This window comes from Paenibacillus glycanilyticus (assembly GCF_023715145.1).
Classification (GTDB): Bacteria; Bacillota; Bacilli; order Paenibacillales; family Paenibacillaceae; genus Pristimantibacillus; species Pristimantibacillus glycanilyticus_A.
Window position 1 is genome coordinate 57,672 of sequence record NZ_JAMBNP010000005.1, and the last position, 230,686, is coordinate 288,357.

At 48.9% G+C, this 230,686-nt stretch carries 207 protein-coding genes and 1 pseudogene (2 of these 208 only partly in view); 159 read left to right on the forward strand and 49 right to left on the reverse strand.

All coding sequences use genetic code 11. The annotated features are described in order from the left end of the window. The 3 genes from M3194_RS15320 to M3194_RS15330 form a co-directional block, all read left to right on the forward strand. Positions 1-4,724, forward strand: partial view of an S-layer homology domain-containing protein gene (locus M3194_RS15320; protein WP_251654943.1) — the final stretch only. 9,124 nt of this gene lie to the left of the window's left edge; only the last 4,724 of its 13,848 coding nucleotides appear in the window; its start codon lies beyond the left edge, outside the window; the stop codon is at positions 4,722-4,724. Positions 4,725-4,930: 206 nt separating this feature from the next. Further along, positions 4,931-7,111: an alpha-glucan family phosphorylase gene (gene glgP, locus M3194_RS15325; protein ID WP_251654944.1), complete on the forward strand. Its 2,181-nt coding sequence runs from the start codon at positions 4,931-4,933 to the stop codon at positions 7,109-7,111. A gap of 118 nt (positions 7,112-7,229) precedes the next feature. Next, positions 7,230-8,153, forward strand: coding sequence for a glycoside hydrolase family 43 protein (locus M3194_RS15330; protein ID WP_251654945.1), 924 nt, complete (start codon positions 7,230-7,232; stop codon positions 8,151-8,153). A gap of 45 nt (positions 8,154-8,198) precedes the next feature. Here M3194_RS15330 and M3194_RS15335 read toward each other — a convergent pair whose 3' ends face one another. Beyond that, positions 8,199-8,633 (reverse strand): DUF2663 family protein, encoded by a 435-nt coding sequence (locus M3194_RS15335; RefSeq protein ID WP_251654946.1) that lies wholly within the window; start codon positions 8,631-8,633, stop codon positions 8,199-8,201. Between the two features lie 116 nt (positions 8,634-8,749). Between M3194_RS15335 and M3194_RS15340 the strand changes: the two genes are divergently transcribed. Further along, positions 8,750-8,983: an HPr family phosphocarrier protein gene (locus M3194_RS15340; protein ID WP_251654947.1), complete on the forward strand. Its 234-nt coding sequence runs from the start codon at positions 8,750-8,752 to the stop codon at positions 8,981-8,983. 166 nt (positions 8,984-9,149) lie between these two features. After that, positions 9,150-10,781: a response regulator transcription factor gene (locus M3194_RS15345; RefSeq protein WP_251654948.1), complete on the forward strand. Its 1,632-nt coding sequence runs from the start codon at positions 9,150-9,152 to the stop codon at positions 10,779-10,781. Positions 10,782-10,853: 72 nt separating this feature from the next. Here the strand turns inward: M3194_RS15345 and M3194_RS15350 are convergent, their stop codons facing one another. After that, positions 10,854-13,580, reverse strand: a complete 2,727-nt coding sequence (locus tag M3194_RS15350; protein WP_251654949.1) for an alpha-mannosidase — start codon at positions 13,578-13,580, stop codon at positions 10,854-10,856. A 214-nt stretch (positions 13,581-13,794) separates the two neighbouring features. On the opposite strand from M3194_RS15350, the gene M3194_RS15355 reads away from it, so the two are divergent. The 8 genes from M3194_RS15355 (at position 13,795) to M3194_RS15390 (ending at position 29,683) form a co-directional block, all read left to right on the forward strand. Next, the gene (locus M3194_RS15355) at positions 13,795-15,600 is read left to right on the forward strand and encodes a cache domain-containing sensor histidine kinase (protein WP_251654950.1); all 1,806 of its coding nucleotides are present in this window, start codon (positions 13,795-13,797) and stop codon (positions 15,598-15,600) included. Positions 15,601-15,647: 47 nt separating this feature from the next. Continuing rightward, the gene (locus tag M3194_RS15360) at positions 15,648-16,979 is read left to right on the forward strand and encodes an ABC transporter substrate-binding protein (RefSeq protein ID WP_251654951.1); all 1,332 of its coding nucleotides are present in this window, start codon (positions 15,648-15,650) and stop codon (positions 16,977-16,979) included. A 205-nt stretch (positions 16,980-17,184) separates the two neighbouring features. Beyond that, on the forward strand, positions 17,185-18,549 hold the full coding sequence (locus M3194_RS15365; protein ID WP_251654952.1) for an MATE family efflux transporter: 1,365 nt from the start codon (positions 17,185-17,187) through the stop codon (positions 18,547-18,549). A gap of 474 nt (positions 18,550-19,023) precedes the next feature. Next, complete coding sequence (locus M3194_RS15370; protein ID WP_251654953.1) at positions 19,024-19,947, forward strand: ABC transporter permease; 924 nt, start codon at positions 19,024-19,026, stop codon at positions 19,945-19,947. A gap of 17 nt (positions 19,948-19,964) precedes the next feature. Beyond that, positions 19,965-20,849, forward strand: coding sequence for a carbohydrate ABC transporter permease (locus M3194_RS15375; RefSeq protein WP_251654954.1), 885 nt, complete (start codon positions 19,965-19,967; stop codon positions 20,847-20,849). A gap of 56 nt (positions 20,850-20,905) precedes the next feature. Further along, entirely contained in the window at positions 20,906-22,480 is a 1,575-nt protein-coding gene (locus M3194_RS15380; protein ID WP_251654955.1) for an extracellular solute-binding protein, read from the forward strand. Between the two features lie 140 nt (positions 22,481-22,620). Beyond that, positions 22,621-28,554 (forward strand): S-layer homology domain-containing protein, encoded by a 5,934-nt coding sequence (locus tag M3194_RS15385; RefSeq protein WP_251654956.1) that lies wholly within the window; start codon positions 22,621-22,623, stop codon positions 28,552-28,554. A 160-nt stretch (positions 28,555-28,714) separates the two neighbouring features. Beyond that, positions 28,715-29,683, forward strand: coding sequence for a Gfo/Idh/MocA family protein (locus M3194_RS15390; RefSeq protein WP_251654957.1), 969 nt, complete (start codon positions 28,715-28,717; stop codon positions 29,681-29,683). A gap of 171 nt (positions 29,684-29,854) precedes the next feature. On the opposite strand, the gene M3194_RS31675 is transcribed toward M3194_RS15390, so the two are convergent. Next, positions 29,855-30,412, reverse strand: a complete 558-nt coding sequence (locus M3194_RS31675; protein WP_397334333.1) for a fibronectin type III-like domain-contianing protein — start codon at positions 30,410-30,412, stop codon at positions 29,855-29,857. Further along, the gene (locus M3194_RS15400; RefSeq protein WP_397334347.1) at positions 30,355-31,182 is read right to left on the reverse strand and encodes a glycoside hydrolase family 3 C-terminal domain-containing protein; all 828 of its coding nucleotides are present in this window, start codon (positions 31,180-31,182) and stop codon (positions 30,355-30,357) included. The genes M3194_RS31675 and M3194_RS15400 overlap by 58 nt, the downstream gene beginning before the upstream one ends. A gap of 176 nt (positions 31,183-31,358) precedes the next feature. On the opposite strand from M3194_RS15400, the gene M3194_RS15405 reads away from it, so the two are divergent. From M3194_RS15405 to M3194_RS15415, 3 genes are all read left to right on the forward strand, one after another. Beyond that, entirely contained in the window at positions 31,359-32,582 is a 1,224-nt protein-coding gene (locus M3194_RS15405) for an enolase C-terminal domain-like protein (protein ID WP_251654958.1), read from the forward strand. A gap of 30 nt (positions 32,583-32,612) precedes the next feature. Further along, positions 32,613-33,452, forward strand: coding sequence for an NAD-dependent epimerase/dehydratase family protein (locus M3194_RS15410; protein ID WP_251654959.1), 840 nt, complete (start codon positions 32,613-32,615; stop codon positions 33,450-33,452). 125 nt (positions 33,453-33,577) lie between these two features. Continuing rightward, positions 33,578-36,178: a GH116 family glycosyl-hydrolase gene (locus M3194_RS15415; RefSeq protein WP_251654960.1), complete on the forward strand. Its 2,601-nt coding sequence runs from the start codon at positions 33,578-33,580 to the stop codon at positions 36,176-36,178. Between the two features lie 54 nt (positions 36,179-36,232). Here M3194_RS15415 and M3194_RS15420 read toward each other — a convergent pair whose 3' ends face one another. From M3194_RS15420 to M3194_RS15435, 4 genes are all read right to left on the reverse strand, one after another. Further along, entirely contained in the window at positions 36,233-37,378 is a 1,146-nt protein-coding gene (locus tag M3194_RS15420; RefSeq protein WP_251654961.1) for a glycosyl hydrolase family 8, read from the reverse strand. Positions 37,379-37,776: 398 nt separating this feature from the next. Then, positions 37,777-38,328 (reverse strand): 6-phospho-3-hexuloisomerase, encoded by a 552-nt coding sequence (hxlB, locus tag M3194_RS15425; RefSeq protein ID WP_251654962.1) that lies wholly within the window; start codon positions 38,326-38,328, stop codon positions 37,777-37,779. 6 nt (positions 38,329-38,334) lie between these two features. Further along, positions 38,335-38,967, reverse strand: a complete 633-nt coding sequence (hxlA, locus tag M3194_RS15430) for a 3-hexulose-6-phosphate synthase (protein ID WP_251654963.1) — start codon at positions 38,965-38,967, stop codon at positions 38,335-38,337. A 212-nt stretch (positions 38,968-39,179) separates the two neighbouring features. Continuing rightward, positions 39,180-39,575 carry a winged helix-turn-helix transcriptional regulator gene (locus M3194_RS15435; protein ID WP_251654964.1) on the reverse strand — a complete coding sequence of 132 codons (396 nt, stop codon included), beginning with the start codon at positions 39,573-39,575 and terminating at the stop codon, positions 39,180-39,182. A gap of 146 nt (positions 39,576-39,721) precedes the next feature. Here M3194_RS15435 and M3194_RS15440 point away from each other — a divergent pair, with 146 nt between their 5' ends. The 3 genes from M3194_RS15440 to M3194_RS15450 all read left to right on the forward strand — a co-directional run bounded on the left by M3194_RS15440 (position 39,722) and on the right by M3194_RS15450 (position 42,219). Further along, positions 39,722-41,194 (forward strand): methyl-accepting chemotaxis protein, encoded by a 1,473-nt coding sequence (locus M3194_RS15440; RefSeq protein WP_251654965.1) that lies wholly within the window; start codon positions 39,722-39,724, stop codon positions 41,192-41,194. Between the two features lie 188 nt (positions 41,195-41,382). Beyond that, the gene (locus M3194_RS15445; RefSeq protein ID WP_251654966.1) at positions 41,383-41,595 is read left to right on the forward strand and encodes a DUF6199 family natural product biosynthesis protein; all 213 of its coding nucleotides are present in this window, start codon (positions 41,383-41,385) and stop codon (positions 41,593-41,595) included. A gap of 21 nt (positions 41,596-41,616) precedes the next feature. Then, positions 41,617-42,219: a hypothetical protein gene (locus M3194_RS15450; RefSeq protein WP_251654967.1), complete on the forward strand. Its 603-nt coding sequence runs from the start codon at positions 41,617-41,619 to the stop codon at positions 42,217-42,219. Positions 42,220-42,265: 46 nt separating this feature from the next. On the opposite strand, the gene M3194_RS15455 is transcribed toward M3194_RS15450, so the two are convergent. Both M3194_RS15455 and manA read right to left on the reverse strand, forming a co-directional pair. Continuing rightward, on the reverse strand, positions 42,266-43,144 hold the full coding sequence (locus M3194_RS15455) for an ROK family protein (protein ID WP_251654968.1): 879 nt from the start codon (positions 43,142-43,144) through the stop codon (positions 42,266-42,268). 303 nt (positions 43,145-43,447) lie between these two features. Next, positions 43,448-44,395, reverse strand: a complete 948-nt coding sequence (manA, locus tag M3194_RS15460; protein ID WP_251654969.1) for a mannose-6-phosphate isomerase, class I — start codon at positions 44,393-44,395, stop codon at positions 43,448-43,450. Positions 44,396-44,497: 102 nt separating this feature from the next. On the opposite strand from manA, the gene M3194_RS15465 reads away from it, so the two are divergent. Further along, positions 44,498-45,535 carry a substrate-binding domain-containing protein gene (locus tag M3194_RS15465; RefSeq protein WP_251654970.1) on the forward strand — a complete coding sequence of 346 codons (1,038 nt, stop codon included), beginning with the start codon at positions 44,498-44,500 and terminating at the stop codon, positions 45,533-45,535. Between the two features lie 11 nt (positions 45,536-45,546). On the opposite strand, the gene M3194_RS15470 is transcribed toward M3194_RS15465, so the two are convergent. Then, entirely contained in the window at positions 45,547-45,942 is a 396-nt protein-coding gene (locus M3194_RS15470) for a DUF2500 domain-containing protein (RefSeq protein WP_251654971.1), read from the reverse strand. Between the two features lie 189 nt (positions 45,943-46,131). Between M3194_RS15470 and M3194_RS15475 the strand changes: the two genes are divergently transcribed. The 3 genes from M3194_RS15475 (at position 46,132) to M3194_RS15485 (ending at position 50,940) form a co-directional block, all read left to right on the forward strand. Further along, positions 46,132-46,728 carry a TetR/AcrR family transcriptional regulator gene (locus M3194_RS15475; RefSeq protein ID WP_251654972.1) on the forward strand — a complete coding sequence of 199 codons (597 nt, stop codon included), beginning with the start codon at positions 46,132-46,134 and terminating at the stop codon, positions 46,726-46,728. Between the two features lie 90 nt (positions 46,729-46,818). Beyond that, positions 46,819-48,909, forward strand: coding sequence for a YhgE/Pip domain-containing protein (locus M3194_RS15480; RefSeq protein WP_251654973.1), 2,091 nt, complete (start codon positions 46,819-46,821; stop codon positions 48,907-48,909). A gap of 192 nt (positions 48,910-49,101) precedes the next feature. Next, positions 49,102-50,940 (forward strand): LTA synthase family protein, encoded by a 1,839-nt coding sequence (locus M3194_RS15485; RefSeq protein WP_251655349.1) that lies wholly within the window; start codon positions 49,102-49,104, stop codon positions 50,938-50,940. 228 nt (positions 50,941-51,168) lie between these two features. On the opposite strand, the gene M3194_RS15490 is transcribed toward M3194_RS15485, so the two are convergent. Continuing rightward, positions 51,169-51,654 carry a hypothetical protein gene (locus M3194_RS15490; protein ID WP_251654974.1) on the reverse strand — a complete coding sequence of 162 codons (486 nt, stop codon included), beginning with the start codon at positions 51,652-51,654 and terminating at the stop codon, positions 51,169-51,171. Between the two features lie 203 nt (positions 51,655-51,857). Between M3194_RS15490 and M3194_RS15495 the strand changes: the two genes are divergently transcribed. After that, the gene (locus tag M3194_RS15495) at positions 51,858-52,337 is read left to right on the forward strand and encodes a nucleoside deaminase (RefSeq protein WP_251654975.1); all 480 of its coding nucleotides are present in this window, start codon (positions 51,858-51,860) and stop codon (positions 52,335-52,337) included. Positions 52,338-52,625: 288 nt separating this feature from the next. Further along, positions 52,626-53,759, forward strand: coding sequence for a sporulation protein YunB (gene yunB, locus M3194_RS15500; RefSeq protein ID WP_251654976.1), 1,134 nt, complete (start codon positions 52,626-52,628; stop codon positions 53,757-53,759). Positions 53,760-53,813: 54 nt separating this feature from the next. Here yunB and M3194_RS15505 read toward each other — a convergent pair whose 3' ends face one another. Further along, the gene (locus tag M3194_RS15505; RefSeq protein ID WP_285889293.1) at positions 53,814-54,863 is read right to left on the reverse strand and encodes a M23 family metallopeptidase; all 1,050 of its coding nucleotides are present in this window, start codon (positions 54,861-54,863) and stop codon (positions 53,814-53,816) included. A 131-nt stretch (positions 54,864-54,994) separates the two neighbouring features. Between M3194_RS15505 and lipA the strand changes: the two genes are divergently transcribed. Both lipA and M3194_RS15515 read left to right on the forward strand, forming a co-directional pair. Continuing rightward, the gene (gene lipA, locus M3194_RS15510) at positions 54,995-55,894 is read left to right on the forward strand and encodes a lipoyl synthase (RefSeq protein WP_251654977.1); all 900 of its coding nucleotides are present in this window, start codon (positions 54,995-54,997) and stop codon (positions 55,892-55,894) included. A 35-nt stretch (positions 55,895-55,929) separates the two neighbouring features. Continuing rightward, a complete protein-coding gene (locus tag M3194_RS15515) occupies positions 55,930-56,664 on the forward strand; it encodes a YutD family protein (protein WP_251654978.1) in 735 nt (244 codons plus the stop codon). A gap of 75 nt (positions 56,665-56,739) precedes the next feature. Here the strand turns inward: M3194_RS15515 and M3194_RS15520 are convergent, their stop codons facing one another. Beyond that, on the reverse strand, positions 56,740-57,528 hold the full coding sequence (locus M3194_RS15520) for an NAD kinase (RefSeq protein ID WP_251654979.1): 789 nt from the start codon (positions 57,526-57,528) through the stop codon (positions 56,740-56,742). An 87-nt stretch (positions 57,529-57,615) separates the two neighbouring features. Then, complete coding sequence (gene ylbJ, locus M3194_RS15525; protein ID WP_251654980.1) at positions 57,616-58,674, reverse strand: sporulation integral membrane protein YlbJ; 1,059 nt, start codon at positions 58,672-58,674, stop codon at positions 57,616-57,618. A gap of 399 nt (positions 58,675-59,073) precedes the next feature. Here ylbJ and M3194_RS15530 point away from each other — a divergent pair, with 399 nt between their 5' ends. Beyond that, entirely contained in the window at positions 59,074-59,457 is a 384-nt protein-coding gene (locus M3194_RS15530) for a globin domain-containing protein (RefSeq protein WP_251655351.1), read from the forward strand. A 14-nt stretch (positions 59,458-59,471) separates the two neighbouring features. Continuing rightward, entirely contained in the window at positions 59,472-60,191 is a 720-nt protein-coding gene (locus tag M3194_RS15535) for a DUF2225 domain-containing protein (RefSeq protein WP_251654981.1), read from the forward strand. Positions 60,192-60,208: 17 nt separating this feature from the next. On the opposite strand, the gene M3194_RS15540 is transcribed toward M3194_RS15535, so the two are convergent. Then, a complete protein-coding gene (locus tag M3194_RS15540; protein ID WP_251654982.1) occupies positions 60,209-60,451 on the reverse strand; it encodes a hypothetical protein in 243 nt (80 codons plus the stop codon). Continuing rightward, on the reverse strand, positions 60,448-60,639 hold the full coding sequence (locus M3194_RS15545) for a YycC family protein (RefSeq protein WP_251654983.1): 192 nt from the start codon (positions 60,637-60,639) through the stop codon (positions 60,448-60,450). Before M3194_RS15545 ends, M3194_RS15540 begins: the two co-directional genes overlap by 4 nt. 143 nt (positions 60,640-60,782) lie before the next feature. On the opposite strand from M3194_RS15545, the gene M3194_RS15550 reads away from it, so the two are divergent. After that, entirely contained in the window at positions 60,783-62,567 is a 1,785-nt protein-coding gene (locus tag M3194_RS15550; RefSeq protein WP_251654984.1) for a M3 family oligoendopeptidase, read from the forward strand. A 163-nt stretch (positions 62,568-62,730) separates the two neighbouring features. Here the strand turns inward: M3194_RS15550 and M3194_RS15555 are convergent, their stop codons facing one another. After that, positions 62,731-63,405 carry an endonuclease domain-containing protein gene (locus M3194_RS15555; RefSeq protein WP_251654985.1) on the reverse strand — a complete coding sequence of 225 codons (675 nt, stop codon included), beginning with the start codon at positions 63,403-63,405 and terminating at the stop codon, positions 62,731-62,733. Positions 63,406-63,850: 445 nt separating this feature from the next. On the opposite strand from M3194_RS15555, the gene M3194_RS15560 reads away from it, so the two are divergent. From M3194_RS15560 to M3194_RS15665, 22 genes and pseudogenes are all read left to right on the forward strand, one after another. Then, positions 63,851-64,468, forward strand: a complete 618-nt coding sequence (locus tag M3194_RS15560) for a CBS domain-containing protein (RefSeq protein WP_251654986.1) — start codon at positions 63,851-63,853, stop codon at positions 64,466-64,468. A 6-nt stretch (positions 64,469-64,474) separates the two neighbouring features. After that, positions 64,475-65,272 (forward strand): pyruvate, water dikinase regulatory protein, encoded by a 798-nt coding sequence (locus tag M3194_RS15565; protein ID WP_251654987.1) that lies wholly within the window; start codon positions 64,475-64,477, stop codon positions 65,270-65,272. Positions 65,273-65,349: 77 nt separating this feature from the next. Next, positions 65,350-66,318 carry a class II fructose-bisphosphatase gene (gene glpX / locus M3194_RS15570; protein ID WP_251654988.1) on the forward strand — a complete coding sequence of 323 codons (969 nt, stop codon included), beginning with the start codon at positions 65,350-65,352 and terminating at the stop codon, positions 66,316-66,318. A gap of 25 nt (positions 66,319-66,343) precedes the next feature. Next, entirely contained in the window at positions 66,344-66,751 is a 408-nt protein-coding gene (gene ndk, locus M3194_RS15575) for a nucleoside-diphosphate kinase (protein ID WP_251654989.1), read from the forward strand. Next, complete coding sequence (gene fsa, locus M3194_RS15580) at positions 66,748-67,398, forward strand: fructose-6-phosphate aldolase (RefSeq protein ID WP_251654990.1); 651 nt, start codon at positions 66,748-66,750, stop codon at positions 67,396-67,398. The genes ndk and fsa overlap by 4 nt, the downstream gene beginning before the upstream one ends. Before the next feature lie 202 nt (positions 67,399-67,600). Further along, positions 67,601-68,356: a YveK family protein gene (locus tag M3194_RS15585; RefSeq protein ID WP_251654991.1), complete on the forward strand. Its 756-nt coding sequence runs from the start codon at positions 67,601-67,603 to the stop codon at positions 68,354-68,356. Positions 68,357-68,446: 90 nt separating this feature from the next. Continuing rightward, complete coding sequence (galU, locus tag M3194_RS15590) at positions 68,447-69,334, forward strand: UTP--glucose-1-phosphate uridylyltransferase GalU (RefSeq protein ID WP_251654992.1); 888 nt, start codon at positions 68,447-68,449, stop codon at positions 69,332-69,334. Between the two features lie 13 nt (positions 69,335-69,347). Next, on the forward strand, positions 69,348-70,028 hold the full coding sequence (locus M3194_RS15595) for a sugar transferase (protein ID WP_251654993.1): 681 nt from the start codon (positions 69,348-69,350) through the stop codon (positions 70,026-70,028). A 28-nt stretch (positions 70,029-70,056) separates the two neighbouring features. Beyond that, positions 70,057-71,424 carry a sugar phosphate nucleotidyltransferase gene (locus M3194_RS15600; RefSeq protein ID WP_251654994.1) on the forward strand — a complete coding sequence of 456 codons (1,368 nt, stop codon included), beginning with the start codon at positions 70,057-70,059 and terminating at the stop codon, positions 71,422-71,424. Positions 71,425-71,576: 152 nt separating this feature from the next. Then, entirely contained in the window at positions 71,577-71,951 is a 375-nt protein-coding gene (locus M3194_RS15605; protein ID WP_251654995.1) for a hypothetical protein, read from the forward strand. 299 nt (positions 71,952-72,250) lie between these two features. Then, positions 72,251-72,406: a hypothetical protein gene (locus M3194_RS15610; protein WP_251654996.1), complete on the forward strand. Its 156-nt coding sequence runs from the start codon at positions 72,251-72,253 to the stop codon at positions 72,404-72,406. A 111-nt stretch (positions 72,407-72,517) separates the two neighbouring features. Continuing rightward, a complete protein-coding gene (locus tag M3194_RS15615; RefSeq protein ID WP_251654997.1) occupies positions 72,518-73,720 on the forward strand; it encodes a nucleotidyltransferase domain-containing protein in 1,203 nt (400 codons plus the stop codon). A gap of 284 nt (positions 73,721-74,004) precedes the next feature. Next, positions 74,005-75,111 (forward strand): P-loop NTPase family protein, encoded by a 1,107-nt coding sequence (locus M3194_RS15620; protein ID WP_251654998.1) that lies wholly within the window; start codon positions 74,005-74,007, stop codon positions 75,109-75,111. Further along, a pseudogene (locus tag M3194_RS15625) lies at positions 75,104-75,952 on the forward strand (CpaF family protein); the annotation flags it as partial. The gene M3194_RS15620 and the pseudogene M3194_RS15625, both read left to right, overlap by 8 nt. A gap of 287 nt (positions 75,953-76,239) precedes the next feature. After that, positions 76,240-76,401 (forward strand): hypothetical protein, encoded by a 162-nt coding sequence (locus M3194_RS15630; protein ID WP_251654999.1) that lies wholly within the window; start codon positions 76,240-76,242, stop codon positions 76,399-76,401. A 195-nt stretch (positions 76,402-76,596) separates the two neighbouring features. After that, on the forward strand, positions 76,597-77,097 hold the full coding sequence (locus tag M3194_RS15635) for a hypothetical protein (RefSeq protein ID WP_251655000.1): 501 nt from the start codon (positions 76,597-76,599) through the stop codon (positions 77,095-77,097). A gap of 34 nt (positions 77,098-77,131) precedes the next feature. Further along, a complete protein-coding gene (locus tag M3194_RS15640; protein ID WP_251655001.1) occupies positions 77,132-77,695 on the forward strand; it encodes a hypothetical protein in 564 nt (187 codons plus the stop codon). Between the two features lie 312 nt (positions 77,696-78,007). Beyond that, a complete protein-coding gene (locus M3194_RS15645) occupies positions 78,008-78,253 on the forward strand; it encodes a hypothetical protein (protein WP_251655002.1) in 246 nt (81 codons plus the stop codon). Positions 78,254-78,283: 30 nt separating this feature from the next. After that, positions 78,284-78,526: a hypothetical protein gene (locus tag M3194_RS15650; RefSeq protein WP_251655003.1), complete on the forward strand. Its 243-nt coding sequence runs from the start codon at positions 78,284-78,286 to the stop codon at positions 78,524-78,526. A 37-nt stretch (positions 78,527-78,563) separates the two neighbouring features. After that, positions 78,564-78,968 (forward strand): hypothetical protein, encoded by a 405-nt coding sequence (locus tag M3194_RS15655; RefSeq protein WP_251655004.1) that lies wholly within the window; start codon positions 78,564-78,566, stop codon positions 78,966-78,968. 37 nt (positions 78,969-79,005) lie between these two features. Then, positions 79,006-79,350 (forward strand): hypothetical protein, encoded by a 345-nt coding sequence (locus tag M3194_RS15660; protein WP_251655005.1) that lies wholly within the window; start codon positions 79,006-79,008, stop codon positions 79,348-79,350. An 87-nt stretch (positions 79,351-79,437) separates the two neighbouring features. Further along, a complete protein-coding gene (locus tag M3194_RS15665) occupies positions 79,438-79,926 on the forward strand; it encodes a hypothetical protein (protein ID WP_251655006.1) in 489 nt (162 codons plus the stop codon). An 80-nt stretch (positions 79,927-80,006) separates the two neighbouring features. On the opposite strand, the gene M3194_RS15670 is transcribed toward M3194_RS15665, so the two are convergent. Together M3194_RS15670 and M3194_RS15675 are read right to left on the reverse strand one after the other, a co-directional pair. After that, positions 80,007-80,402, reverse strand: a complete 396-nt coding sequence (locus tag M3194_RS15670) for a hypothetical protein (protein ID WP_251655007.1) — start codon at positions 80,400-80,402, stop codon at positions 80,007-80,009. 73 nt (positions 80,403-80,475) lie between these two features. Then, the gene (locus tag M3194_RS15675) at positions 80,476-81,177 is read right to left on the reverse strand and encodes a hypothetical protein (protein ID WP_251655008.1); all 702 of its coding nucleotides are present in this window, start codon (positions 81,175-81,177) and stop codon (positions 80,476-80,478) included. A gap of 297 nt (positions 81,178-81,474) precedes the next feature. Between M3194_RS15675 and M3194_RS15680 the strand changes: the two genes are divergently transcribed. The 3 genes from M3194_RS15680 to M3194_RS15690 all read left to right on the forward strand — a co-directional run bounded on the left by M3194_RS15680 (position 81,475) and on the right by M3194_RS15690 (position 83,226). Then, positions 81,475-81,765: a hypothetical protein gene (locus tag M3194_RS15680; RefSeq protein ID WP_251655009.1), complete on the forward strand. Its 291-nt coding sequence runs from the start codon at positions 81,475-81,477 to the stop codon at positions 81,763-81,765. 57 nt (positions 81,766-81,822) lie between these two features. Beyond that, positions 81,823-82,017 (forward strand): hypothetical protein, encoded by a 195-nt coding sequence (locus M3194_RS15685; RefSeq protein WP_251655010.1) that lies wholly within the window; start codon positions 81,823-81,825, stop codon positions 82,015-82,017. 162 nt (positions 82,018-82,179) lie between these two features. Beyond that, a complete protein-coding gene (locus tag M3194_RS15690) occupies positions 82,180-83,226 on the forward strand; it encodes a 3'-5' exonuclease (RefSeq protein WP_251655011.1) in 1,047 nt (348 codons plus the stop codon). A 134-nt stretch (positions 83,227-83,360) separates the two neighbouring features. Here M3194_RS15690 and M3194_RS15695 read toward each other — a convergent pair whose 3' ends face one another. Further along, positions 83,361-83,561, reverse strand: coding sequence for a helix-turn-helix domain-containing protein (locus M3194_RS15695; RefSeq protein ID WP_251655012.1), 201 nt, complete (start codon positions 83,559-83,561; stop codon positions 83,361-83,363). Positions 83,562-83,729: 168 nt separating this feature from the next. On the opposite strand from M3194_RS15695, the gene M3194_RS15700 reads away from it, so the two are divergent. From M3194_RS15700 to M3194_RS15720, 5 genes are all read left to right on the forward strand, one after another. Continuing rightward, positions 83,730-84,014, forward strand: coding sequence for a hypothetical protein (locus tag M3194_RS15700; protein ID WP_251655013.1), 285 nt, complete (start codon positions 83,730-83,732; stop codon positions 84,012-84,014). A gap of 966 nt (positions 84,015-84,980) precedes the next feature. Further along, a complete protein-coding gene (locus M3194_RS15705) occupies positions 84,981-85,478 on the forward strand; it encodes a hypothetical protein (protein ID WP_251655014.1) in 498 nt (165 codons plus the stop codon). 387 nt (positions 85,479-85,865) lie between these two features. Then, the gene (locus tag M3194_RS15710) at positions 85,866-87,062 is read left to right on the forward strand and encodes a hypothetical protein (RefSeq protein ID WP_251655015.1); all 1,197 of its coding nucleotides are present in this window, start codon (positions 85,866-85,868) and stop codon (positions 87,060-87,062) included. A 3,085-nt stretch (positions 87,063-90,147) separates the two neighbouring features. After that, complete coding sequence (locus tag M3194_RS15715) at positions 90,148-90,297, forward strand: hypothetical protein (RefSeq protein ID WP_251655016.1); 150 nt, start codon at positions 90,148-90,150, stop codon at positions 90,295-90,297. A gap of 2 nt (positions 90,298-90,299) precedes the next feature. Next, entirely contained in the window at positions 90,300-90,938 is a 639-nt protein-coding gene (locus M3194_RS15720; protein ID WP_251655017.1) for a GNAT family N-acetyltransferase, read from the forward strand. A 261-nt stretch (positions 90,939-91,199) separates the two neighbouring features. Here M3194_RS15720 and M3194_RS15725 read toward each other — a convergent pair whose 3' ends face one another. Continuing rightward, positions 91,200-91,838 (reverse strand): hypothetical protein, encoded by a 639-nt coding sequence (locus M3194_RS15725; RefSeq protein ID WP_251655018.1) that lies wholly within the window; start codon positions 91,836-91,838, stop codon positions 91,200-91,202. Positions 91,839-92,187: 349 nt separating this feature from the next. Here M3194_RS15725 and M3194_RS15730 point away from each other — a divergent pair, with 349 nt between their 5' ends. The 21 genes from M3194_RS15730 to M3194_RS15830 all read left to right on the forward strand — a co-directional run bounded on the left by M3194_RS15730 (position 92,188) and on the right by M3194_RS15830 (position 112,446). Then, a complete protein-coding gene (locus M3194_RS15730) occupies positions 92,188-93,309 on the forward strand; it encodes a Rha family transcriptional regulator (RefSeq protein WP_251655019.1) in 1,122 nt (373 codons plus the stop codon). A gap of 51 nt (positions 93,310-93,360) precedes the next feature. Continuing rightward, positions 93,361-93,702, forward strand: coding sequence for an HNH endonuclease (locus M3194_RS15735; RefSeq protein WP_251655020.1), 342 nt, complete (start codon positions 93,361-93,363; stop codon positions 93,700-93,702). A 103-nt stretch (positions 93,703-93,805) separates the two neighbouring features. Next, complete coding sequence (locus M3194_RS15740; protein WP_251655021.1) at positions 93,806-94,126, forward strand: P27 family phage terminase small subunit; 321 nt, start codon at positions 93,806-93,808, stop codon at positions 94,124-94,126. Further along, positions 94,126-95,802 (forward strand): terminase large subunit domain-containing protein, encoded by a 1,677-nt coding sequence (locus M3194_RS15745; RefSeq protein WP_251655022.1) that lies wholly within the window; start codon positions 94,126-94,128, stop codon positions 95,800-95,802. Before M3194_RS15740 ends, M3194_RS15745 begins: the two co-directional genes overlap by 1 nt. 16 nt (positions 95,803-95,818) lie before the next feature. Next, positions 95,819-96,973, forward strand: coding sequence for a phage portal protein (locus M3194_RS15750; protein ID WP_251655023.1), 1,155 nt, complete (start codon positions 95,819-95,821; stop codon positions 96,971-96,973). Beyond that, the gene (locus M3194_RS15755) at positions 96,966-97,712 is read left to right on the forward strand and encodes a head maturation protease, ClpP-related (protein ID WP_251655024.1); all 747 of its coding nucleotides are present in this window, start codon (positions 96,966-96,968) and stop codon (positions 97,710-97,712) included. The genes M3194_RS15750 and M3194_RS15755 overlap by 8 nt, the downstream gene beginning before the upstream one ends. 65 nt (positions 97,713-97,777) lie before the next feature. Then, positions 97,778-98,944, forward strand: a complete 1,167-nt coding sequence (locus tag M3194_RS15760) for a phage major capsid protein (RefSeq protein ID WP_251655025.1) — start codon at positions 97,778-97,780, stop codon at positions 98,942-98,944. 34 nt (positions 98,945-98,978) lie between these two features. Then, complete coding sequence (locus M3194_RS15765) at positions 98,979-99,164, forward strand: termination factor Rho (protein WP_251655026.1); 186 nt, start codon at positions 98,979-98,981, stop codon at positions 99,162-99,164. Between the two features lie 2 nt (positions 99,165-99,166). Then, complete coding sequence (locus tag M3194_RS15770; protein ID WP_251655027.1) at positions 99,167-99,472, forward strand: hypothetical protein; 306 nt, start codon at positions 99,167-99,169, stop codon at positions 99,470-99,472. Then, positions 99,462-100,214, forward strand: a complete 753-nt coding sequence (locus M3194_RS15775) for a phage head closure protein (RefSeq protein WP_251655028.1) — start codon at positions 99,462-99,464, stop codon at positions 100,212-100,214. Before M3194_RS15770 ends, M3194_RS15775 begins: the two co-directional genes overlap by 11 nt. A gap of 2 nt (positions 100,215-100,216) precedes the next feature. After that, positions 100,217-100,537 (forward strand): hypothetical protein, encoded by a 321-nt coding sequence (locus tag M3194_RS15780; RefSeq protein ID WP_251655029.1) that lies wholly within the window; start codon positions 100,217-100,219, stop codon positions 100,535-100,537. 6 nt (positions 100,538-100,543) lie between these two features. Further along, entirely contained in the window at positions 100,544-101,119 is a 576-nt protein-coding gene (locus M3194_RS15785) for a major tail protein (protein WP_251655030.1), read from the forward strand. Between the two features lie 10 nt (positions 101,120-101,129). After that, positions 101,130-101,501 carry a hypothetical protein gene (locus tag M3194_RS15790; protein WP_251655031.1) on the forward strand — a complete coding sequence of 124 codons (372 nt, stop codon included), beginning with the start codon at positions 101,130-101,132 and terminating at the stop codon, positions 101,499-101,501. A 336-nt stretch (positions 101,502-101,837) separates the two neighbouring features. After that, complete coding sequence (locus tag M3194_RS15795; protein WP_251655032.1) at positions 101,838-104,396, forward strand: phage tail protein; 2,559 nt, start codon at positions 101,838-101,840, stop codon at positions 104,394-104,396. After that, positions 104,386-105,228: a phage tail domain-containing protein gene (locus M3194_RS15800; RefSeq protein ID WP_251655033.1), complete on the forward strand. Its 843-nt coding sequence runs from the start codon at positions 104,386-104,388 to the stop codon at positions 105,226-105,228. The genes M3194_RS15795 and M3194_RS15800 overlap by 11 nt, the downstream gene beginning before the upstream one ends. An 11-nt stretch (positions 105,229-105,239) precedes the next feature. Continuing rightward, positions 105,240-108,362, forward strand: coding sequence for a hypothetical protein (locus M3194_RS15805; protein WP_251655034.1), 3,123 nt, complete (start codon positions 105,240-105,242; stop codon positions 108,360-108,362). A gap of 32 nt (positions 108,363-108,394) precedes the next feature. Continuing rightward, positions 108,395-108,913 (forward strand): DUF4376 domain-containing protein, encoded by a 519-nt coding sequence (locus M3194_RS15810; RefSeq protein ID WP_251655035.1) that lies wholly within the window; start codon positions 108,395-108,397, stop codon positions 108,911-108,913. Next, complete coding sequence (locus M3194_RS15815) at positions 108,913-111,429, forward strand: phage tail spike protein (RefSeq protein WP_251655036.1); 2,517 nt, start codon at positions 108,913-108,915, stop codon at positions 111,427-111,429. The genes M3194_RS15810 and M3194_RS15815 overlap by 1 nt, the downstream gene beginning before the upstream one ends. A gap of 29 nt (positions 111,430-111,458) precedes the next feature. After that, entirely contained in the window at positions 111,459-111,746 is a 288-nt protein-coding gene (locus M3194_RS15820; RefSeq protein ID WP_251655352.1) for a hemolysin XhlA family protein, read from the forward strand. Between the two features lie 4 nt (positions 111,747-111,750). After that, a complete protein-coding gene (locus tag M3194_RS15825; protein WP_251655037.1) occupies positions 111,751-111,987 on the forward strand; it encodes a hypothetical protein in 237 nt (78 codons plus the stop codon). Positions 111,988-112,194: 207 nt separating this feature from the next. Further along, entirely contained in the window at positions 112,195-112,446 is a 252-nt protein-coding gene (locus tag M3194_RS15830) for a hypothetical protein (protein WP_251655038.1), read from the forward strand. Between the two features lie 154 nt (positions 112,447-112,600). Here the strand turns inward: M3194_RS15830 and M3194_RS15835 are convergent, their stop codons facing one another. Next, positions 112,601-113,155 (reverse strand): hypothetical protein, encoded by a 555-nt coding sequence (locus tag M3194_RS15835; protein ID WP_251655039.1) that lies wholly within the window; start codon positions 113,153-113,155, stop codon positions 112,601-112,603. A 78-nt stretch (positions 113,156-113,233) separates the two neighbouring features. Continuing rightward, the gene (locus M3194_RS15840) at positions 113,234-114,265 is read right to left on the reverse strand and encodes a hypothetical protein (protein ID WP_251655040.1); all 1,032 of its coding nucleotides are present in this window, start codon (positions 114,263-114,265) and stop codon (positions 113,234-113,236) included. A 419-nt stretch (positions 114,266-114,684) separates the two neighbouring features. Between M3194_RS15840 and M3194_RS15845 the strand changes: the two genes are divergently transcribed. Beyond that, positions 114,685-115,191, forward strand: a complete 507-nt coding sequence (locus tag M3194_RS15845) for a hypothetical protein (RefSeq protein ID WP_251655041.1) — start codon at positions 114,685-114,687, stop codon at positions 115,189-115,191. Positions 115,192-115,719: 528 nt separating this feature from the next. On the opposite strand, the gene M3194_RS15850 is transcribed toward M3194_RS15845, so the two are convergent. Then, positions 115,720-117,468, reverse strand: a complete 1,749-nt coding sequence (locus M3194_RS15850; protein ID WP_251655042.1) for a recombinase family protein — start codon at positions 117,466-117,468, stop codon at positions 115,720-115,722. Positions 117,469-117,541: 73 nt separating this feature from the next. Between M3194_RS15850 and M3194_RS15855 the strand changes: the two genes are divergently transcribed. The 9 genes from M3194_RS15855 to M3194_RS15895 are packed head-to-tail and all read left to right on the forward strand — an operon-like array spanning position 117,542 to position 125,784. Then, positions 117,542-117,925 carry an ATPase, T2SS/T4P/T4SS family gene (locus tag M3194_RS15855; protein ID WP_311290949.1) on the forward strand — a complete coding sequence of 128 codons (384 nt, stop codon included), beginning with the start codon at positions 117,542-117,544 and terminating at the stop codon, positions 117,923-117,925. Then, complete coding sequence (locus M3194_RS15860; protein WP_251655043.1) at positions 117,916-118,794, forward strand: type II secretion system F family protein; 879 nt, start codon at positions 117,916-117,918, stop codon at positions 118,792-118,794. Before M3194_RS15855 ends, M3194_RS15860 begins: the two co-directional genes overlap by 10 nt. Positions 118,795-118,804: 10 nt before the next feature. Next, positions 118,805-119,653, forward strand: a complete 849-nt coding sequence (locus M3194_RS15865; protein WP_251655044.1) for a type II secretion system F family protein — start codon at positions 118,805-118,807, stop codon at positions 119,651-119,653. Between the two features lie 32 nt (positions 119,654-119,685). Beyond that, on the forward strand, positions 119,686-119,877 hold the full coding sequence (locus M3194_RS15870) for a Flp1 family type IVb pilin (protein ID WP_251655045.1): 192 nt from the start codon (positions 119,686-119,688) through the stop codon (positions 119,875-119,877). Next, positions 119,846-120,577, forward strand: coding sequence for a TadE/TadG family type IV pilus assembly protein (locus M3194_RS15875; protein ID WP_251655046.1), 732 nt, complete (start codon positions 119,846-119,848; stop codon positions 120,575-120,577). Before M3194_RS15870 ends, M3194_RS15875 begins: the two co-directional genes overlap by 32 nt. Beyond that, complete coding sequence (locus M3194_RS15880; RefSeq protein ID WP_251655047.1) at positions 120,574-122,781, forward strand: hypothetical protein; 2,208 nt, start codon at positions 120,574-120,576, stop codon at positions 122,779-122,781. The genes M3194_RS15875 and M3194_RS15880 overlap by 4 nt, the downstream gene beginning before the upstream one ends. Next, entirely contained in the window at positions 122,747-123,718 is a 972-nt protein-coding gene (locus tag M3194_RS15885) for a TadE/TadG family type IV pilus assembly protein (protein WP_251655048.1), read from the forward strand. The genes M3194_RS15880 and M3194_RS15885 overlap by 35 nt, the downstream gene beginning before the upstream one ends. Next, on the forward strand, positions 123,715-124,230 hold the full coding sequence (locus M3194_RS15890; RefSeq protein WP_251655049.1) for an A24 family peptidase: 516 nt from the start codon (positions 123,715-123,717) through the stop codon (positions 124,228-124,230). Before M3194_RS15885 ends, M3194_RS15890 begins: the two co-directional genes overlap by 4 nt. 18 nt (positions 124,231-124,248) lie before the next feature. Beyond that, positions 124,249-125,784, forward strand: coding sequence for a DUF6382 domain-containing protein (locus M3194_RS15895; RefSeq protein ID WP_251655050.1), 1,536 nt, complete (start codon positions 124,249-124,251; stop codon positions 125,782-125,784). Here M3194_RS15895 and M3194_RS15900 read toward each other — a convergent pair. The 3 genes from M3194_RS15900 to M3194_RS15910 all read right to left on the reverse strand — a co-directional run bounded on the left by M3194_RS15900 (position 125,781) and on the right by M3194_RS15910 (position 128,043). Further along, positions 125,781-126,689, reverse strand: coding sequence for a TIGR01777 family oxidoreductase (locus M3194_RS15900; RefSeq protein ID WP_251655353.1), 909 nt, complete (start codon positions 126,687-126,689; stop codon positions 125,781-125,783). The two genes, M3194_RS15895 and M3194_RS15900, sit on opposite strands and share 4 nt — an antisense overlap. 18 nt (positions 126,690-126,707) lie before the next feature. Then, positions 126,708-127,202, reverse strand: a complete 495-nt coding sequence (locus tag M3194_RS15905; RefSeq protein WP_251655051.1) for a hypothetical protein — start codon at positions 127,200-127,202, stop codon at positions 126,708-126,710. Between the two features lie 403 nt (positions 127,203-127,605). Further along, entirely contained in the window at positions 127,606-128,043 is a 438-nt protein-coding gene (locus tag M3194_RS15910) for a DUF2621 domain-containing protein (protein ID WP_251655052.1), read from the reverse strand. Between the two features lie 100 nt (positions 128,044-128,143). Between M3194_RS15910 and M3194_RS15915 the strand changes: the two genes are divergently transcribed. From M3194_RS15915 to ppnP, 4 genes are all read left to right on the forward strand, one after another. Next, positions 128,144-129,274, forward strand: coding sequence for a deoxyribonuclease IV (locus M3194_RS15915; protein ID WP_251655053.1), 1,131 nt, complete (start codon positions 128,144-128,146; stop codon positions 129,272-129,274). Between the two features lie 47 nt (positions 129,275-129,321). Further along, positions 129,322-130,200 (forward strand): formyltetrahydrofolate deformylase, encoded by an 879-nt coding sequence (gene purU / locus M3194_RS15920; RefSeq protein ID WP_251655054.1) that lies wholly within the window; start codon positions 129,322-129,324, stop codon positions 130,198-130,200. 156 nt (positions 130,201-130,356) lie between these two features. After that, entirely contained in the window at positions 130,357-132,375 is a 2,019-nt protein-coding gene (tkt, locus tag M3194_RS15925) for a transketolase (RefSeq protein WP_251655055.1), read from the forward strand. A gap of 39 nt (positions 132,376-132,414) precedes the next feature. Then, positions 132,415-132,732, forward strand: coding sequence for a pyrimidine/purine nucleoside phosphorylase (ppnP, locus tag M3194_RS15930; protein WP_091186591.1), 318 nt, complete (start codon positions 132,415-132,417; stop codon positions 132,730-132,732). A gap of 48 nt (positions 132,733-132,780) precedes the next feature. Here ppnP and M3194_RS15935 read toward each other — a convergent pair whose 3' ends face one another. Further along, positions 132,781-133,695 (reverse strand): NAD(P)-dependent oxidoreductase, encoded by a 915-nt coding sequence (locus M3194_RS15935; protein WP_311291140.1) that lies wholly within the window; start codon positions 133,693-133,695, stop codon positions 132,781-132,783. Between the two features lie 271 nt (positions 133,696-133,966). Here M3194_RS15935 and M3194_RS15940 point away from each other — a divergent pair, with 271 nt between their 5' ends. The 6 genes from M3194_RS15940 (at position 133,967) to M3194_RS15965 (ending at position 139,964) form a co-directional block, all read left to right on the forward strand. Continuing rightward, positions 133,967-135,316 carry a glucose-6-phosphate isomerase gene (locus tag M3194_RS15940; RefSeq protein ID WP_251655057.1) on the forward strand — a complete coding sequence of 450 codons (1,350 nt, stop codon included), beginning with the start codon at positions 133,967-133,969 and terminating at the stop codon, positions 135,314-135,316. Continuing rightward, the gene (locus M3194_RS15945; protein ID WP_251655058.1) at positions 135,316-135,948 is read left to right on the forward strand and encodes a YigZ family protein; all 633 of its coding nucleotides are present in this window, start codon (positions 135,316-135,318) and stop codon (positions 135,946-135,948) included. The genes M3194_RS15940 and M3194_RS15945 overlap by 1 nt, the downstream gene beginning before the upstream one ends. Positions 135,949-136,171: 223 nt before the next feature. Next, positions 136,172-136,987 (forward strand): sulfate ABC transporter permease subunit CysT, encoded by an 816-nt coding sequence (cysT, locus tag M3194_RS15950; RefSeq protein WP_251655059.1) that lies wholly within the window; start codon positions 136,172-136,174, stop codon positions 136,985-136,987. 2 nt (positions 136,988-136,989) lie between these two features. Further along, positions 136,990-137,787: a sulfate ABC transporter permease subunit gene (locus M3194_RS15955; RefSeq protein WP_251655354.1), complete on the forward strand. Its 798-nt coding sequence runs from the start codon at positions 136,990-136,992 to the stop codon at positions 137,785-137,787. 3 nt (positions 137,788-137,790) lie between these two features. Continuing rightward, positions 137,791-138,855 (forward strand): sulfate/molybdate ABC transporter ATP-binding protein, encoded by a 1,065-nt coding sequence (locus M3194_RS15960; protein WP_251655060.1) that lies wholly within the window; start codon positions 137,791-137,793, stop codon positions 138,853-138,855. Positions 138,856-138,902: 47 nt separating this feature from the next. Continuing rightward, positions 138,903-139,964 (forward strand): sulfate ABC transporter substrate-binding protein, encoded by a 1,062-nt coding sequence (locus M3194_RS15965; RefSeq protein WP_251655061.1) that lies wholly within the window; start codon positions 138,903-138,905, stop codon positions 139,962-139,964. Between the two features lie 66 nt (positions 139,965-140,030). Here the strand turns inward: M3194_RS15965 and M3194_RS15970 are convergent, their stop codons facing one another. Further along, entirely contained in the window at positions 140,031-140,837 is an 807-nt protein-coding gene (locus tag M3194_RS15970) for a Cof-type HAD-IIB family hydrolase (RefSeq protein ID WP_251655062.1), read from the reverse strand. Positions 140,838-141,012: 175 nt separating this feature from the next. On the opposite strand from M3194_RS15970, the gene M3194_RS15975 reads away from it, so the two are divergent. From M3194_RS15975 to M3194_RS15990, 4 genes are all read left to right on the forward strand, one after another. Next, a complete protein-coding gene (locus M3194_RS15975; RefSeq protein ID WP_251655063.1) occupies positions 141,013-142,431 on the forward strand; it encodes a S41 family peptidase in 1,419 nt (472 codons plus the stop codon). A 91-nt stretch (positions 142,432-142,522) separates the two neighbouring features. Beyond that, the gene (locus tag M3194_RS15980; protein WP_251655064.1) at positions 142,523-142,744 is read left to right on the forward strand and encodes a DUF1450 domain-containing protein; all 222 of its coding nucleotides are present in this window, start codon (positions 142,523-142,525) and stop codon (positions 142,742-142,744) included. A gap of 94 nt (positions 142,745-142,838) precedes the next feature. Then, the gene (locus tag M3194_RS15985) at positions 142,839-143,342 is read left to right on the forward strand and encodes a ferritin (RefSeq protein ID WP_251655065.1); all 504 of its coding nucleotides are present in this window, start codon (positions 142,839-142,841) and stop codon (positions 143,340-143,342) included. Positions 143,343-143,416: 74 nt separating this feature from the next. Further along, complete coding sequence (locus tag M3194_RS15990) at positions 143,417-143,956, forward strand: hypothetical protein (protein WP_251655066.1); 540 nt, start codon at positions 143,417-143,419, stop codon at positions 143,954-143,956. On the opposite strand, the gene M3194_RS15995 is transcribed toward M3194_RS15990, so the two are convergent. Beyond that, entirely contained in the window at positions 143,947-146,025 is a 2,079-nt protein-coding gene (locus M3194_RS15995) for an ATP-dependent helicase (protein ID WP_251655067.1), read from the reverse strand. The genes M3194_RS15990 and M3194_RS15995 overlap by 10 nt on opposite strands. An 86-nt stretch (positions 146,026-146,111) precedes the next feature. On the opposite strand from M3194_RS15995, the gene M3194_RS16000 reads away from it, so the two are divergent. The 3 genes from M3194_RS16000 to fur all read left to right on the forward strand — a co-directional run bounded on the left by M3194_RS16000 (position 146,112) and on the right by fur (position 147,914). Continuing rightward, on the forward strand, positions 146,112-146,678 hold the full coding sequence (locus tag M3194_RS16000; RefSeq protein ID WP_251655068.1) for a GNAT family N-acetyltransferase: 567 nt from the start codon (positions 146,112-146,114) through the stop codon (positions 146,676-146,678). Between the two features lie 171 nt (positions 146,679-146,849). Then, positions 146,850-147,296 carry a GNAT family N-acetyltransferase gene (locus tag M3194_RS16005; protein WP_251655069.1) on the forward strand — a complete coding sequence of 149 codons (447 nt, stop codon included), beginning with the start codon at positions 146,850-146,852 and terminating at the stop codon, positions 147,294-147,296. 147 nt (positions 147,297-147,443) lie between these two features. Continuing rightward, positions 147,444-147,914, forward strand: a complete 471-nt coding sequence (fur, locus tag M3194_RS16010) for a ferric iron uptake transcriptional regulator (protein WP_251655355.1) — start codon at positions 147,444-147,446, stop codon at positions 147,912-147,914. 55 nt (positions 147,915-147,969) lie between these two features. Here fur and M3194_RS16015 read toward each other — a convergent pair whose 3' ends face one another. Both M3194_RS16015 and M3194_RS16020 read right to left on the reverse strand, forming a co-directional pair. Beyond that, positions 147,970-148,302: a DUF1904 family protein gene (locus tag M3194_RS16015; RefSeq protein WP_251655070.1), complete on the reverse strand. Its 333-nt coding sequence runs from the start codon at positions 148,300-148,302 to the stop codon at positions 147,970-147,972. 270 nt (positions 148,303-148,572) lie between these two features. Beyond that, positions 148,573-150,438 carry a prenyltransferase/squalene oxidase repeat-containing protein gene (locus M3194_RS16020; protein ID WP_251655071.1) on the reverse strand — a complete coding sequence of 622 codons (1,866 nt, stop codon included), beginning with the start codon at positions 150,436-150,438 and terminating at the stop codon, positions 148,573-148,575. A gap of 127 nt (positions 150,439-150,565) precedes the next feature. On the opposite strand from M3194_RS16020, the gene M3194_RS16025 reads away from it, so the two are divergent. After that, entirely contained in the window at positions 150,566-150,913 is a 348-nt protein-coding gene (locus tag M3194_RS16025; RefSeq protein ID WP_251655072.1) for a hypothetical protein, read from the forward strand. Between the two features lie 39 nt (positions 150,914-150,952). Here M3194_RS16025 and M3194_RS16030 read toward each other — a convergent pair whose 3' ends face one another. Together M3194_RS16030 and M3194_RS16035 are read right to left on the reverse strand one after the other, a co-directional pair. Then, positions 150,953-151,261 carry a DUF6509 family protein gene (locus M3194_RS16030; RefSeq protein WP_397334336.1) on the reverse strand — a complete coding sequence of 103 codons (309 nt, stop codon included), beginning with the start codon at positions 151,259-151,261 and terminating at the stop codon, positions 150,953-150,955. Continuing rightward, a complete protein-coding gene (locus M3194_RS16035; RefSeq protein ID WP_251655073.1) occupies positions 151,258-152,217 on the reverse strand; it encodes an RluA family pseudouridine synthase in 960 nt (319 codons plus the stop codon). Before M3194_RS16035 ends, M3194_RS16030 begins: the two co-directional genes overlap by 4 nt. 336 nt (positions 152,218-152,553) lie before the next feature. Here M3194_RS16035 and M3194_RS16040 point away from each other — a divergent pair, with 336 nt between their 5' ends. The 3 genes from M3194_RS16040 to M3194_RS16050 all read left to right on the forward strand — a co-directional run bounded on the left by M3194_RS16040 (position 152,554) and on the right by M3194_RS16050 (position 156,889). After that, entirely contained in the window at positions 152,554-154,101 is a 1,548-nt protein-coding gene (locus M3194_RS16040) for a stalk domain-containing protein (protein WP_251655074.1), read from the forward strand. Between the two features lie 129 nt (positions 154,102-154,230). Further along, on the forward strand, positions 154,231-156,057 hold the full coding sequence (locus M3194_RS16045; RefSeq protein ID WP_251655357.1) for a B12-binding domain-containing radical SAM protein: 1,827 nt from the start codon (positions 154,231-154,233) through the stop codon (positions 156,055-156,057). Positions 156,058-156,211: 154 nt separating this feature from the next. Next, entirely contained in the window at positions 156,212-156,889 is a 678-nt protein-coding gene (locus M3194_RS16050) for a deoxynucleoside kinase (protein ID WP_251655075.1), read from the forward strand. Positions 156,890-156,936: 47 nt separating this feature from the next. Here the strand turns inward: M3194_RS16050 and M3194_RS16055 are convergent, their stop codons facing one another. Together M3194_RS16055 and M3194_RS16060 are read right to left on the reverse strand one after the other, a co-directional pair. After that, positions 156,937-158,166 (reverse strand): MFS transporter, encoded by a 1,230-nt coding sequence (locus tag M3194_RS16055; RefSeq protein ID WP_251655076.1) that lies wholly within the window; start codon positions 158,164-158,166, stop codon positions 156,937-156,939. A gap of 23 nt (positions 158,167-158,189) precedes the next feature. Continuing rightward, positions 158,190-159,188, reverse strand: a complete 999-nt coding sequence (locus M3194_RS16060; protein ID WP_251655077.1) for an ROK family transcriptional regulator — start codon at positions 159,186-159,188, stop codon at positions 158,190-158,192. Between the two features lie 349 nt (positions 159,189-159,537). On the opposite strand from M3194_RS16060, the gene M3194_RS16065 reads away from it, so the two are divergent. Then, positions 159,538-159,750, forward strand: a complete 213-nt coding sequence (locus M3194_RS16065) for a hypothetical protein (RefSeq protein WP_251655078.1) — start codon at positions 159,538-159,540, stop codon at positions 159,748-159,750. A 124-nt stretch (positions 159,751-159,874) separates the two neighbouring features. Here M3194_RS16065 and mnmM read toward each other — a convergent pair whose 3' ends face one another. Continuing rightward, positions 159,875-160,453: a tRNA 5-(aminomethyl)-2-thiouridylate-methyltransferase MnmM gene (gene mnmM, locus M3194_RS16070; protein ID WP_251655079.1), complete on the reverse strand. Its 579-nt coding sequence runs from the start codon at positions 160,451-160,453 to the stop codon at positions 159,875-159,877. Position 160,454: 1 nt separating this feature from the next. Then, positions 160,455-161,420: a tRNA modification radical SAM protein MnmL/YtqA gene (gene mnmL / locus M3194_RS16075; protein ID WP_251655080.1), complete on the reverse strand. Its 966-nt coding sequence runs from the start codon at positions 161,418-161,420 to the stop codon at positions 160,455-160,457. A 289-nt stretch (positions 161,421-161,709) separates the two neighbouring features. On the opposite strand from mnmL, the gene M3194_RS16080 reads away from it, so the two are divergent. Further along, positions 161,710-161,916: a hypothetical protein gene (locus M3194_RS16080; RefSeq protein WP_251655081.1), complete on the forward strand. Its 207-nt coding sequence runs from the start codon at positions 161,710-161,712 to the stop codon at positions 161,914-161,916. Positions 161,917-162,077: 161 nt separating this feature from the next. Continuing rightward, a complete protein-coding gene (gene trmB, locus M3194_RS16085) occupies positions 162,078-162,842 on the forward strand; it encodes a tRNA (guanosine(46)-N7)-methyltransferase TrmB (RefSeq protein WP_251655082.1) in 765 nt (254 codons plus the stop codon). A gap of 87 nt (positions 162,843-162,929) precedes the next feature. Here the strand turns inward: trmB and M3194_RS16090 are convergent, their stop codons facing one another. Continuing rightward, positions 162,930-163,493, reverse strand: a complete 564-nt coding sequence (locus M3194_RS16090; protein ID WP_251655083.1) for a phosphatase PAP2 family protein — start codon at positions 163,491-163,493, stop codon at positions 162,930-162,932. Between the two features lie 255 nt (positions 163,494-163,748). Here M3194_RS16090 and M3194_RS16095 point away from each other — a divergent pair, with 255 nt between their 5' ends. The 5 genes from M3194_RS16095 to rplT all read left to right on the forward strand — a co-directional run bounded on the left by M3194_RS16095 (position 163,749) and on the right by rplT (position 167,941). Then, on the forward strand, positions 163,749-164,927 hold the full coding sequence (locus tag M3194_RS16095) for a glycosyltransferase family 4 protein (RefSeq protein WP_251655084.1): 1,179 nt from the start codon (positions 163,749-163,751) through the stop codon (positions 164,925-164,927). Positions 164,928-165,275: 348 nt separating this feature from the next. Beyond that, positions 165,276-166,514, forward strand: coding sequence for a glycosyltransferase family 2 protein (locus tag M3194_RS16100; RefSeq protein ID WP_251655085.1), 1,239 nt, complete (start codon positions 165,276-165,278; stop codon positions 166,512-166,514). Between the two features lie 235 nt (positions 166,515-166,749). Next, complete coding sequence (infC, locus tag M3194_RS16105) at positions 166,750-167,307, forward strand: translation initiation factor IF-3 (protein WP_251655086.1); 558 nt, start codon at positions 166,750-166,752, stop codon at positions 167,305-167,307. 20 nt (positions 167,308-167,327) lie between these two features. Further along, entirely contained in the window at positions 167,328-167,528 is a 201-nt protein-coding gene (gene rpmI / locus M3194_RS16110; RefSeq protein ID WP_015842912.1) for a 50S ribosomal protein L35, read from the forward strand. A 53-nt stretch (positions 167,529-167,581) separates the two neighbouring features. After that, positions 167,582-167,941, forward strand: a complete 360-nt coding sequence (rplT, locus tag M3194_RS16115) for a 50S ribosomal protein L20 (RefSeq protein WP_251655087.1) — start codon at positions 167,582-167,584, stop codon at positions 167,939-167,941. A gap of 117 nt (positions 167,942-168,058) precedes the next feature. On the opposite strand, the gene M3194_RS16120 is transcribed toward rplT, so the two are convergent. Then, positions 168,059-168,928, reverse strand: a complete 870-nt coding sequence (locus M3194_RS16120; protein ID WP_251655088.1) for a helix-turn-helix domain-containing protein — start codon at positions 168,926-168,928, stop codon at positions 168,059-168,061. Positions 168,929-169,131: 203 nt separating this feature from the next. Between M3194_RS16120 and M3194_RS16125 the strand changes: the two genes are divergently transcribed. Both M3194_RS16125 and M3194_RS16130 read left to right on the forward strand, forming a co-directional pair. Further along, complete coding sequence (locus M3194_RS16125; RefSeq protein ID WP_311290984.1) at positions 169,132-171,444, forward strand: glycoside hydrolase family 95 protein; 2,313 nt, start codon at positions 169,132-169,134, stop codon at positions 171,442-171,444. A 192-nt stretch (positions 171,445-171,636) separates the two neighbouring features. Beyond that, positions 171,637-174,687, forward strand: coding sequence for a CBM35 domain-containing protein (locus tag M3194_RS16130; protein WP_251655090.1), 3,051 nt, complete (start codon positions 171,637-171,639; stop codon positions 174,685-174,687). 159 nt (positions 174,688-174,846) lie between these two features. Here M3194_RS16130 and M3194_RS16135 read toward each other — a convergent pair whose 3' ends face one another. After that, positions 174,847-176,589 carry a sensor histidine kinase gene (locus tag M3194_RS16135; RefSeq protein ID WP_251655091.1) on the reverse strand — a complete coding sequence of 581 codons (1,743 nt, stop codon included), beginning with the start codon at positions 176,587-176,589 and terminating at the stop codon, positions 174,847-174,849. A gap of 18 nt (positions 176,590-176,607) precedes the next feature. Then, entirely contained in the window at positions 176,608-178,209 is a 1,602-nt protein-coding gene (locus M3194_RS16140) for a response regulator (protein WP_251655092.1), read from the reverse strand. Positions 178,210-178,420: 211 nt separating this feature from the next. Between M3194_RS16140 and M3194_RS16145 the strand changes: the two genes are divergently transcribed. From M3194_RS16145 to M3194_RS16165, 5 genes are all read left to right on the forward strand, one after another. Beyond that, positions 178,421-179,404: an ABC transporter permease gene (locus tag M3194_RS16145; protein ID WP_251655093.1), complete on the forward strand. Its 984-nt coding sequence runs from the start codon at positions 178,421-178,423 to the stop codon at positions 179,402-179,404. Positions 179,405-179,430: 26 nt separating this feature from the next. Next, positions 179,431-180,318, forward strand: coding sequence for a carbohydrate ABC transporter permease (locus M3194_RS16150; protein ID WP_251655094.1), 888 nt, complete (start codon positions 179,431-179,433; stop codon positions 180,316-180,318). Positions 180,319-180,420: 102 nt separating this feature from the next. Beyond that, on the forward strand, positions 180,421-182,058 hold the full coding sequence (locus M3194_RS16155; RefSeq protein ID WP_251655095.1) for an ABC transporter substrate-binding protein: 1,638 nt from the start codon (positions 180,421-180,423) through the stop codon (positions 182,056-182,058). Between the two features lie 115 nt (positions 182,059-182,173). Beyond that, positions 182,174-184,231: an alpha-galactosidase gene (locus tag M3194_RS16160; RefSeq protein WP_251655096.1), complete on the forward strand. Its 2,058-nt coding sequence runs from the start codon at positions 182,174-182,176 to the stop codon at positions 184,229-184,231. 180 nt (positions 184,232-184,411) lie between these two features. After that, positions 184,412-184,816, forward strand: coding sequence for a hypothetical protein (locus tag M3194_RS16165; RefSeq protein WP_251655097.1), 405 nt, complete (start codon positions 184,412-184,414; stop codon positions 184,814-184,816). A gap of 43 nt (positions 184,817-184,859) precedes the next feature. Here M3194_RS16165 and M3194_RS16170 read toward each other — a convergent pair whose 3' ends face one another. Then, positions 184,860-185,321 (reverse strand): GNAT family N-acetyltransferase, encoded by a 462-nt coding sequence (locus M3194_RS16170; RefSeq protein WP_251655098.1) that lies wholly within the window; start codon positions 185,319-185,321, stop codon positions 184,860-184,862. A gap of 521 nt (positions 185,322-185,842) precedes the next feature. On the opposite strand from M3194_RS16170, the gene ilvB reads away from it, so the two are divergent. The 22 genes from ilvB (at position 185,843) to M3194_RS16280 (ending at position 213,976) form a co-directional block, all read left to right on the forward strand. After that, the gene (gene ilvB, locus M3194_RS16175; RefSeq protein ID WP_251655099.1) at positions 185,843-187,588 is read left to right on the forward strand and encodes a biosynthetic-type acetolactate synthase large subunit; all 1,746 of its coding nucleotides are present in this window, start codon (positions 185,843-185,845) and stop codon (positions 187,586-187,588) included. Further along, entirely contained in the window at positions 187,585-188,070 is a 486-nt protein-coding gene (gene ilvN, locus M3194_RS16180) for an acetolactate synthase small subunit (RefSeq protein ID WP_132303137.1), read from the forward strand. The genes ilvB and ilvN overlap by 4 nt, the downstream gene beginning before the upstream one ends. Before the next feature lie 146 nt (positions 188,071-188,216). Further along, positions 188,217-189,209 (forward strand): ketol-acid reductoisomerase, encoded by a 993-nt coding sequence (gene ilvC / locus M3194_RS16185; RefSeq protein WP_015842927.1) that lies wholly within the window; start codon positions 188,217-188,219, stop codon positions 189,207-189,209. Positions 189,210-189,341: 132 nt separating this feature from the next. Beyond that, positions 189,342-190,886 carry a 2-isopropylmalate synthase gene (locus M3194_RS16190; protein ID WP_251655100.1) on the forward strand — a complete coding sequence of 515 codons (1,545 nt, stop codon included), beginning with the start codon at positions 189,342-189,344 and terminating at the stop codon, positions 190,884-190,886. An 81-nt stretch (positions 190,887-190,967) separates the two neighbouring features. Beyond that, positions 190,968-191,390: a secondary thiamine-phosphate synthase enzyme YjbQ gene (locus M3194_RS16195; RefSeq protein ID WP_251655101.1), complete on the forward strand. Its 423-nt coding sequence runs from the start codon at positions 190,968-190,970 to the stop codon at positions 191,388-191,390. A 134-nt stretch (positions 191,391-191,524) separates the two neighbouring features. Continuing rightward, the gene (gene leuB / locus M3194_RS16200; RefSeq protein WP_251655102.1) at positions 191,525-192,604 is read left to right on the forward strand and encodes a 3-isopropylmalate dehydrogenase; all 1,080 of its coding nucleotides are present in this window, start codon (positions 191,525-191,527) and stop codon (positions 192,602-192,604) included. Between the two features lie 148 nt (positions 192,605-192,752). Continuing rightward, positions 192,753-193,301, forward strand: coding sequence for a peroxiredoxin (locus tag M3194_RS16205; RefSeq protein WP_251655103.1), 549 nt, complete (start codon positions 192,753-192,755; stop codon positions 193,299-193,301). 332 nt (positions 193,302-193,633) lie between these two features. After that, positions 193,634-194,050, forward strand: coding sequence for a hypothetical protein (locus M3194_RS16210; protein WP_251655104.1), 417 nt, complete (start codon positions 193,634-193,636; stop codon positions 194,048-194,050). A 185-nt stretch (positions 194,051-194,235) separates the two neighbouring features. Then, positions 194,236-195,030: an RNA polymerase sigma factor SigI gene (gene sigI / locus M3194_RS16215; protein WP_251655105.1), complete on the forward strand. Its 795-nt coding sequence runs from the start codon at positions 194,236-194,238 to the stop codon at positions 195,028-195,030. Further along, on the forward strand, positions 195,027-196,343 hold the full coding sequence (locus tag M3194_RS16220) for an anti-sigma factor domain-containing protein (protein WP_251655106.1): 1,317 nt from the start codon (positions 195,027-195,029) through the stop codon (positions 196,341-196,343). Before sigI ends, M3194_RS16220 begins: the two co-directional genes overlap by 4 nt. 173 nt (positions 196,344-196,516) lie before the next feature. Further along, entirely contained in the window at positions 196,517-197,896 is a 1,380-nt protein-coding gene (locus M3194_RS16225) for an ATP-binding protein (protein ID WP_251655358.1), read from the forward strand. A 76-nt stretch (positions 197,897-197,972) separates the two neighbouring features. Continuing rightward, positions 197,973-199,490, forward strand: a complete 1,518-nt coding sequence (locus M3194_RS16230) for a leucyl aminopeptidase (RefSeq protein ID WP_251655107.1) — start codon at positions 197,973-197,975, stop codon at positions 199,488-199,490. A gap of 334 nt (positions 199,491-199,824) precedes the next feature. Then, the gene (locus M3194_RS16235) at positions 199,825-201,393 is read left to right on the forward strand and encodes a response regulator (RefSeq protein ID WP_251655109.1); all 1,569 of its coding nucleotides are present in this window, start codon (positions 199,825-199,827) and stop codon (positions 201,391-201,393) included. A gap of 16 nt (positions 201,394-201,409) precedes the next feature. Beyond that, complete coding sequence (locus M3194_RS16240) at positions 201,410-203,140, forward strand: sensor histidine kinase (RefSeq protein ID WP_251655111.1); 1,731 nt, start codon at positions 201,410-201,412, stop codon at positions 203,138-203,140. A gap of 133 nt (positions 203,141-203,273) precedes the next feature. Then, positions 203,274-204,989 carry an ABC transporter substrate-binding protein gene (locus tag M3194_RS16245; RefSeq protein ID WP_251655113.1) on the forward strand — a complete coding sequence of 572 codons (1,716 nt, stop codon included), beginning with the start codon at positions 203,274-203,276 and terminating at the stop codon, positions 204,987-204,989. A gap of 86 nt (positions 204,990-205,075) precedes the next feature. After that, entirely contained in the window at positions 205,076-206,044 is a 969-nt protein-coding gene (locus M3194_RS16250) for an ABC transporter permease (protein WP_397334337.1), read from the forward strand. A gap of 38 nt (positions 206,045-206,082) precedes the next feature. Then, positions 206,083-207,003, forward strand: a complete 921-nt coding sequence (locus M3194_RS16255; protein WP_251655114.1) for a carbohydrate ABC transporter permease — start codon at positions 206,083-206,085, stop codon at positions 207,001-207,003. A 98-nt stretch (positions 207,004-207,101) separates the two neighbouring features. Then, a complete protein-coding gene (locus tag M3194_RS16260; RefSeq protein ID WP_251655115.1) occupies positions 207,102-209,165 on the forward strand; it encodes an alpha-glucuronidase family glycosyl hydrolase in 2,064 nt (687 codons plus the stop codon). 27 nt (positions 209,166-209,192) lie between these two features. Beyond that, a complete protein-coding gene (locus M3194_RS16265; protein ID WP_251655116.1) occupies positions 209,193-210,200 on the forward strand; it encodes an endo-1,4-beta-xylanase in 1,008 nt (335 codons plus the stop codon). A gap of 75 nt (positions 210,201-210,275) precedes the next feature. Continuing rightward, entirely contained in the window at positions 210,276-211,847 is a 1,572-nt protein-coding gene (locus M3194_RS16270; protein WP_251655117.1) for a glycoside hydrolase family 43 protein, read from the forward strand. 173 nt (positions 211,848-212,020) lie between these two features. Beyond that, positions 212,021-213,145 carry an NADH-dependent flavin oxidoreductase gene (locus tag M3194_RS16275; RefSeq protein ID WP_251655118.1) on the forward strand — a complete coding sequence of 375 codons (1,125 nt, stop codon included), beginning with the start codon at positions 212,021-212,023 and terminating at the stop codon, positions 213,143-213,145. A gap of 123 nt (positions 213,146-213,268) precedes the next feature. Continuing rightward, on the forward strand, positions 213,269-213,976 hold the full coding sequence (locus M3194_RS16280; RefSeq protein WP_251655119.1) for a DNA alkylation repair protein: 708 nt from the start codon (positions 213,269-213,271) through the stop codon (positions 213,974-213,976). 37 nt (positions 213,977-214,013) lie between these two features. Here M3194_RS16280 and M3194_RS16285 read toward each other — a convergent pair whose 3' ends face one another. After that, on the reverse strand, positions 214,014-215,207 hold the full coding sequence (locus tag M3194_RS16285; protein ID WP_251655120.1) for an MFS transporter: 1,194 nt from the start codon (positions 215,205-215,207) through the stop codon (positions 214,014-214,016). A 163-nt stretch (positions 215,208-215,370) separates the two neighbouring features. Here M3194_RS16285 and M3194_RS16290 point away from each other — a divergent pair, with 163 nt between their 5' ends. Next, complete coding sequence (locus M3194_RS16290) at positions 215,371-216,210, forward strand: AraC family transcriptional regulator (RefSeq protein ID WP_251655122.1); 840 nt, start codon at positions 215,371-215,373, stop codon at positions 216,208-216,210. 60 nt (positions 216,211-216,270) lie between these two features. Here M3194_RS16290 and M3194_RS16295 read toward each other — a convergent pair whose 3' ends face one another. Then, positions 216,271-216,870, reverse strand: coding sequence for a DJ-1/PfpI family protein (locus tag M3194_RS16295; protein WP_251655123.1), 600 nt, complete (start codon positions 216,868-216,870; stop codon positions 216,271-216,273). A gap of 350 nt (positions 216,871-217,220) precedes the next feature. Here M3194_RS16295 and M3194_RS16300 point away from each other — a divergent pair, with 350 nt between their 5' ends. From M3194_RS16300 to M3194_RS16340, 9 genes are all read left to right on the forward strand, one after another. After that, entirely contained in the window at positions 217,221-219,029 is a 1,809-nt protein-coding gene (locus M3194_RS16300; RefSeq protein ID WP_251655124.1) for a sensor histidine kinase, read from the forward strand. Next, entirely contained in the window at positions 219,022-220,347 is a 1,326-nt protein-coding gene (locus tag M3194_RS16305; RefSeq protein ID WP_251655125.1) for a response regulator transcription factor, read from the forward strand. Before M3194_RS16300 ends, M3194_RS16305 begins: the two co-directional genes overlap by 8 nt. 156 nt (positions 220,348-220,503) lie before the next feature. Beyond that, positions 220,504-221,367 carry a carbohydrate ABC transporter permease gene (locus tag M3194_RS16310; protein WP_251655360.1) on the forward strand — a complete coding sequence of 288 codons (864 nt, stop codon included), beginning with the start codon at positions 220,504-220,506 and terminating at the stop codon, positions 221,365-221,367. Continuing rightward, positions 221,364-222,236 (forward strand): carbohydrate ABC transporter permease, encoded by an 873-nt coding sequence (locus M3194_RS16315; RefSeq protein ID WP_251655126.1) that lies wholly within the window; start codon positions 221,364-221,366, stop codon positions 222,234-222,236. The genes M3194_RS16310 and M3194_RS16315 overlap by 4 nt, the downstream gene beginning before the upstream one ends. A 116-nt stretch (positions 222,237-222,352) precedes the next feature. After that, positions 222,353-223,810, forward strand: coding sequence for an ABC transporter substrate-binding protein (locus M3194_RS16320; RefSeq protein WP_251655127.1), 1,458 nt, complete (start codon positions 222,353-222,355; stop codon positions 223,808-223,810). 141 nt (positions 223,811-223,951) lie between these two features. Further along, on the forward strand, positions 223,952-224,764 hold the full coding sequence (locus tag M3194_RS16325; protein WP_251655128.1) for a GNAT family N-acetyltransferase: 813 nt from the start codon (positions 223,952-223,954) through the stop codon (positions 224,762-224,764). An 85-nt stretch (positions 224,765-224,849) separates the two neighbouring features. Continuing rightward, a complete protein-coding gene (locus M3194_RS16330; RefSeq protein WP_251655129.1) occupies positions 224,850-226,253 on the forward strand; it encodes a glycoside hydrolase family 32 protein in 1,404 nt (467 codons plus the stop codon). 130 nt (positions 226,254-226,383) lie between these two features. Beyond that, entirely contained in the window at positions 226,384-227,058 is a 675-nt protein-coding gene (locus tag M3194_RS16335; RefSeq protein ID WP_251655131.1) for a hypothetical protein, read from the forward strand. A 62-nt stretch (positions 227,059-227,120) separates the two neighbouring features. Then, the gene (locus M3194_RS16340; RefSeq protein WP_251655132.1) at positions 227,121-227,495 is read left to right on the forward strand and encodes a DUF2750 domain-containing protein; all 375 of its coding nucleotides are present in this window, start codon (positions 227,121-227,123) and stop codon (positions 227,493-227,495) included. A 186-nt stretch (positions 227,496-227,681) separates the two neighbouring features. Here the strand turns inward: M3194_RS16340 and M3194_RS16345 are convergent, their stop codons facing one another. The 3 genes from M3194_RS16345 to M3194_RS16355 form a co-directional block, all read right to left on the reverse strand. Next, a complete protein-coding gene (locus M3194_RS16345; RefSeq protein WP_311291011.1) occupies positions 227,682-229,055 on the reverse strand; it encodes a sugar porter family MFS transporter in 1,374 nt (457 codons plus the stop codon). Positions 229,056-229,295: 240 nt separating this feature from the next. Further along, a complete protein-coding gene (locus tag M3194_RS16350) occupies positions 229,296-230,642 on the reverse strand; it encodes a response regulator transcription factor (protein ID WP_251655133.1) in 1,347 nt (448 codons plus the stop codon). Beyond that, positions 230,617-230,686: the end of a sensor histidine kinase gene (locus M3194_RS16355; RefSeq protein WP_251655134.1), read on the reverse strand. Its footprint extends 1,400 nt past the window's final position; the window shows 70 of its 1,470 coding nt (coding positions 1,401-1,470); its start codon lies off the right edge, out of view; the stop codon is at positions 230,617-230,619. The genes M3194_RS16350 and M3194_RS16355 overlap by 26 nt, the downstream gene beginning before the upstream one ends.

The window sequence follows — 230,686 nt, forward strand, 5'->3', positions numbered from 1 at the left end:
CGAACGAGGAACGAAACAATCTGCTCCGTTATTTGGTGAAAGGCGGTTACGATCCTGTCGCGACGACTTCTTATTTCTTGAACAACGTAAGAGGCACCGGCCGTAGCTCCGTCCTGAACCAGCTGAAGCAGGCGGGACTCACGACTTCGCAGGCGCTTAAGACGCTTCACGACGCCATTATTCAGGGCGGTGCGGCATTTGGCTTAAATGATGCGCTTCAAGTTCTAAGCGGCGATTATTCCACCCGTTATACGGCGTCCGATGCGATTGCCGGTCTGCTAGAAGCATTCGCCGGCGATTCCGCGACGACGATCGACCTTAACGCCGTTTCGGCTGCCGTGTTCCCCGCCCGCTTGTGGGACAAATATGAAGTCGCGGGCGCTTTGAAAAGCTTGATGGGGATGAACCTGCAGCAATGGATCACGCTCGAGCGGACGAATGCGATCGCGGGCTGTCCTTGCAGCGTGACGACGATACGCAAGGACGCGGAATATCTGTTTAGCGGAACAACGCTGGAGGATTTGACCGTTGCCATGAGCTTGTCCGGGCAATTTACGCTCGATGAGCTGATCGACGGCACAATCGGCGCCTATGGGTATAGCGGCGCGGGACAAGCGCTGCCTTACCTGACATCGGCGCTGAAGAACGCCGGCTACGCCTTCGAGGACGTCGCCGAATCGTTCGACCGAAGAGGCTGGTCCGAATGGATTCTCGCCTTCAGCCGGTACGGCATCTCGGCAAGCGACGTCGCGGCTTATCTGATCGGCAAGCAGGATACGATGGATCAAGTCATTCGCAAGCTGTCGCCTTACTCCCTGAGAGATATCGCGCTAGTGCTTCGAGAGAACTACGGTTTATCGGATTTGGACGCCTCAACGGCCATGATCGCGAGCACCGGGGAACCGTCGGACGATATCGCCGCGGCCATCGCCTGGGCGTACGGCAGCGATCCGGTCATGCTTTGGATTCAGACGCTTCGCGCGCAGGGAGCGACGGCGACATCCGTCATTAACACGCTCGCGGCCCGTTATCCGGCCTACCGGACGTACGACGCGCTTGGTCCGGCGTTGATCAAAGGCGGCTTCAGCCGCGATGAGGTCATTCAAGGGCTGATCGTTAGCTTCTCGTACGGCAATAATTTGGCGGGCACGATCAAGCTGATTCAGTCTTTGTACGCGCAGCAGCAAATTACGATCGCGCAGCTGCTGACCGCATCCGGCAGCGCTACGCCGGAAAGCGGTATCGATTTCCTTGCGCTTGGCGGCTACAAGCTGTCCGACATAGCCGGCAGCCTGAAGGAATTTTACGGTTTATCTTCGGGAGAAGCCGCGTACGCGCTTTCGAAAAAATATCCGAACAACGTTAGTGCGGTATTAATGGCGTTATCGTCCGTATACGGACAGACAATCGAGATGACGCTGGGTGAAGCCTTGGACGCACAAGGCATCTCGTCCGCCTCGGCAGCCGTCGATTACTTGCGCAACGCCGGCTTTGGCTTCCGCGACATCGCGGCCGTGGTCAAAGAGCGGTTTGCCCGCGACGCGGGACAGATTGCCGCAATGTATGCCGCGAATCATACGGTCGACGTCAACGCGGTCGCAACGACGCTGGCCTCGCTATTCGGACAATCCGTGGAGTCGGTCGTTCACGGCTGGCTCGAAGCGCAAGGGACAACATCTTATTCAGAGGCGATTACGTTCATGAACCGGGCGAACTTCAGTCTGGCGAGCATCGTCAAGCTGGCGAAGAACGAGTACGGCCTTTCGTCGGGTGCAGCCCTTCAAGCGCTGGTCGCTTCCGGCTTATACCCGCAATCCAACGTCGTCGGCACCGTTGCGAGCGTGTACGGAAGCGGACAGAACGAGACGATCGTTGAATCGCTGGCGGCTAACGGGCTGAATACATTCGAACAAGCCGTACCGTATTTGAAGAAAATGTACTTCGGACTTACCGCGCTCGTCCGGGTCGGCAAAGAGCATTACGGGTTGACGAGCGGAGAGACGATCGCCGTTCTGAACGGAACGACCGATTATTCCTCCTCCGAGATTGATGCCGCCGTCCAAAACGTCTACGGGCAGACGCTGCAGCAGACGCAGCTCAGCACGTTAACCGGGCTAGGCGTCGCGACCTTCGCTGACGCGATCCCGCAGCTGCGTTCGCTCGATTTCACCCTGCGTGACATCGTATTGGCGGCGAAGACGTATTACGGGCTGTCGGCAGGCAAGGCGACTTACGATTTGCTTCATTACGGGCATATCGACGCACAGGACATCTTAAATGAAATTGCCGAGCTTTACGGACAGCCGATCGATCAAAGCCTCAATGAGCTGCTCGACGAGAGCGGACTGGCAACAATCGCCGAAGCCGCGCCGTTCCTGCGTTCCCTGGGCTACTCGATGCAGGACGTTATCGAAGCTTCGAAGTCGTATTACGGCAACGGGGCGGACGTCACGATTCAAGCGCTGACCGCCGTTTATCCAGACAGCGTGAGCGTCATCGAGTGGACGGTGCTTCAGCAGTACGGCGAAGGCGGGCAGTCGTCGGCCGCCCAGGCTGCGCGGGATTCCTTGCAAGCAGCAGGCATTACAGATGCGGAAGAGGCAATAACGCATCTATGGAATGCAGGCTTCTCGTTCCTCGATATCGCAAGCCTGCTCAAAACCGACTTTGGCAAATCCGCGGCGGACGTGGCGAAGCTGTTCCTGGCCAGCGGCTCCTTCGCGCCGGCAGCAATTATTGGCGGCATCGGCACCGTATACGGATCGACTTACGATTCGTCGTTCGTGGAAACGTTGAAGACGGCAGGAGCTTTGACCCCTGATCAATTCGCATCCTTTATGAACGAGGGAGGTTATCGGGCTGTTTACATCGTCGAGGCGTTAAAGTCGAGCTACGGCAAGACAAGCGCGGAGGCCAAAGCGATTTTGATGGCACTCGGCCAATACAGCGCGGCCGCGGTTCAATCGACCGTCGACCAGGTCTACGGGTCGGACGCGACATCCGGCACGCTGCAGGAAGTGCTTGATCTGTTCGGCATCAAGACGGCGGATGGCGCAGCGGCCTTCCTTCGTCAGCAGAATGCTCCCGTCAAAGACGTCGTTCAGTATTTGAAGGACGCGTATGCGCTCGGGGCTGATGAATCGACGGCAATGCTCTCTCCGCATTACGGCAAAACGGAGCTTGGCCTCGCGGTGATAGCAGTCTATTACGGCGATAAGAACATCGGGTACTTAATTAAGATGATCCCGGCAGACCGCATGTCCACGCCTAACAGCGCCGCGGTGTACATGAGCGACAAGTTCAGCCCGACGGATGTCGTGCTTGCGCTGAAGGTCATCTTCGGACTGGATGCGTTAGGCGTAACCGATGCCATTCGAAACGAAGTGATCCCCGCGGACAAGGTTCGCGCGGCAGTGACCGAAGTGTTCGGCGCCGATCCGTTGTATGCGTTCTTGAAGCGAATCAAGGACAATGGCGGCAGCGCGAACGACGTCGCGGCGGAACTGGACAGAAGAGGCGTATTGGAGACGGCCGGCGCGGGTTACTTAATCGACACGCTGGCAAGTCTCGGTTACGATAATGCCAGCATTTTGAAGATGAGATACAACTACTACAACCGCTCCCGCCAGAATGCGGGAACGAACGAGGAGCAGGGAACGCAATTGGTCCGGCTTGGCGTGAACACGCCGGAAGCGATCGTCGCGTTCATCCGAACGCAAAGCATGTCGCCAATCGATACGATCGCAATCGTGAAGGCCGGTTTGCCAAGCGCCGACATGACGGTCATTGCCAAAGCGATGTTCAATGCGGGGTACGAGAAACGCGCGTTAATGGGCGCCCTTAGTTTCTACGGCGAGCACGGAGACGGCATCGCGGCGCTGCTCAAGACGTTTGGCTTGTCCGTGCAGGATGCGCTTCTCTACCTGCGCGACCGTTCGAGCGACGAGCAGCTGCGCTGGCTCATCCGCGACGGATACTCGCCTTCCGAGTACCTTCGGTACATGAACATCCGATCCGATAACACGATCGCCATTCTCAAGGAGAACGGGTATACCGCGGAGCAGCTTGGCACGCTTCTCGGGAATATGAACACTGATTTTTACGCGGTCGCGGACGCGCTTTATCACGGCGGCTTCACGACTGTCGCCGATCTCTCCCGGGCATTGATCGCTGCTCGTAGCCGTGTCGTATGGATTCCGCAGTACTTGGATGAAATCGGAGGCTGGACACTGCAGGAGGTCGCTCAAGGGATGCTCGATTCGGGATTAATCTCGCTTGTCGAGCTGGTCAGCGCGCTTCAGATGGCGAACGGCAACAACTTGAAGAATACGTATCAAATCATCAAAGCCATATCGGGGAAAGAAAGACAGGCGTTCTACAACGAGCTGAGCTCGGGCGAGAAGCAGTTGATCGACGATAACGAAGTCGCGATCCTGATGACCGTCGCAACCTTCAGGGAAGCCGGCATCAGCATTACGGCCGTCGCCCTGCAGCTTCGGAATACAGAGGTCATCGGCTTCGAGGACGGAGCCAAGCTGATGGGCCTGGCCGGCTTTAACGTCGGAGACATCCTCTCGACGATCTGGGATGTGTATCGCGATGAGATTGGCATCATGATTATCCAGAAGATGATCGAGAAAGTCATCGGCAACTATTTCGCCGAGTTCAAGAACTATATCAAGCTGGTCAAATTGGTATCGAAGATCGTGAGAAGGTACGCTTAGGAGACAATAAGCGGCGCGTAGGGTTATTCCCTGCAGCGCCGCTTTTACATACATGCGCATGTTGTCTGACTTCTAGCTCAACGTATAGTCGGGTAATGGATCGCGCTTGTATAGACACGTGTACTACCTAACGGCATATAGTAGTAAAGCATCCAGTTTTTTAGGCGCTTTCATGTTGAAGCGCAATATGGAGAAAATGAGGTGGGATGATGCAAAACAGCGGTATCGTGTATTTTTCGGCAGAATTTGGACTTGATGAATCCTTGCCGATTTACTCAGGTGGCCTCGGAATCTTGGCTGGCGACCATATCAAAGCTGCAGCAGACTTGAATATTCCGCTTACGGGCGTCGGCATATTTTACGGCAAGGGTTATTTCCAGCAACGTATTGACGAGGGCGGTTCGCAGCAGCACTTGTATCCCGAAGTCGACCTGGAGGCGAGCGTCTACCCGGTTCAGCTCCTGCGGGATGACCATGGCCAGCCTGTGATCATTGCCATTCCGTTGAATGGCAGGCAGGTATATGCGAAAACATGGTCCGTGCAGGTGGGTTCGGTGACGCTGTACCTGCTCAACACAGACGTTGAATGGAACAGCGATTCGGATCGCCGCTTGACGGACACGTTATATCCCGGCGATCAGGACATCCGCATAAGCCAGGAGATTCTCCTTGGCATCGGCGGCACGAGATTGCTTGCGGCACTTGGCATCCAGCCCGAGGTCTGGCATATGAACGAAGGTCATTGCGCTTTCCTGACGCTTGAGCGAATTCGCATGCTGTCCGCTGAAGGCGTGCCTTTCGAGACGGCGCTCGAGGTTGTCAAGGCAAGCACGGTCTTTACGACGCATACGCCGGTTCCGGCCGGGCATGACGTCTTCTCCATCGATCGGATGGACCGTTATTTCGGCGACTATTACTGGCAGCTCGGAGCCGACAGGGAGCGGGTATTGTCGCTTGGCCTAATGGACGGCGCATTCAACATGACGCGTCTTGCCGTCAGCACTTCGTCGAAAGTGAACGGGGTGAGCAAGCTGCACGGAGAGGTGACAAGGGAGCTGTTCCACAAGTGGATGCCGCATATCCCGCAAAAGGATATTCCCGTCGACTCGGTCACGAACGGCATCCATACCGGGACATGGCTCGCCGCCGGCTTGAAGGAGCTGTTCGACCGGCATCTGCCTTCCGACTGGACCTTGCAAGTAGCGGAACCGGAAGTATGGTCTGCCGTTCGGGATATTCCCCACAACGAGCTTTGGGAGGAGCACCAGCGGGCCAAAGCCAAGATGCTCGAGGCTTTTGACCTGCCTCTCCCCTCATCCGACGCAGGGCCTTTGATCATCGGCTTTGCCAGACGATTTGCGACGTATAAGCGGGCGCTGCTTATCTTCAGCGAGCCGGAGCGGCTCGCGCGCATTCTCGGCGATCCGCATCGCCCGGTATGCCTTGTTTTTGCCGGCAAGGCGCATCCTTCCGACGGACCGGGGCAGGAACTGATCCGCAGAATCGTGGAGCTGTCCAGGGACGAAAGGTTCAGGGGCCGCGTCTACATGGTGGAGAATTATGCGATGGATAAGGCCAAGATGCTCGTGCAAGGCGTCGATGTATGGCTCAACACGCCATTAAAGCCGATGGAAGCGAGCGGCACAAGCGGGCAAAAGGCTGCCCTGAATGGCGTGCTTAACTGCAGCGTATTGGACGGATGGTGGGAGGAAGGCTACAACGGGCGCAACGGATGGGCGATTGAAAGCGCAATAGAAGGGGACTACGAGCTTCAGGCGAAGCAGGATACCGAAGCGTTATACCGGCTGCTCGAGGAAGAGATTATTCCGATGTACTACAATCGGGGAGATCGAACGGTCCCGACAGAATGGGTTAACCTCATGAAGGAATCAATCTGTTCACTCGCTCCCGTCTATAACACTCACAGAATGGTAAACGATTATTGGAACAAGATGTACGTGCCGGCAAGCTCAAGGGGCAATCGGTTCTCCGCGGATAACTTTGAGGTCGCCTCAAGGGTTGCGGCCTACAAGCAATTCATCCGCAGCAACTGGTACGGCGTCCATGTCAAGAAAGCGGATATTCTGCCTGAAGACAGTACCAGAATCGAGATGAATAAGACGACCTTCCGCGCCGAAATTCAGCTTGGCGCCATATGGCACAAGGACGTCCGGGTGGAGGCTGTAGGCTCGGATGGCCGCCGTGGCATATGGAAGGTAATTCTGGAGCCGGTACAGCAGCAGGCCAAGGGACTGTATGTCTACGAGGGAGCTTCCTCCAACATCCCGACAAACAACATCTGGGAGGCTGACGTGAATGTGCGGGTCACGCCAATCAGCCCCGATTTCGCTAACGATTTCGAGATGGAGCTGGCCGCTTGGGGGTAACTTAAAAAGCATATGGAGAACGAGGAGACTGCCTTGATTGGCAGTCTTCTTTGTTAATCATGGTCCATTTTATGATACTCTATTAATAGTTGTATCTGATTACTAGGGGGATGCAGGTATGGGAACTTATTCAAATCCTTGGATTATAAACAGAGCGGATCCATACGTGCTTAAGCATGCGGACGGATTCTACTATTTTACAGCATCCGTACCCGAGTATGACCGGCTAGTACTGCGGAAAGCGGCTACGCTTGAAGGGCTTGTTGACGCTCCGGAGAAGGTCATCTGGCGCAAGCATGAAGCCGGAGAGATGGGCAACCATATTTGGGCGCCGGAGCTTCATTTCCTCGATGGCATGTGGTATATCTACTTCGCGGCAGGAACGGCGGAGGATCAGTGGGCCATTCGTCCGTATGTGCTGGAGTGCAGCGACGAGGATCCGATTACCGGCGTTTGGGCGGAAAAAGGGAAGATCGATCTCGACTTCGAGAGCTTCTCGCTGGATGCCACAACCTTCCGCCATCGCGGAGTTCCGTATTTGATCTGGGCGCAATATAAAGAATCCGACAGCAATTTGTACATAGCGAAGCTTGCGAATCCTTGGACGATCGAAGGTCCTCAAGTCTTGCTCTCGACGCCTCAACATGATTGGGAGATTCAAGGGCATCGGGTAAACGAAGGGCCAGCCGTCCTAATGCGCAACGGGCGGATATTTGTTGCCTTCTCGGCTAGCGCAACGGATCACAGATATTGCATGGGGCTGCTGGAAGCTTCATTGGATGATGATCTGCTTGACGCAGGCAGCTGGACGAAGCATCCTCGGCCCGTATTTGAGACCAACGAGGAAACGGCGAATTATGGACCCGGCCATAACAGCTTTACGGTAAGCGAGGATGGCTTGACGGATCTGCTCGTCTATCACGCTCGGCCATATAAGGAGCTTATGGGAAGTGCCCTCTCTGATCCTAACCGCCACGCCCGGGTGCAGGCTTTCTCGTGGAATGAGGACGGGACGCCTAACTTCGGAACGCCTGGAAAATAATGCTCAGAAATCCCCCTGCCGCAAGCAGCAGGGGATTTCTTGCAGTCAACCCTTATAGTCAATATTGATGTCATATTGGTTCATCTCTATGGAGATTTCGCTTCTTGTTTCGAAATTGATGCTTTTCAGCCATGTGGTGTCGAATTTATCAATCGTTTCCATTCTGAGCGTTTCATACTTTTTCTTCGCTTTATCGATTTCCTTGGCCAGCACGTACAGATACACAAAGCTGACGATAAACACGGCGATGAGGAAGATAAGGAAGGAGCTGTTCATGATGCCCTCTAAGAGGCTGGCGAAGCTGCCATTGCTGGTGCCTATATTTCTGTAATACACAACGGCAAAAAGCAAAAAACAAAGTAGGCACAGCAACGCACTTGCGGCAGCTCTTGATTTAAAGGTATCCAATTTTCTTTTGCGGTCAATTAAGGTTTCGAATGTCTTCTTCGCATCGTTTGGTATGAGATCACGCCAAGCCATGTCAGCCCTCTCCCTTCGCTTACCTGTCCAATACATGTTATGCCCGTACGCATAAAGCAATGTCTCCCGGCGAACAACTAATAAGAAAAAGTTGGAATCTGGAAGGAGATTGCCCGATGATCACGCCTATTAAAGTAAAAGATGTCAAAGACATCGAACAAATCAACCATATCGTCTCCCGTTACGACTTCGATATCTGGATTCACGGAAAAAGCGGGATGGCTGATGCCAAGTCGATTCTTGGCTTGTTCGTGCTGAAGCTAAATGAGCCTCTGACGCTGGTCGTGCCGGATGACGCGAATGTCAAAAAGCTTTTCAAGGAGCTTGAGCCATACCTCGTAATCGGTTAGGCGAATCATGTGCGCGCAGCCGCCCCTCAACAATTTATAACAACCCCATAAAGTTTTGTTTTACCCCCGTGCAATCCAAAATAGAGTCGTTTAGTATGGAGGTAGGCCAGAACAAGCCAGACAAGGCTGCAAATATCGCATCAAGCATAATGGGGATGGTGAGTGGATGCTGCGTGCGTTAATCGTTGACGATGAATTCGAGATTCGCGAAGGTTTGCGTAACCGCTTTCCTTGGGCTTCGTTTGGCGTTGAGGAGGTGCTGGTTGCCGATGACGGCGATACGGCGCTTATGCTGGCGAAGGATATGCGTCCGGAGCTGATCGTGACGGATATTAAGATGAACCGGATGTCCGGACTGGAATTTCTGAATGCCCTGCAGCCGGTTAAGGATTATCATCCGGAAGCGGTTGTGGTGAGCGGCTATGATGATTTCGATCTGGTGAAGCAGGCAATGAAGACGGGAGCTCTCGATTATATTCTTAAACCGATCAACATTAGCGAGCTGGAGCAAATTGTCCGTAAAGCTGTCGAGAATATTCAGCGGAAACGGCTGGAGCAGCATAATGAGCAGCAGCTGATCAATCAGGTGAAGTTCGCGATTCCGAAAATGCGGGAAGAGCTTCTTCGCGAAATGGTCGAGCAGGAGCATGATCCTTATAAAGAAACAAGAAGGCGCCACCGGTTGACGACTTTAAATATGGAATGGATGACATCCGATCATATGACGGTAATGGTCATCGAGGCCGATGATCTGAAAGCGATTGAGAATCGCCGTGCCCAGGAGAAGGATTTGATCTTATTTGGGATTGGCAATGTGGTTAATCAGACGCTGGAAGAGGAATATCCTTATCCGTATGCCATCAGCACAGACAGCTCCGGCAGATGGGTAGTCCTGCTTAGCTGCCTGCGCTCCGATCAGACCGAGCTGACGAGCGGGATTGCGTATCTATGCATAAAGCGGATTAACGATTTTGTTAAAGTGAAAGCAAGCGTAGGGCTCCGGACAAATCCTTGCACCTTTGAGCATTTGCACGAAATGTATGCGGAAGCGCTTAGCGTTCTGGAACAAAAGGCGGTGTACGGCGGCAACCGCGTCTTTACGCTGCAGGGCAGCTTTGAAGACGGGGAGTCCGGCGATTTGAAGCTGGCAGAGACCGAAGAGGTGCTGGATCTGGTCAAATTCGGAAGCGATGAGGACATTACGGCTGCGATGGACCGGTTTGAATGGATGGTTCAAGCCTGGCAGCTTACCCAGCTGCGGGATATTCAGCAGAACATCTTCGAGTGGCTGTTCCAGATATTCAGGAAAGCGGCTGCTGCAGGCGTTCCGAATAAACGATGGGGCAATAATCCAATCGCGCTATGGGAACAGCTGGAGCAATACGATACCCTGCAGTCACTCAGAGAGCAGGCGGAAAGATGTCTGAAGGAAATCGCGGCCGACTTCCGAAGTCTCTCCGCGACGCCAAGCCAAATCATCTGTGAAGCGGAGAAAATCCTGCAGCGGGACTACGCCGACAGTTTAACGCTGCAAAGCGTGGCCAGCGCCGTCCACGTTACGCCGGTATGGCTCAGCAAGCTGTTCAAGAAAGAGAAGCGGCAGACTTTCCTTGAATATTTGACCGATATCCGGATCCAGAAGGCGAAGGAGGCACTGGGAGACATTCAGTACAAGGTATACCAGATCTCCTATCAGGTCGGCTATAAAGACCCGGTCCACTTCTCGAAGCTCTTCAAGAAGCAGGTCGGCTGCACGCCAAAAGAATACCGCAGACAGCGGGGCATTATAGAAGAGTAACGCATAAAGGCAGTATCCAAGGTGAATAACGCTTTACCTTTGGAACTGCCTTTTGCTATATCTCTATGCGGTTTAAGGCTTGAGGCCGACCGTTATGATTTTGAAGCCTTCCACCGGGATGCCGAGGTGTGAAGCTTCTCCTCCGGTATCTTCCATGATGCTGCTAATATAGGCTTCGGACGCCGATGGCGCCTGAACGGTTAAGGCGGACGGTTCCCCCGACAGATTGTACCAACGGGCCATCAGATCGCCGCGGTTCTCGTTGATCTTCAGACTGGAGAAGGCAAGGCCATCGCCGTTCCAGGAGAGAAATTGTTCATTCGGAGGAAGCTCTCCCTGCTGCAGGGCAGTTACTGCCGTAGTAAGCGGAACCGGGAACCGGTAAGCTTCGCGGTAAGCAGCAAACCGCTCGCTCTCGCCGCCGTAAGGGATGATCATCCACTCGGCCACATTGGTGCCGAGGCATTGTGCGTCCGGGGTATGGAAGACTCCCCAGTCGCCAAGCTCGCCTACGGAACGGAGCAGCGTCAAGGCAATTGTATGGCGGCCGTCCTGCAGGACCTCGTATTCGTTAAGTCCTTTGACGGCAGCCGTTAAACCTCTATTCCGGTCATGAACATCGATGAACGATTGCAGATGCTGGCAGTTGCTAGGGTTTTCCCATACCGCGGACGGCATCGTCTGACGCTCGGCCACTTCGAAGATCGAATCGGCAAAATGGGTGGAGCCTTCGGCATCGGAAGGCAGCAATACCCTCACCCGATGATCCTTGGATTGATTGTCGATCGCTGCATGAGCACGTACGCCCTTGCCGTTACGCTCCAGACTGAGCCGTGTAACAATAACGAGCGGAGCCAGGTCGTTTGAACGCCCGGCCTTCCGGCTGCGGAATTCCACCATGGAATTAACCTCTTCGGTTAACCGCTCGTCAGCGCTTGCCGGAATGGCGAAGGAATGCGTAATCTCGATTGACGCCCGGTAAGGCGTATCTTCCACGACACGAATAGCGGCTTTCAGCCCTTTGGTTGTGATCGCTTTATCGCCGATCGGCTGCTTGAAAATATATTCGTTGCCGATATCTCCTGCATTCTCGTAAATACCAAGTCCGCTGAAGGTTTGGCCGCTAGTCTTGTGATAGACGGAATAGCTGCCGTCATCCTCCACGGTCAGCTTCAGGTGTCCGTTCTCCAGAATCCGGCCGCCGCTGATGAGCGGCAACCCGGCTTCAGGCGTTGGCTTGCCGGAGCCGTCAAGAGCGGGAATCCAGGCGAAGGTTCGATACCCGAGCTGAGGCAGGTTAGCTGCTTCAAAGGTTAACCGCATTGCGCGGGCCATATAAGGCTGGCGGAATCTATCGTTTGGCAGCTCATAGCCAAATCGGACGCCGAGATCTTCTGCCGTAACCGTTATGGCTTCACCGTCCCCATTAATCAAATAGCCTTCGGCATGAGTTCGCGACTTAACGTCCGCAGCAATGGCAACAGGGTCCTCGCTTTGGTCAAAGAAACGTTTGGCGAATTCGATCTCGACGGTTACGACGGCTGAGCCCTCGTAGCCGCTGGTCTGAAAGACAGCGAACGGAACGGCTTCATCACTATGCGCTGCGAATGAGGAGGTATTAATCCTGGAGCTGATGAACCTGACGCTGTCCTCCGTCAGCCGCTTGCCAACCTCCATGCTTTTGGCGAAGCGCGTCTTCATCTCATCGTAGACCTCGTCAACGCTGCAGCCGCAGATGCTGTCATGCGGATGATTCTGCATCAGCGTCTTCCAGGCGTATTGCATCAGCCCGTGCGGATAAGGCTTGCCCAGCTGATGGGCCGCAGCGGCAAGGGGCTCGGCTACCTTTTCGAGCAGCGTCTGATTTTGCTGATTCAGCTGTTTAATATAGACGCGGGCGGAAGCGGTATTCACAAGGGAGTACCAGCCATCCGTCTGCTGGCCGCGAAGCTCGCCGCGCGTTACGCTTAAGTTGTCCGGCCGCTCGGCATCTACCGCTTTAACATAATCATCGAAATTGGAATGAACGAATTCATAGTCAGGGAAGAGCTCTCTTGCTACGCGAAGAGCATCGGAGAGATTCGTCTGCACCGGCTGGTGATCGCAGCCGTTCATAAGCAGCAAATGCCGGGTGGACGCAAACTGCTCGGCACGGGAGAGACGATGCTCCCAGTAAGGCTTCGCCTTCACCGGATCAACGGGAATTTCCATGCCGTTGTTATACCAGTTGGCAAACAGAATGCCCAGCACGCTGGAGCCGTCCGGCGACTGCCAGATCAGCTCGGAGAACGGCGATTCCAGTCCCGAGTCATCCACGCGGTTATTGAAGCCTGTCGCCTTGACGCCTCGACCGAAGACGGCCGTATCAATACCCGCCTGCTTCAGCAGCTGCGCGGCTTGTCCCATATTGCCGAAGGAATCGGGGAAATAGCCAAGCTTGGAGATAGGTCCAAACTTTGCCGCATCGCGATGGCCGATCTGCAGGTTGCGGACATTCGCTTCGCTGCTCGTCAGAAATTCGTCCTGAAGAATATACCAAGGGCCAAGAGAAAGCTTGCCTTCATCGCACAGCTTTTGGATGAACTCGCGTTTCTCCGGGTAGACCTGCAAATAATCGTCGAGAACTATCGTTTGGCCGTCGAGATAAAAGCTGCGGAACTCGGGGTCGGACTCGAAGGTTTGGAGCAGCGTATCCATGGTCTCAACCAGCTTGACGTGATGGGCTTCGTACGGCATATACCATTCCCGGTCCCAGTGGGTATGCGAGATGACATGAACAATGCGCTTGGATGATGGCATGATGGTTCCTCTTTTCTCTTTTCTCTTTTTCATAGAAGGTTAGTCATTACGCAACTAGTGTAAAGAATCGGGTATCCCGTCACAATGAGGGAAACGCAAACTTTTAGGGGGAATGTTATCGTTTTGCTCAGGGGAAGAAGGAATAGAGGCTTCCGAGGCAAGAATGATCACTAGCGATGGGGCAGCGTCCTTACAAGAAAGGCAGGTTAACCGCATGAGAAAAATTTCGTTCCGGCTGGCGTCGTCCTTCCGCAACCGCATGATCTTTATCTTTCTACTTATTATCATTGTCCCGTTCCTGCTCTTCGCCTACTACTCCCATATCAAGTCGATTGAGGGGATCTCCGAGACGAATACCAAGATGACGATGAGCTATCTTCAGCAGGCGAAGAAGAACTTCGAAATCTATTTAAATAACCTGAATGAACAGGTAAATGAGGTCATCGGCAATAAATCCGTCCAGGAGCTTCTGTACAAGGAGCCGGCCGATGAGCAGGAGGAAGAATCGTTCGCCGTTAATATGGTGACGGCTCTTTATCACGCGACGCCGGTCATTGATGCTTTCCGGGTGAAGGTGTATCCCATTAATCCGACGAAATACCCTTCGTACATGCGTTCCATTGATGAATCGGCGAGAATCGGCGACCAGTATTGGTTCCAGCGCTCGAAGGCAACCGTCGAACCAACCTGGTATTTGACGATGCCCAAGCAGGGGCGGTATGCCAAGCCGCTGCTGACGTATGTGAAGCGGTTCTCCGGGCTGTACGATTCGAAGCTTCGCGGTCTTATCGCGACCGATTTGTCCGATGATTTCCTGGAGCGATATTTCTCTCCGTCCGATCAGCTAAAGGATCAGAAGCTGCTGCTGGTGAACGAGAAAGGGATCGTTCATTACGATTCGGCAATGAATGAATGGACGGGGCAGCCGTTCCCTTCGGATTCTTTTATCAGCTATATGAAAAAAAGCGACGCAGGCTCGCAGTCGATCACCATTAGCGGCCATACCTACCTGGCGACCTACGTGACGATGGCCAACCATCCTTGGACGATCGTCAGCCTAACCCCGCTGAAAGAGCTGACCGGCGCGATGGATGAGATAAACCGGGTCCTTATTATTTTCCTCATTGTCTATTTGCTGTGCTGCATCAGCGTGGTCATCTATCTGACCGTCATTTACACGCAGCCGATCGCTCATCTTGTCCGCTTGATGCGCAAGCTGGAATCGGATAATCTCCATTATTTATCGCCATGGTCCTCCCGCAAGGATGAGGTTGGCTGGTTGTACCGGAGCGTTGGCAGCATGGTTCACCGGATTGACGGACTTATTAAAGAGGCAGCACGCTCGGAGCGCAACAAGAAAGCGCTGGAGTTCCAGGTGCTGAGCCATCAGATTAATCCGCATTTTCTGTATAACACGCTGGAGTCGATCCGGTGGAAGGCAGAAAATCACGGCCGAAGCGATATTAGCGAAATGGTATCGGCGCTTGGCAATCTGCTCCGCCTCAGTCTCAATCAAGGGAAAGAGATTACGACGCTGAAGCGGGAATTCGATCAGGTAAAAGCTTATGTGGCCATTGAGCAGGCAAGGATGGGCAAGACCGTCCGGATCCTGTACGCGGGAGATGAGGAGACGCTTGATCTGCCGTTCCTTCGCCTGCTCCTGCAGCCCCTCGTGGAGAATGCGATTCAACACAGCGTACGGGATAACTTTGATAAAGGTAAAATCATGATTGCGGCAAGGCGGGAAGAGGATGATATCGTTATTGATATCGCCGATAATGGGAAGGGCATTCCGCAGCATGTGCTAGACCAGCTGGAGCAAGCCGAGGAGCCGGCGGGCAGCAAATACTCGCCTTCGCGCAGAGGAGTGGGGCTGCGAAATGTGAATGAGCGGCTGAAGCTGTATTTTGGCGAGGCGTATAAGCTGAAGATCGTAACCGGGCCGGAGACGGGAACCAAAATTACGTTAAGGCATCCTGTACTGAGGGAAGGCCAGGAGCTGGAAGCAAGGCTGGAATGAGTGACAGGTTGTTCAATGCAATGCCGCTATAAAAGGAGGAGTAGGAATTGAATAACAGACGTTACGTTGTTGGAAGTTTACTCCTGACGGTTGTGCTTGTTCTTGCTGCATGCTCCGGCTATACGCCTGAGCCTTCCGGCAAATCCCCGGAAACGGAGCATGCTGCCGTTACCCTAAGGCTGCTCACCTGGGCGGGTGACCGCTATCAGCAGCTGTTTGACAGGTTTCATGAGAAGTATCCCTGGATCACGATCGAACCGGTCAAGGTAGAAGCGAACGAGAAGGACATTATGGCGAAGATCAAGGAGCTGCAGAAGGCGGGAACACCGGCCGATCTGGCCTGGATTGACGGGGATCTGCTGGCTTACGAGCAGCAAGGATTGCTTGAAAATCTTAAACCCTATATGGATAAAGATACGTCCTTTCAGGACAAGGTGCTCCCGGACGGCCATTTCGACACAATGAATTTCCGGGGGCGGAGACTAGCGGTTCCGTTCGTGGATGTGCCGATGTGGATAGTCGTCAACAAGGATCTATTGGCGAGGCATGGGGTGGACATGCCGCCGAATACATGGACCTTTGACGATTTCCGCACTATCGCAAAGCAGGTGACAGATCCGAAAGAAGGCGATTACGGACTTACGACAAGCAATGAATTTGTGATGCGCCTTCTGCCGTTGAAGGCCGCTGCGGATGGGCATGCGCAGAACCTGGCTTATCTGAATGAGGGCATGACGCAAAGTCTGCTAAATTCGCCGGCTGTTCTGGACGATATCCGTTGGCTCACCGCGTTTGTCACGGAAGACGGCTCCATGCTCTCTTGGTCTAAAGCCAAGGAGCAGCATGATGTCGCTCGCAATTTCCTGAACGGAAAAACCGCCTTTGAGGTCGGAGGCGATTGGCTGCTGCCGCGTTTGCAGAAGGAAGCCGGATTTAACTGGGATATCCTCCCGTTCCCGCGCGGGGAGCAGAACCAATATTCTTTCCATATCTATGGTCCGCTTGCCATGCTTAGCGGTTCGCGGCATAAGGAAGAAGCCTACAAATGGATCAGCTTCCAGTTCGAGCTGGAAGCGCAGAAGTGGAAGATTGACGAAGGCGCCAATGCCTCCGTCATTGACCCCGAGCTGACCGATTATATCGACCAAGCGCCAATCTGGCAGGGCCGGAATATTGAGGCGGTCAAGATGACCAAAGACAATGTTCTCGTCCTGCCAGGCGCAACCATCCCCGGCTTCTCCGAGTACAACTGGGTCAACATGATCAACGAGATCGTGTTCAACGGCTACGATATCAAGCATCTGATCCCGGAGACCGAGGCGTGGAACAAGAAAACGCTCCGGCTCCGCGAGCAGTGGAAGCAGCAGGCCGCCAAATAAAGAAGAGAAGCTGTCCCAGTGGACGGCTTTTTGGCTTCTTGTCTGATCTGCGAAAATGACTTTTTTTTCCGCAACTATACCCAAGGATAGTAACTGATCTTTATATCACTTCTTTTCAGCGGGGAGACTCCCTCCTATAATGAATACAGGTTTTGCCTAGGGTAAAGACCGGGTACAATCGAATTCTTTATGAAGAGGTGCAGTCTTGCAGTTGGTCAAACGAATCCTAGCCTTAGCGATTCCGTCTATCGCCACATTCTCCTCCATGACTTTTACCGGATTGCTGGTGCTTATGATTGTCGGAAATCTGGGGGCGGCTTCCATTGCGGTTGTCGGCATTACGAACATTATCATCTATAATCTATGGGCTTTATTCTCCGGCGTACAAGGAGCGATTAACTTTCTCGTCGCCCAGAATTATGGCTCCGGCAATATCCGGCAGGGAAACCAACGGATGCAAATCGCGCTATTCATTACAGCCGTACAGGGAATTACCTTGCTCATAGGCAGCTTTCTGCTTCCTTACGGTATTCTTTATCTTATGGGCTCGAATGAGACCATCCTCACTCTTGGCTCTCCTTATCTGATGGTGAGAATGATTGCGCTGATCTTTACGATGTTTAATACCGTATTTTTCGCTTATATGCGGGCCGTCGGGGATACGCGCACGCCAATGACCCTCTCGCTCATTAATAGCGCTTTAGTGGTCACCTTAACCTACGTCCTTGCCTATGGAAAGTTCGGGTTTCCGGAGCTTGGGCTTCAAGGAGCGGCTTGGAGCATGGTGGCTGCCGAAGGGGTCACCTTCTTGCTTGGTTTGCTAGTCTATTACGGTTTCCAGAGCGGCATGTACGCAACGCGAAGCTGGGTACGCATCGAGGTTGAACAGGTGCGCCTGTTGTTGTACGAGAGCATTAAGCTGGGCATAACGGAGCTATCCAACAGCGTTGGAATGCTGGTGTTTACCGCATGCATTACAAGGCTTGGCACAACCGCCATTGCCGCCAATGAGATTGCCCTTAACATCTTATCCTTCGGGTTCATGCCTTCTAATGGCTTCGGCGCTGCGGCTACGATCGGGATTGGCCAGGAAGTGGGCAAAGGCAACGGCGCTACTGCCAGAAGATTCGGGATTGTGACGGTTTATCTGGGACTTATCTTTATGGCGTTGATCTCGGTCGTCTTCTTCCTGTTCGCCTTGCCGATCGCCAAGCTTTACACCTCGGAGAGGGAAGTGTACGAAACGGCGATTTCGCTTATCCATCTAACCGCTTGCGTCCAGCTGTTTACGGGGGCAAACATTATCTTCGGCGGCGGACTTCGAGGCATAGGAGACACGACGTTCTTGTCCCGGACGGCACTTGTCTTAAACTGGCTGTTATTCATCCCGCTAACGATTCTGTTAACCAGGGTATTCGATTGGGGACAAACCGGCGCTTGGTCCGCGCTATGCTTGCTAATCGTTCTTTCGGCGGTTGCCAACGGATGGCGCTATCTGACTCTCGACTGGTCGCGCGTGAAAGTGAAAACAGGCAAAATGCCGGCAGCATCAGCTGCGGGACATATGTAATAATGAACAAACAGCCGGTTATCTCGACCGGCTGTTTTTGGTATAGTCTTTAAGCGCTTATTATGCAACTATAGTGTTAATTGCAGCAACCCCGACCCCACCCCCAACAAACAAAGCCGTCCTTTCGGACGGCTTTTTGCTGTCTGAACGAGAAATTAATAAGCCAGATAAGGATGTAGGGTATGCTCCTGAGGAGCGCAAGCGTCCGCCTTTGTCTTTGCGATATAATCGAGATTTCCTGCAGACAACAGCGCACCGAATGTGGGATGCAAGCGATCTATCATCCCATATTCGGTGTAGCCGAAGGGACATACTCTACTCCACCAGATTGGCTATCCCCCTTACCTTCAATGCAAAAACAGCCCCAAGTTCGGCTTTGTTTAATCCCAAACTATAAAGGATAAGATCCACTCATGGTTTTCGATTTCCCTGAAATCTACAATAAAACTATCACAAGAGAGAAGGGAAAACGCTATGAAAAATGGAGTCATTCGGGAATTGTTTAAAAATCGCACCTTACTGCTTATGTTCCTCCCTGTAGCGGTACTCCTATTTTTGTTCAACTACCTGCCGCTGGCCGGACTTGTAATCGCCTTCAAAGATTTTGACTTTACGAAGGGCATCTTCGGCAGCAACTGGATGGACCCGCTGTTTGATAACTTCGACTATCTGTTCTCGTCGGACACCGCGTTCCGGGCCGTGAGAAATACGATTTTGCTGAATGCGTTGTTTATCACGGTTGGCTTGATTTTCGAGGTTGGGTTCGCGCTTCTGCTGAACGAGATCAGGAACAAATATTTCAAGCGGGTATCGCAGTCCCTGACGTTCCTGCCGTTCTTTATCTCCTGGATCGTCGTTGGCGTATTTGCCTACAACCTGCTCGACTTCGAGAGCGGCGCGGTTAACCACTTCCTTACAACTATCGGCCTGCAGCCGATCGACTTCTACAGCGAAGCGGGCCTCTGGCCGATCATCCTCACCATCGCGGTAAGGTGGAAGGCAACGGGATACGGCACGATCATTTACCTGGCGGCTCTGACCTCCATCGACAACTCTTACTATGAAGCAGCCTCCATTGATGGGGCAACGAGATGGCAGCAGATCCGTTATATCAGCCTTCCCATGCTGAGACCAACGATCATTATATTAACGCTGCTGGCCGTGGGAAGAATTATGAATGCGGACTTCGGGATGTTTTACGCGATGGTTGGCGACGCTTCCCTGCTGTTCCCGACGACAGACGTTATCGATACGTTCGTGTACCGCAGCTTGCGCAAATCCGGTGATATCGGCATGGCTTCCGCGGCGGGCTTCCTGCAATCGATGATTGCTTTCGTCCTGGTTATCGCAAGCAACTATGCAGCACGCAAAATCGATAAAGACTCGGCTATCTTCTAGAACGGAGGAAACACGATATGCTTGCCAAAAAATTCTCAATCTCGCAGTCTCTCATTATTCTCGTCATTTCCTTGTTCAGCTTGTCCTGTTTATTCCCGTTCATCATGGTTATTTCGGGCTCGCTAAGCACGGAGAACGACATTATCAATTATGGCTACACGTTATGGCCGAAGCACGTTACGTTTGATTCCTACCGGATCCTGTTTCTCGGCTCCAATCGGATTATCGACGCTTACGGCATCAGTATTCTCGTTACGGCAGCCGGAACAATCCTGTCCGTATTCGTGACCAGCATGGGCGCTTATGTAATGGCAAGACGCTCCTTCAAGTACCGGAATATTTTATCCGTTTACGTCATCATTACGATGCTCTTTAACGGCGGTCTGGTGCCATGGTATATCATCTGCGTTCATTATCTCAATCTGAAGGACTCGCTGTGGGCACTGATTCTGCCGATGCTCGCCAACGCGTTCAATATGTTTCTCATTCGCAACTTCATGCATTCGATTCCCGAGGAGATTAACGAATCGGCGAAAATGGACGGCGCGGGCGAATTCAAAATTTTTTACCGCCTGGTTATGCCGCTATCGCTGCCCGTGCTTGCAACCGTTGGCTTGTTTGTCGCACTGAGCTATTGGAACGACTGGTTCCTTGGCCTGATGTTCGTCGACAAGCAGGAGCTGCAGCCGCTGCAGCTGCTCTTAAGAACGCTCGTCTCCAACGTCGAGTTCCTGAAGAGCTCCAGCAACGCATCGGCGATGCAGCGCATATCGGCGCAAATTCCGTCGGAATCCATCAAGATGGCGCTCACCGTCGTAACGATCGGCCCAATTGTTTTCCTGTATCCGTTCGTTCAGCGTTATTTCGTGAAGGGCCTCATGGTAGGCGCGGTAAAAGGATGACTATATCGGCTAACGCCGTGTAGTATATAAATGACAAGCATAAGGGAGAGGTCAGGATGAAGAAGAAGATCCGCATCATGTCGTTAGCTCTTGCAACTACAATGTCGCTCAGCTTAATGCTATCGGCATGCAGCAGCTCCGGCAACGGCAATGGCAATGGCAACACGCCTAGCAACAGCAGCGGTGGGAACACTCCTAAAGAAAGCGCGGCAACCGAAAGTGCAGAGCCGGAAAAAGAAGTCACTCTGAAGTTCTATTTCGGCGGCGACAAAAAAGCGGCTACGGACGAAGTATGGTCCAAAGTCAGCGAGTACGTGAAGGAAAAAGGCCTTAATGTGAAATTCGATATTAACTTTATTCCGTTTGGCGATTTCAAGGATAAAATGCTCGTTATGGCCGCTTCCGGCGACAAATGGGATATGAACTTTGACGGCGACTGGCTGTCCTATAAGCAAATGGCGGCTAAAGGCTCTTACATGACCCTGAACGATCTGCTGCCGGAATATGCGCCTAACCTGTACAAGAAATACCAGGAGCAAGGCACGCTTGGCGCGGCTACCGTTAACGGCAATATCGTAGGTCTGCCATGGACGATGAAAATGAATGAACGCAAGTTTGTGGCTTGGCGTTCCGACCTGACGGAAAAAGCGGGTCTGGATATCCCGGAAGGCTCTGTTAAAACCATCGAAGATATGGACAAACTGCTTCGCCAGATGAAGGAAGCTTATCCGAACGAAAGAATTAACCGTACAACGCCGCTGTCGATCTTTATGATCCGCGACGAGTGGGTAGATCTGAACTTCCACGGTCTTGGCTTCTATCTAAGCGATCCTGCCGTAAAAGTTCAGCCGGTTGAGCAGCAGCCATTCTATCTGGAGGCATCCAAGCTTGCGAAAGTATGGTACGACGAGAACCTCATCAACCGTGATGCGATGATCGACAAAACGGATGAAGCAGCCGAGTGGAGAAACGGCAAGAAGCTGGTAACCGTTACTTCCCACGAATGGGTTGAGGCAAATCCCGGCTTCTCCGATCCTTCTTATAAGCTGACGGCTTCCGAGTTCTATCCGGACAAAAAATTCATTAACCGTACCGCGCTGGCTAACGTGGTTGCGATCAACCGCAACTCGAAAAACGCGGACCGCGTGCTCCGCTTCCTCGATATGATCGAGACGGACAAAACGTTGTACGACCTCGTGCAATACGGTATTGAAGGCAAAACCTATGTCCTGAACGGCGACACGGCCGAATATCCGGAAGGCATGGATACAACAACAAGCAACTACATGGAGTGGGGCGGCCAATGGGCGTTCTGGAAGCCGCAATTCATGCGTCCAACGATGACTTACGGACCAGGCTTCTGGGAGAACGAAGCGAAGTTCGCAAGCGAGCCTAACAATGTCAACTCGCCGATCGACGGTCTGTTCCTTGCGGAAGACACGATGAAGAACGAAGTGGCCAAGCGCGACGCGGCAAGCGACGAGCTGAGCCGGCCAATCGAATTTGGCGTCGTGAAAGACGTAGACAAAGCAGTTAACGACTATATCGAAGCTCAGAAGAAAAACGGCCTTGATACCATCATTACGGAAACTCAAAAGCAAATTGACGCATTCCTTGCGAACAAGAAGTAATAACGCGAAAGCAAGCTAACAAATATCGCAAAGACAAACAAGAGAAGCCAGCCTGATGACACCTATGGGGGGCTTCTCTTTTTCTCGGCCTTGTAAGCGGATACAACCCTCAAATACATCTGCAAACTGGAGGTTTGATTGTGATTACGAACCGAAATTGGACAAAAGCACGTGCAGGAATGGCAAAAATGCTTGTCATGCTGATGATTTTCTCTTCCGTTGGTTTTATGGGATTGCCTGGTGTTTATGCTGCGGACGATGCTCCGGATACAGTGTCGGTTACGCTTGGAGAAACGCCGGTAGAAAGCGGGATAACCGGCAAAGCCGGCGATAACGGGGATGGACTTCTAACGGGTACGGAAGCAGACACGCCGTATTGGCAGACGAATAAATCAGAAGGCACTACTTATCTGTATATGAATGTCAGCGACAATTATTTATTCGACAGCGCGGATTACGACGTAGATGTAACTCTCTGCTATTTAGATGAAGGAAACGGCAGCTTTCTGCTGCAATACGATGCGCAGTCGGCAGGCTTTAAGGACAGCGCAAAGTTTACGTACGGCGATACGAAGACTTGGAAGGATTACACCTTTAATCTGAGCGATGCCAAATTCGCCAACCGCACGAACGGCTCCGACTTCCGGATTGCCATTGAAGGCGGCGGGATTAACGGCGAACAGAATCCGGACTTGAAGTTAGCGAGCGTAACGGTGAAGAAGACGCTGAAAGAAACGGCATCTCCGGAAGCCAGCATCACGCTTGGCCAAACACCGGTATCGCATGGCATAACAGCCCATCCCGGCGATGGCGCTGCGGAGAATCTTTTGACTGGCGAGATCGGAGGCAAGACGTACTGGAAAACGAATCAGACGATCAGCCCTACGGATCATGGCGCTAATATTCTGTACTTCTACTTCGACGTCTCGGACAGCTTTTTGTTCGATAACGCGGACCAGGATGTATTTGTAACAGTCGAGTATTATGACAGCGGAAGCGGCAGCATGAAGCTGCAGTACGACGCTAAGTCCGCAGCGTTCAAGGATGCTCCCGAATTTACTTACACGAACACGAATACATGGAAAAAACATACGTTTAAGCTTGGCGACGCCAGGTTCGCGAATGGCACGAACGGAGGCGATTTCCGCCTTCATGTATCCGGCCCGGGAGCGATTGGCGGCAATCCCGATCTGTATGTCGCTTCGGTTTCGGTGAAAACCCAGCCGCAGCAAAACGTCTCGACGGAGACGAAGGTATACGACACGGTTTATCCAACGGATGACATTGTCATCGCCGATATGAGCGTGAAGGACTTCGGCGCGGCCGGCGACGGCGTGAAGGATGACACCAAAGCGTTCCAGGACGCGCTTGCCGCAGCAGGCAACCGCGGGGGCGGCGTTGTTTTTGCGCCGGCGGGAACGTATAAGCTGACTAGTCATCTGATCGTGCCAACAGGGGTAACGCTGCGCGGCGATTGGATTAGCCCCGACGCTTCGGGCGGAGAAGTAAAAGGAACGATTCTTGCTGTTTATGCGGACAAAGGCACCGAAGATGGCCCAAGCTTCCTGCAGCTGGCGCCGGTAAGCGGCGTGACGAATTTGTCCGTCTGGTATCCGGAGCAGTCGCTTGGCACGCCGGTTGCCTATCCATGGACATTCGAGCAGCTGTCGGGCGACAGCATGACGATTAAGAATGTAACGCTCGTCAATTCCTACAACGGCATCAAGATTGGCCCATCCTGGAATGAGCTGCACTATGTCCGTAATTTGTACGGTACGGCGCTGAAGACAGGCATTTTCCTTGACTACACGACGGATATCGGCAGATTGGAGCATATCCGATTGTCGTCCTCTTATTGGGCGGGTTCCGGCTTGGCAGGCTCGCCGCTGCAGGCGGAATTAAAAGGCTACACGACAGCGAACACCGAAGGGATCGTCATGGGCCGCTCCGACTGGGAGTATATGTCGGATATCGATCTGGCGGATTTCAAGACCGGCATGCGGATTACGACAAGAACGGACAGCCTCGAGACGGCGAATGCCCAGCTCTACAAAATCAACGTTCATGACAGCAACGTGGCATTGAAAGTCGAAGGGGTTAACGATTTTGGCCTCCTGATCTCCGACAGCAGCTTTAAGGCAAACGTAGGCGTTGACCCTAAAGCGGTTTATGCTACCGAAGGCTTCCACTCCATCGTTCAATTCAACCAAGTAACGTTTGGCGGAACGCCGCATCATGCGGTAGTGAATGAAGGCAGCGGCGTATTGTCGTTCGAGAACAGCACGTTCGAGAACTGGGATGAGCAAGGCGGTGGTTATGCGATCAACGCGAAAGGCGGCTCGCTTATTCTTGGCCAGTCGACTTTCTCCAAAGCTGCCAAGCATGTGCTCTTGGAAGGCAGCGCAGCAACGGTTAATTCGGTTAATTCCGGACAAAACGGCAGCTTGGCCGTGACAGATAACAGCGATGCGGCAGAGCTTAACGTGCATCAGGATGCGAAATATGTGCTGGAGCAGCTTCCTACGGTTGCGGCACTTGATTTGGCGAACCGTCCAAAACCGGCTAACGACAGCCTTTTTGACATTACGGCCGCCCCATACGAAGCGGACAGCACGGGCGAGACGGATGTATCGGCGAAAATCCAGCAGGCGCTTGACGATGCCGATGCGGCGGGCGGCGGTACGGTATATTTGCCAGCGGGCATTTACCGCGTCAACAATCCGCTTACCGTTCCTAGCGGCGTAGAGCTGCGCGGTTCATGGGATGTTCCGCATCATACGATTGGCGGCGGTACGGCTCTTTTCACCAATTACGGGGAAAACAACCCTGACGGCGCTGCCTTTATCTCGCTTGAGCAGGATGCGGGCCTCAGAGGGTTATCCGTCTATTACGACCAGCAGAGCTGGACGAACGTGAAGCCTTACGCTTGGACCGTTCAAGGCAAAGGCAGCGGCGTTTACCTGATTGATACAACGCTCATTAACCCTTACAAGGGCGTAGATTTTGGCACTTACGATACGAGCGGCCATTACATCGATTACGTTGCGGGCTCTCCATTGATGGAAGGCATTTTCCTCGGCGGCGGCTCTGACGGCGGCTTGATGCGCAACGTACAGTTCAACCCGCATTATTACGGGCGCAACAATTTCCCTAACCATCCAACATCGGATCAGGACTTTGACGCGGTATGGAGCTACCAGAAGGAAAATCTGGACGCGTTCCGGGTTGGAGACGTGACAAATGAGACGATCTTTAATACGTTTGTTTACGGTTCGAAATACGGAATCCATTTTGAAGAGCAGAACGGTGTTGGACCTGAAGCGGTTGTCATCGGCCACGGTACGGACGGCAGCAAGAAAGGCGCCGTGCTGGATGCCGCGGGAGAAGCTGGTCTTAAGCTGATTAATACCGAGCTGGTGTCGATGAGCACATCAGACAAAGTGTATGTTGTGGTTGGCGAGGATTTTGATTCTAAAGCCGTATTCTTCAACTCTTCGATGTGGGGAGATACGACGCGTTCCTTCGATATTTTTGGAGGGGATGTCCGTATTCAGCAAAGCAACTTTACGAGAGTTGGACAACGCGGCATTAACGCGGTTGGCGGCGATATTACGCTGTATGATTCCTACTTCCAGCAGCCAAACACGAATCATGTGTATGCCGGTCCGGACATCGAGAAGCTGATTATCGCGAACAACCTGTTCAAAGGCGGCTTGCAGCTGATTAATGAAGCGGGCACGAAGGTAACGGGCTCCAACCTGGTTCCGGTAGCGCTGGATTTGGTGAAAGGCGAGTTCGACGAGAGCAATCCGGCTAACGCGAATTTTGCCCTGAAGCTGACCAACATGACAGAATCCAATCCGCTTGCCGGCAAGATTGAAGTGATTGCGCCGGATAGCTACAAGGACAAATTTGTACCGGTTCGCTTCAGTGGTATCGCGCTTGGAGAGAGCGTGCTCGTTAAGCTTCCTTATTTGTCAGGGGATACGCTGAAGTACAAAGTAACGCTGGATAATGGCTATTCCTACATTACGCAGGTGAAGACGGCGCAGTCGTTTGCGACTCGCAGGGACGATAACAGCCAGGTTCAGCCTAATATCGATATTTCGAGCTCGACCAATTACTCGAGCCTAGGCGGCATTTGGGGCGGCAAGGATGACCTCAGCGCGCAGGCAAGCGTACGCTACGATAATGATAAGCTCTATGTGACGGTCCGCGCTACGGACAATACGCATTACCAGACTTGGACGAACGGCGATATTTGGCAGGGCGACAGCTTGCAGCTTGGGATTGATTTATCTAGAAAAGACGGGTCTGCCAGCCAAAACGTAAACGAGCTGGGTTTTGCCCTTACGAACAGCGGTACGGTCTCGAAATGGAGATGGCGTGCGCCGGCCGGTGCAGCAGGCGGAGCATTTAACGATGCGGATGCCGTTATTACGCGGGACGAGGCCACTCATCAGACGGTCTATGACATTTCCATTCCGCTCTCCGCTCTGCATGGTGCAGGCTATACGTTCTCGCAGGAGGACCCGCTTGGTCTCACGATTTTGCTCAATGAACATGACGGCGCGGGCCGTTCGGGCTTTATCGAGTATAACCAAGGGATCGGTACAAGCAAGGACGCTACGCAGTTTGGCGATCTGTATCTGCTGAGCTCGGATTATGAAAATCTGCTCGAGCAATCGGCTGAAGCAGCGGTAGCAGCGGCCGAACAGTCGAAGGATGTTACAAGCATCGACGCTGCAGCCAACTTTGTCAGCCTTCTTCCGCAAGGAACGGTGAAATCCGGACTGTCGGCAAGACTGTCTGCAATTGGCGGAACAACAAATCCGGGCAACGGTTCGGGCTCCGGCTCGGGCAGCGGGCAATCAGATCAGCCGAAGGTAACGGTTGGCGCGAATGGCGCGGTTCAGGTGGAAGGCAAAGCAACCCTTGATACCGGTTCGAAAAATGCAAAACTTTCGCTGACCGCTTCGTTGCTGGATCAAGCGTTCACGAAAGCTACGGCCGGTCAGGACGGCAAGAAAAAGGTGACGGTTGTACTGCCGGCTGTGACAGGTGCAAGCGGCTACTCCCTGGAGCTTCCCGCAAGTTACGTGAACCAGCAGTCGCCGGATAAGCTAATCGAACTGGTAACCCCGTCGGGAACGATACTGCTCTCCAGCGATATGCTGAAGCCGGATGCGGGCAAGCTTGGCCAGACGGTTACCATCTGCATAAGCAACGTGAATACGGGCAACTGGAGCGAGGAGCTGAAGAAGAAGGTTGGCAATCATCCGGTCGTTGATCTGTCAGTCCAATCCTCGGGACAGACCATTGACTGGCATAACAGCCAATCGCCGGTTACGGTTTCCATTCCGTATTCTCCTTCCGCTGCTGAAAAAGCAGACGCTAAAAAGCTGACCGTATGGTATATCGACGGAAGCGGCAAGCCGTTCCCGGTACCAAGCGGACAGTATAACGAAGCGACGGGAAGCGTCGTATTTACGACGAAGCACTTTAGCCAATACGCGGTTGCTTTTGTGCAAAAATCATTCGGCGATCTGAACGGCTATGCATGGGCGAAAGAAGCGATTGAGGTGCTTGCGGCAAAAGGAATCATTAACGGCGTATCCGATTCGTCGTATGCTCCTGGGTCATCGATTAAGCGTGCGGATTTCGTGAAGCTGCTCGTGGATACATTTGGTTTTGCGACGGACGCTCCGGGCACCTTTGCGGATGTGAGTTCGAATCGTTATTATGCCAATGCGGTAGGCACGGCAAAGGCTCTTGGCATTACGAACGGTGCCGGAGGCAACCGGTTTAATCCTGAAGCTCCAATTACGAGAGAAGAGGCGGCAACGTTTATCGAGCGTGCTCTTACTGTTGCCAAGGCTGGTCTTCCAGCAGGTACAGAGGAAGTACTTGCAGGATTTACGGATGCCGGTGAGATTTCGGCATATGCGAAGAACAGCATAAGCGCGCTCGTGAAGGCGGGACTCTTGCAGGGCAATGACGGACTGCTCATGCCAAAAGGCCAATTGACCCGGGCGGAAGCAGCCGTATTGTTCTACCGGATTTATAATCAATAAATAAGATGGGAAGGAGCCGGATTCCATGCAGGAATCCGGCTCCTTTTTGGCGTATTATTAGCGTACTAAACATGCCTTTACACCAATAAGCTAGGACGAGTAATGCCTTATGGAAACGCAGACTTAGGAACGGCTATTCATGTTGGGAGGCTATAATGGGATGAGCAGCATTCGGATTGGGTTTATTGGAACGGGAGGCATTGCCGGCTGGCATGCCAAGCAGCTTCTTGAGCTCCCGGAGATTCAGATTACCGCGCTGTCGGATACCAGCGAAGGCAATCGCGTTGCTTTTGCTGAAAAATTTGGTTTGCAGGATGCCCGGCAGTTCTCCGCTTATGAGGATATGCTTGAGCAAGGTGAACTGGATGCCGTTGTGATTTGTTCGCCGCATACGCTTCATTTCAGACAAGCCTACGATGCGCTGGACAGAGGGCTGCATGTGCTGATCGAGAAGCCGATGACCTGTTCATCGGAGGAAGCGGAGCAGCTTATTGAGAAGGCGGAAGAGTCGGGGAAAGTGATGCAGGTGTCATACCAGCGGCATTTTCAGCCGGAATTTCTCTACATTCGGGATGCGATTGCAAGCGGGGAGATTGGCAGGCTGACCTCTGTAACCGCTTCACTTAGCCAAGAATGGTATCAGCTTACCGAAGGCACATGGAGACAGGTTCCATCGCTCTCCGGCGGCGGATTCCTCATGGACTCCGGCAGCCATATTATCGACGTGCTGCTATGGACGACCGGGATGACTCCGGTTGAAGTAAAATCGCAGCTGCAAAACCATGGGGCACCGGTTGAGATCGACAGCTTTACTTCCATCCGCTTTGCGGAAGGAGCGCTGGCGGGCCTGAACTTTGCGGGCTATGCACCGGGCTGGAACGAGACGTTTGCGTTCTGCGGGGATAATGGCGGTATCTACTACGACAACGGTCAAATCACGCTCCGCCGCTTGAACGAAGAGCCGATCATGCCGGAGCTTCCCGAGGCTACCACAAACCAGGATAAGAGCTTCATCGACGCCATCCTTGGCCGGCACGAAGTACTCGTCCCGGGCGAATTCGCCCTCAAGGTCGTGCGTTTGAGCGAAATGATCTACCAAGCCGCGGGCTACGATCCGCTAAAAAGATAAACATTGAAAGGGTTGCCCCGCAGCGGGGCAACCCTTTTGTTTGCTTGGTGAGCTGTAAGGCTGAATAACTGCCCTACAGCAATAAAAACTATCGCATCCGAGCGCTTAAAGGCCGGTTGAAAGCTCCAAACAGCCCCACTATCCGACGCACCAGAGCTCAAGCTGAGCCAATTACTTCACCTCAAACTCGCCAGTGAGCACAATGTTACTGGAGCTTGTACCGATCAGGACGCGGAAGGTGCCGGGTTCGACGATCCACTTCAGATCGCGGCCAAGGACGCGGAGGTCGCGAGGGGTCAGCGTGAACTCGAGAGCTGCTGTTTCACCCGGCTCCAGATGGATCCGCTTGAAATGACGAAGCTCCTTCTCCGGCCGTGCGACCGAGCTGAACACGTCGTTGACATAAAGCTGAACGACCTCGTCACCCGAACGGTCACCTGTATTAGTCACGTTGAACGTCACACCGACACTGTCATCCGCGCCAATCTCGGCCGACTCCAGACGGAGGCTGTCATAGCGGAAGTTCGTGTAGCTGAACCCGTGGCCGAAGGGGTACAACGGTTCGTTGTTGCCGCCGACATAATGCTTCTGCCCGCCGCGACGGCGGTTATAGTAGACCGGAATTTGGCCGATGGTCCGCGGGAACGAGATGGGCAGACGTCCCGCCGGGTTTAGTCGCCAAACAGCACTTCGGCGATGGCGTTGCCGCCTTGCTCGCCCGGATACCAAGCCTCGATTATAGCCGGAATATGCTCGGCCTCCCACTCCAAGGTGATCGGCCGCCCGTTTTGGAGAACCAGAATAATCGGTGTGCCTGTCTCATATACGGCCTTCAACAATTTAAGCTGGTCGCCCGGCAGCTCCAGGCTGTTCCGGTCAATGCCTTCCCCGCAGGTACGCTCGGAATCGCCAACGGCTACGATAGCGACATCGGCCTCGGCAGCGGCAGCAGCCGCATCCTGAATGCCAATCGTGTTGTGATTCCAGCCGAGCACGATTTCAACGCCGTTTGTATCCTTGCAATATTCTACGCGGATATCGTATTCGCGTCCGGCTTCGAGCTCGACCGGCACGCTGCGCTTAGCGCTGTTATTCCTGCCCCAGCCGTCCACAAGCAGCTTGCCGTCCAGCCAGAAGCGCATGCTGTCCTGACTGATCGTGCCGATATAACCGCTGAAGCTATGCTTTGGAACAAGCCTGCCTGTCCACCGGACGGAGAAGCCCATCGTGTTCATGCTTTGATCCGGCTTCGTAATAACCCAGTTGAAGTTGATATTCCGATCCAGCTTGCTCAGCACAGGCTCGCCTTCCAGCTCCGTATTGTTGAAGTATTCGCCAATAAGTCCCGGATTGCCGCCGCCGTCATGAAGGCAATCCACCGGAATGGCTTTCAGTTCATGGGCCAGAATGCCCGTACCCTTCGCATACAGCGCCTTCGTATCAGGGGAGACCGCCTGCTTAATGCCCTCTAGCAGCGTAACCGGCTCAAACCTCTCAATAAAAGGCGTATAGTCGCCAACGCACGACTACATCTACTCTAGCGCAACGGACATCGCCTAAACATACCTGAAGGGAAAGAAGCCAAGAATGCGACAGAAAGTTTAAAGATGTCTCATTTAGAGCCTATCCAAATAGACTTAGAATGGGAGGGACACGACAAGAGGAGGGTGATGAGATGGCAAAAATAACAGGAATCAAATGTATTCGCACGCGTAAAAACGGGACCTGGACCATTGTCAAAGTAATGACGGACCAGGATGGACTATACGGGCTAGGCTCGGCATCCGACGTGTATAATCCGGAAAGCGTCGTGCAGATTATTGAGCAGTTGCTTGCCCCTCTATTAATCGGCAAGGATGCCGCCAATATAGAAGATTTGTGGCAGACGATGTATATGAGCGGCTATTGGAGAAACGGCGCGTTGCTGCATACGGCAATCGGCGGTATTGATATGGCGCTGTGGGATATAAAAGGCAAAGAAGCGGGGCTTCCCGTCTATCAGCTGCTTGGCGGCGCGTGCCGCGCGGCCGTGCCTTGCTACGGACATGCCGGCGGGAAGGATATCGGAGAGCTGAAAGAGGATGTGCACCGTTTCATTGAAGAGGGCTACACGGTTATCCGGGTCCAAATGGGCGGTTATGGAGGCGGCGGATTTATTGACCGGGATAAGGCCAATATCCCTGCCGGGGCATGGGGAAGCGGTCCGGTGTTTGACGAGCAATCCTATTTGCAAGCCATTCCTAATATGTTTGAACAGCTGAGAACGGAATTTGGCATGGGCGTTCAGTTCACGCATGACGTGCACGAGCATCTGACTCCCGTTAACGCTATTCAGCTTGCGAAGCGGGTGGAGCCTTACAGCCTGTTCTTCCTTGAGGATGCCATTGCGCCGGAGCAGATCGGCTGGTACCGCCATTTGCGGCAGCAAAGCGCTACGCCTCAAGCGGTTGGCGAGCTCTTTGTTAATCCGCAGGAATGGACTCAATTGATTAAGGAGCAGCTGATCGACTTCATCCGCGTACGCGTATCGAAGGCCGGAGGCATAAGCCCATGCCGCAAAATCGCGGCCCTAAGCGAAGCGTTTGGCGTCCGCACGGCTTGGCAGGAGGGCGGAGAGAACGATCCGGTGAATCAGGCGGCGGCTGTTCACCTCGATATGGCGATCTGGAACTTTGGCATTCAGGAAGTCAATCATTTCAAGCCGGAAGAAAAAGAGGCTTTCGCGGGTCATATCGAGCGAAAAGGCGGCTATCTGTATCCATCGCAAAAGCCGGGCCTTGGCATTGAACTGGATGAGCTTAAAGCTCAGGAGCTGATTGGAGAAGGCTGGAGCCGATCGGTCTATTTCAACCCCTATCAACTCGATCGCAAGGCCGACGGCACGCTGGTACGTCCGTAAAGATATTGATGACAATGGGAGTGTAAAAGCATGAAGACTATAGCTGTAACAGGCGGCAGCGGCAAGCTGGGTTCCGCTCTTATTAAGGAGCTAATACAAGAAGGATATAGCGTTGTGTCCTTGGATACGCAACGTTCCGACGAGCTTCGCTGCAAGCAGATCAAGGTGGATCTGAATGATTTCGGGCAGGTGGTATCCGCCCTTCACGGAGCCGATGCGGTCATCCATTTGGCCGCCATCCCAGCGCCGCTTGGCTACACGTATCCATATATTTTCGCCAATAATGTGGTCTCCGGCTACAATATTCTCGAAGCGGCTTCGCTGCTTAATATCCGCAAGGTTGTTGTTGGCTCCAGCGAATCCTCTTATGGCTTCGCATGGGCGCCAACACCGTTCTCGCCGGATTATCTGCCGGTGGATGAAGAGCATCCGCAGCAGCCGCAGGAATGCTACGGCTTGTCGAAGATCGTTAACGAGCTGACGGGTGCCATGTTCGACCGGCGTAACGGGATGCAGGTCGTCTCGCTCCGCTTCTCCATGATTACCAAGCCCGAAGACTACAAGCATCTCTCCATCCGCAAACCGGAAGCCTATAAAAATATATTCTGGAGCTATATTGATATCCGGGATGCCGTCAGTGCCTGCATCGCTTCGCTGAAGGTCGAGGACCGAGGCGCCATCTGTCTCAATATCACAAGCAGCGATACGCTTAGCGACCTGCCAACAACGCAATTAATCGAGCAATTCTATCCGGACGTGAAGGATCTGCGGGATACGTTCCCCGAACGGACTGCGATCGTCAGCAATCGGGAGGCACAAAGGGTGCTTGGCTGGAAGCCGCAGCATTCATGGGCGGATACAATCAATTAAACAAGGCCGGGACTTCTCGCTTAGAGGACCCGGCTTTCTTCATTATGTCTCACTTGTAAGGTTTTTCTAAATTCCGGAGCCTATTATAATAGAGTTATTAATCCTGTGATGAGAGGAGTTTCGATATGAGCAAGGTCTATAAAGGCGCAAAGACTAGAGAAATTTCATTCCCTCTTGGAGGAATAGGCAGCGGAAGCATCGGTCTTGCGGGTAACGGCAGACTGATAGACTGGGAGATTTTTAACCGGCCGAATAAGAAGAGCTTTAATGGATTCAGTCATTTTGCCATCAAAGCCGAGCAAGAAGGCAGGCTGTTAGATGCCCGGATATTAAACGGGGATTTGCAAGGACCCTACATAGGGGAGCATATCCGCGGAGGACCATGGTACAGCGGGTATGGCTTTGGACCGGAAAGCCAGACGATGGCGGGCATGCCGCATTTTGAGGACACGGAGTTCATAGGAGAATTTCCATTGGCGGGAATGAAGTTTGCAGACCCTTCCTTCCCGGGGCGGGTTGAGCTGCTGGCCTTTAATCCTTTTATCCCTCTGAATGATCAGGATTCGAGTATTCCGGCCGCTTTCTTTGAATGGGAGATCGACAATTGCACCGAGGAGCCCATCACCTACACCATCGCTCTGTCGGCAGGAAATCCGATTCCGACGGGTAGGATTACCCATCAATATAAAGAGTCGGCGAGCGAGACCGGACAGACCCTGCATACATTGGTCCTTTCCTCCAATCAGTATGAAGCCGATCACCCGCAATATGGCGATCTATGCATCGCTACGGACGCGGAGGAGGTCAGCCGTCAAGATTTCTGGTACCGCGGCGGATGGTGCGATGCGCTGGAGATGTATTGGCGGGATTTTGCAAGGCCGGGAATTTTTCAGAATAGAACGTACGCCGAAGAAATGCCGCCTAGCGAGAGACATAAGGACACGGCTACCCTTGCGGCGCATATTACCCTGAAGCCTGGCGAGAAGGGGAAGGTCAGGTTTGCGATCAGCTGGAGCTTCCCGAATATGGTTAATTTCTGGAATCCGCAAAAGGAGGGGACGAACAGCTGGAGGCATTACTATGCTTCGTTATTTGAAAATGCGGAGGCAAGCGGAAAATACGCGCTCGAGCATTGGGATCGTCTTCTTGCGGAGACGACAGCCTTTAAAGAAGCGCTATTCTCCTCAACGGTGCCCGAGGTGGTCATAGAAGCCGTTTCCGCCAATTTATCCGTGTTAAAATCAGCGACCTGCTTACGGTTAACGGATGGCTCCTTTTACGGCTTTGAGGGTCTAACCGAAGATACCGGCTCATGCGAAGGCTCCTGCACCCATGTCTGGAACTATGCCTATGCGCTTCCGTTCCTTTTTCCAAAGCTCGAGCGAAGCATGCGCGATCTGGATTTCCGCTATAACAGCCGTTCGGACGGCCGTATGTCGTTTAGGCTCATGCTGCCCGTGGGCCGGGAGCAGCAGGATTTTCATGCTTGCGCGGACGGTCAATTCGGCGGTGTTGTTAAGGCGTACCGCGATTGGAAAATATCCGGCAATACGGAGTGGTTGAAATCCAATTGGCCGGCGATACGCCATTCCATTGAATACGCATGGGCGGACACCAATGACGATCAATGGGATCCTTTGCAAAAGGGAGTGCTGGAGGGAAGGCAGCATCATACCCTGGATATGGAGCTGTACGGACCTAATTCCTGGCTGACCGGATTTTATCTCGCCGCACTCAAAGCGGGCTCCGAAATGGCTGCCTGCTTGGGCGAATCGGACACGGCCGAAGCTTATCTTCGGATTTTCGAAAAGGGAAAAGCATGGGTGAATCAGCATCTGTTTAACGGCTCCTATTATTCGCAGCTTGTGGACTTAACCGATCCCCTGATCCTTCCTCGTTACGGAGAGGGGGCCGTGCAAGGTTACTGGAATGAAGAGCTGGGAGAAATGAAATACCAAATTGCCGACGGTTGTGTGATCGACCAGGTTATCGCCCAGTGGCATGCCAATTTGTGCGGGCTGGGAGAAATCTTCGACAAGGGGCAGACTCGCATAGCGCTGCGGTCTTTATACCGTCATAATTACAAGTCCAGCATGAGAAACGAAGCGAATACATGGCGGTTATATTCCCTTAACGATGAAGCGGGCATCGTAATCTGCACATGGCCGGAGGGAACAACCAAACCTTCAATTCCGCTCACCTATAACTCGGAGACGATGACGGGCTTCGAATATCAAGCGGCTTCGCACATGATTCAGGAAGGTCTTATCGAGGAAGGTCTTTCGATTGTTAAAGCGATTCGCGACCGGTACGACGGAGAGAAACGCAACCCTTGGAATGAAATCGAATGCGGAAGCAACTATGCCCGCTCTATGGCGAGCTACTCCTTGCTGCATGCTTTTAGCGGATTTGAATTCGATATGGTCCACGGAATAATAGGCTTTCAACCTGTATTAACGGAGGGCGGGGAGTACCGGACCTTCTGGTCGCTGGATCAGGGATGGGGCGTATTCGAGATGTCAGAGGATCACTTGAGCGTTAGCGTATTAAGCGGCGGACTAACTCTGAAAGCCCTTAAGGTTGCCCTGTCGCAAGCGGACAAGATCAGTCATATTCAGTTCGGCGATGACGAGGTAGGCTTTGATATTATCGGGAATACCGTACACTTTCAGAACGAATTGGTCCTGCAAGCGGAGCGGGCCGTCGTCCTGCAATTAAATCCTTAATGTAACCAAAAGCCCCGATGATCAAGCATCTTGATCAATCAGGGCTTTAGTCATTTAATAAATCCGGTAATTACCGCTTAACGCCAGCAGGCTGAAGAAGTAAAGGCAATTATCATAATAACGGCGCTCGCCCGTGCGAAGCGGAGTATTCCAGAGCAAATGAACAAAGTGGACGGCATCCGGGCCGTCGGCCGCAAGGGAAGCCATGGCATTCGTGGCGAGCAGCCCAACCGGATGAAGTGCCGGCTCCTCGAATGGCGTACCGTCAATGGCATAACGACGGTAATTTGACATTTCGATCGGACGGAAAAACCGTTGAATCTTGTTCGACTGTTCGACTTGCCATGGATCCTTGCGGAACCATGCCCAGTCTAGTCCGATATTGGCTGCCGTCCGGTAAGCATCGCTGTAGAAATGCCGGAAGTCTCCATGCCGCTGCACCGCAGCCGGCGTACCGTCATAGTTCGCATATTCCGGCGAAAGTCCGGTCTCGGGATGGCAGGCAAGATGAAGATAAGCCCGGCTCGCTTCAGCCGCCTCTCTCCAGAACGGCCTGTCCGCCTCATCGGCCCACAAGGCAAACAGGTCGTAGAAGTGGGGAAGATGGTAGGACGGATCGCTGAACAACGATTCCGGTACGAACTTGATCAGCTTGGTTGCGGGGTCCCACATGGGATCGCCGCCATTCCCGTCATCGCCTTGATGGATGCATGCCCGGAGGATCCGCTTCGCCTGCTCCGAGTAATTGTAAGGCTCTGGTCCGTCACCCCAGCGGTTAGCGGCAAAGAACAGCGCCATTGCAAAAAATTCTTCTCCATCCGGGGCAGGACCCTGCGACAGACGGGTACCGTCAGGCTTGCAGTGCCAAGCGAAATAATCCTTGTACCGCCCTTCGGCATGCTGCATATAGGTGACCGAAAAATTCCACAGCCGGTCAAAAATCTCTTTGTCATTCATCTGAACCGCCATCATCATGCCGTAGGACATGCCCTCCGACCGGACATCAAGGTTGCCGGTATCCAGCATATAGCCCTTGTCATCCTCCATGGGGTAGTAGATCCGGACATCCGGATCGCCGCCCAGCAGATCGGCCCATGCCTGTTCAAGCCTTGCTTGCACGGCTGTCTCGGTAAACCCAAGCTCCGTGAACAAATTCCGGTATTCCCCGGTAGGATAAGCCCCATTCTCAAAAGCTGACATAAGTATGCAAAACCCCCATTCGACGGTGTATAGCCCCATCTTAGCACAGGCTAAACCATACAGATTAAAGCGTTTTCAGTAAAAAGTATAGTTTTGTTGCACACAATTAGTAATAACTTTCTTCACATCACCCGTTGACAGATGTTGGGGAAGTCCATGCAATTAAATAAATCCAGTGGACAAATTAATTATTTGGCTGCTCATGACAGCCCTCAACCAGCCTCCTTCTCAGCAGTTTTGTACCTGCCTTCGCATGACATCACGATCTGTCATTCAAAACGGGGCGGCAACGCTTATGCTTCAGAAAATATTCAAAGCGACTTCAATCGCTTAAGCAAAAAAACTCGGTATTCCCTCCCAATTGGAAGGGATACCGAGTTTTTTTGCCTTCGCGAAGGCTATTCCAGGTTGGCGTGATTGCTGTACATGGCTGCGCCTTCAAGCTCCATTTGCTCCATCAGGTTCAAGACGACCGCGTCCAGCAGGAGCAGGAGGCTTTGCTCGAACAAGGTGCCCATTGGCTGACCGGAGCTTCCGGATGTACCGTCTTTGGTGGAAGCGGGGATGATTACCCTGATTGATGCTGCTGCTCCAAGCGTTGAATCCGGCTTGATGGTCATAACGCCTATAGCTGCACCAATGCTTTGGGCTTTGGAGGCCATAGCTGTCAGCGTCTTGGTCTCGCCAGATCCCGAGCCAATCAGAAGCAGATCGCCCTCCGCAATACCCGGTGTTACCGTCTCGCCGACGACATATGCGCGGAACCCCAAATGCATCAGACGCATGGCAAAGGCACGCATCATTAACCCCGAACGGCCGGCACCCGCTACAAAAATCTTCTCGGCTTCCGTAATCCGCTTGGCCAGCGCCTCTATCTCGCCGGGCTTAATCGATTGAAGCGTCCGCTCCAGCTCCTGAATAATGGAAGATGCTGCGATCAGCGTACTCATGAGCGGTTAACCTTGCTTGATCAGCTGCTGCATTTGAGCGGCTACCGCCTGCTTGTCCCCAGCACCGGTAATTCCGCCGCCAACGATGACCAGATCTGGTTGAGCGCTGATCACTTCCGGCAGAGTCTGCAGCTTGATGCCGCCTGCGATCGCTGTTTTCGCCTGCTTCACGACACGTTTAATTGTCGCCAGGTCCTCAAACGAGTTTTTGCCTGCTGCCTGATGGTCGTAACCGGAGTGAACGCAGATATAATCTACGCCCAGGCTGTCAATTTCCACTGCGCGTGCGGCAATGTCCTTCACATTGATCATATCAACCATAATTTTCTTGTTTTGCTTGCGGGCTTCATCCACGGCGCCTTTAATGGTCGAATCGTCGGATACGCCAAGAACGGTAATGATATCGGCGCCTGCTTCGGAGGCCTTCATTACTTCGTAGCCGCCCGCATCCATAATTTTCAAGTCGGCGAGTACTTTCAGCGCCGGGAATTCGTCTTTGATTTCTTTTACTGCGCGCAATCCTTCGTTGATAACGACAGGAGTACCAATCTCAACGATATCAATGTAAGGGGCAACCTCTTTAACTACCTGTTTTGCCTCCGGGATATTAACCAAATCCAGCGCCAATTGCAGTTCCATATTTACGAATCTCTCCTTTGATTTAGGGTTGTTCCAGCAATGTGTTTATCTTAGGCGGATACCGAAGATTAGGGAAGTACGCACTTCCAAGTAAGTCCGTTTCCTGCAGGATACTGTGGCGCCGAAGGCTGTTCCGATCCGGAGGTTACTAAGCGAATAAAAAAGCAGACCCCATGCAGGAGTCTGCCCATTACCTATATGAATATTTGCGATTAAATTTTAGCGGCTTGCAGCGATGCGGCATTCGAATCGGAGGTTCTGCCTAGCACCTCTTCGCCATAATGCTTCCCCCAGTTGTACATCAGCTTCAGAATGGGTACAAGGCTTTCCCCATGCGAAGTCAGCTTATATTCCACCTTCGGCGGAACGACGGGATACACGGTCCGCTCGACAAGCTGGTCTTCTTCCAGCTCGCGCAGTTGGTTCGTCAGAATCTTTTGCGTAATATGGGGAATGAGCTTCTGAAGCTCGCTGAATCTCTTCGTGCCGTCGATGCCCAGATGCCAGAGAATAATAAGCTTCCACTTGCCTCCAATTAGCGCGAGGGTTAACTCCTTCTCGCAGTTAATCTGATCAACCTCAATTCGGGAACGGATATCTTTCGCCAATGCTTTAAGCACCTCCACTTTGCTAGCGTGTCACAATAGATTACAAGATTATCTGGTTCATGTCTATTAAAGTTGATGTCGAAAATTATCGGATTGTGGTATTATCAGAATTATTGCCTATATTATGGTAAAAAGGTGGAGAATTGATGGATTATATGGAGACCCTGCACCGAAGAAACAAGCTGCTGGTAAATATTATTTGGGTCATGCTGCTGCTCGGCGTGGCCGTTGACTTTCTGACTGGGGCGGGGATGGATTCGATTATCGTCCTTGCGATAGTGGGGTCTCTAACCTGCGGCGCAACAACGATTTTGGCCTATAAACGATGGTTGACCCGTTATATCATGTATTTCATTTCATCGATTGTAACCGTGCTTACTTTGCTGCTGCTGCTAACCGGCCCGATCATTACGACTTATTTTCTTGTATATGTCAATCTTGCGATTATGACGCTTTACGGGAACTCCAGGGCGATCGGCTTTTCCGGTCTGATGGGTGTCCTTCTAACGGTTTATTGCTATTTAAGTCCGGATAAAACGGAGATTTTCGGAAATAACGCGCCAACGACGATGTTTATGTATTTTGCGATGGTTGCCGTACCGCTCTACGTCTCGACCAAATTCAGCGAGCGGCTGCAGCATAATATTATCGAGCAGAGCAAGCAAGCCATGCGGGAGAACAACAGATCGCTTGAACTGGTCGGCCAGGTCTCTTCCTCCGCGGCATTGCTGACTTCGTTCAGCACGACCTTGAAATCCAATATGACAACGGCAGGTACCATCTCCAAGGAGGTAACCTCCGCCTTCACGGAGATTACTTCGAGCATGGAAGCGCAGACCTCCAGCGTGACCGACATCAGCGATTCGATCCGGCATATCGAGAATTCCGTATCCTCGCTTGCGGGCCGTTCTACCGAAATGAAGGAGCTATCGGCAAGCTCCGCTCTGCTAACAAAAGCCGGAAGCGAAGGAACGGCGGCTCTAGAGCATGAGATGAAGCGGGTAAATGAAACGATTGACTCCTCCGTACAGCTGATGAATGAATTAGGGGAGCAAAACGCGAGCATCAGCGAGATTGTGGCGACCATTAAGCATATTTCCACGCAGACGAACCTGCTCGCCTTGAATGCGGCAATTGAGGCGGCGCGCGCCGGCGAGCATGGCAAAGGCTTTGCTGTCGTGTCTCACGAAATTCGCAAGCTTGCGGAGACGTCCCAGCAGTCGACGGAGCAGATCGAGCATATCCTCGAGAGCATTCGCTCGAAGACGATCCGGGCTGCGGAGCAGGTGCTCGAGGGGCAGCAGTCCGTTGCCGGCAGTACAGCGGCAGCACGCACAGTGGCTGACGTGATGCGGGCCTTGTCGGCAGATGCGAATAAGCTGGAGAGCCATTCTGGCGAGGTTGATTATTCGGCCGAGCAACTTCAGGAGCAGTATGCGAGAATAACCGATCAGATTGTATCCATTGCCGGTTCCACGGAACAGAATATGGCGGCGATCCAGGAAATGTCGGCCAGCATGACCACGCAGGACAGCCGGATTATTGAAATCGTCGAGAGCTTCTTGCAGCTGGACAAGCTGACCTCCGATCTGAACAGGATGACGGAGCAGAAATCATAACTGAATGAACGGTTTCTATAAATAGTTTAAAAATTAATATGTAAGACAAAATATTGGTATTTCCATTTTTTTCAATGTCATTTATATTGAAAGTTGATATAGAAGTTGATTCAGGCCTTCCCCGTCATTTTTACCCATCGGAGAAGGCCTTAATTGGTTAAGCCAATGAACAAGATGGGGATGATAACATGGTTGTTTTCATTTCGCTAATTTTCATTATTGCAGGAGTTCTAGGCTGGTTTTTCCCTTCTTTAAGCTGGCATATGAAGCATGGCTGGGCCGTAGACGGCAAGTCAGAGCCAAGTGACAATTATATTTTTTTGAGCCGATTTGGAGCGATACTAGTATTAGGCTGGGGTATCTACATTCTAATAGCCGGGGACTTGGGCAAGCTGAATTAGAAGAAGGGGAGAGGGATCAGGATGAGACGATTGCCAATGGAAAGGCCGACAGACCATTACGACGCCCGGTTGTTCAAGATTGACGAGCAGCTCTGCGCCTTGCTGCAAGAACGGAGAGAGATTTCGAATCATAATCCGGGGTATCCGCCCTTTAAGAGCATTGAATGCTGGGCTGACCGTTATCATTTGTACCCGGATTTATTAAAGTCCTTATTTGGTATTTTAATGAATGAAGAGGAATACCTGCCGGTTATCGAGCCATCTGACTTCCGCAAGTATGTCCCCGTACTCAGGCACGTAGAGCAGGACAACCAGGTCTATACCTTGACCGGCATTAGACAATATGAGAATGCCAGCGTGGTGAATTTGAGTATCCACGGGGACTACCGGGAGCGGGATTATGAAGCCCAGCGTAAACATACTCATATCGAATTGGAGCTTGGCGAAGGCTTTCGCTGCCATATTGATCAAGGGACCAGCACCGGGGGGGATGCCGCCTACGGATTTGTTGTTTCGCCGGCTCTTCCGGATGATCTTGCCGGTATTACTTTCGTATTCTCTGAATACGAAAGGCCTTTAAGAAGGAAGCCGACCGGAATGGAGATTGTTTTCCGGATGGAATAAAATAAGGCCTTCCCAAGTTTAAACGCTTGGGAAGGCCTTTCTATTATTATTGCCGCTCTAAAGCGTCGATGCCCAGCGCGATGGAACCGCATAAGCCTGCGTTGTCGCCAAGGCCTGGCGGTACGATGTAAGAATCAATGCCTTCACGCAGTGCTTCATGGGAAGCGTAGCCGTTCAGGTTCTTTTGTACTTCCGCGCGAATAAGCGGGAACAGCTGCTCCTGATGCATAACGCCGCCGCCGAGAATGACTTTCTTCGGTGACAGCAGCAGGACGGCGCTGGAGATTGCTTGGCCGAGATAGAAGGCTTCCATCTGCCATGCCGGATGATCCTTCGTCAGCTCATCGCCTTTCACGCCCCAGCGTTGTCCAAGAGCGGGACCTGCCGCCATGCCTTCCAGACAGTCTCCATGGTAGGGACAGAAGCCGGCGTAAGTATCCTCCGGATGTCTGCGTGTAAGAACATGTCCGCCTTCGGGATGAAGCAGGCCATGAACAAGCTTGCCTTCCGTATAGACGCCAACGCCGATTCCGGTACCAACGGTATAATAGAGGGCGCTGTTTAAGCCTTTCGCCGCTCCCCATTTGGCTTCGCCAAACGCAGCGGCATTTACATCGGTATCCCAGCCGTAAGGAAGGGGAAGCTCGCGCTTCATGGTTCCGAGAAAATCAAATCCGGACCAGCCTGGTTTAGGGGTTGTGGTTACAAATCCATAAGTAGGGCTGGAGGGATCAATATCGATCGGTCCAAAGGTGCCGATCCCGATTGCTTCAACATGCTTGTCGCGGAAGTAGTTCAGGACTTCGCGAAGGGTAGATTCCGGATGCTCGGTTGGCAAGCTGATGCGTTCTTCAATCTCGCCGTGTTCGTTGCCAATCCCGCATACAAACTTTGTGCCGCCTGCTTCAATTGCTCCAATACGCAAGTTCGTTGCCTCCTTAAAAGAGTTGCCACACGAACGGCCTAGATTTTGGCCGTTCGTGGTAAGTCTTGCTTCGTAAGCATTGGTGTTAAAAGAGTTGCCGCACGAACAGCCTAGATTTTGGCCGTTCGTGGTAAGTCTTGCTTCGTAAGCATTGGTGTTAAAAGAGTTGCCACACGAACAGCCTAGATTTTGGCCGTTCGTGGTAAGTCTTGCTTCGTAAGCATTGGTGTTAAAAGAGTTGCCACACGAACGGCCTAGATTTTGGCCGTTCGTGATAAGTCTTGCTTCGTAAGCTTCCGCCGATTATTCGTGAGAAATAATAAGCTCAAGCTGGCCGCGAAGCGTAAATTCGCCGAAGCCCAGCGGAAGGATGAAATGATCGCCTTTTTTCAGCGGGTAGCCGCCCGTGGAATTTTCCAATTCCCCAGAGCCGTCAAGGACGCTGCAGATCGTGAATTTTGCCGGTTCCGGAAATGAGGTCTCGCCGTTTGTATTCCATTTCTGAACCGTGAAGAAGCTGTTGGACACAAAAGTTGTTACCTCGGTACCGCCAACGGTCTCTGTAGAGAAGGTTGTTTCTGCTCCGACATGAGGAACGGTTGTGACTTCAATGCCTTTGTCCAGATGAAGCTCGCGCGTAGCGCCTTTATCGTCCGTCCGGTCATAATCGTAGATTCGGTAAGTTGTGTCCGAGCTTTGCTGAGTTTCCAGCACTTGAATGCCTTTGCCCAATGCATGGAGAGTACCGCTTGGAACATAGAAGAAATCGCCTGGCTTCACCGTTACCTTGGTCAGCAGCTTATCCCACTCGCCTGCGTCGACCATTTGCTTGAACTGCTCTTTGGTAGCGGCAGAATGACCGTATATAATTTCGGCTCCCGGCTCACAGCCAAGGATGTACCAGCATTCCGTCTTGCCAAGCTCGCCGTTTTCGTTGACTTGCGCGTATGCGTCATCCGGATGCACCTGCACGGACAGATCATCGGAAGCATCGAGGATTTTGGTTAGAAGCGGGAACTTCACCGCCGAGGAACCAAACAATTGCGGCTGCTGTTCCCACAGCTCGCCAAGTTTCAGTCCTTTATAAGGGCCGTTATGAACAATGCTTTGGCCATTCGGGTGAGCCGACACAGCCCAGCATTCTCCGGTACGGTCAGATGGAATATCGTAATTGAACTGCTCTCTTAATTGCTTGCCGCCCCAAATGCGTTCTTGAAATACAGGCTCCAGAAAAATCGGTTGATTCGCCAATCTTTATCCCTCCAGGTTATCAAATCTAGCTTTACTAAACTTGACAAAATAAATATCTGTAAAGTAAATTGATTATAACATAGGTAAAGAGGAAGTTGAAGAATGCCGCGACCAAAAAAAATATCGATGCAGACGATCGCAGACAAGCTGGGTATTTCCCGTAATGCGGTCTCGCTGGCGCTATCCAATAAAAAAGGAATTGGGGAAGAGCTGAGGCAGCGGGTCATCCAGACAGCCCAAGAGGTTGGCTATCTGACGGAAGCCGGCCAGTCGTCCGTCAGCGCTCCGATCCTCGTGCTTGTACCGGATAGAGTGATGAGCCATGAAGATAACGAGCATTTTTTGTTTTATCATGATTTGATATGGGGACTGGACCGCCGGCTGCAGGAGGAAGGCTACAGTGCGGTTATCGTGCGGATCAGCATGGCACAAGAGCAGGACCAGATCCTTCCTGAACTGGCTTTGCATATTGACTATCAGGGCATTATTGCTTTTGGCATATTGGAGAGGGACTATATTGCAAAAGTGCAGCAGGTCTTGCCGAAGCCAATGCTGCTGTTTGATTCCTACTACCGGGAGATTGAGTCGTCCGCTGTTACTTCGGCTAATGTTGAAGGGGCATGCGCCGCGGTCAATTCCTTAATTGAAGCGGGCCATCAGCGGATCGGCTGTATCGCGCCGGTTAATCTGACAACCAGTCATGAAGAGCGGTGGTTTGGTTATACGAAGGCCATGCTGCAGCATAAGCTTCAGCCCGATTTTTCCTTATGCCTGCTGGAATCGGAAGGCTTTGTCCGGACCCAGGAGGAGCTATCTTCTTATTGCGACCGGTTTGGGGAAGGCGGATATCCGACAGCAGTTTTTTGCGGGAACGACCGGATTGCCCTGCTGCTGATGAAAGAGCTGGAGAAGAGGGGCTTGCAGGTGCCTCGCGATGTATCGGTGATCGGATTTGACGGGCTTGCGATGTCCGCGGAAGCGAACCCTCCGCTGACCACGATGGCCGTTAATAAAAAAGCGCTGTGCACTGCGGCAGTCGAGGTGCTCGGCCACATGCTCCGGCAGCCTGATGGTCCTGCCGTGCGCTGCAGTGCCGCGCCTGTTCTTCGCATGGGAGGCTCCGTCAGACATTTGTCGTGAGCCTCTTTTTCTCACATTCTTGCTCCGCTGTTGCGTTCGAAAGCAACGATCCATTCCCCTTGCGTCGCGGCATAACCGGTATCGCCTTCCACCACCAGGCCGTACAGGTTCTTCACATCCAGAAATTCCCGGCGCTGACCATTAACAAATTCCAAAGTGATATAGTAGTAGGTATGGGATGAATGACTGATATGACCGTCATGGTTATGAGAGCTTTGCTGGACGTCCATCCGCTTTGAAACCACTTTGGCAAAGGTTGATTCCTTCGGTGAAGTGGCATTTTGTACATACTTAACGCTGCGGAAAATAACGGTTCCGATAACGATTACGAATCCGATTACAATGATGATGGGGATAATAGTGATCATAAGATCAAACCCCATGGGTGATCCAAAGCCGTTGTTCATCTTTCTTGCTCCTCCGATGCTTCCATGATATGGATAGAATGTACGTTGATTGTACGCATGGAGGAGAAGAAAAGTTGCACTTGATCTTATCCTGCGGGTTATGTTATAAATGGTTTATGACTAATTGACCGAATTTGAATTTTGGTCATTTTCGAAGAAGCTTATGAACAACGAAAAGGAGCTTGACTCATGTCCATTGACCGCAAAGCGTTAATATTGAAGGCAGCGACGCAGTCGTTTGCGCAATTTGGCTATAAAGCGACCACAATGGATTTGGTGTCCAAGATCGCAAGCGTAGGCAAAGGCACGATTTATACTTTTTTCAAAACAAAGGAAGAGCTGTTCGAAGCGATTCTGAACAAGGCCGAGATTGATTTGAAGGAAGCGATGAACTGCGGATTTGCCAAGGAAGGCGGCCAAAGCTCCTTTATTCATAGTGTGTTCAACCTGCTTGATTCTATCCTGGAGTTTCGTTCGGATCATGAGCTGTTCGTCAAGCTTGCCCAAGAGGTCCGGGATATCGGTACCGCGCAGGCGCTGGAAGGCATTCGGCGCATGGAGCGGTTTGGGCTCGATTTTCTGAAGCAAAAGCTGGACCTGGCTATCGAGAAGGGGGAGGTCCGTGATTGCGACACGACGATTATCTCCTATATGATCTTCCGTTTGTATCTTAGCCTGGCGACGGAGTGGAACAAATCGCATAGCGAGCCTTTAACCAAGGAACAGATTAAGGAGAATATTGCGATGCTTATCACGCAAGGCATCGTGAAGGAAGCCAGATCGTAAAATCCCAGCCTGAAAGGGCTGTTTTTTTGGTCAAAAATGACCAAAATACGAATTTAGTCAGATATTCAATCGAAAGAAGGATGTGCAAACATGAGGCCGATTCAAGTATTCTTCAAGGATATGAAAACTCTTGCGACAAAGAGAATGCTTCTGCTTTCTTTTCTTGGCGTTGCCCTGCTCCCGATGCTGTACAGCAGTATTCTGATCGACGGCTCGATGGACCCCTACGGCCAGACGAGCAAGCTTCCCGTAGCGGTCGTTAACCTTGACAAAGGCGCGGATTATGAAGGGAAGACGATGAACGTCGGGGAAGATTTTATTGAGGAATTGAAGAAGAGCGATAACTTCAAATGGGATTTCGTAAGCGAAGAGAAAGCGAAAGACGGCATGGAGCATAACGATTACTATATGACCATTACCGTACCCAGCAATTTCTCGGAAAATGCCGCAACCTTAACGCAGGAAAATCCGGTTCAGGCCGAGTTGATCTTTGAGCCGAACAGCCAATATAACTTTGTAGCCGGACAGATCGGCAATAGTGCCATGAAGGAATTAAAATCAAAGCTTAACTCGCAAATCACCGAAGCTTACACGAGAAGCATGTTCGAACAGGTTGGAACGATCTCCGACGGCTTAGGCCAAGCAGGGGAAGGCGCTACCGAGTTGAAGGACGGCGCGGGCAAGCTGGAGGACGGCTTAACCACGCTGAAGGATAACTTGAACAAGCTGGCAAGCGGCACTACGGAGCTGAGCGGCGGTGTATCCAAGCTGTATAACGGCGCAGCAAGCTTAAGTCAAGGCACGGGCCAATTATCGTCCGGCGCGGCGGGTCTGGCGGATGGGCTTGGCCAATTATCAGCCGCAGAGCAGCAGCTGTATAACGGCGCAGCGCAGTCCAAGGCCGGTGCAGCCCAGCTTGCCGAAGGTCTGAAGGCGTCAAAGGCCGGCGCGTCTGAGCTGAAGCAAGGGCTGACGGCTTCTTCCGCGGCAAGCGGGCAGGTTGCCGATGGTGCCGATCAGGTGGCGAAGGGGCTTGAACAGCTGATGGCGGCAACACCGGAGCTGCAGGAGAACGAGAGCCTCAAGCAATTGCTTGCGGCAAGCAAGCAGGTAGCGGCAGGCAGTGCGCAGCTAAGAGACGGGCAGGAGAAGCTTCTGACCGGCAGCAGCAAGCTGGCGCAAGGCCAGGATCAGCTGTATGCCGGCGCGGCCCAGCTTAGCCAGGGTCAAGAGAAGCTGACGGCTGGCCTTGAGACCTTTGGCGGGAAGCTGCAGGAAGCTGGCGCGGGAGCAGATCAGCTTGCCTCGGGAGCAAAAGCCGCGAATAGCGGTGCCGTCCAATTGAAGGATGGGCTAGGCAAACTGTCCGGCGGCGTAGAAGGAATAGCCGATGGCTCGAAGCAATTGGACCAAGGCGCGGGACAGCTGAGGGACGGCTCCAAGCAGCTTGTGAACGGCTCGGGCGAGCTTGCAACTAAGCTGAATGATGCGGCCGCAGAGACTGGCAGCATAAAAGATGGCGACGACATCGTCAATATGTTCGCCGAGCCGGTTGTCGTGAAAGAAAATACGGATCATAAGCTAGATCATTATGGTCTTGGCATTGCCCCTTATTTCTTGTCGCTCGCGCTATTTATGGGCGCTCTTGTATATACAACGGTATTCTCGGTTCGGGATTCCTACACCTTGGGGGCATCGCCGATGGGCCGGTTCTTTAGCCGTACGTTGACGTATGTGACCATAAGTCTTCTGCAATCCTTGATTGCGGATGCCGTACTTCTGTACGGTCTGAAGATTGAAGTAACGAGCGTTCCGCTCTTTGTGATCTTTACCATTCTGACAAGTTTTGCGTATACCTTTATCATTCAAGCGCTTGTCACCTGGCTGGATAATCCGGGACGCTTCCTGGTTGTGCTTCTGATGATCTTCCAGCTGACATCCAGTGCCGGTACGTTCCCTCTCGAACTGCTGCCGGATTGGATGCAGAAGCTGAACCCTTGGCTGCCGATGACGCACGCCATTACCGGCTTCAAGACCATTATCGCAAGCGGGGATTATGCTCTGATGCGCGAGCAGATGCTTGTCCTTGGTGCCTTTGCAGTTGTGTTCCTGGCATTGACCTTCCTGTACTTTAAACGTCAGGCGAAGAACCATGTCGAGAACATGCACCCTGCTGCGTAACTGGGAGACTATCTATTAATTGACATGGAACATGCATCCTCATGCCCTTTTCTCATGCTAGCAAATCGGTTAGTATAAATAGAATACTAGAGGATGATCGAAGCGGCCGTCGTTTGACGGCTTCTTTTTTTCGCAAGGAGAGTGAATACATTGCTATCGTTCTACAAAAATGATGACTACCGGCGTTCGCCGATGATTGGGATTTGGCTGCTGCTCTTGATTAAATCCGTTTTGTTCCGGCTCTTCCTGTTCGGCGAGATTCAAGGGAACGGCCTGCTGGCGGATGCGGCTGCCTGGCTTGGGCTGCTGCTTATCGTGGATCTTGTCACGGCCGCAAGATGGAGAGGGATTGCTTACTGGGTAGTTAATCTGATCGTTTCCGCATTGCTGTTTGCCTCGACCGTCTATTTCAGCTATTACGGCTCTGTGCCGACTTATACGGCCTTGAAGGCACTTGATCAAGTGAATCAGATTCAGGACAGCGTAGAGTCGCTTATTAAGAGCGTCTATTATATTTATTTTCTTGACCTTGCGATTCTAGCAATCTTATATTTGGTGCGTTTAATCAGAGGAACCCGGGTATCGGGACGGAAAAGAATTGGCCAGCTTCGGGTCGTTCTCGGAGGCCTGCTGGTATGCATCGTTGTATCCGGAAGCATGGTTTATGCGGGGAATAATATTCCGAACGAATTGGAGCAGGCCGAAGGCCTTGGCTTTATCGGATATCAGGCTGCTGCCGCCTGGGAGAACCAAAGCGAGAAGGCGATGGCGAGCAGCGGCGATATTGAACAGACCAAAGCCGAGATTGAAGCCCTTATGTCTTCTTATCCCTATCAGGATCAAACGGGGAATGTTCAGTTCGGAAGCGCTCAAGGGAAAAACGTGATTGTTGTTCAATTGGAAGCTTTTCAGAACTTTCCGCTTCATCTATCCGTTGGCGGGAAGGAGCTGACGCCGGTGCTCAACAAGCTGGCTGACGAGAGCTATTACTTCCCTCATATCTATCAACAGATTGGACAAGGCAACACGTCGGATGCGGAATTTATGTCGAACACTTCGATTTATCCGACGGGGGAGATTGCGATGTCGACGGGCTATGGCAACCGCGAACTCCCAAGTATGCCGCGCATGCTCGAGAGCCGCGGATATGAAGCAAGCACGTTCCATGTGAACGACGTTACGTTCTGGGATCGGAACAAGCTGTATCCGGCCCTTGGCTTTAACCATTACTTTGATAAGCCGTATTACACAAATGATCATTTTAATGAGTTTGGCGCGTCGGATGAGGAGCTGTACCGGGTGGCGGTTGAAAAGCTGCAGGCGCTGCATGAGCAGAACAAGCCGTTTTATGCGCAGATGGTGACCGTATCGAGTCACTTCCCGTTTGAAGTTCCGGATGATCGAAAGACTCTTAACTTGCCTGCAGGTCTGGACGGAACGCAGCTGGGTAATTACCTGGAGGCCATCCACTACACGGATTATGCGCTTGGAACGCTTATTGACCGTTTGAAGGCGAACGGCATGTGGGAGGATACCGTGCTTGTTGCATACGGCGACCATTTCGGCCTGCAGCCGGAGAAGGCGAGCGCGGAGGAGATCAGCCAGAAGCTTGGCATGCATTACGACGATCGGCTCAGCCGCTTCAACATTCCGCTCGTTATGCATGTTCCGGGTCAATCAGCTGGACAGGTGGTTGACCAGCCGGGCGGGCAGCTTGATATTATGCCAACTCTTGCTAATCTGCTTGGCGTGAAGCCGGCAGACGAGGGCGTTGTTGCTTTTGGACATGACCTGTTGAACATAGACCATAACGTATTTGGCATGCGTTATTACCTGCCTACTGGCTCTTTCTTTAATAATGATATTCTGTTTGTTCCGGGCAAGGGCTTCGATGACGGAACAGCCTATTCGATCAAAACGATGGAGCCTGTCGCTGACTTCGCCCAGTACCGCAATGATTATGGCTATATCATGAAGCTGATGAACCTCTCGGATCAATACGTCCGGCAATTGCCGAAGAGGGCTCCGTAAATGGCAGGATCGTCATGGCTTTAATGACGGAGATATCGTAGGTTCGTCATGATGGAAATGGATTCTCTTTCGGTCGCTGTTGCTCGCGCTTTGTTCCTTCAGGAGATCCATTTCCTCTATTCTAAGAAACCGACAAGGGCAGCCATTTGGCTGCCCTTGTTGTATTAAATACAATAGTCAATCTAAAAAAGGACAGCCCGGATTAACAAGCTGCCCTCAAATGCTCATTTAGCCCAGCTCCCGGCGAAAACCTTCCTCGGCCATGTATTCCTCAACTTCCTTATGCGTCTCAAACGCCATCTCCAGATTCATCCCGGAGTAGATGTACCACATATCGTCTTCCCATTTCACGACAAGGCTTTGATTCTCCTCGTTGGTCCACAGCTGATCTTTCTTTTTCCGGTTGCGCGACGGTTTTGCCGCTGGCTCTTCCTCGCGTACCGACAATGAATCAATCGACTGGCGGAGCAGCGTCCGAAGCTGGAGCTCGTTATAGTCGCGGATATTGATCAGGCCTTTGTCGTCCTGGTTGAAGTTGCGCAGCAGGCCGGCGTAGACGAAGCCGTTACCGTTCGGGTGCAGATGGTACACGACGTTTTTCCGGTCGTACAGACTGTTCTCGAACTGGAAGTTCACTCGTCCCAAGGATACATCGGAGCGCTCAAGCTCCGGGAACGATTCAATAATTGCGAGCTTTTCTTCAAAGGTTAACATTAACATCCTCCATCATCATGCCTAAATGTGCTTCGGCTATTATAGCACAAGCATAAGCTCCTTACGAAGCGGCATCCCCGACTGTGCGCTGCAACTAAAGAGCGATGCCCCTCATTAGTCGCCGCCACAAAGTTGCGCGAAGCTCGTTTACTCCTCCGGCCAATAAACCATATGATTAGGGGAAACGAAGGGAGCGAGAGAGAGTGAACCATGATCATACGTATTATTTGAAATACTGCATTGAGGTGTCCCGCAAGTCGAGAGATAACGGCAATACCCCGTTTGGCGCGATACTTGTGAATGACCGGGGAGAGATCGTTCTGGAACAGGAGAACGTAGAAGTAACCGAAAAACGCTGCACCGGCCATGCCGAAACCGCCCTTATGGAGAAAGCGTCGCATCAGTACGAGCATCATGATCTGTGGAACTATACGCTCTATACAACCTTCGAGCCATGCGCCATGTGTTCCGGAGCGATTTATTGGGGGAACGTAGGCAAAGTGGTCTACGCGGCAACGGAAGAGGCATTGCTGAAGCTGACCGGGGATCATGAGCAAAATCCGACGTTTAATTTGCCTTGCAGGGATATTTTCGCTAAGGGTCAAAAGCCTATTGAAGTGATTGGACCCTTCCCCGAGCTTGAGGAAGAGGTTGTTGCCGTTCATAAGGGGTACTGGGAGTAAACATTTCTATCGTCAAAGCCTCGTTACGGGGAGGTCGTCTTTTTTGTCCTTGCTCTGCATAAGCATGTAAAGGAATGGGACAGCACGAATTACCACAAATGGCTGATATCAAGCCATCAGTGTGATAATTCTTTGGACTATGCTTACGAGGCAAGAATTATCACAAATGGCTGATATCAAGCCATATGTGTGATAATTCTTTGGACTATGCTTACGAGGCAAGAATTACCACAAATGGCTGATATCAAGCCATCAGTGTGATAATTCTTTTTAGGAGGGCGATGGAACGTGACGAAATGGGGAAGAAGAGGATGGCTGCTCCGTTCGCTTGGCCTGAGCCGGCAGCAATTATGGTCTAATCGTCCTTTTACAAAGGTCAAGCGGGTCAGTTGGGGAAGCAAACTCTCTGCTCCAAGCAGCGCGCCAAAGCCATGGGGAACAAGCAAGTGGCGATCTCCGCGCAAGCCAAAGCCAGCCAGCAGCTGGGGAGGCATGTGGCAGCCGCGCAAACGTCCGGTCAGACCGGCGGGCAGGGGCATCAAGACGATGAGCATCAGCTCGGCCGGCAGCGGGAGCGGAGGAACGAGACTGAAGCCCGGCAAACGGCGAACGAAGCTGTGGATTGTCGTCACCATTCTTGTCCTTCTTTTCGGAACCATCCAATCCCTTGTCTATATCGAGAAGCATCTTCGTCCGCCTCTTATGAAGGTAGCGCAGCTGCGGATCAAGCAGGTCGCTACTCAGGCGATTAACAAGGCTACAACCGATGAGGTAGTAAACAATGCGGATTTCGAGAAGCTGATTGATTGGAAAATGAACAGCGGCGGCAAAGTATCCGGCTTTATGCTGAACTATGCGGAGCACACGAAGATCCGGTCAGAGACGATCAAGACGGTACAGGCTACGCTTGATGATCTGAAGGAAATACCCGAGCATATTCCGGTCGGCAACGCGCTCGGCAGTGCGCTCATCTCTACATACGGTCCAAGAATACCGGTCAAATTCGAACCGGTTGGCGCTGTTAAAGTAGATCTGAATACGCGCCAGACGAATGCCGGCATCAATATGATTCTAATCGAAGTGTACATTCATATCGTGTCCGAGGTGGCGATTATCGTTCCGTTCGAGACCGATCCCCAGATCGTAGAGACGGAAATCCCGATCTCCTACCTGCTTGTTGTCGGGGATGTGCCGATGTATTACTACGATAATGAAGGCAAGGCGGTTGGGGAATCCGCCCCTGACGCTCCGAATATTTCTCTGCCGATGTCCAAGGGCGAGGGAGTAACCCAGCCTTCGGACGGAAGCATGCTGAAGGAGCAGCTGGAATCCGAGGATTCTCCTCTGCCTTCCGGCAACAGCAGCAATTCAGCCAACAGCGCAGGGAATGCGAATGCGGGCAATGCCGGTGACGGCGGCTGAAAAAAATAAAAGGGGCATCCTCAAAGGTCTACTGGCCTTTGGGGATCGCCCCTTTTAATGATTTGACCGTAACCGCCTGCGCTCATCCTGTTCCCAACGTCTTAAGAGCGGATAGGGATCAAATGCCCATTCGATAAGTCCGCGGTCGCGATATACCCCGTAATGCAGATGCGGCGGGAATTTCCCTTGCGTTCCGGGCTTGCCGTAACCGGAGCTGCCGACCCATCCGATGGTTTGACCGGGCTTGACGATGGTCCCGATGCCTACTGTCTTGTCAAAGCCGGACAAGTGAGCGTAATAGTGATAATAATTGTTGAGATCCCGAATGCCGATTCTCCAGCCCCCATACGGATTCCAGCCTTTTATCTCCACGACGCCAAAGCAGGTGCTTCGGACAGGAATGCCGTGATTGGCGAAAATATCGGTTCCCTCATGAGTCCGCCGTCCTCCCCACCCGCGGGCATTGCCCCATGTGCTTCGGTACGAATAATTCGTTCCGACCGGGACGGGAAACGCATGCTCGAACAGATCTAAACGGCCAAAGGTAGCATAAATGCTGGAAAACTGCTGAATACGCTGCACGGCTCTGCTGTTATGGTAGTACTCCCATACGCCAATGGCGAAATCATCCTCGGTTGATCCGCCATACTGCAGCATTCTTGTCGCTACGGAATAGAGCAGATCGAGATCGTTTGTACGGTCGGCAAAACCGTCACCGTCGCCGTCACGGCCAACTCCGTTGAACCATTGAATCGAAGCCGGCACGTTATCGGCCGAATCCGGATTAAGAGCGCCTGACCATTGCTCCTCATCCATATAAATACCTACGATACTTCCTAACGGAGGACGCGCCTTTGGCCGGGCCTTGGACAGCGTACGCTCATATTGGTCAACGGCTGCGAGCCGGTACCAAGGAATACCTGTGACTTCGCTAAGCCGGTCGTAAAGCTGCTGTCTCGTGACTAACGGATCAACCTCCCCGCCGGAAGACTGGACCTGGGCTGGTTCAGCTTTGCTGACGCTGGGATTTGCATAGCCTGATTGCCCGGTCACGAGCATGGAAGCGACAACGGCAGCCAACGCAATAGAAAAAGTCTGTTTCAATCGTTCCACCCTTTCGAAAGCTCAAAGCAATATTCGTTATGTTTTGCAAATCATTGGATTTTATCCGAACTATGCTATAATAAACGGTGAGATTCAGCTGTCCAATTGAAAGCGAAAGCAGGGAATTCCAGATGAAATCAGACAAAGAAAAATTAAAAAAGCCGGACTGGCTTAAAATAAAGCTTACAACCGAAGGCAACTACGCCGAGATTAAAGACATGATGCGTACCAAGACGCTTCATACGGTCTGCGAGGAAGCCCGCTGCCCGAATATTTATGAATGCTGGGCGAACCGTACCGCAACCTTTATGATTCTGGGCGATATTTGTACGCGTGCCTGCCGTTTCTGCGCGGTGAAGACGGGTCTTCCTACCGAGCTTGATCTGCAGGAGCCGCAGCGCGTGGCGGAAGCCGCCGAGCAAATGGGTCTGCGCCACTGCGTGGTTACTTCCGTGGCACGCGATGATCTGGCCGATGGCGGAGCATCGATCTTCGCCGGCACGATTCGCGCCATTCGCGAACGGATGCCGTTTACACGGGTAGAAGTGCTTATTCCCGACTTTATGGGTAATGCCGATTCGCTTCAGGTGGTCATGGATGCCAAGCCGGACATTCTGAACCATAACATCGAGACGGTTGAGCGGATGTCGAACCGTGTGCGGGCGAAAGCGAAATACAGACGATCCCTTGAGCTCTTGAAGCGCGCGAAGGAAATGAATCCGAAGATTCCTACAAAATCAAGCATAATGCTTGGCGTTGGCGAAACGTATGAAGAAGTGCTGCAGGCGATGGACGATCTGCGTGCGGTAGATTGCAATATTCTGACGCTGGGTCAATATTTGCAGCCTACGCCAAATCACATGCCAATCGCGCGTTATGTGCATCCTGACGAATTCAAAAGCTTGAAGGAGGAAGGGTACAAGCGGGGATTCCGGCATGTGGAGTCAGGACCGCTGGTACGGAGCTCTTACCATGCGCATGAACAGACCGATTCCGCGGAAGCGCATGAACGCGAGCTTAGCAACGCATAGCTTCTATTGGGGAATTCGAAAGAGGGGAAACGGGATTGATCCAAATCGGCGGCAAAGTATATGAACTTATTCATGAAAATCGAAACGGCTGGAACGCGGATGCGTTCAAGGATCGTTACAGTGAAGTGCTAGAGCGTTATGATTTTATCATTGGCGACTGGGGTTACAGCCAGCTGCGGCTGAAGGGCTTTTTCAAAGACAATCACATGAAAGCAACGAAAGACAGCGCGTTCTCGGGAATGTCCGATTACATCAATGAATACTGTAATTTCGGCTGCGCTTATTTCGTTCTGGAGAAGACCGGCACGATTAAGAAATCAACGGATGATGAAGAAGCCGGCGATGAACAGGATGCCCCTCTCAAGCAGGACGCCGTCGTGCAGGAGCGCACCGATGCGGAGGACGAGCAGGAGGCAGGCGCAGCATCGCTTGCGGATGCGATATTGGCTGGTGCGGCAGCAGCGGCTAGAGAAAGCGCAGCGGCAGGCAAGAGCAATGGCCGTCATGGGGAAGAAGCTCAGCAGCAGCCATCCCGTCAGCAGCATCGCAGCGGGAAGGACCAGCACAGAAGAAGCTACCGTCCGAACAGCAAGAAGCCCATCAGACCGGCAGCGAACAAGGATGTGGCCGCGACATCCGAGCAAGCAACGGTTCATGCGCAATCGGGTCAGAAGCCAAGAGAACGCGACAGAAACAGAGAACGCAGCAAGGATCACAATAAGGATCACAATAAAGAGCAACGCAAAGAGCAGGGAAGCCGTCAATCCTGATGGCTGCTATACCAAACAAAAAGGGCTGTCCAAAGGTCGTGTTGACCTGAGGACAGCCCTTTTTTTACTTATAAGCTACATATCGACAAACGCATCGCGGACGCGGTTCCAGAACGGAAACGGACGGTAGCGGGCAAAGCTGACTTTGCGCGTAGAGACACTGCAGCGGATGGAACGGATATCCGTGCGTTGAAGGCTCAGATGATCAATCGTAAGCAGCAACCGCTGCTCCTTCTTGGAAATAATATCGCAGTGATGATGCTGCGGCAGCAGGAATGACGAGCCTAGCGTGCGGTAGACGCGGTTATTAATTGACGCGATCTCGGCAATCTGCAGCGATTCAATGGATGGATGGACGATGGCGCCGCCGACGCTTTTGTTATAAGCGGTGCTTCCAGACGGGGTGGAAATAACGATTCCGTCGCCCCGGAACATTTCGAAGGACTCATCGTTAACGCTAAGCTGTACAACGAGAGTCGCGTCAACGCCTTTTAACGTAAATTCGTTTAGCGCCAAGTAGTAATAATTTTGCTCATCGGTCTCCACCGCGATTTCCGCGAGCGGATAACGGACGAGATGGGGCGTTTCTTCCGCCATCAAGGTGACAAGCGTCTCTAATTCATCTGCTTTCCAGTCGGCGTAAAAGCCCAAATGGCCTGTATGAATACCAACAAAGGATACATCGGTTACCCGGTCGATATATTTGTGGAAAGCCTGGAGCAGCGTTCCGTCTCCGCCGATGGACACAATGACGTCCGGCGTGTCGTCATGACGCGTAAGACCGCGTTCTGCCGCCAGTTGATGGAATCGCTCCGCTAATGATTTCGATAATTGATCGCCACGATCGATGACTGCATATTTCAAGAAATTTAAACCCCTTCCGGCCTATTGCAAAGATACTAATGATGATATAGGAATATGGCTTCAAATTCAACGCCGACACCAAAAAGTTTAAGGGGCCAGCCATCCCCATAGCAAGTAAACGAGCGCAACGGAGATGAAAGCATGGGCGAGACGCGCCAGCATAAGCGGCATATAACGCAGATCGGTGCGGCTCAGCAGGCTGATTACTTGAGCATGCACGGAAAGTCCGCCCCAGGACAGAATCCAGGCGGCAACGGCGGCTTGGTGCATAAGTCCGGTATCGGCGCCTCCCGCAGCTCTTGCTCCAAGGGTTACTTCAAATAAGCCAAAGATGCTGGCATCGGCGAGCTTTGGAGGCAGTCCAACCGCGCCAAACAATAACCGCAGCCCTTCGGCTAAAGCTTCAACGACGCCGGCACGGGTCAGAAGCTCCATCACAACGGAGAAAAAAACGACAAGGCCGCCCACCACAATCATAAGACGCAGCGCGGATTGAATACTGTCTTGCAGCAGCTTGCCGAGATTTCTGCCGTCAAGCAGCCGGGCTTCATGCATCGCTTTTGTTGCTTCGACCAGCCGGGAGGTCCGGCGCTGCTGCGGCGGCCTAGGTGATTCGGTAACGGGCTCGTGGCGGTCATGGAAGCGCATGAGAAGACCGATAATAAAGGCTCCGCCATAATGGGCGGCTGCAAGAAGAGGCGCTAAGGCGGCATTATGGAAAAAGCCGACCGACACCGCCCCGATCAGGAAGATCGGATCCGAAGTTGTCGTGAACGCAACAAGCCGTTCTCCTTCCGCGCGTTTGACAAGTCCCTGCTCCCATAGCTGGGCTGTAAGTCTTGCCCCCACGGGATAACCGGACACATAGCCCATCGTTACAACGAAGCTTCCGATGCCCGGAAGCCGAAATAACGGTCTCATGAGCGGATCAAGCAGCTTGCCGAAGAAGTGAACGATACCGAAGCCGAGCAGCAGCTCGGAGATGACGAAGAAAGGGAAAAGGGCCGGGAATAAAACCTGCCACCATATGGATAATCCCCGCAGTGCCGACTCCAGCGTTTGAGCGGGGAACACGGCCATCAGCAGGACGATCAGCAGGGCGACTAGACCGGTGATCGAGGCCGGCCGGGTAAGCGTTCGAAGCATGGACGCGTCCTCCTTTGGACATGAGGGAAGCATAATGTACAACCCCTACAAGAGGTATATGAGGAAAGGTGGACATCCATCACTTCAGGGTGATTTTTCACGAGAAATTATTTTTTCATAATTCTAAGAAAACGCTTGCAAAAAGGGCTGGACGGTCCGTGTTTTTATGATACAATGAAGGTACCTTTGAAGGCTTGGAGTGATGATAATGAGTATAATCGCTGGCATTCTGGTCTGCGCATTTGTGTATGTCATCCGAGAATCACTAACAGCACCGGGAGAAGAGGACTACGAAGGTTAATTGTTTCGTCTAATTAATAACAATCCCGCATTGGTGACGATGCGGGGTTTTTTTGTGATATAATACTAAATACCTACATTATGGAGATGAAATTGACGATGAATAGGAATATAAGCCTTTATGAAGCAATTGGCGGAGCTGAGACTTTAAGACGAATTGTTGAGTCTTTTTACCCTAAAGTACAAGCGCATGAGCTGATCGGTCCACTATTTCCGGAAAACATCATCCCCGTTATGGAGAAGCAGATCATGTTTTTGACGCAGTTTTTTGGAGGACCTACCTTGTTTTCCGATGAATACGGCCATCCCATGATGCGGGCGCGGCACATGCCTTTTCCGATAACACCCAAACATGCCGAAGCCTGGCTTGATTGCATGAGGCGCGCTCTACAGGAGGATTCCGGCCTGGATGACGAGCTGCAAGCGTATATTATTGAGAGACTGTCAGGTCCTGCCCACCATTTTGTGAACACACCCGAATAGGAGATGGGATTGGTATGGAGCCGCTCTATCAGACAAAGATGAATTGTATTTGTTGTGAGACAGTCTTTACAACATCACGAGTTCGCCCAAGCTTTAAAAAAGCGGTGTCTATAGATTCTGATTTTTGCTGTTATTACCGGTCGGAAGCGAATCCGGATTACTACGTGGTCCGGGTTTGTCCGGCTTGCGGATTTGCAACAACAGAGAACGGGATACAGCGGCTTACAGAGGGGCAAAAGAGAGACTATCACGAGCAGATCGGTTCCCGCTGGAAGCAAAGTGATTATGGCGGGGAACGGGATGCGGCGCAGGCCATGAAGGTGTACAAGCTGGCCCTATTATCTGCTCAAGCCATTGATGAGAAACCCCGGGTGATAGCGGGCATTCTGCATCATATCGCGTGGTTATACCGTTACGAAGGCAATCAGCAGGAAGAGAAGCGCTTTATGCGCTTTGCGCTGCAGGCCTATATCAAGGTATACGAGGAAGAAGGCTCGCAATTAAATAATGCGAAGCTGATGTATATTATCGGGGAGCTCAGCCGGCGCACAGGCGAATTGGTGGAAGCGGTGAAATGGTTCTCGCGGATCGTCAGCGACAAGCGCATTATGGATGAGGCCATGATCCGAAGAAGCCGCGAGCAATGGCAGCTCATTCGGGAACAGCTGGAAGAGGGACAGCCGGTATCCATGAACGCCGCACCGGGAGATTCGCCCGTGCAGACGACGGCTTAACCGGCTTGTCCGCTCGTTTAGTGGCTCAGCTTGCGCAGCGGCTGATCCGTCAGCATGTAGTCATGGTCCATATCAAGGACCGTGACTTTGTTATGGCAGCATGGGAAGACAAGCAGTTTTTTCTTGCCATGCTGAATGTCTTCGATCTCCCTGACGCGAAGCGGAATCAGAACATTCTCGCTGCTGCAGAAGGGACAGCTTGGAACGTACACATCCTTCATAATGATGTCGTACGGCCATGTTCTATCGAACGGGATCATGAGGAAGACTCCTCGGAATTAGAAGCGGAATCAGACGGCTTACCCGCCTCTGCTTCCGCTTTTGCCAGTTCGGTCAGCTTTTGCAGCAAAATATGTTTAGGCATATGCATCAAATGCTCGAGCGGCACTCCAAGCTGTTTGGATAGCTTAATGGCTGTGTCGGGCGAAATTTGTAATGGTTGTGACATGGTGTTATTCCTCCAATCTGGATATAATTAAGTTATACACCGCTGAAGCAAGATTGCGCAAATTTATTTGTCGATCTTTTTGTGGCGGTTTTTTCATATGCAGCCCTACATAACCAAATTTGATGAAGGAGAGGAATGACAGAATGACAACAGGGAAATACCCCATGCAATGGGATTTGGAGGTTTTTTATGAAGGAGGTTCGACTTCAAACGCTTTCGCGAATGAACTAAGCGGCATCGAGAAGGATGTTGCCGAGCTGGACAGACTGTTGTCAGAGACTTCGGCTGATTCCGGCTCTAAAGTTGTGGAGACAACAGCGATTATCCAGTCTGTGTTGATTCGTTTAAGTCAATCCTATTCATTCGTCGAATGCCTGCAGGCACAAAATATGAAAGATTCCGCCGCCACTGGTTTGAGTGACCGGGTCAAAACGGTCAACGCCAAGCTGCTTGGAGCGTTGACCCGCTATGATAACGAGCTACGCCAGATTGGCGATGACGAGTGGGCGAAGCTTATTGGAACGGAGCAGCTGGCCGAAGTGGCCTTCAACTTGAACGAGCGCCGGGAGCTGGCGAAGGAAAAGCTCGCTCCTGAGCTCGAAGCCCTTGTCGGTGATTTGGCGGTCGACGGTTACCATGGCTGGGGTGCACTGTATGATCTGATCGTGTCGCGAGCCAAGTTTACGGATATCGGCGAGAATGGAGAAGAGAAGGTGCTGTCCGCGGGTCAGATGTTTAACCGTCTTCAGGACGGCGACCGTTCGGTACGTGTTCGTGCTTTTGCCGAATGGGAGCGCGAGTGGGGAGATGCTGCGGAGCTGTGTGCGGATGCGCTTAACCGTTTGGCCGGCTTCCGGCTGAAGTTGTACGATAAACGCGGCTGGGAATCGGTGCTCAAGGAGCCGCTGCAGATTAACCGGATGACCGAAGCGACATTTAACGCAATGTGGTCGGCGATTAACGAAGGCAAGCCTAAGCTGGTCCGCTATTTGGAGCGCAAGGCGAAGCTTCTGGGTCTCGAGAAGCTGGACTGGCACGATATAAGCGCACCTCTTGGTTCTTCCGCGCGCACAGTCAGCTTCGATGAAGGCGCCCAATTTATTGTTGAGCAGTTCCGTAAATTTAGTCCCCATATGGCTGATTTCTCCGAAATGGCGTTCCGGGATGGTTGGATTGAAGCCGAGGATCGCGCTGGCAAACGCCCGGGAGGCTTCTGTACATCCTTCCCTAAGAGCCGTCAAACAAGGATTTTCATGACTTATTCTGGCACGTCCGACAACGTATCCACGCTTGCTCACGAGCTTGGGCACGCATACCACCAATATGTAATGGATGATCTGCCGGCTCTATCGCAGGAGTACGCGATGAACGTGGCGGAGACGGCGTCGACGTTCGCCGAGCTCATTGTATCGGACTCTGCGATGAAGACGGCAGCGGATCCTGAAGAGAAGCTTGGTCTGCTGGAGGACAAAATTCAGAACGCCGTGGCGTTCTTCATGAACATTCATGCGCGGGTGCTGTTCGAGACGCGATTCTATGAAGAGCGCAAGAAGGGCATCGTGCCGGTTGAAAAGCTGAACAGCCTAATGGCGGAAGCGCAGCGTGAAGCATACAGCGGAGCGCTTGGCGAAGTTCATCCCCATTTCTGGGCGTCGAAGCTTCATTTCTACATCACGAACGTACCGTTCTATAACTTCCCGTATACGTTTGGCTACCTGTTCAGTGCAGGCATTTATGCCCGGGCACAGCAGGAAGGCCCGGCCTTTGCCGAGCGGTACGTGCAGCTGCTCCGTGACACTGGACGCATGACGGTAGAGGAGCTGGCGCAGAAGCATCTTGGCGTTAACCTCGAAGAAGCCGATTTCTGGCGCGATGCGGTGGAGCTCACAACAAAAGATATCGATTTGTTCCTGGAGCTGACGGAGTAAGAATAGCTATTTGGTCAAAGGCGTATCATCCTGCGGATGATGCGTCTTTTTTTCATATAAGGAGGTATAAGTTGCTCCATATTCTGAGCTCTTATTTCACCACACGATGGATGCTGCTTCTTCTAACGAAACGGATAATCGGCGGCTCCTTATTGTGCTCACTCTAGCGGATAATCCTCTCATCTATGTTTGCGCGGTTTGCCACAAAGGTATGGAAGCGCAATGTCCCGGCTCCTCCAGGCAGTAATATATTCTCCTTTACCATTTCCCGCAGAAGACGGCGGGCTGTATCGATATGGATGCATAGGTGGCTGCTTACCTCGCGAGAGCGAATAGGTTTTTCCGAGCGGAGAACGAGCTGTAGGATTTCCTGCTGTATGATTCTTTTAGCCGATCGCTCTCCATCATGCTGATTCAACCAGGTACTCATGAACTGTTGTACAATCTGCTCGCACATACGGGGCTTCTCATTTACATCGTCGTATGAGAAGCGGAGCACCCTCCATCCGTCTATAATCAAATGATTCTGGCGTATCCTGTCGTCGGAGAAATGGCTGCGGCTTGCTTGCGAGGAATGAGAGCCATAGCCGTCGATTTCAATGTTGAGCTTCAGCGGATACTTGAGATAGGCAAAATCCAGGTATCTGGTACCGTCGCGGAAATCAGACACCTTATTCGGGATGGAGATGCTCGAAGGAGCGGAAAGCCTGGTACCATACATTTTGAAGGAATAAAAGCCGGCGTGAGCATGGCCATGTATCAATCTTTCCTTTGCTTTGCCTTTCCGTTTCTTGAGATGCATGTTGAACCATTTCTCGTGAACGTGTTGAGATGACATGTTTAATAAGCTCCTTTCTAAAATAAAAACGCCGCAATTCCAAGCGTTGAACGTTTGGAATGCGGCGTGTTCTTCACGACCAAAAGTTTAATTTGTGATAATGATACATTTTCTGGAACAAGTCTTCAAGAGAAAGTTATTTAAGAGGGAAGCAGCAGTCGAATAGCAGGCAAAAACCTCACTACAAGGCGCTCGGCGTGATTGGAGAAGGGTATAGAGCTAAAAGATACAGGTTCGAGCGAGATCAAAGAAAGACCAGCTACTCGTCTCGCATCAGATATGGGCAGCATAAATAGGCGGATATGAAGGGAGTACGAACATATATTGTGTATCATTTATAAATGTGCTATATTATTTCCGAATAATGATGGTTATATAGGTAAATGTGTGTAATAAAAAGGTGAGAGGGTGAACCGTTATCCAGCTATCGAATCGCCAGCTAGAATTGCTAGAGCTAGTCAAAAAGCATGCACCCATAACAGGGGAGCAGCTTGCGGAATATATGGGCGTCAGCCGGCCGACACTGCGGTCGGACTTGTCGCTGCTTGTGATGCTGAATCTCTTGGACGCGAAGCCGAAGGTGGGTTATTTCCTCGGTGAGACCTACCGTTCCACTGATGATACGGCAGCGCGTCAGCGTTTTGACAACATCAAGGTGCATGAAATTCAAGGCGTTCCGATCAATATCCCGGAGACCTTGTCCGTTCAGGATGCGGTCATCACCTTGTTCACCGAGAATGCGAATACCTTGCTGATCGTTAATGAGAATAAGAATCTCGCGGGCATTGTTACGCCTAAGGATCTGCTGAAGATTACGCTTGGGAACGCCGGTGCTGGCGCCATTCCCGTCAGCATGGTCATGACGCGGTACCCGAATATCGTTACGCTTGTTCCTGAAGAATCCGTTTCGGATGCGATTCGAAAGATGATGCTTCATCAAGTCGACTGCCTGCCGGTTATTATACCTGGCGATGGCGGACCGGAAATTAGCGGATGGGTGTCTAAATCGAACATTATCCGGCTTATGTCGGATATTGCAACAGCTGCGGAACTGGGGGATTAGGAGCTTATGTCAGAGCAGATTATCTATGTTTGTTCAGATGCGGTAGGGGAGACCGCGGAGGCCGTCGCGAAAGCGACGCTGCGGCAGTTCGCATCCGATCACGTCAAAATAAAACGGTTTGGCCATATAAAGACCGAAGAGGAAATTGTTCAGATTGTCGCTGAGGCAGCCCGGACGGGCGGCTTTATCAGCTATACGCTTGTTCAGCCAGAGCTGCGCGAGCTGATGAAGGAGGAGTCTTTCCGCTGGGGAGTCAAAGCGGTTGATGTCATGGGTCCGATGATGCAGGCGTTTGTTGATACGTTCGGCAGCTCGCCGAAGCGTAAGCCGGGGCTTCTCCATTCTATCGACGATGATTATTACCGCAGGATGGAAGCCATCGAATTCGCGGTTAAATATGACGACGGCAAAGACGCGCGAGGCCTGATGCAGGCCCAAGTCGTCCTGATTGGCGTATCCCGGACTTCCAAGACACCGCTCAGCATATTCCTGTCCCATAAAGGAATCAAGACAGCGAATCTGCCGTTAATGCCGGAGGTCAGGCCGCCTGCGGAGCTGCTGCCGGCACCCGGCAGACTCATTGTCGGGCTTACGATGAAGCCGGAGCAGCTTCTGCATATCCGGACGGAGCGGCTCAAGACGCTTGGACTCCCGGAGTCCGCACAATATGCTTCAATGGAGCGCATTATGGAGGAGCTGTCCTATGCTTCCGGCGTGATGGAGGCGTTTGGCTGCCCGGTAATAGACGTCACGAATCGTGCGATTGAAGAAACGGCAGGACTTATTATTGAACGATTGCCTTAACTAAAATTCGACAAAAAAAACGCCGCCAACGTATTTATCGCATAAAAATGGCAATACGTATGAGAGGATGCCCAAAAATGTTAGAACGCGAATTGTCTTTAGAGCTTGTTCGAGTCACGGAGCTTGCGGCGCTTGCCGCTTCCCCTTGGATGGGCCGGGGAGACAAGAACAGCGCCGACGGTGCAGCAACCGAAGCGATGCGTAGCATGTTTGATACGGTATCAATCCGTGGTACGGTTGTTATAGGTGAAGGTGGGATGGATGAAGCGCCGATGCTGTATATCGGTGAACAGGTCGGCAGCTTGCAGGGACCAGAGGTCGATGTGGCGGTTGATCCCCTCGAAGGAACCGAGATCGTTGCCAGAGGGCTGAATAATGCGATGGCTGTACTGGCTGTCGCAGGCAAAGGGCAGCTCCTTCACGCACCTGACATGTATATGGAGAAATTGGCGGTTGGCCCGGAGCTTGCGGGCAAGCTGTCGCTGAAGGACCCGATCCGCACGACGCTCGAGAAGGCGGCATTAGCTTTGGATAAGCCAATCACGGACCTGACCGTTATGATTCTGGATCGCGATCGTCATGCGGATATGACCCGCGAGCTCAGGGAAGGGGGCGTCCGTATCAAGTTTTTATCGGATGGGGATGTAGCGGGAGCGCTTGCGCCTTCTTTTCCGGAAGCGGGTATTGATCTTTATGTAGGCTCGGGCGGGGCGCCTGAAGGCGTGCTGGCGGCAGCAGCGCTCCGATGTCTGGGCGGCGAAATTCAAGGCAGGCTGATGCCTGAAAGCGATGAGCAGTATGAACGCTGCGTCTCTATGGGGCTGTCGGATCCTCGCAAAATACTAAACATTACCGATATGGTAGGCACGGGAGATGTTATTTTCGCCGCGACCGGCGTAACGCCCGGCGAGTTTTTGGGCGGGGTGCGCTATATGCCGGATCAGAGGGCGGAGACGCATTCAATGGTGATGCGCGCGCAGACCCGCACCGTTCGTTATGTAAAGTCGCTGCATTATTTACCGAACAAACCTCTTTTGCGCAAATAAACTTGGAATGAAAGAAGGAATGGGAATGGAACGAACCTTTGTCATGGTGAAGCCCGATGGTGTGAAGCGTGGATTAATCGGCAGCATAGTAGGAAGATTCGAGCACAAAGGCTTTAAGCTCATACAGGCGAAGTTGATTGAGATTGATACTCCCCTGGCTGAGCGCCATTACAGTGAACATGCGGAGAAGCCGTTCTTCGGCGAGCTCGTGGAGTTCATAACTTCAGGTCCTTCTTTCGCCATGGTCTGGGAAGGCCCCGGTGCCGTGAAAAATGCCCGCACGCTGATCGGCCGCACCAATCCTACGGATGCCGATGCAGGCACGATTCGCGGGGACTTTGCGCTGAGCGTGGAGAGCAATATCGTTCACGGATCCGATTCTGTTGAAAGCGCAGAGCGCGAGATCGAGATGTTTTTTGGCGGACAGCTATGAAATTCTTCCTGGATACGGCTAATGTCGAGGAGATAAAACGGATTGCGAGGCTGGGTCTTGTTGACGGCGTGACGACAAATCCGTCTCTGATAGCGAAGGAAGGCCGGGATTTCAAGGAAGTGGTTCAGGAAATTGCAGGTTTTGTTCATGGACCGATCAGCGCGGAGGTTATCGGAACAACTTCCGAAGAGATGCTGATAGAAGCCTTTGATATTGCAGAGTGGGCGCCTAACATTGTGGTTAAGCTGCCGATGACCGAAGACGGGTTGTACGCAACGCGCGCTTTGTCGGAGAAAGGCATCAAGACGAATGTTACGCTTATCTTTACTGCCGCTCAAGGTTTGATGGCTGCAAAGGCCGGTGCAACCTATATCAGTCCTTTTGTTGGACGCCTCGATGATATTGGGACGGATGGCATGGGACTTATTAGGGATCTCCGTACGATTCTCCATAATTACGGTATGCACGCGGAAATCATTGCGGCGAGCATCCGTCACATCGGTCATGTGGAGCAGGCTGCTCTGGCCGGAGCCCATATTGCAACGATCCCGGGCTCGCTCCTGCCGGCGCTTTGGAAGCATCCTCTTACCGATGCCGGAATTGCGAAATTCCTGAGTGATTGGGGCAGCAGAAAGCCACATGATTAGCCTATTCTTATAGTATCTAACCTTATGTATCGGGAAACCGCTTGCATGAGGTTTTTTTGTTTTTCAATCTAATTCTATGAAAACATGGTTATGGAAAAGAATGAAAAAAGCATTGACACGATACGATTCGTATCTTAAAGTATTACTACATATACGATACAATTTGTATCTAATACTTAGTATTGCTGCAGGAGGGAAGTTTGTGGAGCTAAAGCAGTATGTTCAAATTGTGTGGAAGAAATGGTGGTTAATTGCCGCCGTCGTAATTGTCGCTGTGATTGCAACAGGTATTAAAAGCTTCTTTTTTACAACTCCGATCTATCAAGCTAAAGCTACTCTCATTGTCAATCAATCTCCGCAGCAAGCAGGCGTAGAGACACTGAATCTTGGATTATTGCAATCCAATGTGATGCTTATCAACTCCTACAAAAAAATCGTTGAATCTGCTTTCATTATGGATAAAGTTGTAGAGCAGAACGCAAGCCTTGGCGTAACCTCGGAGCAGCTATCCTCAAAAGTTACGGTAACCTCCTCGGATGACTCGCAAATTATGGAAATCACTTACAATGGATCCTCCTATAAACAAGCAGCCCAAATCGTAAACGCGGTCTCCGTAGTATTCCTGACCCAAATCCCAAACATTATGCAGGTTGACAATGTCACCATTCTGGATAAAGCCAACGAGAACGATAAGTCTAATCCCATTAATAACAGCCCAATTCTGAACATACTAATCAGTTTTATCGTTGCGCTCATGATGGCAGTCGGCATCGTCTTTCTGCTGGATTATTTAGATGACACCATTAAGAGTGAAACTGAAATGTTGCAGACCCTCGATGTGCCAGTCCTGGCCATGATTAATAAAATCAATAGACATGATCTTGGTACTGACAGCAAGCCTTCTATGACTATGAAAAAGGATTTGGGTGAAACGGCATTTGCCTCTATTAATCAGTGATGTTTCTACGGTTTCATCAGCCTAGGCGATTAGTCAAGGCTTGTAATTTATAGAGAGAAACTAAATTGGATAGGTGAGGGTGAGAAGGTAATGAATAAGGTGAAAAAGGCAATTATTCCTGCTGCCGGACTCGGAACCCGGTTCCTTCCGGCAACAAAAGCAATGCCAAAAGAAATGCTGCCGATCGTCGACAAGCCAACCATTCAGTACATTGTGGAAGAAGCGATTGCTTCCGGTATCGAGGACATTATTATTGTCACAGGTAAAGGGAAAAGAGCCATCGAGGATCATTTCGACCATGCCTTCGAGCTGGAGAATAATTTGTTCAGCAAGGGTAAGTTTGAACTGCTGGACGAGGTTAGACGCTTATCTAACGTTGATATCCACTATATCCGGCAAAAAGAAGCAAGAGGACTGGGGCATGCTGTATGGTGCGCACGTAATTTCATTGGCAATGAACCGTTTGCTGTTCTTCTTGGTGATGATATTGTACAGTCGCAGGTGCCTTGCGTGAGGCAATTGATTGAGCAATACGAGCGTACAGACCGCTCTGTTATCGGCGTACAGACCGTCAGAGAGGATCAGACGGATCGGTATGGAATTGTAGACCCCGTAGAAAAACTAGACCGGCTATACCAGGTAAAGCAATTTGTTGAAAAACCGAAAAAGGGGCAGGCTCCGTCTAATCTAGCCATTATGGGTCGTTACATTCTTACACCGGAAATTTTTGATTTTCTCGAGCATCAAGAGGAAGGGGCCGGGGGAGAAATTCAACTGACGGATGCTATTCAGAAGCTGAATGAATATCAGGGCGTTTATGCCTATGATTTTGAAGGCATTCGTTATGATGTCGGTGAAAAGCTTGGCTTCATCACGACTACGCTTGATTTTGCTCTACAAAATGATGAGCTGCGAATTCCTCTGCTTGCCGCTATGGAAGAAATGATGTCGCGCCAGCAGTCCAATAAGATTAGGTAGAGGTGAATGGCAAATGGCTCCGACACCTCAACAAAATGATCTCAAAGCGGTTCTTGATTCCGCAACCTATTACAACCGTAGGACTCATCGACTTTATTTAATGGGAAAGCGTGGATTTGACCTGATTGCCGCTGCGATAGGACTTATCCTGCTTTCACCCCTTTTTCTCCTTATATCTTTATTAATCAAGCTGGAGAGCCCAAAAGATTCGGTCTTTTTCTATCAGACTCGTGTTGGCCGCAATGAACAGACATTCAAGATGTTCAAGTTTCGCTCCATGATTGCGAATGCGGAGGAGATGCTTGAAGGTCTATTGAGCCACAATGAAGTCGAAGGTGCCATGTTCAAGATGAAAAAGGATCCCAGAATTACTAATGTTGGAAAGTTCATTCGAAAAACGAGCATTGACGAGCTTCCCCAATTATGGAATGTCATCCGCGGCGATATGTCGCTTGTTGGTCCTCGCCCGGCGTTGCCCCGAGAGGTTCAGGAGTACAGCAGCTACGATAAGCTTCGCCTTAAGGTGCAGCCTGGCTGTACGGGCCTTTGGCAGGTAAGCGGCCGCAATGAGCTCAGCTTTAATGAAATGGTAGAGCTGGACTTGAAGTATATCGAGGAGCGGGGATTTCTGCTTGATCTGAAGCTGGTTCTGCTCACCGTGAAGGTCATGTTCGGCTCCAAAAACGCATACTAGAGACAGAGCGAAAATGGAGGAGTCTGGAATGAAGCTCGTACTGTTATCTGGCGGATCGGGGAAGAGACTATGGCCGCTCTCCAACGATGCCCGCTCGAAGCAATTTCTAAAGGTGCTTGAAGATGAGCAGCACCAGCTTGTATCCATGGTACAGCGGGTATGGGGGCAAATTGCTGAGCGGGGACTTGGTGACTGCAGCTATATTGCCACTGGCAAATCACAAATCGAGATCATGCATAATCAGATCGGCAGCCATGTCCCATTAATTATTGAGCCTGAGCGAAGAGATACTTTTGCGGCGATAGCTTTAACCGCTGCTTACCTTTATTCGGAGCAAGAGGTGGGTCTGGATGAAGTAATTGCGATTCTGCCGGTAGATCCTTATGTGGAAAATCGTTTTTTTGACGAAGTGAAGCAGTTGGAAGAGGTGTTGAGGGATTCGGATGCCAAACTGGCATTAATCGGTGTGAGACCGACCTATCCTTCCTCGAAATATGGTTATATCGTTCCTTCGGTACACACGGGAGAGTCCGGTTTCCGCAAGGTGAGCCGGTTTGAAGAGAAGCCTTCGGAGGAACGTGCTGCGCAGCTGATTGAGGATGATGCGCTCTGGAATTGCGGTGTTTTTGCATTTAAGCTAGGCTTTCTTATTGGGCTGCTGGAGGAGAAGGGACTGCCTCTCCATTATGAGGATCTTGTCCGGTCATATCATACTCTTCCTAAGGTCAGCTTTGACTACGAAGTGGTTGAGCGGATCGAACAGATTGTAGTTCGTCCGTATGAAGGATACTGGAAGGACCTTGGTACCTGGAATACGTTAACGGAAGAAATGGGTAACCATCTAATTGGCAAAGGCATGATCAGCGAAGACAGTGTAAATACCAATCTAATTAATGAGATTGATATCCCGGTCTCCATTCTGGGGTTGTCCAATGTGGTTGTTGCTGTCAGCCCTGACGGCATTCTGGTTGCGGACAAAAGCGCCAGTCCGAGGGTAAAGGACTTTATCAACTATAATCAAGGTCCGATGTTCGAGGAACGGAGCTGGGGCTGGGCAAGAATCCTGGATGACCAGCGATACGATGACGGACGCTCCGTTATGACAAAGCGGGTAGGGATACTCGAGGGGCGGAATATCAGCTATCAGCTGCATATTAATCGGGAAGAGGTATGGACCATCGTAAAGGGTGAGGGTGAGTTTATACAGAACGGTAATTATATGCGGGTGAAGGCTGGCAATGTACTTCATATTCCCATGAAGACGCTGCATAGTATCCGGGCTGTTTCTGAGCTTGAAATTATCATCGTGCAGTCAGGTAACGGGGAAGAAGATAGCAGAATTGTGGAGCTTTATAATACCTGGGAAGAAGTCGAGGAGCACTGTATAAATATGTAGGGCAAGCAAAACAGGCGCATTCGTCTCCTAGAGAGGAATGCGCCTTTCAATTAAGCAGTTTTGGTGGTCGAAATGATACAATTCGTTGTTTCCTTGGATCTAAATTGATGCAATTAGTATCAATGGCAAAGCGAAGAAAGGTGAGATCCCATTTGAAGTACAGCGACAAGCATAGGTATACAGCTTATGGCTTGCGTCTCTCTAGCGAGATCGAATTACCGGAGCTATTAGTTGAAATAAATAACGAATCAGAACCGGATGCATGGATTACCATCGCGGACCTAAGCAATTATGCTGTGGACTGGCAATTGAATCAAATAAGTGCGGCTGATAAGGAGCAAGTATTAATCAATGTGCCGGATGTAGCCTTCTATCGTGTAATACATAATCATATCCAGGTGATGCCAATTAATAATGTGGATCCAATGCTATACCGCCTCTATATAGTGGGGGGCATGCTGCAGCGCGTTGCTCCTCCTCAGAAGTTTACTGCCGATACATGCCGACTGTATGGTGATCGATGGTAAAGCCTATGCCATTTTTGGTGATTGTGGTGAAGGGAAATCTACACTTGGGGCAGCCTTTAGGGAAGCGGGGTACAAGCTGCTAGCTGACGATATAGTAACGTTGTCGATGAACGAAAAAGACGAATGATCTTACGGTCTATTCGAGCTCCCTCCTGCACCGTAAGGAATCTGTTCCGCTGGCTGGAATCTTCGAACTAGATAAGGCGAATACCCCGCAGATCAGAATTAGTCCGTTAACGCTGCTTCAACGGGTGCAATTGTTCCACTATCACTCCTTCCATGATCGGATTTTGAAGCAAATGAACCAAGAGCAATGGCTGTTTACCTTTGCAACCAAAGTTGCGCTTGCAATCCCATTTTTTCAACTAAAGCAGCCGGCTAACGGCGTTACCGCGCCGGAGCTGGTACAACAAATTATATATACCGTAAGAGAAAAAGAGATGATTTTATTATGAGTTAATCCGAAGCAACTGTTCCGTGATGTCCAATTGGAACCGACAGCTTCTTGCTGCACTGGCATTTTTGGCGAAGTGCCGGTTCGATAAACAGGCTGGGGGAGATGGTGGATGAGTCGTTCTGAGGGGCTTGATATAAGTTATTTTTCAAATGAATTACAGTACTTGATGCGGTTGCTTCGTAGTGATTATAAGCTGGAAGCCGAGGAAGCCGAGATGCTTGCTCAAGGGATAGACTGGCAGCTGTTTCTTCGGTATACCGTTTATCATGAGATCTATTCGGTATTGTATCCTCTGCTTATGCAGTTAAATGCCGAGCGGCAGTGGACGCCGGATTACGTAATGGCCAGCCTAAAGGCTCTTTGTACAAGTAATACGTTCCTCCTGTTTCAATTACGCGGAGAGATGGAGCGTATGAACAGGCTGTTAGAAGGTAAGGGGATACGTCATCTGTTTCTAAGGGGACCGATTCTTACAGCTATGCTGTATAGTGAAGTGTCCGGACCAACCTCTTATGTACTGGATATTCTGGTTGCCCGGCAAGACTGGGACGTCTCTGTGCAGCAATTGCAGTCATCTGGGTATATACCCGCTATGTATGATGAAGCAGATGAAGAATTAAATAGTACTTGGCAAGGAATCCATCATGCTTCCTATTTCCATCCGGACATACAAATCAAGGTGGACCTTCATTCTAGACTTAATCCGAATACGGTAATTGAACCTTCCTTCGAGCAGCTGTGGGCACGCCGGCAATCTAGCGTTTTTCATAAGCATGTCTGTACGCTGGGGAATGAAGATTTGCTGGTGTATTTAATATTGTATGGAACAAGGAATGGCTGGTTATCCCTAAGGTGGCTTCTCGATATAGATCGAATGATGGGTCAGTTCCTGAACTGGAATAGGATAAATCAGTTGCTAGAGGAAAGTGGAGCCAGACACCTTGGAGGAGGAGCATTTGTGTTAGCAACACAGTTACTCGGAACTTTGCTGCCGGAGGAAGCGCATGCAATGACGTTGGAATCAAAGGCTAGACGGCTTGCGCAGATGGTTATTCCATTTATCCATAAAAAAATGACTATGTATTTGAAGCCCAAAGAAAAGGACATTGCGGTTCTCTCTAACCGCTATTTGCTGGCGACGATGAGTTATAGGCAAAAGCTGCTTTATATTAACAACAAGCTGTACGAAAGCTTGAAAAGTGTACTTCCTTTGCTCAGGTCACTTCACTACTTATATATTCCACTGCTTCTAGTCTTATGGTTTTGGCGGCATTTGAAGCGGCAGACACCTAAGAAGGAGACTTCCTCGTAATAGATATTTTTTCTTCCGGTCAGGAAGCTGCATTCCTGCTCTAGCAATTGATTTTAACATCATTGCTAGCACGAAAACCGCTGAATTGTATCTAGTTTATTTAAAATGTTTTTCTTTCTTTTTAGCCAAACCTAGTTGACGGGCATTTGGATGCAGTGGTAATATTTGTACATTACAAATTGAATCGGCTCATGTACGGAAGCACCGTAGAAGGCCGCAGGTAAACTGCGCCTTTTACGGTGCTTTTTTGCGTTTGTCGTCAGAAGAAAGGCAGGAGAAGGCAGGTGAGGCAGCAATTAGCGATTGCAGTCAAGGAACAGGATTATGTGAGAAGGCTTGCTGATTATGTTCGGGACAGCCCGTTTGGCGAACAGTGGCAGCTGACGGCGTTCACCCATGCGGAAGCCTTTGTGCAGTTTCTGAAGTCGGGCTATCCGATTCACGGGATCGCCGCTCAGCCGGGCATGCTGGAAGCTGCTTCCGAAGTATTGCCGGAAGGGGTACCGGTCGCTGCGCTTGTCTCGGCGCAGGGCCAGTCACCGCTTTATCATGAGCTGCTGCAATTCCAGTCGCTTCCGGGGCTGCTGCAAGGGATGGCTTCCTTAATGGCGCCGGCTTTGCAAGGGACTGCAAGAGAACAGGACGTTCAAGTGATAACACTTTGCTCGTCATCCGGAGGCGTCGGGAAAACAACGCTAGCCAGGCAGCTTGTTCATACGGCTGCAAGCAGCGGGCACCGTGTATTTTATTTGAACCTGGAACGCTGGAATGCAATTGACAGCTGGCTGGAAGCGGGAGCTGTTTCCGGAGAAGAGGGCTTATCGCAGCTGCTCTATGTGCTGCAGTCGAATCCGGCAAAGGTGAACGAGTGGCTTGGTCGGCATTGCAAGCGGCATGCGCTGCTGCGCGCTGATTTTATTCTGCCGTGCTCTAATCCGGAAGACCGGATGACGCTTCAAGCCTCAGATGGAGAAGCCATTATTCGGGCGATCGCGTCGACCAGACAATATGATCTCATTGTGGTCGATCTGGATGAGGGACTAGACGAGCTGCATATGACCGTAATGGAGATGAGTCATCAGCTATTATGGCTAGTGACCGGGGATTTGGCTGTTCAGCGTAAAAGCCAGTTGGCATATCAATATGGCATGCAGCGCTATGGAGAGAGGTTCCGTTCCCTGGACCATCGTCTGCAGCTGGTTGTAAACCGCGGCGACGGCCAGCATTATGCGGGACGCGGGACCTTCAAGCCGGCTTGTGCGGTACTTCCGGAGACTGCCGGCAGAGGTGCTTCCTCTGTTCTTGCATCACCTCCCTATATGGCGGCTGTAGAGCGATTGTTCCGGCAGCTGGCGAAGGAGGAAGGAGGGACTCCTGTTGTTAATGGATGATGTGGTTCTGGAACTGAAAAATCGAATCAAGGAGCGGCTTGATTACAGCGGTTCCGTAACCGACGAGCAGCTGACGGTTATCGTGGAGCAGACCGTATTTGCCTGGAGCAGCAGTCATCCGCTGACGGCCTCGGAGCTGTCTTCGTTAGTGAAACGGCTGTTTCACTCCTTCCGGGGACTTGATATTTTACAGCCGCTTATGGATGATCCAACGGTTACGGAGGTCATGATTAATCATCATTCCGAGATCTTTATCGAGCGGAACGGACAGCTTAGTCTGCTTCCTGCTGCATTCGAGAGCAAAGAGCGGCTGGAGGATTTGATTCAATCCATTGTCGCAAGCGTAAATCGGGTCGTGAATGAATCTACTCCCATTGTAGACGCCCGTCTTAAAGACGGCTCCCGTGTTCATATCGTACTCCCGCCGGTTGCCCTGCGTGGCCCGGCCATGACGATCCGTAAGTTTCCGGAGCGTCCGCTGACGATGGACGAGCTTGTTTCAAAGGGAGCATTGACCGAGGACGCGGCATCCTTTTTGCAGCAGCTGACGAAGGCGCAATACAACATTTTTATTAGCGGCGGAACCGGGACGGGGAAGACAACCTTCCTTAATGCCTTGTCCCAATATATCCCCCGCGATGAGCGGTTGGTCACCATCGAGGATTCAGCGGAGCTGCAAATACGGAGCGTCCCCAACCTCGTATCGCTTGAGACGCGTAATGCGAATACGGAGGGCAAGGGGGAGATCGCAATCCGCGATCTGATCCGCGCTTCGCTTCGGATGCGGCCTAACCGGATCATCGTAGGGGAGGTGCGCGGCGGCGAAGCGCTGGATATGCTGCATGAGAAATATATAAAAAGGGTAATGATAAAGATGTAGCACGAATGCAAAGAAAGACACCTATTAACCTGATAGGTCTCTTCCTTTGCATTCGTGTGTGTTATTTGAATTAATTATGGACAGTAGTGGTAGCATTGATCATGCGGAGGACATTGTTTGATTTGAATTTCTATATGAAATGCCTAGAGACCATATAACTATGGTCTTTTTTCTCTTGTTCTTATGGTACAATATTCCTAAGTTGAATATGCTAATTTTTAACAAAAAAGGTTTACCTAAGGGGGGGGATGAAAAGAGATATGGAATTAATAATTGAGGTTCTGAAGCAAGTTGAAGCAAATGAAGATAGCAGGAATTGGATTACTGCTGAATCCCCTTACTTGAGTGAAGAAGATCAATTCAAAGAAGTATTGAATGATGATGAAATAAGCCGCATTAAAGATCCATAGATTAGAAAAATCAGAGAGAAGTAATGGACACTACAACGTGAGGCTTTTTTAAATGAACGGGGTATTCCAGATAACGAATTAGAAAAAGTGAGTAAAGAATTAAGACGGAAAGAACAAGAAGATTTGCAACATTACATGAGCAAATAAAAGATTGGTTTCATTTTCAATTAAATAAAACCAAGGAGTGATGAATATATGTTTGGAATGCTAAAACAAAAGACAACGGTTAATGCCGTTGCCAATAGTGCTCTAGTCTATTATATCACCAAATATCAAGAAAATTTGGATCAATGGCTGGAACAAAATGATATTGTAGCAGCATTTACTCACATGGAGCATCCAGATAACAAATACTTAGAGTTTGCACTATCCTCTTTTGGTCTAGGACTACTTGCTGTGAATAATGTTTTTAATAGTAAAGAAGCAGGAATGATCTTTGATGCAATAGAACAAGATGTTAGAACCCAACTAGGACAGGAAATTTTGAATAAAATAATGATCTACTTTGATGATGCTGCTCGGGGAGTGAATGAATTAGTACCTCCTACTCATTATGTTGTAGATAGACTATTGGCTTATTTAGATGTTCCAAACGAATTTGATGGCCCAGTATTCTTAATGAAGATTCAGAGCATTATTTCGCAGGTTCCTGCGCCTTGGAAATACATGAAGAAGAGCTATAGAATAAAATACTAGTATCAACAAAATTAATAAAAAGGGGAGTTAGACTTTGTTCGGATTAGGAAGAAAGAAAATTCATTTAGGTCAAGCATCTAGATTATTAACGAAGACATTACTTGAAATTCCTGATACTGATTATTCTAAGTTTGATGAAATAAGAAGCAATTTTAATGAAGGAGAAATAGACGTACTTAATGAAGAATTGAAATTTTTGAAATATATATGTATCAACTTTGCGTTCATAATTGTTGCAATAGAGAAGAGAAGCAATATTGATCCAAAACTATTGGGGCAAACAGTGTCTTATGCGATGAGACTTGCTTTTGAGGACTTCGGTTACGAAGGTGAGGAACTCGAATATTATATGGGAAATTTCTCTGATGGTTTCGAGTATATGATTGATGATCTAGAATCCTTAAGTCAAGTAAATCGTGATACAATCGTGGGTTCAGTTGCGAATAGTTTTACAAAGAATCTATTAGAGAGCTTTAGTGCAAATACTAACAGCGAAAAAAGAATTCCTTTGATGTTCCACTCAACTGGTACCATTATTGGAATCAACAATTTAATGAAAGATTTTCTAAAGCAATTTAAAATAACTGAACTGAACTAATTTATAAAACCTGAATTTCATAAGGAGTTGAACAATCTAAATGATAGAGATTACAGAGATTGAAGACTTCAAAAAATACAAAGCTATGGAGGGATATTTTATTATTACAGATATGACTGGTCGAAGACTACTACATTGGCATAGGTGTGCTGATGTAGATATATCTCATTTCAGGCTGAAGGTTAAGAAGAATGAGAATAGTACTGGCCACTATTACTTTACTGATGATTTACTAGAAGGGTTGGAATACCCCAAGATTAAGAAGTGCGATAATTGTCGGAGATTTATCTAACTTAGAGAGGTGGTCATTAAATGAGTTATCCAGTTGTACTTCTTAAGAACGGAGATTTGCTTAAATCGTTTAATACATTGACTGCTGCGCATAATTTCCTTCTTGAACTGACTGAGGGAACAGAGATTCCTGAGAGGCTTTGGGATGTAATTAACCATGGAATAGACGATCACAAGTCTTGGAGTTTTGAAGTTGACGCTTACGAGTTTAGATCTACAAAAGAAGCGAGAGATTTGAGAGCGAATAGACTAACTCGTAAGATTTAATAGTCATTCATGGAAGGTGTGTAAGTAAATATGAAGGATGAAGTATACGAGGAATTCGCAAAACGACTAACCAATAAGCAGCTTAGTGATGTTATGACTGAAGACTGGAACAATATAGAGGATAGAAGTGAGAGCCACCTTCACAGGTTATGTGATTTCCTTGAAGATGAACTTGGAACAACTCTTACTGATGATGATGTAGTCTGGGCTGATAAGATGCATAGCGCAATTGTTAGTGAGGTAATTGATCGATTTATTGAAATGGTAAAATGAGAGCCTGTAAAAGTTCACATTTATTTGGAGGTATAGTATGGAATTAAGAGCGGCTTCACTCGAATATTTGATTAGAATCCTTATGAATGATCTAGATCAGTTCATAAGTAACAATGAGAGTATTTTTGATTCAAGTGTATATGTAACCTTAGAAAGTTGGATGAGTTATTTTGATGGCGAGGTAGAAGATGACGAGTTTGAAATTATGGATAACCAGATTCACGATTACCTTGGAGATATGAGCATTTGGGATTATGATAAAGATTTTCAATTATCAGTAGTAAAGAGGATACTGTTCTATTTTGAATCAAAATACGGCAAAGAGTCATATGTTAAGTTAGTGGCTGATAGAGTTGTAAATATATACTTGGAAGAGTTGAGTAGCGAGTTTCCAAGCAGTGATCTTCAAGCCATACTAGTAGAACATCTAAGGGGTGAGTGAAAGGTCAAATTCATAATATACAGGAGGTATTGTTTTAATGATTGCATATCTTTTAGAGGTATTAATCGCAGGTACAGTAAGCTATTTTATCTATGATTGGCATTGGTGGTTGTCTACAATTTCTTTCCCATTAATTATGATGATTGGCAATCAATCATTTTCGAGAGCTATGATATTTACTCGCTACAGACTAATACTTGATAACCTCATCACAGTTGTTATGATAGGCTATGTTATTATTCAGGCAATAATCTTTCAAAAACAATTTGGAAATTGGTATGGATGGATTATCGGAATAGTTGTTGGATGGTTGGTAATGGGATTTATGACTCCAAAAAGGTGGAAAGAAGAAGTAAATGTTGAGTCGAGGAAATGGTTCTAATTTATTCCTTTTATTTATCTAGTCATTAAACTCGTAGTGGTATCATTAATACAAAAAAATTCTCACTTTTACCTAGGAGATAGATGGATGAGTAAAAACTGGATCGCAGACAATTGGGCGCAAATTATCACAGTAGGTATTGCGCTATATGGAGCAGTGATGTCAACAATAACATTTGTCGCAAATAAAAAAGAGAAGACGAGACAATTAGAAGCAGATATAACAAATGGATTCCTTACATATGATCATGGTTTAAGTGGTGGTATGCTATTCTTAACTGTAAGAAACAAGGGTTATAAAACAGCAAGCATAAATGCTCCATTCCTTCTGCTGCCCAATAAAAGCAAAATTGTATTTACAAGACCACAATCAAATGTTACTTTTCCATATAAATTGGAAGAAGGAACGGATTGTCAAATCTGGATTGAGATTGGAGACATTGCTGAAATGTTGTATGAGAGAGGATATAGAGGGGAAGTTAAACTCCAATGTGGAGTTAATGAAAATGGCGGAAAAACAATTTACTCAAAAAAATTATATAAATTGAATATAGATGTCTGGCTAAAGAGGGCATAAAACATCTGCTTTATTACACTTGCTGCTAAAATAAACATTAAAATTACATAAAAGGCTATACTAACCAAGGTATAGCCTTTTTATTGTCTTCTAATCTTCTTAACCAGGTCTCCAACTTCTCTGACATAGTTACCTAAAGCAATTCTAATCTGAGCCGTAACTACATTCTTCATTAGTCTAAATTGTTCTTGGTAACCTCTAAAATAGACTGTATAGTTCACTTCATAATCTGCGGTTGGTTTAGCCTCTACAAGCTTAATTTTAGCCTTGGAAAGCTGCTGTCTGGCGTCTAAGTAATCACGATTAACAAAGTCCAGCACAACTTCTGTAGAGGTCATATAGAGGTCTTTAAAAGTTGAATCTGAATATTTTAAATCATCCATATTCTTATCAATTACATGGACAAGTAAGGGGAGTAAGATACATTGTCTAATGACATTTAATTCACCTTGAGTTAGCAATTGTGGTTTATTCATTGGATATGCTCCTTCAACAATATAAGAACGTATGTTCTATACTAAGCTATAAAGCAAGCTAAGTAAAGTTACATTATCTGTATTCTTCTAAAACAGATTCAATCCTAGCAATTAGTTGATCACGAATCCTCTTGACTTCTGCGTCTGTGTTAAAAGCAATACCTCTATATTGCCTTACGAATGCTTGAAATAGCTCATTTTCATCATCATCTTCTTTCATATCTAAAATCTCAGCTCTAAGTTTTTTACTCCTGATTAGACCAAAGATTTGATCATATATCTTGTTCATTCTCTTAGAGGTAAACTCAGACAACTCATTTTGAATATAGGGAAGGCTCGGTACGACAGCTGTTACTTTCATAATTTTATTGCGCTTGTTATTTGCATTGAGTACTGGTTTAGTCTCGTCTTGAATTAATGTCACCTTAACTATATTGTCTGACTCTAGGTTATCCCCCTGTATACTTAGAGAGTAGGTTGTAATATTCAGTTCGTTTATAATGCTTTCGACTTTACTTAGTTGAATTTTTAATAAAGCATATATCTTTTCTTTTCGCAGTTCAGTACCAACATCCCTTGCTTTTAATTTCTTGGTCTGGGTAGGTAATTGAACTGATTCAAACCGCTGATCATTTAATAATTTTACGCTAAAGCTTACTGTAATCTTGTAAGCAAGGTCCGAATTAAGTTTATCTAGACTTTTTAAGAATAGATCTTTGCATTTAGTATCCAAACTGTTATCAAAAATATCTGTATTGTTCAGAACTAGCTCCATTGAATCATCGACCTCCTAAATTTAACAACAGAATAGAGTATCAACAATACAACATGCAAATAAACATTATATAAGAAAAATAATCCGTTATTAAAATAGAAAGTGCAAAATACATTGTTTTATTTATATTTTTTTTTTATATGATTATTAAAATTTAAAAATGGAAAGAGAATTAAATTTTTAATTTGTTACTTGGAAAACGATCCACTCTTAGATTGAATAAACTGTAAACTTTTTCTAGGCCTGCGCCGATATAACTAGTGAGAGCTATTTCATATTAGGAAGGTGGGTCTTTAGATGGGTAGAGGTTATGGGTATGGTGGTAACTATGTCAGTGGTAATGGTGGACAGAAACTTCTAGGGTTTGCGGCATTATGTTTCGTATATCCAATCTTCTGTTTGATATTGTGGATACTTAAAGTCTCGACGCCAGCAAAGACTACATTTATTGATGGTGGAGAGATAGATAACACACCTTCGTATTGGATAGCTAACACAGCGTATGATCATCTTATTAGCCCAGCAGTATTAACCGTTAGCCTGGCATTGGGTGTTTTCTTTGTATGGCTGTATAACAAGACCAAATGAATCGAAGGTACGGTCATACCAAATCTGGTGTGGCCTTTTTAATATGGAGGTATATAAATGAATTCTAAACGTTATGTGTTAAAAACATCTGAGGATTTTTTTTATGCTATAGCAGCTGAAAAAGATGTGTTAGTGTTATCTGAGTATTTGATTGCAGGTGGAAAGATTCAACTCGCAAATGATTTTGCCGTGTTAATTGGTGACGAGTATTATTTAAGGGATGAATGTACGTTTTTTGTGGATTCTGATTAGGCAATCTTTAGAGTATCTACTAAAACAAGCCACAAGTTGATTGGACGAGTTTTATAGACATGGTATAATATACCTAAAATAGGACAAGGGGAGAGAAGTCATGAGAACAGCAGCCGACGAATCAAGTCTGATAAAACCCCAACATAAGGTTGTCATTGCTTAATGGAAGCACTCATATTAATCTTCGTTTTCGGCGTACTAATTACATTGTTCTTTGTTAATCGAAACAAGCGTAAGATCAGAGAGGCAAAAAAGAGTGGGCAGCAAGTACAGGGGGATTATCCTGCTCAATATCAGCAGCCAGAACAAATGAAACAAATGTACCCCACCCCAAGGCCGGGAATAGATGGCATTGACCGTATCAACTATCTTGACCCTAGCGTAATTCCTGATAACTTTATCGTCTTAGATTTGGAGACAACAGGATTATCAGCGCAATACGATGAGATTGTTGAAATATCCATTCTAAAGTATGAACATGGTGAATTAGTAGACACTCATCATACCCTAGTCAATCCCGGTAAACCGATACCGAGAGATGCAATAGCTGTTCACGGTATAACTGATTTTCTGGTCAAGGAGGCACCGAGGCTTGAAGGTATTATAGACAGACTGGAAAGCCATATCAGGAATGCCGAAATAATTGTAGGGTATAACATCAGTTTCGATCTTCAGTTTATTTCCTCTGCTCTTGGAAGGTTTGGTAGATCGATTCCTAGCATTGATGCTATCGATGTACTTCGATACATTAGAGTTTCATATCCAGAATTAATGAGTAGGAAGCTTGAAACAATGAAGGAATATTTCAACATCAACATGGAATCTCATCGAGCAAGTGATGATTGTATGGTAACTGTGGAGGTTTGGAAGAGAGCCTTAGCAGAAACTGAGCAGCGTAAGCATGATGAACTTGAAATGATGGAGCTTGTGTATAAGACTTTAACTGAAAATGAGCGCCAATTCATTGATGCACTGAAGGTACAGATGGGCGAGCAAGCAGCCGCACTACAATATAACATAATGAGCGACAAGACAATCAACTTCTGTGTAGGCAATACTCAGATTGGAAGATTGAAACTATCGGGCAGGAAACATAAGATGCAGATCCTTAATCGAGACAATGTAATATGGCTAGATATCACAGGTGGCTTAGATGAAGCAATAAACAATATTAAACACTGGATGAAGTATGTTAAATCACTGAAGTAATAACAAAGAGAGTCTATTAATATGGGTAGGCTCTTTTTCATTTCGAGTCTGCGCTTCAATTTCTATTACTGGATATACAACCTAAAAAAGAACCGTTCTATTGTGGAGCCGGTTCTTTTTTTGTTCATTTATTACTATTTTATATATTCAATTACATCCTCAATTTTACAATTAAACAAAGCACAAATTTTATTGAGTACTTCCATACTTACATTTTCCCCTTTACTCATCTTTGCAATTGTAGAAGATGACGCGCCAATAGCCTCTCGTAATTCTTCCTTTGTCATTTCTTTCTCAACCAATAACTTGAATAACGGTTTATAACTAAAGCCCATTTATAAATCTCCTTAGTGTTATTTTCTATATTATAAACTATTTCTTTAGAAATATAAAGAAATTTATTGACTTTGTATGTCCTATTAGTGTAGAATTACTTTAGAAAGTGAAAGAAACGAACCAACAAACCGACAAAGAACGGATGAGGTAAAAGGAGCCTGATACATATGTCAAATCTAAATGCTAATGTAATGACAATTGACCTGAACAATGTTAACACAATTGACGCTTGCATCGACAATGCCCAAACTGACAAAGGCAGTTTGATTACTCTAGTCAACGTGTTCGCAATCTGCCAGGAAAATCGCGAGGCGCTTACGCAAATGATTACATCTGACGCTTGGACAGAGCAAGTGAATACAACGTTTTGGAACGAGTCCTGGGATGGGGATTTTGATAAATTGATATTCACTATAAGCGAAGCATTCAATAAATACTATCCACTTTATTAGGTCGTCTGAGCGACATAAATAGGCATTAGGCTCAGAGCGTTCACTCCGTCAGGGCAGCGGAGTGAGGTTGCAATTATCAAGCATATTAAGGGGATTAAGATTATGCATTTCTTCGGGTATATGTGTTTCTCTAGCATGGAGTATCTTGCACTGGTTGTCCTAATGTTCTCAGTATTCAGCTTTCGCTTCAGCCAGTACCGATTGCTGATATTATCGCTGACATTGGGATCTACATTGTTATCTTATATTCTGACCATCACGAAACTCTATATGATAATCCCAACTCCAATCATTCTAATCCCCTTAATTGCATGGCTTCTTAGCCGGTTATTTAATGATAAGTATTCATACTGCATTGTAGCTACGATAGGGTCTAGCGTCATATACGGACTAATTCAGATAACCGTAATCAAACTATTTATTTCAGCTGGGTTCATCACCTACGCCGATACAAGCAATCCTTATGGCTTCCATACTTACACGATCCAGGCCACATGTGGTTTCATTGGCGGTGTAATAGCACTGTACATTAGATCAACTCACTCAGGTTTCGGATTCAGCTTCTATAAGACGATAAACAGGAAGTTCATCATTGTTTCCATTTTTTCTATTATTGTGTGTGCGATATCATATTCGCTAACCATACATACGAATTGGTCAACAGCATTTGTTCTGACACTATTGGCGATGATAATGGCAGCTGTATACCTTGTGGTTTTATCCCATCAACAAGATAAACTTGAGTTCTCATAATGATAATCTAATTAAATAGGGGAGGTGAGTATACATGAAGAAACATGGCAAAAGCATGATTGCATTAGTAATCGTGGCGGTTATTATGGCAATTCCAGCAACGTTAGTTCAAGCAAAATTCTGGTTTTTCTGTGATGAAACAAAGTAATACTTTCTCTACATAACAGCATGAGCGTATCATCTTGGTGCGCTCTAAACAGAGGAGGAGTATTAATGCTGTACGAGACAATCAAGAATGCACTGCATATGATGAATCGTCGCGAGTTGGTTGGTATTAAGACAGAGGTAACAAGCATTCTTCAAGCTGACACTAATTTGCTCACTATTCAGAACGGAGTAAATGAGCACGTAAATATCGAGGTAAATAGCATATTTCACATCTATGATTTCAGAGAAATTACAATGATTGATGGTCAGATAATACCGATTAATCCACGATATAATCCTTCAGGAGATCTGCAGAAGTACTTCGAGGCACACTATAAGCAATTTAAAACATTAGATAAGAAGTTAATCGTGAATCTGAATGCCATTGTCTCATACGATTCATTCATGCAGCGATTATATTCATCTGAGACAAACCATGTCCGCATCAATGGTACGGCGATGAGGATTAATGAGAAGGAACACTTTAGCCATCTTAAGGATATGGCTGGAGAGAAGGATCGACAAATTGAATATGCGCCAAAAGGCAAAAGGCTGCTAACTTAAGCTTAGTAGCCTAATATTTGTTTTATGTAGAAGATCAGGCATGAACATGGAGATTTGTATGACAACTATTATAAGGAGACTCAACACAATGACAACAATCAAAAAAATTAACGAGAAGTTCTTCTTCTGTTATGACGTAAAACTATTCAGGGTGCTAGTCGATCAGTATGGATACCAATACATAACCAGAGCAATCAACCCTAAAGATAATAGACCATTTTCACTCTTTGAGCGTGATTCAAGGATGGATAATATTATCATAAACTGGACAAATACTAGACACTAATCTTGTTTGTCACTAATCAACTTTTTAAATATTATTAATAATATACAAAATTGAAAGGTGACAAACTAATGAAAGACAAAAGGAGACTATAAGGAAACTATATGAATATTAACAATTTAAAGTTGATTCATTATAAAGGGTATAAGGAATTAACAACAATACTTGATACTGAGTCGAAGGGTGGAAAATCCAAGATGCTCCAGTTGAAAGACTGGAAACGGTATTTCGATTGGATAGAACATAGCAGCTATGACTGGGAGGTTACGGTGATTTATGAAGTGCCAATGGATAAAGAAGATGGACGCAAACACAACGGATCTGAAAGCAAATATTCTGATTACATCGATGATTTAATATTAATGATGCTCAAGCAATACACATTCGAGGGTAGACGTAAGAATTTTTTCTACGAAGCGCTCAAAATGTTCAATATTGAGTCTTATTACGATTATCAGAATGACGTTAAGGAATATTCAGAAGCTAACGATACTCCTTTATGGATATATGATGACTTCTTTGGCAGAGTTGGAAGTTTCATGAGTAGTATATTGAAGGGGAGCCTTAATCGCCTTGTTACCAAGGGAGCAATTGAGGTTATCAAAATGATGAAGTGTAAGGATATAACAGATGAAGATAAGGAACCGAGAGAACTAATTCTATTCGAGATTGAACAATATGAATCGATATTAACATCTGTTGGTGATGAGTTCGGTATTAATGGGAAGTATGTTCCTCCTAGTATTAGTCCAGCTTATTGGGGGAAGGTTAGAGAGGAAACTTTAAGACTTATGGATTTGAACAGCATATGGACAGAGTTTCAGATTTATGAGAGTGATAATTATGATGATGTAGCAGGACATATACCCTCCCGTAATATGAACCTTGAATTATGGATATCGAGCTACTACGATAACAAAGTGAATCTGAATAAAGCTATTTGTGACTGTATCATTAATAACGCTAAGAAGCGTATACAGACTGCTATAGACTTGAAAGATAATTATGAGAAAAACAAGCATGATTTTGGTTTAGGTGAAGAAATAGAGAAGAAAAAAGCCAAGTATGAACGCAATAGAAGAAAATATAATGATTTGATCGAACATCAGAAACTATATATAGAAGTGTTCGAGGAGTTGACGAATGACCTGATTAAAACTCATGACATAGCAGACATTGACTTCTATGGTTACGAAAAAGCTGAGAAGTATAAAATTGATGATGATATTCATATACCTTCAGTTACTCTAGGCAAGTACGATGATAATGACCCATTTGAGGAGTATGCTTATCCATTCTAATCCTACTTATAGGAATTGAAGCTTAGAATCGACATTAACATCATCACAGCTGAGATCAACAGTTACAAGCAAATTGCAGGTCAGTCGATATTTGAGATTGGTAAGAGGTTGAAGCATGTTAAGGAGAAGGATCTGGCGCATGGGAATACATAGAGTGGTTTAAGTCAGTTGATATTGACAGGACTACTGCCGTTAGAATGATTCAAACATATGAACAGTTTTCAAATGTTGCGACATCGCATCTGCCCACAGGTAAAATCTTCGAGATGCTATCTCTTCCAGAATCCATTGACCGACAAGAATTCATTTCGCAGCATCATACAATCCCCTCAACTGGACAGGAGAAGATGATTGATGAGATGACCGTTAAGGAATTGAGGGAAGTTAAGGGTATAGAAAAAGCCTGAAATCCATTGATGGTAAAGGGTTTTTCATATTTAATTTTTAAAACAAAGAAAATATACATATGAAAAACCCTTGAGAATATCGAAAAAAGCGTAGACATTCTAACAAACCTCGTAAGCCTTGATATATATGGGTTTTAAGAAATTTAGATGATTTATATTAATCATAAATTATCTAAAATACATTGATATTACTTATATTATATAAATTTCATCAGAAATCGTAATAGTCTCTAAGGGAGTATAACATATAAGTAGTTATACAATTTAACATGTACTTATTGAGGCTGGATAGATGAGAAGGGTGAAGTGGAATAGAGCGTAATTAAAGAAATGTTAGCAATTAGAAATTGGCATTAAACCGTTAATACTATTGAGTTTTTATAGTAACTCGGACATTTTCTAGTATGATGAGTAAATGACAAAAAACAAAATGTGTATGTTTAGAAACACACCTCAAACCATTGATATGATTGATTAATTTATGGAAGTTAGAATTTTCTAGTATGAGGAGTCACAATTTAGACATGTGTATTTTTTGAATGTAAATTCTGCTCATATTTTTACTACTCTAAATCGAAATCGATTTTCTTATTATTTCTATATTATGATATAGAGATAACACAGACAATATATGTAACGCTTTAGGAATCGGCTGAAAGGCTTGATACATAAGGGAAAATGACGATAGTGGGCAATCATATATAAAGGGAAACGTAGATGTATCAACGGTTGTTTGAATTAAACAAAATGGTCTCTAAGGGAGGAAATTCGCCCAAAATGTTTGTAACCATATAAATAAAGTATCTAAAAACACTTATAAAATGTAGTTTTTTTGAATTCACAATATATCGCCATATGGAAGGGTACAATGTAAATGGTCATTTTTAGGAATTTTTTCACAAAAACCTTTGTAATTATAAAAATAAATTATTAAAAAACGTTGAAATGACGCGATTATTTGAGATAACCGAAAGTTCCGTAGTGGAGAAGGGTATATCATTATTTCGAATTAGAAACCTATTGCCAAATGGAGAAGGTACCGAATGGTTTAAATCAAAATAGCCTCCAGAAGGGCAAAAATGGCTAAAATTCTTAGAATTGAAATTTTCAAAGTGTCAAATAAGTCATACGTACCAACGGTTTCCCGAATTGCAAATTCGTGCCCATTTGGAAAGGGTATAAATGTCCAAGTTTAGAAACACCACTCAAACCGTTAGTGTCATTGACTTTTTTATCAATTATAGAATTTCCTAGTATGAGGAGAAAAAGCAAAAGTGTTATAGTGTGCCGTTTTCGCAGAAATTCTTAGAAATGGTACTCGGAATAGCGTCGATTATCCCTTATTTTATAATGGATTTTTTCAGTATCGAGACTATTGCCATATGGAGAGGATGTTGAACAGTAAAAAAGTGTATGAATCATGCTGTTTTCGCTGAAACTTTCACATTTTTCTAAATTCAAGAGGCAATCTGATCCGTAATTTATTGGGTATAATCAGGATGGCTTGTGATTGCCTTATGGAGAGACAATGCGTGTACAATTAGACTATTTGCGTTAGGCCATATATTATATAGTCTGAATTGACATGGACGATACAAATCATCGTTTCAACCATTGCTGAAAACCTAGCAATATCAATGGATTTTGCGAGATGCATGAAATTTCTTAATGGTATTTAAGGGAGAGAAAACTCCCAAGTGATGAGGACTTTACCACTTTTGGACTGACGTTTAGCCTATATTTTATATGGCATAATAATTTCTATACTATGATATAGAGTTTGATGTGGAGTATTCGAAACTATTGAAATTGCTATTGTTTTATTGACCGCATTCGGTGTTAATAACAACCGCTAATATGGATATAAATAAACTAGAAGTTTTTGCATACTCGTTCAACCTATATTTATTATAGCAAAACTGCGATTCGTGATAATTTCTATACTATGAATATAGTAGTATTCGGACGTTTCTTGAAGGTTGATTTAGACCATATTTTTACTACTCTAAATTGATTTTTTCATTTTTTCTATACTATGATATAGGTGAATCCGATTTTTAAGCTCTAAATCCTATATCTACTCTTAGGCAGGATATCATTCCTGTCTTATTTGTTGTCTTAGTACCAATGAACTAATTAGGGGAAAATTTTATATAAGGATGAATGATAAGAATTGGAAACAGTGAAGACAGTTATAGAGCTATGGAAAAGCGGAAAAGTTTCGAAACTGGAAATTGTAAAAGTGATTGCAGGATCTCTTGAGTTTTTTTGTTTGTGTATAGTAGTAGCTTTTGTTGTGAGTCTACTTAAATAATTCAGATATTGCAAGCTACTTAACTTACCTTCCTGAAAGTTACCTCCGAAATTGTATAATATATATAGCGATACAAATTGATAATATTTAAGAAGTTTTTGAGGAAGAAAAGAACCAGATATTTGGTCTTGAAAATTGATTAAAAAATCTTTAATTTTGAGTCTATTTTTCTCTATTTACTTGGTAATTGTTTACTTCTACCAGATAAGAGTGATATATTATTAGTGGGAGAGATAACTCCCACATATAATTGTCGAAGGAATAGTTCTATAGACTTTTCTTATTTCAAATGTTCTCTCATATCTATCAAACTAGAATGTTTTCTAGGGAGGTATTTATGGAGAGGAAAAGAGGTGGACGTAGGATGGCAACACAAATTGCAGCAACTCCAGTATTAAGAGGTAAAGATGCACAGAATCTCTTGAATTCATTGAATCATAAATCTAGTAAGAAATCTATTGAGAATGGCAAGAAATTGGTAGAGTATTTTAAAGGTGTAGAAAGAAGGAAGTAATCTTGTCTTTTGATACTTACTCGATAGCTAGGTTATCCGAGTTAGATCGTGATAATCTAGCTTCTTTTGATTGCCTTGATGAGAGTGAATTTAGGGGATCACAACGAAGAACTAGAAGAAGATTAGAAAACCATTCACTTGATATGAATTATTTCTTAGTGAATGAAGCTTTAGATGAGCAAGATGAGGGTTACAATACCACCTACTTACTAAAAGACGAGAACAGTAATATATTAGCGTATATTTCATTATGTGCTGACGCGATCAGATTAAATTATAATGAAAGAAATCAAGGTGCTATAGGTTATGAAATGTTCCCTTCTTTAAAAATTGCTCGGTTAGCGGTGCATAAAGACCACCAAAAACAAGGAATCGGCAAGTATTTAATCCATTTTGCCATATCTAAAGCATTAGTGATGAGGGAAACTGTTGGAGGAGTCAAATTTTTGACTTTGGATTGTTTCTTACATAGATTAAGATTCTACACTAGTGATAAGGTAGGCTTTGTTGAGAATCAAATCCAAGCAAATCAAGGAGAGAATCACAGGCCAATCAGTTTACGGCTGCATATTGATGAGTATCTGGAACGATTGAATACATATGAAGAAGAAGATATTAATGATAATGAAGAAGCAATATAAGTCGCTCATATACATTGAGTGGCTTTTTTATTTGACCTATTCCCTTACCCTACTCCAAATAATACAAAAGCCTCTAACTTAAGACTCATCGGAGGCTTCTGTATTGTTTGAAACTTATGTTTACTACAATGCGAAAGGAAGAGAAGAGACTTATGTCATTCTTTGTTGATCTGATTAATATTACGCCAGTTCATCACTTGATAAAGTACTGGTATTTATGGATTTCTTTAGTAGTGGTGTGTTTTGCAGTCTTACGCTTCATTAAGAAAGACAATAAGAGATAAATCTTTGACCAAATGGAGTCATAAAGACTCTATCTGTTAATGAATCATCATTATTATTACCAAAAGAGATCTGTCCATAAATTGTATAAATAAATCCATATGCTTTTAACCTGCCTATTGCTCCAACAATCGCATATTGTTCAATTCCGTTCTTTTTAATAGTACCAATCATAGCACCTTTTAATTGAGTGTTTAGGAACATGAGAAGTTCACATTCAAGCATTGTCATATCAGACAAAGCATTTAAAAAGAATTTTTGCTCATCGAACTTATCTGCTTCTGAGTTGGTCAAGGTTGTTAATAAGTAATTTCTAAAATATTCTCTCTTTATTTGAGTGTGTTCTCGTTCAACTTTCTCATTAAGTTCTTCTATCAGTGCAACTATAGATTCCTTATTGTGTTCCTCGATCTGTGGGATGAAAGCACCAGATTCGTTTACATACCTAGAAAATTCGTTATAAAAGGACTCAAGACGTTTAAATCTCTTTTCTTGCTTAGTGTCAAAATATAATGTTGATAATGAACCTCCAACATAAGGTATTAATTGGAGTCCAGCTTTGATGATAATTTCTGATTTATCTTTAGTTGCTAATTTAGCAGCATCTTCTGTTTTCAAATAGATTGCCTCCTATCTTGTTATTATCCAATTGTATCCATTTAAACAATCTATATCAATTAAAATAAAGAGACCACTGTTCATCGATGGTCTCTTGCTGTTATGTTTCCCACACAGGAGAAAAGCTCAAATGTTTTCGCTAACCGACATGCGAACTTCCTCTTATTTGGCCTGTCGTGAGATAGCCCAACAATTAAATATCACATTCGCAACTTATGGTGAAAGGGTAATTCCTTTATCGATTATTGTCTCGATGTGATATCGATACGCAAACAGGGAGAGTGGTTATAAACTGCTCTCTTTTTGTTTGCCTACAAACAATAATATGAAAAGGAAGAGTGAAGAGAAAATGAACGTATTGACAAAGTTTGAAGGGGAATTCGGATTGACGGTTAATGAGGAAGGTCAAGTAGTAGCTAATAGTATTCGGGTATCTGAGTATTATAGTAAGGAACATAAAGACGTTATGAAGAAAATTCGTGGTTTTATTGAATTGATTCCTGAATTAGGACAGCGAAATTTTGCGCCGTCCTCTTATATTAACGAGCAGAATAAAAGACAACCAATGTTTGAAATGGATCGACAAGGATTCTCTATGCTGGTGAATAAGTTCACTGGTGATGAGGCTACTATCTTCACTTATAGGTACACGAAAGCATTCGAGGAAATGGCAGAGGAAATTAAAGACAAACGTAAGATGCTGGATAGCCTAGTTAACAAGGTGAAAGTTGATAAGGTATTGACGCTAGATGATTTTAATGCAGAACGATTCTCTACAGGACGTACAATTAAGACATTTACTAATGCTGATATGAAGAATATTGATACTTTGATACAGGACTTCATCGAGTACACAAAGGACATGAAATCTGATGTACGCATGACAAGATATAAGAGTGCAATTACTGGTATTCAGCGTCTACATGATAAGTTGGCTGAAGATGGAGTATATAACATTGGTAATTGTTATAACCTGAAACAAATGATGCTTAATATGACCGAACAACGACATAAGGTCGAGAACAGGAAGAATGGCGGTCAGAAAGCAGCTCTTAATAGAGAGAATAAACAACTGAGACAACGCGTTAGTAAAGTAGTCAGTGTGCCTAGTCTAGAGGACTATTACGAAGTCAACTATCCACCATTTAGCGTTAATTATATGTATGAGTGGAATGAACGAGCTGGGAAAATGGTTAAATCATATGCATTCAAGAAATGGCTATCAGGTTTCCCATATCATGAATTACCTTTTGATCCTGGAGTAGACTTTAATCGTAATATTAAGGTATATCTAGCATTCATACATAAGCAAGGAACTGACATACAGAACATGGAGAAAGCTGTTAACGATCTATTGGCAAAGCATTATGAGTATGATGACGTTATTATTGATGAGGTAAGAATTAAGAGTGTAGGGCGAGTAGAGAAGCATGAAATGGGTAAAATTTATTTTGCCATGCGTAATGTTTGACTTCTAGTATATGGATTGTAATTATGAAACTGATGAGTGAATATAAAACTGATGAGTAAATATAAAACACCAGAACAGAAACGTAGGTTCTACGACAGTCCTAGTTGGCGGTCGCTTCGAAGGGTTATAGTAGAGCGCGATAATTTCGAATGTCAACAATGCAAGCGTAATGGGTTAGTGGTCATTGATACCAACGAGTATAGCGAGACAGCGAAGAGGAAGAAGATACAATTGGTTGTCCATCATATTAGGGAGTTAGAGAGGTATCCTGAATTGGCTCTTGAGATATCGAATCTCGAAACCATCTGCGTAGCTTGTCACGAGAAGGAACATAAAAGAATGCCGATGAAGAATGAGAAAGTAAATAAGTGGAAAAACGATGAAAGATGGTAGTACCCCCCATCAAAAAACTTTGGCAAGCATGAGCATAGGAACACCGGTGCATGGACTGTGCTGTCGAGTTTTTTTGAATATTATACACGTTAGGAGGATGTAAATGGACGAAAAGGAACTGAAATCGCTCAAGAAAGAGCTGATGTCACGTATCGATAAAAAGAGTAAGTTACAAATTGAAAAAGTTGAACGCTATATTAACCTTGTCTCTATATTCTATCTGTTAGATAAGTCAATTAAGGAACAGGGAGTTATGACTGTTACCACAAATGGAAGTCAATCCTTCACCAAGGCCAATCCAGCCTTAGCAGAAAAGAGCAAAATTAATGCCTCGCTCATATCGCTTTACAAGGATCTTAGCCTCGATTCTTCCCCTTCACCTACATCTGTATCTGATGATAAATCAAAAAGCGATTTGATCTAATGATTAAGCAAAAGTACGTAGACGAATACATACAGCTTTACAGGGAAGGCAAGGTTAAGTTTAACAAGGAACGGGAGCAGCTAGTCGAGTATTTGGGGCGGGATATAATAACTCGTGATGACCTATACTTCGATGATGAAATGATTGAGAACTGTATTAAATTTGGTGAGAAATGGTACTTTCCTATGCAGCCATTCCAACGCTTCTTGATTGCTTTCATATTCTTATTTCATAAAGACAATGGTACCGCATTTTATCGTAAGTTTTTATGGATGCTCGGTCGAGGCGGTGGGAAAAATGGACTTATTTCTGTTATCGCACATTTCCTTATCAGCGAGTTACATGGTGTCAAAGAGTATAATATATCGGTGATTGCGAACAGTGAAGATCAGGCTAAGACATCGGTCGAGGAAGTTGGAAAAACTGTAAAGCGTGAGCCTACACTGCTGAAATATTTCAAGCCTACCGTAACCGAGGTTCGCAGCAAGAAGACGGATAGCATATTCAAGTTCCGTACAAGTAATGGCAACACGAAAGATGGTCTCAGAGATGGGGCTGTCGTCTTTGATGAGCTACACCAATTCTTGTCTAATGCTGATGTAAAGGTACACATATCTGGCCTAGGTAAGAAGAAGAATCCTAGGGAATTCTATATCGGCACTGACGGATATGTTAGAGAAGGCTTCCTAGATAAGATGAAGGAACAGGCTAACAAAGTCTTAACTGGCAAGAGCAGACCAAACTCTCTATTCCCCTTCATCTGCAAACTTAATGATGAGAGTGAGGTAGATGAACCCGATAATTGGGAACTAGCCAATCCTATGCTAAGTGAACCCCGCAGCGATTATGCTCAGGGGTTATTTAGCGCGATCAGAGAAGAGTATTATGACCTGGTTGATGATCCTTCCAATCGTGAGGAATTCATGACTAAGCGTATGAACCTTCCAGTCACCGATTTGGAACGGTCAGTAGCCAAATGGGAAGAGATTGCAGCTACAAATCAACCATTGCCTGATCTGTCGGGTAGAGAGTGTATTGGTTGTCTCGACTTTGCTCAGATTAAGGACTTTGCTTCTGTTGGTCTAGTGTTCAAATATGGTGACAAGATACCATTCATAACTCATTCATTCGCACGAAAAGAATTCGTTGATAAATACTATGGGTACTCGAACAATCAGGTAGAGTCTAAGCAGAAGTTTGCTCCAATCAAGGAATGGGAAGAGATGGGGTTACTCACCGTTCTGGATGAGGACATGATTAACTTTGAGCATATTGTCAACTGGTTCGTTAATGCACGAATGAAGTACGGTATCAAGAAAATTGTTGGTGATAACTATCGTATGGAGATGCTTAAGCCAATGTTAGAGGCTGTGGGATTCGAAGTGGAGGTAATTCGTAGACCTGAATCTATACATGGACTATTAGCTCCAAGAATTGAGATGTATTTTGCCAAGGAAATGTTTGTATGGGGAGATAATCCATTGATGCGCTGGTACACAAACAATGTCCTTGTAAGCATTAAGAAGGACGGAAGCAAAGTATACGGTAAGAAAGATCAAGTAAGACGCAAGACAGATGGATTCCAATGCCTTGTACATGGACTATATCGAATTGAAGAGGTATACGATGGCAGCATAAACGATTCACTAGATGCTCTTAGCGCATTGAATTTCTAAGAAAGGGGGTGAACTATTGGGATTATTAGGAGACGTATTTAAGCGCAATAAGGCATTAAGTTCATCGTTTACAGGACTTGAATTCACTTACGAAGATAGTGGCGACACCAAAATTGGAATGTTAGCTATGGAGACCTGTATCAATTTTATAGCGCGCACAATTAGTCAGTCTGATTTCAGAATCACGCAGAACAATAAGCGTATACGTAACGATTGGGACTATCTGCTCAATGTAAGTCCGAACACAGATCAATCAGCATCTGAGTTTTGGCATCAATTTGTATATAAGCTAATCTACGATAATGAAGTGTTAGTTATTAAGACAGATAATGATGAATTACTAATCGCAGACGACTTTGATAGGAAAGAGTATGCCGTGTTTCCAGATGTGTTCAGCGATGTAGTTGTTAAGGATTATACCTTTACACGTACATTTAGGATGGATGAGGTTATCTATCTCAAGCATTCCGAGGTCAAGTTGATTGATGCTGTACGAGGAATATCTAATGAATATGATAGCCTATTCAGCCGCATGATTGAGATCCAGAGAATGAATAACCAGATTCGAGGTACGGTTGATATTGATGCTACCATGCAGCAATCCGATCCAGAAACAATGGCTAAATTTCAAGTGTTTATCGATAAGCTATTCACATCGTTCAAGGAAAAACTAATAGCATTAGTTCCTAAGGTTAAGGGTTTCAATTATACAGAAATCCATGACGGCTCTAATAACGGCAAATCGGTAGATGAATTAGCCAAGCTTAAGAAAGACTTGACTGAAGACATCGCTAACATATTGGGCATTCCTAACTCGCTGGTTCATGGTGATATGTCCGATTATGAGACAGCTATCAAGGCATACATCAAATTCTGTATTGCTCCACTTATCAAGAAGATAAGCGATGTATTGAATGCCAGGATTATCGACAAGGCAGATTATATGAAGAATATGAGGGTTGAGGTTAGAGGAGTAGCAGAGATGAATTCACTTGAAGTTGCAACAGCTATCGATAAATTGAAGGCATCGGGTACATATACCAGCAATCAATTGCGCATCAAATTAGGCGATGAGCCGGTTGATAATCCAGCACTTGATGAGTATGTCCTGACTAAAAATTATGAGAAAGCAACTTCATCGAAAGGGGGTGAGGGAGAAGGAGATGAGTAGAATTAGGAAGCAAGATTATTTCAAGAATTTCAAGAATCAATCACATATTGAACAAATGGAAAAAATCAAACGTAAATTCGAAGCTGTACATAATGTAGCAACTAATACAACCGAGCTAACCATCTATGGTATTATTGGCGATTCGTATTGGGAGGATTCTGTATCTGCATCTGATATTGATAATGCACTCAAGGGTATCACTGGCGATATTATTATTCATTTGAATAGCCCTGGGGGTGATGCCTTCGATGGCATTGCAATCTATAACAGACTGAAGAAGCATGATGGTAAAGTAACAATCAATGTTGACGGATTCGCAGCGAGTGCAGCTAGTGTTATTGCTATGGCAGCTGACGAACTAAACATGGGACTTGGCTCGATGCTTATGATTCATGAAGCTAGTACAATCGTTTGGGGAACCAAATCAGCAATGCGAAAACAGGCTAATGTGCTTGATGAGTTAGAGGAAGGTCTTATCGATATCTATATGACTAAAGCAAATGTCACTCGTGAGGAAATTAGAGCGGCAGTGGATGCGGAAACATGGTTCAGCGCACAAAAAGCAGTTGAAATTGGATTTGCTAACAAGGCTACTAGCGATGACGATAAGGAAGCAGTGATTACACAACTTAGGAATAAATTGGCACAGGCAAATAATCAGATTGAACAGTTGATGGTAAATCAGGTAACTCCAGAAGTAGTGCAATCTGAAACTAAGACGATTAGTTTTATGTTCTAAATATGTAATACATAAACGGCAAGACCAAACAAAAATACTAATAATATAATTGGAGGCAATACAAAATGACAATGAAACTTAATGGCAAGGTAGAAAAAATGGAAAACTATGAAGCAAAGAAAGCTGTATATATGAATGCGGTTAAAGACAGTGCTGACAAAGAAGTGCTGGCAAACGCATGGAACGAAATGCAAGATGCACTGGCTTCCGATCTAACGAATGTTATCACAACTCATGTACGCGATAATCATGCTGACAATCAAGTTCTGGCAGCTCGTGGTCAAAATGTACTCACATCGACAGAGCGTAAATTCTTCAACGAGGTAATTCTTAGCGGTGGATTCGCTGAAGGCGCTGTTCTTCCTGTTACAACTCAAGAACGGGTATTCGAGGATCTATTACAGGAGCACCCATTGCTTGAAGCTATCGGTATTAAATCTCTTGGTGCTGTAACTCGTTTCATCGATTCCGATCCAACCAAATCCTATGCATGGGGAAAACTGTTTGGTGATATTAAGGGACAACTCGATGCAGCCTTCACGGAAGAAGAAATTGGTCAATTGAAACTTACTGCATTTGCAGTCATTCCGAAAGATATGCTCGAACTAGGCCCAGAGTGGGTAGAACAGTATGTTCGTACGCTAATTGTAGAGGCATACAGCGTCGGTCTTGAATATGGATTTGTTAATGGTCGTGGCCCAGCACAAAATGAACCAATCGGACTTCTGAAAAATGTAGATGGTGCTACGGGAGCTGTAACGGACAAAACTGCTAGTGGTACACTTACATTCGCTCCGTCTCAGTTTGGCGAAGTTGTAGCTGGTGAACTCCATGAAGTAATCAAGTCACTCTCCGTTAACGCTAAAGGTAAATCCCGCAAGGTAATGAATAAAGTTGTAATGGTTGTAAATCCAGTAGATGCGATCAGTGTTCAGGCACGTAACACCATCCAAACGGCAAATGGCCAATGGGTAACAGCACTGCCTTATAATATTAAAGTTGTGGAGTCTGAAGAGATTCCGAGCAATAAAGCATTGTTCTTCGTTCAAGGACAATATATTGCAGCACTTGCTGGTGGATACCAAGCTAATAAATACGATCAAACACTTGCGATGCAAGATGCTATGCTTTACACACTCAAGCAACATGCTAACGGTAAACCGAAGGACAACAAAGCCGCATTGGTTTATGATCTGGATATTCAATTCAATACAACAGTTGAGACTCCGTAAGGGGTCTTTTCTGGTTTGTTAGGAGGCAATATTAATGGCTGATACATATACGGTTATTCGTCAATTCAAGGATACAAAGCATGACGGTCATCTGTATCAAGTTGGAGACACTTATCCAGTTGAGGGTCATAGGTCTAATAAGAATCGCATCAAACAACTATCTACAACTGATAACAAATATAAACACATCTATATTACCCAATATGAAGCGGGTGAGTAGTTATGGCTAATACGATTACGCCGCAGATTGTCGATGAATTCATGCTTCGTATGCACCTAGACGATAACGAGGATGGCAATCTGCAACGTATTCTCGAAGCATCCAATGATGATCTGATGAGAATATGTGGAAACTATGACATCGAATCTTATGGTGTGTTCAAAGAACTAGTGTTTGAGCGTTCTCGCTATGCTTATAATGATGCCCTTGAATATTTCTATACCAATTTTCTGATTCAGATTAACAACCTTGCTTTAACTAAGGCATTTGAAGGTATCCTGTTAGATGGTGATGCAAATGAATCCTAATAAATACAATGCAAACAGCCATACAGGAAGATTCAATAAGCGGATTACCATTATGGGGCAATCAGTTATTCAGGATGAAATTGGGAATGAGATTGAGGTATTCACGGAAATATGTAAGCTATGGTCTATGATCAAGACGCTTAGAGGCAGCGAATATAATGCAGCAGGTCAAACAGAATCCGTCGATATCACAAGATTCATCATCAAATGGACTAGGACAATTGAGGACATATTCGCATTGGAGAAGACAAAGCTCAGCGTCCAATATAAAGGGATTAGCTATGACGTTAAGAGTGTAATCAATGACGATGAACTCAACCAAACCTTTACAATTATCGCAGAAGGGAAAAGGCGACAAATGGCTAATAGCATATCGATTGATGATTTGGCTAAGGAAATTACTAAGGCCATTGCCGAGTATACAGCGGACGTGACGAAGGGAATCGAAAAGGAAATTGACGATTCGTCTAAGTTAGCAGTCAAAGCTATATCAGACAATTCACCTGAGAGAACCACTATGTATGCTAAGGGGTGGAGACGCAAGAAAATTACCTCTGGTGGGACGGTCAAGTACATCGTTTATAACAAAGCTAAGCCTGGGCTTACTCATCTTTTAGAGTTCGGTCATGTGAAACGTGGTGGCGGTAGAGTAGAAGCTAAACCTCATATCCGAAAACAGTATGATGCGATTGTTCCTAAGATGCTAGACCGAATCAAATCAATCATCAAGAATGGAGGCTGATGATGAGTCAAGATGAATTAATGAATTTGCTTAAGGCTACTGGCTATCCAGTGGCTTATTCGCATTTCAATTCAGATAAATCGCCACCTTATATTGTCCTTTTGTATGCGTTCAGCACTGATTTGATTGCTGAGAATCAGAACTACGTTGACATAGGGAATTATCAGATTGAACTGTATACAGCAATCAAGGATCTGGAAGCTGAGAAGAAAGTACAAGACAAGCTTAAAGAGGCAAAATTACCGTACAGCAAAACAGAAGTATGGATTAAAGAAGAAAAACTATATCAGATTTTATATCAAATACAAATTATTGGAGGCTAATAAATAATGGCAAAAAACAAAGTACTATATGGCTTTTCAAATACACATTTCGCATTCCAAGACGAAACAACTCCGGGTGAATATGAGACACCTATTTTGATTCCCGGATCGGTGAGGTTTACGCCAACGGTTGAGGGCGAATCTTACAAATTTGCGGCTGACAATATGACTTACTTCTCTACTTTCACAAATAATGGATACACAGCAGAGATCGAGCTTAGTTTAATCCCGCAAGAAATTTTAGCAGAACTACTTGGCTGGCAAATAGATTCAAACGGGATGTTGGTAGAACTGGCAGACGCTGTAAGTAAACCATTCGCATTGCTCTTTCAGATTCAAGGAGATCAGAAAAACAGACGTGGAGTATATTACAATTGTGTCGCTTCTCGCCCAGAGCAGGAGGCAACAACAGTCGGTGACAGTATCGAAGTGAAAACTCAGGTAGTTAATCTTACGATTTCGCCTATTGAGATCGATGGTAAGATGGTTGTTCATGGTGTGTTGGAATTGAACGATACCAACGCTACAGAATACAACAGCTTCTTTACTGAAGTTTACAAACCTACATTTGCAGCAGTATAGGAGATAATAAATGAGAGAGATTACAATTAATGATCAAACTGTTAGGCTCAAGGCTAGTCCTCTGAGCCTTTTTTATTGGCGTACAGAATTCAACTCGGATTTAATGGGTGACTTTATGAAGATGAAAGACATTGAGCAGGATCATAGCAAGCTTGACTTTGTGTTTTTACTTCAACTTGTATGGGTCATGCAGAAGACATATGAAAATGTAAAATCATTCCCAACATTCCCCAAGTGGCTAGAGTCAATGGATGATATTGATCTTCTCTCCAATCAGGATATGTTCGTTGCCGTAATGGAGGAGGCCCAAGCGGGCTTTTTTCGTGGAGGCACAAGAAAACAACAGTACAAACAAAACCAAAGAAAGACCAGTAAGCGATAGATTTGATCTAGATTTACTGACAATTGGAAAGCGAATCAAGCTATCATTCGATGAGATTAATGAGTTAACAGTATCTGATTTGTTTGCTATGGCTCGTATCTACATGGGAGTAGAAGATAACAAACCTAAGCAAGCTACACAGTCAGATATTGACTCATTATTTGGAGGCTAGAGTACGTCTACATGGCGTACTCTTTTATTTTTTTTAGGAGGTGAACGGTTATAGCAGAGACAATTAAAGGGATCAATGTTGCCATCGGAGCAGATACAACAAGTTTAGGGAAGGCATTCGAACAGGTTAACAAGCAGAGTAGAGACATACAGTCCGAACTTAAAATGGTTGAAAATCTGCTTAAATTCGATCCTAATAGCACTGAACTACTAGCACAGAAGCAACAGCTACTTACAGACGCAATCGCAAATACCACAAACAAACTTGATACGCTAAAAGCAGCACAAAAACAGGTGGCTGAACAATTTGATAAAGGGGAAATCACCGCTGGTCAATATCGAGCATTCCAGCGGGAACTTGAAGCTACGGAGCAATTACTGTCTAAGTTTCAATCGAGCATATCAGCGCTTAAAGAAGAGGAACAACAATTAGCCGATAAGACGAAGCAGCTTAGCACATTCTTTGCGGCTACGAAGAGTGATGTCAGCAAGTATGCAGACGTACTTGGTAAGGATTTGATTAAGGCTATCCAAGATGGTAAGGCCTCATCCAGCCAACTTGATGATGCAATTGATAAGATAGGCAAATCAGCATATGGTTCAAAGACGGATATAGACAAACTCAAAGAGGCATTAAAGTCTATTGATGACGGTAAATCATTGGCAAATGTCAAAGACGATTTGTCTAAGATAGCCAAGGAAGCCAACAATGCTGAAAAGGAAGTAGGTTCATTCGGTGACAAGTTGAAGGCTGGTGTAGGTGGGGCTATTGCGGGTATCGGAATTGGTGCGATCGTTGATGAGGCACTAGATACTTCTAGTCTTAATACGAATATCGACATCTCATTTAACGTTCCAGAGGAGTCTAAGCAATCCATCAAGGAAGCACTCAATCAGATTACCGCTTATGGTCTCGATGGTGAAGAAGCATTAGAGGGTTTGCGTAGGCAATGGGCACTGAATAAGGATGCATCAGACGCAGCAAACACATCGTTTGTAGAAAATGCAGCGGTGATAGCAAGGGCATATGGTTCTATCGACTTTACCGAGTTGATTCAAGAGACAAATGAATTGGCTTCATCTCTTGGCTTATCTAATGATGATGCTCTAGCCTTAACCAACGCATTGCTTAAGGCTGGATTCCCACCTGAGCAACTTGACACGATATCTGAGTATGGACAGCAAATGAAAGATGCTGGCTTTAATGCTCAGCAAATTCAGGCAATATTCGAGGCGGGTATTGATACAAAGACTTGGAACATCGATAACTTGAATGATGGAGTCAAAGAGGCGCGTCTTCAGATGGCTACATTCGGTCAGGAGAGTCCTAAAACACTTGGTACATTACTTGAACAAGCAGGGATAGGCGCAGACAGGTTTCAATTATGGGGCAAAGCTGTTGCTGAAGGTGGACAGGTGGGGGCAGATGCAATGTCTCAAATGGTCACATGGCTTGATGGAATCGAGGACAAGACGCTAAAGAATCAGATAGCTACTCAGGTGTTCGGTACTAAGTGGGAAGACCAAGGCGAAAACGTTATCGCTGTCTTCAAGGGTATTGGTGATGCTCAGGATAAAACTAAAGAAAATCAAGACCAGCTTAATGGAATGGTTGATAAGTTAAACGCTGATCCAGTTGTGCAAATGAAGGAAGCTTTTGGTGATATGATGATTGCTCTTGCTCCTGTCTTAACCGCTATAGCGGGTTTTATCGGAAAGATAGCAGAATGGGCTTCAAATAATCCAGGATGGGCAGCTACAATTGGCGCTTTAGCAGTTGCAATCGGACTTGTCGTAGGGGCGATTGTATTGCTATTACCTCTGCTTACATCGCTTATTGGTGCAGGTATTGGCTTAGCCGCATCATTCGGTTTGATTATAGGAGTCATAGCGGCAGTAGTAGTAGCAATCGGCTTAATAGGTATAGCTGTTTATGAGGTGATAAAACACTGGGATACCATCAAGGAATTCTTTGTTGGTCTATGGGACTGGTTAAAGGATTTCTTCAGCAAATGGGGAGTCGAGATTTTAGCAGTAGTTGCTCCATTTATCGGAATACCCCTACTGATCGTTAAACACTGGGATGAAATTAAGACGGCCTTGAGTAATGTCTGGAATTGGATAAAATCTACATCCAGCAGTATTTTTCAGTCCGTAGTTGATGGCATTATGAAGCGTTGGAATGATCTGTCTACAGGAACCGTAAATTTGTGGAAAACTATCATAAGCAATATACAAAGTGCTTTACAATGGGTTATGGATTTGCCGGATAAGATGCTAGAGATAGGTAAGAACATCATTCAGGGTATTATAGATGGTATCAGCAGCGGAATCAATAAACTATGGAACAAAGTCAAAGAGATTGCATCAACAATTACAGACGGTATTAAGGGACTCCTTGATATCCATAGCCCTTCTCACGTAATGAAGACTCTCGGTAGATTTGTAGTCGATGGATTTGCTCTTGGTATTCAGGACTCGATTAATTCTGTCAAGACTCAAGCATCTTCCTTGGCTAAGGCAGCGGTTCCTAAATCATCTGACATGTTGCCAGCAGTTACTGGTGTAAATGGAACAGCGGGATATGGAGCTAGTTTTGGTGGTCAATTTACCATTGAAGTACCTGTACATATTGATGGACGTGAAGTGTCTAGAGCCATAGTGAATCCTATTCAAAATATGAATATGACGAGAGCAAGGGGGCTAGGTTTAAGTGGCGTATAACAATGGTTTCACTCTAACACCTATCAATAATCCAACAGACATACGAACGGCTAGAGACTTAGGAGTCATTATGTTACGCCAATCCAAGCGTCCTATGCTTGCCTCCACAGTTGACAGCACAGTAGATATAGCGGGGATGCATGGAGCGTATGATTTTGGTGCAAAATTATCTCCGCTACAATTCAGTCTAGAATGTGCTATGATAACCAGCGATTATAAGGAGCTTCAAATAGCTATTGAGCGATTTGCAGAGTATATGCTTGATGAAACAGGTAGACCACGTCAATTTGAAATTATATTCGATGCAAAACCAACGAAAAAATATATCGTTCGCTATTCTGGCTCTCTTGATTTAGACCGCATATATGGACTTGGGAAGTTCTCACTTCCATTTGTGGCATATGATCCATTCTCATATCAGACTACAGTATCAACAGAGGAAATTGATTGGGACAGCAATATTCTCATGGATAATGAGAAGATAACATTCGATGGATATACGGCTCCAATTTATACGATATCAAGTCCTCAGACAATCGAAGTAAACAATTATGGGGCATTTGAAGTATATCCTGTTGTATTAGCAATAGGCAGCTTCAATAGTTTAAGAATATCAAATGGTGGTCGCACACTTAACTTTAATGAATCTGTATCAAATGGTACTGTTTCATTAGACTGTCAGCGTATGCAAGCTAAACTTGGAACAACTAATAAGAATAATAAGGTACTGGGTCAGTTTATTAAACTGAAGCCGGGAATTAATAACGTTGACATAGGAGGCACTGGGCTAAATTGCTCGGTGTCTTTTGTCTTTAACGCCAAATATACATAAGGAGATAAAATATGGCAGATTTAATACCGGCTTCAGCCACTCTTCAGGAAGGTAAGGAAGCTATTAATAAAAAGATAGCTTTAATCGACTCTACAACCGCCTCCCTCCAATCCCAAATATCCAACAACGACATCGACTCCAAATCAAAACTCCAAGCACACCAATCATCAACCACAGCTCACACCGCATCCAATATCACCTTCTCCCCATCAGGTACAGGTATGGCTTCTACCAACACTCAAGCAGCCATTAAAGAAGCATGGGATCGTGCAGGTAACATTATCGCATACGCTGGCACATCCTCCGCTGAGGTCGTTGATATTAGAACTGTTGAAAATGGCTACACACCTAGCAGGACTATTACAGTTGCAGGCGATGCGATTCGTGATTTACAGAGTAAATTTGCTGAACAGTCTAATCAGACCGCTACTTTGAAACATGGATTAAATGTGATTAGTACTAAGCAAAGTAGTCCTACTAAGTTTTCTATCTACGGGACGACAAGGGTGAACTTGTTAGGGAATATCGGCAGCTTCGACAAAGATTCCAACGGAGATGGAGTCGCAGACGGATGGACAAAGGGCGTAAACGCTAAATATTCAATGGCGGCTAACAATGGTGGGTTAGGCCAGCTTATAACGGCGCAGGTTGGAGACGCGAGTACAGAACGTGTGGTCGCTTGTTCTAATACTATGACGATAACAGGCGGGAAATATTATCTTTTCCTTATTGATGCCATTGTAACAAGCACAGGCAAAGCATTCGCGCAAGTTTATGCGGCTTCGCCGCTGTTGAGTGTTCAAGATACAGCGACTTCGAGCCGGACAATCATTTTAAAAATCAATCCCAGCTTGGATTCGTTGATTTCCATTTACCTAAAAAACAACGAAAACACTGGCGGGACAGGTTCCGTAATGTTCGACAATGCCCGCATGGTTGAAGTTTCAGCGGCAGACTATGCAAAAGCCAGCGTTGATCCAGATTGGACGGGCGACAAGCTAGCCGAAAAATTCCCGTACGTGGATGGAACTAAACATTTGCAAGGGTTCGGGGTCAAGAAGGTTGGGAAAAATTTATTACAAGGTTTTCCTGATACCTTACACAATGAAGCGGTTATGAACGCTCCTTATGATCTGGTAATCAATGCTACAGGTACTTTTAGAAACTGTGAAATATTCGGAGATGTTGTTCCAAATCAGTCGTATACTTTTAGCATTACGAAAGATGCTATTGCTGGTTATGCAGAAGTTTCATTCCTCGATTCTGCTGGAACATCCTTGTCAACTACAAGCGGCTGGAATAGAGATTTAGCAGCCGGAACGTACACAACGAGTCTGACAGCTCCTGCGACAGCTACTAGACTTAGAATGAGATTTACTAATTCAAGCACAGGCACATTTAGATTTTCTAAATGGCAAGTGGAAGTAGGTTCAATTTCCACGCCATTCGAACCATACAACGCAGATTATATTTTCCTACCCACTATCCTAGCATCAAACCTAGACGGAAATGTTCGGGATACGGCCTATGAACGCGAGAATGTTTGGTATAAGTATAAGAAGTGGCAGACAGGCGTTCCTTTGGATGGTTCTTGGACTTGGAATAATGCACCAAGCGCATTTACAGGATTCAAAGAGGCATATTTGGCGGACGGAGTAATTACCAACATTTTAAAAGGTGTTCAATCTTACAGGAATTTATATTTCACAAAACACGACGGTTTACCAGTATTTCGAAAGTTTGTCGCAACAGCAGAAGCTGACTCTTCATACGTTAGTTCTGGAGGGGCTTTATATCTTCGCGTCCCTAATTCTGACACAGGCACTGTTGACGGTTATACAATGTCAGCACAAGAATGGAAAAACTACTTCAACGGCTGGAAGATGAATAACGGCACAATAGGCACAGCCTATCCCGGCACAGGAACGAAATACTGGACACCAATCGTTACGCCAAAGGCTAATTTTGTGGGTAAGGTTGCTGGGACTGTGGTTGAGAATCCGCATATATTCAAACGTACATCGACTAACGAAGTAATTACAACATTGAAAACACCTTCTACATCATGGAGCGAAACGACTGATCAACACTACGGTTGGATCAGAAATTTGGACGGTTCTACTTCGGATTCGACCTCTCTTGGTTCTGGCTACATTCCGCAACAAATGTTCTCTTTCAACATTATCGAACATGTACTACGCAAACACGGCACTACTGTATTTGGTACTGCAGTTACGACGACTGATCGTGTGACATGGCTTAAGGCGAATATTGGGCGTATTGCGGTTAATTGGTATGGATACGGTTCAGGTCCTGCTGGAAACAAAGTTTATTTGTCTCAATGGGGTGTAAACTCAGTTCAATGGTGGTCAGGGGCGAACCATTCTAGCTCAACGGTAAATAAATTATACCTTCAAATAACTAGTTTGGCAGACCGCATCGGGTCGGACGGTCTATGTCATGTACTTGCCTACGCCGACGCATCAGACGGAACAACAGCATCCACAGTCTACACGGATTACATTGACCTTGACGTTGAATTAAACGTACAGACTGTTCCTAATAGCGGATATTCGTCAGTAGAGTATAAGCCGTATACTCTGGATTACGTGCTGGCTACTCCAGTTGAAGAAGTCATTTCTAATAGCGAAGGAATGATATCTCTTGCTTCAGGTGGGAATCAAATTGAACTGTTTGAGGGAGTTATAGTTCGGGAGAAGACAACTCCGCAATTAAGTGGCGGTACAGGTAATTATGATTTTAATGGTCAAAACCGTCAAAATGCCCCATATTCCTTTAAGAATCGAGCGGATAAGATAATTGCCATATACAGAAATGGTGTATCTATACCGTTTACTACTTGGTTCAACTCTAACTCTTATGGCAATCAATCTGCGACTATTAAATCTTCTGATTATGATGCAACGGCAGAATATACAGTCACCTATACTCTTCTGGATAAATATCTATTCACAACAAATCTCCTCGATGCTACTCTCAACTATCAAGGTAGTCAGAAATCTGTAGTTGACACACTTGTTCAAAAAGTCGCTGACGATGAAACTAAAATATCGATTCACTCATCACAAATTATCAATATTCTCGCTCGTATGAGGGCTGCTAACATCGTTTAGCGGTCTTCTATTATTTTTATGGAGGCTATTAAATGGATGAACTTTTAGAAATATTTATCTCTCAAGGTTTGATCACTCAAGATCAATTTGATCAGAAAGTTGCTCAATATAAAGCAGAAATTGACGCTCGACCAAAGAATCCTGATGAAATATTCCTTTCATTGGATGTAGAGAATACGGATATTGAGGTTTTAAGGGAGAAGAAAATTGAGCAGTTAGATTATTTGTGCAACCAGAGCATCCTTGCTGGTTTTGAGTCAGATTCGTTGGGTGAATCACACAAATATGATTTCGACACTGAGGCTCAGGGTAATCTCAGCGGCACTCTAAACTTGATTAATGGAGGACAATTGCCTTCAGATACAATTCTTGAATGGAAAGCAGACGGGATACCCCAAAACCATACTGTACCTCAGTTTATACAAGTATGCGTGGACAGCTTTACACACAAACAAAGCAATGTTAATAAGTATTGGGAAAAGAAATATGCTGTACTTGAGATGATCGAAAAAGAAGATATTCTCTCCGTTAATTGGGTAGGTGGCGAGTAATGGATAACTACATTGTCATCTACGATAAACTGGAAACAGATTTCAGTCATTATGGCTTGGCTACTATTACAGTCACATTAGACCCTGGCCCTAGAATTTATGAACGGATGAATGCAGAGTTTACATGTGAGTTCACTGTCCCATATATGGAGCCTGGAGCAAAATACCTGATCGAAGAGAATATTGTCAAGGTTGAAAAGCAGCTATTCATTATTCGAACGGCTGAGGACGTGCGAGACGCTAAGGGGCAACTTTATAAAAGTGTCTTCGCTGAGCACATTAGCACTGAGCTACTGACCGAATACGTCCCATTGCTACGATATACGAGTGCAACAGGAGCAGCTATTGTGGGCGGTCTATTAACTGGTACAAGGTTCGAAGGTAATGCCACAGCAATTACTACGCTTCATGACTTCACAGTTGAGCGAAATATGGTCTCATGGGGTATTAACCATTTCCTTGAATTGACTAATGGCGAGATGAAACGTGACAACTTTAACATCACATTCAAGCCGCAAATAGGTAATGACAACGGTGTCCGAATCAGCTATCGAAAGAATCTACAATCCATAAAGCGCACAAAAGAGAGTCGAGGTATTATTACTCGGCTTTTTGTTTATGGCAAAGATGATCTTGCATTACCTAATCCTATCGACAGTCCAAATATTAACTTATATCCACGTCCTAAGAATGGCTCAGTTACATTTGATGATGTTGAGGACTTAGAGACGCTTCAAACTAAGGGTGAAGACTATTTAGCTACTGTAGATACTCCATTATTGTCCTATGAAGCTGATGTGATCGAGTTGAAATATGCAGAGGGTTGGGACGAGTCAGAGGGCTTCGAGCTTGGCGATACGGTGCATATTGACGATGAGGACTTGGATATTGTTGTTACGGCTCGAATTGTCGAGTATGAGCGATATCCATTTGATCCTAGCAAATCACGAGTTACACTTGCCAATTTCCTGCCTAGCCTCAGCGATACGGTCACAAAATTGCAGGAATCAAGCAATATCATCGATAGGGTTACAACTGGAGGTGGCAAGCTTAATAGTAGTTGGATTGAAGGCAAGATTAATACATTGAAGAACCAGCTTATAGCAAGTGGCTCGTATGCAACATCTGATGTTCTGGATAATCAAGGTTTCCTACTTGAGAATACTGACGAAAACAGTCCTGATTATGGAGCGTTGTATCTTGGTCCCGGTATATTCGCTATCGCATCTGAGAAGATCAACGGCGATTGGAATTGGCAAACGTTCGGTACAGGCAAAGGCTTTACAGCATCACTTGTGAGAACGGGTATACTTGAAGCTAGTCTTATTCGTATCAATTCTAGCACATCATTTGACCCTGGTTATGATCCGAGCACAAAGGAAACTCCTGAAGGAGCACAGGGAAAAGCAGATGCAGCACAAGTGAATGCAAAGTCCTATGCTGACAATCTTAAAACTGAAACGGATGCAGACATTGCGGATATCAATGATACGTTAGATGGTTTAGGTGACATTGTTGATGGTACTTTTGCAGATGGAATTATTGAGCAAGCAGAAGCATCGTCTATTGCTAAGTATCTCAATACACTTTCAACTGAGAAGGCTGACCTCGATTCCAGATATACCAACCTGAATGCTAATTCGTTACTGACTGGTACGCCTAAGACAAATCTAACATCAGCTAAGACAGCAACAGATACCTCTTACTCTAATCTGATTAGTGCGATTAATTCAGCAATTGCTGATGGGAAGACGACTCCAACTGAGAAATCAGATGTTGATACGAAGTTTGCTGACTATAAGTCCAAGATTGCTACTTTATCAACTCGATTTACTGAAGCGATAAATGCAATCGCAACTACAAGCGCAAACAATGCAGGACAAGCAGCAAAGGATGCTAGTGTTCTCAAGGGCACGAAGTACAATTCAGTCTATATGGATGCTAATGGTTTCCATATAGACAATGCTACTGGGGAAGTTGTTCGTATGGGGCAATTTGCAAATGGTCAATATGGTGTAATCACTTATCATACTGACGGCTCCACAACGGCTTTAACACCAGCAGGTTTAATCCGTAAGACAGCTACAGGAGAGATGCCATATAGCTACCTAACAGCAGCTGGGAGTGGCATTACTGGCACATCAGGTTCCTATTTTAATACCGCTACTGATAATGATGGTTCCAGTATTGCTGATGTGACAATATCTTTACCTACAGACTTTAAGGGCAAAGACTTTAAAGTTTTTCTCGCGCTGAAACTAGACTCTTTCTATACCCAAGAACTCAAACAAAATCCGAGTGCAGGTCTACGAGTTGCAAATCAAGCGCCTGCTGTGACATATCTCGAAGTAACAAATAAGAACACCATGAACGGAACATTTACTGTTAAAGGTTATGGCTCACTGTACAGATGGAATGTGATTTATACCGTGTCAGGTTCTACGGTAGTTCCGCAATATGGACTTCCGACTAGGTATGATTATGCTTTGGAATTTACATGGATAGCAATAGCTTAAATGAAAGGAGAGATGACGAATTGCCAGATATGCCAGAACAATATTATAAGACCATTACAGACATTCTTGTTAAAGTAGAAGGTCTATCAATTAAATTAGACGCCATAGCAAACTTGAATCACGAAATTAAGCAAGTCAGTCACAAAGTGAGCGAGATCAATGACATTACTGTACAGCATACTAAAGATCTGGAAAGCGCAAATAGACGGATTGGTACTATTGAGGACAATAACAAGTGGCTATGGCGTACTGTTGCTGGATTTGTGGTTGTGACAGTAGGTGCGGCGATTATAACCGCTATAAAGTTAGGAGGTTAATTATATGAGTAGTGATATGATTCTAAGTTTATCGGCTGTCGTAGCGGCTTATGTATCTATGGTCAAAGCATTCGGTATGCCTGTTAAATACGCTTCACTGGTAGCATTAGCGTTTGCAGCATTCTTTGTATTAACTCCTGGTACTTGGAGAGAGGCGGCTACAACCATATCCATAATCGGATTATCAGCTTCAGGACTATATGAAATTAATAAGAAAAAAAGTACAGGGGGAAGCAAGTGACGTTAGTTTATTATAGTCAAGAGGACAAGCGTTGGGCTAATAAAGGGTTTTTAGATGTTGTGAGTACATTTAACCCATTTTTCCTGCATGTGGTTAAATTAGAGGCTTTCTGCAATCCAGTTTTGGTCGAAGAATCAAGGAAGCAGCGAAGAAGCAACGCAAAGAAATTAACGCACTAATGGACGAATTATTCGAGCGAGGTAACCTATGACTTTGAAGAGAAAACGACTTAATTCGCGTCACCTCGGATTTCGTAAATTACTGACGGACCTTCACATTCACACGGTTATTATTGAGAGGACGAAAGTACTGGTCTTCCAGAATGTGAAGATGATCGGGAGCGGACGGATTGAAGCGTTCGAGAGGATTGTGGTCGATAACGGAGATCAAGAGGATATCGTATTTATGGGCGGAGAACGGTATTTTAAGAGAAATTGTATCTTTGTCTATGCAAAATAAATATTAACTAACAAGATCGTTCATATAATTGATATCATGGTTTTATTTAGGTAACTAATAAAGAGACCGTTCATGCCAAGCAATTCAGCTAAGAACGGTCTCTTGCTGTTAAATTTTAAGATGCCTGATTTTTATGTTTTCATGAAATAAATAATCATTGCAAATACATTAACAATCCATCGTCATTATTCTTTTTTAAATAATCTTCCATGAGCTGCTTAGTAATTTTTTTAGCATCTACTTCATTTTTGGCAGGTCCTGCTATAAAAGTTATGGAGTTCTGTTCTGCCACTCGAATTGTTACACTTTTAAAATCTTTACTAAAGAAGATACTGTTATAAAGATCATTCCAGTATGGTTTTGTACTCAGATCCTCAAAGTCCATAAGGGCAGACATATATCCCTGGTCTGTTTTATGGATTTTCATATTCAATTTTCTATTCTTATTTGGATCTTCTAAGCTACTATCTATGATACTAATAGCTCCTTTAAATCGTATTTCCCCAAATGCAGAATAATAGACACTTCCTTTAATTTCAACTGATACAGGAAGAGACTCTACTTCATTTTCTGGATACAATTGAAACTTTAGACCTTGTATGGAAGTAGAGATTTCTTTTGAGTGAGGTATTTTTACAACCTTCACCCCAATTAAAAGCAATACTAAAATAGCAATAAGAATAATTAATACTTTGTTTTGTTTCTTCATTATATTCCTCCATATTCCCTAAAAATAACAAGAAATACAATGCTCACAATATGTGAGCATTGTATTTCTTTGTTAATATTAAGAAGTGATAATTTGACTTGGCAGTCCAGGAGTTAACATTTCTGCTTTTGCAGTTTTTCCTGCTGGAGAGGTAAATACTGCATTTTTCGCATAAGAAGTTCCTTTAGAAAGATTCAAGTAATTGTCGACCGCTTTTGAGCTACTTGCATAATCTGTGGCATATACCGAATAGTCCGTGGCTTTACTAGCTGCAGTTACAGGTTTTGCTTGTGAAGTTCCCTCATTTGCAATACCTGCAGCCATATGAGTAGCTGACATTTCATACATACTACTAACATAACTTAGACTTTGATATGTATCAGATTTCCCTGCATCTTTAACATAAGAGAAAACCGCCGTTGTGAGTGCCCTATAAGTTACATAATAGGAATTCATTGCAATGAATTGTGAACCGTCTGGAATATTAACAAACATTTCGTACGGTAAAATATTTACTACTGGTATTAAAGAAGTTGCAGCGCCAATCAATTTTTCGGCATAGACCTTAAATAAGTTTTGTGCGAGATTAACTTGTTCTTTACCAGTGTTAAGAATATAAAGCGTATCATTACTTTTAAATAGGTTAGTATTATAACCTACCCCTTGTGCGTACACTTCTTGAATGTCATACGATTTACCACTTCTAGTATGTGTATATCGAATCTCATACCATTTAACATTAGAATTACTTCCTGGTACAACAATTCGAGGCGAAACTCCTTGGGGTTCATTTCCAGTTATGGATTGAACCTCGGTTGAAGTTAGCTCTCTAGCTCCCAGATCTTTAAGGTGCTGACTTAATGCTTCCTCTGTCTCAGCAACATTACCAATATTACTGATTGAATAATCCGCTATTAGATTACTATTGGTGTTAGCGAGTTCGTTTAATTTGAGTCTAGTTAATTTACCCATAGTCTGAATAATTTCTTCTTTTTGTTCTGGACTAATAGAATCATAACCTTGATCCTCACTACTTGCAAATACTGTTGTTGAAAATAGTAATGTAAAAATAATTACAGCGCCTAGTATTTTTTTTATCATATTTTTCACAACGCTCTCTTCTATATTATTTTCTTAAACCTATAAAACTGAAAGCTACTTCCTGGCCTCCGAACTCCTGATGTCCAACCACATCCTTAATAACCAAATTTTGCAACAAAATTAATATTAAATGCCAAAACGAACTTAATCAAGTATGAATTTGTAAATAAATTGAATTAAATATTGCTTTGATATGACTTAATTTTAGGCCGCAATCATAATTAGAGATTACCGCAACTATCATTGCGGTAATCTACTAATATAAACTAGCATAATATCTATAAAAGTTAACTTGTTGTTTACTTACCGCAACTAACATTGTTGGATTCCGCAATAATGATTACGGAGCGAAATTTTATGAAATTCTTTCTCTAATCTGGTAATGGAACACATGTTCGTATATAATAAGCGTGAGGTGATTTGCTTATATGAACGCGAACAGTAAAAAGCTCTACGGAAACGGACGGTGGGAAGCCTCGCGTATTATGCTTCCTGAACACCCCGAACAGTACCTGCAGTTAATGGAGCGTGATCGCATTAAAGCAACCGGACTCAAACCGGAGCGTCCGCCAGCTTCACGCGATGAACTCCAGTTAATGCACGACTACGTATTATTACCGATGGCACGCACTATTGCCGAAAAGAACCGCCATCTACTCGAAGAAAAAGGCCGCACGCTGAAACCGCTTTTCGTTAAAGCAACGAACATCTGTTTAGCGAATATGCAACTTGATATAGAACAAATCGCGATAACGCTCAAGCGCTTGAATATAACTGTATATCCCAGCGAAAGCGTTGACGGCGTTGCATTCTACGCCTATACCTGCCGCGGGCACGAAGGTGCATTCGCAATAACGCGCGAGTACGTCCGAACTAGTATCGGAACGATGATCGCGCGTTACATTGACGGTGTATTTTCAGTGAACGAGGCTTAGTCGGTCACGCCACGTAGACGCTGCGGTAAATGGCTCGCTCGTTACGGATACGACCGGGCCAGGCGCCGTATCACGCTTATACTGAGCCGCGCTCTCTCGTTATGTATCTGAGCACCGCCTATCTACGCGCCAGTTTTGGTAATTGGTACAGCGTCGTTTCGTAGGGCTGATCGCGGCGAAGATCGAGCGGCCAATCGGACCTGTGTTCCAGAAGGAAGTAAAACAAATATTGGATTATCAGTAAGGGGAAGACGAGTTGGAACTTGATCCAGAGAATTAATTAACATATGTCTCCAGCATGGGGAGCAGCGAAAGCTAAGAACGCTAAGGTTGGTATGGATAAGGCACGTGAACACGCTAACGCTTTGCGTGTAGCGGCTGGATTACCTAAACAATAGGCACAGTGTCTTTCTTTTCACTCTTATTTGATATAACTTTCATGATATTAGCTAATGCATAAGATCACATCAATAATAGGAGATTAGGACTTCAAATTAATTGAAGTCCTTTTTTTATGTTGTTCATACATCAAAACTTAAATCCGTCATTCTCCATCTGATTCATCTTTTTTAACCACACTGCCACATTCTCATCTAGTATTTCCTGTTGCGACCACTCAATAAAGTTCCACTCAATGACTCTAATTTTCTGGTTATCTCCTACACCGGGGATATAAGTTGTCAAAACTCCGATGTCTCTAATAATCTTCCTGAGGATGACGTTGGTTAAATTGTTAAGGTCGATGTCCTGCATATATTTTATAAACTGGCTATATTTACGCTTAATCTCTCCGATTTCAGTGTCAACGTTAACTAGGCGTAGGCGTTCACTTTGCAATTTAGATAGCTCGTCTCTAATTTTAGTGCGCTGTTCTCCATATTCATCATCGGTTATTATATTTTTGCTGAGCAGCCTTAATAAAGACGATTCGTCCTGAGTCAATTCGCTAATCGTATCGTCAATCTGAGTAATCCTCTCGGTAATATCATCCTTTTCGAATCTGGCTTCAATTAGCATATTTAAATACGATTCGTGTTTCTCTAAGTCTTCTCTGTGTTCTCTGATTTCTGATATGACCCATTCAAGTAATTCCGATTGAACTTGTGTGTTTCGATATTCACATTTCCTACTCCCATACTCCTCAGCGTTTCTACACATGTAATAGTGATGAGCTACAACTGTTTCTCCATTAATTTTCCTATTTGCTTTTTTATATCTAAACATACCTCCACAGTTTACACATCTAATCAAATTGCTGAACAGATGGGCAGATGAATATCGTGTGCCGTTGCGGTTAGCAGTAGTTCTAACCTTCTTTCTCGATACGTTCCCTAGTTCGTCTGTTGTTTCAACAGTGTCATAGACAAATGTATCAAATATGCCACCACGTTCACGCTTTATATGTTGTGCCTGTTCAAAAGTTTCATCGTCAATGACGCGCAACTGTTCGTCATGGTATATTATTTGTTCCTTTTCGGGTATCCGCTCAATTTGACCTGTCTTAATATCTTTTTTTCGCGTCCTATGGAGCCTGACAGACCCACGATAAATTTCATTAGATAAAATATTGCTCAATAGTTTCTTTTCCCATAGTCCACCCTTTTGTGTAGCATGATTATTAAGTGTCAAATATCCCGCAATTTTATTCAGGCCAAAACCTTCATCGACGAATAGCCGAAATATGTCTCTGATTGTTCGTGCTTGTTCCTCATTAATAACTAAATGACCTTTCTTTTCTGTCGAGTAATCGTATCCAAATGGTCTATGTCCAGACCAAATACCACGACGAGCTGCCTCTTTTTTTGCCCATTGAACACTATCAGACTTTGCTCTCGACTCTTCCTCAGCGAGTGAGCCAAATATTTGTAGCTTGACATTATCTGCTTCATTCATTGTATTTACTTTGATATCTTCAAACCAAACGCCGACTCCCAGTAACTTTAGTTTTTCAATATTTACAAGTATTTCCTTCAGATTACGTCCAAAACGTGATATGGACTTCGTGAGGATTGTGTCAAAATACCCCGCCTTTGCATCTTTCATCATTTTTTGGAAAGCGCGTCTGTGTTTGGCTGACTTTACTCCGCTAAATCCTTCATCAATATAACCTTGATAAGACTCGTCTTGACCGTTCCTGCGGCAGAATATACCTGTCTCTGATAGAGTGTATTTCATATCATTCGCGTACTTAACAAGGCCGCTAACTTGATTAATGATTGAATTGGTTTGCATCTCTGTATCGGTGCTACAGCGAGCATAAAAAGTACATTTCTTCATTAGGAGACCTCCATAAGAATCTATAAGCATATTTTAACATTTAATTACCCTTTTAGTATATATGCTGCAGGCCATGAACACGGGCCATGCGGGAAGCATGTCAACCGGACATAGTAACGGTCCAAGGGATATGATGTCCCGGCTTGAAACGATGGTAATGAGCGCGGCGGAAATGCCGGTTCAGGTTATTCGTAATCAAATCGCATCGGCGCTGGACATTGTTATTCATCTGTCTCGTTTCAGAGACCGATCCCGGCGAGTGACGGACATTTGCGAAGTCGTGGGGATGGAAGAGGGAGAGATTGTTGTCCGGCCACTCTTCCAATTCGAGGAGCGGGGAGAGGAAGACGGGAAAGTAGTCGGTACGCTTATTCGTACGGAGTATAAGCTTCAGCATACAGATAAGCTGAGAATGGCCGGGATTCGGCTTGTTGAGGAGGATGCGGTATGCCTGTAATCCGGACGACTCCTCTGGCTGCAAAATTACGCGCAGCACTTGAATGGTGCGGGTGGGATTCCTCATTCCGATCCGGCCGCGCTGGCCGTGCCGGGAATCAACCCGGCTCGTCAAGTACGGTTAAGGAGCTGCAGGATTATAACCGGTACCGGTTGTCTTATGGGCAGTTTGTCGGTTCGGCTGCGGCCGGTTTCATGATCGTTTTTGCCGCGGTTTATCTCATTTATCATTCGTTTGCCGTATCCTGTTTGCTTGCGGCGGCGGGGCTAGCTGCACCAAGACTGTACAAATCCTCCTTGCTTGTCCGGCGGAAAGAGCGGCTGCAGCTGCAATTCAAAGAAGCGTTATATTCGCTTGCTTCCTCTCTTGCGGCGGGAAAATCGGTTGAGAATGCTTTCCTTGCGACAATTGATGATTTGAAGCTGCTTTACCCGGATCCGAACACGGAACTGCTGGTAGAGTTCCAGATTATCAAGCACCGCCTGGATAATGCCGAACCGCTTGAGCAGGCACTGCGGAGCTTGGCGAAGCGTGCCCATCTGGACGATATTACGCAATTTGCGGATGTATTTGCGGTGTGCAAACGATCCGGCGGGGATCTGGTCGAAGTGATGAAACGGACTTCTCAGACGATCGGGGAGAAGCTGGAGGTTAAACAGGAAATCTCTGTTCTGCTTGCGCAGAAGCGTTTTGAAGCCAGAATCATGATGGTTGTTCCTTTTGCTTTTCTTGGCTTTCTAAGCGCTTTTGCCCCTGATTATATGAAGCCGTTATACGGAGGCGCCGGTTATGCTCTGCTGACGATTGGCCTAACCGTGCTTGCGTTTTGTTTCTGGCTGATTCATCGCATTATGCAAATACGCGTTTAGGAGGCGTGAAATGGCTGTTCTTGTACTGCTGCTGGCTGTTGTTTGGCTTCTGCTGATAGGCAGAGCCGGACTGACGCAGCTTGCGAAGAAAGGAAAGCCGGATTGGAAGGGGCTAATCATTATCAAGCCTTTTGACCGGCTGCTTGAACGCTGCAAGCTGTACGAGCATTTGCAGCTTCCGCTCAGCAGCTATCATTCGAAGCAAATACTGCTGAAGGGAACAGACTGGCAGCTCAATCAGACGAAGCGGCATATTGCAGAAACCGCTGGATATGGTTATGCCGTACTGACGGGCTGTACGCTTCTCGCTGTTTTGGCTAAGGAACCGCTTCTCATTGGAATGGGAGCGCTGCTTGGATTGCTGCTTCCCGTACGGCCCTTTATGGAAGCAGGGCGGCTGGTCGAGAGGAGAAAGCAGGCCATTATCTCCGAGCTGCCGGAGGCGCTAAGCAAGCTGATGCTGCTTGTGGGTGCAGGAGAGCCCGTGCTGCAGGCTTTCTCCCGTTGCTTGGAAGGAAAGGATTCGGCTGCCCAGCCTTTATACAAGGAGTGGGAGCGGGTTGTTATTGCGCTGAGGAACGGCGAGTCCTTCAGTACGGCAATCGAGCGGTTTAACCGGGGCTGCGCCATGCAGGAGGTATCCATATTTACCACGGTGATGCTTCTTAATTACCGCAGGGGCGGCGATCAGTTTGTCCTTGCATTACGCGAAATCTCCTATTCCCTGTGGGAGAAACGCAAGGCCGTTGCCCGATCCCGCGGGGAAGAGGCGTCGTCCAAGCTCGTATTTCCGCTGGTAGGGATATTGCTTGTGTTAATGGTATTTGTTGCAGCTCCGGCGATGCTGCTCATGTCTTGATTTTATTTTTACTAATAGAGAGGATGTTTACTATGTTGAAAAAAGCAGGCAAGGCGGTTCGTTCATTCTGGCGTTCGGAGAGCGGTCTCGGCACGCTCGAGATTATTTTGATCATTGCGGTGGTTATCATTATAGCTCTTCTGTTTAAAGACTGGATTATTAGTCTTATCGAAAGATTAACGAGCAAAGCCGATGATGAAGCCGATAAAATCTTCTCCAACTAACGGACGCAAATGCGCTTGGCTGCAATGGCTCCGGCATTCAGAAGGAAGCTTTACGCTGGAATCAACGTTAGTGTTCCCTATCATTTTTCTGCTGATATTAATGTTCTTGTTATTGAGCATGTATATCTATCAAAAAGTTGTTCTCTACTACTCGGCTACCGAGACGGCTGAACGTGCGTCGTTCAGCTGGGACAACAGCCATCGGAACGCCCGTAACGGGATGCTGACAACGGGTCAATATGACGGCTTGTACTGGCGGGTCAGCGGAGATTATATGCTAGGCTCCTTGTTTGGGATGACGTCGGATCAGACGGATGTCACTTTGGAGCTCCCCGGTCCATTGAGTGAAGAAGAGAAACTTGAGCTGGCAGGAACGAAGCTGCGCCGGGCATCCAACTGGCTGACAGGCGATGCGGGCTTGCCCTTTCAAGGGAATATCGCATATGCAAACAGCCTGATGAAGCGGGAAGTAGCCGTAAAGCTTAAGCAGCCCGTATCCCTTGCCCCGCTTGAGCTGACGCTTGGGCTGTCCGAGCCTAAGACCGCCGCATCGGCGAGTATTGTTGATCCGGTTCAATTTATCAGGGATGTGGATATGCTCCGGTATTATACCGCCAAATTTAATAATGGAACGTCGAAGCAGCAAGCCGCAAAAGCTCTTACGGCTTACAGCGGCGGCGGGAAAGCAGGCAAGCCGTGAACAAGAATGCTGCTTCACAAGGCTCCATAACGATATTTTCCGCCGTTGTATTGTCCGGGCTGCTTCTGTTCTCTGCGGTTCTGATCGATTATGCAAGAATGGCTGTTCTGCATAAGGTGACCGAGGATGCCGCCAGATCGGGCGTCCGGTCAACGCTTTCCGCTTATGATGAGAGGCTGTATGAACGATATGGGCTGTTTGGCCGGGGCGGTACGGATAGCAATGAGATCTTTGAACAGACGGTGAAAGCGAATCTGGGCCAAGGGGCAAGGCATCAGGACACCTTCAAGCTGGTGCAGGCGGAGCTGGAATCGGCACATGCGGATAATGCCGAGGTACTGGGCAAGCATGAGGTGTTTGCACGGCAGGTGCTGGAGGAAATGAAGTATAAAGCTCCTATTGATTTTACACTGGAGCTGGCATCAAAGTTCGCGCCGCTCTCCGGGGCCATGAAGGAAGCAACCGTTACGGTTAATATGCTGGAAGAATTAAGGAAGCTGTACGATAAGCGGGAGGAAAAGCTGACTGCTGCGCTGCAGCTGCAGCGGCAGGCAGCGGAGACCGTTGGCGGCATTGCCGGACTTATTCCGACTAAAGCGCTGGAGCTGGCAACTGGAACCCAGCATGCGGCAAGGCTCGCCGGAGATTACGCCCAGTATGCCAATTGGGTGATGACGGACCAGCGACTGGCTGAGCAGGGGAAGAAAGCAAAGTATTCAGACGAAATCGAGGAATATGAACAAAAAGCAAGAGGTTGGATGGATGAGATGTCCCGTGAGCTTTCCGCGGCGAAGAAGCAGCATGATAAGCTGCAGCTGGATGCTGTCAAATCAATTGAAGCGGCCAAGCAGCTAAATGCAGAGATGCAGCGTATCAAGCAGGAGGCTGCTAATGCTACTTCCAACAGCGGATATGACCGGGTAACCGGCAAAAATATTGCCGGTGATGAAGCCAATTCTATAGTTGCCGCGCCTCAGAACGATATACAGGAGATTCGGAAGCTGGCAGACGAGCTTATTTTGCCGGACAGCTGGTTTACGGACTATAGCCGGGAGATTGCGGATCAGGCTTCCGTGTTTGCGTCGCTGCAAATGGAAGCGGGAGGCTTTATCGCGAATCTGACAGCCGGTCTTGCTGCTCCCACTATAGCCAATGAACAGATTAAAGAAGGTGCTGTTAATCTGCGCATTGCTTATGAGCAATACGAAGGGGCTTATGTTCGGCAAGGCTCCAGCCTGGATGCGCGGGAGCAGAAGCTGACGGATAAAGAATTAAAGAAAGAACGTCAGGCACAAGAGGCAAAAGCAGGGGAATTATGGTCGCAGGCCCGCCGCCTGCTGCACGGCATGACTTCGGTTCCTCAGACGGAGGAGCATCTTCAGGTGATTCAGGATATAGAGAAACGGTATAAAAATAACCTCTTGTTTAATCAGGAGGCAGCAGAGGCGGTAGCAGAAGGCCTTTCCTTCGCGGAGGATGCTCATGAGGAAGCGGAGGAGGCAACTTCCGCCATGAGCGGGTTGTTTGGCGGCATTGCAGATATGCTCGAACAAACAAGGGACTCCGTTTATTTATCGGAGTATGCAATGTCGCATTATGCAGCGTTTGCTCCGCAAAATCTAAGGGCCCTGCTTACGAGCGGCAATACGAATGAGCTTGCTCATTCCATTGCGTTCAGCAATCAAGAGGCGGAGTATGTCATATACGGGTTTCATAGTCCAACGGCGAATTTGGCCGCTGCCTATGGCGAATTAATTGGTGTTAGGATGGCAGTGCGAACAATGGAAGGGCTATCGGCCTGCAGGGCTGCTGCCCATCCTCTGTTAATCTTGTCATGCTCGGTTGTCTATGGCCTGGAGAAAACGATGGAGGACATGGCGGCGTTCACCGAGCGGGGAGCGGCCCCGCTATCCAAATATATAAACGCGGATGTTACTTATACGGATTATTTGCGGTTGTTCATGCTGGTACACGGAGATGCAAAACGTTCCTCCACATTAGCCCGGATGATCGCTGTTATTGAGCATAATGGCGGGGTTACGCTATCCAAGGTCCCGTCGGCCTTGACCGGAGAAGTTCAGGCCTCTGCCAAGCTGTGGTTTTTACCAGGCGTAATGGATATCATACAGCATTTTGGATCCTTGCAAGGAAAGGTTGTTGGCGGCAGGTATGAAACTACTCAGACGATTGGCTGGTCTTATTAGCAAACGGCGGAGAATAACCGGCAGCGAGAACGGCAGCATTGTGCTGGAGGCAGCTCTTGTTATGCCGTTGCTTCTTATTGTCCTGCTGCTGTTTATTATCATGATCCGCTTATGCGCCGTACAGATGGCCCTTCAATCAACCGCTTCCCAGACGGTCAGGCAAATCGCTGCCCATATTCGTCCCGCCGATCTTGCCTTTCAGAAAGCCTCCTCATCGATTCCTGATCTGGGCTCATTTGGCCTGCCGCTGCCGGATTGGGAAGGAGCTATTGCGAAGGAAGCAGCCGGGTGGCTTCCTGCACCCGCAGGAACATTGGCTTCTGCCGCGCTTGAAGGCAACTGGCAGCCGGTAACCGACGTGGCGGCAACCGAGCTTGGGCGTACAGCGGTTGAGCCGCTGCTTCAGCAATTTGCGGACGAGGCCGTGCTGCAGAAGGAGCATTTGAGCTTGTCGCATCTGTCACTTCCCGATTTGAAGGAGAAGAAACAGCCTTATTTGACGATTGAAGCCGAATATGAGTTTCCGATGTCCTTGCCTTTTATTAACAAGAAAATTGTACTAAGGGAGCAAGCAACCGAGCGGGTATGGGTCAGCGATGCCGCACCTGCAAAGGAAGGATCGTCCGAGACGGATATCACGCCAATTCAGATTGTTTCCATTCAGCCGGTTCCCCTGCATCCCGGGAACAAAGCAACGGTCACGGCTTTAACCTCGCCTGGCACAGCAGCGTCTCTCACCGTGAATTATAAGAGCGGCACAAGTGTTGCGAAGCATCTCGGCAGTGCAACCGCGGATGCGAACGGTTATGTTAAGTGGACGTGGCTCGTATCCGGCAATACGACACCGGGGACTTGGGAATTAACGGCAACCTCGGCGTCAGGCGAAACGGTATCCATGCATTTTAATGTGACCAAGAAGGAGGATTCCGCATCATGACCATACAGTTGTCGGCTGCAGCCATGCTGTTATTAGCCGCTTTATATACCGATTTGAAATCAATGACCATTCCTAATCTGCTTACCGTTCCTTTCCTTGCCGGCGGATGCTTATATGCCTTGATCACCGGCGGAGGTCATGATCTCCTGCTTGCTCTCGGCGGAGCAGCCGCGGGCTTCCTGCCGCTGCTTGTCCTTCATATGGCCAAGGGAATTGGCGCGGGAGACGTAAAGCTGTTTGCTGCGCTCGGAGCCTGGATTGGCGCGATGGCCGTCCTTCAATTAATGATGTATGCCATCTTGTATGCGGGTCTGGTAGGTCTGGTGCTGCTTCTCTTTAACCGGCCGTTTGCGAGACGGATGTCGGCTGGAATGTTTGCTTTCTTTTCCTTGCGGTTCGGCGGTCGTGAAGGAGCGTCGTCATGGCTGGCTTGGGCGAAGAACGGACGCACCTTTCCGTTTATGCTGGCCGTAGCACCGGGGGCAGTAACCTTATGGATGATAACAGCTTAATGAAAAGGGGGAGCCTTCATGAGACAACCGTTCAGGATTGATTTTTCCATGAACCGAGGTCATGAAATGATCGTTGACCGGAAAGACGGCATTCGTAGAGATGAACTGGATGACCTTGAACTGCAGATGCTGCAGTCGGGAAAAATCCCTCATCTCTTACCGGTGGAATGGCTGGAGATCGATGGACGAGTCACCTTCCGGTATGCCTTGGCAGGACGCAAAATGCTGCTGCACCGCCTGCAGGTTCAGCCGCTTGCGATGGAGCAATTTTATACGTTATTGCTTGGCGTTGTGGAAGCCTTTGAGGAGTGCAAGCATTATATGCTGCGACCCGAAGGCTGCCTGCTCGAGGATCAATATTTATTTGTAGGCGAGCAGCTTAACGATATTGCCGTTGCCTATGTGCCTTTGAAAGAGGGGCAGCATGACGGCGTGACTGGATCCGGGGACCTGCTCTCGCTTGTTGTCCGTTGGACAGCCTACATTCAAGACATAGACGGTGCGGGTCTTCAACGCATTTTGCAACCCCTTAACGGCAGCAAATGGCCGCTCGCCGAGCTAAGGTCCGTTTTGCTTGGACTGATTGGCGATGCATTTATTCAAACCACTCCAAAGCAGGTCGCCGAACGCGTTCCTCTTATTTTTCCTGATGCTCCCGTGGCAAGGGAACCGGAGATCATGGAACCAAAATCTATGATATCAAGAACAAGCTATGAGCCTATACCGCAGGCAAATTCTTCAAAAGCAGCATCTATGGCCCAAGAAATCCCGCTTGTCGAGATGGAGGAACAGGATCCGGAGACGGCAAACAAAAAAATATGGCTTACGGCAGCGGTTGTGGTCATAGCCGTTGCCTGCGTATGGAAATACATTTATTTGTCTTCTCATTCCCAAAGTAGCTTGTATATCAGCTTAGGTCTAACCCTTATGGGGATGGCGGCTCTTTATTTGGTATTGGCGCGCAGGCTTCCAGCCGGGCTTCTGGCCAAAGAAGTCAGCGACGATGAAGACGAGGAGTTTGTTCCGGAATCGCAGCCTCTTGGCATGTGGCCCCGTTATGAGGATGAAGTACAAAAGGAGATGATGGAGCCGGCTGCTCGAGCAAAACTTGTTCGTCGTCAGGAAACGGAGCTGTACGCCTATGCAGGGAATACTGCCGATCTTCGAAGCAAGCAGGCGATATCAGCCGAATCTGAAGCCACGGTGCTGCTGGCGGAGCGGGATATGGAGCCGGGCAAGAGGACAGAACTGGCTTTATACCGGGAATGGGCGGGAGGCGGCTCCTGGATCGAGTGGCGGGATGAGAAATTTACGATTGGCCGATTAGGCGAGCAGGTGAGTTATGAGGAAGAAGCGCATGGCATTTCAAGGCTTCACTTGGAACTGGAGAAGGACGGCGGTTCTTATTTGGTAAAGGATCTGGGGTCCCGGAATGGCAGCATGCTTAACGGAGAGGCGATGATTCCATATAAGTCTTATCCGTTTGTTCAAGGAGATATTATACAGCTGGCCGGGATGAACGGGCCTAAATACGAGCTGAAGACGAGAGGTTAACTCCCGTCTTCAGCTTTTTTCTGGCCAATTTGGTTCATTGCACTTTCAATAGTTGGGTACTTGAAGGTAAATCCATGCTCCAAGGCTTTGCGCGGCAAGGCGCGTTGTCCTTCGAGGAGCAGGGACGACATTTCCCCAAGCAAGGCTTTCATGAGAAAAGCAGGGGCAGGCAGCCAGTGCGGCCGGCCAATCGCTTTGCCAAGAGCCCGTCCGAACTGATCATTGGTCACGGGCTCGGGAGCCGAACCGTTAACCGGTCCTTGCATGTCAGGGTTGTCGATGCAAAACAGTATAAGCCTTACTATGTCCTCCAGATGGATCCATGAGAGCCATTGAGAGCCGCTTCCAAGCCGGCCTCCCGCAAACAACCGGTGAGGCAGCGCCATGAGAGGAAACGCGCCGCCGGTCCGATTCAGCACAACGCCTACCCGGAGCTTAACAAGCCGCTTTACCGGTATCGTATCCGCGGCCTTTTCCCAATGCTCCACAACGCCGGATAAGAAATCGGTAACCTTCAGCGGACTATCCTCATCAAAAGTAGCGGAGAGCGAGCTGCCGTACGCAGAAATGCCGGAGGCATTAATGACCGCCTCCGGCTTCTGTTTCAAACCTTCTATAAGCGTTGCGATGCGTGCCGCAGCATCGGTCCGGGACTTGAGAACGCGTTGCTTGGCTGCGGCTGTCCACCTCTGGTTGATGCTTTCGCCGGCAAGGTTCACGATGACGTCCACACCTTCCAGCCGGTCAGGCGATGCGGCAAGCTCATCCCATGTTGCATGGTGGAGTCTGCCGCTTTCTGATGAGGAATGTCTTGATATAACCCAGACTTCATCTCCCCGCTCAAGAAGAGCTTTCACCAGTGCCCGGCCGACAAAGCCGGTTCCTCCCGTTACTGCAACACGCATCATTCATCCGTCCTTCAATTAGGATTTGGCTTCAAGCTTCTTCAGGAAGTACTGCGTCACGTCTCCGCTGACCTTCTCGGTATACTCGAATTGAACCTTCGTGTCTGCCGGGATGCTGTTAATCTCATCCGTTAAGTCCTCCGTGAATTGCAGAACCATTGGGCCTTCCGGCAAGTCGATTTCGACCGAGGTTGTATCGGCTTGTCCGACAAAGACGCCTTCGCTTGTCTTAACGGCGCTGTCTTCCGGTGCTGTGCTTGCTTCCGTATCCGGCGATGCGTTTTCCGGATCTATTACGCCGTTGTTTCCTTCAGCATTACCCGTACTGTTATCCGATGTATTATTGCCGGTTGTTTCCGGTGAGGCGTTAGCCGGTTGTTCAACCGACGAGCCTTGCTCGTTATTCGAATTCGCTTTGTCCGAGCCGCATGCAGATGCGGTCATCATAACGGCGAGTAATACGGCGCTGGCCGCGATTAAGCTGCTCTTCTTTTTAGATTTCATAGTTGTCATGGGAGCACCTCCTAAAAGAATTGTGAAGCTTCTTAAGCGCTAGCTTAAGAAAGTGAAGCAATTCTGCTTCGAAAGCATAGGCTTAGAATTGTGAAGCTTCTTAAGCGCTAGCTTAAGAAAGTGAAGCAATTCTGCTTCGAAAGCATAGGCTTAGAATTGTGAAGCTTCTTATAGCGCTAGCTTAAGATAGTGAAGCAATTCTGCTTCGAAAGCATAGGCTTAGAATTGTGAAGCTTCTTAAGCTCTAGCTTAAGATAGTGAAGCAATTCTGCTACATAAGCATGTACCTATGCTTATATAAACGAAATAATCTGTTTAAGGTTCCAATAGATTTGTACACACTATTGCTATGGATAAAACAATAGGCTGCCCTCAAAATGCAGCAGCCCGTTGCTCTTCTAGTTTATTTATTGAGCAAATGCCTATAGGGAGCGTAGTCGATCTCCTTGCGTTCCAGGAAGGAAACAAGGCTTCGATAGTCACGCTTTGGCGTTGCGCGTATGTATCCTTCGATGCAGTGGTCCCGCGTTACTTCAGAAGCTCCGTTATCGATGGCGACCTGACCGATCTTCGCTGCAATCGAGTGCTTGGCGATATCCCGGAACGCGGACGGAACGGGGGAGACCAGCTCGTCCAGAAAACTTTTCGATTCGTCGGTCCACATGCTGCGGCTCCGTTCGACCCAATAGTTTTGCCAGTCCAGCTTCGACTTGCCGTCACGCTGAGGCAGCACCTTCAAAAATTTGCGGAACATGAAGAAACCGCCGATGGCCATAGCGCCGACCATAACGACCGCCCAGAAAACAATGAAAAACATAAACCAATCGGGAGCTGATTTCATACTGTACCTTCACCTCAGGAAGAATTATACCGTATTCCTAGATTTATTTCGACATTCCTTGTAAAATAAGGGTTGATCAACCGAAAGGGGCGTTTATTAGATGTTAAAAATCGGTTCCCATGTATCATTTTCGGACAAGGGGCTGCTTACCGCGGCCAAAGAAGCTGTATCCTACGGTTCAAGCTCGTTTATGATTTATACCGGCGCACCGCAGAATACCCGGAGAAAGCCAATCGAAACTTTATATATTGAAGAGGGCAAAGCCATGATGGACAAGGCCGGCATCAATGAGATTGTCGTGCACGCGCCATACATTATCAACCTTGGCTCCTATAAGGAAGACACGTTTGAGCTCGCTGTCCGCTTCCTGCAGGAGGAAATCCGCCGTACCGATTATATCGGGGTGCGGAATATCGTACTGCATCCGGGCGCTTATACGGACAAGGATGCCGAGTACGGCATCGCGCGTATTGCAGAGGGCCTGAATGAAGTGCTTGAAGGCACCAAAGACACGAACGTGAACATCGCTCTTGAGACGATGGCCGGCAAAGGAACGGAAATCGGGCGCAGCTTCGAGGAGATTGCGTCGATAATTGATAAAGTACAGAATAATGAACGTTTGACCGTGTGCATGGACACCTGCCATATGCATGATGCCGGTTATGACCTCATTAATGACCTGGACGGCGTGCTCCATAAGTTCGACCAAATCGTTGGACTCAACCGCGTAGCGGTAGTCCATGTCAATGACAGCAAGAATCCTGCCGGAGCAGGCAAAGACCGTCATGCTCCAGTTGGCGCAGGCTGGCTCGGACATGAGGCGATTCAGAGAATCGTACATCACGAGGCGCTTGCGGGCCGTCCGTTTATTCTGGAGACACCATGGATTGGCAAGGACGACAAGAAGCAGTTCCCGATGTACGAAGCTGAGATTGCACTGCTCCGCGGTGATGCGATGGATCGCTTCGGCGAGTCGTTCTTCGACCACGTAGAACGTCTGCATCATTTCTACGGCAAGCAAGAGATCGATCCGCGCGCTTTTGTGCTGTCGACTTGGGATGTGCTCAAGAATGATGCCAAGGCGAAAAAAGCGGATCCGCGCGAGCCGATGGAGCGTCTGTTCGATCTGCTGTCGGAAAGCGATGCGCTCCCGGGCGAGTTGACCGAGGAGCAAATCAACCAACGGATTACGGCATGGTTCGCCGGCAAGCAATTGCTCAAAACGGTGTAATGATGCTTTAAGATAACCATTGTAAAAGGAAGGAAGTTTTAACGTTTATGTCTTCATCAACTACGGAGTCGCGCAGCGGACGCGCGCGCATGCTGATCTCGTGCCCGGACAGACCGGGTATCGTAGCGGCGGTTTCGCATTTCTTGTACGAGCATGGTGCGAACATTGTACAATCGGACCAATATACGATGGATCCGGAAGGCGGCATGTTCTTTATCCGCTTTGAGTTTGATTTGAATGATATGGACAAGGAATTGCCTATTCTAGTAGAGGATTTCGCCCGCGTGGCGGACCGCTTCGATATGAAATGGCATACGTTCCGCGCGAGTCGCAAGAAGCGCCTTGCGATCTTTGTCTCCAAGGAAGACCATTGCTTGATGGAGCTCCTGTGGCAGTGGAAAGCCGGCGATCTGGACGCGGATATCGCGATGGTTGTAAGCAACCATCCGGACATGAAGGAAATGGTTGAGTCATTTGGCATTCCATACCATCATATTCCGGTTACTCCGGACACGAAGGCGGAAGCGGAGCGCAAGCAGATGGAAGTGGTTGCGGACAAAGCGGATCTGATCGTCCTTGCCCGTTACATGCAGATCATCTCGCCGAAATTCATCGAGCAGTTCCCGAACCGAATTATCAATATCCACCATTCCTTCCTTCCGGCCTTTGTTGGCGGCAAGCCTTATGCACAAGCTTATAATCGTGGTGTTAAAATCATCGGTGCTACGGCACATTATGTAACGGAGGAACTTGACGGCGGTCCGATTATCGAACAGGACGTTCAGCGCGTCAGCCACCGAGACAATGTAGAGGAATTGAAACGAATCGGCCGTACAATTGAGCGCGTCGTCCTTGCGCGTGCTGTGAAATGGCATACGGAAGACCGCATTATTGTGCATCAGAACAAAACCGTCGTTTTCAATTAATCGAATAAATGCTCTCGTCTTTCACTATTTTAAGGATGGCAAACGAGTTTTCGGAATGGTACAATATTCAAAGCCTTTGCGCTACAACTCGCGCTATATCTAGAAATATAGAGAGACACAGAGCAATTTTAAACAGGAATTAGGAGGAAGTAAGAAATGACAGTTACACAAAAATCGATTGAACAGCTTTCGATCGACACGATCCGTACGCTGGCAATCGACTCCATCGAGAAAGCAAAATCCGGACATCCAGGCATGCCAATGGGCGCAGCTCCAATGGGCTACCAACTGTTCGCGAAAAACATGACGCATAATCCGTCGAACCCGACTTGGATTAACCGTGACCGTTTCGTACTGTCCGCAGGACATGGTTCGATGCTGCTGTATAGCTTGCTTCACCTGAGCGGTTATGATCTTCCTCTGGAAGAGCTGCAAAACTTCCGCCAATGGGGCTCCTTGACTCCAGGTCACCCGGAATTCGGCCACACAGCCGGCGTTGACGCAACAACAGGTCCGCTTGGACAAGGCGTTGCAATGGCAGTAGGCATGGCGATGGCTGAGGCTCATCTGGCAGCTACTTATAACAAAGAAGGCTTTAACGTTGTTAACCACTACACATACTCCATTTGCGGCGACGGCGACCTTATGGAAGGCATCTCCCATGAAGCAGCTTCCTTCGCAGGCCACTTGAAGCTTGGCAAATTGGTTGTTCTGTATGATTCGAACGATATTTCCCTTGACGGCGCTCTTGACTTGTCCTACTCCGAAAGCGTTCAAAAGCGTTTTGAAGGTTACGGCTGGCAAGTTCTTCGCGTAGAGGACGGCAATGACCTGAACGCTTTGACTAAAGCCATTGCCGAAGCACAAGCGGAAACAGGCAAACCGACTTTGATCGAAGTTAAAACCGTTATCGGTTACGGCAGCCCGAACAAAGGCGGCAAAGGCGGCCACGCTGGTCCTCACGGTTCCCCGCTGGGTGCTGACGAGACTAAACTGACTAAACAATTCTACGGCTGGTCGGAAGATCACCAGTTCCACGTGCCTGACGAAGTTCGCGCTCACTTTGCGGAAGTGAAGCAAAACGGCGAAAAAGCCAACGCGGCTTGGAACGAGCAGTTCGCTGCATACAAAGCGGCTCATCCAGAGCTTGCGGCTCAATTCGAGCTTGCTACTTCCGGTCAATTGCCTGAAGGCTGGGATGCTGACCTTCCTAAATACACAACGGCTGACAGCGCGGTATCGACTCGCGTGGCTTCGGGTAACGCCCTGAACGGTCTTGTGAAAAACGTGCCTAACCTGGCTGGCGGCTCCGCTGACCTGGAAAGCTCGACAATGACTCACCTGAAAGGTTTGGCACAATTCAAACCAGGCAGCTATGACGGCCGCAACATCTACTACGGAGTTCGCGAGTTCGGTATGGCTGCAGCCATGAACGGCATGAGCCTGCATGGCGGCATGAAAGTATTCGGCGGTACGTTCTTCGTATTCACGGACTACCTCCGTCCGGCAATCCGCCTTGCTGCTATCATGAAGCAACCGGTAACTTACGTTCTGACGCATGACTCGATCGCGGTTGGCGAAGACGGTCCTACGCATGAACCAATCGAGCAATTGGCTTCGATCCGCATTATCCCTGACCTGACGGTTATCCGTCCTGCTGACGCGAACGAAACTTCGGCAGCTTGGGCTTATGCTGTTGAGAACCAAAGCAATCCGGTAGCGCTTGTTCTGACTCGTCAAAACCTGCCGATCCTGGAAGGCACTGTATCCGGCTCCCGCGAGAACATCAAACGTGGCGCATACGTTGTATCCGATGCGGCAAACGGCGCTCCACAAGCTCAAATTCTTGCAACGGGTTCCGAAGTTCAACTTGCTGTTGCCGCTCAAAAAGCGCTTGCTGAAGAGGGCATTCAAGTTCGCGTAATTAGCATGCCAAGCTGGGATCTGTTCGATAAACAAGACCAAGCTTACAAAGATTCCGTTATTTTGCCGGAAGTTAAAGCTCGCGTTGCTGTAGAAATGGCTCATCCGTTTGGCTGGGATCGTTTCGTTGGCGACAAAGGCGTGGTTATCGGTATCGACCGCTTTGGCGCATCCGCTCCTGGCGACCGCGTGATCAAAGAGTACGGCTTCACGGTTGAGAACGTAGTAAGCAAAGTTAAATCGGTACTGTAATTTAATAAGCTATTTGGCGTAGAGGAGCTAACCCATACAATGTCGCAATTTGAAAACGTAACGGTTGTCAAAGAAGCTAATGTTTACTTTGACGGTAAAGTAACTAGCCGCGCTGTTCTGTTTGCGGACGGCACGAAAAAAACGCTTGGCATTATGCTTCCAGGCGACTACGAGTTCGGCACGGATTGCATTGAAATTATGGAAATCCTGGCTGGAGACCTGAAAGTACAGCTTCCTGGGGAAACAGAGTGGCTGCACATTCAAGGCAAAGGTGAATTCACCGTTCCGGCCAACACGAAATTCAAGCTTCAAGTAGCGGCTGTATCTGATTACTGCTGCTCTTACATCTACGAATAGCATCGATTGAAAAAGGCTGTACCGCATATGCGGTACAGCCTTTTTTGCTTAGTTTTTGTCGCCGATCTTGCGGCCGATCCATTGCTCGTAGGCTTGCGTCACGCTGCTCATATCGAGCTCTCCGAGACCCATGGAGTCGCCGACCTGGAACAGGCTCTTAGCGGCCTCTAACATCGGTGTAGGCACTTTCAGGTTGTCTGAGAGCACGGAGGAGAGGCGCAGGTCCTTCAGCATAAGAGCGAGGGAGAATTGGACATCATAGTCGCTAGCGAGAATTTTATCGCCCTTCAGCTCCGCTGTACGGCTTGCTGCGCCGCCTGACTGCACGAGCTCGAAGAACGCGCTGCCGTTAATTCCGCCGCTGGCCGCGATCGCCATGCCTTCGGCTAAAGCTGCCATGTTGATGCCAACAATCGTATTATGGGCAAGCTTGGCGGTAGCGCCGCTGCCGTTTGCTCCCATATGTATGACCTTGCGTCCCATGGCAAGCAGAACATTTTCCACTTCCTTAAGGGCTTTCTCCGTGCCGCCAACCATAAAGGTCAAGGTGCCGCCTTCTGCAGCGGGCTTGCTGCCGGTTACGGGCGCATCAAGGAAGATAGCGCCTTTCGACTCGGCTGAAGCCGTCAGCTCCAGTGCGAGGGAAGGAGAGATCGTGCTGCTGTCAATCAGGATAGTACCTTGGCGGATTGCGCCAAATATACCATTGTCGCCGTAGTAAACTTCGCGGATAGCCGCGTCATTGCTGATCATCGTAATTACAATTTCCGAGTCGCGAACGGCATCGGCAGGGGAGGCTGCTTCCTTCGCTCCGCATTGAATCAGCTCGCCTGTTTTCCCGGCTGTACGGTTGTAGACGGTAACCTCGAATCCGCTGCGAAGCAGGTTCGCAGCCATGCCATAGCCCATAACGCCAAGGCCGATGAATCCAATTTTTTTCATGTGCATTTCCCTCCGTTGTATCTTTAAATTCTAAAGTATTTATCAGCTTTATCTTACCACATCAGAAATTGGCGATAAAACTAACGTGCCCAGCGGTCAAAGGACGAGTAAGCCGTTTCACCTAGTTATGTTGATAAATGACTCCAAGCCATAAATCCTTTTACTAATCATTATAGATAATCTTCATACCTATTTCATTGTTTAGTCGCTTGTTTTTCAAATCTAAATCCGATATCCTAAAGGCTAAGACAAGCAGGTTAATGAAAAACATGATCAGGGAGGCCTTTTTTAAATGAGTAAAACAGTAAAATTCGATTACACAAAAGCCCTTGGCTTTATTGGACAACATGAAATCGACCATTTGACCGAACAGGTTCGTGTGGCTCACGAACAATTACATAACGGTACTGGCGCAGGCTCTGACTACCTTGGCTGGATTGACCTTCCGACCAACTATGACAAAGAAGAGTTCGCCCGCATCAAGCAATCCGCTGAAAAAATCCAATCCGATTCCGAAGTATTGGTTGTTATCGGCATTGGCGGTTCGTATCTTGGCGCACGCGCTGCGATCGAGATGCTTTCCAACTCGTTCTACAATCTGCAAACCAAAGAACAACGCAAAACTCCGCAAGTTCTGTTCGCGGGCAACAACATCAGCTCCACTTACGTAACTCACCTGCTTCAATTGCTGGACGGCCGCGACTGGTCGATCAACGTAATCTCCAAATCCGGTACGACAACCGAGCCGGCAATTGCCTTCCGTATTTTCCGTGAAGCGCTGGAGAGCAAGTACGGCAAAGAAGCAGCACGCAAACGCATCTATGCAACAACCGACCAAGCTAAGGGCGCCCTGAAAAAGCTGGCTACCGAAGAAGGCTACGAGTCGTTTATCATTCCTGACGATGTAGGCGGACGTTATTCCGTACTGACAGCGGTAGGCCTTCTGCCAATCGCCGTTGCAGGAATCGACATCGACGCGATGATGCAAGGTGCGGCAGACGCATCCAAAGAGTACAGCAATCCGAACCTCGCCGAGAACGAAGCTTATCAATATGCGGCAGCGCGCAACGCTTTGTACCGCAAAGGCAAAGCAACGGAAATCCTCGTCAACTACGAGCCGAACCTTCACTTTGTATCGGAGTGGTGGAAACAGCTCTTCGGCGAAAGCGAAGGCAAAGACTACAAAGGCATCTATCCGGCATCTGTTGACTTCTCGACTGACCTGCACTCGATGGGTCAATTCATTCAAGAGGGCAACCGCAACATTTTCGAGACGGTTATCCAAGTGAACGAAGTGGCAGAGCACCTCACGATCGGCAACGATCCCGCTGACCTCGACGGACTGAACTTCCTGACAGGCAAAACGATGGACTTCGTCAACAAAAAAGCATTCCAAGGTACGCTGCTGGCTCATACGGACGGACAAGTACCTAACTTTATCGTCAACATCGCCGACATGACTCCATATACGTTTGGTTACATGGTGTACTTCTTCGAGAAAGCCTGCGGCATCAGCGGCTACCTGCTCGGCGTGAATCCATTCGACCAGCCGGGCGTTGAAGCGTACAAACGCAACATGTTCGCGCTGCTTGGTAAACCGGGCTACGAGAAGGAAAAGGCTGAGCTCGAAGCTCGTCTGTAATGCTGGAACGTTATTCTACGGTCAGAGAGCAGGGCAGTAGAGAGATCGTCATCAAGAAATCCCGTTTCATCGGCTTTGCCAAGCCGGTAGAGACGGAGGAGGAAGCCGTTCAGTTCATCGACGAGATCAAACGGCTTCACCGCAGCGCGACTCATAACTGCTCCGCTTATGTGGTCGGGGAACGCGACCAGCATCAGAAAGCCTCCGATGACGGTGAACCAAGCGGAACGGCCGGGAAGCCGATTCTCGAGGTCATCAAGCATAAAGGTTTGAAAAATGTTGCTGTCGTTGTGACCCGCTACTTTGGCGGTATTATGCTCGGAGCCGGCGGGCTTGTCCGTGCTTATACGGATGGTGCTGTGGCCGGGATTGAAGCGGCCGGCGAAATCGTGCAGGTGCTGCACCGCGAGGTATTTGTGGATGTGGATTATACCTGGTACGGAAAAGTGGAAAATGAGCTTCATGGCCGGGGGACACGTCTTGGCGGTACCGAATTTACGGATCGCGTCACTGTAAAATGCCTGCCGGTTGTGTCGGAAGCAGATGCCTTTGTGGCATGGATAACCGATTTAACGCAAGGGCAGGCCGTTATTACGGAAGGCGAAGAAGTTTATTATATTGAAGGCGAATAAGGAAAGCCGCATGTTGTCTTATGACCTAGACAGCATGCGGCTTTTTGCCTATGAAAAGGGACAGCCTAATTGCGCAGAAAATGTAAAAATGGGATTGACTAGACCAGTTGTTGTCTGCTAAATTTAGAATACCAAGTGATCTAATAGGAATTCTGTTTTTACAATGTTTAAATGTCAGCAGACACCTACGGCACGAGCCGACGGTTTGGAGGTCATTAGCAGCATGAATGTCATGTTTCGCAGCAAGTGGTGGAGCTTCGGATTTCGAAGCGCGATTATGCTCTACTTTATTGTCTTAATTGTACTTCCCATTATCGGAATTTATTCGCAGTCGGTCTCCAAGGGTTTCGTACCTTTCTGGGAGAGCATATCGGATCCCCTTGCGTGGAAGGCAGTCTTGCTGACCATTAAGCTGGCGCTTATCGCAACGGTTATTAACGTGCTGCTCGGTACCATGATCGGGTGGGTGCTCATTCGGTACCGGTTTCCGGGGAGAAGGATCTTGAACAGCTTGGTTGATTTGCCGTTCGCCCTTCCGACAGCGGTTACCGGGCTTATGATCTTGCTTCTGCTTGGTCCAGGCAGTTTTGTCGGCGAGCTTGCTTCGAAGCTTGGCTTCGAGATTGTTTTCCATCAGCCGGCTATCGTTATTGCTATGGTGTTTGTTACTTTTCCGTTTGTGATCCGGGCTGTACAGCCTTTGCTTGAGGAGATTGACAAGTCGGAAGAGGAGGCTTCCTACACGCTGGGGGCTACCAAACTTCGTACGTTTTTCAGCGTCATTTATCCTTCGATGCTGCCGGGTGTAATCAGCGGTGCTATGCTGGCCTTTTCCAGAGCGCTGGCGGAATTCGGGGCTGTTGTCCTTGTAGCGGGCAATATCCCGGGGAAGACGCTGATTGCCGCCGTTTATATTTTTGGAGAAATTGAAAGTGACAATCCGCAAGGGGCCGCGGCAGTTTCGGTATTGCTGCTGACGCTTTCTTTTATCATTTTATGGACGGTCAACCTGATTCAATCAAGGAGGCCGGTAAAATGACGATTAGACGAACGTGGATTGGCCTTACTTATATTGTTTTTACCCTTTTGCTCATTATTCCGCTTATTGAAATATTCACCGGCTCCTGGGCAGACGGCTGGAGCGGCTTTGTTGAGGGGCTTACCCGCAAGCAATCGCTCCATGCCCTGCAGATGACGGCCATTATCGTCATTGTGGTTACGGCCATTAACACGGTCTTTGGCGTGATGCTCGCGATGTATCTCGTCCGCGCCGAGTGGATTGGAGCACGAATGAAGCGGCTGCTCAACAGCATTGTCGATCTGCCGTTTGCCGTATCTCCCGTTATTGGCGGTTTGATGATTGTTTTGCTGTTAGGTCCTAATACGGTAATCGGTTCCTTCTTCGAAGATTCGGGCTTTAAAGTCGTGTACGCTTTGCCGGGGATGATTCTGGCCTCCCTGTTCGTCACGTTCCCTCTGATGGTGCGTGAAGTTCTGCCGGTGCTTCAGGAGATTGGCGCCCAGCAGGAGGAAGCGGCATCAACGCTTGGCGCGTACTCGTGGTATACGTTCTGGAAAGTGACCTGGCCGTCAATCCGTTGGGGCGTTATATACGGCGTTGTCCTGACGGTAGCCAGAACGCTTGGCGAGTTTGGCGCGGTACTTGTTGTATCGGGCAATATTATGAATAAGACGCAGACGGCAACAACGCTCGTCTATCAAGACGTCGAGAACTTTAACGTAGTGGAAGCCAACGGCGTAGCTCTGGTGCTTGCCGTATTCTCGGTAGGTCTCCTGCTCATGATGGAATGGGCCAAAAAACGAAAGGAAGTGCATTAAGCCATGCATATTGAAGTTCGCAACCTTAACAAAAGCTTTGGCGATTTCCACGCCGTGCAAGATGTCAGCTTCGAGATTGAAAAAGGTCATTTGATCGGGCTTCTTGGACCAAGCGGCGGCGGTAAAACCTCGATTCTTCGTATGCTGGCCGGCCTTGAGACGCCAACCTCCGGCGATATTATTTTCCACGGCAAGCGCGTAAACGATCTGCCGCCGCAAGAGCGGGGAATTGGCTTCGTATTCCAGAACTATGCTTTGTTCAAGCATATGACCGTCTATGATAATATCGCTTTCGGACTGAAGGTGAAGAAGCAATCCAAAGAGCAGATTCGCGAGCGCGTATCGACCCTCGTCGAGCTTACCGGCCTCAAGGGCTTCGAGCACCGTTATGTACACCAACTGTCCGGCGGTCAGCGCCAGCGTGTTGCTTTTGCCCGTGCGTTAGCTCCCGAGCCGCAGTTGCTGCTCCTGGATGAGCCGTTTGCGGCAATTGACGCTAAGATCCGTACCGAGCTGCGGACATGGCTGAAAGAGATGATTGAGCGTGTCGGCATTACGTCTATCTTCGTTACCCATGACCAGGATGAGGCCATCGAGGTAGCGGATGAGATTATGATCATCGGCAAAGGCCGGCTTGAGCAGAAGGGTACGCCTTGGGAGATTTATAAAAATCCGCAAACTCCGTTTGTGGCCAGCTTTATCGGCGAATCGACGATTGTGGAGGACATTAAGGTGTTGAAGGGCTTTGACACCGCGTTGTCCTTCCCGGGAACAAAAGCACTTATCCGTCCTGAATACATTGAGATCGGCAAGCCGGGCGAGATTCGCCTGCAGTCTGCTTCGGTTAACGCGACAGTTAAAGCCTTGCATTTCCGCGGCAGCGAATGGATGGTAGAGCTGCTTGTTGATAATGTGAAGCTGATTACGTACCGTTCGCTGGAGAAGGAAGTGCTGCAGCCGGGCGAGCAGGTAAGCGTGCTTGTCCACCGCGCATATCTATTTAACGATAACGACAGCTGGATTATGGAAAACAGTCTGAAGGTTGACCCTATGCCTATTCATATCTAGAACAATAAGAAAGTACTCAACTTTAGCAGAAAGAGTTGTATACGAACATGAATATAAATCGAAGAGCAAGCCGGCGGATTGCCGTGCTGCTCCTGGCCGTACTGCTGATTATTACAGCAGGCTGCGGCAAGGAGGAGCGGGCGCAGCCTGCCGAGTCTACCGCACAAGACGGTGATGTGACGCTTGTCATCGGTGCCTATTCCGTGGTGAAGGACGCGTTCAGCGAGATGCTGCCGCAATTCCAGGCCTATTGGAAGGAGCAGACAGGTCAGAAGGTCGTATTCCAGGAATCGTATGAAGCTTCAGGTACGCAGGCACGTGCCATAGCCGGGGGCTTCGAGGCGGATGTCGCGGTTCTGGCGATGGAAGGCGATCTTGATAAGATCTCGGATGCAGGTTTTATTACGCATGATTGGAAGTCCCAGCCGAATCAAGGCCTGATTACGAAATCCATTGTTGTCCTTGGAACAAGAGAAGGTAATCCGAAGGGAATTAAGGATTGGGACGACTTGACCCGCAAAGGCGTTAAGGTTCTTTATCCGAATCCCAAAACCTCCGGTGGCGCGCAGTGGGATATTAACGCGATCTACGGTGCAGGGCTCAAGAGATCGGAAGCCGAGACCGGAACGAAGGATCCGGCATTTGCCAAGCAGTACCTCGAATCCATTCATAAGAACGTGGAATCGCTCGACAAGAGCGGCCGAGCTTCGATGGCCGCGTTCGAATATGGGGTTGGCGACGTTATCGTGACCTACGAGAATGAATTGCTTGCCCGTATTATGAATGGCGTCAATTATGATATCGTTGTTCCGAAGAATACGATCCTGATCGAGAATCCGGCTGCGGTCGTGGATAAGAACGTTGATAAACACGGAACCCGCAAAGTGGCCGAAGCGTTTATCTCCTATCTGCAAAGCGAAGAAGCGCAGCGTACCTTCGTCAAGTACGGCTTCCGTTCGGTGGATGAGAAGATAGCGGAAGAGTCGAAGGATAAGTATGTTGTACCTGAAGGGTTGTTTGATATTGGGTACTTAGGCGGGTGGAAGGAAGTCCGCCAGAATCTGTATTCAAAGAAAGGCGTCTGGTATCAGGTGCTTGCAGGGATCTAGTGGGGATGAAAAAACTCCATTGCGGAAGCCACGCTTCCCGCAATGGAGTTTTTTGTAGTGTTTTAATTACTTTGCGGCAGGCTGCAGCACGAATTTCTCAATCACATGGCGTACGCCTTCTTCATTATTCGTAAGCGTAATATAGTCGGCGATTTCCTTCAGCTTAGGTGTCGCGTTGCCCATGGCTACGCCGAGACCTGCTGCTTCAATCATCTCGTGATCATTCCAGGCATCGCCGATTGCAATGGTTTGGTCAATCCCGCAGCCCAGATGCTCAGCCATAAAGCGGAGAGCATGACCCTTGGTGCCTTCCTTGTGCATGAACTCGAGATAATGCGCCTTGGATTTGGTAATGTGGACGCGGTCTCCAATCATGGGCTTCAGCTCTTCGGCAAGCTGGTCCAGATAAGCAGGCTCGTCAATGATAAGCATCTTATTGTTCGGCTTGTCCAGCAAAGCTTCGAAATCTTCGGCGACGACATAGGGGATACTCGTCAATGTCGAATATTTAATGGCTTTGTCATTCGCTTCCTTCACATATAAAATATCATCCGCGTACAGCTGCAGGTGCAGGCCATGCTTCTCGGTAAAGGCATAAAGCTCTTTGGCCGCATCCTGGGGCACGCAGCGTTCATACAAGACTTCGCCATCCAGCAGGGTTTTAACGAGCGAGCCCTGATACGTAATGATCGGAACGTTCAGCTGGATCTGATCCGCGATTTTTTTGGCCGAAGCGTACATCCGTCCGGTTGCGAGAGTGACGGTAACGCCTTGCGCGATAGCGGCCTCCATCGCTTTTTTTGTGCCTTCGGTTACGATTAAATCATCATTAAGAAGCGTATCATCCACATCGATCGCGATTAATTTGTACATGTTCTCCCTCTCCTGTCTCTATTCGTCCAATTGACAAAGCTAGGATGATTGTAGCGAAAAACATAGCCCGGTTCAAGCCTGTCCGGGATTTCCGGCCTGCTGCATTTGCTCCTCCTACCCGAAATAAGCTACAGTAGAAGACAGAACGATCAGTCATAGTCAGGAGTGACCTTAAGTGAAAGAATTCTCGAATGAGGCGGGGAAGCAGCGGATTTTAACGCTGGCGGTTCTTGGTGCATTACTATTTACGATTATCGGATTTATTCTTGGCTGGCTTTGGATGGAAGTAAGGTACCCGATGCTGAGAGAGCCTTCCTTCCGTAATTTTACGGTATCCTATAACACGATTATGGATAAATACTTAAACGGCGCGAAGTCGGAGGATCTCATTAACGGAGCGTCCCAAGGCATGCTTGCTTCGCTTGGTGATCCTTATTCCAGATATTTAATCAAGGAGCAGGGCAGCGCTTATACGCAAGGTTATGAAGGGGAGTTCTCCGGAGTTGGCATTACCCTCCAGGAAGCCGACGGCAAGTTTATTGTCGCCAGCATTACCGAAGGAGCTCCGGCAGAGCGCGGAGGGGTTCATGCCGGGGATGAGATTGTAGGCGTGAACGGAGCCTCGATAAAAGGGAAAGCCTATGAGGATGTCATAACCGTCCTGCGTGGCGATGTTGGTTCGAAGGTGAAGCTGACCCTGTCCCGCGGAGGAGAGGCAAAGCCGATCGAGGTAGAATTGACAAGGGAAGCCATTGCCGTACATACCGTAACTTCGGAAATGCTCAGCGGCGGCATTGGACATGTAACGATTTCCAAGTTCGGCGAGAAGACCGACGATGAGTTCAAGACCGAAGTGGATAAGCTGCAGAAGGAAGGGATGACCAAGCTGCTGCTTGATCTTCGCTCCAACCCCGGAGGCTTGCTGCAGTCTACCATTCAGATCGCGAATATGCTTGTGCCTAAGGATAAAAACATTCTCGAGGTTGTCTATAAGAACAACAGCAAGACGATTACCTACCGTTCGAAGCAGGAGAAGCCGTGGACGATCCCGATTGTCGTGCTTGTAAACGGACAGTCCGCAAGCGCCAGCGAGGTGCTTACGGCCGCGCTGAAGGAATCTGCAGGCGCAACCGTTGTTGGGGAGAAGACGTTTGGCAAAGGGATCGTACAGACCTTCCAGCAGTTTAAAGACAAGTCGGTTCTGAGCCTGACGGAAGCGCAGTGGAAAACACCTGGCGGTACTTGGATCCATAAACAAGGCGTAACGCCGGATGTAAAGGTAGCTCTGCCGGCTTTCGCCAGCCTAAGCCAGCTTCCGTTCGGAACGGAGCTCAAGAGCGGAAGCTACGGGGAGAATGTCAAGACACTCCAGCTGATGCTTCAGGAGCTTGGATACACGCCGGTAGGCGATATCGGTTTGTTTGATGAACGGACATCGGCTGCGCTCAGCCGATTCCAACAGGATGAAGACCTGACGGTTACCGGTAAGTTCAACGATAGAACGGGCTACCGGATCCTCGAGCTGCTAAGCGATAAGCTGAAGGAAGAGGATACCCAGCTTCAAAAAGGGGTCGAAATTTTAAAAAGCAAATAAATCGGCCGCATTCGCTATTGACAACGGGAATGATAATTATTATCATTCATAGAGGAAAGCATTACACCGTTGCGCAGCGAGGTGAGCCGGCATGAAGAAGATCAAATATTGCACCCGGAATTTGAAGAACGGAACAAAGCCCGTGTACAAGGCGATGAAGAGCAAATATCCGGACATAAAGATGAAGAAGAAGGACTGTCTTGGCAACTGCAGAACCTGCAAGCGCGAAAGCTTTGTGATGATTAAATCCAAGAGCATCTGTGCTTCAAGCCCGGACCAATTATATAAGGAACTGAAGAAAATGATCGGATAGCAAATATTTTGGATAATTTTGCATGGGACGGCTTTTGCCGTCCTTTCTCTTTGTGTTAGAATATAAAACAAACAAGGAAAGAGGTGCATAAGCGATGAATGATAACTTAGCAGCAGCGCTCAACGAGCAGATGAATTTTGAATTTTATTCGGCGCATGTGTATCTTGCAATGGCAGCATATTGCTCCGGTGAAAGTCTCGACGGATTCGCAAACTTCTTCATTATTCAGGCGGAGGAAGAACGTTTCCATGCTATGAAAATATACAAATTCCTGAACGACCGCGGACGCCGTGCCACGCTTGCGTCGCTTGGCGAACCGAAGAATGAATACGAGTCGATGCTGGATGCTTTCGAGCATGGCTACGCGCATGAGCAGCAAAATACGAAGCGCTTCTACAACCTGGCGGATATCGCGCTGAACGAGCGCGAGCATGCAACGATGTACTTCCTGAAGTGGTTCATTGACGAACAGGTTGAAGAAGAAGCTTTGTTCGATAACATCATCCAGAAGCTGAAGCGGATCGATAAGGACAGCAACGCCTTCTACATGCTGGATTCGGAATTCGCGCAGCGTTCGTTTACAGCGCCGGCAGAATAATAGACACCATGAAGAAACGGGACCCAAGCACAGCAGGTCCCGTTTTTTTATGGTCAGATCATGGAGTGAATGGTATGTTCATCGCACAGCGCGTATTAGGTTATGCCGCTATTTTATTTGGAGTATTTATGATTTTTTCAAGCGCATTTGTACAAGGAGCAGTCTTTGCCGCTGCGGGCTTTGTTCTTATATCTTTGGCCGAGCTTGTCCGCTTGCAGCAGGGCACGTATCATTTGGCATTAGGCCTTCCGCTCAAGAACGAGCAGATTAATGACATTATGAGACGTACGCCGCCTTCAAAAGTAACTTCATCCTCGCTCAACATTCATCCTTTTGACGGCGCGGAATATCCGCTTATCCGGCTTCATGGGGAAAGTTATATACGCGCAAAGGTATTTGTTCCGTATATCGTGCAAACCGAAATGGAGTACCGTTTCGCTTTCCCGAATGCCGAGCCGGTACTTCTGATCTGCGAGCCCCGTTATAGTCTTGACAGCCGATTATTCCAGTATAACGAGCAGGTATACGTCAAGCTGTCGGAGCTTCCGCTTAAGTATCAAACGGAAGGCGACCGGCTGCGTATGGAGATCGCGGCCCGGCAGCATCAGTTATAGGCATTGATAATAAAAGAGGATACCGCCGCGGGCTTGCCGCGGTAATACGCGGGGGAGCTGAGATACAGCTCCTCTTCCGCTCTTGTAACGGCTACGTAAGCGAGGCGCCGTTCTTCCTCCATCGCGGCTTCGGCGACGTTGTCGCCGGCCTGAATGGCATTGCGGTCGCTGTTCTTCTCCGCGGTAATTGCAGAGCTGTGAGGCAGAATTCCTTCGGATACGCCGCATACAAAGACAACGGGGAATTCCAATCCCTTCGATTTGTGAATGGTCATAAAGTTAACGGCATCGGCATTGCTGCTGTCCAGCTTCACCCGCTTCATTTCCTCATGCTTTGCGGCAATCTCGTCGATGAAGGAGAGGAAGGTCCCGATCTGATCGAACCGCTTGGCCGAAGCTTCAAGCTCATCGAGCATCTCCTTCAGGGAATCCTTATGCTCAGTTAAAGCGGGACCGCTCTTGTTCGCGTCAATAAACTGATCGTAGAATTCCAAACGCAGCCGGCGGATAGCAACCTCCGGCTTCAGCTTCTCCAGGGAACGGATCAGCTTGATCCGTTCTTTTATTTTCTCCTGATGGAAGGATTTAATGTCAGGGAAGCGGGTCAGATGGATCAGCGGCCATTTCTTGGGCTGCTTCTTCTCCTCATTCCAGATAAACGCCATGGCCTGATCCGGTCGGACATACATCGTTGCGAGCATGCCTTCCATCGCGTCAAAGTTTCGGCGGTCAATGGACAAGCGAAGATGGGCGATAACCGGCTTAATAACCCATTGTTCGTACAGCGATTCGCCGCTGCCATAATCAATAAAAGGCACCTGACGGATGACCAGCTGGTCAAACACCGCACGGCTGCTGCTGGCGGTACGGAACAGAATCGCAAAGTCGCGGTAGGAACGGTTCTTTTTCTCCTTCTGCTGCAGCAAGGTGTTTACGATAAGATCGGCTTCATCATCGCTGTTGCCAGGTCTTGCGAACACCGGTGGTAGACCATGCGGCCGCGCCGTCAGCAGAGTCTTGCTCCGCCGCTGCTTATTATGACGGATAACCGCATTGCCAAGGCCTACGATGCCTGAACCGGAGCGGTAATTGATGTCTAGTATGATGTTCTTGGCGCCGGGGAATTGCTGTTCGAAGTTCAGGATATAATCGTTGCGCGCCCCGTTAAAGGAGTAGATCGTCTGATCATCGTCGCCGACTACCATCAGATTCCGGTGCGGCAAAACGAGCAGCTTGATGATCTCGTATTGGATCGTATTCGTATCCTGGAACTCGTCAATCATGACATAACGGAACCGGTTCTGCAGCATGGCCAGCAGATTCTCGTCCTGCTTCAGCAGCTGGTAGGCTTCAAGAAGCATATCGTCATAATCGATAAGATCGGCTTCCCGTTTCCATTCTTCATAACTGGTAAAGATAAGTTTAAGCTGCCTGTCCTCTTCCGTCTTCTCCGGAAGGTCCGAAACGGCAATCATCTGCATCTTATAAGAGGAGAGCAAGGTAATGAGCGTCTCGGGCTGGTACGTTTCATGCAAATTCCGCTCGCGGAGCAGCCGTTTGAAGAAGATTTGCTTGCGTCCGTTTTCGCCCAGAATGTTCTGCTTATAACCGCGTCTGCGGAGCATGAGCAGGCAGAAGGAATGAAACGTGCGGGCTTCGATACGGGAAGCGGCCGCCTGTCCGATATTCGGCAATGTGCTGATTCGAAGCTTCATTTCGTCTGCCGCTTTTTTGGAGAAGGTCATCAGCAGAAGCTGCTGGGGCGGAATGCCGCGGACCGACAGCATATAGCCTGTCCGGCAGACGAGTACGGAGGTTTTGCCCGAGCCGGCGCCGGCGAGCGTCAGAATGGGCCCGTCAACATGGCGGACAGCGGCGATCTGCCGCTTGTTCAGACGGATTCCCTGGGTCTCCAGAGCCCGGAAATAGAAGGCGTCCTTGTCTGAGTCCGGAACAAGCTGCTCGCTTGTATCGGCGGAAGCGGGCGCGGCAGGCGCAACATTTTTATTTACGACCCCGTAAGGACGTTTGTAGTAGATTTTATTGTTGGAATTTGCTCCGTTATTCATTGTCTGTAATCACCTGTTGTCGATTATAGCATGAATGTTCGTACGTTAAACTGAAATTATTAATATTTGGTGAAGGAAGTGACAGCATGATTGGACCGGCAAGCAAGGAAGACGTGGAACAAGTGATGCCGCTTCTGCACGAAGCGATCGGCAATATCGCCTGCTCTCTTGCGGGAGTGGAGGATGAGGCTGAGGCGATGCGGATTTTGGCTGGTTTTTATATCGAGGAAGGCAACAGAATCAGTTACCGGAATGTCATTGTGGACAAAAGAGAAGGCGTTGTCGCAGGGATCGTGTTCTGCTACTCGGGGGATGATGCGGAGCAGCTGGATCAGCCGCTGGTTGACAGGGTAAAGCGGGTAACGGGGATTAAGGATTATACGATCTTGACGGAGACCCGTCCTGGCGAATTTTATTTGGATTCCATTGCCGTCTCCTCGTCTTTCCGCAATCAGGGAATTGCCAAGGGGCTTATGGCTGCGTTTGAACGGGAGGCTGTAAAGCAAGGGTATGATCTTGTATCTCTGATTGTCGAGGAATACAACGGCCAGGCGCGGATGCTTTACGAAAAAATGGGCTATAACGAAGATGGAGAGCTGCTGGTCAGCGGACATCGCTATACGAGAATGGTTAAGTCTGTTTCTGGTGAATAAAGGCGGAGAAAGAAGGAATGCGGCGAGTTATGTCGAAACTGTAGAACCGGCGTAATTATAAAACGTGACAGGTGATACATAATGAACCTAATCGCTTCCTCTTGGAGTACCCCGACATTTAGTTGTGAAGATTTGCAGCCATTCGAAATTGGCATGGTGCAGGAGCTGTACATGACAAGCGCACCTGTCGCCTTGTGGGACGGGAAAGAGCATGATCCCCGGTATATCGAGCTTTCCTATCATGAAGGCATATTGCCGGAGGGCGGCGTGAAGGAGCGGTTCCGGATTCAGACCATCCGTCTGAAAACAACAGAGGAACTTGTTGGCTTCATCAGCGTCTATCATGGCTATCCGCAGATCGATTCCCTGTATTTGGCCATGATGTGCATCAGCGGAGATTTTCAGAATCAGGGCTACGGTCAGGAAGTGATGAAGCATTTTTTGCTAGAGATTGGACTGCTTGGTTATTCCGAGGTCCGGGTTAACGTCTCGCTCCGCAATTGGGCAGGTCTTCGCTTCTGGACCAAATCCGGCTTTAACCGGATCAGCGGGATCTTTGGCGATACAGAATTTGCAGAAGGCAAATTTGCGGATATTGAGCTGATCAACCGATGGTAAGCAAAAATGTTGAGAAATATTAGATGTCATTGTGTAATAATGATAACTATGTTAAGATTATAATTATTCTAAATTATAATCATTCTAAATAAGATTAAAGTACAGCGTATTAATGAAGCACAGGAAAGGCGGGTGAGCTTTACGATGATCGAGGAACAACTGGAAACGATCAACCGTCAGTTAAGAACAAAAGGTTATAAACTAACTCCGCAGCGGGCAGCAACCGTTCGCGTATTGCTGGAGAACGAGAAGGATCATTTGAGCGCGGAGGATGTCTACATGCTGCTTAAACGCAGCAATCCGGATATCGGCCTTGCGACGGTGTATCGTTCTTTGGAACTTCTGACCGAGCTGCATGTGGTGGAAAAAGTAAATTTTGGCGACGGTGCGACGCGTTACGATCTGCGCAGCAATGATCAGGAACATCACCATCATCATCTGATCTGCACCGAATGCGGCACGGTTGAGGAAATTATGGATGACTGGCTGCTTCCGATGGAGAATCGGATTGCCAAGGAGTTTGGATTTAAGGTGTTGGATCACCGGCTTGATTTTCAAGGGATTTGTAAAGCTTGCAAAAGCAAGGCAAGCGATAACGACCATAAAGCAGTATCTTAAAATAATAAGGAGCCTTGGGATCGATGAATCGGTCCAAAGGCTCCTTTCTTGTTGTTCAAACACACGGCTTGCCGTTAATGTAATAGCTGTCTTCACGGTACGTCCGGAAGGCAACCTCCGCTTCATCAATGCCGATTCGGGCAAGATGCGCGGTGACGGCCTGGGCGAACCGGTCCCGGACGGCTTGTCCGCGTTCGAACCAGCCAATTTCAACAAACGGGTAGGATTGTCCTTCCGCGAGGCCTCCAAAGATTGCGGTCGTATGAAGACATTCCATCGTAAAGTTATCCGTACCGCATTCGCAGATGTCTGCGAGTTCCTCCGCTAGCGCAAGGCTTACGGTTGTCAGCTTCTCTGCGGGTACCCCGCGAAATAATAACTGCGGCATATGTTTCCTCCTCTATGAAGCCATGTTTACTTCGCATGCATGTGCGAAACAAAAGATCACACAACCCACCTGGCATAGGCAGGTGGGTTGTGTGATCTTTCTTGCATCAAAACGCTGCCTATCCATTAGATTACCTTGACCGGGCAAGCGATTGCAATGGATTCCTCCTGATAGGCGGTTGCGGAAGCGGCTGTTCTTGCGTTATCGTTGGAGACAAGCGTAATCGGCTGCGCGATCCTTAGGGGAGGCAGCCGGCACAAGCAATAGAAATCAGCTGTACTTAAGCCAAATATTGCTAAGGGCGAGAAGCGGCCAAATGTAATTGTTGCTGGCATAATGGGCGTAGACGCTGCCGGGCAGCGCTCCGCCGGTCGGATACGTATAGGTCCAGTCATGGCGGTCAAGGGAATGCAGCAGAGCTTCTACGCCACGCTCCAAGGCCGGAGTAGGCTTTGGCAGCGCGGCAGTTAATCCGTCCAGCGCCCAGGCGGTTTGGGAAGGCGTGCTGTAGTTTAAAGGGACGTAACGCCTGACTTTGTCGCTAATGCAGGATTCGCCCCAGCCGCCATCTTCATTTTGAACTTTCAGCAGCCAGTCTACGCCTTTCTTGATTGCCGGATGGTCATCCGCAATGCCGACAGCCGTCAACCCTTGAATAGCGGCGCTTGTGCCATGTACATAAGTAATGCCCCATCTGCCGTACCAGCTTCCGTTGCTTTCCTGCTGAGACAGGATCCAGCGTATCGTCGACTCGATCCAGCTGTTGCTGAGGTTCATGCCAAGCTCCTGCCCAAGAAACTGCAGCGTTCTTGAGGTCAGGTCGACGGTTGAGGGATCAACGGCTATGTCCTTGGCTCCTTCAAAAGCAAAGAAATTGATCGGCAGCCAGGAGCCCTCCCGTTCAAAGGCCGGCCAGCCCCCGTTATCGTTGCGCATCGTCAGCACCCAGTTCAGTCCGCGCTGCCAGTCTGCCAGAAGCTCCGGTGTACGGGAGCTGTAAGGCTGAATGGCGCGAAGAGCGGCGGTTGTATCATCCACATCCGGATAAAGGGTATTTACATTGGAGAAGCCCCAGCCTCCTGCAGGCGTACCGGGATTGCGAATGGCCCAGTCTCCAAGCTGGGTTTGCTGCCTTTGGCGGAGATAGGTTCCTGCGTTCTCGAGTGCGGTCGAGGTCGGATTTACTCCGGCTTTGCGCAGGGCATGAACAAGCATGGCGGTATCCCATACTTCGGAAGAAGCAATCTGAACATGCCTGTTTGTGCACACGACGGACCGGATGCCGGTTACCATGCGGTGGATTAGAGGCGAGCTTGGCGAATAGCCTAGCATAAGCAGAGCCAGAATCATAAACATGGTAGCCGTGGTGTACGTCAGCAGCGTACCGTCCGGCTCGAGCCGGTCGAACAGAAATTGAACCGCTTTTTCCTGCGGAGTAGGCGATTCGAACGGAAGCAGCTCCGACAAGGACAGCGATCCGACCAAGGTGGCGAGAGCGGCTATCCAAGGAGAATCATTCTCGAACCGCTTCGAGCTGCTTGTGAATAAATCGGACAGATCAGGCATGGTGGCGCTGGGCTGCACGAATCCGGCATTAGCCAGCATAATGATCGGCACGATATGTACACGGGCATGCCCGGACAGGGAGAACAGATCAATTCCGATACCATGCTTGGAGAAAAAGACCTCCAAAGGAATACGCATCGATTTCGGCCATTTCGCCTGCCCAGACGCAGCGAGAATGGCCTGTGTCAGAAGAGAACGGATCTTGGACAAGCCGCCTTGGCTCAGAATGAATTGTTTGGCTAATTGCAGACGCGGATCCGATTTGTTCAAATAACCGGAGTAGAGAAGCGCAAAATAAGCTTCGGCGGTCGCGTCCAGGTTACCGCCTTCTTCGTCCGGGTATATTTTCCACGCGCCGTTAGAAAGCTGCCTGGTTAGAATCCGATTGGCAATTTGCCGGATGAGGGCTTCTTCTTGACTATGGCCAAGCAGCCGAAGAATAATGATAAAATAACTGTCCGGCATGGTGCCGGAATCAAAGCAAAGGCGCCATGCGCCGTCAGGGGATTGTAGCTGCAGAAGCTCATTGCGCATTTGTTCGATTTTCGCGCGGATCTGATTCATATCCATGGCTCGCATTCATTCCTTTACTGCGATGATATTGCTGCTTGTAATGTATATGCGGCAGCAAGCGGGGAAAAGAAGATGCCGCGCAACTTTCAAGAGCACTACCATGACGAGAGGAGATGTAAGTCAGATGCATGACATTACGATTGATTTGTACAGAAATTGGATTGATACGGTGAAGGAAGTGTTCCGCGGCTCCGGAAACCCGCTGCCGGGGGATTTGAGCGACACGGAGGTTGCCATTCGGTATTTCCGCCAGACCGCGCCTAGCGATGAAGAGGCAGCGGCACAGCAGCAACAAAACGAAGAGAGGCTTCGCGGCTTGCAGCAGACGATAATGGATAACTTCGAAACGGTTATTCTGCCGGATATTCGGAATCGCACGCGCTACAAGGGAGATCGTTTCTGTTTCCAGTGGGTGTACAACAACGGCGAGCATATCATTGAGGAGTATTCGTCTTACCGCATTCCGTTATAAAAAAGAGGCTGACCCTTCAAAGGGCAGCCTCTTTTTCGTTTATTGCTCATCCGCTTCCTTATAGTGCTCCGCGCAGAAGGCAAGCAGCTCCTGCTCTTCCTCTTCTTCTAATTCGAAGTCGAGCAGCTTCTCGGTTACCCGTTCAATCAGCTCATGCTTGATCAGACGGCCGCCGCCCTCCTCTTCGCTGTAAACAGCCCGGATATAAACGCCGTTCTTCGAATACAGTTCATCCTCTTCGTCCAAATCGATATCAACCAGGAACTCGTAACGGCGTCCGGTTAAGATGCCGAACGGATCCTTAACAAACTCTACACTGTAGCTTGTAATCTCAAGCATGGTTATCATCCTTTGCTTCTTCTGTCTGGTTTGGCCGTCTCGCTCCGGAACGGATTGTAGAACTGCTTGGGTATGCCGGTATCGAATTTCAGCAGCTCCCCGGTTACCGGATGCTCAAAGGCAAGAATACGGGCATGAAGGCCGAGACGTCCGATGGGCTTGGTCTGGGAGCCGTATTTTTTGTCGCCTGCGATAGGATGGCCGATATCCTGCATATGAACGCGGATTTGGTTCTTGCGTCCGGTCTCCAGGTGAACCTCCATAAGGGAGAAGGCTTTTCCGGCCTGCAGCAGCTTATAGTGAGTTACCGCGTGCTGTCCGTCGTTCGGATGCGGGCTGGAATACATCCGCAGCGTCTTGCTTTCTTTCAGCCAGGAAGAGACGGTGCCTTCCTTCCGCTTTACCTCGCCTTCCACAAGCGCGACATAAGAGCGCTCCTTCACGATCGTCTGCCATTCTTCCTGCAGCTTCTGCTGCACGGCTTCGCTCTTTGCGAACATCAGCACGCCGGAAGTATCCCGGTCGAGGCGGTGAACGATAAAGATCCGGCTCTTCGGATCGTCTTCGCGAACATGAGCCATGAGCTGGCGGTAGGCGGTCAGATCCGTTTCTTTGTCTGTGGCGATGGTTAGAAGACCCGCGTCTTTGCTCGCCACAATCACATGATCGTCCTCGTGCAGAATGGTTAGCCCGATGAGGGGAATCTTCTCTTTCTCCCGTTCCTTGCGGATCATAACCGTTTGTCCCGGCTGAAGCGGGTAGTTATATTTCGTCTCAACGTGGTCGTTAACGTATACTTGTCCATGCGCCAGCAGCGATTTGACCGAATTGCGGCCCTGATTCAGATGAGCCAGCAAAAAGGCGAGCAGCTCAGACGCCTCGGTAACGGCAAACGATTTGTTTGGCACCGCACTTTTGGAAGGGCTGCTTTTAGCCGAGCCGGGGCTGTATGGTTTTTTTGACATAACGAATGTTCCTCCTGCTTTGTCCAAATATAAGAACGTATACGTCGTTTTTTATATACTGTGCTTATATTTCATTCGCGAAACGTTTGCTGCCCTTCCCAAGGATGGCGCAGCCGTTTACGCTTGGCTTGACTGCTATCACTATACCATGACAAGCCTGGCAAATTCTACGCGGGAAGGCTTCATATTCCGTTCATGTTGAGCCGATATAATGGGGGTTGGTATTATTACCCTATGAAACCATTTTCATAGACAAACGCAGGTAGATAGTGGTACGATTATTAAATCTATCATTATCACTGGTAATACAGTAAGAATTTGGGGGAAATGGTAAACGTGAAAAGAAAATTAGCCTATACTTTGTTAAGTCCGCTGCTTGCGGCAGGGCTCTTGCTCTCTCCTCTGGCTGCTCCGCAGCAAACGGCAGCGGCAGCTGCTCCTGTTAAGCTGGCTGCCACAGCCAAGGCGTCCGTTATCAGCGTCTACGTCGATGATAAGAAACTTTCGGTCTCCGCAGCTCCTTACACGAAGAACGGCGTAACCTTCGTGCCGATGCGCGAGCTGTTCAAAGCTCTCGATGCTTCGGTAACCTGGGAAGCGAAGGCGCAAACGATTATTGTGCGCAAAGATTTCACGTCCATCACGTTAACGATCGGCAATAAGACCGCGCTCATCAACGGCAAATCGGTAAAGCTGGATGCAGCGCCCGAGATAAAGAACAATACGACCTTTGTTCCGGCCCGTTTTGTTGCGGAGTCGCTTGGCGGCAAAGTGAAATGGGATAACGCGAAGCAATCCGTGCGCATCACAACGGAAGAATACGAATTCCAGCAGGAATACGAGGAATACCAGGAGCAGTTGAATAACCGTCCGAAATATACGCCAAAACAAATCGTCGACATGTACGATGACAGCGTTGTGACAATTACAACGAATAAAGCGCTTGGCAGCGGCATCGTCATTGATGACCGTTATGTACTGACGAATTACCATGTGATTCAGGATGCTTCCTCCGCAACGATAACGACGGTTAGTGGCGATGAGCTTAAAGTTTCCGGTGTCGTTGCTTCCAGCAAGAACAATGATTTGGCCATTGTCCAAACAGAAGATCCGATCGGCGCAACGCCGGTTGAGGTCGGATACAGCAGCCTGAACGTGAAAAAAGGCGACAAGGTTGTTGCAATCGGAAGTCCGCTTGGTCTTCAAAATACGGTATCTGACGGCCTGATCAGCAATATCGTCTATGTTGGCGGTACCCGTTACATACAGACCAGCGCTCCCATCGACCATGGCAGCTCCGGCGGCGCGCTGTTTAGCGAATATGGCGAGCTGATCGGAATTACATCCGCAGGTTATACCTCGCAGGCTGATTTGAACTTTGCGGTATCATCGCTGTACGCGTCGATTCTGATGGAGGATCTTCCGGAGAAGCCTGCCGCTACTGTGAAATTCTTGGATCCAACCTTGCCGGATACGCTTGTTGGCGTATCGAACGAGAAGATTGCGGAACTGCTGAAAGATCAGTTCGGCTCGCTTGATTACGAGCAAGGAACGGCAGCATTGAGCAACTGGAAGGTTACCCGCGATTCGCAGGGCTGGCTGGTTATTACCTCCGATATTGATCCTGTGTTCTATACTTATTATGGCGGTCAGACGAAAGAGGAGCTCCGTTCCTGGGCGATTAACCTGGCTCACGAGCTTCATCGCATGCTCCCGAACGAGAAGATCCAATTCCAAATTTATTTCGACCGCGTCTTTGGCTTCGAGCCGCGCGGCTTTGACGCAAGCGAAGTGAAGGCGCTTGGCGACGAGAAATGGCAGGTCCGCTTCCCGGTTCTGGATATGCAGTTTAAAGATCAGCTTTATATTGATTTAAGGGACTAATTTATTACTCATACGAGAAAGAGGCTTGCCGAAGGGAGATTTATGCTCCCGGCGGCGAGCCTCTTCTTTTTTGCCCGCGTTTTCGGTACAATAGGAGTCACTTGCATGAGAGTAGAAAGAGGTACCGTGATGAAAGTTGTGTTATCCACATTAAATGCCAAATATATTCATACTTCGCTTGCCCTGCGCTGCCTGAAGGCGTACAGCGGCGAGCAATTCGATATGGAGATTGCCGAATATACGATTAAGGATCCGGTCATGAATATCGTTTCGGATATTTTCTCGCGTAGACCCGATGTCGTAGGCTTCTCCTGCTACATCTGGAATATCGAAGAGACGATTACCGTCATCAATATGCTCCGCAAAATTATGCCGGAAGTAAAGATCATCCTTGGCGGTCCCGAAGTAAGCTATGACACCGAATATTGGATGCAGCGCATTCCGGAGGTCGATTTTATCGTTGTTGGCGAAGGAGAAGAGACCTTTCACCATTTGCTGACGGAGATTGAGGGAGCGGGCAAATACCATATGGTATTTGGTATTGCTTATCGCAAGCAGCGCGAGGATCGCGTAGATATTCTTCTAAATCCGGGACGTCCGAAGCTGGACCTGGCTACGCTGCCTTCACCGCACCGTTTCCAGGAGGATATTCCGCATCTGGGCAGCCGGGTAGTTTATTTCGAGACAAGCCGAGGCTGTCCGTTCAGCTGTCAATTCTGCTTGTCGAGCATTGAGGTCGGGGTTCGTTACTTCGATATGGAACGGACGAAAGCCGACATTACGTACCTTATTGATTCCGGCGCGAAGCTGATCAAGTTTGTGGACCGTACGTTTAACATCAAACGGGATTACGCGCTTGAGATGTTCAAGTTCCTGATCGAGAACCACCGGGGCTGCGTGTTCCAGTTCGAGATTACGGCTGACATTATGCGTCCGGAAGTGCTCGATTATTTGGCGGAGCATGCGCCGCCGGGCATCTTCCGCTTCGAGATTGGCGTACAGTCGACGAACGATCCGACCAATGAAGCGGTGCAGCGCCGCCAGAACTGGAAGAAGCTTGTCCGCACCGTTACGAAGGTGAAGGAATCCGGCAAGATCGACCAGCATCTGGACTTGATCGCCGGCCTGCCGCTCGAGAATTATGATACGTTCCGCGGTACGTTTAACGATGTATTCGAATTAGGGCCGGAGGAGCTTCAGCTCGGATTCCTGAAGATGCTGCGCGGCACCGGATTACGTCTTGACGCAGAGAAGTGGGGCTATATTTATATGGATCATGCCCCATACGAAATGCTGGGCAATGATCTGATGCCGTTCAGCGACATCGTGCGGATCAAGCGGGTGGAGGACGTGCTTGAGAAGTACTGGAACGCGCACCGGATGGACCGCACGCTGAACTATCTGGTCAAAGAGGTATTCCCGTCTGCGTTTGACTTCTTCCAATACTTCGGGGACTTCTGGGAAGGCAGAGGCTGGCAGAAGATCGGGCATCAGCTTGAGGATTTGTTCTCGCGTCTGTGGGCTTTCCTCACCGAATACAAAGCCGGTGCGGCGTCCGAAGAAGCGGATAAGCTGGATCTTGAGGTTGTTCTTGGCCTCATGAAGTACGATTACTTCCTGAACCATAACTACAAGCCGCGGAAAACCTGGTGGGAGTTCACGATGGACAAGGCCGTATGGAGCGGCTGGATGCGCCGTCTGACCGAACGTCCGGAGGATGTGTCGGAAGGCTTTGCTGCTCTTGGCTTAAACGAAAAGGAGCTGCATAAGCATACCGTTATCGAGATGATTCCGTTTGATCTGGAGCACTACCTGGCAACGGGCGAGATTGATAAAAACTCGCATACGCTGCTTGCCGTCCTGTACGCGCTTGGCGGAGGCGAGCGTCAGGCGAAGCCGACACCAAAGCCGTTTATGCTGAAGGTCAGCCATGATGCGGTGCCAGTCAGCTTGTAAAAGAACAGAGAAGGCCGCCATCTTGAGGCGGCCTTCTCTGTTCGTCCATATTAAACCATTGCTCCAGGTTATCCATATGATACAATAGAGAGCTATGTGGAACATAAGGACGGCGCAGCCGTTTACGCTTTTGCAAAGGGGCTATTATTTATTTATGGAGCATTCTATTCCTTCTGACGCGCTGATTACCATCGCAGGTACGGTTGGGGTCGGCAAGTCGACGTTAACCTCTGTTCTGGCCGATCGCCTTGGCTTTCGCACTTCATTGGAGCAAGTTGAACATAATCCTTATTTGGAGAAGTTTTATCACGATTTCGAGAGATGGAGCTTTCATCTTCAAATTTACTTTTTGGCCGAGCGCTTTAAGGAGCAGAAGGCGATCTTTGAGGCGGGCGGAGGATTTGTCCAGGACCGTTCCATCTATGAGGATACCGGCATCTTCGCGAAAATGCATGCCGATCAGGGGACAATGAGCGCAACCGATTACGAGACGTATACCAGCTTGTTCGAAGCGATGGTGATGACGCCGTATTTCCCGCATCCGGATGTTCTGATTTATTTGGAAGGCAGCCTGCCGTCCATTCTGAGCCGGATCGAAGCACGAGGACGGGAGATGGAAATCCAAACGGAGCGTGCCTATTGGGAGCGGATGCACGAGCGTTACGCAGCCTGGATTGGTGAATTTAACGCGTGTCCGGTGCTCCGGCTGAACATTGGCGAATATGACGTCCATGATCCCGCCTCTTTGAACGGGATTATTGCGCAGGTCGGAGACGCGATAAGAGCATCGCGTCTGGCGAAAGCGGAAGCGGCTGCAGCGAGAATAATATAAGCACAAAAAAACTGCCGGTACTCCCGGCAGTTTTTTTGTTTTCAAAGTCAGATCGATTTGTTTGTGCTGATGCCTGCATCAGGCGTAAGCCTTGGCTTCTTCAAATAGGCGTTTAACCGTTCGGAGAACAGGAACATGGCCGCTGCGCACAGGACGATATAGAACGGGAAGATGCCAATGGAAAGGGAGGATGCCAGAAATCCAAGAAGCGGAGGCATCAGCGTGCTGCCCGTATAAGCTACCGCCATTTGATAGCCCATAATGGACTGGGACTGCTTTTTCCCGAAACGGACCGGCGTTTCATGAAGCATGCATGGATAGATTGGCGCTAGGCCAAATCCGACGATGATAAAGCCTGCCAGCGTAAAGCCGCCCGGCAGGGGCAGGAAGAGCAGCAGGGCGCCAATTAAGGCAATCAGCTGACCGCCGCGGATCAGGTTGCGGTTGCTGACCTTAAAGGTGATGAAGCCGGTAAGGAAGCGGCCAGCCGTTATGCCGGCGTAATAGAGCGATACCCACTGAGCCGCCTTTGAAGCGGACACATTCTTCATGTTGACGAGGAAGCTGCTGCCCCATAGGCCTACCGCAGCTTCAATTCCGCAGTAGAGCATGAAGGAGACGAGAGCAAGCTTGACGCCTCTGATTTTTAAGGGATGTACGGAAACGGTTTCTTCGGGGAGCTCCGTTACCGCATCCTCATGCTGAGCGTCAGATGATGCCTTGTGAATTCTGGCTACCCGGTCCCATAACGGGAGGGTGAAGAACAAGATGACAACGAGCGCGCATTGGATGGCAGCCACGGTCAGATAGCCGTATCTCCACGCATTGTTCGTAATGAACCGGGCCATAATGACAGGTCCAAGCGTAGCGCCCACACCCCAGAAGCAATGCAGCCAGCTCATATGATGCGCTTTGTAATGCGCCGCAACGTAGTTGTTGAGGCCGGCATCAACCGCTCCTGCTCCAAGCCCTAACGGAACCGCGCATACAAGCAGCCAAATGAGGGACGGCGAGATGGAATAGCCAAGCAAGGCTCCTGCCGTCATGATGCAGCTGACCAACGTTACTCTTCCCGTGCCAAAGCGGTTAAGGATCGTACCGCTTGCGAGGCTGGATACGATGGTTCCGGCAGCGATAGTCATATACAGCACGCCTGCCGCGCCCAGAGGCGCATGAAGCTCCGGCTGCATGACCGGCCAGGCGGATCCGAGCAGGGAATCCGGCAAGCCCAGGCTGATAAAAGCCAAATAAATAATGATCAAAAAGAATGTTGCCATGTGGTTTCACCTGTTTCTTTTATTCATGTTGAGATCATAAGATCCAGCCCAAGACTTTGCAGGCCGCTCATATAGTCCTTGGTCAGATCGCTTGCCGTAAGAAGCGGGAGATGCTCCCTCGGGATATAATCGGCGCTGCGCTCTGTTATCCGCTCAAGGATAGCTGCCGTAACCTCGCTTTTATTAAAAATAATCGTATGCGGGTTAATGATCGCCGTGAACGACGCGACAAGCCGGCTGATGGCATCAAGCCGGCTGTCTCCGGCATGCCTCTTCATCGCTTGATGAAAGTTGAGCTGATCGTATTGGGGAACAAACGAGACCTCGCCGGAGAAGAAGGTGCTTCCCCGAACGACATCTCCGTTGATCATGATGCCCGCACCCGGACCGTTCTGCCCGAAATACAAATAGACAAGGGACGGATTATTCGAATGACCGCTATTCTTGTAATAGCCAAGGACGGCGGCATTCATGTCGTTCTCGACTACAACCGGCAGGGCAAATTGCTCCTCCAGTTGGCGCTTCAGATCGATATGCTGAAAGTTCGGATAATCCGGAATATGAATAAGTTTGCCGTTATTTACGGCGCCCGGCACGCCGATGGCGATGGATCTGACCTTGGGATAGGTCTGAATGAGCTGCTCAATATGCATGGTCAGACTGGAGACTTCGTTAATTAACGCACTGGAGGTCGAGCCCTGCTCCTTAATCTCTCCCGTGCAATTGAAGATCGTATAGCTTAAATCCGCTTTCTCGAAAAAGATCGCAAGCCCCAGCATAAACTCGGGGTTATAGGCATAACGCTGCGCCCTTCTGCCGCCGCTTGAATCGTCAAGCCCAACGGTCAGAAGCTCGCCGGCCTCCTCCATTAGGCTCAGAAACTTGCTGATGGTCGGGAAGCTGATGCCAAGCTTTTGGCTGAGCTCTGCTTTTGTCGCGCTTCCAAGCGCCAGCAGGGCAGAACGCAGGCCATGCAGGATCACATTTTTCATGTCTTTAGGTGTAGCGAGCAAATCACTCACGGTTGTATCCAGCTCCTCGATAGATACTTATTAAACGTCTTTAATAAGTTGGTATGATCGTATCAGAAAATAATCCGGGTAGCAAGATGCTCGGCGTAAGAAAATGATCATCGTGACTGTAGGGCCACGCGGAGCTTAATTCAGAACACATATATAAAATGTATAAGTACGTGAAAAACATATATTATTCTTATCGTTATAACTCGCTTACTATGGAAGCAGAAAGTCATTTCAAAGCGAGGAGAGGCGGTAAACATGATTACGCGGCACACTTGGGAAAGGGTTGCTTCGTACATCACGAAGCGCCTTATTTAGGAGATAAAAAAGTCTCGAAAAAAGGGGGAGTGTTATGCCTTACCATAATTGCCATACTGCCGAGCTGCTGTACAAAATGCGCCAGGAAGAGCTCGAGCGGGCAATCCGCTCCGGGTTTTATGTCAAGCATGACGAAGACAGGAATAAGCCTCATCGCAAATTCGCAGCTCCGCTGTTTCGCATGATAAGACGCTTATGTGGGGCAAAAGATGATCAGCCGTGCATGGAAAAGGACCATCCCGGGTAAAGGACGGCAAAGCTTTAGTTGGGATTAAATCACTTTCCCCGCTGTCAAAATAAAAGACGCGCCCGAAAGGTTAATCCAGCCTTTCGAGCGCGCCTTTTGGAGCTGCCAGGCAAGCTCCGGGCAGCTATCTCTTCTCCACCGCGATCAAATACGGCGCGGTGTCCCGCTGCGGCTGGCGGTACAGCACAGCCGCATGCATTGCCCCCGGCAGCTTCGCCGCCCAATCGGCGACAATCGCCGCCTCCTCCGCGCCGCCCGGGTGCCCCGGATACAGCGCGACAGTGACAATACCCCCGCGGCGCAGCAGCGACAGCGCCGCGTCCAGGGCGGCGACCGTCGTCGTTGGTACGGTAATGACCGACTCGTCGCCCCCCGGCAGATAGCCGAGATTGAACATGACGGCTGCTACCTTGCCTTCAGCGGAAGCGCCGACAGCCTCCGCCATCTGCGCATGATTGCGCAGGTGAAGCCGCACCTGCGGCAGCCTGCCGCTCTCTTCCAGGGAGCGGAGCCGCTCCTGCGTCCGGTCCAGCGCGTCCCGCTGAATGTCGAAGGCGTGCACCGTGCCCCGAGGTCCGACCAGCTCGGCGAGCTTCAGCGTATCGACGCCGCCGCCCGCGGTTGCGTCAATAACGATGTCGCCCGGCTGGACGCGTTCGGCGATCCATTGATGCGCCATGCTAAGGATCGACAAGAATCCCATTTTACACCGCCCCCCATAGCTTGCCCTGCCAAGTATTGCGCCGTTTCAGCTCGGCATCGATGGCGTTCAGGACGACCCATTTCTGCATGCTCCACATCGGTCCGATGAGAAGCTCTTTGGGAGCATCGCCGGTGAGCCGGTGTATGATCATCTCCGGGGGCAGGAACTCCAGCGTGTCTACGATCAGCTTGACGTATTCCTCCAGCTCGAGGAAACGCAAAAGCCCGGCTTCGTACTGCTTCACCATTGGCGTTTTGCGCATGAGGTGGAGCAGGTGGATTTTGATGCCCTGCACATCCATCGCGGCAACCGCGCGGCCAGTCTCGAGCATCATCTCATGCGATTCCTGGGGCAGGCCGTAAATGATATGCGTGCATACCCGGATTTCCCGCTCGCGAAGACGGCGCACCGCATCCAGATAACACGCCGTATCATGGGCGCGGTTAATGAGCTCGGAAGTGGATTCGTGCACGGTCTGCAGTCCCATCTCGACCCATAAATACGTCCGCTCGTTCAGCTCCGCCAAATAATCGATAACATCATCCGGCAGGCAGTCCGGCCTTGTTGCAATCGATAATCCAACTACGCCGGGCTGCTGCAAAATAACCTCATAATATTCCCGCAGTTCCTCCACGGGAGCATACGTATTCGTATAAGCCTGGAAGTAGCCGATGTAATTCGCTTCCGGCCATTTCTGATGCTGGCGGTCCCTGATCTTGTTAAACTGCGTCACAAGATCGTCCCGCCGGCTGCCCGCGAAATCGCCGGATCCGCGGGCGCTGCAGAACGTGCAGCCGCCCTTAGCGATCGAGCCGTCACGGTTCGGACAGGTAAAGCCCGCATCAAGCGTAACCTTGAATACTTTCCCGCCAAGCTGCTCGCGCATTTCGTAGTTCCATGTATGAAATCGTTTATCGCCCCACAGCATGGGCTGCCCTGGCGTCAATTGCGATGCATTTGCGTTCATGCGGTTCTCCTTTTATACGGATAAAGAATGGCATCCTTCATTTTATCGGAAAGAAGGGGGAATTGCCATGCCGGATTGAAGCGCTTTTGACGGGCCTCGCAGGCCATAAAATAAGCTGGAAATTATTTTGCCGGCTGCCAGATTTGGGCTTGCAAAACCTAACATGATCTGTTATATTAAAAGTGCGACAAATCAATGAAAAAACCTTACATGCTTAATTCGTAACGATCGTCATAAAACGTCGATAAACTGGAAATGCTGTAATAAAAAAATCGATGAGGTGATCTCAATGAGCGGGCAAACAAGAATTCCGCATGGTGATGAGAAGGTAACGGTTGAATTAACAGTGAAAGAATTGATGGCGCTTTCAGGAGTAAGGTTTCACAATAACCATCATATTGAAATATCTGCGCGTAAGAAACTTAATGAAGTGATTGAGAATACTTACCGCGATGTTCAAGCTGAAGGTCCAATTGATTATCAGCTGCTTGTTTAATCGTTTGGCAGCAGAAAATTTCTTACAAACCTAAGCCTTGACGATTCACGGAATCGTTCGAGGCTTTTTCTTTTTGTCGTCATTCTCACGAACATCTTTACAAGGCCGTTCATCTTGGGCACAATAAGGACTAGCTTAATTAGTAGGAGGACCATTACAAGATGCGTTTAAGAGGAAGAAAAGGAATCCGCGAGTCGCTGGAGGCGCAGCCGGAATTAGTCGTGCTTGACGCCAAGCCGCTCAAGGGCAAATGGCGCGAGTTTTTCGGCAATGATAAGCCGATCCATGTCGAGCTTGGCATGGGGAAAGGCCGTTTTATCAGCAATATGAGCTTCCGTAACCCGGATAATAACTATATCGGCGTCGACATGTATGACGAGCTGATCCGCCGCGCAAGCGACAAAGCCCGCAACATCTGGGAGGAGAGCGGAGTAGAAGAGCCGCCTAACCTGGCGCTGCTTCGTGCAAATATCGAGCATATCGAAGAAATGTTCGAGCCGGGAGAGATCGAGCGGATTTATCTGAACTTCAGCGATCCATGGCCAAAAAGCAAGCATGCCCGCCGCCGCCTGACGCATCCGCGCTTCCTGCGGAAGTATGGCCAGCTGCTGAACGACCGCGGGGAGATTCATTTCAAGACCGACTCGGAATCTCTCTTCGAATTTTCGCTTAACAGCTTTGCGGAAGTGGAGCTGCAGCTTCGCAATATCTCGCTTAATCTTCATAAGAACGGTCCTCGCGAGGATCTTGTTTTTACCGAATACGAGATGAAGTTTATGGAAAAAGGCCAGCCGATCTTCCGTCTTGAAGCGGTTATCGGGGAATCCGTGCTGCGCGAATACCGCGAAAGCAAGCTGGAGAACACGCGCCGCGAAGAGGCGGAAGCTGAGGCTGCCGGGCAGGACGAAGACGAATCGGCTGAATAAGCAAGCCAATTGCGTTGAAAAAATAGCGGTGCAGGGAGAACCCCGCACCGCTATTTTTTGATTTTGACGAGCCGGACCAGCTCTATTCTAGAAGAATGTAAGCGTCCATCCGTATTCTACGGCCATCGCCGTCAGCGTGCCAATCAGCGCGCCAACGGTGACATCGGATGGGTAATGGAGTCCAAGATACATGCGCGACCATGCTACGGACAGGGCTAGCAGGACCGCGATCGGCATAATGACCGGGAACCATACTCCGCTGGCACTGATAATCGGAATGATGAATGCGAAGACGGCTGTTGTATGTCCGGAAGGGAAAGAAGAGTCGACCAGCGGCTTTTTCCCCGTATTAACCCCGTTTAACGCCTGATAAGGGCGAAGCCTTTTTAATTTCCGTTTCACGACATAGACAGGCAAATGGCTTAAGAATACGGCGGTAAAGCATTGCCAGCCCGTCATGCTCCAGGGATTGGGTGCAAACATCGCAATAAGGAAAGAGCTGATGAGTGTAAAGGACGCTCCCCCAACATGCGTCACTGTGCTTAGATATACCCCAAGCCACCGGTGAAGCCTGCTTTGCGAACGGCGCTGATTCGCCCATAGGATCATTTGCAATTCCCGGGTTCGTAACCACCCTATCATTCTTCTCATCCGTTTCCTCCTGTGGAACAATTCTACTTCGTAAGCATTAGCCTAAGATTTGCGTTAATCCCACACATTATAAACGATATTAGACTATTATGGTTCAATAAATGAGCTTGTACAAGTTTAAAGTTTATACGAAGACCGCCGTTTTCAGCCGATTTCAAAGGCTTAACGGATTATTAAAATGCAGTTGATCTTCCACTAATAGACCTCCTGTAGAATGGGACCGATCAAGGTTTCATTCCGAAGGAGGCGTTCTTGATGAGAGTTGCGCTTTTTACCGACACGTTTGAACCTGATGTGAATGGTGTTGCACGCACCCTTGGCCGCTGGACCGATTATTTGAAGCGGCAAGGCGCAGAAGTGCTTGTTCTCGCTCCAGATCCGGCTTCCGGCAAGCAAAGCGGCAAAGCCTCAAGCTCCGTCGAACGCTTCGCGAGCCTGCCCTTCTTCTTATATCCCGAGTGCCGGCTGGCACTGCCTAATCCGATTCATATCCGCAGGGCGCTTAATGAGTTCCGCCCGACGATTGTCCACGTGGCTACCCCCTTTAATCTTGGACTTTGCGGCATTCATTATGCCCGCAAGCTCCGCATTCCGCTCGTTGCATCCTATCATACGCATTTTGATCAATATTTACCGTTTTACAATTTGCAATGGATGGCAAAGCTGTTATGGAGATATATGGAATGGTTTCACCACGACTGCCGCTCCATCTATGTGCCTTCCCGTTCCACTTACCAGGATTTGAAGGATAAAGGCTGGGATGCCGGCCGGCTTGAAATTTGGAGCCGAGGCATTGATACGGAGGCCTTTCATCCGGCCGTGAACCGGGAGGAGTGGCTGACGAAGCAAGGCATCGACAGCAATCGATTTGTTGTTCTGTATGTTGGAAGGCTGGCTCCCGAGAAAAATGTCGATACCGCCTTAGATGCTTTTGCTGAATTTCGGCAAAATATAGGGGAGGAAGCCGTTTTTGTCATAGCTGGAGACGGCCCTTCGTCCGATGCTCTGAAGGAACGCTGCCGCCGCGAGGGAATCGATGCCCGTTTTGTCGGGTTCACAGCCATGCCGGATCTCCAGAAGTGGTACGCATCCGCTGATTTGTTCCTGTTCCCGTCGGCCACCGAAACCTTCGGCAATGTTGTGCTGGAGGCGATGTCCTGCGGCGCGCCGGTCATCTGCGCGGATAAAGGCGGCGTGACCGATTCTGTTCAGCACGGCGTTACGGGCTTGTTATGCAATCCGGAGGATTCCCGGTCTTTCGCGAATGCGATGGGGCTTCTCTACAGCAATCCGGAGCTGCGCGCGGCCATTGCCGAGCAAGGCCGAATCTATAGCCAGAAGCAGTCCTGGGATGCCATTTTCGACAAGTTGGCTTCCAGCTTTGAGCGTTATTCGATACCGGTTCAGCCACATATTCGTCACAAAGCGAAGTAATGGACCGGGAACATTGTATCAACTATACACGTATGTATTGGACGTAAGGGCTAAAAAATCAGGAAATGGATGAAAATAAGGGCGATAGGGCGCAAAAGGAGGTAATAGAACCATCTGCTTGCCATGCAAGCGTTTTAATGGCGGGATAACCGATAATGGCGTGAATTTACGGTTTTGACAAAGATAATCAATGTGTGGAAAATCAAAAAGGTCCAGCGAATCGTTTTTACACAAAGACAACAAAGCGGCGCGGACGCAAGAGAGAATTATGATAAAGAGCCTGTCGACGCCTTTAGGGTGATCAGAACGGGCAATTAAAAAGGGGTCTCAAGGGGGCAGTACCGAAAAATGTTCAATACCATTATGCTAGTGTTCCAGATCGTATTTGCATTGCTGGGCTTGTACCAACTGTTTTTGACATGTTTTGGCTGGCACCGCAAGAAAGAAGATTTATCCCATCCGCCGCAAAAGACATTTGCTTTGCTGGTCGCGGCACATAACGAGGAACAGGTTGTCGGGGCGCTTATCGAAAATTTGCTGAAGCTGAAATATCCTCGCGAGCTGTTTGACATCTTTGTTATCTGCGACAACTGTACCGACCGCACCGTCGATATTGTGAACAGCTATGAAGGCGTTTATGCCTGCGTTCGCAATAACAAGAGCCAGCGGGGCAAAGGCTATGCCGTGGAATGGATGCTGAAAGAGCTGTGGAAAATGCCAAAAAGCTACGACGGCGTAGCAATCTTTGATGCCGACAACCTGGTAGCGACGGACTTCCTGCAGTACATGAACAATGATTTGATTAATGGGCACCAGGTTATTCAGGGCTATCTGGATACGAAAAACCCGAACGACTCGTGGATCAGCTCGGCGAACGCGATCAACTACTGGTTCTGTAACCGCCTTTGGCAGCTGCCGCGCACGAATCTGGGTCTTGCGAATTTCCTCGGAGGCACGGGCATGTGCTTTGACGCCAAGCTCCTGCAGGAAATGGGCTGGGGCGCAACCAGCCTTGTGGAAGACCTTGAGTTTACGGTCCGCTGTATTCAGCGGGGGATTTATCCGAAATTTAATTTCGAAGCGAAGGTATTTGACGAGAAGCCGATTACGTTCCAAGCCTCGGCTCGTCAGCGTCTGCGCTGGATGCAAGGACATTTCGACGTTACACGCAAGTACATGCTGCCGCTCTTGTGGCAGGGGATTAAAGATCGCAGCATGACCAAGATCGACGCTGCGCTGTACGTATTTAACGCATACAACTATTTGGCCGGCTTCTTTATCGCGGCGATTATCTGGGGAGACGTGCTTCTCTTTGGCGGCAACAACGTAGAATCGGTCTATAATCTGCTGCCGTTCTGGCTGAGCGTCCCGTATATGGCTTATGTATTTATCCAAATTCCGCTGTCGATGTATATGGCGAAGGTGCCGTGGCAGCTGTACCTGCGGATTCCGACGTTCCTGTTGTTCACCCTCTCGTGGTGGCCGATTACGGTTCATGCGTTCTTTACGCAAAACAACAAGAAGTGGAGCCACACGCAGCATACCCGCGTCATTCGTCTCGAAGACGTGCAGAGCAAGCAGCTGTAGCAACATGCGATATAATGGGTTGACACATAGAAATCCATTATGTTATAGTATGTCGGTAGCGTTTTTGAAAACATAATTTGCACAAGCAGAAGCACCCGCTTCTCACCTTTCGGTTCAGCCGGCTGGTTCGCGATAATCGATTAAGCTTAACGAGTTGCTTTCATCCGAAGGCAGCGAGAGCGGCCATAAACAACGGTTATACAATGCGGGTTCGTGCGAACCCGCATTTTTTATTTTGTACACACACATAAACATCCTATCTTGGAGGTGGCACGTTATTAGCAGAGAACATCAAATCAACGATGAGATCCGGGCCAGAGAAGTACGACTTGTTGGCGCGGACGGCGAGCAAATCGGTATCAAATCGATCCGTGACGCTTTGCAGATGGCAATTGACCTGAGCTTGGATCTGGTGAATGTAGCACCGACGGCTAAACCGCCGGTATGCCGGATTATGGATTACGGTAAATTCCGTTACGAGCAACAGAAGAAAGAAAAAGAAGCACGCAAGAATCAAAAGATCGTCGACCTGAAGGAAGTTTGGTTCCGTGCCAACATCGACGAGCATGACTATCAAACAAAATACCGTAATGTTGTGAAGTTCTTGGGCGAAGGCGATAAAGTTAAAGCTTCCGTACGCTTCCGCGGACGGGAAATTGCCCATGCGTCGATCGGCCAGAAAATTCTGGACCGTCTGGCGCAAGAGGTTGCCGAAATATGCAGCGTAGAACGTGCACCGAAGCTTGAAGGCCGGAGCATGATTATGATTTTGGCACCAAAAAGCAACACTTAAATAAAGGGAGGATAATCGACATGCCTAAAATGAAAACACACAGCAGTCTGAAAGACCGCTTCAAAATTACTGGTACTGGTAAAGTAAAACGCTACAAAGCGTACAGAAATCACTTGCTTTCCCACAAATCCGGTCGTCAAAAACGTGTTCTTGCTGGCCAACCACTGATGGCAGCTGGCGACGTTCGTCGTATTCAACAAGGTCTCGCTAACCTGAAATAGCAGCAATTGTTTAAATAAGCTAATCCAATTCAACCTACGGGAGGTTTCCACTCATGGCAAGAGTTAAAGGCGGTTTTGTCCGCGCTCGTCGTCGTAAAAGAATTCTTAAACTGGCAAAAGGTTATTTCGGTTCGAAACACCGTCTGTTTAAAACAGCAAAGGAGCAAGTTGGTAAATCGCTTCTTTACGCATACCGCGACCGTCGCCAAAACAAACGCGAATTCCGCAGACTGTGGATCGTTCGTATTAACGCGGCTGCTCGTCAAAACGGTCTGTCCTACAACAAATTCATGTACGGCCTGAAACTGGCTGGCATCGAAGTAAACCGCAAAATCCTGGCTGACCTGGCTGTTAACGACATCAACTCGTTCAACTCCCTTGCAGGTGTTGCAAAAGCGAAAATCAACGCTTAGTTTTAAGCGTGAAGATAAAAGAGGTTGTCTCATTATGGGGACAACCTCTTTGTTTGTATTACGGACCAATCCGGCTATTATATGGGCATTGTGACGGGCAATCAAATCAAAAAAGGATTAGATGAGGTCGGAGCCGGAAGAAGGCTGTAACCGGTAAGCCCGCGGGCTTACGCCATGATAAGCGCTGAAATGGCGGGTAAACGGATGAATCGAGGTATACCCGAGCCGTTCGGCAATGGCAGTGACGGAATAATCCGTTTCGACGATAAGCTGGGCTGCCTGCTTCATCAGAAGACGGTGGCGGTACATTTGCGGCGTAAAGCCGGTCTCGCGCTGAAAGAGGGAATGGAAGTAGGAACGTTTGAGGCCGCACATTGCCGCCCATTCCTCTACCGGGGTCCGCGTCTCCGGATGCTCGTTCAAATGGGTTAGCAGCTTGACGATCCGGAAGTCCCTTGGCTGACGGCTATGAATAACGTTGTACCAGCTGAGCATCCAGGCATACAGCAGACTGTTTACCAGCTCGCTGCGATAATGCGTGGATTCTTCGAATTGCCTTGCAATGGATACGAAGGAATCGTACAGCCACGGATAGGGCTGGAGAGAGAAGCGGCTCGGCAGCGAGTCCAGCTCCGGGCACGGCTCTACAAGGGATGTGGAATCCAGCTCAAACGGCTCCGGCGCATGGATGAATACCCGGTTATAGGTACCGGGAGTACCCTCCCACATATCGCAATACAGATTATAAGAAGACAACGGCTGTCCTTTTCTAATGTGGAAGGCATGAGGCTCCCCCGGACGCAGAAAGATCAGAGTCCGCCGCTCGATGGGATACAGCTTCCCGTTCACCTCCATTTCTCCCGGCCCGTCGACAAACAAATGGAACGCATACACATTGCTGACGCGCAGCTTCTCGTTCCATCCCCCTACATACAGGTAACGCATCGAATCACCGACATAAGGTTGCAGTTCATTTATTGTTCTCATCGCTTTCCCTGCCTTTGCAGCCCTTCCAGCTTGCGCTCAGGTACGACCCTGCCGGGAAGTTAACGGAGGATTCGTCAACTGATTGGACTGGCGGGCAAATACGTCTATTGCTATCAATGTTACAATAATGGCGGAAATTGCGAAAGGGCTTTCACCGCAAGAGCGGACGATTAGCCAACTGGGAGAGGATGATAACGTTGAAAATGACCTATACACAGCCGGCTGCAAGCTGGAAGCAAGGGCTTCCGCTTGGCAACGGGCAGCTAGGCGCCGTGCTGCACGGCGGCATCGATAGCGAAATCTGGAATATGACGGAGGTAACCTTCTGGTCGGGCAAGCCGGAGCGCTTTGGAGGGTCCGCAGATCCGAAAGAGAAGCTGGCCGTAATGAGGGAAGCTTTTTTTAACGGGGATTATGTGCTTGGCGACAGGCTGGCAGCCGAGCAGCTGGAACCCGAGAAAGGCAATTTTGGCACCAACCTGTCCTTATGCGATGTTCTGATCAGTTATAGGGATGACGGCAATGAACTGGTCCGGGAACTGGATCTCGAGAATGCGGTTGGGACCGTAACATATAGAAGCAGTACCGGAGTTAAAATGCAACGAGAAACCTTTGCGACACATGCGGACGGCGTGCTGGTCTCCCGGATAAAAGGCGACAAGGGTGGAAGCGTATCTTTAACCCTTCGTATACAGGGAAGAACAAATACGTTTGACGCCTGGCTGGAAGGGCAGGATAAGCTGGCTTTCCGTACGCAGGCGACGGAGACCATCCATAGCGATGGAACCTGCGGAGTCTGGAGCGAGGGCGGACTGAAGGCTGCGGTAACGGGCGGCCAAGTGTACGGAGAGGCTGATGCGATAGTCATCGAGGAGGCCGACGAGGTCGTTCTTTATTTCGCGGCGGCGACCGACTATGGCCGCAAGGATGACGGTTGGAAGGCCGAGTGCACGGCACAGCTGGAGTCGGCAGAGGCGAAAGGCTTTGAACGGTTACTGCGGGATCATATTGCTGATTATCAGGCGCTGTTTGGCCGGGTGAGCCTTGACCTTGGCGGCTCGGACGTCTTTGCCGCTCTGCCGACGGACGAGCGCGTCCGCCGATTGCGAGCGGGAGAAGCGGAGGACAATGGGCTAATCGCGTTGTTTTATCAATACGGGCGGTATTTAACGATTGCGGGCTCGCGGGAAGATTCCCGTCTGCCGCTCCACCTTCAGGGGATATGGAACGATGGCGAAGCGAACGCAATGGCGTGGAGCTGCGACTACCATCTGGACGTTAATACGGAGATGAATTATTACCCGACAGAAGTCAGCAATCTTGCGGATTGCCATGTTCCGCTCATGAATTATATCGAGCAGCTCGCTGAGGCAGGCCGCTCGGCGGCGGAAGATTTCTATGGCTGCGAGGGCTGGGTGGCGCATGTATTCTCGAACGCATGGGGCTTCGCCGCTCCGGGCTGGGGAAGGTCTTGGGGGCTGAACGTAACGGGCGGGTTATGGATTGCGACTCATTTGAAGGAGCATTACGAATATAGCTTGGACCGCGAATTCCTATCCCGTCAGGCTTATCCGGTTATGAAGGAAGCCGCGCTGTTCTTCCTGGATTATATGACGATTCATCCGCAGTACGGCTGGCTGGTAACAGGCCCGTCAACTTCTCCGGAGAACAGCTTCTATCCGGGTCCTTCCGAGCAAGGCGAGCAGCAGCTCTCCATGGGCTCAACGATGGATCAGATGCTGGTCCGTGATTTATTCGTCTTCGTGTTGGAATCGGCAGAGCTGCTCGCAACCGATGAGGAGCTGCAACAACGGCTTAGTGCGGCAATTGAGCTGCTTCCGCCGCTTCAGATTGGCAAGCGCGGCCAGCTGCAGGAATGGCTGGAGGACTATGAGGAGGCGCAGCCGCAGCACCGGCATTTCTCCCACATGTACGGGGTATATCCGGGGAACCTGATTACGCCCGGCGGGACGCCGGAGCTCGCAGGGGCTATGAGGCAAACGCTGCTCGGACGAATGCTGGTTGATGAGCTGGAGGATATTGAATTTACGGCCGCGTTGTTTGCCTTGGGCTTCTCCAGGCTGCATGACGGCAATCAGGCGGTAAAGCATGTCCGGCATTTGATCGGAGAGCTTTGCTTCGATAATCTGCTCTCGTATTCCAAGCCTGGCGTTGCCGGGGCAGAGACGAATATTTTCGTTATTGACGGCAACTTTGGCGGAACCGCTGCTATTGCCGACATGCTGCTTCAAAGCCATGCGGGCTCCATTCATCTGCTGCCTGCTCTTCCGGCGGACTGGTCCGATGGTTCATACCGGGGACTGCGGGCGAAAGGCAATGCTGAAGCCGCTGCTTCCTGGAAGGATGGCCGCTTGGCGGAAGCGGTTATAACGGCTTATTCCGATCTGGAGACAGTCGTTAAATGCGGCGACAGACAGGTGAAGTTGCGGTTGGAAGCCGGGAAACGGTATAGGCTGGATGGCCAGCTTGAATTAATTGTGATTGAAACGTTATAAAGGCTGTAATAAGGATGCCATTGGAAAACCGCCAAAGGAAGAGCTGCTTTTAAGAGCCGTTCTTCAAACTTTGGCGGTTTGTCGTATGGTTCGTTAAATATTGGGATTGTTCAAGCCTCTTCTCTGTTTTACATTGAAAGCGCAACATGAAAGCGCTTCAACATTTCTGATGTGAACGGGAGGCTTGATGTAATGAAAAGGAAATTTGGGGCATGGTCCGGCAAAGGTTTGTTCCTCTTGCTGGTGACCGTCCTGCTCGTCCAGTTAGCCGGAGGAACCGGCGGACGTGAGGTTGAGGCTGCAGGCGCGGATCTGTCCGCTGCGGCAGCTGACTCGGCTGATGGAAGCTATTCGTACGAAGCGGAAGCGGCTGTCAATACGCTGTCGGGAAAAGCAGAGATCAAAGCATGTGCGGAAGCAACGGGCTGCTCCGGCGGCCAAATCGTCGGCGGCTTGTACGGAGGTTCGTCACTGACCGTAAACGGTGTAACGGTGGAAACAGCCGGCGTATATACAATGACAATCCATTATATTTCCGGAGATCCTAGATCTTTTGGGGTTCGCGTAAATGACGGCACAACCGATCATTATGATCTGCCGAAGACAGTCGATTGGAACACGCTTGGCACCTATGAGCTGGAGATTGAGCTGAAGGCCGGAGCGAACACGATCAAACTGGAAGATGAAGGCGGTTATTCGCCGGACGTCGACCGGATTGAGCTTAAGTTATCCGAAGGCGGAGGTCCCGGCGAGCCTGGCCCAGGCACGGCTTATGAAGCGGAAGCAGCCGTCAATGTGCTGACAGGTAATGCGTCAGTCAGCGGCTGCAGCGCGGCTACAGGCTGCTCGGGCGGCAAAAAGGTCGGCAATCTGTGGGGCGGATCCACGCTGCAATTCCGTGACATCCTGGCAGAGAAGGCAGGCGTATATACGCTTAGCATCTCTTACGTCTCGGGAGATCCCCGTCCGGTATCCATTGCCGTTAATGACGGCCAATCGGATAATTACGCCCTTCCAAAAACCGAAAACTGGGACACGCTTGGCGTGTTCAAGCTGGAGGTAGAGCTGAAGGCGGGAGCAAATACCATCACGTTTAACGATGACGGCGGCTGGTCGCCGGATATTGATAAAATTGAGATCGCGGCTGCAGAAGGACCGGGCGAGGACCCGGGTCCGGTAGACAACATCGGCCAAATCGGCCAAGTGATCGACTCCAAAAAATACGGCACGATCAAGGTAACCGCGCATGAGAAGGGAGCAACCTTCGTTTCCGGTTCCATCAGCGTTACGTATAATACGGAATCTGGCCTTGCGGCATATGCTTGGAATGGCAAAACGCTTGTAAAAGGCGCTTATGCGAGCGCTCAGCTGGAAGATAAGCTGCTGGACAGCCGCAAATACGGCGAGCATAGCTTTAAACTCAGCAATGTAGAGAAAATTAAGGATGGACATGGCAAAGGTGTCCGCATTACGGTCGAGAACCGCGGCGAAGGCCTGCCGGTTATGAAGCAGATTTACCAGCTGTATGAGGATCAGGCTTACTTCCTCGTATCCCAGCAAGTGGTTAGCGGCACTTCGGTCAGCTCGAATGATATGGCTCCGCTCGTCGTGAATGCAAGCGGCGGCGTTGATGTCGGCAGCAGCGGAGATAACCGCGTACTAATCACGCCTTACGACAATGACGCGTGGTCCCGATATCAAGCCCGCACAATCAACACGGCGCTGAACAACAACAACTACATCAGCTCCGAGATGACGGCCATCTATGATAACAACAGCCGCACCGGACTTGTGATCGGTTCGGTAACGCATGATGTTTGGAAGACCGGTATTTTCTGGAGCGGCTCGAATGACAAGCTGAACAAGCTGAAGGTGTACGGCGGCTTCACCTCGCTCACTTCGACTCATGACAGCATTGGTCATGGCAAAGTGTCGGGCAAGACAATCACTTCGCCGCAAATCGCCATCGGGTACTACGCGGATTACCGCGACGGTTTGGAGAATTACGGAGAAGCGAACGCGGCCGTTGCGCCGCCGCTCAAGTTCGAGAAGGGCGTTCCTTCCGGCGTGCCGGTAGGCTGGAACAGCTGGGGTGCTTACGAGAGCTCGCTCAGCTACGACAAAGTCGCAGAAGTATCGAATTTCTTCAAGGCCAATCTGCAAAAATCGTTTACAAACAAAGGCACCGTCTATATCAATATGGACTCCTATTGGGATAACCTGTCCGAGCAGCAGCTTCGCGACGCCGTTAAGCTGATCCGCAAAAACGGGCAAAAAGCAGGCATTTACTACGGTCCTTTCGTATACTGGGGTGACAACATGTCGCAGCCGGTAGAAGGGACAAACGGCAAGTATACTTACGGCGATATCGTGCTTCGCGATACGGAAGGCAATATTCTTCCGAAGGTAGACGGCGCATACGCGATCGACCCAACGCATCCAGGCTCCCAGCAGCGCGTCGAGTATATTTTCAAGAAGTTCCTGGACTACGGATTTGAATATATCAAGATCGACTTCTTGTCCCATGGCTCTTTCGAGGGCAAGCATTACGATCCTAGCGTTCAGACAGGCATTCAGGCATATAACCAGGGAATGGCTCATATCAACAAGGTGCTTGGCGGCAAAATGTTCATCAGCGCCTCGATTGCTCCGTTGTTCCCTAGCCAATATGCTCATGCAAGACGTATCTCCTGTGACGTTGACGGCTCGCTTAGCCGCACCGAATACCAGCTTAACAACCTGACGTACGGCTGGTGGCAAAACGGCACGATCTACACGTACACCGATCCGGACTACATGACGCTCGCGAAGGGCGGCTCCTTTAACGCGGCTCAGACCCGGGTTAATGCGGCGGCAATTTCCGGCACCGTGTATATGAACTCGGATGACGTAAGCAATGTAGAAACGCAAAAGCTGATGAAATCGCTCCTTACGAACAAAAGCGTAAACGAGATCGCTTTGATCGGCGAAGCCTTCCGCCCTGTGGAAGGAAATACGGGCAACGCTGCGGCAGACGTATTCGTCCTGCAGGACAAGAAGGACTACTACCTCGCCGTGTTCAACTACACGAATGAGGCAGTCGTGAAGACCGTCGATCTGAAACGGGCTTTAGGCGACTCGGCAACCTCGAAGGTTGAGCTCACGGATGCATGGACCGGCGCTAAAGCCGAAGCCAAGGACTCGCTTCAAGTAAGTCTCGAGGGCGCGCAATCCAAGCTCTACAAGGTCAAGATCAAGAAATAAACAAAAGGCTGTGCCGGGGTTATCCGGGCACAGCCTTTTTGTCTATGACGCTTTTGCTCGGGGACTCCAATCCAATTGGAATTGTTCAAGGAATCCCCGGGCAATGGCGAACGGTACATTTAATTGCGCAGTTTGCCCATTAACCTAATCACCATGTTCTTACTTCCCGGGAATCCGAATCGTCACCGACGTCCCGATTCCAAGCCGGCTGAAGATCGACACCCCGTACGAATCGCCGAACAGCAGCTTAATCCGGTTATCGACATTTCGCACGCCGTAGCCGGACAGCGTATCCTCGCTTTCGGGCAGACCGTCTTTTTGCATCCGCATGCCCATGCCGTCATCGATGACGCTAAGCAGGATATCCTGCCCCTCGCGATATGCGCGGATAATAATGTTGATGCCAAGCTCGTGATCCCAAATCGCATGGTTGATGCAGTTCTCTACGAACGGCTGAAGCGTCAGCTTGACGATGGGGCAAGGCAGCACGGATTCATCGATATCGTAGTGAACCCGAAGCAGATTAGCGAATCTCACCTGCTGGATCGATACATAATAGCGGGTCAACTGAATTTCTTCATGAACAGACAGCGTGTTTTTGCCTTTGTTCAGCGAGATGCGGTAAAACTTCGCCAGATCGGTCACCATCTTGTTCATGCGCGGATCATCGTTGCGGATGGCAAGCGATGAGATTGATGCAAGCGAGTTGTACAGGAAATGCGGGTTAATCTGCGCCTGCAGCACGTTTAGCTCAGCCTCCCGCTTATCGATCTCCTTCATATAGACGTCAGAGATTAAAGAGCTCAGACGCTGGCTCATCTTCCGGAGCGCATTGCCGATTTGACCAATCTCATCCCGCCCTAGCGGCCGGATATCGATAAGCTCGAAGTCCTCCCGTTCAATGCGGCGGATCATGCCTACAAGCTTCTCCATCCGCTTGGTGAACAGCCGGGCGGTTACATAGATCAGAATCGCCATGAGGGCAAGACTGACCAGAGCATAGGTCAGAATCCGTTTTGCCGTTAAATGCGCTTTGGACAAGAAGCTGCTGTAAGGAATAAGCGATACGCTTTTCCAGCCGTATTTGGTTGTGTTGTAGACGACCAGCACCTTCTCGCCGTTATAGGTACTGTCGAACCGGCCGGTCGCCTCGGCGGGAAAAGGATCCGGCAAGTCGATAGGCTGATTCAGCAGGCTTTTATCCTTGGCTGACATGACGATGCCTTCTTCATTAATGATCAGTACCGACTTGTCGCTCGCTTCCTTCGCCATCAGCCGGAATATATCGGACTCCAGGATATTGATCGTCAGTACGCCATACGGATTATTCATGCTGCTGATATTGAGCAGACGCGTCAACGTGAACATCGGCGGCTTGTCGGGCTCCGGAGGAGAGGTGACGAACCTGACGTCCCCGAAGCTGCCGCTGAGCGACTTGTAAGCCAAGGAGCTGCGAAATCTCTGATCCATGGATTTAATGTACATCCCGTCCGTGGGCAGCGTTTCGTTGCTGATAAAGACCGTCATCGATTCAATGTCCGGATTCGTCGTCAGCATGTTCACAAACGAGTTGTTAATATATTTGTAAGCGTCGACGAAGAGAGAAGGATCCTTCGAATAATCATTGGTCAGATAAGCACGCAGCGTGGAGTCCAGGTACAGCGTTGCGGACAGCTTCGTGTACGCGTCCAGCTTGTTCTCCAGGTTGGAATTAATTTGCGCGACTGTAGAGCCTGTATTCGCCACCATCTGGGAAGAGAGCTCGCTGCGAATGGTTGAATACGAATATTGAACGAAAAAGAGCAAGGGGAGAATTCCCCCGAGCAGGAACATGACAAACAGCTTCTCGCGAAGCCGCCAATTGTATAAGGGATTAATCAGCCATCCGGCTAGCTTCCTCATTTGACAGACCACTCCAGCCTAAAGTTGCAATTTGCGGTATTCGTTAGGCGTGCTGCCTTTATGCTTCTGGAATACCGAGCAGAAATAGGAGACATTCTCGTAGCTGACCCGGTGGGCAATCTCGCGCACCTTCAGCGACCGGTCCTTCAGCAGCTCCGAAGCATGATTCATGCGGATTCGGGTTAAATAATCAAGGATGGTCTCGCCGGTCTTTTCCTTAAAGATCGTTCGTACATAGTTGGGCGACAAAAAGACTTCCTTGGCGATATCCTCGACCGTAAGAGGCAGATGATATCGCTCGGTGATCAGCTTTATGATCTGCTCGGCGACCGACTGATGACGGTCGATATCGCGCTCGGCCGCCGCCTTGAGCAGCTCCGAGCAGAATCGGAGCGCATAAGCGTGATAATGGGTGATCGAAGGCAGCGACGACAGCTCCTTCCAATGATCCGCCAGCAGCTGTTCGCGAAGCGGGCCAACCATAAGGGAAGTAAAATGCTGCTCCAGAATGGTCAGCAGCTGGATCACCGCCCGAACGGCGAAGTTGCGCTCAATCCTCTCCTGCCGCATGCTGCTGAACCAGTCGTCCAGCACATGGGCCACGCGTTCGGCATCGCCTGCCTGCACCGCAGCTATAAGAGAAGCTGACGCCGCGTCTACAGGAATATCGGACTGCTTCGCCGTTTCCTCGCTGCAGCTTCGGATAACCGAGCCTGCCTGCCGGTACAGCTTCTCTTCGTTGCAGCGCTGCGACTCCTCGAACGCTTCCTTCAGCAGATGAAAGCCTTTGTAAGGGCCGGACAGGCCGATCGTCGCGAAGGCTTCGCCTTCCGCCGTGACAGCCAGCAGCTCCTCCCGGAGCAGCTCCCAATAAGCGGTTTCCCAATGCTGGGGCTTCCCTTGAAACAGAATAAACAGCGTGCTTGGTCCGGTCTCCAGCACGATTGCGGCGTCCAGTCTCCGCTTCAGCAGATTCCGCGCGGCTTCCGCCGCTTCCTCCGTCAGAATGGAAGAGGTCGCGCCCGGTGGATCGCCGCTGGCTATACGGTCAACGGAGCGGCTCAGAAGGGCAGGAGGCTCAAGCGTCATGTAAGCGGCTCCAAATGCCTGATGACTCAAAAAGCCGGAGGCCCCTTTTTCCCATTGCCGAATCCACTCGAGCCGCTTATCCGGGGAAGGCTCGCGGACGATGCGCAGCAGCAGCTTCTCCAGCCGCCAGCCGCCTCCCTCGCTTGCGAGCTGCTCTTCCTCGCATTTCTTTTTCACTTTCTCAAGAAGCACAAGCAGCTCTTCCATGTCGATCGGCTTCAGTAGATAACCTGCCGCTTCGATATTAAGGGCGGATTTAATATATTGAAATTCATTATGTCCGCTCAGATAAATAATTTTGACGCTTTTGTCGATCTGCTTCGCGCGCCGTCCGAATTCCAGTCCGTCCATAATGGGCATGCGCACGTCTGTCACAATAATATCCGGCTTCAGCTCGGTGAGCTTGGCCAGCGCTTCCTTCCCGTTGCGCGCCGTCCCGACGACTTGAATGCCTGCCTGCTCCCAGGGAACATAATGCTCCAACGTCTCCAGTTCGATCGCTTCATCGTCTACCAGCAGCACGGTATACATGTCGGCACCGCCTTTCTTGAAGTGATATAACCACATAATTCGCGTTATTTCTAGTTTAACGGCAATGCCGTTATTCAACAATGCAGCAAAAGGAAGTGTGTGGGTTTCGAGCATAAATCGGTAGATCTTATTATAGAACGGTTATTTTGCGGGGCCTATAATAAGGACACAAAGCAATGAAAACGCAATCAATTCACGGGAGGGCAACACGATGAACATGCAAACAAAAGCGCATCCAGAGGAAAGCGGGGCGCTTGCCGTCAAACGGAAAAGAGGCGGGCTGCTGGATAGATTAAAAGAGCAGCGGCTGCTTTACGTCCTGATGCTGCCCGCCATCATCCTGACCTTGATGTTCTCCTACGTGCCGATGTTTGGACTGTATATGGCGTTCATTAATTATCAGCCTGGCGGAGGAACGTTCTTTAAACAATTTTTCACGACGGATTTTGTAGGGCTGCAATGGTTTGATTATTTCTTCACAAACGGCGATTTCGTGAGGATTATGCGCAACACGCTGGCACAAAGCTTCCTCTCGCTGCTGTTCGGATTCCCGATGCCGATTATTCTGGCCCTCATGATTAATGAGCTGCGGAACGGCTGGTTCAAGCGAACATTTCAGACCGTCTCCTATATGCCGCATTTTATCTCCTGGGTTATCGCGGCAAATATTATTATCACGATGCTCTCATCGGGCGGGGTTATCAACAACATTCTGACCGGACTTCATATTATCGACGAGCCGATCCAGTTCATGCAGAAGGGCCACCTCTTCTGGTGGATTATCGCCTTCTCGAATGCCTGGAAGGACATGGGCTTTAACGCGATTATGTATCTGGCCGCGATTGCGGCAATCAACCCCGAGCTGTACGAGGTTGCGAAGGTTGACGGCGCAAGCCGCCTGAAGCAAATGCTGCATATTACGCTTCCGTCCATTCGGCCGACGATTATTATTTTGGCCATCCTCGCGGTTGGCGGTATTCTGAACGCAGGCTTCGACCAGCAGTACCTGCTTCAGAACAATACGGTAATGGAGTACTCGGAAGTTATCGATACGTACACGTACAAATACGGTTTGCAAAACGGTATGTTCTCCTATGGTGCCGCCGTCGGTTTGTTCAAATCGGTTGTAGCGTTCCTACTTGTCATCACCGTTAACCAGATGGCTAAAAAGACAGAAGAGCAGTCGCTGTTCTAGTACAAAACGGAAGAGGAGAACACGTCATGGTGAAAGACAAAAAAGATTTTCTCTTTATGACCGCCGTTTACACATTTATCGTTGCGATATTTATAGTTACGTTCTATCCATTTTGGAATGTTTTCATTATCTCGCTGAACAGCGCGGAGGATACGCTGCGGGGTAACCTCTATCTGTGGCCAAGGGAGTTCAGTCTCGCAAGCTATGCGCAAATTTTGGGCGACAGCGAGATATGGACGGCGATCCGGGTTACGCTGCTGAGGACCTTAATCGGCACGCCGCTTGCCGTCATCACGATCAGTATGCTGGCGTTTGCGCTGAGCAAGAAGGAACTGGTCGGCAACCGCTTCTGGACGTTATACTTCGTCTTTACGATGTATTTCGGCGGCGGACTTATTCCTTACTATATGGTGCTCAAGAGCTACCATTTGATCGACAGCTTTATGGTGTTTATCGTGCCGGGCTTAATGAACGTGTTCTATATGATCATCGTCCGGACCTTTATGCAAGGTCTGCCGCAGGAGCTGGACGAATCAGCCAAGATGGACGGAGCGAACTACATCCAGATTTTCTTCCGTATTATTTTGCCGCTGACGACGCCCGTACTCGCAACAATCGGCTTGTTCACGGCGATCAGCCACTGGAATTCCTGGTTTGACTCTTACGTGTTTACGTATAATCCGGATTTGAAAACCCTGCAGGCCGTACTAGTCAAAATCCTCAACCAGTATCAGACAGGCTCTATGGTTGGCGATGCGCAGGCTATGGCGAATTCGGCAAAACGCATGCAGGTATCGCCGGATACGATCCGGATGGCAGCAACTATGGTTGCAACGCTTCCTATTATTATGGTGTATCCGTTCCTTCAGAAATATTTCGTAAAAGGCATGACGCTGGGCGCGGTTAAGAGCTAACGTGCCCGGGTAACAGATTACTTGCGAGGGGGTGCTCCCGGCGAGTTCAGGCTGGACAGCTTTTGCAATACGGCTATGATAATGAATAAGGGGGAAGAAAGTATGAACGCAAAAAAATGGACGCTGTCGCTTCTGACAGCCGCAATGATGATTTCGGTTACAGCTGCTTGTTCGTCAAATTCTACAAACAACAAACCAAGCAACACGGGAACAGAGAATGCAGCAGGAACAAACGCTACCAACGAAACAAAAGATCCAAGCACCGACCCGATTACGATTACGTTCTTTGATAAGAACACGGGCGATAAGTTCGACAATGCCATCGCTAAAGAAATTACGAAGCGTACCGGCGTAACGATCGAGATTCAGCAGCCGACGGGCAACCCGACGGAGAAGCTGAACCTGATGCTGGCGAGCGACGACTTGCCGGATATGATCATGTTCGACCGTTCCAGCGATCTGGTTGCGAAATACACGGAAGCGGGTTCGATTATTCCGCTGGACGAACTGATTGAGAAATACGGTCCGGACGTAAAAGAAATGTACGGCGATGTATTGAACAAAACGCGTTATAAGGACGGCAAGAACTACTACCTGTCCAACTGGTATGGTCTTGAGCACGAGCCGGTATTCGGCTTCAACATGCGCAAGGATATCGTGAAGGAGCTTGCGCCGGATAAAGCGGAAGGCGGCGTTCCGTTCACGCAAAGCGAGTTCAAACAGCTCTTGGTTGATTTCAAAGCGAAATACCCGCAAATCGACGGCAAGGATTCGATCGCTCTGACGATGGACGGCGAGAACTGGGGCGGTACGCTTGGCACTTTCAAAGGCATGTTTGGCCTGATGCCTTACTACGAGCATGACGGCAAGCTGCAATACGATGTGAAGGATCCGAAATACAAGGACATGATCCTGTTCATGAACGACTTGTACCGCTCTGGCTTGATGGACAAAGAATGGGCGATCAACAAACGTCAGGTTTGGGAGCAAAAAATCGCAACGGGCACCATCTTCTCCTCGACTGGCGCATATTGGGATTTGGGCAACTCCAACACCATCCTCAAAAAGGATAAAAGCGAGGAATCGCAGCTGTACGCTTATAAAGTTGTGGCAGACGGCGTAGACCCTGCGAAAACAACCTACGGCGGCCGCAGCTCACTCGGCTGGGATGCCATTGCGATCACGAAGAAGAACAAAAATCCGGAACGCACGATGCAGTTCATCAACTTCCTGGCAAGCGAAGAAGGCCAATACCTGCTCATGTGGGGTATCGAAGGCACGCATTGGGATATGAAGGACGGCAAGCATGTGCCGCGTCCGGAAACCCTTCAAGCATTCAAAGACGATTGGGCGGCTTATACGAAAGAAACAGGCATTCGCAAATGGACTTGGTTTATCAAGAACGGTCCGGGTACAGACGGCACTCCTTATGACCTTCCAGGCCGTTACGAGCGTGCGCCGGTCGACCAGATGGCGATCAAGAACCTGTCGGACAGCATTTTTGATACGGCGATCTACGATGGCATAAGCCCTCAAGGCGGCACCCCTGAAGCATTGTCCGAGCAAAAGATCAGCGATATTACGAAGCAGGCGATCACGAAAGCCATTATGGCTCCTTCGGCTGAAGAAGCAAGCTCGATTTTTGACAAAATGCTTTCCGATATGAAAGGTGCGGGCGACGAGAAGGTTGAAGCAGTCTACACAGCCAATTACGAGTCGCGCAAAGCACTGTGGAATTAATAGCGGTCATATCATTTGAATAGACGGTACAAGGGAGGGCCAGCTGAGCTGGCTCTTTCCCTTACCATAATAGCCGGTAAGAGTATTCAATCTATCTAGGAATGGGAGCGAAGAAATGATGACGACGAATATGGGACAATTCAAGCTGGAACAAGCCGCTGGTACGTTTGCGGCAGACAACGGACTGCTGAAGGTAACCGCAAATACGGAGGACGGCACGCTGGCGCTTGCCTGGAGCAATGGCCAGACGATGACGGGATTATATGCTGAAGCGCGTGTTGGCGGAGCTGTTGTCCGCTCTTCCTGGTATGGATCGCATGCCGTTCCGGAAGCATCCGTTCAGGAGATTGAGGATGGGTTTGGCAAAGGGCTTCGTTTCAGCTTTGAACATACCGAACCGGGTAAGCCCGTACTTAATCAGCACATTCGTCTGTATAAGGATCTGCCTTACGCTCTGATTGAGCTTGAAGCATCCGATGAGCAGGAATGGGAAACGAATGAGTTAACGCCGCTCGCCTCTTATCTGAACGACAATGGCATACTGGATTTCGGCGACGGTTCCAAGGAAGAAATCCGCTCTCTGTTTATCCCGTTCGATAACGATAAATGGGTACGCTTTGGCTCGCATGCCAACCCTGTGAGCGTCCGCAGCTATGAAGTGACGGCCGTTTACCGGGCAGAATCGCGACGTGGCTTTATTGTCGGCTCGGTTACGCATGATACGTGGAAAACAGCGATTGATGTCGAAGGCACATTCTCGGAAGCGATCGGCCGCCTTCGGGTGTTATCCGGCGTCTCGGATCTGCAGACGCGCGATACCGTTCCGCATGGCTCGCTGCGGGGAACGTCGATTCTGTCCGCAACGATATTGGTAGGCGCTTACGACGACTATCGCGAAGGCATGGAGGCTTACGGCAAAGCTAATGCCGTTGTTCAGCCTGCCCTCTCCTGGTCCGGCGGCGTTCCTATGGGCTGGAACAGCTGGTCGGCCGTTATGGCCAAGCTGGATTACGACGTCTATACGCATACTTCCGATTTCTTCGCGAAGGAGCTCCAGGAGAATGGGTTTGCGGATCAGGAAGGCAGCTTGTATGTCAACTTTGACGCTTTCTCCAACAATTTGAAGGAGGAAGAGCTGGCGGATGCCGTCAGCCGGGTGAAGGCAAACGGTCAGAAGCCCGGAACGTACTATACCCCGTTTGCGTTCTGGGGAAGCAACCCGGATACAGCGGTTGAAGGGACGGACGGCGCCGTGCTGTACCGAGAGATCCTGCTGAAGGACGAGGCCGGCAATCCTCTGCCGAAGCTGGACGGAGCATTCCCTATCGACCCTACGCATCCGGAAGCGATTAACCGCATTTTGCGCAAGCTGGATGAAGTGGTCGCGGACGGCTATGATTATTTAAAAATGGACTTTTTGGCGCATGGCGCGATGGAAGGCGTACATTACGATCCTTCGATCCGCACCGGCATCCAGGCTTACAATTTTGGCATGGCCGCTATTGCGGAAGCGCTTAGCCCGGAGCGTCTTGGACGTCCGTTCCTCATCAATCTGTCGATCGCTCCGCTGTTCCCGCACGGCTATGCGCATAGCAGACGCGTATCCTGCGATGCCTTCGGCTTGATTAATGATACGGAATATATGCTGAACGCACTGACGTACGGCTGGTGGATCAGCGACAATCTGTACCGGTTTAATGATCCGGATCATATCGTGTTGTACAAAAGCTATAATCAGGAGGCAACCTCGGAACATGAAGGGCGCAGCCGCCTGAACTCGGGTGTCATTGCCGGCACTTCTCTGCTGCTCGGCGACGATTACCGGATGGAGGAAGCGGCATCCCGCGCCAAAGCGTGGATGACCAACGGGGAAGTTATGGCGCTTGCAAGGCGCGGGGAGTCCTTCCGCCCGGCGGAAGGCAGAAGCGGTACTGGCGGCGAGGATCTGTACTCACTGGCTGGTGACGGCGGTACTTGGGTTGCCGTCTTCAACTTCGACGGTAAGAACGGCAAATCGAAGACAATCGACTTGTCCCGTGTTGGCGTAGACGGATCGAAGGGACTGACGGTCCGCGATCTGTGGAGCGGGGAATCTTTCAGCTTGAAGCCGGGTACGTCCATCCATGAGCTCGAGCTTGAGCCAGCCGAATCAAAGCTATTGTTCTATATCTAATTCATAAGAAGCGGTGCAGGGGGAGATCCCCGCACCGCTTTATTTTTTGCCCGCATTAGGCAAATGAATTTCTAAGCATAGATGAAATGGGTTGATGCTTCGGTCCTCCTTCAAGGACAAACAAACAGGCAGGCGGCAAGCCTCTTGAATAAGCTAAAGAACAACGGGAAAGGAGGGATATTGATGAGCAAAGTTTCCAAGGCACAAGTTAAGAAGTTAGTCGGCAAACAGATCTATGCCGTTCGCAAGGACGGGTCTGTCGTAACAGGCAAGCTTGTGAAACTGCGGCAAAACAAGCTCGTACTGGCACCTCTGAGAAAAGAGAAGGGGAAAGTGGTGAAAACCACAGCCTTCTTGCCGCTGGTATTGTTTGATCTTCTTGTTATCGGCACATTGCCGTTCTGGGGTGGCGGCGGCTGCGGATGCGGTGGCGGCGGCTGCGGTAAATGCGGCGGTGGCGGTTACGGCGGCGGCTATGGCGGCGGCGGTGGCGGTAATTACGGCGGTGGCTATGGCGGCGGCTATGAGGGCGGCGGTTACGGCAGCGGCTATGGCGGCGGTCCGTACGGCGGCGGTTTTTACTAAAATATAAGAAGGTATAAGTCTTTTCTATACGATGCTTATATGATTAGTAGTAAGATGAGGAAGCAAGCGGCTTAATCATTTCATAACAGCGGAGCTCCGGATAATACTGGATGGCCTGATAACCGAGGCGGCTGTACAGATTTTTGGCCTTGGTATTAATGTCATCCACGAATAGTCTGGATGCTCTGCAGTTTTGGGCTATTCCGTAGGCCTCGGCGGCGAGCAGCAGCTTCCTGCCCCATTGCCGGTTGCGGTGATCCGGATGCACGACAAGCATATCAAGATACAGGATTTCGCCCGTGATTTCGAATCGGATAAAGCCATAGGGCTTGCTTGTTTTTCCTTCTGAAGCTACATAAGTAACCCCGCGGCGGAACCGTACGGGAAGATCCCTGATCGTCTGGGCATCCAGGGGATGGGCGGTATGGGACATCGGAATAAGCTCGGCTTGTATGAGGCGGAAAATTTCCGTATCGTCTGTCTTTGGATTACGTGCTCGTATCATCAGCGATCCATCCTGACCGTATGAAATTGCCGAATATGGGCTATGTTATCATATGAACGAAAGGCGAATATTGCCTAACTATTTTTTCGAAATAGTTAGGTACATTAGCTTGACGAACAGATGTGCAAGGCATATAATAAAGAAAATCTTATCCAAGCATATGTAATCGGCAATGATGAGGACGAAGTGTTAAGGGCTCTTTTGCTCAGAGAGCGGATGGATTAGCTGCAACCATCGCCAAAACCCCTTTTCTACGAGCTCACCTCGGAGCTGTTTTCCTGAAAAGCAACATAAGTCAAATGTTGGTTATTAGGGAAAATCGCAAGACACGCGTTATTGTGTCAAAGGTATGGGCGTTTTGTGCGCACACGTTCATTTACCTTATGGAGGTTATGCATCGCAAGATGTATAACGAATTTGGGTGGTACCACGGAAGATATAACCTTTCGTCCCTCAGGCTTCAATAGTTGAAGCTGGAGGAACGAAGGGTTTTTTTGTTGTTTTCGAGAGGAGGATGACTAATGGTCACGCAAAGTGCAACGCTGAAGTCTAAAGAAGAAGTTATGGAACGGATGAGAAAGCCAGAAGTAATTTCGGGTTCTGAAATATTACTCCGCAGTTTGGTGCTGGAAGGCGTCGATTGCGTGTTTGGTTATCCGGGCGGCGCCGTATTGTACATCTACGATGCGATGCACGGGTTCGCCGATTTCAATCATGTTCTTACAAGACATGAACAAGGTGCAATCCATGCGGCAGACGGTTATGCCCGTGCCAGCGGCAACGTTGGCGTATGTATCGCAACATCCGGTCCTGGCGCGACAAACCTCGTTACGGGAATTGCAACAGCTTATATGGACTCTGTACCGCTCGTTGTTATTACGGGCAATGTCATCTCGTCCCTTATTGGTACGGATGCTTTCCAGGAAGCGGACATTACGGGCATTACAATGCCGATTACGAAGCACAGCTACATGGTTCGCGATGTAGAGGATCTTCCTCGCATTATCCATGAAGCGTTCCATATCGCCAATACCGGCCGTAAAGGCCCGGTTCTGATCGATATTCCGAAGGACGTGTCGGCGGCCAAAACCTTGTTCAAACCGGTAACGGAAGTGAGCATCCGCGGCTACAATCCGACGGTATCGCCCAACAAGCTGCAAGTCGACAAATTGATCAAAGCGATCGAAGGGTCCGAGCGTCCGCTCATCCTTGCCGGCGGCGGTGTTGTCTACTCCGGAGCCCATGAGGAATTGCTCGAATTCGTTACGAAGACCGAGATTCCGATTACAACGACTTTGCTTGGTCTTGGCGGCTTCCCAAGCGGCAACGATTTGTGGCTTGGCATGCCGGGTATGCACGGTACGTACACGGCGAACAAATCGATTCAATCGGCGGATCTTCTTATTAATATCGGCGCGCGCTTCGATGACCGCGTAACGGGCAAGCTGGCCGGCTTTGCTCCGCTTGCGAAGATCGTTCATATCGACATTGATCCGGCGGAGATCGGCAAGAACGTTCCAACCGATATTCCTATCGTTGGCGATGTGAAGACGGTTCTGCAGCAGGCGAACCTGCTTGCGAAACGTGCGGACAAGGCAGATGCTTGGCGCGAGCAGATCCAAGAATCGAAGGCGCAATATCCGTTCAGCTACAAGGATTCCGATGTTGAGCTGAAGCCGCAGTGGGTTGTCGAGATGATTCACGATACAACAAACGGCGACGCTATCGTAACAACAGACGTTGGCCAGCATCAGATGTGGGCCGCGCAATATTATAAATTCAACAAACCTCGCTCCTGGGTAACCTCCGGCGGCCTTGGCACTATGGGCTTTGGCTTCCCGTCGGCGATTGGCGCCCAAATGGCGAACCCGGACCGCGTCGTTGTTTCGATCAACGGTGACGGCGGCATGCAGATGTGCGCGCAAGAGCTTGCGATTTGTGCCATCAACAACATTCCGGTCAAGGTTGTCATCATTAACAACCAAGTACTGGGCATGGTTCGCCAATGGCAGGAGCTCATCCACGAGAACCGCTTCAGCCATATCGATCTTGCAGGCAGTCCTGACTTCGTTAAGCTTGCAGAAGCTTACGGCGTTAAAGGCTTCCGCGCTTCGAACAAAGAAGAAGCGAAGGCTGTATGGGAAGAGGCGCTCCGCCATCCAGGCCCTGCAGTTGTCGAGTTTGTTGTTCGCAGAGACGAGAATGTGTACCCGATGGTAGCACAGGGTAGCACGATCGACCAGATGATCATGGGGGATGCAGAATGAAAAAGCACACGATCGCAGTAATTGTCAACGATCAGCCCGGCGTTCTGCAGCGCGTATCCGGCTTGTTCGGACGCCGCGGCTTCAATATTGAGAGCATTACGGTAGGCGCAAGCGAAGAGCAGGGCTTGTCCCGTATGGTTATCGTCACAACTGGCGATGACCATACGCTCGAGCAAATTACCAAGCAGCTGTATAAGCTGATTGACGTTATCAAGGTTATCGACCTGAGCTCCAATCCAATGGTTTCCCGTGAGCTGGCGCTTATCAAGGTAAGCGCAGAGCCGTCTTCCCGTCCGGAGATTCTGGGCGTAGTAGACACCTTCCGCGCAGCGGTTGTGGATATCGGCACTCATTCGCTTATCGTACAAGTTATTGGCGATACCGAGAAAATCGATGCCATGGTAGAGCTTCTGAAGCCTTATGGCATCCGCGAGCTTTCCCGTACTGGCGTAACAGCGCTTAACCGCGGTAACGTACGCTAATAGTAAGAACAAATATCAATTATAATTAGTGAGATCCCGTTTTGAACGGGAGTTTAAGGGGAGACATTTGGAGTGTGGTTCGTATCCGGGCTTCTCTGCTTAAACACCCGTTCAAAAGGGTTAAATTAAAGGAGGCAATCATTAAAATGGCAGTTACATTGTACTATGAAAAAGACGCAGACCAAGGCGTACTTCAAGGTAAAACAATCGCAGTTATCGGTTACGGCAGCCAAGGCCACGCGCAAGCGCAAAACCTTCGCGACAGCGGCCTGAAAGTAGTTATCGGCCTTCGTCCGGGTAAATCCGCAGACGTAGCAGCAAAAGACGGTTTCGAAGTGTTGACTGTAGCAGAAGCGACTAAAGTTGCTGACGTTGTTCAAATTTTGCTCCCTGACGAAACCCAAGCGAAAGTATACGCGGAAGAAATCGAACCAAACCTGAAAAAAGGCGCGGCTCTGATGTTCTCCCACGGCTTCAACATTCACTACGGCCAAATCGTGCCTAGCAAAGATACAGACGTATTCCTGGTAGCTCCTAAATCCCCTGGTCATATGGTTCGCCGTACATACCAAGAGGGCTTCGGCGTTCCTGGTCTGATCGCTATCCACCAAGATGCTTCCGGCAACGCGAAAGCAATTGGTCTTGCTTATGCTAAAGGTATCGGCTGTACTCGTGCAGGCGTTATCGAAACTTCCTTCAAAGAAGAAACAGAAACAGACTTGTTCGGTGAGCAGGCTGTACTGTGCGGCGGCGCTTCCGCGCTCGTTAAAGCAGGCTTCGAAACCTTGGTTGAAGCTGGCTACGCTCCAGAAATGGCTTACTTCGAGTGCTTGCACGAGCTGAAGCTGATCGTCGACCTGATGTATGAAGGCGGTCTGGCTACAATGCGCGACTCGATCTCCAACACAGCTGAATACGGCGACTATGTAACTGGTCCACGTATCGTTACGGAAGAAACGAAGAAAGAAATGAAACGCGTTCTGGAAGACATCCAATCCGGCCGCTTCGCGCGCGACTTCATTCTTGAAAACCAATCGAACCGCGCTATGCTGACAGCTACTCGTCGTAACGAAGCTGCTCATCCAATCGAGCAAACTGGCAAACAGCTGCGCGAACTGATGCACTGGATCAAAAAGTAATAAGATCATAACCCGCATATAAAAAGATGTTATCCCGGTTCGCCGGAGTGCGAGTAGGTTAGGTTCCAAACCTGCCTTGCACGCGTTCTGAGCGGTCCGGGATGATTCTGTTCTCGGAGGTGTAAGGCACAAATGCGAAAAATTTATATTTTTGACACGACGCTTCGTGACGGAGAGCAGTCTCCCGGTGTTAACCTGAACACAAAAGAAAAGGTTGAGATCGCGCTGCAGCTTGAGAAGCTTGGTGTGGACCGTATCGAAGCAGGTTTCCCTGCGGCTTCCCCAGGAGATCTCGCGGCTGTTAATGCGGTTGCCAGCGCAGTTAAGAATGCTACGATTATTGGCTTGTCACGCTCCCGCGAACAGGACATCGACGCGGTACGTGAAGCGCTGAAAGGCGCGCAGGATCCATCCATTCACGTTTTCCTTGCAACAAGCCCCATCCACCGCAAGCATAAGCTTCGGATGGAGAAGGAGCAGGTGCTGGAAACGGCTGAACGTGCGATCACTTACGCGAAGAAATATTTCAGCAAGATCGAATTCTCGCTTGAGGATGCAGGACGCACAGAGCTTGATTTCGTCTGCCAGATGACGGATATGGCGATTCGCGCGGGCGCTTCTGTCGTGAATCTTCCGGATACGGTTGGTTACTTGAATCCGCTTGAATACGGCAACATCTTCAAGACGGTGAAGGAAAATGTGCCAAATATCGAAAAAATCCAGCTCAGCGCCCACTGTCATGACGACCTCGGCATGGCAACGGCTAACGCTCTTGCGGCTATTCTGAACGGTGCCGACCAGATCGAAGGTACGATCAACGGAATCGGCGAACGCGCAGGTAATACGGCGCTTGAGGAAGTTGCGCTGGCGCTTGAGACGCGTTTCGATTACTTTGGTGCAAAAACCGGGCTGAACCTGAAGGAAATTGCAAAAACAAGCCGCCTTGTAAGCAAGCTGACCGGCATGGTCATTCCAGGCAACAAAGCGATTGTTGGCGCTAACGCATTCGCGCATGAATCCGGCATTCACCAGGACGGCATGCTGAAGGAGAAAACGACTTACGAGATTATTTCTCCGGATACAATCGGCCTTCGCGATTCGAAGCTCGTTCTGGGCAAGCACTCCGGCCGCCATGCGTTCCGCGAGAAGCTGATCGATCTCGGCTACGAGCTGGATGAAGAAGCTGTAAATGCGGCTTTTGCGAAGTTCAAGGACTTGGCTGACCGGAAGAAGCATGTAACGGATGAAGATATCCGTGCCTTCCTGGAAGAGAAGCTGATCGATACGCCGGAAGTCTATACGCTTGAGGCGATTCAAGTCAGCTATGGCAACCAATCGACGCCTAGCGCTTCGGTGCGCATCCGCACGGCGGATGGCGAGAACCGCGAAGAAGTTGCCATTGGCAACGGTTCGGTTGACGCGATCTACAATGCGATTGATAAAGTAACGGCTGAAGCGGTTGAGCTTGAAGACTATTCCATCAAGTCGGTATCGCAAGGCAAGGATGCGCAGGGCGAGGTTCATGTTGTGCTGAAGCAGGATGATGTATCCGCTCAAGGCCGCGGCCTTAGCACGGATATCCTTGAAGCAAGCGCGCGTGCTTACATCGATGCGCTTAACCGTCTCATCGAGAAACGCAAGTCCCCGGGACGCCGCGACAAGATGAGCCTGATTTAACTAACAAAAGTACCGACAAAAGCCAAACCGACAAAGTCTATTCTGACTTTCTCAGTTTGGCTTTTGCGGTTAGCTGAACAGATGAGGGACAGGAGGAGGGAGAAGTTGATTACCGAAACGCTGCAAACATCAAGAAGAGATGAAATGATTGATATTACGCGTAAGGTAGCATCTATTGTAACGCGTGAAGGAATCCAAAGCGGGCTTGCCGTTGTATACTGTCCGCACACAACTGCTGGAATTGCGATTCAAGAGAATGCCGATCCGGATGTGAAGCATGATATATTAATGCGTCTTAACGAGGTATATCCTTGGGAGCATCCGAAATACCGGCATGCAGAAGGAAATACGGCCTCCCATTTGAAGGCGCTTACGACGGGGACAAGCCAGACCGTTGTCATTAATGGCGGAAAGCTTGTGCTTGGCACCTGGCAGGGTATTTATTTCTGCGAATTTGACGGTCCGCGCAGCCGCCAATATCATGTCAAACTGATCAACGGCTAGACAGGTCGAGGCCTTTATAAGCAGCACCTATAAAGATGATAGATTTTATATCTTGGTTTTCATGCTTGAAATGTGGTACAAATGATAATAGTGTGAGAATAGCTTGCTAGAGCGAATATGAGGAGTGTGCAATTATGTCAGAAGTGAAAAAAATCGCTGTCATCGCCGGCGACGGTATTGGTCCAGAGGTAGTTGGCGAGGCGCTTAAAGTCATGAAAAAAACCGAGGAATTGTTCGGTTACCAATTCGAATTCGAGCATGGTCTGTTCGGCGGTATTGCCATTGACGAGAAAGGTACGCCGCTGCCGCAAGAAACGCTTGAGATTTGTAAAAACGCTGACGCTGTTTTGCTCGGCGCTGTAGGCGGTCCGAAATGGGACAACAACTCCAAAGAGCTTCGTCCGGAAACAGGCTTGCTCGGCATTCGTAAAGCACTCGGCTTGTTCTCGAACATCCGTCCTGCTAACGTATTCGACTGCCTGAAGGAAGCATCGACGCTGAAACCGGAAGTACTGGAAGGTACTGACCTGATCGTTGTCCGCGAGTTGACTGGCGGCATCTACTTCGGCGAGAAATTCCGCCGCGAGGGCGCAAACGGCGAAGAAGCCGTTGATACTTGCGTATACAACGTGCAAGAGGTTGAACGCATCGTTCGCCAAGCTTTCGATATCGCAATGACCCGGAGCAAACGTCTGGCTTCGGTAGATAAAGCAAACGTTCTGGAAACATCCCGCCTGTGGCGCGAAGTGGTTAACCGGATCGCTCCCGAGTATCCGGAAGTTGAACTCGAGCATGTACTCGTTGACAACTGCGCGATGCAATTGCTTCGCCGTCCATCCAGCTTTGACGTTATCGTAACGGAAAACATGTTTGGCGACATCCTGAGCGACGAAGCAGCAATGCTGACAGGCTCGATCGGCATGCTCTCCTCCGCATCGCTTGGCGAAGGCAGCTTTGGCCTGTACGAGCCGGTACACGGCTCCGCTCCTGACATTGCCGGACAAGGCATCTCGAACCCGATCGCAACGATCCTGTCGGTTGCCCTTATGTTCCGCCTGACATTTGGCTATCACGAAGCAGCCCAAGTCATCGAAGATGCGGTTAAAAACGTTCTTGACGCTGGTCACCGCACAGGCGACATCGCGGTTGATAAGAGCACGGCAATCGGCACAACGGCAATGGGCGATCTGATCGTTGCCGCAATGGCGAAATAAGCTCTTCTTATTTATAATAATTATAAATAAATATCAATTCTAATATTGACTTTATTCTAGGCTAGTGTTACTATTCTATAAGTAAGTCACGGAATAATAGTGACAATAACTATAAAATTAGTTGGATAGGTTAAGGAGGAATTGTATTATGGCAGAGCGTTTGGTTGGCCGTCCGGCTCCAGACTTCAAGATGGATACGGCGACAGGTGACGGTAAAGAATTCGGAACAGCAACTCTTGCTGATTACAAAGGTAAATGGCTGGTATTGTTCTTCTACCCACTCGACTTCACATTTGTATGCCCAACAGAAATTACGGCTTTGAGTCTTGCTTCCGAGCAATTCAAAGCGCTGAATACAGAAGTTCTTGGTGTTTCCGTTGACAGCAAACACAGCCACCGTGCTTGGATCAACACACCAGTTAACGACAATGGCCTTGGCCAATTGAACTTCCCTCTGGCTGCTGACATCACGAAGAGCGTTGCTCGTGACTACGGCGTCCTGATCGAAGAAGAAGGCGTTGCATTGCGCGGCCTGTACATCATCGACCCGGAAGGCGAAGTTAAATACCAAGTTGTTAACCATAACGACGTAGGCCGCAGCGTTGACGAAACGCTTCGCGTATTGCAAGCTTTGCAATCCGGCGGTCTGTGCCCAATGAACTGGAAACCAGGTCAACAAACACTGGTTGCGAAATAAGTTAAGCTTCTAGGGGAAGAAAGCCCGTACCACTTTTGTGGTACGGGCTTTTTTTGCATCCAAATCCTGGTTTGCATGTAGAAAGAACCCGGATTATGCTTATAAAGCAGGAATTTCGATATAGAGAAGCGAATAAGTTGAGAAGTAAGCATGCGCTAGTTCAGTTGATCCTTACGAAATAAGAATGTTCGCAAAGAACGCGAAAATTCTTTAAGCTGATCCTTACGAAGCAAGAATGTTCGCAAAGAACGCGAAAATTCTTTAAGCTGATCCTTACGAAGCAAGAATGTTCGCAAAGAACGCGAAAATTCTTTTGAGGAGGTTGTCACCCGATGAGCTTTTGTTGTGGAGCGAGTATGATCGGAACGAAAGGCACTTTGAAGCATATGCGAACCAATATTCATAATGTACCGATTCTTTTCTGTCCTGTATGCCACCGCGTAGAGATACATTATTTAATTGAGAACGAATATGAAATACTGGCAGAGTACGCGCATGGGGACGGCGCCGCCGAGGTGGATTTTCAGGACTATGTGGAGCAGGAAGGCAAAGCGTTGTACGAGAACTGCGTGAATCACGAGAACGAGGATCCCATGGAGGTTGTACTCAGCCAGATCGATATCTCGCTGGATTTGTTAAGCTTTGCGAAGCAGATTGGCGACGAGGAATGGGAAAACGAGCTAAAGAAACGTCTTGGTATGTTAAGCGGAAGACGAAATAAACTACGGCAGCGACGAACTTCTGTTTAACTTTTACTGGACTTACCAAAGTTAAGCCTCCGGAGCCGGAGGCTTTTTTATCGTAAAAACAATCGGCGCTGCCGTTTCTGATCTTTTCTTATATTTTTTCTCATATTTCTAACATTTGCTAAGTTAGAACCCCCTGAAAAATAACATGCATTATCGAAACTTATACAGAGAGGAGGATACTCTTCATGTTTAAACGGTTTTTGCGGAAGTCGGCTTCCGCTGAAGCTGCGCATGACGAAAGATTAGCTCCCGAACAAATAATTAAACAGATTCATGATGGCAATGATCAGCTGAGGGAGAAGTTTATTACCGATTACAAGCCGTATGTAGCCAAGGTTACGAGCGGATTTTGCAAGCGGTATGTAGACCCGACGCGAGATGATGAATTTAGCGTGGCGTTAACCGCCTTTAATGAAGCGATTACGCAGTTTTCCCCGGAGTCGGGCAGATCTTTCCTCAGCTTTGCAGAGACGGTCATGCGCCGCAGATTGATAGACTATGTGCGCAAGGAGCAGCGTCATCTGAAGACGGTGCCGTATACGGCCTTTGATCAGCAGGATGAAGAGGAACAGACCTATAACCCGATTGATACCAAAATGGCTTTGCAAGCTTATCAGCTTAAGCAGGACGGCGATGACAGGCGGCTCGAGATTGAGGATTTCACGAAGGAGCTGCAGCAGTTCCATATTTCCTTCATGGAGCTTGCGGAGTGCTCGCCAAAGCACGCCGATTCCCGCCAGCTTTTGCAGGGGATTGCACAGAAGCTTGCAGGAAAACGCGAGCTGTTTGCCCAGCTCTATGTCTCGGGCAAGCTGCCGGTCAAAGAGCTGACGGAGTTATGCGGTGTATCCCGGAAAACGGTAGAGCGTAACCGAAAATATATTATTGCGATTTCACTAATTTTGAACGGTACATATCCTTATTTGTCCGATTACTTAAACATTACGATACCCATGCAAGGGAAGGAGGCGGGATTATGAAACGAGGGATTGTTCTCTCCATAGAAAACAAGAAGGCTGTCGTCATGACGGCGGATGGCCAATTCATTTCTATCCCGCATCAATCCCATATGAGAATCGGGGAAGAGACGGCGATTCTGGCGGAGACCGCGGTGCCTAGACGCAAACCGAAACGGATCTATTGGTATACGGGGGCGGCGGCAGCGATTCTGCTCTTCTTTATTCCGTTCTTTTACCTGACAACGGCTGAAGCCCATCCTGTTGTGGCTTACGTGAGTCTGGACATTAATCCCAGCATTGAGCTGGGCTTGGACAAACAGCAGCGCGTGCAGGAGCTGAACGGTCTTAATAGTGACGGACAAGCGATTGTAAGCAAGCTGAACTATAAGGGAAAGCCTCTTGAAGCGGTTGCGGCTTCTATTATGAGTACGGTTGCGGCAGAGCATTATCTGGATAAACCGGATAAGGATATCGTCATTACGAGCCTTATGCTGGATGACAAGAGTCTGGCCGATGATCTGGAGAGACTGGTAACCACCGCAATTGACGAGAAGGTCAAAGAAACGATCAAGCAGATTGATGCTACGAAAGTGCCTAATGTGACCGTGCTTTCCGTTCCTAACGAAGTGCGCGAGGAGGCGTCGGCCAACGGTATTTCTTCCGGTAAAATGGCGGTCTATCTTATGGCCAAGGACGAAGGCTACGAGATTGAGCTCGAGCAAATGAAGGTCCAGTCTATTGCTGAAGCAACACAGGCAGCAGGCGGGGTCAAAAAGATTGTTGAGCAGGGAGCAAGCAAAGAGAGGCTGAAAGAGCTTGCCCAGAAGGAAAAGCAAAGCAAAAAGGCGGCAAAACCCGCTGCTGATCAGGCAAAGCCAGCCAAAGCGGGTACGGTTCCGGAGAAGAATACGACCAAGACGGAACCGGCTAAACCAACCGGAACAAAGCCAAAGCCTCCGGCTAAGCCGTCGCAAACCGAAAGACCAGGCTGGTCTAAGGATAAGAATCACAACTGGAATAAACCAACTCGCCCCGTGAAGCCGATATCTCCATCCAAGCCATCCGGCTCGGATAAGGATAAATGGCCGAATGGGGATTGGTCTAATAATCGGAAGGATTGGAATGAAGATTCCTATCACGATGATGATAAGAAGAACGACTCCAATAATAATAATACGGCAAACAATTCAAATAAGCTGGAGAATTGGTCCTGGCAAAACGAAGATAACGATCGTGACAATGACCGCAATATGGATCGTAACAACGACCGAGATAAGGACCGCAATAATAATAAACGGGATGATTCGGACGATCGCCGCGACCGGGACCGATAATGACGGAATAGATAGGGCAAGAGACACGGGAAATAAGTCGTTTTTTGGATGGTAATGAGATCCATCTTTCGACAAAGTCTCCGATTGACAGCTATTGGTAATAAAATCTATGATTAGAGAGATATGTTATGTAGTTAAATGTTATCTATAGATGTGGCCGGGGAGGGTTGATGATGCATTCCATTAGAAAGCGCTATTTCCCGGCGCTTGCCGAATATATTCGTGGCGGCGAGGAGCAGTCCCTCTACAAAGCATCCGAACTCGGTAAAGACATGCAAGGCTTCAACCCTGAGGAGATTATTGCCGTTCACGAAGAAAGTATCCAATATTTGGCCGCCAATGTGGAATCAGAAGAAGCGGTAAAGCTTTATAATCAATCGTTTATGTTTCTAATAGAAGTGATGGTCGCATATAGGCTAAACGAGGTTCCCGCAGAAGCCGTAGAGCAGAAGTTTTCGGATATGCGGGAGAGGCTGTTCCTGTCTAACCGGTCCTTTGAGATGGTCAAGCATAAGTATGAGAACGTACTTCAGCATATGGACAGCGGTATCGCATTGTTTGACAGTGACGGTATCCTGTCGTTTATTAATGTCCGGATGGCGAAGCTGCTGGATATTCCGCGTAAAACCCTGGTTGGCTGCAATCTGCGGGAGATTCTGCTGCATCCTCTGTTGAAGCGTTCTACTAAACGCGTCATTCTTCGCTTACACAAGGAAATGATTCTGAAGCGAAATGTTTATTACGAGTTTCAGGACAAGGACGGCAAGCATCTGCTCGTGAACTTTACCTACGGGGATCAGATGAACGGCGATTTCTTAATCAGCGTGAAGGATGTATCGGAGTACAAGCAGATTGAGCAGACCGCCCTGCAAAATGACAAGCTGGCGATGCTAGGCCGGATCGCAGCTGCGATCGCGCATGAGATCCGTAATCCGCTCACCTCCATCCGCGGCTTTATTCAACTGCTTAGGCCTTATTTGATGCAGCTTGGCAAGGAAGAGTATGCCCGCATTATTCTAACCGAGATTGACCGGGCGAATGATATTATTTTCGAATTTTTGAACTCCTCCAAGCCCTCGGCGCCAATGAAGAAATCCGTATCGATTAACCGGCTGGTACAAGAGGTTATCCTGCTTACGGAAAGCGAAGCCTTGATGCGCAATTGCGACATTTTGTTGGAAACGTACGAAGACGATCGTGATTTGTTGGTCTCCATTGATGTGAAGCAGATTAAACAGGTTATCCTGAACATCGTGAAGAACTCCATTGACGCCATTGAATCGCTCCAGGAAGCACGAAGGGGGAGAATTGATCTGGTTGTGCGGTCAGATGGACAATTTGCGGAAATTACGTTGAAGGATAATGGCAAAGGGATGGACAAAGCGACGCTTGCCCGCTTGTTTGATCCCTTCTTTACAACCAAGGAAGCGGGAACCGGTCTTGGCTTGTCCGTCAGCTACCGGATTATCCGTAACCATGGCGGTTCGATTCGCGTGGACAGCACCGAAGGAAGCGGCACCTCTTTTGCTATCTATTTGCCATTAGCCGAATAAACGATTAGAATCGGGGATAGATCGCTTATGATCATGCGGTCCCCGATTTTGTCATTGAGAGAGAGGAATTATATTTATGCGAACACATTTTACATATGAAGCAGCCGAAACCGCAGGCTCTGCCGATGCGATTGTCAGACTGATCCATGCATCAGAGCTTAAGGCTGGCAGCATGGCGCAATGGGTGCAGCCGCAGATTGACGAAGCGGTTCGAGGACTTCACGCCAAGGGGTTGTTTAAGGCTGAGCCGGAACAAACGGAAACGTTATCGACGCTTGGCCTTCACTCGGCCTCTCATATTATTTTTGCGGGATATGACGATAAGACCGGTGTAGACGGTCTCCGGCTGGCTGCTGCGGCGGCAGCGGGTGCGCTAAAGAGAATAAAAGCGCAAACCGCGCAAATTCGTCTGCCTGAAGCTATTGTCTCGTCTAGCGATTTTACCTTGCAGCAAGCGGCGCAGGCATTGGTGGAAGGTCTATCCCTTGCGGTATACGACCGTCTTCCCGAGCTGCGTCAGGCGAAGCAGCGATATGCGTTATCCCATGTATCCTTTGTGCCAGCAACGGGTACTGCGGTTCCATCGGATATCGCTCAGCAATGGAACGAAGGGATCGCTTTGGGCCAGCTGTATGCCGAAGGAGTTATCGTTGCACGTGATTTGACGAACCTGCCAGGCAATCAGCTGGTACCGGAATCCCTTGCCGCGCATGCGGAAGAGATTGCCCGCGAATGGGATCTGGATATTGAAGTGCTGGATGAGTGGGCAGCTATTGAGCAGGGAATGGGCGGCTTGCTCGCCGTAGGCCAGGGCAGCGTACATGCGCCAAGAATGATCGTGCTTCATTATAAAGGCGCTCCCGATTCGGAAGAGACCTGGGGATTGATCGGCAAGGGCATTACCTTTGATACCGGCGGTATTTCCTTGAAGAAGGGTCCTGGCATGGAGGAAATGATCTCCGATATGGGCGGTGCGGCTGCCGTTCTGGGCGCCATGCGTGTAATCGGCGAGCTGAAGCCGGAGGTCAATGTGATTGCCGTTATTCCAACAGCGGAAAATATGCCGTCGGCACAGGCGTTTAAGCCGGGTGACGTCATTAAGATGATGAACGGCTTAACGGTAGAAATCGTCAATACCGATGCGGAAGGACGCCTTGTTCTTGCGGACGGTCTGACAACGGCGATTCGCCGGGGCGCGACGCAGCTGGTTGATGTAGCCACGTTGACCGGAGCTGTTATGGTCGCTTTAGGCACGGAGGCAACCGGCGCCGTGACGAATAATGAAGCCTTGATGCAGCAGGTGTTCCAGGCAGCTGCGCGTTCCGGGGAACGGATCTGGCAGCTCCCTTCGTATCCGGAATACAAGAGACAGCTGCGCAGCGATGCGGCTGATCTGAAAAACAGCGGCGGACGTTATGCCGGCGCTACGACAGGCGGCTTGTTTATCGGCGCCTTTGCGGAGGAGCTTCCTTGGGTTCATCTGGATATTGCGGGGACGGCATTCCTGGATAAGAGCCGCGGAATTGAGCCCAAAGGGGCAACCGGCGTAATGGTCCGCACGCTCGTCGAATTGGTGACAAGAAGCGAGGGCTAAGGTACTAACATCGATACAGCTAGTTATGAACGGCTGCAGTCCGGGTCGTCATAACTAGCTTTTTTTGCTTTAATTCACAAAGAAAGTTCTATAGTTTTTAGGTATTTATGGCGGTTTGACAGCCGTATAATCTTCGTTGGATACCGAAATGGCATCAATCAGACAAGAGTTGAAATCGCTTTCAATTAAACGGAGTGCACTTGAATACCTAACAATAGGTGAAAAACAGGTAATCAGAGCGGGATGTTTTTTCAGAAGATAGCTTCTATAATTATTAATGTCATTAATTATGTCCGTGAGTTTTATAAGATTCAGGTGTCAGGAGGCTTTGTGGATGTACAAAGTGTTATTGGTGGACGATGAGATTTTTGTGCGCAAAGGATTGCGAAATTTAATGGATTGGGAATCGCTCGGTTATGACATTTGCGATGAGGCGGATAACGGTCAGGAAGCTCTGGAGAAGATCGGGCAGCTCGAGCCGGATCTTGTCATTGCGGATATCCGGATGCCGGTTCTGGATGGATTGGAGCTAATCCGGAAGGTGACGGAGGAGGGCGGGTACTGCCCGACCTTTATTATTGTCAGCGGGTATCATGATTTCGAGTACGCGCAACGTGCCCTGCGTTACGGGGTTCATGATTATATATTGAAGCCGATTGATGAAGCTGAATTGGAGACTGCTTTGAAGGCGCTTTCCGGTACTTTGGGCCTAAAAAAGCTGACGACCATTGCCGGGGACAGCTTGGTGACCGATTCCATCGTGGAAACGCTTGTTCAAGGCCAATTCTCCGAGGCCGATAACGGGGCATTATCGGCTGCGCTTCAGATGCCGGAGATGTCGAGCTTTCAATATGTACTGGTTGAGCTTCATTCGATTCCCCACTCGGCCGGTACGGAATGGAACGCGAAGGAGCTGTCGGCTGTCGTGCAAGCGTTGACTGCAAGTTCCTGCGGAAAAATCCCTGTCTATGAGCAGGCGAACGGATTATATGGTCTGCTTTTAGACCTGCAGTCGCTTGTTTCTCCGGGCGGAAGAATCGAGTCTGCTTATTCCGGTCTTCATGCCGCTATCGCGAAAGCCTCCGGCCGGCCTGTAACGATATACACCGGGAAGACCGTCGAACGCCTCCAGGATATGAATATTTCCTATCGTTCCGCTAACGAGGCAATGTCGTATAAATACGCGGAGAACGGTGCTTCCGTCATCTATGCCAGCCAGGTTCAGGGGACGCCGCTCTACTATTTCGACGTGGATTCGGAGCTGTACAGCAGGCTGCTCGAGAGGCTGGAGGAGAATAACGCGGAGCTGTACGAACAGGACATCGAGCTGTTGTTCCGTCAATTCGTAGAGAATAGATTTGCTCCCAATGCGGTTGCCAATACGATAACCAGGTTTGCTATAGGGATTATTAATATTATCCGGAAGATGGACGGGGACGAGAAGGGGCTCCGCATGCTTCCTTCTCTCATGGACTGGCAGGGCAGCTACAGCCGGCTTCAGGATTTAAAGGGCTTGTTCGCCGATTTCCTGCGCGAGGCAGCGGCCTACCTGGCAGAGCTTCGGAATGAGCAGTCCAAGGGCGGAATCGAGCGCATTAAGAAATACATTGAAGCAAATTACACCGAGAATATTAGCCTGAAGAGTATTGCCGGCAAGTTTTATATGAACTCGGTCTATCTGGGGCAGCTATTTCGCAAAACCTACGGAATATACTTTAACGATTTTCTTCTGCAGATCCGGATCGGGGAGGCCAAGAAGCTGCTTCGCCAAACGGATTTGCGCATGTACGAGATTGCCGAAAAGGTGGGCTTTCAGAACGCCGATTATTTTGTGACCCAATTTGAGAAGCTGGAGAAAGTAACCCCGACCGACTACCGCAACAAGCTGCTGGGCAAAAAATAAACGGGGTGGAAATTTGATGGGCAGATTTCATTGGAATCATCTTAAGCTGCGGGACAAGCTCCTGTTAATGTATATACTTTGCGTATTTATACCGATTGTTCTGACGAATATCGTCTTCTACAACGTAACGACCACGAATATTAAAAATCAAAAATCGCATGATGCCGACATCGCCCTGGAGAAGCTTCAGGGCGAGCTTCGTGCTGTCATCGACGAAGCGGCGGGCATCTCTTACCTGTATTACATCGATCCGCTGCTCAATCAGCTGCTGGACAGAAATTACGAGTCTCAAATTGAATATGTCGAGGCGTTTAATAACACGCGGAGCATCTTCAACAAATCCGAGCAGGCTTACAAAACAACAAGCGCAACGGTTATCTATACCGATAATCCGACCATCCTCTCCTCGGGCCCCATTATGCCCCTTAGCGATACCGATAAGGAGACTGACTGGTATCGGGAGTTTATGAAGACCAATGTCTCTTATCCGCTGTTTATCCAAGACAATGATACCTTCAGCCTTGTACAGAGATTGAACTACGTGAAAGGCAACGGTTATACGAGTCTGATCAAAATTGATTTGAACATGGCGACAATTAAGCAATTGTTTGCCATCTCGGGCTTTGAGGGCAGCATTTATTTTGCGAAGCCGGACGGGACCATTCTTTACTCCAACGACAGCCGTGCAGACTGGCGTTCCGGCATGCGGATTGCAACGTTGCCTAAGCCAACCCACTCTCTGTCCTACGACAAAGTCTATACGAACAACAACTATTTGAATGGCTGGGCGCTGCATGGCGTCATTAACGAGGGCAGCTTCCTGCATGACGTCCGGAAATCCGGTTCCTTCGTTATCTATTTGGCGCTCATTAATTTTGTGCTGCCTTCTTTAATTATCGCGGCGCTCTCCCGATCGATTCATAAACGGCTGGTCAAGATTGTGCGTCATATGAAAAAGGTGAAGAACCAGCATTTCGAGACGATTCCGCTTGATGATGCTCGTGATGAGATCGGCCAGTTAACCGGCGAGTTCAACCGGATGACCGAGCGAATCGACAATCTGATTACCGATGTGTATCTCGCCGATATCCAGAAGAAGGATTTGGAGATAAGGCAGCGGCAGGCGCAGCTCCATGCCCTTCACAGCCAGATTAATCCCCACTTCCTGTTCAATTCCTTAGAGACGATTCGGATGCGCAGCTTGATGAAGGGAGAAACCGAAACGGCCAAGACAATTCACTACATGGCGAAGATTTTCCGCAAGTCGATTTCCTGGAAGCGCAGCTGGGTATCGATCCGCGAGGAGATTGAGCTGACCGAATGCTTTCTTGAAATTCAGAAATACCGCTTTGGCGATAAGCTGCAGTATCAGCTAACCATTGAGGATGCGGTATACGATCAGATGATTCCGAAGATGACGTTCCTTCCGTTTGTCGAGAACGCCAGCATCCACGGCATTGAAAGCACGCCGGGTATTGGGCTGATTCAGATTCACATCGGAATTGCGGGCAACAAGCTGATGTTCAGGCTGTCCGATAACGGGATCGGAATGCCCGAAGCCAAGCTGACCGAGCTGCTCAATTACCTGCGATTGGATGACTCCATCGGGGATAACGTAGGCATGAAGAACGTCTATACGAGGCTGAAATTGTGCTATAAGGACTCCTTCGAATTCGACATCCATAGCAGCGAAGGTCATGGGACTATAGTCGAACTGCGTCTGCCTCTCGACATGAACGGACAATAAATGCCAAAAATGTTGAACTATGCTTTTCAAAGTACGAACTAAAGTTTGAGGGGTAATCAAGATTTCGGATTCGTTTTATGATGAAAGTGCTTACAACAAACACGTTGAAATGACGAAAGGGGTCTAAAAAGAAATGGTTAACAAGAAGCTTTTAACTGTCAGCTTGGCTGCTGCCATGTTAGCTGTAACGGCATCCGCTTGCGGCGGCAATAACGATAACGGCGACAATGGCGCGGCAGGCAATACAGGCAACAGCGGAAATGCAGCAAATGCCTCCACTTCTCCCGAAGCGGATGACAAAACACCCGTCACTTTCTCGTACTACAGCTTTGCAAGCCAGAAGGATACATTGGCGAGCGATACCGTTATCGGCAAAGAGCTGCAAACCCAGACCGGCGTGGACTGGAAAATGGAATTCCTCGTTGGCGACCCGCAGACGAAATCCGGCGTTATGATTGCGAGCGGCGACTATCCGGACGTTATCGTGCCGGAAGGCGAGATCGACAAGCTGCTTGACGCAGGCGCGTTTATTCCTCTTGATGATCTGATCGAGCAATATGGCCCGAACATCAAACGCGTGTACGGTCCTTACTTTGATAAATTCAGACAAGCAGACGGTAAAATGTACTTCCTGCCGTTTGGCGCCAACCAAGGCTACATCGGCGATCCCGGCATCAGCCAAGGCGCATTCTGGATCCAACGCTCCGTTCTGAAGGAAGCGGGATATCCGAAGGTGAAGACGCTTGACGAATACTTCGATCTGATTAAGCAGTATCAAGCCAAGCACCCGCAAGTAGACGGCAAGGACACCATCGGCTTCGCGTCGCTTGCAGGTCCCGCCGACAGCTTCTTCTCGATCACAAACCCAGCGATGCACCTTGCGGGTTACCCGAATGACGGCGATGTTATCGTCGACATGAACACGCATGAAGCAAAAACATATGCAGCTACGGATATCGAGAAAAAATGGCTGCAAAAGCTGAACCAAGTCAATTCCGAAGGCTTGTTTGATCCGGAGACCTTCACGGCGAACAAAGACCAATTCCTCGCGAAGCTGACTTCCGGCCGCGTATTGGGTTACTTCAACTATGCATGGCAGGTTGGGGACGCGACGAACAACCTGAAGAAAGCAGGCATCGACGAGAAGCGTTTCGCTCTGTTGCCAATCGTATTTGACGCCAACACCAAAGACCAATACGTAGATCCGCCTAGCTTTGTGAACAACCGCGGTATCGGCATCTCGGTAAAAGCCAAAGATGCGGTTCGCATCATCAAGTACTTCGACAACCTGCTTAAAGAAGAGAACCAGGTTCTCGTGCAATGGGGCGTTAAAGACCAGAACTATACGGTTGACGCTAACGGACGTTACGTGATGGACGCGCAGCAAATCGCCGACCGCAACGATCCCGAGAAAAAACGCACGGTCGGATGGCAGTACTTCGAGTACAGCTGGCCTCGTTACGGGAATAACTCCGTACTTGCTGACGGCAACGCGTACGGTGTAGGCAACCAGCCTGAAGTTGCTTACGCAGGCTACACGGACGGCGATAAAGCGCTTCTGGATGCGTACGGCGTGAAGACCTTCTCCGAATACTTCTCGAAGCCGGATGAGCGTTCCTGGTACCCTGCATGGAGTATCAACAAAGGACAAGGCACGCCTGAGCAAATCTTCCAGCAAAAAGCCGGCGACCTGCAGAAGAAATTTGTTCCGAAGCTTGTGCTCGCTAAACCGGGCGAGTTCGATTCGATCTGGAACGACTATATAGGCCAAATGGGCAAGCTTGGCGTGAAAGACTATGAAACCTTCGTAACGAAAATCGTTCAGGACCGCATCGCGGGCAAATGGTAAACAAATAAAAGTAGACGGAAGGCCGGAACGCTTTTCCTGCCTTCCGATCTATGATTCATGCAGGATGCTAGAGAGGGGAAGAGCAAGTGGAGAACCTACACGAAATTACACCAGTTGTCAAAAGCCCAAGAGCAAGCGAATCAAGGCTTCAACTGTTCTTTACAAAACTATTGCACCAGAAAACACTCGTACTCATGTCTATGCCGTTTGTGCTGTGGCTGTTCCTGTTTAAATATGTGCCGCTCTGGGGCTGGACAATCTCCTTCCAGAAGTTTAGACCTGCAAAGGATTTGTTCGATCAGGAATGGGTAGGCTGGAAAAACTTCCACTTCCTGTTCAGCGATGATTCCTTCTATCGCGTGTTAAGAAACACGATCGTTATGAGCTCGATTAATCTCGTATTGGGTTTTGTTACGGCCATTGTATTAGCCATTCTTCTAAATGAGCTTCGCCAAATCATGTTCAAGCGGGTCGTGCAGACGATCAGCTACTTACCGCATTTCATTTCCTGGGTCGTTGCGGCCAACATTATTTCTTCGGCGCTGGCGCCTGAAGGGATCGTTAATATCCTATTAACGAAAATGCATCTGATTGATCAGCCAATCCTGTGGCTTGGCAAAGGGAATTACTTCTGGGGCATTCTTGGCGCATCGGAAGTCTGGAAGAACGTAGGCTGGAATACCATTATCTATTTGGCGGCAATTACAACCATTGATCCTTCTCAATATGAAGCTGCCGAGATTGACGGGGCGAACCGGTTCCAACGGATCTTGCATATTACATTGCCGGGCCTGAAATCGGTTATCGTGATCCTGTTGATCATGAATCTTGGAAATATTTTGGAATCGGGATTTGAGCCGCAATACTTGCTCGGCAACGGGATGACCGTGGACTATTCCGAGAACCTTGATATATTTGTCTTGAAATACGGCATGAACATGGGGAACTATTCCTTGGCTACGGCAGCCGGCATGTTCAAAACGGTCGTCAGCTTTATCTTCCTCTTGTCCGCCAATTCCATCGCGAAGCGGCTTGGCGAGAGCAGACTGTTCTAGAAGTATCGAATGCAAGCTGAAGCAAGGAGGCTATCGACATGAAAGAGAGTTTCGCCAAAGCAAGGTACAACTCCATACCGGATAAGATTTTTGACATAAGTAATATAGTTTTTATGTTGATCGTCGTGACAATCACCCTGTATCCTTTCCTTAATATGTTCGCGTTATCGTTTAACGATGCGAATGATTCAATCCGCGGCGGCATCTATGCCTGGCCCCGGATGTGGACCTGGGATAACTACAGCTATATCTTTAATGAAGCTTCTATCTATCACGCTACGCTGATCTCCGCCCTGCGCACCATTCTAGGTACGGTGGTGTCGGTCTTCTGTACGGCGATGCTCGCTTATACGATCAGCCGCCAGGAGTTTGTCCTGCGCAAATTCGTAACGCTTGTAGCGATCTTCACGATGTACTTCAGCGGCGGCCTCATTCCGGGCTACTTGCTGATCAAAGAGCTTCATATGATCAACTCCTTCTGGGTCTATATCATCCCGGGAATTATCGGAGTGTTCAATATGATCGTCATCCGTTCCTTTATCGAAGGCTTGCCGGACGGCATTATGGAATCGGCGAAAATCGACGGCGCCGGAGACTTTATTACCTTCATGCGCATCGTGCTGCCGCTCACCGTTCCCGCTCTTGCGACGGTATCGCTCTTCGTAGCCGTGTCGCAATGGAACTCCTGGTTTGACGTATTCTTGTACAACTCGTCTCATCTTAACCTCAGTACCCTGCAATATGAGCTGATGAAAATTTTGCAGACCTCGAATACGGCGGCCTCGTCAACAAACGCAGGCGATCAGTTTGCGGCAGGCCAGAGCGGCGTAACGGCAGTGACGCCAACCTCGATCCGCGCGACGATGACGATTATTGCGAGTTTGCCAATCATTATGGTGTATCCATTCCTGCAGAAGTATTTTGTAAAAGGGATGACCGTTGGCGGCGTCAAGGGTTAATCGGAAATAGGAATAGAAATGCCATGCGTCCGTTCGAATTCTTCACTGGAATCGGACGGGCGCGCTTTTATGCTTACTAACTTGTAGGAGGTTACAGTGTGAGAGACAACGGATATGCGGCATGGCTGAGATATGATCAGGTGACCGACGAGAAGCTGGCGGAAGAATATAAAAGCTGGACAAGCGAGCTCGTACTGCCGCCCGGAGTACCGGCTGCTGGCTTATTGAAGACAGCAGCTCAAGAGCTGTCGCGGGGAATTCGTTCTATGCTGGGGACAATGCCTTCGGTTACGCATGAGGCTTCGAGCCAGCGGGTTATTGTGCTTGATATTCTTGGACGAGGAACCTGGTTGGACGAGGCGGCCGGTGACGCGAAGGCTTTATCGGGTGAAGGCTATGTCTTGAGAACCGTCCGTGACGCTGAGCGGGAGTATATTATTGCGGCCGGCCGCACGGAGAAAGGTACGCTGTATGCGGCGTTCCATGTGCTTCGCCTGCTGCAGTCCGGCGCTTCTGTCGATCAGCTTGATCTGATAGAGTCGCCCACATACGGACTGCGCATGATTAATCACTGGGATAACATGGACGGCAGCGTGGAACGTGGTTACTCCGGACGTTCGATCTTTTACGAGGGCAATAAAGTGTTGTCCGATTCCGAGCGAATCCGTGACTATGCCCGCTTGATGGCTTCTGTCGGCATTAATGGCATTGCGATTAATAACGTCAACGTTCACCGGGAAGAGACCTTCCTGATCACCGGGAAGCTGCTACCCGATGTAGCCCGGATTGCCGAGGTGTTCGGCGAGTACGGCATTAAGCTGTTCCTAAGCGTAAACTATGCGGGAACGATAGAGATTGGGGGTCTTACGACAGCCGATCCCCTCGATCCGGGCGTACGTGACTGGTGGAAGGAGAAGGCCGCTGAAGTCTATCGTTATATTCCCGATTTTGGCGGGTTCCTTGTGAAAGCCGATTCCGAGAATCGTCCGGGTCCATTCACTTACGGCCGCGATCATGCGGACGGGGCGAATATGCTGGCGGAAGCGCTGGAGCCACACGGCGGTCTCGTCTTGTGGCGCTGTTTCGTATACAACTGCCATCAGGATTGGCGTGACCGTTCCACCGACCGTGCCCGTGCCGCCTATGATCACTTTAAGCCGCTCGATGGACGATTCAAGGATAATGTTATCCTCCAAATCAAGAACGGTCCGATGGACTTTCAGGTCCGCGAGCCGGTATCGCCGCTCTTTGGCGCGATGGAGCATACGAATCAGATAATGGAGTTCCAGATTGCTCAGGAATATACGGGGCAGCAGAAGGATGTATGCTTCCTGATTCCGCAGTGGAAGGAAGTCTTGAACTTTGATACCCATGTCAAAGGAGCAGGCAGCACGGTGAAGGAAATTGCTGCAGGGCATGTCCATGCTTACACCCATAGCGGGATTACAGCTGTCAGCAACATCGGCAACGACGGGAACTGGACGGGACATCATCTGGCACAGGCGAATCTATACGGCTACGGCCGGCTGATCTGGAATCCGGAGCTGTCTTCGGAGGAGATTGCCGCCGAGTGGGCTGCACAAACCTTTGGCGGCAACCAGTATGTGCGGGAGGTTGTCATAAGCCTCCTGCTCGAGTCCTGGTCGATCTATGAGAATTATACGGCGCCGCTTGGCGTCGGCTGGATGGTTACGCCGCATTACCATTACGGCCCGGATGTGGACGGCTACGAATATTCGAAGTGGGGAACATACCATTTTGCCGACCATAAGGGGATTGGGGTTGACCGTACGGTTGCGACGGGAACCGGCTACAGCAGCCAGTATACACAGCCAAATGCCGAGGTTTACGACAATCTTGATGCTTGTCCGGATGAGCTGCTGCTCTTCTTCCATCATGTTCCGTATACCCATCGGTTGAAGTCCGGCAAGACGGTTATTCAGCATATTTACGATACCCATTTCGCGGGCGTGGAGCGCGTGGAATACTGGATCCGCCGCTGGCAGGAGCTTGAGGGCCTTGTTGACGAAGAACGGTTCCGCCATGTGGCTGGACGCATGAATCATCAACTGGAGAATGCCAAGCAATGGCGAGATATTATCAATACGTACTTCTTCCGCAAATCCGGCATTCCGGATGCCCATAACCGGGTTATCTATTAATTCATTTTGAAGGAGATGGTCCAGGCTATGGCGCACGCATCAACGATACCCGCGCTTCGTTCCGTTTATAAGGATTATTTTGATATCGGGGCAGCGGTAAATTTGACGACTATCGAGACTCAGAAGAACGTGCTTACGACTCATTACAATAGCTTGACCGCAGAAAATGATATGAAGTTCGAGCGCGTCCATCCATCCGAAGGGGTGTATACGTTTGAAGCGGCAGACAAGATAGCTGACTTTGCCGCCGCAAACGGGATGAAGCTGCGCGGGCATACGCTGGTATGGCATAATCAGACGCCCGACTGGATATTTGAGAGCGCGAGTGGCGGGCCCGTAGACCGGGATACCCTGCTTGCCCGGATGAAGAGCCATATCGATACCGTGGTCAGCCGGTATAAAGGCATTATCTATGGCTGGGATGTCGTGAACGAAGTTATCGAAGATAAAAGCGATGTCTGGCTCCGGGAATCCAAATGGCTTAACCTGGCCGGAGAGGATTTTATAGCGAAAGCGTTCGAATATGCGCATGAAGCGGATCCGAAGGCTCTTCTGTTCTACAATGATTACAACGAATGCAACCCGGAGAAGCGGGACAAGATCATCCGCCTCGTACAATCCATGCAGGACAAGGATGTGCCGATTCACGGGATTGGTATGCAGGGGCATTGGAATCTGAACGGCCCAAGCCTTGCGGAGATTCGGGAAGCGATTGAACGATATGCGGCGCTTGGTCTGAAGCTGCAGGTAACGGAGCTGGATATTTCGGTATTTGATTACGAAGACAGGCGGACGGATCTGACCGAGCCGACAGCCGAGATGCTGGAGCGTCAGGCTGAGCGTTACGAGCAGGTATTCGGTCTGTTCCGCGAATACAAAGAGGTACTTACCGCGGTTACCTTCTGGGGAGCTGCGGATGATTATACCTGGCTCGACAACTTCCCTGTCCGCGGACGGAAAAACTGGCCGTTTGTGTTGGATGCGAAGCATGAACCAAAGGCATCCTTCTTGAAGATCGCCAATTGGCAGACATAAGCTTGAATAGGAGACGGAGCCCTTCATGAGGGCTCCGTTCCTTATCTCTCAACGGAAAGCGGGTTAATGGAATTGATGGCAAACAGAGCAGAAGGCAAAGTAACCTACCGGAATCCGGTACTGCCGGGATTTTATCCGGATCCAAGTGCAATCCGGGTCGGCGAAGATTATTATATGGTCACCAGCACGTTTGAGTATTTTCCCGGCGTACCGGTGTTTCACAGCAAGGATCTTATTCATTGGGAGCAAATCGGTCATGTATTGACGAGAGAAAGCCAGGTGAATCTGCTTGGCCGCAACAGTTCGGAAGGAATATATGCGCCTACGCTCCGTTATCATGACGGCATGTTTTATATGATAACGACGGATGTTTACGGAATCGGCAACTTCTATGTTACGGCGGAGGATCCGGCAGGACCATGGTCCGATCCGATACGGATTCCGCACGGGAATATTGATCCTTCTTTATTCTTTGACGACGACGGCAAAGTTTATGTATCCGCGCAGGCTGGATTTGGGGAGACTTCCCATATCATTCAATATGAGATTGATATTCGCACGGGCAGCGCCTTATCGGAGCCGGTTGTTGTATGGGAAGGCGACGAGGGTCCATGGGTGGAAGGACCGCATCTGTACAAAATCAACGGCTTCTATTACATGATGACCGCTTCGGGCGGGACGGGGCCCATGCATCGGGAAATCATTGGCCGGAGCATTACTCCTTACGGTCCCTTCGATATGCTGCCGCATCCGATTCTGACGCATAATCAGTTGAAGGATCATCCTATTCAATATACAGGGCATGTTGAACTTATTGATGATATTCACGACGGATGGTGGGCGCTCTTTCTGGGGATTCGGCCGCAAGGCGGAAAGGGCAGCGTGCTGGGACGGGAGACATTTCTTGCTCCTGTAACGTGGACGGAAGACGGCTGGCCGATGATTGATAATAATGAAGGTCACGTGTCTCTTCTTATGGAAGCGGGAACTTCCGCGGGGCAGGCTGCTCGAAGGAGCCAAGCATCGCCCGGTGAGCGGAGCATGACGAAATTTGCGGCGCAAGGGCTTGGTCTGGAATGGTTCCATACGCGCTCGATTCCGGGGACGGACGAGATGTCGTTCACGGAGCGGGAAGGCTGCCTTAGGCTAAGCGGCAATGCCTGCGGGCTTCGGGAAGGCGGAGCGAATGTATTTGTCTGCCGCCGCCAGCAGCATCACCGGATGAGAATCGAGACGAGGCTGAACTTCGCGCCGAGAAGGGACGGAGAGCAGGCGGGAATTGCCGCCCGATTAAGCGATAAATCGTATTATTCGCTTGGCATTGCGAAGAAGGAGGGACAGACCGGTATTCTCGTAACCGCAATGACACAGGGGACCGGCACGGAAACCTTTACGCCAATTAAGGAGCAGGTTCCGGTCCGGTTGTCGATCCGCTCGGACGAGCTGGCATACGAGCTGTTATATACGCTGGGAGGCGCATCCGCGGAATGGATCAGCCTGGGGACACTGCCGGCCGAGGCGTTAACGCCGGATGCGGAAGGTGCTTTTACCGGTGTATGTCTGGGGATGTTCGCCGTGGGAACAGAGGCGGGACATTCGGCTCCGGCCTATTATGATTATTTTGAATATGAAGGCATGTTGGAGTAAGTCATGAAAGCTCTGTCTCATGGAAATGAGGCGGGGCTTTTTTATTGCCTGATTTGGCTTCCCATTTTTCGCTTGACACCTTTAACTGTATATAATAATATTACAGTAACAGAAATTGTTACAGTTCGTGGGCAGACAGAGGATATACAGATAAATGTTAAGGAGTGGAGAGCTTGGAGCAAAAGCATACGCCATTATTTGAATCTTTTAAATTCCGGAGCGGTGTTGAGGTGAAGAACCGCATTATTATGGCGCCGATGACCCATTCGTCCTCGAATGACGACGGAACGGTAACGGATGCCGAGCTTGACTATTATGCGCGCCGGTCTGACGGGCCAGGACTTGTTATAACGGCATGCATTTATGTCACGCCTAACGGCAAAGGATTTCCCGGGGAATTCGCCGGAGACAGCGACGACATGATTCCGGGCTTGACCCGATTGGCAGAGACCATTAAAGCCAAGGGAGCTAAGGCGGTGCTGCAAATCTTCCATGGCGGCCGCCAAGCTCCTCCGGCATTGGTGCCAAACGGCGATGTTGTCAGTGCCAGCGCGGTTCCGTCGGAGCAGAAGCCGGATGTCGTTCCACGCGAGCTGACGCATGAAGAGATTGAATCCATTATCCGCGACTTTGGCGAGACCACCCGCCGCGCGGCGGCTGCCGGCTTCGACGGCGTCGAAATTCACGGCGCGAACACGTATCTTCTGCAGCAGTTCTACTCTCCGCATTCCAATCGCCGGAATGATCAATGGGGTGGAGATATCGACCGCCGTCTTGCCTTCCCGCTGGCCGTTGTTGATGAAGTGAAACGGGCTGCGGCGGAGCATGCCAAAGGACCTTTCCTGGTCGGATACCGCTTCTCGCCGGAAGAACCGGAAACACCGGGGCTGACGATGGAGGATACGTTCCGCCTGGTTGATGAGCTGGCGCAGAAGGAATTGGATTACCTTCATGTGTCGCTGTTCGACTTCCGCTCCAAGCCGGCGCGCGGAGCCGATGAGAGCAAGACAAGACTGGAATGGATTGCGCAGCGGGTAGGACATCTTGTGCCGGTGGTTGGCGTAGGCTCCGTTCATACGGCTGATGAAGCGATAGAAGTACAGCAGACGGGAGCTCCGCTCGTTGCGATTGGGCGCGTGCTGCTTACCGACCCGGACTGGGTGCAAAAGGTTGAAGCCGGGCGTACGGATGAGATTCAGCCCCGCTTGAGCTTAAGCTCGCAGAAACGGCTTGTAATTCCCGACGGTTTATGGCGCATGCTGACGGCAAGAGAAGGATGGCTGCCATTTACCGATTAATATAAATGAGGACTGACAAGACGGCGCATGATGCGCTCGCTTGTCAGTCCTTTTTGTATTTTGCACAAGTGCTTCCTCAGGCGTTATACTCAAATCAGGAAAAGGACAATTGGAGGCCAAGACATGACCTTTGATGAAGTAATGGAAGCGTTAGAAGGAATGGGAAGCGAGCAGACGAAAAGCACTTATTTGCGGCATGGCGCACTGGAGCCTTTCTTTGGCGTGAAGATCGGCGATATGAAGAAGCTGGTCAAAGAGGTGAAGAAGGATCAGGAGCTGGTGTACAAGCTGTACGATTCCGGCAATTATGACGCCATGTATTTGGCGGGATTGACGGTTAACCCGAAGCTCATGCCTAAAGCAACGCTTGAGCAATGGGTGAAGCAGGCTAACTGGTATTCTCCCGCGGAATATACCGTAGCCAACGTGACGGCGGAAAGCCGATTTGCCAGGGAGCTGGCGATGGAATGGCTTGGTTCGCCTGACGAATTGATTGCCGTAGCGGGCTGGAGCGCCTATGCCAATTACGTAACGATAACGCCGGATACGGAGCTGGATTTAACCGAAATTCGGAAGCTGCTGGAACAGGTTAGAAGGACCGTTCATCAGGAACGGAACCGCGTTCGTTATGTGATGAATACTTTTGTGATTTGCGTAGGATCGTACGTTGCGCCGTTAACCGAAGAAGCCAAGGATGTAGCGGAAGCGATTGGCGCCGTTAAGGTGGATGTCGGCAATACCGCCTGCAAGGTTCCGCTCGCTACCGATTATATCGCCAAGGTGGAAGCAAGAGGAACGATCGGCAACAAGAAGAAGACCTGTATTTGTTAAAAAACAAACAGCTCCATCCCAGGATGGAGCCGTTCCGTTATCCGGCAGCCTGCAAGGCTGCTTTTTTGTCGTCTGACCGATCGAGACGGTAGCTGTAGGCTGTCGCGGCAAAGGCCAGCAATGCTAGTACGGCCGCTGTCCAGGGAAGGTATTGCAGACCGTAATGATCGGTGACAAACGCACCGGCGGAAGAGCCGACCGCAATCCCGATATTTGCGCTGATCGGCAGCAGGGAAGCTGCGAAATCTTTGGCCTCGGGTACGTATTGCTCGGTCAAATGAATGAAATATAGCTGACAAGCCGCATTAATCGTAAACGAGATGAGGGCAATAGCCATCAAGCTGATGATGCCGGGCCATGTAAATTGTACGGTGAAGCCCAAGATTACATACACAACAACATGGATCAGGAACAGCTTTTTCAGCTTCGCCATATACGTGCCGGTTGCGATCTTGCCGCCAAGCAGATTGCTGACGATGGTTACGGCTCCATAGACCAGCAGGATCGTGCTGGTTCGCCCTTCGGAAATATGCATCACTTCCAGCATAAGCGGATTAATGTACGTATAAATGACGAATATGGCCGCAATCCCGATAATCGGGATCAGAAAGGCAAGCAGCACCCTTGGGTTGGTCATCAACCGAAACTGATTTTTCATGGAGCTTTGTACGGCAGGCAAATTTCTCGGCACGATCTTATAAAGAAGCAGAATGCTCAAAAGTCCGCAAATCGCGACAAGCCAGAAGGCCGCAGGCCATTCGAAGTGCAGGCCAACGAAGGTTCCGATGGGAACGCCAAGTACGTTGGCTATAGTGAAACCGCCTATGATGTAGGATAGCGCAAGCCCTCTCCGCTCCGGCGAAACATAGTCCGTACAGATCGATACGGCCAGAGATACGCTTAACCCGCAGAAGATCGCGGTTGCCATTCTCGTAAAGAACAGAACGGGATAAGAAAAGGATAATGCGCTTCCGATCGTGAACAAAACAACAAGCGAGGCTCCAAGGAGCAGAGCCCGGCGTTTCGGGAAATAACCGGCTGCCATCATAACAAACGGTGTTCCCGCCGCATAAGCAATCGCAAAGCCGGAGACCAATATGCCGGTTTGCGCAACGGAGACGCCAAGGCTGTCAGCGATGGGGGTCAGCAGACCAACAATCACGTATTCCGTTGTACCCAGGATGAAAGCTAACAGAGTAAAGGAAAAAATGAGCAGATTTTCTTTTTTCATGTGGTAAACCCTCCAATTTATTGCTCCTACCCGCGATTCTCTCTTTAGTCAAAGCTTAATGGAAGGCGCATGCAGCGGCAATGAAGCATCTTGCGGTATATTATAACGATGTGATATATCTTGCTATATAGATATAGAGGTTAGCTGGAAAAGAGGGAGTAGGATGACGGCTTCCGGTGCCGGAGAAGACATTCAAAGTCACCTGCTGTATGCAGGAAAAGTAAGTGATTCGCCCAATTGGAACTTTCCGAGCCATAAGCATGATGACCTGCACGAAGTCATTGTCATTTGCGAGGGTGAGGGGATGTTTACCATTGGAGGACGTTCCTTCAGGGTAAGCGGAGGGGACATTCTGGTCTATAACAAAGGTGTGCTGCATGAGGAGCAGTCATCGAGCGATAATCCCCTAACTACGTACTACTGCGGATTTACGCTGCCACAGGCAAGCCCGGCGGAGGATTGGGTTATTCCCCATGGCGTCGAGCCCGTTATCCGGTCCAGCCGCGCGTACTCGGAAATCGCCGCGTTAATGAAAATGATTGTGGACGAATCCTCCATCAAAGAAGAGGGCTATGAAAGAATAAGCCGTTATTTGATTAATTCGGTCATCTTGCTTCTTCGTAGAACGGTTCGGAATCAGCAGCATGTGAAAGAGCAGGAGACCAATGCCAGCCTTGCCGAACAAATCAAGGATTATATCGACCGAAATTTCACGCAAAATGTAAGCCTGAAGGATTTGGGCAGGCAATTCCACGTAAACCCTTATTATGTATCCCATGTGTTCAAGGATTATTATCAGATTTCCCCGATTAACTACGCCATTCACCGTCGGATCGGAGAGGCGACGCGGCTGCTCGTATCGACGGAAATGAAGGTGTGGGAGATCGCGAAGCTACTGGGCTATGACAACCCGAATTATTTCTCGATTATTTTCCGCAGGGTCACCGGTCTGTCTCCCAATCGGTTCCGGGAGAGCAACCAGCAGAATCTGTTTCCCCGCTAAAAATAAAAGCGGCAGCCAGTGGCAGTGAGCCAAAGTGCTGCCGCTGATGCGGGTATATGATTAGGGAATTAGTGCCTCTGCATTTGCTTCCCTGGCGGCATCCTCGCGGACAAGCTTCAGAAACTCGCGCATAAAGCCGGGGAGATCCGGCCATGCGTGGCCGGTCACAAGCTTGCCGTCCACATGGAGGGTATCGTCGGCATAACACGCGCCAAGCCGTTCGACTTCAAGGCGCGAGGCATTATAAGCGGTCATTGTGCGGCCGTTGAAATAGCTGTAGTCGGAAAGCGCCAGGAACACCTGGGCACCATGGCAGATCGCGCCGATCGGTTTATCCGCATCGATGAAATGCTGCAGGATCCGCGGCAGCTCCGCGTTGCCTCGAATATATTCCGGCGCTCTGCCGCCGGGAATAATAAGGGCCGCGTACTCGGATGGGTCCACATCGGCAAATCCCAGATGAGACGTCAGCTGATGAGCGGGCTTTTCCGTATACGTATCCCAGCCGTCAATAAAATCATGGCATACGGTATGTAAGGTTTTCTGTGTCGGAGAAGCGATAACAGCCTCGCAGCCTTCCTCCAGCAGCCGGTAATAAGGGTAATACACTTCTAATACTTCCGCGGCATCGCCAGTCACAATCAGCACTTTACTCGACATCGGATCACTCCTAAAAAGAATTGTGAAGCAATTCTTGCATCGTAAGCATTGGCTTAGAGAATTGTAAGCAATTCTTGCATCGAAAGCATTGGCTTAAAGAATTGTAAGCAATTCTTGCATCGAAAGCATTGGCTTAAAGAATTGTAAGCAATTCTTCAACAACACTGCTATTATGCTCCTCGCCCTCACAACAGTCAATATTTTCCTTTTGTACAAGCGGAAAAATCGATCCTTACTACTAGATTGATAGCTTGAAGTGCGTGAAATTACCTATACAATAGATAAGAATAGCCATACTGCCAACCATCATATTTGCTATATTTAAGGAAGGAAGCTGGGGGTGCATCATCATGAGAACGGGCTTTTCCAATCCGATGACCAAGCTTAGCGTGAAGCAGCAGCTGCTGCTATTGTTCCTGCTGATGGTCAGCCCGATATTTATTCTGCACAGCTATGGCAACTCGGAGGCCGAACAGATATTAAAACGGCATGTCACGAGCGCTTATGCTGAACTAAACAAACAGAACCACACGCTGATCGACAGGGATATTGATACGGTCAACAAGATTACGACGACCATTATTCAGAACCCGATTGCCCAGCAGCTTGTCCCGAGCGGCGATGAAACCGTCATTGAACGCGTCCGGAAATACGAGAAAATGGACGCTTTGCTCGCGGGTTATTCAACCGCCCTGAATGGCGGGGAGGCTGTCTATTACAGCCTGTATATCTATGATCCTCATAATGAATATTTCTTTGCGCCCAAGGTGCAGATGATCCAAAGCGGCGTTTACTTCTTCACCGATGCCAACAAGCCGAAGTGGTTTGACACGGCCGTGCAGCTCAAGGGTCTTGGTTTTATGGAAATTATCGAGAATAACGACATGCTCGTCAAGAAGCGCACGCTTGCTTATATCCGCGCCGTTAATACGGTTAACCAGGGGCATAGCGTTATTGGCGTGCTGATTGCAACCAACATGGATAAGAAGCTGGCGGAATCGATGCAGTCGGTCTCTCTGCCCGGCGGTGAAATTTTCTTCACGGATCAGAGCAATTATATATTGGCCTCGACGGATCCGAAGAGGATGGGCACGACGGTTGAGCTTCCTGTAACCGCTTCCGGCAAACAGCAGGAAAACCTCGATAAGCCGATTATGAATTCGGAATACATCTATATGGCCAGTGATAACGAGCTGCTGCAGCAGCGTCTCATCTACAAAATTCCGATTAAATCGCTTCTTCAGCAGCAAAATGAAGTGAAGCGCGTTATTCAGCTGATATCGGTGGCTTATATATTGTTTGGCTGTATCGTGATCTTCTATTTCTGGCGTTCCTTAATGACACCTTTGCAAAGACTGGCGACATTTGTCCGCCGTTATGAGCCTGGCAAGCGAGTGCCGGAGACGCCTGGCAAAGGCAGAAATGACGAGGTGGGGGTATTGATTGGAGCCCTTTATGATATGGCCCGCCGGCTTAACGGTCTTATACATGACAAGTACCAGATGGAGATCAAGCAGCGGGAAAGCCAGCTTCAGATTCTGTATCAGCAGATTAATCCGCATCTCCTCTATAACACGCTAGAAAGCATCTATTGGAAAAGCTCGCTCGAAGGCAATTCCGAATCCGCGGAGATGATCAAGGAGCTGTCGAAGCTGATGAAGATCAGCTTAAGCCGGGGCCGGGAACTGATTACGCTGGCGGAGGAGCTTGAGCATGCGGCTGCTTACGTGAAGCTGCAGCAGAAGCGTTATGACTATGACTTCCAGGTGATCTGGTCGGTTCCGGATACGATGATGAACCATCTGATTCCGAAGGTCACGCTTCAGCCGTTGATTGAGAACGCCATGATTCACGGCGTCAAGAATATGGGTGAAGACGGCGAAATTCATATCACCGCGGATTATGAGGGAGATAAGCTGCTTATTCGGGTTGAGGATAACGGCTTTAAGGATGTTGATTATAAAGCGATTGAATCGCTATTAAACGAACCGTCCGCCAATCCGGCATTTGGCTACGGCATCAAGAACATTCACCAGCGGCTTCAGCTGCATTTCGGCAATGTATACGGCATTCAGTATAAGAAAAGAAACGGCGGAGGAACGATCGTAACGATCCAGCTTCCGGCCGCCGGCGAAAGGAAGGAACTCGGCGATGTATAACATTCTGGTCGTGGATGACGAACCTCTTATTTGTAAAGGCTTGAGCAGCGTACTGGCTTCTTCCGGCATTGATATTTCCGCTATTCATATGGCTCATAACGGGTACGAGGCATTGGACGTGCTGCGGACCGATGATATTGATCTGCTCATTACGGATATTCAGATGGGGACGATGAACGGCATCGAGCTTATGCAGCAGGCCAAATTGATTAAACCCTGGGTACAGACGATTATTATATCGGCGCATGAGACCTTCCAATACGCACAAATGGCGATTCGTCTCGGAGCTAAGGATTATTTGATCAAACCGCTGAACAATGAGCAGTTTTTGGATTCCGTGCGCAATGTGCTGCTCAAGCTTCGCAAGCCGGAGGCCGCCGAACCGGAGGAGCTCATCGCGGGCATGCAGGAGCATTTCCATATGGATGAGCTCAATCCGCAGTCCGTCGAATGGCTGAATCTGCTGGTGAGCGACAAGCCGTCGGTTAAAATCCAGGATATTGCTCGGATCCTGAAGGAAAAGCACGAGATTAGTCTGGAGGGGCCTTATTTCTCCATGATCCGCATCCGGCTGAATCTGTTTGACCGCAGCCGCGAGCTGACAAAGACCGATGAGCGGCTTCTCCGTTATGCAGCGCTTAATATCGTCAATGAGCTGTTTGATGAGCACTGGAATCATACCGCCTTCTACGCTTCGGAGCGGGATATGAATATTATTTTGCAATGGAATGAAACGCAGTACGCCGTAAACGGTCTTATGAACGAACTGGATATGATCGGGCGAAGTCTTCACTTCAATATTCAAAAATATTTGGGAATAATCAGCGTTATTGGCATCAGCCAAATTCTGAAGGGCATTGAGTTTATCGACGTTATTCACGATCAGGTGATCAAGGCGCTTAGCTGCAACGAACGGCATAAGGACCATTATGTGTTCTATTACGGGGATTTCAACTGGAATCAATATTCGCAGCGGCCGACCGAGGAAGAGTTTACGGCCCAAACCAGCCTGATCGTGGAGAAGGCAATGGAGTATATTAACGCGAACTATGCGCAAAAGGGCCTGACTCTGCATGAGGTCGCGCAGAACAATCATGTCAGTCCGAACTACCTCAGCTACCTGTTCAAGAAGGAAACCGGCTATAACCTGTGGGAATACGTGGTGAAGCTGCGGATGGAAGAGAGCAAGCGGCTTCTTCTCAACACCGACATGAGACGTTACGAGATTTCGGAGAAGGTTGGCTACGAATCGCCGGAGCATTTCAGCAAAATTTTCAAAAAGTATTACGGCATGAGCCCAAGCGAGCTAAAGAAGTAGAAACGCTCATCATTGCCTTGGATATGCACATTACCTCGAGAGGGTCCTTTTTTTACAATAAGAGAAGAGGATTGTTAAAGAAAAGAGGGAGACATAATGGAAACACAAGCTGCCCGAAACGCGCCTCTCGAGCGTAAGGTCCGGTTGGCCGCATTTATGAGGAAGCATTTCTGGGGATTACTTTTTCTGCTTCCGGCGTTCATCATTTTTATTTTGTTTTTATGGGTCCCTATTGTGAAAGGATTCGTGTACAGCTTCTACCACATTGACTTTGTAAAAGGGAACAGCTTTGTTGGGTTCGACAACTATAAAGTCGCGCTTCACGATGAGGATGCCTGGACGGCGGTAAAAAACACCGTTTATTATATGTTCCTCTGTCTTGTGATCGGCTTCTGGATTCCGATCGTATTCGCCATCGCGATCTCCGAGCTTCGCCGTTTCCAAGGCATTGTCCGCGTAGCCGCTTATCTGCCGAATATTATTCCGGTCGTTGTTTTATACGGATTATGGCGCTGGTTCTACGATCCGGTTGGTCCGATCAACGGCGTTATAACGGGATGGTTCGGAAGCGAGCCGGTCGCCTTCATGACCGATACGAACTGGTCGATGATCTCGCTTGTTATTATGGAGTCCTGGCAGCAATTCGGATCGGCGATGCTTATTTATCTCGCGGCTGTGCTCAGCATCCCTCGCGACTGGTATGAAGCGGCGGAGATTGACGGGGCAGGCGTGTGGAACCGAATTCGGCATATTACGCTGCCTTCGATTAAGGGACTGCTTGGCTTGCTGCTTATCCTGCAGCTGATCGGCACCTCGCAAGGCTATCAATCCCAGCTCGCGATGCTGGATGGCGGACCTAACAATGCCACTTTGACCTACGCCCTGCTGATTGTGAAATACGCCTTTAACCAACAAAATTACGGGGTTGCGGCAGCGCTTGGCGTCCTCATGTTTATCGTGCTGGGCTTGCTCGCAATCGTTCAGTATAGGCTTCAAGGCAAGGAGGGAGACGTTCGATGAAGCAGATGGATAGAGGGATTCTCTCCTCGTTTGACCTGAAGAAGAAGCCGATTCTTATTGGCTATGCGATTATGGTGCTTGTGCTTGTTGTGATGTCCTGCTCGATGCTGTATCCGATTCTGACGACATTCTTTAACGGCTTGAAAACCAACGTGGAGGTTAACTCCTTCCCGCCGAGATTTCTGCCAAGCGAATGGCATTTCGACAATTTTAACAAAGGCTGGAATTTCATCGATTTGCCGGAGTTTTTAAGAAACACGCTTTATATCTTTGGAGGGAACCTTGTTATTACGGTGGTTGTGCTTGGTCTTGCCGCGTTTAGCTTGTCCAGGCTACATGTGCCGAAGCGAAGAGCCGTCTATTTCTTCTTCATGATGACCTTGTTTATTCCGCCAACGACTTACATCATTCCGAACTTCGTGAACCTGAAGGATCTGGGACTGATGAATTCCTTTGCGGCCTTCTGGCTGCCGGCGGGGGCGAACGCGTTCTTCCTGCTGCTGCTTAAAAATTTCTTCGATGACATCCATTATGAAATATTCGAAGCGGCTCGCATTGACGGCGCATCGGACTGGAGAAGCTTCATCCAGATTGCACTGCCGCTGTCGGTGCCGATTTTCTCTACGCTTGCGATCTTTATCTTCTCTTCATCCTGGAACGACTGGTTCTGGCCGTCGCTTATTATGCACAACGACAGCCATTATCCGCTCGCTACGGCCATCTATAAATACGTTATTAACGCCAAAGGGCTGGCGCTGAATATTCGGTTTGCGATTCTTACGATGGTTATGCTTCCGCCAATTGTCGTCTTCCTTGTTTTCCAGAAATATATCATGCGCGGGTTACATCTTGGCGGCGTGAAAGGTTAGTATTCAAATCGTAATAGTGCACATGATCGGAATAGGAATACACCTCGCGGGCTCCCTCCACTCTCAACTATGATGAGGGAGCAACAAATAATTTAACTCGAAAAGGGGAGTTACAAATGAGAAAGAACCTTGTTACGACGGTAGCTGCCGTATTGCTTTGTTCGTCCCTTGCAGCTTGCGGCGGCAACAACAACGCGCCAAGCAACGGCAACCAAAAGCCTGCGGAAAGCAATGCAAATGCAAGCGCCAGCACGAATACGGCTACAGACACTCCACAACAAACAGAAGATATTACACAGAAAAAAGTTAAAATCAGCATCTATTATCCGCTTCCTGACCAAGTGGAAAACCGCAAGCTGGAAGACGACAAAATCGCGCGCTTCAACAAGGTATATCCTAATGTTGAGATCGTGAAGAGCGACTGGCATTACGCGCCAAACGAAATCGGCATTAAGATGGCCGCCAACGAAGCGCCAACTTTCTTCAACACTTATGCAACAGAAGCGAAGTTCCTGGTCGAAAAAGGCTGGGCTGCCGACATTACGGACCTATACAACAGCTACGAGTTCAAAGATCAAATCAACCCGGTTCTGCAAAACCAATTCATCATTGACGGCAAAGTATATGGCGTCGCTCAAAAAGGCTATGTAACAACAACCGTTGTTAACAAAAAAATGCTGGACGAAAAAGGCGTAGCCGTTCCTTCGTACGATTGGACTTGGGACGATATGATCAATACGGCCAAAGGCGTAGCCGACGCGAAGAAAGGCATCGCGGGTATCGCTCCAATGGGGAAAGGCAATGAAGCAGGCTGGAACTGGACCAACTTCCTGTTCGAAGCCGGCGGCGAGATCCAAAACATTGCCGACGGCAAAGTTACGGCAGCTTTTAATTCCGAAGCGGGTAAAAAAGCTCTTGATTTCTACAACAAGCTGAGATGGGATGCCGACGTTATTCCTAAAGACTGGGCACTTGGCTGGGGAGATGCGGTAGGCGCATTTGGCCAAGGACGTACGGCAATGGTTATCGCGGGTGCTGAGGGCGTACTGGAGCAAGCGCTGAACCAAGGCGGCATGAAAATTGAAGACGTATTGACTTACCCAATGCCGGCTGCTGAAAAAGGCGGCAAGCATACAGGCGTACTGGGCGGCGACTACCTCGTTATCAACCCGAACGCAACGAAAGACGAGCAGGAAATGGCATTCCGTTACATTACTTTCGACTACTTCACGGACGACTACCTGGCATCGCTTGAGAAGGACATTCAAGCACGTCAAACGGAGGGCAAGTTCTTTATTCCGCCGCACATCAACTACTTCAGCCCGGATTCGGAATACGGCAAAAAAGCGCAAGCCATCTTCGATAAATACGACAACGTGTACAAATACAGCGCAGAATCCAACGCTCTGCTGGACGGCAAACCTGAGGCTCAGTACAATACGCAGGAATACTACGGCTCTATGACGAACGTGCTGCAAGAAGTATTCTCGAAAAAAGGCACTGATCTCCAAGCACAGCTGGACGCGGCAGCAAAAGAAATGCAATCCAAGTATTACGACGCAATCAAACCTTAAGAGTTGCCTCGGCATAAAATGATAAGCGGCCGTGCAGATGATTTTCAATCTGCACGGCCGTTTTTATATTTATGCAGAAGGGAAATTATGGTTGAGCAAGGAATATGTCCGAATAACTTAACAAAGAGATGGAGTGACCCTATGGATTTTCCTGTCGTAACGAAGGAGTTAGCAGAACAGCTGGAGCAGTCCGAGATTGATTATATGACGTCTAGAGTACTCGTCATTAAAGAGAGGGAAGGCAATCCTATGGGGGCTGATGTTCGAACCTTCGGAGGAGCGACAGCCTTTTACGTGAAAGAAATGCCCTGGGGCACTTTTAATTCGGTAAGAGGAATCGGCGCGGAGGAACTCGGTCTGATTGATGATATTATCCGTTACTATGGGGAGCGAAGCAGGCCATTCCAATTTGAGATTATTCCGAGCAAGGCAAATGCCGAGCTGCTTAGCTGTTTGGACGGTCACGGCTTCTATCAAGCCGGTTTTCATGCGACTCTCTATGGCATTCCAAGCATGGAGCAGCCAGCTTATCCAAGCGGCATCACCATTCGCGAGATGGAAGAAGAGGAATTCGGGCTCTACTGTAAGCTTCACTGTTTGGGCACGGGCCTAAGCGTAGAAGGAGCAGGCTATGTAGCCGATAACAACAGAGTATTGTATGAACGTCAGGGCTGGAAATTCTTCATTGGCCACGTGGATGAACAGCCGGCCGGCGTGGCTGTCATGTACGTGAATAACGGGATTGCTTCTCTCACCTTCGCGGCCACCCTTCCGGAGTACAGAAGAAGAGGTCTGCAGACGGCTTTTCTTCAGCAACGCCTATATGAGGCAGGCTTATCAAAGTGTAAGCTGGTTGTCGGACAGGCAACCTATGCGTCTATAAGCCAGAACAATATGGAAAGAGCGGGATTAAGGATTGGCTACACGAGAACGACTTGGATGGTGAAAAAATAAGGGTCAAAGAATTTATTGACATATTTAATATGTCTTATATATATTTGGGATATGAGTAAGAGTCAATCCAGACAGGAGAGATCATATGGACCGTTATAGACCTAGGTATCATTTTACGTCCCCGCGCAATTGGATGAACGACCCGAATGGTCCGTTTCAGTTAAACGGCGAATATCATTTGTTCTACCAGCATAACCCGTCAAAGCCAGAGTGGGGAGATATCCACTGGGGGCATGCCAAGAGCTTGGATCTGGTTAATTGGACTCATCTGCCGATTGGAATGGCTCCTTCCTATGAGCTTGGAGAGTCTCATTGCTTCTCCGGCTGTTCGGTTGTAAATGACGGAGAAGTAACGTTGTTCTATACGAGCATCGGCGAAGGTGAACGGAACGCGACTACGGGAGCGCAACAATGGATGGCCCGCGGAAAGGATTTGCGCACCTGGCATAAGCCGGGCATTAACCCGGTGTTGACGCTGGATTTGCATGGGGAGCTTCAGATCAAGGATTGGCGGGATCCTTATGTGTGGAAGAGTGAAGACGGCTGGCATATGCTGCTTGGCGGCATACAGGAGGAAAAAGGCTGCTCCTTCCTCTACCAATCCGACGATTTGGAACGATGGAGCTTCAAGGGGACTTTTTATAAAGGGGAAGAATGGATCTGGGAATGCCCGCATTTGTTCCGATTTGGCGATAAGGCGGTGTTATTCTATTCTCCGAGCGGCCCTGTACGATACCTTTCGGGTACCCTTAGCGGTGACAGATTCATAGATGTAGAACAGCATGGCACCGTGGACTTCGGCGGTTGGGAAGGTTATTATGCTTCCACCGGATTTGTGGATGAGCGCGGACGCCGCATTGTGCATGGCTGGATCCCGGAAGGCAGCAGAGGCGAGGAATTTCCCGTAAGCCTGGATTGGGCCGGGGCGCTGGCATTGCCGCGAGTCGTAGATCTGAAGCCAAATGGAGCTCTTTCTATGATACCTGTGCCTGAACTGGAAACGCTTCGAGGCGAGAGCCACAGCTTTCAGGATATTTCCGTAGAGCCGGCACCAACTAGCACGGGAATTCATTCGACTTCCTTTGAATGCTTGCTTGAAATCGACAGACAAGCGATTGCGGCATCAGTCCTGACTCTATCCGTGCTTGCCTCGGCTTGCGGTAAGGAGCATACGGATATTCATCTCGATCCGGCATCCCATTCGATTACTATCGACCGGTCGAATGCAAGCCTGCTTCCAAAGGTGCATAAAACGCCGATTGAAGGAAAACTACCGGATGTAGACGGTGCGGAACGTATCCGGCTGCGTATATTTGTTGACCAATCGATTGTAGAAGTATTTGTGGATGACGAGACCTGTCTCACAACCAGAGTATATCCGACCTTGGAGGACAGCACCGGAATTCAGCTTCGGACAAACATAGGCAATTCCGTTGTCTCCAGCATGCAGATCTGGGAGATGAAGGCGGCGGAGATTCGGACCGAATAACCATAGCAAAGAAAAGAAAAGAAAAGAAAAGGCACCTCTATGAGACTATGAGGCGCCTTTTTGTGTTACTCTCTAGTTAATGTGAAACATGAACGAGATCTTCAAATGAAGGAAGGAAGTGCGCAATTAAATGAAAGTGGGCTGCCTGCACGCTCATTACTCCAATATTGAATATATTCAGGATGCCATGGGCTCGAAGGCAGAGTTCGTTCACTATGTAGATCCTGGTTTAATGAACCGGTTAACGCATGATACTAGCTTTGATCTGACCAAAGCCAAAGCTAAGGTCGCGGACCAGATTAATTGGATGGCTCAATCCGGCGTGGATGCTATTCTTATTACCTGCACGAATTATATCGCGCTTCTCGAAGAGGAGGACCTTGTAACCTCGATCCCCGTTATTAAAATCGACGAGCCCTTTTTTAATGAAATCTGCAAAATAACGCAGCCGCAGGTTCTTCTGTTTACGAACCCGGCTACGGTTGAAGGAACAATGAAGCGGCTTAACGATTACGCCGTATCGCGGGGCCAATTGCCCCCGGACATCGAAGTGTGCATCATCGACAACACGTTTGACTTCATCATGCAGGGCAAGAAAAACCGTTACTCAGAAGAAATAAGCACGTATATCAAAAACCTGCATCAATCTGATCCAGGCAAGAAAATATCCGTCGCCCAGTTATCGATGGCGGAGGCTGCTAAAAGAGCAGCAGAGGAGCTTCAAGTAACCATCGGCAATCCATTAGAATCGTTGGCGGCGTTTTTCTCGAGCGAGGAAATCTATTATGAAGAAGCCCAGGAATGATTTGTTAGGTGGGTCCAAGATAAAGCATAATTTTGCAATTCAATGTGAAGGCAGAGGATAATTTGAATCAAAAAGAATTTGAAGCTATTTTAAAAGAGCCCCCTAATATTAGATATGAATATTTTATAAAGAAAGTAACTGACTTCGAAGAAGTGTGGGGGTTATACGATGAGGGTTGGGCAACGGCTGATGATGGGGAAGGGAATATGTGTATTCCATTCTTCCCGCGAAAAGAATTTGCTCAGCATTGTGCAACAGAAGAGTGGTCTAGTTATAAATGTGAAAGCATAGATCTTTATGAATTTATTGATGAATGGCTTATTGGAATGAAAGAGGATAAAGTAAAAGTTTCTATTTTCCCTAACGAGGATACAGCTATTGCAGAGGTTGAGGTATTATTAAGAGATCTAAAAAATGAACTCGAGAAATATGAATGAAAAAGCTGGGCGAAATCAATCGCCCAGCTTTTTCGCTTTTATTAATAAGGTAATCGGTAGAGGAAAGGGGTATCTACTGAGGAGCGAAGCGTCCGCCTTTGCCACTTGTGAACATTACAATATTAAATGAATTCAAAATTTCACAATGGCAACAGCGGCCGAAGGAGATACGCCCGTCCTTCCAGATTATTTTCTCCAGGACGCCTCAATCTCCTCGAGCGACTTGCCTTTCGTCTCCGGAACGACGCGCATCGTAAACAGGAACGTAACGAGCGACATTGCGCCAAAGATCCAGAACGTTACTGCCGGTCCTGCCGACTCCAGCATTGGCGGGAACGATTGCGATACGACATAGTCGGCAATCCACAGCGCCATCGACGCGATGGCCGTTGCCCGGCCGCGGACGCGGTTCGGGAAGATCTCGCTCAGGATAACCCATACAACGGGTCCAAGCGATACGGCGAACGCTGCTACATAAATCAGAATGAATACAAGGACAAGCGAGCCTGATGTGTGTCCGGTATGGAACGCAACACCGATCACGGCCAGACAAATCGTCATAACGGACGAGCCAACAAGCAGCAAGACTTTGCGGCCGACTTTATCGATCAGCCAGATCGCGAGAATCGTGAACAGGAAGTTAACGAGACCAATCAGAATCGTTTGAACAAGGGACGAATCCGTACCCGCGCCCATCGATTTGAAGATTTCCGGCGCATAGTACATCACGGCATTAATGCCGGTCACTTGCTGAAGAACGGCAAGCACAACGCCAACGATCAGCGCAAGGCGGATGCCCGGGCGGAAAATCTCTTTAAACGAGCTGCCTTTTTCTTCTGCGAAGGAGGCTTTAATATCCAATACTTCCTGCCTCGCATCTTCCTCACCGTGAATACGAAGCAGGATGTTTAACGCCTGTTCCGATTTGCCTTGCTTGATTAGCCATCTTGGGCTCTCTGGCACAAGGAACAACAGAATGAAGAAAATAACGCCCGGCACAACGCCTACGCCAAACATCCATCGCCATGCATTCGCGATATCCCAAGCATCATCGCCGTAACCGGCAATGCCGGAGTTCACGAAGTAGACCAGGAAGATACCCGTAACGGTAGCGAATTGGTTCAGCGCGACGAGACGGCCGCGGTATTTGGCCGGCGCGATTTCCGCGTTATACAGCGGACAAAGCGTAGACGTAATCCCGATCCCGAGACCGCCAATCATGCGGGCGATGATGTACATCGAGAAGGTGTCCGGAATCGCGGAGCCAATCGAGCCGATAACGAACAGGACTGCTGCGACAATAAGTACTTTTTTACGGCCGAACCGGTCACTCAGCACTCCGGAGAAACCCGCACCAACAATACATCCTATAATAAGCGAGGAAACGGCCCAGCCGACCTCTACCTCATTTAAGTCAAACCGGTCCTGCATAAATCCGATCGCACCGGATACTACGGCTGTATCGAAGCCAAACAATAAACCGCCGAGGGCGGCAATCATGGAAACGAGCGTAACGAACTTCATGCTTTTGCCATTGGCATTTGCAGTTATGCTGCTCACTTTATTTTTTCCCCTTCCACATGTCTAATCCTAAATGGTTGCGTGTTGAAACGTTACCCATTATATCACCGGAGCCGCGGGCTTTAGCGGGCATTCGACAGCACTTATTTGTGATGTTCCAGCATGGAAAAGGCACGGTAACGTTCTTAGGCACGGGAGTTTTGGGCGAGTAGCATTTTATTAGTCTGGACAACAAAAAAGTCCATGCCGCAAGTGGCATGAACTTCCTGAATATCCTGATCATTTCGCTTGACCGCGGTATTCCGTCGGAGTAACACCGGTGACCCGTTTAAATACCCGGCTGAAATAATTCGGATCCTTATATCCGACTTCAAAGCATACTTCCTTAAGCGCCAGCTCGTCGGCCGAGGCGATCAGCTGCTTGGCCTTGTCAATCCGCAGACCCGTCAAATAATCAATAAACGTTGCGCCTGCTTGCTGCTTGAACACTTTACTGAAGTAATGCGGGTTCAAGTGGACATGCTCGGCCGTTTCCTCCAGCGACAGCTCTTCCGTAAAATGAAGCCCGATATACCGCTTAGCCTTATCCATCACATTGATCGTCTGTTGCTCCCGCTGCTCGCGAATCCGTTGCAGAGCGGAGATGACATAGGAACGATGCTCATCCGAATGCTCTTGCTCATCCGGGGTTAAGGAGTGAGCATGCCTATTTGAACCGGAGCCTCGAACAACCTCCTCGAAGTCGCGGACTTCGCCCGCATGCCGGTCAACGTCAGAGGCAAATACCGCTTCGAAATACGATTTGCGCAAGCCGCCGGCACCGGTCTGGACAGATCCGATCCCAACCGTAATTGGCAGTTGGAACTGCCGCTCGGCCAGACTGCACAGCTTCTCGCCAAATGACTTGATGCTTGTTTTCCAGTCCGTGTCTTCCGTATCGTTTCGGATAAAAATAGCCATGTGCAGGTCAATTAATGAACTGACAATATTGGAGATTCCGTACGTCTTGGCGTAGCTTCGGAACGTTTCGTACAGCTTTTTCTTATCGAGCGTATAAATCTGCTTCGGAAAGGCGACAACAACAGCACAGCCTTCATCAAGAGGGAAGTCCAGCCAGTCGGATAATTTCGCTTCATCCGCATCCAGCACCTGATCGACCATAAACAAGAGAGACAGCTCATTTTCCACCAGCGGCTGAAGCTGCGATACGCGGTCCCGCAAATGAAGCTCCGCGGTCCGTTTGGACTTTTCGCGTTCCAGCTCTTCGATTAACTGGCTTAGGGTGGAGGAGATTTGCTCGCGACCGGCCGGCTTTACGATATATTCCTTTACTCCAAGCGATACGGCTTCTTTGGCATAGGCAAAAAAATCATAAGCCGTAACCAATATAAACTTGGTATCCGGCAGCCTTGATTTCATTTCGCGAATCGCCTGCAAACCTTGAATGCCGGGCATATTAATATCCATCATAACGATATGCGGGCGAAATTCTTCCGCTTGTTCAATCGCTCTCCGGCCATTATCGGCATGGGCGATCTGGAACAAGTCCGGCAGCATGCGGTGAATGAGGAGCTCCAGCCCTTCGCGCTCCAGCGCTTCGTCATCGGCGATCAGTAGACGGTACATCGTGGATCGGTTCTCCTTTCTGTTCTGGTAATGGCGATCCCGGC

Coding starts and splice junctions, on each gene's coding strand:
- glgP (WP_251654944.1), top strand. CDS start 4,931: ATGATGCAAAACAGCGGTATCGTGTATTTTTCGGCAGAATTTGGACTT.
- M3194_RS15330 (WP_251654945.1), top strand. CDS start 7,230: ATGGGAACTTATTCAAATCCTTGGATTATAAACAGAGCGGATCCATAC.
- M3194_RS15335 (WP_251654946.1), bottom strand. CDS start 8,633: ATGGCTTGGCGTGATCTCATACCAAACGATGCGAAGAAGACATTCGAA.
- M3194_RS15340 (WP_251654947.1), top strand. CDS start 8,750: ATGATCACGCCTATTAAAGTAAAAGATGTCAAAGACATCGAACAAATC.
- M3194_RS15345 (WP_251654948.1), top strand. CDS start 9,150: ATGCTGCGTGCGTTAATCGTTGACGATGAATTCGAGATTCGCGAAGGT.
- M3194_RS15350 (WP_251654949.1), bottom strand. CDS start 13,580: ATGCCATCATCCAAGCGCATTGTTCATGTCATCTCGCATACCCACTGG.
- M3194_RS15355 (WP_251654950.1), top strand. CDS start 13,795: ATGAGAAAAATTTCGTTCCGGCTGGCGTCGTCCTTCCGCAACCGCATG.
- M3194_RS15370 (WP_251654953.1), top strand. CDS start 19,024: ATGAAAAATGGAGTCATTCGGGAATTGTTTAAAAATCGCACCTTACTG.
- M3194_RS15375 (WP_251654954.1), top strand. CDS start 19,965: ATGCTTGCCAAAAAATTCTCAATCTCGCAGTCTCTCATTATTCTCGTC.
- M3194_RS15380 (WP_251654955.1), top strand. CDS start 20,906: ATGAAGAAGAAGATCCGCATCATGTCGTTAGCTCTTGCAACTACAATG.
- M3194_RS15390 (WP_251654957.1), top strand. CDS start 28,715: ATGAGCAGCATTCGGATTGGGTTTATTGGAACGGGAGGCATTGCCGGC.
- M3194_RS15405 (WP_251654958.1), top strand. CDS start 31,359: ATGGCAAAAATAACAGGAATCAAATGTATTCGCACGCGTAAAAACGGG.
- M3194_RS15410 (WP_251654959.1), top strand. CDS start 32,613: ATGAAGACTATAGCTGTAACAGGCGGCAGCGGCAAGCTGGGTTCCGCT.
- M3194_RS15415 (WP_251654960.1), top strand. CDS start 33,578: ATGAGCAAGGTCTATAAAGGCGCAAAGACTAGAGAAATTTCATTCCCT.
- M3194_RS15420 (WP_251654961.1), bottom strand. CDS start 37,378: ATGTCAGCTTTTGAGAATGGGGCTTATCCTACCGGGGAATACCGGAAT.
- hxlB (WP_251654962.1), bottom strand. CDS start 38,328: ATGAGTACGCTGATCGCAGCATCTTCCATTATTCAGGAGCTGGAGCGG.
- hxlA (WP_251654963.1), bottom strand. CDS start 38,967: ATGGAACTGCAATTGGCGCTGGATTTGGTTAATATCCCGGAGGCAAAA.
- M3194_RS15440 (WP_251654965.1), top strand. CDS start 39,722: ATGGATTATATGGAGACCCTGCACCGAAGAAACAAGCTGCTGGTAAAT.
- M3194_RS15445 (WP_251654966.1), top strand. CDS start 41,383: ATGGTTGTTTTCATTTCGCTAATTTTCATTATTGCAGGAGTTCTAGGC.
- M3194_RS15450 (WP_251654967.1), top strand. CDS start 41,617: ATGAGACGATTGCCAATGGAAAGGCCGACAGACCATTACGACGCCCGG.
- M3194_RS15465 (WP_251654970.1), top strand. CDS start 44,498: ATGCCGCGACCAAAAAAAATATCGATGCAGACGATCGCAGACAAGCTG.
- M3194_RS15470 (WP_251654971.1), bottom strand. CDS start 45,942: ATGAACAACGGCTTTGGATCACCCATGGGGTTTGATCTTATGATCACT.
- M3194_RS15475 (WP_251654972.1), top strand. CDS start 46,132: ATGTCCATTGACCGCAAAGCGTTAATATTGAAGGCAGCGACGCAGTCG.
- M3194_RS15480 (WP_251654973.1), top strand. CDS start 46,819: ATGAGGCCGATTCAAGTATTCTTCAAGGATATGAAAACTCTTGCGACA.
- M3194_RS15485 (WP_251655349.1), top strand. CDS start 49,102: ATGATTGGGATTTGGCTGCTGCTCTTGATTAAATCCGTTTTGTTCCGG.
- M3194_RS15490 (WP_251654974.1), bottom strand. CDS start 51,654: ATGTTAACCTTTGAAGAAAAGCTCGCAATTATTGAATCGTTCCCGGAG.
- lipA (WP_251654977.1), top strand. CDS start 54,995: ATGAAATCAGACAAAGAAAAATTAAAAAAGCCGGACTGGCTTAAAATA.
- ylbJ (WP_251654980.1), bottom strand. CDS start 58,674: ATGCTTCGAACGCTTACCCGGCCGGCCTCGATCACCGGTCTAGTCGCC.
- M3194_RS15530 (WP_251655351.1), top strand. CDS start 59,074: ATGAATAGGAATATAAGCCTTTATGAAGCAATTGGCGGAGCTGAGACT.
- M3194_RS15535 (WP_251654981.1), top strand. CDS start 59,472: ATGGAGCCGCTCTATCAGACAAAGATGAATTGTATTTGTTGTGAGACA.
- M3194_RS15540 (WP_251654982.1), bottom strand. CDS start 60,451: ATGATCCCGTTCGATAGAACATGGCCGTACGACATCATTATGAAGGAT.
- M3194_RS15545 (WP_251654983.1), bottom strand. CDS start 60,639: ATGTCACAACCATTACAAATTTCGCCCGACACAGCCATTAAGCTATCC.
- M3194_RS15550 (WP_251654984.1), top strand. CDS start 60,783: ATGACAACAGGGAAATACCCCATGCAATGGGATTTGGAGGTTTTTTAT.
- M3194_RS15555 (WP_251654985.1), bottom strand. CDS start 63,405: ATGTCATCTCAACACGTTCACGAGAAATGGTTCAACATGCATCTCAAG.
- M3194_RS15565 (WP_251654987.1), top strand. CDS start 64,475: ATGTCAGAGCAGATTATCTATGTTTGTTCAGATGCGGTAGGGGAGACC.
- glpX (WP_251654988.1), top strand. CDS start 65,350: ATGTTAGAACGCGAATTGTCTTTAGAGCTTGTTCGAGTCACGGAGCTT.
- ndk (WP_251654989.1), top strand. CDS start 66,344: ATGGAACGAACCTTTGTCATGGTGAAGCCCGATGGTGTGAAGCGTGGA.
- fsa (WP_251654990.1), top strand. CDS start 66,748: ATGAAATTCTTCCTGGATACGGCTAATGTCGAGGAGATAAAACGGATT.
- galU (WP_251654992.1), top strand. CDS start 68,447: ATGAATAAGGTGAAAAAGGCAATTATTCCTGCTGCCGGACTCGGAACC.
- M3194_RS15595 (WP_251654993.1), top strand. CDS start 69,348: ATGGCTCCGACACCTCAACAAAATGATCTCAAAGCGGTTCTTGATTCC.
- M3194_RS15600 (WP_251654994.1), top strand. CDS start 70,057: ATGAAGCTCGTACTGTTATCTGGCGGATCGGGGAAGAGACTATGGCCG.
- M3194_RS15610 (WP_251654996.1), top strand. CDS start 72,251: ATGAACCAAGAGCAATGGCTGTTTACCTTTGCAACCAAAGTTGCGCTT.
- M3194_RS15615 (WP_251654997.1), top strand. CDS start 72,518: ATGAGTCGTTCTGAGGGGCTTGATATAAGTTATTTTTCAAATGAATTA.
- M3194_RS15630 (WP_251654999.1), top strand. CDS start 76,240: ATGAAAAGAGATATGGAATTAATAATTGAGGTTCTGAAGCAAGTTGAA.
- M3194_RS15635 (WP_251655000.1), top strand. CDS start 76,597: ATGTTTGGAATGCTAAAACAAAAGACAACGGTTAATGCCGTTGCCAAT.
- M3194_RS15645 (WP_251655002.1), top strand. CDS start 78,008: ATGAGTTATCCAGTTGTACTTCTTAAGAACGGAGATTTGCTTAAATCG.
- M3194_RS15650 (WP_251655003.1), top strand. CDS start 78,284: ATGAAGGATGAAGTATACGAGGAATTCGCAAAACGACTAACCAATAAG.
- M3194_RS15655 (WP_251655004.1), top strand. CDS start 78,564: ATGGAATTAAGAGCGGCTTCACTCGAATATTTGATTAGAATCCTTATG.
- M3194_RS15660 (WP_251655005.1), top strand. CDS start 79,006: ATGATTGCATATCTTTTAGAGGTATTAATCGCAGGTACAGTAAGCTAT.
- M3194_RS15665 (WP_251655006.1), top strand. CDS start 79,438: ATGAGTAAAAACTGGATCGCAGACAATTGGGCGCAAATTATCACAGTA.
- M3194_RS15670 (WP_251655007.1), bottom strand. CDS start 80,402: ATGAATAAACCACAATTGCTAACTCAAGGTGAATTAAATGTCATTAGA.
- M3194_RS15675 (WP_251655008.1), bottom strand. CDS start 81,177: ATGGAGCTAGTTCTGAACAATACAGATATTTTTGATAACAGTTTGGAT.
- M3194_RS15680 (WP_251655009.1), top strand. CDS start 81,475: ATGGGTAGAGGTTATGGGTATGGTGGTAACTATGTCAGTGGTAATGGT.
- M3194_RS15685 (WP_251655010.1), top strand. CDS start 81,823: ATGAATTCTAAACGTTATGTGTTAAAAACATCTGAGGATTTTTTTTAT.
- M3194_RS15690 (WP_251655011.1), top strand. CDS start 82,180: ATGGAAGCACTCATATTAATCTTCGTTTTCGGCGTACTAATTACATTG.
- M3194_RS15695 (WP_251655012.1), bottom strand. CDS start 83,561: ATGGGCTTTAGTTATAAACCGTTATTCAAGTTATTGGTTGAGAAAGAA.
- M3194_RS15700 (WP_251655013.1), top strand. CDS start 83,730: ATGTCAAATCTAAATGCTAATGTAATGACAATTGACCTGAACAATGTT.
- M3194_RS15705 (WP_251655014.1), top strand. CDS start 84,981: ATGCTGTACGAGACAATCAAGAATGCACTGCATATGATGAATCGTCGC.
- M3194_RS15710 (WP_251655015.1), top strand. CDS start 85,866: ATGAATATTAACAATTTAAAGTTGATTCATTATAAAGGGTATAAGGAA.
- M3194_RS15715 (WP_251655016.1), top strand. CDS start 90,148: ATGGCAACACAAATTGCAGCAACTCCAGTATTAAGAGGTAAAGATGCA.
- M3194_RS15730 (WP_251655019.1), top strand. CDS start 92,188: ATGAACGTATTGACAAAGTTTGAAGGGGAATTCGGATTGACGGTTAAT.
- M3194_RS15735 (WP_251655020.1), top strand. CDS start 93,361: ATGAGTAAATATAAAACACCAGAACAGAAACGTAGGTTCTACGACAGT.
- M3194_RS15740 (WP_251655021.1), top strand. CDS start 93,806: ATGGACGAAAAGGAACTGAAATCGCTCAAGAAAGAGCTGATGTCACGT.
- M3194_RS15745 (WP_251655022.1), top strand. CDS start 94,126: ATGATTAAGCAAAAGTACGTAGACGAATACATACAGCTTTACAGGGAA.
- M3194_RS15755 (WP_251655024.1), top strand. CDS start 96,966: ATGAGTAGAATTAGGAAGCAAGATTATTTCAAGAATTTCAAGAATCAA.
- M3194_RS15760 (WP_251655025.1), top strand. CDS start 97,778: ATGACAATGAAACTTAATGGCAAGGTAGAAAAAATGGAAAACTATGAA.
- M3194_RS15765 (WP_251655026.1), top strand. CDS start 98,979: ATGGCTGATACATATACGGTTATTCGTCAATTCAAGGATACAAAGCAT.
- M3194_RS15770 (WP_251655027.1), top strand. CDS start 99,167: ATGGCTAATACGATTACGCCGCAGATTGTCGATGAATTCATGCTTCGT.
- M3194_RS15775 (WP_251655028.1), top strand. CDS start 99,462: ATGAATCCTAATAAATACAATGCAAACAGCCATACAGGAAGATTCAAT.
- M3194_RS15780 (WP_251655029.1), top strand. CDS start 100,217: ATGAGTCAAGATGAATTAATGAATTTGCTTAAGGCTACTGGCTATCCA.
- M3194_RS15785 (WP_251655030.1), top strand. CDS start 100,544: ATGGCAAAAAACAAAGTACTATATGGCTTTTCAAATACACATTTCGCA.
- M3194_RS15790 (WP_251655031.1), top strand. CDS start 101,130: ATGAGAGAGATTACAATTAATGATCAAACTGTTAGGCTCAAGGCTAGT.
- M3194_RS15795 (WP_251655032.1), top strand. CDS start 101,838: ATGGTTGAAAATCTGCTTAAATTCGATCCTAATAGCACTGAACTACTA.
- M3194_RS15805 (WP_251655034.1), top strand. CDS start 105,240: ATGGCAGATTTAATACCGGCTTCAGCCACTCTTCAGGAAGGTAAGGAA.
- M3194_RS15810 (WP_251655035.1), top strand. CDS start 108,395: ATGGATGAACTTTTAGAAATATTTATCTCTCAAGGTTTGATCACTCAA.
- M3194_RS15815 (WP_251655036.1), top strand. CDS start 108,913: ATGGATAACTACATTGTCATCTACGATAAACTGGAAACAGATTTCAGT.
- M3194_RS15820 (WP_251655352.1), top strand. CDS start 111,459: ATGCCAGAACAATATTATAAGACCATTACAGACATTCTTGTTAAAGTA.
- M3194_RS15825 (WP_251655037.1), top strand. CDS start 111,751: ATGAGTAGTGATATGATTCTAAGTTTATCGGCTGTCGTAGCGGCTTAT.
- M3194_RS15830 (WP_251655038.1), top strand. CDS start 112,195: ATGACTTTGAAGAGAAAACGACTTAATTCGCGTCACCTCGGATTTCGT.
- M3194_RS15835 (WP_251655039.1), bottom strand. CDS start 113,155: ATGAAGAAACAAAACAAAGTATTAATTATTCTTATTGCTATTTTAGTA.
- M3194_RS15845 (WP_251655041.1), top strand. CDS start 114,685: ATGAACGCGAACAGTAAAAAGCTCTACGGAAACGGACGGTGGGAAGCC.
- M3194_RS15850 (WP_251655042.1), bottom strand. CDS start 117,468: ATGAAGAAATGTACTTTTTATGCTCGCTGTAGCACCGATACAGAGATG.
- M3194_RS15855 (WP_311290949.1), top strand. CDS start 117,542: ATGAACACGGGCCATGCGGGAAGCATGTCAACCGGACATAGTAACGGT.
- M3194_RS15860 (WP_251655043.1), top strand. CDS start 117,916: ATGCCTGTAATCCGGACGACTCCTCTGGCTGCAAAATTACGCGCAGCA.
- M3194_RS15865 (WP_251655044.1), top strand. CDS start 118,805: ATGGCTGTTCTTGTACTGCTGCTGGCTGTTGTTTGGCTTCTGCTGATA.
- M3194_RS15870 (WP_251655045.1), top strand. CDS start 119,686: ATGTTGAAAAAAGCAGGCAAGGCGGTTCGTTCATTCTGGCGTTCGGAG.
- M3194_RS15875 (WP_251655046.1), top strand. CDS start 119,846: ATGATGAAGCCGATAAAATCTTCTCCAACTAACGGACGCAAATGCGCT.
- M3194_RS15885 (WP_251655048.1), top strand. CDS start 122,747: ATGAAACTACTCAGACGATTGGCTGGTCTTATTAGCAAACGGCGGAGA.
- M3194_RS15890 (WP_251655049.1), top strand. CDS start 123,715: ATGACCATACAGTTGTCGGCTGCAGCCATGCTGTTATTAGCCGCTTTA.
- M3194_RS15895 (WP_251655050.1), top strand. CDS start 124,249: ATGAGACAACCGTTCAGGATTGATTTTTCCATGAACCGAGGTCATGAA.
- M3194_RS15900 (WP_251655353.1), bottom strand. CDS start 126,689: ATGCGTGTTGCAGTAACGGGAGGAACCGGCTTTGTCGGCCGGGCACTG.
- M3194_RS15905 (WP_251655051.1), bottom strand. CDS start 127,202: ATGACAACTATGAAATCTAAAAAGAAGAGCAGCTTAATCGCGGCCAGC.
- M3194_RS15910 (WP_251655052.1), bottom strand. CDS start 128,043: ATGAAATCAGCTCCCGATTGGTTTATGTTTTTCATTGTTTTCTGGGCG.
- M3194_RS15915 (WP_251655053.1), top strand. CDS start 128,144: ATGTTAAAAATCGGTTCCCATGTATCATTTTCGGACAAGGGGCTGCTT.
- purU (WP_251655054.1), top strand. CDS start 129,322: ATGTCTTCATCAACTACGGAGTCGCGCAGCGGACGCGCGCGCATGCTG.
- tkt (WP_251655055.1), top strand. CDS start 130,357: ATGACAGTTACACAAAAATCGATTGAACAGCTTTCGATCGACACGATC.
- ppnP (WP_091186591.1), top strand. CDS start 132,415: ATGTCGCAATTTGAAAACGTAACGGTTGTCAAAGAAGCTAATGTTTAC.
- M3194_RS15940 (WP_251655057.1), top strand. CDS start 133,967: ATGAGTAAAACAGTAAAATTCGATTACACAAAAGCCCTTGGCTTTATT.
- M3194_RS15945 (WP_251655058.1), top strand. CDS start 135,316: ATGCTGGAACGTTATTCTACGGTCAGAGAGCAGGGCAGTAGAGAGATC.
- cysT (WP_251655059.1), top strand. CDS start 136,172: ATGAATGTCATGTTTCGCAGCAAGTGGTGGAGCTTCGGATTTCGAAGC.
- M3194_RS15960 (WP_251655060.1), top strand. CDS start 137,791: ATGCATATTGAAGTTCGCAACCTTAACAAAAGCTTTGGCGATTTCCAC.
- M3194_RS15965 (WP_251655061.1), top strand. CDS start 138,903: ATGAATATAAATCGAAGAGCAAGCCGGCGGATTGCCGTGCTGCTCCTG.
- M3194_RS15970 (WP_251655062.1), bottom strand. CDS start 140,837: ATGTACAAATTAATCGCGATCGATGTGGATGATACGCTTCTTAATGAT.
- M3194_RS15980 (WP_251655064.1), top strand. CDS start 142,523: ATGAAGAAGATCAAATATTGCACCCGGAATTTGAAGAACGGAACAAAG.
- M3194_RS15985 (WP_251655065.1), top strand. CDS start 142,839: ATGAATGATAACTTAGCAGCAGCGCTCAACGAGCAGATGAATTTTGAA.
- M3194_RS15990 (WP_251655066.1), top strand. CDS start 143,417: ATGTTCATCGCACAGCGCGTATTAGGTTATGCCGCTATTTTATTTGGA.
- M3194_RS15995 (WP_251655067.1), bottom strand. CDS start 146,025: ATGAATAACGGAGCAAATTCCAACAATAAAATCTACTACAAACGTCCT.
- M3194_RS16000 (WP_251655068.1), top strand. CDS start 146,112: ATGATTGGACCGGCAAGCAAGGAAGACGTGGAACAAGTGATGCCGCTT.
- M3194_RS16005 (WP_251655069.1), top strand. CDS start 146,850: ATGACAAGCGCACCTGTCGCCTTGTGGGACGGGAAAGAGCATGATCCC.
- M3194_RS16015 (WP_251655070.1), bottom strand. CDS start 148,302: ATGCCGCAGTTATTATTTCGCGGGGTACCCGCAGAGAAGCTGACAACC.
- M3194_RS16020 (WP_251655071.1), bottom strand. CDS start 150,438: ATGGATATGAATCAGATCCGCGCGAAAATCGAACAAATGCGCAATGAG.
- M3194_RS16025 (WP_251655072.1), top strand. CDS start 150,566: ATGCATGACATTACGATTGATTTGTACAGAAATTGGATTGATACGGTG.
- M3194_RS16030 (WP_397334336.1), bottom strand. CDS start 151,261: ATGATAACCATGCTTGAGATTACAAGCTACAGTGTAGAGTTTGTTAAG.
- M3194_RS16035 (WP_251655073.1), bottom strand. CDS start 152,217: ATGTCAAAAAAACCATACAGCCCCGGCTCGGCTAAAAGCAGCCCTTCC.
- M3194_RS16045 (WP_251655357.1), top strand. CDS start 154,231: ATGAAAGTTGTGTTATCCACATTAAATGCCAAATATATTCATACTTCG.
- M3194_RS16050 (WP_251655075.1), top strand. CDS start 156,212: ATGGAGCATTCTATTCCTTCTGACGCGCTGATTACCATCGCAGGTACG.
- M3194_RS16055 (WP_251655076.1), bottom strand. CDS start 158,166: ATGGCAACATTCTTTTTGATCATTATTTATTTGGCTTTTATCAGCCTG.
- M3194_RS16065 (WP_251655078.1), top strand. CDS start 159,538: ATGCCTTACCATAATTGCCATACTGCCGAGCTGCTGTACAAAATGCGC.
- mnmM (WP_251655079.1), bottom strand. CDS start 160,453: ATGGGATTCTTGTCGATCCTTAGCATGGCGCATCAATGGATCGCCGAA.
- mnmL (WP_251655080.1), bottom strand. CDS start 161,420: ATGAACGCAAATGCATCGCAATTGACGCCAGGGCAGCCCATGCTGTGG.
- M3194_RS16080 (WP_251655081.1), top strand. CDS start 161,710: ATGAGCGGGCAAACAAGAATTCCGCATGGTGATGAGAAGGTAACGGTT.
- trmB (WP_251655082.1), top strand. CDS start 162,078: ATGCGTTTAAGAGGAAGAAAAGGAATCCGCGAGTCGCTGGAGGCGCAG.
- M3194_RS16090 (WP_251655083.1), bottom strand. CDS start 163,493: ATGAGAAGAATGATAGGGTGGTTACGAACCCGGGAATTGCAAATGATC.
- M3194_RS16095 (WP_251655084.1), top strand. CDS start 163,749: ATGAGAGTTGCGCTTTTTACCGACACGTTTGAACCTGATGTGAATGGT.
- M3194_RS16100 (WP_251655085.1), top strand. CDS start 165,276: ATGTTCAATACCATTATGCTAGTGTTCCAGATCGTATTTGCATTGCTG.
- rpmI (WP_015842912.1), top strand. CDS start 167,328: ATGCCTAAAATGAAAACACACAGCAGTCTGAAAGACCGCTTCAAAATT.
- rplT (WP_251655087.1), top strand. CDS start 167,582: ATGGCAAGAGTTAAAGGCGGTTTTGTCCGCGCTCGTCGTCGTAAAAGA.
- M3194_RS16120 (WP_251655088.1), bottom strand. CDS start 168,928: ATGAGAACAATAAATGAACTGCAACCTTATGTCGGTGATTCGATGCGT.
- M3194_RS16125 (WP_311290984.1), top strand. CDS start 169,132: ATGACCTATACACAGCCGGCTGCAAGCTGGAAGCAAGGGCTTCCGCTT.
- M3194_RS16130 (WP_251655090.1), top strand. CDS start 171,637: ATGAAAAGGAAATTTGGGGCATGGTCCGGCAAAGGTTTGTTCCTCTTG.
- M3194_RS16135 (WP_251655091.1), bottom strand. CDS start 176,589: ATGAGGAAGCTAGCCGGATGGCTGATTAATCCCTTATACAATTGGCGG.
- M3194_RS16140 (WP_251655092.1), bottom strand. CDS start 178,209: ATGTATACCGTGCTGCTGGTAGACGATGAAGCGATCGAACTGGAGACG.
- M3194_RS16145 (WP_251655093.1), top strand. CDS start 178,421: ATGAACATGCAAACAAAAGCGCATCCAGAGGAAAGCGGGGCGCTTGCC.
- M3194_RS16150 (WP_251655094.1), top strand. CDS start 179,431: ATGGTGAAAGACAAAAAAGATTTTCTCTTTATGACCGCCGTTTACACA.
- M3194_RS16155 (WP_251655095.1), top strand. CDS start 180,421: ATGAACGCAAAAAAATGGACGCTGTCGCTTCTGACAGCCGCAATGATG.
- M3194_RS16160 (WP_251655096.1), top strand. CDS start 182,174: ATGATGACGACGAATATGGGACAATTCAAGCTGGAACAAGCCGCTGGT.
- M3194_RS16170 (WP_251655098.1), bottom strand. CDS start 185,321: ATGATACGAGCACGTAATCCAAAGACAGACGATACGGAAATTTTCCGC.
- ilvB (WP_251655099.1), top strand. CDS start 185,843: ATGGTCACGCAAAGTGCAACGCTGAAGTCTAAAGAAGAAGTTATGGAA.
- ilvN (WP_132303137.1), top strand. CDS start 187,585: ATGAAAAAGCACACGATCGCAGTAATTGTCAACGATCAGCCCGGCGTT.
- ilvC (WP_015842927.1), top strand. CDS start 188,217: ATGGCAGTTACATTGTACTATGAAAAAGACGCAGACCAAGGCGTACTT.
- M3194_RS16190 (WP_251655100.1), top strand. CDS start 189,342: ATGCGAAAAATTTATATTTTTGACACGACGCTTCGTGACGGAGAGCAG.
- M3194_RS16195 (WP_251655101.1), top strand. CDS start 190,968: ATGAGGGACAGGAGGAGGGAGAAGTTGATTACCGAAACGCTGCAAACA.
- leuB (WP_251655102.1), top strand. CDS start 191,525: ATGTCAGAAGTGAAAAAAATCGCTGTCATCGCCGGCGACGGTATTGGT.
- M3194_RS16205 (WP_251655103.1), top strand. CDS start 192,753: ATGGCAGAGCGTTTGGTTGGCCGTCCGGCTCCAGACTTCAAGATGGAT.
- M3194_RS16210 (WP_251655104.1), top strand. CDS start 193,634: ATGAGCTTTTGTTGTGGAGCGAGTATGATCGGAACGAAAGGCACTTTG.
- sigI (WP_251655105.1), top strand. CDS start 194,236: ATGTTTAAACGGTTTTTGCGGAAGTCGGCTTCCGCTGAAGCTGCGCAT.
- M3194_RS16220 (WP_251655106.1), top strand. CDS start 195,027: ATGAAACGAGGGATTGTTCTCTCCATAGAAAACAAGAAGGCTGTCGTC.
- M3194_RS16225 (WP_251655358.1), top strand. CDS start 196,517: ATGCATTCCATTAGAAAGCGCTATTTCCCGGCGCTTGCCGAATATATT.
- M3194_RS16230 (WP_251655107.1), top strand. CDS start 197,973: ATGCGAACACATTTTACATATGAAGCAGCCGAAACCGCAGGCTCTGCC.
- M3194_RS16235 (WP_251655109.1), top strand. CDS start 199,825: ATGTACAAAGTGTTATTGGTGGACGATGAGATTTTTGTGCGCAAAGGA.
- M3194_RS16240 (WP_251655111.1), top strand. CDS start 201,410: ATGGGCAGATTTCATTGGAATCATCTTAAGCTGCGGGACAAGCTCCTG.
- M3194_RS16245 (WP_251655113.1), top strand. CDS start 203,274: ATGGTTAACAAGAAGCTTTTAACTGTCAGCTTGGCTGCTGCCATGTTA.
- M3194_RS16255 (WP_251655114.1), top strand. CDS start 206,083: ATGAAAGAGAGTTTCGCCAAAGCAAGGTACAACTCCATACCGGATAAG.
- M3194_RS16265 (WP_251655116.1), top strand. CDS start 209,193: ATGGCGCACGCATCAACGATACCCGCGCTTCGTTCCGTTTATAAGGAT.
- M3194_RS16270 (WP_251655117.1), top strand. CDS start 210,276: ATGGCAAACAGAGCAGAAGGCAAAGTAACCTACCGGAATCCGGTACTG.
- M3194_RS16280 (WP_251655119.1), top strand. CDS start 213,269: ATGACCTTTGATGAAGTAATGGAAGCGTTAGAAGGAATGGGAAGCGAG.
- M3194_RS16285 (WP_251655120.1), bottom strand. CDS start 215,207: ATGAAAAAAGAAAATCTGCTCATTTTTTCCTTTACTCTGTTAGCTTTC.
- M3194_RS16290 (WP_251655122.1), top strand. CDS start 215,371: ATGACGGCTTCCGGTGCCGGAGAAGACATTCAAAGTCACCTGCTGTAT.
- M3194_RS16295 (WP_251655123.1), bottom strand. CDS start 216,870: ATGTCGAGTAAAGTGCTGATTGTGACTGGCGATGCCGCGGAAGTATTA.
- M3194_RS16300 (WP_251655124.1), top strand. CDS start 217,221: ATGAGAACGGGCTTTTCCAATCCGATGACCAAGCTTAGCGTGAAGCAG.
- M3194_RS16305 (WP_251655125.1), top strand. CDS start 219,022: ATGTATAACATTCTGGTCGTGGATGACGAACCTCTTATTTGTAAAGGC.
- M3194_RS16310 (WP_251655360.1), top strand. CDS start 220,504: ATGAGGAAGCATTTCTGGGGATTACTTTTTCTGCTTCCGGCGTTCATC.
- M3194_RS16315 (WP_251655126.1), top strand. CDS start 221,364: ATGAAGCAGATGGATAGAGGGATTCTCTCCTCGTTTGACCTGAAGAAG.
- M3194_RS16320 (WP_251655127.1), top strand. CDS start 222,353: ATGAGAAAGAACCTTGTTACGACGGTAGCTGCCGTATTGCTTTGTTCG.
- M3194_RS16325 (WP_251655128.1), top strand. CDS start 223,952: ATGGATTTTCCTGTCGTAACGAAGGAGTTAGCAGAACAGCTGGAGCAG.
- M3194_RS16330 (WP_251655129.1), top strand. CDS start 224,850: ATGGACCGTTATAGACCTAGGTATCATTTTACGTCCCCGCGCAATTGG.
- M3194_RS16335 (WP_251655131.1), top strand. CDS start 226,384: ATGAAAGTGGGCTGCCTGCACGCTCATTACTCCAATATTGAATATATT.
- M3194_RS16350 (WP_251655133.1), bottom strand. CDS start 230,642: ATGTACCGTCTACTGATCGCCGATGACGAAGCGCTGGAGCGCGAAGGG.